The sequence below is a fragment of the Croceitalea sp. W27 genome (assembly GCF_055693185.1).
This window is the reverse complement of record NZ_CM146327.1, coordinates 230,296-460,981: the sequence shown is the minus strand read 5'-3', so window position 1 is coordinate 460,981 and position 230,686 is coordinate 230,296. Positions and strand designations below refer to the sequence as shown.

Here is a 230,686-nt window from a genome sequence, read left to right as displayed (position 1 = left end):
TTATACGTGATTTGGCCCTTCATCTTGAATCAAGATATAGTAAAGAAACTGTTCGTTCGTGGTATTTCGAAACGACCAATGAACCAGATTTGAACTTTTTCTGGAAATACGACATACCTACCTTCCTGAACTATTATGATGCTTGTTCAGAGGGATTAAAGTCTGCTGATAATCTGTTGAAGTTCGGAGGGCCTGGAACAGCAAATGATACCGTACCCGTTTTTAAGGCATTGCTTAAGCATTGCGATTCAGGACAGAATCTATTTACTGGAGAAAGAGGTGTTCGGCTTGACTTTATTTCGGTACATATCAAGGACGACCCTCTCGACATGTTGAAAAGAGAGCTGGCAACAGTGGATTATATCAAGAAAAACCATCCAAAATTTATCAATGTCTCTTTAATAAACGATGAGGCGGATCCTATGGCTGGTTGGTCACGCGATTTCTGGTGGCGAAGAGGTGCTTGGTATGCTGCGTTTGTTTGCCAAAATATTGATATTCGCCAAAAAAAACTCATAGATTCTGCTGGTGTCAATTACCGAATTCACAGCAATGACCACGCATTTTTAGGCCGATGGCACTCCAGAACCTCACATGTTTTATTCAAAAATGAAGATGACATTTCGCAATTTAGACTGATTCCCAAACCAGTATTTTCAGTTATGGAGTTGGTTGCCTTGATGGGTGACAGTTATATTGATGTCCAAATTCCAAGGAAGTACCAAAAACATTTCGGTGTTCTTGCAACGCAGCACGAAAATGGCTCTGTGGTCATCATGGTGTATAACAAGACCTCTTTTGATCCGAATACCCATAATGCGCAGTTGGATATGCCAGAAATTACCCAAGAGCAAAAGTACTTAATGAATTCTGAGACCATAGATTTGGAAGTAAAAATCAAAGGGTTACCTTTTGACAAAACCTCTGTAACAACCTATGTTATTGACTCGGAGAATACCAACCCTTATGAAACCTGGGTCGAGATGGGCAAACCGGCATACCCTAATGAGCAACAATATAAGGAATTACTTGTTGCAAGCAAACCTACAACTTTGTCCTTGCAATCGATACAAAATGAGCCAATTGATGATGAATTTCTGTTTGAGTTGAATATGGAATCCCCCTCAGTTCAGTTCATTATAATTGATTCGAATTGATTCGAATTGATTTTTAGAATGGTTTAAATACGGCCTTGTATTATTATTTTCAGCACCGTATGGGTTGATTACTAAAGAATGGATTGGCGATGTCAGTAAAAATGTATTAATAGTACTTACCCTGAGATCAGCTGCGCTTAGAGCTTCTACCACTATTATCGGTCTTGGAAACCAATTGGCTCAACCAGAATGACAATGCCATGAACTAATTTTTTATCTCTTTTGACCATTGATCAGTCCATTGCATTGATTGTATCGTTCCATCTGGGTTAAACTCCTGTGGGGCACTCCAATACTGATAATCAAACCCTTTGATTTTATCTGAAGCAGATCCCCAAAGGTCTCCAATCGAGATATACCGTTCGCCTTTTTTTATTTAGTTTCCTCACATAAGATTGTTGGGCCGGGATGATTGGCTTTTGAGGTGTTTTTTGCCCAGTAATATATACTTAGGCCTAACTCAGGGAAACGTATTTATCTGAAATACTAGCAGTAACTTCATTGAGATACAACTTTTCATAAGCGAAAGATGCTGCTTTAGGCATAATTCTAAAACGGTTGGATTTTGTGTTTTTAAATTTAATCTTAACCTGTTCATTAAGAGCTCATTTTTTAATATTTTGACTTTTAACATCAGCTTTTTGCCATTGATTATAGATCCATATAAAAACTTCAAACTCTTGTGTTACAATACTTAGATGAACTTTTAGGTTATCAACACTTCCACGATTTTCGGGACGGGTTACCAGTGAATGTTTGTAGTTTGTCCCCGTCTATATTTACTGAGGTTTCGAATACTATTTCAACAGCATCAAAACTATTATCTTTTTTAGATAATGTTTCATATGAGGTTACTCTGGTCTCTCCATCTTTGAGAATTGCAGAATACCTTGCATATCTGTTGATATTACTGGTGAGTGTATAAACATTCAGTGGACTATCAGAAATATATACTCTTGCTCCAGAATCATAATTACAAAAACAACAGGCGTAATCCATGATTAAATAGTATTTTCCGTCTTTTTTAAACATGGTGCGTTCTTCCATGCGCTGAGATGGTTTCATTGTTTTACACGATAAAATTACCCGTCCTGAAATATGTATACAAAAAACCAAATGTATATGTACAAAAATGATGGATACGTGAGATGTCATAGCGAGAGCTTAAAACTCAAAGTATTAGCAGAACTTCCCAAAGGAGATCATTCCAAAGACAAATTGTAGAAAACTTAACCGCATGTAAAAGAAATATTACTATTAATTTATAGGTTCTTTTTCTTATGGAATAACGCAGGTACGTGCAGGACAATTTGTATATATCTATTCAATATTTTTGAATGAGAATTAAATAACATTCTTTTAATGAAACATTTTTTATATCGCAGAGGTCTCTTACTTTTCCTTGTGAGCATTGCATTTGTAATGTCTTGTCAACAAACCAATAAGTCTAATCAACCAGACACAAGTCGTCCCAACATAATAATGATTGTAGCTGATGATATGGGTTGGCACGATTTGGGTACTTATGGGAATGATTTTATTCAAACACCAAACTTAGATAAACTAGCAAATGAGGGTATAAAATTCACAAATGCTTATGCGGCTGCACCGCTTTGTAGTCCGTCACGGGCATCATTAATGACGGGGTTACATCCTATAAGTGTTAATATTACAGAGCATATTCATGGTAACCAACCCGCTGGTCCCAATAAAAAATTGAAAACGCCGCCCATAAGTCAACATTTAGATTTAAAGTTTACCACTTTGGCAGAAGTTTTAAAAAAGAAAGCCTATAAAACAGGATTTATAGGAAAGTGGCATTTGGGCGGTGGTAAATTTGAACCACAACATCAAGGGTTTGATGTTAATATCGCTGGAAGCTACAACGGTCTACCACGCTCATTTTTCTATCCCTTTTTTAAGCCTGGCGAAAAACCAGAAATTCAAGATAATAGCGTGGAAGGCGATTATTTAACCGATGTTTTAACGGACAAAGCCATTGATTATATTACAAAAACAAAAGATAGCAGTTTCTTTCTAAGTCTTAACTACTATTCACCACATGTACCTATTGAAGCTAAAGATAGTTTAGTTGAAAAGTATATCAAAAAACGCGGTACTGCTGAAGACTCCATATTACCAAATGTACATTACGCGGCTATGATTGAAAGTATTGATACTAATGTAGGGCGAATTTTAACCACACTAAAAAATTTAAAACTATCAGAAAATACGTTGGTTATATTTACGTCTGATAATGGTGGATTGTCCGTAAGAGAAGTCCCAGCTTTTGCCAAGCATACACCGCCAACAGATAATGGACCGTTAAGAGCTGGTAAAGGTTATTTATATGAAGGTGGTATTAGAGAACCTCTAATAATGAGTTGGCCATCTACATTTAAAACTTCTAAAATAATTGACACACCTGTGGTTGCACAAGATCTATTCAATACAATAACTGCAATAACAACATCCCCAGATTTACCAACAGATGGTGAAAATCTGTTACCACTAATACAAAAAGATTCTATGGCTCAACGTGGCTTACTTTGGCATTTACCTCATTATAGTCCTCAACGCGCTAAACCAGCAACGGCCTTTAGGTATGGTGATTTTAAAATTATTCATTTCTATGAAGACAACCGATATGAGCTATACAATCTAAAAACAGACAGAAGCGAAACAAAAGACCTATCCACAACTGCCCCAGAAAAATTAAAAGACATAAAAGAGAAAATGGAGGCCGAACTTAATAGACTTGGTGCCAAATTCCCGGAGCCCAATCCAATTTATAAAGGCGACTAATTAAAAATTCGTGATGAGTTACTAGAATATAAAAGCACGACTAAAAAAATACTATACATAAGCAGATGAAAATAACAAAAGTAGCTTATATCACTAAAATAGTAGTAGCGCTTCTGCTCGTTTTTAGTACAAAGCATAGCATTATAGCGCAAAACCTTAAAGATTTAACGGCGCCTTGGAAAGATCCACAGGTATCTGGATTTAACAGAATGCCTTCAAAGGCAACATCAATATCTTATGCTACAGTAGAGGCAGCTAAAAAAGCTGACCGAAATGCGTCAACTCGTTACCAACCTCTTAATGGTGATTGGAAGTTTTCATTTGCAAAAACACCAGAAGAGGCACCAAAAGCATTTTACACTCAAAATTTTGACGACACCAATTGGAAAACTATTCCTGTACCTTCAAACTGGGAATTACAAGGCTATGGTACTGCAATTTACACAAATACAGTGTATCCATTTAAGCCCGTAGACCCACCATTTGTTCCTGATAAAGATAATCCAACTGGAAGTTACCGTAAGCAATTTACTGTATCAGAAAACTGGAAAGATATGCAAGTAAGTTTAACCTTTGGCGGTGTAAGTTCCGCATATTACGTTTGGTTAAACGAAAAACTAATTGGCTATAGCGAAGACAGTCGCCTGCCAACACATTTTGATGTCACACCATTCCTTAAAATAGGTAAAAATGACTTAGCGGTACAAGTCTTTCGGTTTAGCGATGGTTCTTATCTCGAAGATCAAGATCATTGGCGTCTGAGTGGTATCCATAGGGATGTCTATCTTACTGCAGCACCAAAAGTACAGCTTTACGATTTTTTTGTTAAAACGGATTTTGACGAGAGCTACAAAGATGCTTTTTTACAGATAAGACCGCGTATTAAAAGTTTTACAGATGTGGATGTTAAGAGGTACACCTTATCTGCACAGCTTTATGATGCAAATGGTAAATTGGTTAATGTAGAAGATGACAAAATGAGCATTGATGCCAATAAAATTTATTGGGAATATTTTCCGCAAAGCAGTAAACCACCTTTTGCGTTGATGAGTGCCACTGTAAAAGGTCCTAAAAAATGGAGCGCAGAATTTCCAAATTTATACACATTAGTGTTTCAGCTAAAAAATCCTGAAGGGCAACTAATGGAAGCCAGAAGTACAAAAATTGGATTTAGGGAAATTGAATTCAGCGACAAGAGCCAATTGTTGGTTAATGGTGAATCTGTGTTAATATATGGTGTAAACCGTCACGACCATGATGCCAAAACAGGTAAAGTTATTTCGGAAGCTTCTATGATAAAAGATATTGAATTGATGAAACAATTTAATATCAATGCAGTAAGGACATCTCATTACCCAAATGATGAGCGTTGGTACGATTTGTGTGATAAATATGGGATATACCTTATGGATGAAACAAATCTCGAAACGCATGGTATTGGTGGTAAACTTAGTAATACTACAGAATGGTCTAATGCTTTTTTAGAACGCTCCGTGCGCATGGTTGAACGCGATAAAAATCATCCCTCTATTATTTTTTGGTCATTAGGTAATGAGTCTGGCTCTGGCTATAACCATGCTGCTATGGCAAAATGGATACAAACTTACGATGATACTCGGTTTGTGCATTATGAGGGTGCACAAAACCATGGTGAAACCAAAGATGGCAAACTCAGAACTGACCCAGATTATGTAGACATGGTCAGCCGCATGTATGCTTCAATTCCTTACATGCAACGTATCGCTGATTTAGAAAATGAACAACGCCCAATTATATGGTGCGAATATGCACATAGTATGGGGAACTCAACAGGAAATATCTTTAAGTTTTGGGATGCTATACGTGCAGAAGACCAAATGATTGGTGGTTATATTTGGGATTGGGTAGACCAAGGTTTATTACAAAAAAACAAAGATGGCGAAAGCTATTATGCTTTTGGCGGCGATATGGGTGATACAGAAATTAATAGTGGTAACTTCTGCCTTAATGGTATTGTTGGACCAAATAGAGAGATAAAACCTGCACTTTGGGAAGTCAAAAAAGTGTTTCAACCAATAACATTTAAAGCTGTTGACCTGTCTAATGGGAACATCAATATACTAAACCACCATGACTTTACTAACCTGATTGAGTTTAAGTTGAAATGGTCACTTGAAGAAGATGGTGTTCAGATTCAAAATGGTGAGCTAAAGTCTTTCAATTTAGAGCCAAATAATGCCAAAACACTGAATATTCCTTTTAAAAAGCCGAAGTTGAAAGCTGGTGCTGAATATTTTTTGAGAGTGGCATTCGTTCGCAATAATGAAACACTATGGGCGCCCGAAGAACACGAAGTAGCATGGCATCAGTTTAATTTGCCTTTTAAGACATCGGATAAAATATTTGATAACAACAAAAGCGACGCTTTAACCTTAAGTGATACAGATGACCGTTTTCAAATTAGTGGCAAGAATTTTAACCTTACATTCAATAAAGCTAATGGTCTTCTAGAATCTTTTAAAGATTTAAAACAAGAATATATTGAAAGCCCTTTAGTGCCAAATTTTTGGCGTCCTGTTACAGATAATGATAGGGGTGGCGGAAAAACCCAAAAAACACTTGGTGTATGGAAAGATGCAGGGAAGAATGCTAAACTTTTAAATTTTGAAGTACTTTCAACCAGTAAAAATAACGTTACCGTAAAAAGCACATTCAGATTAGAAGACGTAAGTTCAACATTAGCTATAAGATATACTATCTACGCAAACGGAACGGTAAATATAGATAACGATTTCAAAATAGACGATGGCATTGAACTTCCAATGTTACCCAAATATGGTATGCAGGTTAAAATACCTAAGTCTCTAGATAATATGACATTTTTTGGTAAAGGGCCACATGAAAATTACCAAGACCGTCAGCTAAGTGCTGATGTCGGCCTTTACAAACAGTCGGTTGCAGAGGATTATGCAGGTTACATTCGTCCACAAGAAAGTGGAAATAAAACCGATGTCCGATGGATGAGTCTAACAGAAGATTCTGGAAAAGGAATATATATAGGTGGTTTATCAACACATTTGAGTATGAGTGCTTGGCCATATTCTACAGAAATTATCAATGATGCGCTGCACACTTATGATTTAAAAGATGAAAATGTAATAACGCTAAATATTGATTTAAAGCAAATGGGTGTTGGCGGTGATGATAGTTGGTCTAAGGCAGCTCTACCACATCCGGAATTTAGAGTCCCAGCACAAAACTATAATTACAGTTTTATTTTAAAACTTATAAAAAAAGCACCTAAACAAAGTATACCGTTACCAGAAAACAGATAAATTTAAGCATGAAATTTAAGTTAGTATTAGGGTTGCTTTTTGTTTATAATAGTGTATTTGCATTCCAAAAAATAGCCTATGAGACTCAGAAGGACATACCTTACTATCAAAAGACTGAAAGTGTTTCAGCATATCAAAAGGAAAAAAACGTATTGGATATCCACTATGCTAAAAGTAAAGGGAGTTATCCTGTCATTGTATGGTTTCATGGAGGTGGATTAACTAGTGGTAATAATGATATTCCTAAGGCTTTAAAGAATAAAGGTCATGTAATTGTAAGTGTTGACTATCGCGTATCACCCAAAGTGAAACCAGAAACATGTATAAACGACGCCGTATTGGCCATTGCATGGGTTTTAAATACTATTGAAAAGTATAATGGCGATGCTAACAACATATTTATTTCTGGTCATTCGGCAGGTGGATATTTGGCGTTAATGAGTGTAATGGATACTTCTAGATTAAAAGCTTTAAATGTTGATGCTAATAAAATTAAAGGGCTGATTCCATTGAGTGGTCATACGATTACACATTTCGAAATTAGAAAACAGCGCAATATTCCAAAAGAGCGAGCAATTGTAGATAGTTTGGCTCCTTTGTATTATGTACGAAAAGATGCACCGCCTATATTGCTCATTACTGGTGACCGTGAAAAAGAATTGTTAGGACGCTATGAGGAAAATGCATATTTCTCTCGGATGATGAAAGTAGCGGGTCATAAAGATATACAGCTATATGAATTGGATGGTTATGGACATTTAATGACCGAGCCAGCATTTTCATTACTTTTGGATTTTGTTAAAAGCCGAACAAAATAAAAGTACCTCTAATTTTATCTTCCAGTCATTAATCCAGAACATGGGTTTGATAGAACCATTATTTCTAAATTCTAACGGTACTCCCGAATATTGATAATCCTGTCCTTTGATAAACCCCATAAAATCCCCCATCCAAATAAATACTTACCCTTTTTTTTGTGTTAAGTGGCATGACATAAGTTTGTTGTGCTGGTATAATGGGACGTTACGGTATGTTTTTTCCAGTATGGTCAGCTTTACTTTTTTTAATATAAAATAAAAGTGAGATTGCTAATGACATAATTTTAAGTTCCACGATTTCCACCAATGTACTTAAAATTAATAACTTAAAACAAAATGTAACTATTTAATATACAGTTTATTATGATTGTCTGGTGGAACTTTTTTTAATTCATTAAGTGACCCCGAATTAGCCCCTTTTTAAATGCTATTATTTGATATCAAATGAAATGGGATAAAATGAAAAATCCTCTAAATCAATGACTTAGAGGATTTTCGTTGCCTTTTAAAGGTCTTTCAGCGGAGAAAGAGGGATTCGAACCCCCGGAGGTTTGACCCTCAACAGTTTTCAAGACTGCCGCATTCGACCACTCTGCCATTTCTCCTAATGCGGGTGCAAATATAATAACCTTTTTTGTTCTATGGAATAAAAATTTCCACCAATCGGTACTTTTAAAGATTTAACCACTGCTTAAATTCCGCAGCTTTGTTCTTACTAATAATAATATCTACCTCAGAATTTGGGTTAACCAAGATTTTTAACTGGTTGTTACCATATTTTACTATTTTTTCAATAGCCGTGATTGCAACAATAAACTGTCGGTTCGCCCTAAAAAACGAAGTTCTGTCAAGATTAGAAAAAAGTTCATCTAAACTAGAGTTTGATGTACTTCTGTTGCCATCTATACAAACTACATAAGTAATTGTATTTTCCATATAGATATAAGCGATTTCTTCTGTTGGTACCGGTTTTAGCTCATTTCTTCGGTAGGTTAATATTCGTTTCTTGGAGGTGTTTTCGTCATCACGGTTACCATCTTGCTGGTTTGATTGAACGCTTACCTTTTTCTGATATGCATCTACGGCACTGTTTAATTTTACGAGATTGATTACTTCATCGGATAATTTTTGATTATTGGCCTCTAACCTTTTTTCATAGGTACTGCCGATTAACCTGACGGTCACAACAGAGGCGACTACCATCACCAGACCCATAATCACTAAAATTGTATAGAACTTGTTTCTTAGGTCTTCTATTTGACCCATTACAATTTGCGTGTTGGTATGGGCCGCAATAATCCAATCTGAATTCTTAACCGGATAGATACTGATTACTTCAGATTCTTGAAGACCATCTTCAAAGTCTTCAATACTCACTTCTTCTTGTTTGTTCTTTAATAAGTCGTAGAATTTTTTAGAAGTCAAATCATCGGATACGGAAGAAACAAAAGATTTTTCAGTGCTAATATTTTGGCCAACGACTTTAACATCAGGGTGGCAAATGAACCTTCCGGACCAATCGAACATACTAACAAACCCTGTTGTTTGATTCGTATTCTCTATACTTTCTTGAAAAGTAACAATTACCGTATCCTTGGCAATACCATTTCTTAACTGGGTGCTTAATAATGAGGCTACTTCTTGGGCCTCTCTTTTGCTAAACTCAAGATGGGTCTCCAATATTCTGTCAACGCTGAAATTCACAAAATAGCGGACCGCCACACTTGATATTACCAAAAAGATAAAGGTAATGGCCAAAAATGTAGAAAGATACAAACGGTCTTTGCGCATGGTTGTTTTTTGGTTGTAAAACTCAGTCAGCTAAAATAGCAATATTTAAAAACAAACAGTTGCTCAGTATTTACCTTCAAAAATGGAATTACTGTTGTTTTTTCAAGCTTAAATATTCCCTGTTAAGTCTAAAAATTCCCTCTCACATAGTTTAATAGTGCACATACACGGGGATATTTCTTCATTTGAACCATCAAATTAATATTCAAAACAAAAACAATGAAAACAACTAAACTAATGCTACTCTTTTTAGCTGCACTCTGTTTTTTCAGTTGCACAAATGATAGCGAAGCAGATTTAATTCTTGCCGACCAGCAAGAAGAAAACAATGATGGCCCTGAAAGTAATGAAATCACCTATGAAAATACCGTAAGGGCAATAATTCAAAATAGCTGTGTGGGCTGTCATGACAACCCGCCAAGAAACGGCGCGCCTTTCTCACTAATAAATTACCAGCAGGTGAGTAATCGGTCTGGTGCTATTTTAAATGCGATGTCTCGTCAAAATGGAGCCCCTGGCGCTATGCCTCCATCAGGGAGATTGCCACAAAATACCATTGATATGATTCAACAATGGATAGATAATGGATTGCCAGAAAATTAATAAATGATTATAACCGCTAAAAAACAAAAAAATGAAAAACAAAAAAACACTAGGTCTTGCAGTAGTATTATTACTAAGCCTTTTTCTATTTAATGTAAATGCGCAACAAAAATACATAGACAAATCAGGTGAGATACGTTTTGAAGCTTCAGAGAAGCTTTTTGAGCCTGTAGAAGCTACTAACAAAGCAGTAACAGCCGTTTTAAATGTTGATACGGCGGAATTTGCTTCTTTGGCTTTGGTAACGGGTTTTCGATTTAAAAACTCGTTAATGGAAGAGCACTTTAATGAAAACTATATCGAATCTGAGACATACCCCAAAGCAATATTCAGAGGTAAGCTGATCGGTTTTGACTTTTCAAATTTATCAAACGACTCAATGGAAATTGAGGTGGATGGGAAATTAGAATTGCATGGAAAAGAAAAGCAGATTAAAACTACGGTCAGCCTACAAAAAATGGATAATGCCATAGTCATGAAGGGTGACTTTAAGGTCACCCCTTCAGACTTTGATATTTCAATTCCGGCAATTGTTAAAAATAAAATTGCCAAAGAGGTAATAGTTTCTATTCAATTCAAACTTAAATCATGAAAAAAAAGAATCTAAAATACTTCGTAATCGGGGCAATAGTTGTTGGTCTTATAACAGGTTTCGTGATTTTCGACAAAGTGATGAACGCACCTCATAGACAAATATCCAAAGAGGTGACAGATTTTGTCATGCCCGCTGAAGACCTGCAATTTCAATTTGCAAATAGTCAAGAAACAGCTACTACTAAATATATGGATAAGGTGATTGAAACCTATGGTTCCGTAACAGAGATTGGCCTCAATCACATTGTTTTAGAAGATAAGGTATTAGTAATGTTTCTAGAGGGTTTAAATCAAGAAATCACAGAAGGAGACCAACTAAAAATCAAAGGGAGATGTGTTGGTTTTGATGAACTCATATTACTCGTAAAAATAGACCAAGCCACAACCATAAACTAAAACAAATGAAAACTAAATTATCAATTATTATAAGCTGGGTATTTAGCCTAATCACTATAAATGCTCAAGAAGATCTTCTTGAAGAATTTGATACCATTCAACCAAGCGCTTATAAAAGTGCCGCGTTTAAAGGATTAAAAATCGTGAATTTTGAATCTACTAAAATGGTTTCTCAAAGCGAACTATACTTTATAGTCTCTCACCGTTTTGGTTCTGTTAAGGGAGGTTTTCAAGATTTTTACGGATTAGATCAAGCAGTTACTCGATTAAATTTTCTGTATGGAATTACAGATGGAATCAATGTGGGTATTTCAAGAAGTTCATTTCAGAAAATATACGAGTCATCATTGAAATTAAGATTAGTGCGCGAGAAGGTCGGTGGTTTTCCATTTACGATTGTAAGCTCTAGCAATATACTGCTCAATACTGCTTTAGATGATGAAATTTTACCAGGGCTAAAGTTTGAAAACCGATTAGGATACACATCCCAACTGCTCATTTCAAAAAAGTTCAATAAGAATTTCTCTTTACAATTAATGCCCACTTTTTTTCATGACAATTTGGTAGCCATAGATGAGCAGTCAAATTCTCAATATGTGCTTGGCTTTGGTGGCAGGCATAAGTTGACCAAAAGATTCTCGCTAAATTTTGACTACGGCCTTCATTTGAACAGGGCATCGAATTCACCTTTCAATAATCCGCTTTCTATTGGTATTGACATTGAGACCGGGGGGCATGTATTTCAATTGCATTTTACCAATGCCCAGCCAATGAATACGAACGGTTTCTTGGGGCAAGGAACCGGTGATTGGGGTAACGGAGATTTTTTCTTTGGGTTTAATCTTTCAAGAGTATTCAATTAATACAGTTAAAAAATGAAAACACAGTTAGCAAGAGTTCATGTTCAGAATAGTTTTTGCTTAAGATGCAAAGCACTTATAGAAGCCAAGCTTTCTGAAATACAAAACATTTCCAACATAAGATTATATAATAATGAACCAATGGTCGTATTTAATTTTTTTAAGGCCAATGAGTTATTAGATGTGCTCAATACATTAAGCGAAATCGGCTATCCGGAAATAGGCGAACGTATTGACAGTTCCGGTTTTAAGAAACCAAAAAATTGTTTGTGTTAGTTTTTAGTTTAGGTTTTGTAAAAGGCCTTCGTAAAGAAGGTCTTTTTACTAACTCAAACAGAGGTATAGTTTATAAATCAAGTAAGTAGAATTAATAAGAACATAGAAGATTCGATTTTGTTCCCTTTTAAACTTAAATATTCCCTTTCGCAAAAGTTTAGTCTATAAATGGTGCATATCGTTGATTTCTTTGTTCACATAAAACTAGTAGTAAATTAAAATAATATTTAAAATGAAAAATTTCTTTGTATTTGTATTCGTCACATTATTTGTGATTAGTTGTTCAGATGATAATGGTTATGGTAATGACCAAGATCAAGGTTCAGATGATGACCAACCCGTAGCGGTTGAAAATTCGGTTAGATTATCCGTTGACCCGGACTTTGGAAATGTACTAACAAACTCCGAAGGGTTTACGTTGTATTTTTTCGCTCCTGATAGTAAAGGAGGTTCTAATTGTCTTAATGGCTGTGCCACAACCTGGCCAGCTTTTGATGTAAGCGAACTTACTTTAGATGAAGGTTTGAGCGCGAATGATTTTGGCACCATTGCAAGAACCGATGGTGGAACACAAGTAACCTATAAGGGTTGGCCTTTATATCTTTTTGCCAACGATACCGCAGCCGGTCAAATTAATGGAGATGGCTCTGGAGGCGTTTGGTTTGTTGCCAAACCAGATTATTCGGTAATGCTCACCCAGTCTCAATTAGTAGGCAGGGATTCTGATGGTAATGAAACCAACCTGAACAGTTCTTTTGAAGAGGGTGAAGGTAGCACGTTTTATATTACAGATGATAACGGGGTAACGCTGTATCATTTTAGTAACGATGAGAGTGGCACCAATAATTTTACAAATGCGGATTTGTCAAACAATGGGGTTTGGCCGATATTCCATACAGAATTACGTAATGTGCCAAGCGTATTGAATATTGACGATTTTGGTGCCATAGATGTTTTTGGAGAAGCGCAATTAACCTATAAGGGTTGGCCTTTATATAAATTTAGTGGAGATGAGAATAGGGGAGATAATTTTGGAGTTGGATTTCCTAGCGCCGGGGTATGGCCTATTCTCAACGAGAATACACAAAATGCACCTGAGCCTGAAAATGTGAATTCGGTTGAGACGACCTTTGGCGTAACTAATGTGGGCGCATCGGCTTATGTTTTTGATTTCACTGATATAGAGAATCCCGAACTTGAATTAACAAGGGGAAGTACTTATGAGTTTAACGTAAACAGTCCAGGTCATCCATTTATTATAAAATCAGTTTCCAGTACAGGTACCGAAAATAGTTTTAACGATGGCGTCACTAATAATGGCATAGCTGAAGGCACCATAACCTTTACGGTACCAGAAGATGCTCCGGATGTGCTATTCTATAATTGTGAGTTTCATGCCTCTATGACTGGGAGAATTAGGATTGTTGACGCTGAAGAGACAACGGCTATGGACGTTACGAACAATGGCGCAGTTTCTTATATTTTTGCAGGAAGTGGTTTTGCAAATGACGAAAACCCAAATTTTACCTTGCGTAGAGGAAGAACATATCAGTTCAATGTCAATACCCCGGGCCATCCTTTTCTTATAAAATCCGTTCAAAGCACTGGAACAGGTAACGAATTTGATGATGGGGTAACGAACAATGGTGCCTCAACAGCAACAATTACGTTTACCGTTCCGGCCGATGCTCCTGACACCCTATTTTATAACTGTGAATTTCATGGTACTATGACTGGCATTTTTGTCATCACAGATTAGTGTTCATAGGTTTAGGTCCCCAGGTTTTCTTGGGGACTTATTAATTTTGAAAAGCACAAAATCTCATATTCTCTTGTAAATAGTAGTTTTAATGTCTTATTTTTAAGATAGGCACTATGAAAAGTAATACTTCATTTTTCTTTCCTGTTATTTTTGCACTGTCATTTTTTTGTTTGGTAGCATGTAATGATTATTTGAATGATGATCTTACAGAGGTCTCATCAAAAAAAACATATACTATTGATAACTTAGCAGTTCAATTAAAATCGATTACCAAGAGTGATAGAGATGAGGTGATTTCTGTTGCAGGAATTGTGCATGAAGTCAATACCATAAATAATAGGCCAACAATATTACTTAAAGGGAACGTTGCCGCGCAAATGCTCGTAATTTGTGATATGAATGCGAACCAATCAAAAAGAATAGAAAAAGTGAAAAAAGGAGACTCAATTTTAATTAAAGGAGTTTTTAAAGGGGTTTTAAAAGATGCCATTATGTTGAATTGCGTAATCGTTAATGGCAATTGATATGATGAGAGTAGTACTGATACTTTTATTTACTATGGCCAGCACTTTAAGTATTGACAATGGTGAAAAAATCATTGCAAGGCAGGGCAAGGTGTCTTTTTTTTCGCATACCTCTGTTGAGGATATTAAAGCTGAAAATAATCAGGTTTTTAGTATTGTAGATTTAGAAAAGGGTAAAGTCGCCGTGAGCATGCTCATGAATGCCTTTATTTTTGAGAAAGCCTTGATGAGAGAACATTTTAACGAAAGTTATATAGAATCGGATATTTATCCCAAGGCTACTTTTGAGGGTGAGATAATTGGTTTCGATAGTGCTATTAAAGGCGAACAGACTAGGATTATCAAAGGAATTTTTACCATGCATGGGGTGCCCAAAGAACTAGAAATAAAGACCAGAATAGAAAACAATGTCAGTGGATGTGTGATATCTGGTGAGTTCAGTACCGATGTCAAAGATTATGATATCAATATTCCACCTTTATTGGCAGGTAATATTGCCAAAAGCATTACGATAAATTTTAGATTTGAATACAGGCCTTATGACGATTAGAATTATTCTTGTATTTGCAATAGCATTTACAACTGCTCAAAGTTTATGTGCACAAGATTTGTTGGGTATTCTAGAAGAAGAGCAGCAAAACGGTTCTAGTTTCGTTCCACCGACTTTTAAGCTTACAAGAATAGCGATTGGTCATTCGACCGAAGTTAGGGGAAAGGGAATTCTTGAAGTTTCGGCGTTCAATCGTTTTTGGAACTTACCATCTGATAGATCGCAAAGTTTTATTGCTGACCGAATGAGTTCGAGATTGGCTTTGGAATATGGAATTTCTGATAGATTGACCTTTGGTATGGGCGCAACTACTTTTGACGGCCTATTTGACACGCATTTAAAATATCGTGTCATACAAAGCGATAAGAATGGTAAGGGGCGTCCTTTTTCACTTACGGTATTCCAAAATTTCAGATATAATAGCAGTGCATTTACTAGCTCAGATTTAGGAAGAAGCTTTTCAGATAGAACTGCCTTCACTTCGCAAATTTTACTTTCAAAAAAAGTATCAAAAGATTTTTCTTTCCAAATTTCTCCTACTTATATACATAGAGGGGAATCGGTATTTGAAAATGATCCAAATAATTTCTTTTCAATTGGTTTTGGCGCTCGTTATAGGCTTGGAAGTCACTTTAGTCTTGTCTCTGAGTATTACCATACCTTAAATCCTGTAGAATCAATCGAAACCTTTAATCCTTTTGCTATTGGTGTTAATTGGGAACTGGGTGATATTATGTTACAGTTTATGCTTACAAACGCACAATCTATAGTTGAAGATGCTTTCATTTTAAATACTAGGAATAATTTTAATTTTCGTAATCCCAACTTAAATTTTGGTTTTAACGCCACTTACGTCATTCATTTTAAGAATAGACTTAAAGATAAATAGCTAACTAATGATGTAGCTTACTGTCTATAAATGTTCTTAACGGTCTTAATGGGTGTCTAAATACAATTTACTGTGGTATTTTTGGTATATGGAAGAATGGTACCATTACCTGCTTTTAATTGTTGTAGGTTTTGCAGTTGGCTTTATTAATACTGTTGCGGGCGGTGGTTCTTTACTTTCGCTACCAGTGCTTATCTTTCTTGGCTTGCCACCAGCTGTCGCTAATGGTACCAATCGTGTAGCGATAGTAGTCCAAACCGCTATGGCTACAGCGGGTTTTAAGAGTAAAGGGGTCAGTACATTTCCGTTCAATATTTATCTGGGCATATCGGCGCTTTTTGGCGCAATTATTGGCGCTAGAATAGCCGTAGACGTAGATGGTGAAGCTTTTAACAGAATACTGGCTATCGTAATGCTTTCCGTTGTGTTAATCATTATTTTTAAACCGAAAATTAAAACTACCGATTTAGAAGAAAGACTAACCGGCAAGCATTTATGGTTAGGTATTGTAGTTTTTTTCTTTTTTGGTATTTATGGTGGCTTTATTAATGCTGGTTTAGGTTTTTTAATGCTCTTATTTTTAAATTTTGTGAATAGAATGACGCTTGTTCGCGCCAATGCCACAAAAGTAGTAGTTGTATTTACCTATATGCTGTCCGCGTTGGTTGTTTTCGTTTTAAATGATAAAGTTATTTGGTTTGTGGGCTTTATATTGGCAATTGGAAACGGAAGTGGTGCATGGGTCGCGAGCCGCTTTTCTGTAAAAAAAGGAGATGGTTTTATTAAAACTTTTTTAGTAATTATGGTTACAATCATGGCCATTAAGCTGTGGTTCTTTACCTAAATTAGTAGTTAGTAGTTAGTAGTCAGTTGAAAGAAGTTTTATGCCACACACAAATAAATTTTTTTAGTTTCCATAAACCATAAACCATAAACCATAAACCATAAACCATAAACCATAAACCATAAACCATAAACCATAAACTATAAACCATAAACTATAAACCATAAACCATAAACTATTAATCATGCCCGGATTTGAACTATTTGGAGATAAAGAGAAAGCAGAAGTAGAAAAAGTACTTGATACCGGAGTATTGATGCGGTATGGCTTTGATGGTATGCGAGACGGACAATGGAAAGCCAAAGAATTAGAGGTTGCTCTTGCCAAACGCATGAGTGTAGGCCATGTTCATTTATTGAGTAGTGGTACCGCAGCCCTAACGGTCGCCTTGGCAAGTGCTGGCATTGGAGCAGGAGATGAGGTTATTATGCCTACGTTTACTTTTGTAGCTAGTTTTGAGTCTATTTTGGCGATTGGAGCTATTCCGGTATTGGTTGATGTGGATGATACGCTCACTTTAGACCCTTGGGCCGTAGAACAAGCAATCACTGACAAAACTAAAGTGGTAATGCCCGTACATATGTGCGGTTCTATGGCAGACTTAGGCGCATTACAAGCTATTTGTCAAAAACATAAGTTACTGCTCTTAGAAGATGCCTGCCAGGCAATAGGCGGTAGTTATAATGGTAAGCCTTTGGGCAGTATTGGGGATTTGGGTTGTTTTTCTTTTGATTATGTAAAGACCATTACTTGCGGTGAAGGTGGTGCTATGATTACCAATAACAAAACATATTATGAGAATGCCCATAAATATTCAGATCACGGTCATGACCATATTGGTAATGATAGGGGAGCGGAGCAGCATCCATTTTTAGGGTACAATTTTCGGATTTCAGAATTGAATGCGGCTGTTGGGTGCGCCCAAATAACTAGACTGGACGAGTTTATTGAAATTCAAAAGAAACATTATACCATTCTTCGAAAAGCCCTGACAAAAGTTCCGCAGGTAACATTTAGGAGGGTTCCAGAAGGGGGAGTGGAGAATTATTCTTTTTTGAACTTTTTTCTTCCCACGCAAGAAATCACTCGAAAAGCGCATAAAATTTTAGATGAAAATGGAATCGATGCCTGTTTTTATTGGTTTGATAATAATTGGCATTATTATCGCAAATGGCAACATCTAACCAATTTAGAATCTTTAGGTAAGCTTCCTCTTGAAGTTAGACAAGGCCTGCCTGATTACTCAAAAACTGATTTTTCACGTTCTGACCATTGGGTTGGTAGAACTATTTCTTGCTTGATAAAATTAAGTTGGACGGAAGAAGAAGCAGAAAAAAGAGCACAGAAAATGGCTTCTATTTTGCAAGAACTACTTTAATATTTCACGTATTCCACTATCTCCAAGCCATAGCCAACAATACCAACACGTTTTTCTTGTTGGCTATTGGTCATCAACCTCATTTTACTGATGTTCAAATCATGTAGAATTTGTGCTCCGATACCAAAATCCTTGGAATCCATATCAATTTTAGGAGCTTTAAGAACACCCTGTTTCTGAAGCTCTTTGAGCTCGGATAACCTATTTAGAATATTTAGCGATTGCGATTCTTGATTAATAAAAACAAAAGCCCCTTTTTCTTCGGCATTTATAGCGCTGAACATGTCTTCTAATTTCTTATCAGGATTGTTCGTTAGCGTTCCTAGGATGTCATTGTTGACCAAAGTTGCATTGATTCGGGTCAGAACGGGTTCTTCAGATTTCCATGTTCCCTTGGTAAGAGCTATATGTATTTGATTATTCGTGGTTTGTTTGTATGCCCTTAACCTAAAATCGCCAAACCGTGTGGTTATCTTAAAATCTTCTTTTTTTTCTATAAGGCTGTCATGTTCCATTCTATAGGCTACCAAATCTTCAATGGAAATAATCTTCAAATCAAATTTTTCGGCAACTTTAACAAGCTGTGGTAATCTGGCCATGGTGCCATCCTCATTGAGTATTTCAACAAGTATTCCTGCAGGTTTGAGTCCGGCAAGCCTTGCCAAATCTATCGCTGCCTCTGTATGTCCGGTTCGTCTAAGAACACCACCGTTTTTAGCCCTTAAAGGGAAAATATGGCCTGGCCTTCCCAAATCATGGGGTTTTGTATCCTCATTGGTCAATGCCATTATGGTCTTTGACCGGTCATGTACCGAAATACCGGTGGTACAACCATGACCAATTAAATCTACGGACACTGTAAACTGCGTTTGGTGTAAAACGGTATTATTCTGAACCATCATTTCAAGACCCAACTCTTCGCACCGGTCTTCCGTTAGGGGGGCACAAATAAGTCCGCGACCATGCTTGGCCATAAAATTTATCATTTCTGGGCTTACCTTTTCGGCGGCAGCAATAAAATCGCCTTCGTTCTCTCGGTTTTCATCATCTACTACGATGATTACTTTGCCCTGTTGAATATCAGTAATAGCTTCTTCAATGGTGTTCAATTGAATTGTATGAGTTACGGTCTCGGTCATGTCTCTTTTTCTTGTTTCCTTTTGAATATCCCTTTAAATATATCTAAAATACCACCAATGCTCATTAATCCCCTATCGGCGGTAGCTCTTTTGGTCAAAAAGATACTTAAGGGTAGCATAATAAGAGTTGAAAGCCACGCCCCCAGAGCAGGATGCATTTCTCCCTTTTTCGCATAGTTATCGGCAAAAACACCGATAAAGTAGTACGTTAAAAATAAAATTATAGCAATAACCATAGGTAGACCTAATCCACCTTTTCGAATGATAGCCCCAAGCGGAGCACCAACAAAAAAGAGAATAATACATGAAAAGGCCAAGGCAAACTTTTTGTGTAATGATAAAATATGGCGGTTATAGACCTCATAACGCTTATTTAGCTCAAGCTTTTTACCTTTTATGGTATTAAGGATGTTCGTAACTGTATTTTTGGCATTACTGAACAGTTGTGAACGTTGCCATTCAGGTATTGCGGCGATTAGGTCATCAGTACTTTCTATGGAATCTAACTTTTTAGTTTTGTTACCTGCGGTCTTGGTATAATCTACAAGTGCTTTTTCTGCTGTAGAGTCTTTTTGTTTTACCGGGAAGGCTCCAATTCTCGAAGAAATACTTTTTGAAAAGGCATTCACCTGTTTTAGGTTATTAATTTTCAGCGAATCAATGTCTTTACTTAAGCGTGAAATATTCTTCATCTTGTCCGTAGTGATATCGGACTCTTCTTCAAGATTTTTATTGCTTAAGGCTGAAATATCAATATTCTTAATGTAGACTTCAAACTCTGACCTGTTAAAAGGATGCTTTCTCTTGTCCTTCGCATTTTTACTTTCAACCTCTTGGTAGTAATGTCCATCGTTTAAAACCAATTGAATTACATCTGATTCTTCACTACTGATCAACTCTCCCGTTTTGGCCTTGATTACTGTAGTGTTGATTTTGGTTTTGGACTTTTGGTGTATGACTACATTTTCCAAAAATTGATCGTTATCACCCGACTTCTTTTCTACTTTGATATTCATATCCGTGCCTTCAATATCACTAAAAACACCTTCTACAATAACGGCTGCAGGCTTAACCTTAGCGATATTACGGCGCATATTGAATATCTTCTGTTCTGAAGCTGGAATTACGGTATTTGCAAAGAAAAACGTGAAGCCACCAAGTAAAACCATAAATACTATGAGGCTTCGCATTGCTTTTTGCAACGATATGCCCGAAGCTTTCATGGCAGCGAACTCATAGTTTTCGGCGAAACTTCCGAAGGTTAGTATCGAAGAGAGTAGTACGGTTAATGGTAGCACTTTTTCGGTGAGGTTGGGCATTAAATAGAAAAGAAACTTACCTATTATCCAAATATCCAAATCTTTCCCGGCAAGGTCATCAATAAACAACCATACGGTTTGAAATATGAAGATGACCATCAGTATCACAAACGAACTGAAAAAATTATAAAGGAATCTCGATAAAATATATCGATCGATTATTGGCAACACACTCGTCTCATCTGTTGGTTAAACCTAAATTATAGGCCTGTTGAAGTTTTATAAAACACCTGAAGCTGAAAGACAACCTAGTTTCTTATAATATAATAACCTTCACTCTCATACTTGGCCTCATCAAAAGTAAACAAGCTTTTTGACAAGGGCTGATTGGTTTTGAAAGAATTAACGGTAATCGTTGTTTTGGTGCCGTTCTTTCCGGTTTCTATAAGTTTATAAATGTGTTTTGTTCCTGCATCAATACCTAATAAAATAGATTTGATTTCAGTATTGGTGTCAATAGGAATCAGTTTAATAAATTGAATTTTTCTTCCTTTTACATTTTGTAGGATATCCCACTGGTAATTGTGTCCCGTTTTATAAAAAGTAAGCATTTTAGAAGGGGTGACCGTATTTTCTTCTTCACTAGGGCTTTCTATTGTCACCTCTTCGTTCTCTGGTACCACGGTATATACTTTGCTGCCATCGAACAGCTGTTTAGCGCCAAAGAGGTCTGCCAAGTATTTATCACCCATTAAAGTTACATTACCCTTTGTTTCTTGTTTAATGTTCGCTTCCGTATTTTCTAGCGAATAGTTAAAATCAATATAAATGTTGTCATATGAAGTAACATTAGTATATACCTCATCTAATAAATTTTTTGCCTTTTCTGAGTTTTGCCCAAAAGAGGAAAAAGTTAAAGTGACTATTGAAAGTAGTGTTAGTGTTCTTTTAATCATGATATTAGTTTGTCTCATTTTGTAATAATTGATCTAATGCTAGCATGTCGGTCACCAATACTTGGCGTGCTTTGCTCCCTTCAAATGGGCCGACAATACCTGCTGCTTCTAATTGATCTATAATTCTTCCGGCTCTATTATAACCTAATTTAAGTTTTCTTTGGATTAAAGATGCTGAGCCTTGTTGCGCAATTACCACAACTTCTGCCGCTTCTCTAAACAATTTATCTCTATCCGAAATATCATAATCAATACTCGTGCCAGAGTCTTCACCAACATATTCAGGCAGTTCATAAGCACTTGGATATGCTCTTTGCGAACCAATATATTCTGTTATTTTTTCAACCTCCGGGGTGTCCACAAAAGCACATTGTATACGGGTCACATCATTACCTTGGGTGTACAGCATATCACCTCGCCCAATCAATTGGTCTGCACCTTGGGCGTCTAAAATGGTTCGAGAATCTATCTTAGAAGTAACCCTAAAGGCAATCCTGGCCGGGAAATTGGCTTTAATAATACCTGTGATAACATTTACTGAAGGACGTTGTGTCGCGATGATGAGATGGATACCGATGGCTCGAGCAAGTTGCGCTAATCGAGCAATAGGAGCTTCAACTTCTTTCCCCGCAGTCATGATCAGATCGGCAAATTCGTCAACCACCAATACAATATAGGGCAAGAATTTATGCCCGTCATTAGGATTTAACTTTCTTGCCTTAAACTTGGTATTATATTCTTTTATATTCCGCACCATGGCCAGTTTAAGCAATTCGTACCTGTTATCCATTTCAATACAAAGCGAGTTTAATGTATTGATGACCTTTGTGTTGTCTGTGATTATAGCTTCCTCAGAATCAGGTAGTTTCGCTAAAAAGTGCCTCTCGATTTTATTAAAAAGCGTAAGTTCTACCTTTTTAGGATCGACGAGTACAAACTTAATTTCTGCAGGATGTTTTTTGTATAGCAAAGAGGTGATGACCGCATTCAAACCAACCGATTTTCCTTGTCCAGTGGCACCTGCCATGAGAAGGTGGGGCATTTTAGCCAAATCAACCACAAAAGTCTCATTGCTTATGGTTTTACCGAAAGCGATAGGAAGTTGCATTTCGGCGTTCTGAAATTTCTTTGAAGCAATCACGGAACGCATCGAAACTATAGTAGAATTTTTATTAGGCACCTCAATACCAATAGTACCTTTTCCTGGGATTGGAGCTATAATACGAATGCCCAATGCAGCTAATGAAAGCGCAATATCATCTTCAAGGTTTTTTATTTTTGAAATACGTATTCCAGCTTCTGGAACAATTTCGTAGAGTGTTACGGTAGGACCTATGGTAGCTTTAATCTGAGCAATACCGATCTTGTAGTTCTTTAGTGTATTTACAATCTTGTTCTTATTCTCTTCAAGCTCTTCTTGATTAATAGTGATTCCGCCAGTAACACCATGTTGGTCTAATAAATCTAGGGTAGGAAATTTGTATTTGCCCAATTCAAGTTTAGGATCGAATTCCCCAAAATCTTTAACCAGTTGATCCGCCTTTATGTCTTTTTCTTCTTTTTCTTCGGCAATCTTGCTAACTTCTAAGTCTATTTTTGGCTCTTCCTCAGGTAAATTAACATCAAGGCCTGCCTCATTTCGTAAAGGTGGAATGTCTTTTTTATGGGTATATGTATCGATTTTAATTTCAGGTTCTTCCTCTAGCTTCAACTCAATAGGTTTTTCTTCAAATACTTCAGAAGATACATCCTTTTTAATTTCAGCTCTTTTGGCTCTGAAGTAATTTCCAATAGCTTCCGGTGAAAAATTAAAGAGACGGACCAAAATGGTGATCAAGGTGAAAATGAGAACTAAAAGAACACCGATCTTTCCAATATAATCCTGTAGAAAATCATTCATTTCATACCCGATCAATCCCCCTAAAAGAGGTTGACTGATTGCAAAAAAACCTAAGGCTATAGAAACCCAAATAACACCTAAAAGTCCCCAAATCCACTTGCTTACCAAGTTTTTAGATTCTAAGCCCAAAAACAAATACAAGCCTGTGATGGCAAGTAAAATAGGGAAAACAAAAGAGGCAAGGCCAAAACCTTGATACATGAAAAAATGGCTAATGGCCGCTCCAAACTTATTTAGCAAGTTAGCTGCTTCTGCATTTCTGTCCTTAAACTCCGTCAGTAAACTTTGATCGGCTTGCCATGTAAAATAATATGATATAAAAGAAAAGAAAAGGGCAATACTAAGCACGATCAAAAAACAACCAAGAATAACTTTGTTTTTTTTTGAAAGCTTAAAAGAGGATTTCTTTTGAGTTACGGCAGCTTTAGATTTTCTTCGTTTTTTGGCCATTAAATGGAGTTAATGAGGGCTAATTTACAAATTTACGATGCCAAGCATTGAAATAGTTGTTTCCCTAGAAGATTTTAGGAATATATATTAAAAGACCAATTACAGAAGCTAGTATGGACACAATCATCACGGCACCTGCGGACACATCTTTTATAAAACCAATTTTTTCATCATGCTCAGGTTGTACAAAATCAGAAAGTTTTTCTACAGCGGTATTCATACCTTCTATACCCATAACTAAACCAATAGCAAGGCATTGCAAAATCCATTCTATTATAGAAATTTCGAAATAGAAGCCCGCCGCGGCTGTAATTAGAGCGATAACAAATTGTACTTTAATGCTTGCTTCGGTTCGTAAAAGAAGAAACATGCCTTTTAAAGCAAATCCTACACTTTTGATTCTATTTACAAAGAATGATTCCTTAGGCATCCATCAATGCTTCAAGTGCAGCTTTGTAATTTGGTTCATCGGCAGTCTCTTGAACCTGTTCTGTATGTACTATTGTGCCGTTTGCGTCTAAAACTACGATGCATCTGGAATGTAACCCGCTAAAAGCACCGTCACCGAACTCTAGGCCATATTCTTTTCCGAAAGCTCCAGTTCTAAAATCAGAGAGCATCTCAACATTCTCAATACCTTCAGCACCACAAAAACGTTGCTGAGCAAACGGAAGGTCTCTAGAAATACATAAAACACTGGTATTTTCTAGTTCTGCGGCTTCTTCGTTGAATTGACGTACGGATTTGGCACAAGTACCAGTATCAACGCTTGGAAAAATATTCATGACTACTTTTTTGCCTTTGTAATCGTTTAAGGTTGCCTCTGAAAGGTCAACTTTTGTAAGTGAGAAGTCTGGAGCAGATGTATTTTTTGATGGGAGTTCACCAATGGTTTTAACCGGTGTACCTCCTAATGAAATTGATGCCATTAAATTGTTTTTAAATTAAGGTTCGAAGTTAAGAAACTACTTTACCATAAGCAACAAAGGCAATAGGCTAAATTATTAGTTTGTACTTTGTAACTGCTTTATTTTGATTTTGAACGCGGCAAAAAGTAAGGTCATAAATGGACTCAGCCAATTGAAGATAGCATAAAGAAAATATTCGCCCACACCAACACCCAACACGCCGCTATGATAAGCCCCGCAGGTATTCCATGGCACAAGTACTGAAGTCACCGTTCCGGAATCTTCAAGGGTCCTGCTCAAGTTTTCAGGGGCCAAACCTCTTTCAGCATATGCTTTCGAAAACATTTTTCCAGGAACAACGATTGCTAAATATTGGTCAGATGCAGTTACATTTAGCGCTAGACAGCTACCAACAGTACTTGCGAAAAGGCCAAATGTTGTTTTGGCCATGGCCAATAAAGATTTTGTTATGCGTTCTAAAGCGCCAATTCCATCCATGATACCACCAAAAACCATGGCACATACGATTAACCATATGGTACCTAACATTCCGGCCATTCCTCCGGAAGAGAATAAGTCATTAAGTGCTGGGTCGGTGGTCGCTATAGCCGTGTCAACTGTTATTGCGTTTAGAATTCCTTTATAACTGGACTCAAAATTTAAAGAATCTCCACCGCCAATTGTTGTTATAATTTCAGGTTGAAAAATAAGGGCAAAAACACCACCCAGTAAAGTTCCTATAAGCAGCGCCAAAAGGGGAGGGGCTTTCTTCACAATCATAAAGATTACAGCCAAAGGCACGATAAATAACCATCCATTTGTATTGAATGTTGCATCTATGGTGCCTAAAATGGCGTCTGTATCTGCAACACCTGAAGTATCAATAGTAAACCCAAGAATAATAAAAACTATTAGGGTTACCGTAATTGTTGGCACAGTTGTCCAAGCCATGTATTTAATATGTGAGAATAACTCTCCACCTGCCATAGCAGGAGCTAGGTTGGTCGTGTCACTGAGTGGAGATAATTTATCGCCAAAATAGGCGCCTGAGAGCACGGCTCCCGCTGTCATACCAAGAGAGATGCCCAATGCTTCACCTATACCGATCAAGGCGATACCGACTGTAGCAGCCGTGGTCCATGAGCTACCGGTCGCGACCGATATAATTGCACAAATAATAACACATGCTGCCAGAAAAATAGTAGGATTCAAAATTTGCAGCCCATAATAAATCATCGCAGGTATAATACCGCTTACAAGCCATGTACCGGAAAGGGCCCCGACCATTAAAAGAATAAGCAATGCCCCTGTGGTGGATTTTACATTTTCTGCGACTTCAGCCAGCATTTGTTTGTAGGAGACTTTATTGAAAAATCCAATAATAGCAGCAACGGCACCGCCTAATAGAAGAATGAATTGATTGGAACCGCTCAGCGCATCATCACCAAAAACATAAACATTATAGGCCAACATTGCTACAAGAATAAATACTGGTAGCAAGGCTTCCCAAATATTCAGTTCCTTATTTTCTATGATTTTTTCATCTTCGCGATACTTGGCTTTCTTCTGCTTTTCAGTCATTCTTTTTGGTTTGGTAATCAGGTAATATTACAATTTTAGTGTCTTACCTGCAAACCATTTTTATGCCAATAGCGCTTCTTCTTTTAGGATACCCAATTTTACCATACAATTTTTCATAGCCATATAAGTAGCTTGAATATCGTTATCCAATCCTATGGAAAAACGTATTAATCCGTCCGTTAGACCCATTTCTTCTTGTTCTTCTTGAGGTATTTCTGATGAAGTAGAACTGCCCGGGGCACTAAATAGCGTTTTATAAAAACCAAGACTCACGGCGAGGTAGCCTAAGTTTTCCCTTTGCATTAGTTCCATGAGTGCGTTTGCCATATCCAAACTTCCAACATCTATGGTCATTAGCCCCCCATAGCCATATTCACTATTCATCTGGTTCGTGAAAATAGTATGCCCCGAGTGGGAAGGCAAACCGGGATATACAACACGTAAACCTTCGCTTTCAAATTGTTTTGCCAAAAACATAGTATTCTGGCTATGTTTTTTCATACGAATATGTAAGGTGCGCATATTTTTTAATATTGATGCCGCTCTTAAACTATCAAGAGTACTACCAAATAACATACCTGCACCATCGTTGACGTCTTTTAGTTGAAGGCAGAATTCTGTAGATGCACATACCGCCCCAGCTACACAATCACTTGTTCCATTAATAAATTTGGTCAAACTATGAATGACTACATCAGCTCCGAGTTGTGCCGCAGAAATACTAAGCGGAGAAAAGGTGTTATCGACCACCAAGGGGATATTGTTCTTCTTGGCCAGCCTAGAAAGTGCTGCGATATTGGCTACTTCTAAAAGCGGATTACTGACCGCTTCGCAATAAATCATTTTGGTTTTTGGCGTAATACTGTTTTCTACAATTTCTAAGTCGGTAATGTCAACAAAAGAAGTGCTAAGGTCGAACTTCTTTAAAAAGTTCTTCATGAAAGCATATGTTCCACCATAGATGGTTCTGCTGCTTACAATATGGTCGCCAGCATCACAAAGTTGCATAATCACGGCGCTTATCGCTCCCATACCACTGGCATAAACATTGGCGGATTCGGTTCCTTCAAGTGCGGCCAATGCCTCGCCTAGGTATAGATTGGAAGGGGAGGAGTGACGACTATATAAGTAACAGCCTTCTGTATTGCCTTCAAAAGTATCGAACATTGTTTTTGCCGATAAAAAAGTATAAGTAGACGAGTCCGATATTGATGGATTAACTCCTCCAAATTCGCCAAAATACTGCAAGTCCTGAATTTTTTCTGCTCCCTTGTGATTCATAATTCTAAATTTAAACCACTAAAATATTTATTATTAGAAAATAAATCAATAATAATGTTATTATATAGAAAATAAATCAGTCAAATATAATTAATATAGAATTTAAATCTAAAAATAGTATTTTTGATAGTTGAAAAAAGAAAAGAATTCGGAATGGATTTAGATAGTATAGATAAAAAGCTATTGACCTTATTGCAAGAGGATAGCAAAAAGACCACCAAACAATATGCTCTAGCTTTAAACTTGTCTACGACAGCGGTTTACGAGCGCATAAAAAAACTAGAACGTGAAGCTGTTATCACTAAATATGTGGCGCTTGTCGACACTAAAAAAATAAATAGAAGTTTTACGGTATTGTGTCATGTAAAGTTATCACAACACACGAAAGACAACATTCTTAGGTTTGAGCGTCAAGTACAAGAGTTAGAGGAAGTTTCAGAATGTAACCATGTAAGTGGTGATTATGATTATATACTTACAATACATGTTTCAGATATGGTTGCGTATCGCGAGTTTATGATAAACAAATTAACGGTGATTGACCAAATTGGTAGTACGCAGAGTTCTTTTGTAATCAATCCGGTTAAGAAGTCTACTGCAATATTCATCTAATATTTAACCTAAATTGCTGTTAAAGCTAGTGAAATCATGAGTTGAAGTTTTTAATTTGAGAATCAATCAAAAAACAAATCATCTCATGTCTTCAAAAAACAAGCGCTTGTTGTGCGCATTGGCTACCGTTTTTGGTGGTTTTTCACTTTTATTGTTTACAACAATTACCAAAGATATTTTATTCAAGAACCTTAGTTTGTGTTCTTCAACAGGTCTAGAGCTAGTATTTGGCAGCTTTACCATGTTTACTGCTGCTGTTACGGCAGGGTTTATAACCTCGCTTATCGTAGTTCGAAAAACACATTTGCCCCATATTCTTTTATCTTTAGGGGTTCTGGCAAAAATGTCGATAATGGTAAATTGCTCTTACCTAACGGGTGCTTTCCTTTTTGAGCTAGGCGTAAATTCGTCATTGATTCTGGGATTATGGTTAGGAAATTATAGTGCTTTAAAGTTTCCTTTGGCCCCTGTTTCGTAATCACTTCTTAACGAAAAAACATTCGTATTTTTGTGGTCCGTTTATGTTAATCAAATTTGAAATTCATTTTTATACCATAAAAATATGAGTCAGTATGATGTGGCCGTTATCGGTTCTGGACCTGGAGGTTATGTAGCAGCAATTAGATGTGCCCAATTGGGTATGAAAACTGCAATTATAGAAAAATATGCAACCCTTGGCGGTACCTGCCTTAACGTGGGTTGTATTCCTTCAAAGGCCTTGCTGGATTCATCGCACCATTATGAAGATGCGGTAAAACATTTTGAAGAGCATGGTATTGAAATTCCCGGAGAGGTAAAAATCAACCTTGAGAAAATGATTGGTCGTAAGCAGGCGGTTGTTGACCAAACTACTAAGGGAATTGAGTTTTTAATGAGCAAAAACAAGATTGATGTTTTTCAAGGATTAGGTAGTTTTAAAGACGCTACTCATATTGAGATAGCAAAGTCAGATGGCAAGAAGGAAACTATAGAAGCTAAAAACACCATTATTGCAACTGGTTCTAAACCTTCGACATTGCCTTTTATTAAAATTGACAAGGAGCGAATTATTACATCCACAGAAGCTTTATCGTTAAAAGAGATTCCTAAACATATGGTGGTTATTGGTGGAGGGGTTATCGGTTTAGAGCTTGGTCAAGTTTATAAGCGACTTGGCGCAGATGTTACCGTTGTTGAGTATATGGACAGAATAATACCAGGAATGGATGCCGCACTTTCAAAAGAACTTATGAAAGTGATGAAAAAGCAAAAGGTGAAATTCAATCTTTCGCATAAGGTGAAATCTGTTGAACGTAAAGGAGATGAAGTTATCATCAAAGCTGATGATAAAAAGGGCCAAGAGGTTGAATTTAAGGCTGATTACTGTTTGGTTTCGGTCGGGAGACGTCCATATACCGATGGATTGAATGCAGAGGCTGCTGGAGTCAATTTAGACGAAAGAGGAAGAATAGCGGTAAACGAGCATCTTCAGACCAACGTACCTAATATATATGCAATTGGTGATGTAGTGCGCGGTGCAATGCTTGCCCATAAGGCAGAGGAGGAAGGAACCTTGGTCGCTGAGGTTTTGGCAGGTCAAAAACCACATATCAATTATAATCTTATACCTGGCGTGGTATACACTTGGCCAGAAGTTGCTGCGGTTGGTAAAACTGAAGAGGAACTGAAAGAAGCAGGAGTCGCTTATAAATCTGGTCAGTTTCCTATGCGCGCCTTAGGTAGGGCTAGAGCCAGCATGGATATTGATGGTTTTGTAAAAATATTGGCAGACGCCTCTACAGACGAGGTTCTAGGTGTTCACATGATCGGGGCACGTTGTGCAGATTTAATAACGGAAGCGGTTACCGCAATGGAGTTTAGGGCTTCTGCCGAGGATATAGCTCGTATGAGCCATGCACACCCTACCTACGCAGAAGCGGTAAAAGAAGCAGCTCTGGCGGCAACCGATAATCGCGCTTTACACGTGTAGTTTTATTGATTACGATTAACCTCTAGTTCTTGAAAGAAGACTACGTAGTTTGAATAATAAATTTTTCGAACTGGAATAAGCTGCTGTTAAAAGAGAAGACGTCTCTCTTTTGAGCGTATTGGTCATAAAACCTAATTGATACTTTATTTCTGTTTCATGTTTTGCATATTTTAGAGCAAGAAATGTACAGGCAAGCATAAAGGCAACTGCTCCAAACACTACTGTAAAAGGATTTAGGGAGTGATGCAAGAAGCGATACAATCCAAGGCCCGTAAAGCTTCCGTATAGAATAACAAAATGTATTACATAAATGCTCAGGGTATTCGCACCAACTTTTAGTATGGTTTCATTCGTCATCATCCCTCTAAAAATCATGAAAATAGCGAATACTATGAATACATCTCCCAGACGAATAAATAGATAGTTATTTAGTTCAATAAGTTTGAATAGCTCGATTCCTGTTTGCTCAAAAAGAAAAACAAATCCATCTGAAGAAGTAAAAATCAAAAGCAGACCTAAAACAGCGGCTATTGAAATAGCTTTTGGGTAAAAACGCTTTACTTCTTTGAACTTTAAAAATAAAATAGATATAAACCCACCCAATGTCGTATAACCTAGCCAAGGTATTATGGTAAATACGGAACCATTTGACTTAGTAAAATAATTAGCGATTGCATTTGGTAAGAAAGCGAATGTCCATTGTTTGTAAAAGGGTTCGAACAAGAACAATATCAAGGTGATGCCAAACAAAATAGCGGGAAATAAATAAGCGTTTTTCTTGGATGACAAGAGGTAGATGCCAATAATCGCTATTAGCGATAGCCCAATACAATGCAATACGTCTACTAAATAAAATGCATCGTAAACCTCCCCAACGAAGAGCCCAAAAAGATTTAATCTTAGTAAATAACCGATGCATATGAGCTGTAGGCCTCTTTTTAAACCCTTTTTAATTCTTGGGTTCTGCAAACCATCACCTTTGGCTCTAATCAAGAGATAGGTGAAGATGAATCCGGATACCGTAAAGAAAACGGGTGCAGTAATGCCTCTAAAATAGCGCCATGTTGTATAGAATAGATTATTAGGATCTCTAAACAAGGTATCTAAAAGTCCATCAATAAAATGGCCTTGGAGCATCATTAAAATGGCCCAAGCTCTCATGGCATCGATAAAAAAAAGTCTATTTGAGTTTGCTCTCATCTTTACGATTGACATCCTATATACTTGCAAAACAGCTCTTTCGGATGTTTTGCGTTGCAAAATTAACCAAAATAAGACCAAAAGAACTGTTTTTGCGGTATTTTAGCTGAATAACAAAAGATTCGTATTTATGGCTAAGATTTTAGCATTTGCTGGCAGCAATTCTTCAACATCCATCAACTATAAGCTTGTAAAATATACTATTTCATTAATCGAAGAGCACCAAATTCAGAAAGTGAACATGGCAAAGCTACCTTTTCCCATGTATAGTTCAGATTATGAGAAAAAACATGGATATTCGAATTCACTAGTAGAGCTTAAGGGAGATATTGAAAAAGCAGATGGTGTGATACTTTCAGTAAATGAGCATAATAGTAATCCCTCGGCCTTTTTTAAGAACGTGTTAGATTGGTTATCTCGTGTAGATAGAAATTTTTTGAACGGCACTAAGGTGCTACTTATGGCGACTTCTCCCGGTAAAGGCGGAGCAAAATACGCTTTGGAAGTTATCAATCAAATGTTACCAAGATTTGGAGCAGAAATTATAGTAACTTATTCGTTACCTAGTTTTTCTGAGAATTTTGATGAAGATAAAGGAATATTGGATTCAGAATTAGCTACAATGCACACCTCGGCAGTACAAAACTTTTTAGCCTCACTTTAAAACGATCTCCATTTGCGTAAGACGCATACTTTTTCGGTTAAAGAAATTGCAAAATTCAAGAAAAACCTTCTTTTTTGGTCTAAAACATACGAAGAAGTTATTTTTCTTGACAGCAATTCACACAAAGATGCCTACGGTTCTTTTGATGCATTATTAGCTGTTGATGCAAACTATGTATTAAGTTCTAATTCAAATTCGTTTAACAAACTCAAGCTTGCGCAAGTAGAGAAGAAAGATTGGTTGTTCGGCTACCTGTCTTATGATTTAAAAAATGAGTTAGAGATCTTAGAATCAAATAATTATGATGGACTATCTTTTCCCGAACTTTATTTTTTTCAACCTAAAAAGCTTATCCTCTTAAAGGATAATACTGTTCAATTTCTTTATGTAAAAAGTATTTCAGACGAGATAGAAAGGGATTTTAATACGATTCTCAATTTCATTCCAGAAAAGGAAGATGATGGAGAAACCAATATTAAAATTAGAATGCGCATCCATAAAGATGCTTATCACAGAAAAGCCAATATGTTCTTGAAACATATTCAACGTGGCGATGTCTATGAAGCTAATTTTTGTCAAGAGTTTTATGCAGAGAATACAGCAATTGAACCAACAGCTACTTTTTTAAGGTTAAATGACATTTCTGCCCCGCCCTTTGCGAGTTTTTTGAGGTTTAATAACAACTACCTGCTATCTGCATCACCTGAGCGATATATAAAGAAAATAGGCAGCAAAGTAATATCTCAACCTATAAAAGGTACCGCTGCGCGTTGCGATGATAGCATGAAAGATAATATGCTAAAGATAAATTTGGAAAAAGACCCCAAAGAGCGTTCAGAGAATATTATGATTACAGATTTGGTCAGAAATGATTTGTCAATATTGGCTAAAAAAGGGACAGTTGAAGTGGCCGAGCTGTGCAAAGTGTATTCTTTTAAACAGGTTCATCAAATGATTTCGACGATTACAGCTGTTGTAGATGAGCATGTAAACCCAGTAGAGCTCATAAAGACTACGTTTCCTATGGGGAGTATGACCGGAGCTCCTAAAATTGCCGCCTTAGAAATTATTGAAAGGTTAGAAGAAACCAAAAGAGGACTATATAGCGGCGCAGTTGGGTATTTTTCTCCTGATGGTGACTTTGACTTTAATGTTGTTATCAGAAGTATTCTTTATAACAGTGCCAAGCGTTACGTTTCTTACTCCGTTGGAAGTGCCATTACGGCAAAATCAGAACCCGAAAAAGAGTATCAAGAATGCTTACTTAAGGCTAAGGCCATGCGAAAGGTGCTTGAAAGCAATTGATATGCTTAATTTTGAATTGTGTTAGCAAACTTTAAATCACATATCGAGCTTACTTTTCCCTTTTTAAAAGAAACCAAATTTCTTTTGGCGTGCAGCGGTGGATTGGATAGTGTAGTGTTATCTTACTTATTACGTGAATTGAATTTCGATTTTGGATTGGCGCATTGCAACTTTAATTTAAGGGGTGATGAAAGTAATCAAGATATGGACTTTGTAGAGAAGCTGGCCGTTCAGCTTATGGTTCCTTTCTATTCAAAAAGCTTTGATACCGAATACGAAATGCAACAAAGAGGTGGCTCCGTTCAAATGGTGGCAAGAAACCTGCGTTATGAATGGTTCCAAGACCTATTGAAAACTGAGGGCTATGAGTATGTAATAACGGCCCATCACGCTGATGACGCCTTGGAGACTTTTTTAATAAACTTATCTCGCGGAACAGGCATAGGTGGTCTAACCGGTATTCCCCATCAAAATGAAAAAATAATTCGGCCTTTGCTGCCCTTTTCGCAATCTGAAATAGTGAAATATGCATCTTCAAATGAGATTAAATGGAGGGAAGATAGCAGTAATGCGAGCACCAAATATTTAAGAAATCAAATCAGGCATAAGATTGTGCCAGAGTTAAAAGAAACAAATACTAATTTTTTAAACAATTTTTTAAGTACCCAAGATAAGCTTCTAGATTCGTCTTCAATTCTAGATGATGTCAAGGTAAAATTGCAAAAGGATTTGTTTTTAAAGGAGGATGATAAAATCAAAATCTCCATCGAAAAATTGAATAAATTAAGGCCATTAAGGGCATACTTGCATTTATTGTTCAATGAATTTGGATTTACCACATGGAAAGATGTACAGCATCTTTTGCAAGCTAGTAGCGGAAAAGAAATCATATCGGAAGACTTTCGATTACTAAAAGATAGAAAGCATCTTTTTTTGACTCCAATTAGAAATGAAGACCTGAAAAGTTACTTGATTCCGTCTTTCACGAATTCAACTGAGATTCCGTTAAAACTAGAAATCGAAGAAGTTTCAAGTCTTTCCGAAACGGGCAAGAATATTCTGTATGCCGATATGGAAAAGTTAAAATTACCGTTATTGTTAAGGAAGTGGAAAAATGGCGACTATTTTTATCCTTTAGGTATGAAGGGCAAAAAGAAGTTGTCGAAGTACTTTAAAGACGAAAAAGTAAATCTCTTAGCCAAGAATGAGCAATGGCTATTAAGTTCTAATGAAAACATCGTTTGGGTGATTGGCAGAAGAGCCGATGAAAGATTCAAAGTCACGCCCAAAACAAAACGAATAGTGAAAATTACATGGCACAGTTAAAAAGATTAAGTGTTTTTATAGTACTGTTTATTTCTGGTTTAGCGTTTGCACAATCGGATGATACTCCTGCGATTTGGAACCATGAGGTAAAGAAAATATCAGACACGGAATATGAACTCATATTTTCTGCAGATATTTATAAAGAATGGTATATCTACTCGCTTTATACTGCCGAAGGAGGTTCAATGCCAAGTGAGTTTGATTTTATAGGTGCTGGTGTTGATTATGAACTTATTGGAAAAACGGTAGAAGGCAAGACCTATAAAAAATATACTGAGGTATTTGATGTAGAAGAAACATTTTTTAAAGAGAAAGCGCTTTTTAAGCAAAAAATACGACTCCTTAAACCCGATTTAAAGCAAATTTCGATAACTCTTAATTATCAGATTTGCAAAACCGTTTGTTTGTTACAACAAGAGGTATTTGAAATTTCTTTAGATGGAAATACATTTATTGCCAGCGAACAGAAGCTTGATGCACGTAGCTTAGCGATGACCGAAGCCTTACAACTTGATTTAAAGAATAAGGAGCTTTTAAATTCTGACAACAAAAATGGTTCTTCATCAGATTCTGGGGTTTGGATGGTTTTTGGACTCGGCTTTTTAGGCGGATTAATAGCGCTGTTGACACCATGTGTTTTTCCACTTATACCCTTGACGGTTTCTTATTTTACCAAACAGTCTAAAAACAAGTCAAAAGGAATAACAAATGCCGTATTGTACGGTTTATTCATTGTATTGATTTATTTTCTACTGAGCTTACCATTTCATTTGTTTGATTCTGTAGATTCTCAAATACTAAACACTATAGCAACCAATATTTGGCTTAACTTATTTTTCTTTATAATTTTTGTGTTTTTTGCCTTTTCGTTTTTCGGTTATTATGAACTTACCTTACCCAGTTCTTGGGCAAATAAAATGGACGCCGCTTCTACTAAGGTTGGTGGTGTTTTTGGAATATTTTTTATGGCCTTGACCTTGGCCATAGTTTCATTTTCGTGCACAGGGCCTATTCTAGGAGGTCTTTTAGGAAGCACAGCTCTTGCACAAGGAAGCGTTGCTACAAACCTTTCTTTTGGCATGACCGGTTTTGGTTTAGCATTGGCATTACCATTTGCATTATTTGCGTTGTTTCCCGCATGGTTGAATTCATTGCCTAAATCAGGAGGATGGATGACAACTGTTAAAGTCGTTCTTGGTTTTTTGGAGTTGGCATTGGCGTTTAAGTTTTTGTCTAACGCTGATTTAGTGGGCAATTGGGGAATATTTAAAAGAGAGATTTTCTTAGGAATATGGATTGTTTTATTTGTTCTACTTGCACTATATCTGTTTGGAATATTGCGTTTTCCACATGATGGCCCAAAGCAAAAACTAAAATTGGGTAGAAAACTAACAGGAATAGTAAGTGCTGCTTTTGCTGTATATCTTGCTTTGGGTTTAGCAAATGTGGTTAACTTAAAATTGTTGAGCGGTTTTCCTCCACCAGATTTTTATAGTGTAGTTGAAACCGAATCTGATTGTCCTCTAGGACTGGACTGTTTTAAGGATTTTGAAGAAGGAATGGCCCATGCCAAAACTAATAGCAAACCTGTGCTTCTGGATTTTACGGGCTGGGCCTGTGTGAACTGTCGAAAAATGGAAGAAAATGTTTGGAGCGACTCAAAAATTTACAATCTGTTAAAAGATGATTATGTATTGATCTCACTCTATGTAGATGACAGAAAACAGCTTTCAGAGGAACAACGGTTTGATTTTCAATATGCATCTGGCAGGATAAAAACTATTGAAACAGTAGGGCAAAAGTGGGGTACCTTTCAAACAATTAATTTTAATGCAGCTTCACAACCATATTATGTTCTACTTTCACCAGATTTAGAGGTTTTAAACTCCGCTATCCAATACACAGATATTGAAACCTACGAGGCTTGGTTGAAAAGGGGCCTCGAAAGACATCTGCTTTCTAAGCATTGATATGGTGTTGCTTTAAAGAATATGACTTAACTTTAAGGCACAACTAACTTAACTTTTCCATGAGAATATTAAAGAAAGTACTATTGGTACTACTGACTTTGTTGGTACTATTTGGTATTGCATCCCTCTTCTTTATAAATTCTTTAAAGCCTGATTATGAGGGCGTAAAAGAATTAAATATGCTATCGGCTGAGGTAAATGTGCATTACGACACGTACGGCATACCTCATATATATGCCGAGACCGAAGAAGACGCCTTTAGGTCATTAGGCTATGTGCATGCCCAAGATCGACTGTGGCAAATGGAACTCCTTCGCAGAGTAGGTAAAGGGGGGTTGTCAGAAGTGTTTGGGAAAGACCTGGTCACTACTGACCAATTCTTCCTCTCCCTTGGCATTGATGAACATACCAACAAGACAGTGGCCGCTTTGGATAAGAATAGTGAAATGGTCATATTGTCCGAAGCTTATTTAGACGGTATAAATGCATTTATAACTGACGGGCCTACACCCATTGAGTTTTACCTAACAGGTATAGATAAAACTCCTTTTTCGTTAGAAGATATTTATAATGCAGTGGGTTATATGGCTTTTAGTTTTGCTATGGCACATAAGACAGACCCTTTGTTGACCGATATTCGAAATCAATTAGGCGAGGAGTATAGTAATGATTTGATAACTAACTCTAACAAAGATTCTGTTTGGATTAAAAACTACAATAAAAAAATAGCTGATAGCATCCCTAGTACCATAACAGCAAGCGTTACAGAAGCATTGGAAAAACTACCTATTCCGCAGTTTGTAGGCAGTAATAGTTGGGTTTTAGCGCCGGATAAAACAAAAAACGGCAAAGTAATTCTAGCAAATGACCCCCATATTGGTTTTGCTCAACCTTCGGTTTGGTATGAGGCACATCTAAGCACTCCAACTTATGAAAAATATGGGTATCATATGGCGGGTATTCCCTTTCCACTTTTAGGACATGATAGAAATTTAGCTTATGGCCTCACCATGTTTGAAAATGATGATATTGATTTTTATTATGAAGAAACCAATCCGGAGGACAGTACGCAATATAAAACCGAATCTGGCTGGAAATCATACGAGTACGTTTCAAAAACAATAAAAGTAAAAGATGAGTCAGATGTTGTTTTCGAATATAAGAATACAAGACATGGTCCTGTATTGAATAATATTGCAAATCAAATAAATGGGGAACGACCTGTTGCCATGTCATGGGTTTATACTAAGATAGAGAATGAAGTTATGGATGCGCTTTATGGAATAAGCCATGCCAAAAATATCGGTGAATTTTCTAAAGCCTTACCAAAGATCCATGCGCCAGGACTAAATGTAATGTACGGCGACGCTAAGGGTAATGTAGCTTGGTGGGCTACCGCGAAGTTATATCAGATGCCAGATAGCGTTTCGACAAAATTTATTCTTGATGGTACTTCAGGTAAACAAGAACCGCTACGTTTTTTAGATTTTTCAGAAAACCCTCAGGCGATAAATCCACCTTGGAACTATGTCTACTCTGCTAACAACCAGCCCGATTCAATTGCAGGAATGCTCTATCCAGGATACTACTTGCCAGAAAATAGAGCGAAACGTATAGTTACACTTTTAGATGAAAAGGATGATTGGGACAAAGAAGCAGTAAGTAAAATGATATTAGATGTTACTTCTTCAGTTAACCCGGAGATTGTAACGGAATTTGGAAAATTTGTTGATGTCTCAAGTTTTTCAGAAGAACAATTGATACAACTTGACGCACTTAAAAATTGGAAAGGGAATTATCCGTTAGAAAGTGTTAGTGCTACCATATACCATAGGAGCTTGTATTATGCGCTTAAGAATACTTTTGAAGATGAGTTGGGTGAAGAAAAATTTAAACAATTTTTAGGAACCCATATCTTAAAGCGGCATATTGCTAATGGTACACGCAACAAAGAAGGTATTTGGTGGGATAATATTAACACAAAAGATAGAAAGGAAACTCGAGGCGATATTGCGCTGAAATCATTTGCAGAAGCTTGGCAATCGCTAGAAAATGATTTTGGACCAGACCCTTCTAAATGGACATGGGATAGGGTACATACCATTGAGCATGGTCATCCGATAGGACAGGTAGCCGCTTTGCGCAAATATTTTAATGTAGGTCCATTTCCAATTCATGGAACAAGGGAAGTAATTAATAATATGGCTTTTCCCTATGATAGTACTGGTTTTTATAAAGTTAGCTCTGGACCATCGACAAGACGCATAATAGATTTCTCGGATATAGAGAATAGTATAAGTATTTTACCCACAGGGCAGTCAGGCAATCCCTTTAGCAAATACTATAAAGATCAGGCAGAAATGTTTGTTAAGGGCGAGTTTAGAAAAATGATGATGAATAAGGAAGAGATTTTAAAGAATTCTACGGCTAAATTAAGCCTAGTTCCAAATAAGTAAGAATTATATACTTGTTCACTGTTTTATTTTTTTGAAGAATGTTTTCGTAACTTCAATCTGCTAATTCAATTAATTATATGTATTACTTTCAAATCTCTAAGATATGGTATAAGATCTTAGTTTCTTTGATACCTATTTTTAGGAAGCGTATACATAAGAAAGTATTTTTTAGCATTCTTCTTTTCACGACTTTTTTTTATGCTAGTTCACAAGATTTTAGTGGTATTTCGGCTAATTATCAAAATAGCTCTTTGCTGGATATAATCAATAGTATTGAAGACAAAACCGACTATAAGTTTTTCTATATCGATAATTGGCTAAAAAAAGATAGTTTAACCATTTCGTTTAATAATAAGAACCTAGGAGAGGTTCTTGATATTGTTTTGTCGACAACGCCACTTAACTATTACATTTTAGAAGAAGAGAAAAGAATAATTCTTTTAGAGAACAATATTGTTTATGACGAATTGCCGAAAAACTTTTTTGGTTCTGCAGGGGAGGTTGTTACATCCAAGGTAAATACAATGCCGAGCAGAAACTTTTCTCCTATTTTCTTTGATGATAACATTAAACAAAACAGCGAGTTATTTAAAATTATTAAAATAGGAAAAGCGAATGTAACTGAATCGGCTAACAGTTATGTTTTATCAGGTAAGGTAATTAATTCAAATACCGGAGAGGTTATTCCAGATTTAGCAATTCGCATTTCAAATTCTAATAAAGTCGCTATTACTAATGCTAAAGGAGAATATTCCTTACTGTTGCCAGCTGGTTATAATGCTCTATTTGCTAGTGCAATGGGTATTGAAGATGCAAAACGAGAGATTGTTATGTACTCGGACGGAGAACTCAATTGGGCATTGAAGGAGGGCTTAGAGCGTTTAGAGGAGGTTGTAGTAGAGGCAGATGCAGCAAGTAACGTCGAGGATGCTATGACAGGTAGTGAGCAAATTGATTCAGAGAAATCTAAAAACATACCTCTCGTTCTTGGAGAGCGCGATATTTTACAAGTTGCAAAAGCCATGCCTGGTATTTCATCAGCTGGCGAAGGAGCTACTGGCCTTAATGTCAGAGGAGGAAAAACAGATCAAAACCTAGTTTTACTTGATGATGCAGTTATTTATAACCCCACCCACTTCTTTGGTATTTTTCAGGCTTTAAATCCTTTTACTACTAAAGGTGTTGATATTTATAAAGGTAGTATGCCTGTTGAATTTGGGGGGCGGCTTTCTTCTGTATTCGATATCAAAACTAAAAATGGAAATGTCGAAAAGCTTGCTGGGGAAGGATCAATAGGTCCTGTCACCGGAAATTTGGCTTTAGAGGTTCCTCTAGAGAAAGACAAATCATCACTTATAGTGGGTGCTAGGGGCGCATATGCAGATTGGATACTAAAATCTTTGGATGAAGAGTCACTAAGGGATAGCGAAGCTTCATTTTTTGATGGGATTATTAAATATTACAATAAGATAGATCCTGAGAACGAAATCATGGCTTCGGGTTATTTTAGTAGGGATAATTTTAGTATTACATCAGACTCTTTGTACAATTATAGCAATCGTCTTTTTTCAATTAGATGGAACAGACGAGTAAGTGTTAGAACAAATGGTTCTCTTTTTGTAGGGAATAGTGATTATCGTTTTGGGATTGATTTTGACGGCGAATCAAACAATGATTTTGAATTGGACTATAGTATTAATGAAACTGCTTTAAAATTTAAAATGCAGACTATTGTTAATGACAATAACACTATTAACTATGGCCTGTCAACCAAATATTATTCAGTAAACCCTGGTAGAATTGAACCTTCAGGAGATAATTCAGATGTAGCCACGAGGATAATTCCGAAAGAGCAGGCCCTAGAAGGTGCTATTTTTATAGGTGATGAAATAAAAATCAGCGATAGGTTTTTGGTTGATTTAGGCCTGCGATATGCTTTTTTTGCAGCTTTAGGCGAGGCCTCTCAACGTCGTTATAATGAGAACCAACCTAGGAATGAGTCAACGGTAAGAGATACAGTTGCTTATAGTAGTGGAGAAATCATCAAAACTTACGGAGGACCCGAGTTAAGATTATCGGCACGTTATCTGATAACTCCAGATTTATCAATCAAAGTTAGCGTGAACAACTCGTATCAGTTTTTACACACACTATCAAACAATACAACAGTTTCACCAATTGACACTTGGAAATTAAGTGATTTGAATATTGAGGGGCAGAGAGGATACCAAGCATCTTTAGGTATCTATAAAAATTTAAAGGAGAATGAATATGAACTAAGTCTAGAAGGTTATTATAGACTAATGGAGAATGTTTTGGATTTTAAAACAGGAGCAAATCTTTTTTTAAATGAAAATGTTGAGACTGAAGTATTACAAGGTGATGGTAAAGCATATGGTATTGAGCTTTTGCTTAAGAAGAACAGAGGTAAGTTAAATGGTTGGTTAGGCTATACCTATTCGAGATCTTTATATCGTTTTGATAGCGATTTTAATGAAGAGCGAATTAATGGGGGTGAATTTTTCCCTTCTAATTTTGATAAACCTCATGATGTGAGCTTAATTGCCAATTATAAACTTACAAGGCGCTATAGTTTTTCCGCAAATTTTGTGTATCAAACAGGTAGGCCAGTTACTTTCCCTATTGGCACTTTTCGTTTTAATAATGCAGATTTTGTGGCATTCAGTAACAGAAATCAATTTAGGATTCCTGACTATTATAGACTTGACTTAGGTGTAAATATTGATGGTAACCACAAAAAGAATAAGTTTGCGCACAGTTTTTGGACCGTCTCAGTATATAATGTTTTTGGGAGAAATAATCCATATTCCGTATTTTTTATAACGGATAACGGAGAAGTTAAAGCTTTGCAGAGTTCAATTTTTGCAATTCCTATACCATCAATAACCTATAATTTTAGATTTTAATAGTCGTCTATTTGAAAGTTCATCATCAATATATTACTTTTTTTAGCTTTATAGTTTTGATGATTATGAATGCTTGTGTGGAGCCATTTGATATAACAGAAGTCAATCAGGTAAAAGATGCTCTGGTAGTTGATGCAAGACTTAATACAAGAAATGAAAGACAAGTAATATTTCTTTCCAGAACATTTGATTTTGAGGCAAAAAATCCTAAAACAGAGACTAAGGCAAATGTACTTGTAAGGGATGATACCGGATTTATTGTTAACTTTTTTGAAGTAGAACCCGGAAAATATGAATCTATAGAAACAATGCAGTTGGTTTCTAGTAGACAATACCAATTGGAAATCAATACAATTGATGGTAAAAAATATATACCAGATTTCGAAGAAGTCCCGGAAAATATTGGTATAGATGAACTCGAAGCAAGAAGGATAACCAATAATTCAGAAATAGAAGGGGTATCCATTCTGGTTAGTAATGCTAACAGTTCTCCTTCACCAAATTACTTTAGATATGAGTTTGAAGAAGCATATAAAATAATAGCGCCTGAGTATAATCCATTTGATTGGGATGAAGTAGATTACGATTTTTTCTGTGAAGATGATGATGGTTGGGAAGTTACGGTCGCATCTAGAACCGAATCTGCTCAAGTATGTTATTCAGTTGATAATTCTAATGAACTAATTTTAGCATCTACCGAAGATTTAAATTCCAATGCTTTAGAAGATTTTGAAGTACGTTTTTTAAGTAGGGATAATTATAGAATAGCTCATAGATATAGCATTCTGGTAAAACAATACCATCATAGCGCGAATGCAGCTTTTTTTTATGAATCATTGAATGATTTTTCTAGTAATGAAAGTATTTTCAGTAATACCCAGACGGGTTTAATACAGGGTAATATTAAGACGTCTGATGAGAGTACCTTAGTTCTGGGTTTTTTTGAGATTAGCTCATACAGCGAAAAAAGATTGTTCTTTAGCTATGAAGATCTTTTTCCTCAAGAAGAGCTGCCTCCTTATATTATTAATTGCTTCATAACTGGCAAACCGGCTCTTTATCCCGAAGGTTTTCATGCTACGGTGATAAATGGTAAAGTTGTACTTGATGGAAATGATAGTTCTCCACTTATTGAAGGCATATTGTCAGGTGCTTTTGGCTATCATGCGGATAATGAAAATTATACTCAGGTTGATAGTAATGGAGATATAGACAGGGCCCCGTATTTAATTAAAGCTAAAGGATGCGTTGATTGCAGGGTATTTGGAGAAAATATTATGCCAGAATATTGGATAGATTAGTTTATGTTAAAAAAAGTTGTTTTACTGTTTTTGGGTTTGGTAACTCTAAGTTGCATTGACGAAGTTTCTTTCGAAATAACCTCAAATAGTGCTGTAGATGATATTTTGGTAGTAGAAGCGACTTTAACAAATGAATTAAAAAAACATAGAATAGTGTTAAGCCGAATTGATACAATTCTTGATTTAGAATTAGACTCAAATTTTAGTCAATTTGGTACAATAAGAACGAATATGCCTGACTTAATTAAATATGAAGAAAATGCGCAGATTATAATTAATGATGACTCTGGGACCCAATATAATTTTTTTGAGATAACCCCTGGAATTTATGAATCCGAGACAACGTTTTCCGCTAATCCAAATAAAAAATATGTTTTGAGGATAAATACTTCTAACGGGCAAGGTTTTACATCTACGGAGGCTGGTATTTCAGGTACATCGCAGATTCAAGAATTATATGCAGAAAAAATTGTTAGAGATAACGGCGTTGAAGGTATTGGTGTTTTTGTAGACAGTGGAGGTATAGATGGAGATTCTCAAAACCTTAGATTTTCTTACAATGAAACATCTAAAATAATAGCACCCAATTGGTCTCCATACAAGTTTAAACTATCTAATTACGACCCATGTGCCTTACCTGTACCTACTTATGATTTAGAAATAATTGATCAAGAAGAAGAAACCCAAATTTGTTATAGAACCGATGTTTCGAATTCAATTTTACAGGCACAACTTTCTAACCTTAATAATACAGGACTAAAGAAGTTTATGGTTAGATTTTTGGATAAGAATAGCTTTCTAATAGCGCATAGATATAGTATCGAAGTAATTCAATTTGTTACTAGTGCGGAATCATTTGGGTTTTATGAAAAGTTAAACAACTTTAGCCAAAGCGGAAATATCTTTTCTCAGGTCCAACCGGGTTTTTTAAATGGAAATTTAATTTCTGATGATGGAAACCCAAATACAGTTATAGGCCTATTTGATGTTGTATTTAGTTCAAAAAAGCGTTTGTTTTTTAATTATGATGATTTTTACCCTAATGAAGAACTTCCTCCGCTTCCGTTCAATTGTACTGAGCAATCCTCGAACGAATCCCATCGTTCCTATTGCGCTACAGGTCCTGATGGGGGTAGCTCTTGCCCGCTTTCTATTATTGAACAATTAGATTTAGATCTAATTACTTTTGTTGGAAGTAATGATGGGACTATTGGAGATTGTCCAGGGCCTTACACTTTCGTTCCAAAGATTTGTGGAGATTGCAGAGTGCTTGGGAGTAATGTACTACCTGATTTTTGGGAAGAGTAAACTATTGATATGAAAAAGTTCTTAGTAATCATAGCTATTATATTAGCACAAAACGGTTTTTCTCAGTATATAGTAAATGATGGGACTGAATTGCTAAGTCTACAAAATCTACCCCAGGAAAAAATATATGTACATCATACAGCTCCCGTAGTCTTTACAGGCGAATATGTTTTTTACAAAGTGTATTGTCAAAACACGCAAAATAATAGATTGAGCGCTATTAGTTCTTTAGTATACCTTAGTTTAATTAATGAATCTGGAGAAGCTATTTTTAAAAATAAGCTTAAACTCTATAGAGGGATGGCTTCAGGAGACTTTTTCTTAACTACTTCAATTCCTTCAGGCAATTATAAATTGATTGCTTATACACAATGGATGCTAAATAATGGATTGAAACAAATATTTAAAGATGATATTGTAGTAATTAACCCTTATTTATCAGACCAAGGAGCATTGCTTGATAGACCTCAACCCTTGAAAGTTGATGAACCGATTAAATCAGTAGCCTACAAAAAAAATGTTCACTCTTCTAACAATAGTATTTTTGAGATAAAAACAAATAAGACCTCTTTTTTATCGAGAGCGAAAGTAACATTAGAACTAAAAAACTTCAAGGGCAAGCTCGGACATGGTAATTATTCTCTGGCTATTCAAAAAAAATGTGATTTTGAAAACTTGGGGCATTTAACATCGGAAGATTATGCGGAACAGTTTTTAAAGGCTGATAAAACAATAAATAAAAGCGTAGGAGATAGCATATTTCTACCCGAACAAAGAGGTGAATTATTTTTTGGACAGCTGTTAGATAAAAAAACAAAACAGCCAGCCCCTGATAAGAATGTAGTTATTTCTATTCCAGGAAAAGAGTATTTATTAAAAGTCGCCGTAACCAACGCAGACGGAAATTTTTATACATATTTTAAAAGGGACTATAAAAACTCGAATGTAATAGTTCAAGTTATTGATGAAGGAGATTTTGAAGTGATTATCAAAAAAAAATCCAGTTTAGACTTTTCTAAATTAAGTGTTTCAAATTTTAGCTTAGACAAAAAATATAGAAAACTAATTGAAAAAAGAAGTATCTATAATCAAATACAAAACAATTTTTTCAGCATCATGCCCGATTCTATTTTACCTAAAGATGCTATTGATATTTTTGATGGAGGCACTCCAAAAATATATAAGCTAAATGATTATACTCGTTTCCCAACACTCCAAGAAACTTTCGTTGAAATATTGAATAACGTAGGGTACAGAAGTGCTGGGGATTATATAAGAGTCGCCCAAGAATTTTTAAAGGTAAATGTCGAATACAACGATTTTCCGGCTATTGTTTTAATTGATGGTGTTTTCATACCCCAACATTCAAAGATTAAAGATTTTGATGCAGATTTAATAGATAATATCAAAGTCCTTCAAGACAGGTTGGTACTTGGCTCAAAACAATATCAGGGATTAGTAGCGATAGAAACATTAAATGGTGATTTTTTTAATAATTATAGCAATGATAATACAAGTATTAGTGATTTAGAATTCTCTAGAAAGCAAAAAAACTATTATAAGCATAAATACTCAACTGATAATAGAATGAATCGAATTCCTGATTATCGCGATATTTTATTATGGCTACCTAATATTTCTATAACGGATAATAGTTTTTCAGAGGAGTTTTTTACTTCAGATATTAAGGGAGAGTTTGAGATTATTTTAGAAGGATTTACAACATATGGCAAGCCAGTTTCGCTTAAAAAAACAATATTTGTTGAATAAGAAGCTCGATTTACTCTAAAGGCCATATTTTAATTATATAAATACTTGCGATGCTTATTAAAGTTTTTGGAAGCGCCGTATTCGGCGTTGAAGCGACTACAATTACAGTTGAAGTTAACGTGGATAAAGGAATAGGCTATCATCTTGTTGGCCTGCCAGATAATGCGATTAAAGAAAGTAATTATAGAATAGCTGCCGCTTTGCAGAATAATGGCTATAAGATTCCTGGTAAAAAGATCACCATTAACATGGCTCCTGCCGATTTGAGAAAGGAGGGATCAGCTTACGATTTAACGCTTGCTTTAGGAATTTTAGCTGCTTCAAATCAAATTAAGTCAGAAGATATAGAAAAGTACCTTATCATGGGAGAACTTTCATTAGATGGGAGCTTACAACCTATAAAAGGGGCATTACCTATCGCGATTAAGGCGCAAGAAGAAGGTTACAAGGGTTTTATCCTTCCTTTACAAAATGCAAAAGAGGCAGCTATAGTAAGTGATTTAGAGGTGTATGGAGTTGAGAATATAAAAGAAGTAATTGACTTTTTTGATACACAAAAACCTTTGGAACAGACCATTATTGATACTAGGGCAGAGTTCTATAAAAGCTTAGATTTTCCTGAGTTTGACTTTTCTGATGTCAAAGGTCAAGAAAGTATAAAACGCTGTATGGAGATTGCAGCAGCTGGCGGACATAATATTATTTTAATAGGACCTCCTGGAGCTGGAAAAACGATGCTGGCTAAAAGGCTTCCATCAATTCTTCCCCCGATGACTTTACATGAAGCTTTGGAAACCACCAAAATTCATAGTGTCGTTGGTAAGATCAAGAATATGGGCTTAATGAGTCAGCGCCCATTTCGCTCCCCGCACCATACGATTTCAGATGTTGCGCTTGTTGGTGGTGGGGCTTATCCGCAACCTGGTGAAATATCGCTTTCACACAATGGCGTTTTGTTCTTAGATGAATTACCTGAATTTAAAAGGGGCGTATTAGAAGTAATGCGCCAGCCTTTGGAGGATAGGGAAGTGACCATTTCAAGGGCTCGATTTACTGTAACCTACCCCAGCAGTTTTATGTTGGTTGCTAGTATGAACCCAAGTCCTGGCGGGTATTTTAATGACCCAGATGCACCGGTTACATCTTCCCCAGCTGAAATGCAGCGCTACCTTAGCAAAATATCTGGGCCTTTATTGGATAGAATAGATATTCATATTGAAGTGACTCCGGTTCCGTTCGATAAATTATCCGAAGAGCGAAAAGGGGAGGGTAGTGTTGAAATAAGAAAACGGGTTACCGCAGCTCGGGAATTACAGACTATACGGTTTGCTAAACTTGAAAATGTGCATTACAATGCACAAATGAATACGAAACAGATCCGCGAGCATTGTAAGTTGGATGAAACCTCAAAAGAGCTTTTAAAAAATGCTATGGAACGCCTAAATCTTTCTGCGAGGGCTTATGACCGTATTTTAAAAGTAGCGCGTACGATAGGTGATTTAGCTGGTGATGAAAACCTGAATGGAAATCATATCAGTGAAGCTATTCAATATCGTAGTCTCGATAGAGAGGGTTGGTTGGGGTGAAAGTTTATCCTACCATCTTGATATTGGCTCGCAATCCTTCAATGATTCCTTGTATGTTTTTCACGGTATCTAACAAATAGTACTTAATGACCACGTGTGGTATACGAATAGTTGTAAATCCGTTTTTAAAAGAGTGCATTGCCTGTTCTAAATCGTTAATAGCCTGATCATGGGTAATCATTTCATAATCAGTATCTATTTCAATATTTAATTTTACCCTTGAAATGGCGATATCAACAGATTTCTTGCCATCCCACCATTCTAACATCGGATTTACTCCGGCCTCCTTTAAGGCATAGAACAATTGAATTGCCTCAATTGGGGTTCCGTTGTCTAAAATAACTCTTTTAATAAGCTTGGTGTGTCTTGAGCATAATTCTACTCCTAGAGAATCCATGGAGTTTTTGTGCTCGTCATAGCCGATGTTTTTGTCACAATCTTTACAGGTCATGTTAAGTAGGTCGTTTGGTATTAATATTAAGATTTGGGATTAGTATAACCTTATCTTTTTCACTTTATTATTTTAAATCGATGTATGACACACAACTTTTAGACGAACGGTTATTTTTTAGATAAACGGTAAACAGAAATGTTAAAATTGTGGTGAAACTCTAGTTGAATATGATTCTTTTTCTGCTATCTTGAATTTAATTTCAATACCAACCTTTTATAATGTTTAAGAAAATCGGTCCAGGAGTTTTAATCGCTGCAGCTTTTATTGGTCCGGGTACAATTACGGCATGCTCGATAGCTGGTGTCGGTTTTGGCTATGCGCTACTCTGGGCAATGTTTCTATCTATTTTGGCAACGATGGCTTTGCAAGAAATGGCCGCTCGCCTAGGAGTTGTAAGCCAAAAAGGACTTGCACTGGTAATAAGGGAGCAACTAAAGTCAAAATGGATCAGAATAGCAGTTTTAATGATTATTATAGGGGCTATTCTCATTGGTAATACAGCCTATGAGGCCGGTAACATTGGTGGTGCAACATTGGGCATGACCGCCTTATTCGGTAATAAGTACTCGGTATACTATCCTTTTATTGTTGGTTTTTTGGCCTTTGCCTTGCTATGGATGGGTAGTTATAAGGTTCTTGAAAAAGTTTTTGTGGGATTAATTTTTCTAATGAGCCTTTCTTTTATCGTTACTGCGATAATCACCCAGCCAGATGTTTCCCTGATTTTAAAGGGTTTATTTCTTCCTACCTTTCCTGAGGAAGGCCTTTTAACAATCATTGCGCTGGTCGGAACGACGGTGGTTCCCTATAATTTATTTTTACATGCCTCTTTGGTGAACGAAAAATGGAAATCTAAAGACGATTTAAGAAGTGTAAGATGGGATACCATAGTATCGATTGCCATAGGTGGGTTTATCTCGATGACAATAATTATTGCTGCTGCGGCTATACCATCTAAAGAAATAGTTGGTGCTTTGGACCTAGCAAAAGGTTTAGAGCCTTTATTTGGTAATGCTGCAAAGTATTTTATGGGTGTCGGGCTTTTTGCTGCCGGTATTACCTCGGCAATAACAGCGCCACTCGCAGCAGCCTATGTAGCCAACAATTGTTTTGGATGGGATGCGGACTTAAAAGATTGGAAATTTCGTTTGGTATGGATTTTAATTTTAGGAGTGGGAGTGTTGAGTCTTTCCTTAAAAATAAAGCCAATAGAAATCATACAATTTGCGCAAATTGCTAATGGCACTTTACTTCCTGTGATAGCTATTTTGTTGGTATGGATAGTAAATAAAAATGAAGTGATGGGAAAGTATCGTAATAATTATATCCAAAATATCATTGGGTTTACAATAATTGTTCTTTCAATTCTTCTTGGGGCAAAAAGTATTTTTAAAGTATTCGACCTGTTTTGAATGAATCATAAAGTTATAGATATCAATTGCGATGTTGGCGAGGGGATAGGCAATGAGCCGATTTTATTGCCATTAATATCTTCATGTAATATAGCCTGTGGAGGGCATGCAGGTAACGAAAAGACGATAAGCGAAATTGTTAAGTTAGCAAAAAAGTATAAGGTTAAGGTGGGTGCGCACCCAAGTTATCCTGACAAAGAGAATTTTGGTAGAAAAGTCATTGATATAGCTGATGAAGATCTTAAAATAAGTATCCGAAAACAGATTTATACATTTCTTAAAGTGGCCGAATCAGAGCAGGCAAAAATGAATCATATAAAGCCACACGGAGCTTTATATAATGAGTTGATGTCAAATTTGCCATTGGTACATACTTTTTTAGAGGCAATAAAAGGTTTTAAAAACAACACATTTTTATATGTGCCCTATAACTCTGTTGTTGCAAAAGAAGCTGTAAGGCAAGGTTTCAAAATAAAGTATGAAGCGTTTTGTGATAGAAGCTACAATGATGACTTAACACTGGTATCACGAAAAGAAAAAAATGCCTTAATAACAAGTCCTAAGAGTGTTTTGAATCATATTTTGAGATTAATTGAGGATAAAAGCGTTAAAACGATATCCGGGAGTTTCAAAAGAATAAGAGCGGATACATTTTGTGTTCATGGAGATACTCCGGAAGCTATTGAAATATTAACGTATCTTTCCAATGAATTACCGAAGAAAAGTATTGAAATAGGCAAGTGAAGAGTTATCCGATTACATTAAAAGAGTTTGGCAGAAAAGGTATTCTCATAGAATGGCCAAATGAAGTTGAAGAAGCTATTCTTGATGATATCATTCGTTTTAAGTCAATTTTAGAAGAAGAGTTAAATGATAATATAGAACTTGTTCCTGCGTATAACTCTATTGCCATAATCTCAAACAATGGTGATTTTGAGTTTGAGAAGCTAAAAAAAGAACTACTTCAACTTTACAAAACAAATAAGGCTACTTTAAGAACACAAAGAACGCTCTGGAAACTACCGGTTTGTTATGACACTGAATTTGGGATTGACCTAGAGGAAGTTGCCCTCAACTTAAAAATGACGAGTTCTGAACTAATAGAAATACATTCTTCAAACGAGTATAGGGTATTTGGTATAGGCTTTTTACCGGGGTTTATGTATTTGGGAGGACTTCCGAAGCACATAGAAACCAAAAGAAAAGAAACCCCAAGATTAAAGGTGGCTAAAGGTGCTGTAGGTTTGGCAGGTAAACAAACGGGCATTTATCCACAAGAATCCCCAGGGGGGTGGAATATTATTGGTAATTGCCCAATCCCAATTTTTAATGCAAATGCAGAAAAACCATGTTTTGTAAGTGTTGGAGACAAGATAAAATTTGAATCGATCACCCGTGCCGAATATGAACTGCATAAAATTGAAGGCGAAGTGGGTATTTATAAACCAGAGAAAATTTTGTTGGATGCTTAAAGTATTAAAACCTGGTTTTTTTACTACTGTGCAAGACTGTGGCAGGTTTGGATATCGTGATAAGGGAGTACCGGTTTCGGGTGCTATGGATATGATTTCGGTCTCTAGGCTTAACGCTTTATTAGAAAATAAAGCTTGTGCCTCGGTTCTTGAAATTACCATGACAGGCCCAACACTTTTGTTTGAAAACGACACCTATATTGCATTGGCAGGGGCCTTGCTTTCTCCTACATTGAATAATGAACCAATAGATAACTACAAGGTATACAAGGTCGTTAAAGGTGATATTTTGTCCTATGGAAGGTTAGAGAAAGGATTCAGAAGTTATTTGGCTGTAAAAGAAGGGTTTAAAGCACCTTCTATACTAGGCAGTATGTCACAATATTACCCATTAACGGATACCAAATGTATTTCTGAATTTCAAGAAATAAATTTTGAAGAATGTACTTCTTTTGAACCAAAAATTTCTGAATTGAAAATGGATACTTATTTGGATTTTGATTATTTAGAAGTTTTTAAGGCTCCGGAATATGATATGCTAAATGACGGCCAATTAACTGCTCTTTTTTCAAAAGAATTTTCAATTTCAAAAGAGAATAATCGAATGGCCTATCAATTAAATGAGACAATTGAAGGACATTCTACGACAATCTTGACTTCTGCTACGCAGCCGGGGACGATACAATTAACCCCAGCAGGTAAGCTTATTATTTTAATGAAAGATGGTCAAACAACAGGGGGATATCCGCGAATATTACAATTAAGTGAAGAGGCGATTTGTGTACTGGCCCAGAAAAAATCAACCGACAAGCTAATTTTTAAAATGGTTTAGACTTTAAAATAGACCTCTTCAAAAGGTATGCGAAAGCGTTCACCATAAATTCCTTTTTCATCTCGTATGCCGCATCCGATGACCATATTGATTTCTGCACCTATTGGCAATCCTAATAGTTTTTTAACTCGCAAGGTGTCACTGCCCTCCATAGGGCAAGTATCATAGCCAATTGAAGCCATACTCATCATAAAATTTTGAGCTGCTAATCCAGCACTTTTATGAGCTACAATCCGCATGTCTGAATTTCTTACTTGCCGGTATGTGGGTTTTAAGAGTCCTGCCACTTGAAAGACAGTATATTTTACCCATCCCAGTATTCCCAAAAAGTCGGTATAAACCGTAGGAATTAGTTTCGTATAATAGGCCAAGGCAAATTTGTCCCGTTTGGTATATTCTATCTTAGGCTTGTTGTTTAATGAGCTCTTTATAAAGGTTGCATTTGCTTTTGCCCTTTTTCGCCATAAATCTTTTCTGGTAACGACCACAACCATCTGTTTAGAATACTTTGCGGCGTTTTGACCCAAACAGGCAGGCACCATTTTTTTAAGTATTGTCTTGTCAACGATATGGTAAAACTCCCATAATTGGAGGTTACTACTGGTTGGGGCTAAAGTTGCATTATGTATACAAGTTCTTACTTTTTCAGTATCCAATTCGATATCTTCTTTAAAAATGCGAATCGAACGTCTGTAATTGATGGCTTCAGAAACTGTTTTTTCCATAGAGCGTAAATATATTAATTACAAGTGATTGTGTTTTAGTAATTTTTTACGTACTCTTGAAGTATGATAACAAAAAACACACTTTTAAATGTGGTCATTATTATCCCAGAGATGGGTTGATACGGACTTTGTTATATGTAAAAAGCCTGTATCTAACCGATACAGGCTTTTTTTATGCGCTTAATAAAATAAATGAATGTGGTATTTTAAATCGATTTAAATAACTGAAAAACAAGTTATTAAGCAAATTATTTTTTAAATGACTTTAGACGATATCTTACTGTTAAAATATTGAGGTATTTGAAACAATTATTTTTGAATACTAAAGTATTTTCAACGCTTTTGAACATTTTGAAAGAAACTTTTAATGGAATTAAACAAACACAGTAAAAACGTAACACAAGACCCGACACAACCGGCTGCTCAGGCAATGTTGTATGCCATAGGATTATCGGAAGAGGATCTTAAGAAACCTTTAATAGGCATCGGAAGTACAGGTTACGAGGGTAACCCCTGTAATATGCACTTGAATGATTTGGCGCAAGAGGTAAAGAAGGGTGTTAACGAAAGTGGTTCTGTGGGATTGGTTTTTAATACTATTGGGGTGAGTGACGGAATATCTATGGGCACTTATGGAATGCGTTACTCACTGCCTTCAAGGGATATTATTGCCGATTCTATGGAAACGGTGGTACAAGCCATGAATTATGATGGTTTGGTCACTGTTGTAGGGTGTGATAAGAATATGCCTGGCGCATTGATGGCGATGATTCGATTGAATAGACCGTCGGTTCTTGTATATGGGGGAACCATAGCTTCCGGATGTTTTAAAGATAAAAAACTAGATGTGGTTTCTGCTTTTGAAGCCTGGGGTGAAAAGGTTGCAGGAACGATGAATGAAACTGATTACAAAGGAGTGATTCAAAATGCCTGCCCTGGGGCTGGTGCCTGTGGCGGCATGTATACTGCAAATACAATGGCTTCTGCAATAGAAGCTTTAGGTATGGCTATGCCATTTAACTCTTCCAATCCGGCTATTGGAAAGCCAAAACAAAATGACGCTATAAATTCAGGAAAAGCAGTCAGGCATCTTTTGGAAAAGGATATTAAGCCAAGTGATATTATTAGCCGAAAGTCGCTAGAAAATGCCGTAAGATTACTAACGCTCCTAGGAGGTTCGACGAACGCCGTACTTCATTTTTTGGCCATTGCAAAGGCTGCTGATATAGTTTTCACTTTAGATGATTTTCAGAAGATTAGTGATACAACACCATTTTTGGCTGATTTAAAGCCTAGCGGTAAATTTTTAATGGAAGATGTGCATCGTATAGGTGGGGTGCCAGCCGTAATGAAGTTTATGCTTGAAAATGGGATGCTGCATGGTGAATGTCTAACGGTTACTGGTAAAACCGTTGCAGAGAATTTAGCAGAGGTTCCAAGTTTATCGGAAGGCCAAAAAGTGATTAAACCTTTAAATGCCCCAATTAAAGAAACGGGACATTTAAGAATTTTATACGGTAATCTTGCCGAAAAAGGGGCTGTTGCGAAGATTACGGGAAAGGAAGGGCTATATTTTTCCGGACCCGCCAAAGTATATGATGATGAATTTTTAGCTAACGCGGGTATAGGAAAAGGTGAAGTTAAAAAAGGAAATGTCGTAGTTATTAGATACGAAGGACCGATGGGAGGACCAGGAATGCCAGAAATGCTTAAGCCCACTTCTGCAATTATGGGGGCCGGTTTGGGTAAAGATGTCGCGCTAATAACAGATGGAAGGTTTTCTGGTGGAACGCACGGTTTTGTTGTCGGTCATGTTTGCCCAGAAGCCCAAGATGGCGGGTTAATAGGATTATTACAAGATGGGGATATCATAACAATAGATGCAGAAAAAAATCAAATACACGTAGACTTAAGTCTGGAGGAAATTGCAGAACGTAAGGCAAACTGGAAAAAACCTCCATTGAAGGTAAAACGTGGAAGCCTCTACAAATATGCACGAACAGTATCCTCAGCTTCTGAAGGTTGCGTGACGGATGAATTTTAAAGATTTACTCATTATAGTTAAAAAGCATGGAGACACTTAAAGAAATGAAAACCGAAACTCGTAAAGGCAAGACCTTGAAGATATCGGGTGCAGAAGCGATTATACATTGCCTTTTGGCCGAAGGTGTTGATTTGTTATATGGTTACCCAGGAGGTGCCATTATGCCTGTATATGATGAGTTATACAAATTTCAAGACAAACTCACCCATATTCTAACACGACACGAACAGGGGGCTACGCATGCTGCACAGGGTTACGCAAGGGTTTCAGGCAGGGTAGGTGTTGCCATGGCCACCTCTGGCCCAGGCGCAACAAATTTGGTGACCGGTCTGGCAGATGCTCAGATAGATTCTACGCCAATGGTTTGTATTACTGGGCAAGTGCCAAGACACTTACTAGGCTCTGATGCATTTCAAGAAACTGATATTATTGGAATTTCTACTCCAGTCACAAAATGGAATTATCAGATAACAAAGGCGTCAGAAATCCCTGAAATAATAGCCAAAGCTTTTTATATCGCAAAATCGGGTCGACCAGGTCCGGTCTTAATTGATATAACAAAGAATGCACAGTTTGAAGAACTGATGTTCTCCTATAAAAAATGTACAGGGGTACGAAGCTACAATGCTACTCCTAAACCTGATAAAAAAGCCCTAGAAGCTGCGGCTGAACTAATAAATTCTGCTCAAAAGCCATTTATTGTTTGGGGACAAGGCGTGATTTTAGGTAAGGCAGAAGAAGAATTGAAAGCTTTCGTTGAAAAAGCAGGCATACCTGCCGCGTGGACCATTATGGGCGCCTCTGCGCTAGATACGGAGCATCCTTTAAATGTTGGTATGGTCGGTATGCATGGAAATTATGGACCCAATATTCTTACCAACGAGTGTGACGTTTTAATTGCAATAGGTATGCGCTTTGATGATAGAGTCACGGGAAGACTTGATGATTACGCAACTCAGGCCAAAGTAATTCACTTTGAAATTGACCCTGCCGAGATTAGCAAAAATGTGTATGCTGATATTGCGGTCTTAGGAGATTCAAAAGAAACTTTAGCGCTCTTACTTCCATTAATTAATGTCAATAAGCACGAATCTTGGCACAATCGCTTTAAGGAAAAATATAAAATTGAGTTCGATACGGTAATTAAAAACGATATACACCCCACTAAGGAAGGGTTGACTATGGGTGAGGTCATCGAAGAAATTAATATCGCTTCTCAACAAAAGGCAGTAATTGTCACAGATGTGGGTCAGCATCAAATGATTGGTTGTCGGTATGCAAAGTTTAGAGAAAGTAAAAGCAATATTACTTCAGGTGGTTTGGGTACAATGGGTTTTGCCTTACCGGCTGCAATTGGTGCAAAACAAGGTGCAATGGACCGCGAAGTTGTGGCTATAATTGGTGATGGCGGATATCAAATGACTATTCAAGAATTAGGAGTCATTTTTCAACATAATATTCCTGTAAAAATAGTGGTATTGAATAACGACCATTTAGGCATGGTTCGGCAATGGCAAGAGCTATTTTTTGAGAAGAGATATGCCTCGACCGTAATGGTAAATCCTGATTTTGTCAAAATTGCCGAAGGATATCATATCGAGGCAAAACGTGTAAGTGAACGTAAAGATTTAAAATCTGCAGTTCAAGAAATGATTGCTTCTGACAAACCGTATTTTTTAGAGGTAAAAGTAGAAAAAGAGGATAATGTTTTTCCAATGATTCCTTCGGGAGCTGCCGTCTCTGAAATCCGTTTAAAGTAAACTAATATGGATGATAATAATATAGAAAATCAGTGGTTTACGATATCCGTATACTCTGAAAATAACGTAGGCCTTTTAAATAGAATATCAGGAATATTCTTGAAAAGACACATTAATATAGAGAGTCTAAATGTCTCAAAATCAGAAATTAATAATGTTTCTAAATTTACTATAGTGGTTCACACCACGGAGAATTGGACACGGAAAATTGTTGGCCAAATCGAAAAACAAATAGAAGTTATTAGAGCATTTTATCATACAGATGATGAGACTATTTATCAAGAGTCGGCACTATTCAAAATTGCTTCTGATCTGCTTTTTGATGAACGTCAAATTCAAAATATAATTAAAGACAATAATTCACAAATTGTTACCGTGGCGCGAGACTTTTTCGTATTGGCAAAAACTGGCCGTAGGTTCGAAATAGATGAAATGTACGAACAATTAGCCCCTTACGGCATTATGCAGTTTGTGCGTTCGGGCCGTATATCGGTATCAAAAGATGAAATGCAAATTTCGGCATTGCTTCAAGAGTTTCAACATCATTAAACCAAACAATAATTTAAATAAAAGAGAATACAAAATGGCAAATTACTTTAACACGCTATCGTTACGGGATAAATTAAAACAACTAGGACAATGCAGATTTATGGATTCTTGGGAGTTCTCAGATGGTGTTTCGGCCTTAAAAGGAAAGAAAATAGTAATTGTGGGTTGTGGGTCACAAGGTTTAAATCAGGGACTAAATATGAGGGATTCCGGTTTAGATATTTCATATACCCTGCGTGAATCGGCTATTGCAGAAAAGAGGCAATCGTACGTTAATGCTACAGAAAACGGTTTCGCAGTTGGCACTTATGAAGATTTAATTCCTAATGCAGACGTTGTAATCAACCTTACACCAGACAAGCAACATACGGCGGTTGTAAGTGCTGTAATGCCATTAATGAAAAAAGGAGCTACGTTATCCTATTCACATGGATTTAATATTGTCGAAGAAGGAATGAATATCCGCGAAGACTTAACGGTAATCATGGTTGCACCCAAATGCCCAGGTTCTGAAGTGAGAGAAGAATATAAAAGAGGTTTTGGTGTACCTACCTTAATTGCGGTTCACCCGAACAATGACCCAGAGGGTAAAGGTTTGGCCCAGGCCAAGGCATATGCTGTAGGCACAGGTGGCGATAGAGCGGGGGTATTGATGTCCTCTTTTGTTGCAGAAGTAAAATCTGACCTAATGGGAGAACAAACGATTCTTTGTGGTTTGTTACAGACAGGTTCTATTTTATGTTTTGATAAAATGATTGAAAAAGGTATTGATGCAGGGTATGCGTCTAGACTAATTCAATATGGCTGGGAAACGATTACCGAAGGGATGAAGTATGGTGGAATAACGAATATGATGGATCGTTTGTCAAATCCCGCTAAACTAAAAGCATTTGAATTGTCGGAGGAACTGAAGGATATCATGCGTCCTCTTTTTCAAAAACACATGGATGATATCATGACCGGGCACTTTTCTAAAACCATGATGGAAGATTGGGCCAATGACGACAAAAATCTACTGACCTGGCGTGCTGCTACTGGCGAAACCGCTTTTGAAAAGACCCCTGCTGGTAATGATGAAATTAGTGAGCAAGAGTTTTATGATAACGGGGTTTTGATGGTAGCTATGGTAAGGGCAGGAGTTGAGTTGGCTTTTGAAGCTATGACAGAGTCTGGTATCATTGCAGAATCGGCATACTATGAATCACTTCATGAAACACCGCTAATTGCCAATACGATTGCAAGAAAGAAATTATTTGAAATGAATCGTGTTATATCCGACACAGCGGAATATGGTTGTTACTTATTTGATCATGCCTGTAAACCATTGTTGGCCGATTTCATGAAAGGAATTGATACAACGGTTATCGGTAAACCATTTGGCAATGCAAAGAATACTGGTGTTGACAATGCTAGACTAATTGCTATAAATAAGGCCTTGAGAGAGCACCCTGTAGAAATTGTAGGTGCAAGACTAAGAGCGTCTATGACCGCGATGAAGCCTATTGTTTAGAAGTTCAGATCAAAACATCTTTTTGTTCGTTTTTAATGAAAGACACTGTAACTACATATTTTCCTAAAATTGCCGATATCTATGAGGCAGCTAAAACAATTCGTCAGGTTGCGAACCAGACCCCTTTGCAGCAGAGTATTCGTTATTCCAAGGAGTTTGATGCCAACATTTTTCTAAAAAGGGAGGATTTACATCGGGTTCGCAGCTATAAGATTAGAGGAGCATTTAATAAGATAAGTTCGCTTTCAAAAGAAGAATTAGAGAATGGCGTTGTTTGTGCAAGTGCTGGAAATCATGCCCAGGGCGTTGCCTTCGCTTGTAACCATTTAGGTGTAAAAGGAACAATTTATATGCCAGTCGTCACCCCTAGGCAAAAGGTGGATCAAACCGAGATGTTCGGTGGTGATTGGGTAACTATAGTCTTAGAAGGAGATACTTTTGATGATTCTTATAAGGCGGCCATAGCGGCATGCAAATCAGAACAAAAAACGTTTGTACATCCTTTTGATGACCCTAAAACTATTGAAGGTCAGGCAACAGTCGGTCTTGAACTCTTAGAGCAGTCAGAGGTCCATATTGATTATGTTTTTGTAGCCGTAGGTGGAGGTGGATTGGCTTCTGGCCTATGTGGTACATTTCATGCTTTGTCGCCAAAGACAAAAATTATCGGAATTGAACCCACTGGGGCGCCCTCAATGAAGACTTCAATCGCAAAAGGTGAATTAATTGAGCTAAATGAAATTGATAAGTTTATAGATGGCGCCGCGGTTCAAAAAGTGGGTGCCTATACTTTTTCCATTTGTAAAGAACATCTTTACAATATGGAAACTATTGATGAAGGTAAGGTTTGTCAAACTATCTTAGAATTATACAATAGAGATGCAATAGTTGTAGAACCAGCTGGTGCATTAACAATAGCTGCTCTTGATTCGTTTAAAGAAGAAATAAGGGGTAAAAATGTAGTCTGTATTGTAAGTGGAAGTAACAATGATATTACCAGAACTGCAGAAATTAAGGAGCGGGCATTACTTTACAGTAAGTTAAAACACTATTTCATTATTCGTTTTCCGCAACGTCCTGGGGCCTTAAAAGAATTTGTTGCCGATATTCTAGGACCTAACGATGATATTACGCATTTCGAATATTCTAAAAAGTCTAGTAGGGAGAATGCTCCGGCAGTTGTCGGAATAGAATTAAAATCACCGGAAGACCTTTCGCCCCTTATTACAAGAATGAAAGCAAATGGCTTTTTTGGAGACTATTTAAACGATAAACCTGACTTGTTTCAATACCTAATTTGAAGCATTTTAATAGGGAATACTTATGGCTATAATACCTGAAAAATTTAAGATTACCTCAGAAATACATCATGATACGTATTTGATTAATGGTGAATTAAAAAGATGGAAAGGAAATACAACTAAAGTAGCTTCTACCATTTCCTCCACTGATACGTACATGCCAACTGTTTTAGGCAGTATCCCTGATATGGGCGAACCAGAGGCTATTGAAGCTTTGGATTCCGCTTTGGGCGCCTATAATCAAGGGCAAGGTGTCTGGCCAACAATGAAGGTCAAAGACCGAATAGAATGTATGGAATCTTTCGTTCGAAAGATGGAAACCAAGCGGGAGGAAATTGTTAAACTCTTAATGTGGGAAATAGGCAAGTCTTTGCCTGACTCAGAAAAAGAGTTCGACAGAACGGTAGAGTATATTTACGACACTATTGAAGATTACAAACAATTGGATAGGGATTCCGCAAAATTCCATAAGTCGGGCGATGTGTATGCACACATTCGTAGGGGGCCTTTAGGTGTTGTATTATGTTTGGGCCCTTATAATTATCCGTTGAATGAAACTTTTGCCTTGTTGATTCCGGCAATCATCATGGGAAACACTACAATCTTTAAACCAGCAAAACATGGTGTTTTGTTAATTACACCACTACTGGAGGCTTTTCAGACTTGTTTTCCAAAGGGAGTAATCAATATTTTATTCGGTAGAGGTAGGGCAGTGGCCGCACCAATAATGAAAACGGGCAAGGTAGATGTATTGGCCTTGATCGGAAATAGTAAATCTGCCAATGCGTTACAAGAACAACACCCAAAGAGTAATCGTTTACGTTTAGTTCTTGGTCTTGAAGCTAAAAATCCCGCAATAATTTTACCAGATGCAGATTTAGACTTGACCATCAATGAAGTTATAGCAGGAACTACATCTTTCAATGGACAAAGATGCACCGCTTTAAAGGTGGTTTACGTGCATGAAGATGTTAAAGAAGAATTTTTGAAACGTTTTTCAGAACGTATAGATCAATTGAAATTTGGAAACCCTTGGGATGAAGGAGTCAAATTGACACCTTTACCAGAACCGGGCAAACCTGGCTACATACAAGAGTTAATAGATGATGCTTTATCCAAAGGTGCCGTTGTTCAGAACAAAAAAGGTGGCGAGCACTTTGATAACTATATTTGGCCTGCGGTGTTATATCCTGTATCCAAAGATATGCGCGTATATGAAGAAGAACAGTTTGGCCCTGTAATTCCTGTGTTGTCTTTTAAAGATATTGAAGAGCCCTTAGACGATATGGCCGAATCAAATTACGGGCAACAAGTAAGTTTGTTCGGAAAAGATGTGTACACACTTTCACCGCTAATCGATACGCTAGCCAACCTGGTTTGTAGGGTGAATTTAAATAGCTCTTGCCAACGAGGTCCTGATGTGTATCCATTTACAGGAAGAAAAGATTCGGCGCAGGCCACTTTAAGCGTTCACGATGCACTACGTTCTTTCTCTATCAGAACATTTGTGGCTTTTAAAGATAATGAGTTGAACAATGAAACTATTGAACAACTTTTGGATGCTAAAGTCAGTAATTTTTTAAGCACTGACTATATATTATAAGAACAAGAATGGTTCTTTAGGAATTTTGAAATTTTCCTTGGTAAGCCCGCATCAGGGCTTACTTTTTTATGCAAAAATCTGTTGAATTTAACAGGGAAAGAGGCCTTTTTAACACATTTCTAACTTTGGTTGATTTTAGGTATAGATACTTTTAGCGACAGACCTAATTATTAATTTAAACAACTAAAATCTAATGAAAAAAAGCTACTCAAAAGCCTTAGTGTTTGTAGTATTAACAGCACTAAGCTTTTCAACTAACCTCAAAGCGCAGTTAACCTTACCAGCAGGTAGTCCAGAGGCAGAAGTATCACAACGTGTTGGGATTACGGACATTACAATTCACTACAACAGGCCCTATGTAAAGGGAAGGGAAATCTGGGGTAAGTTAGTTCCCTATGGATTTAACGACCTTGGTTTCGGAACATCGAAATCCGCACCATGGCGGGCAGGTGCCGACTACAATACTACAATCGAATTTACCCATGATTCAAAAATCGAAGGTAAAGATGTGAAAGCTGGTAAATATGCCTTGTTTTTTGCCATTGAAGAAAACGGAGATGTTACCGGAATTTTATCAAGCAATACTACTTCTTGGGGAAGTTATTTTTATGATGAAGCGGAAGACGTGCTACGCTTTAACACAAAAACAAAAGATTTAGACAGTTCCGTGGAAATGCTAACTTTTAGTTTTGACACTGCTGATGCTACAAGTACAACGGCCAGTTTAAAATGGGCGAAAAAGGAAATACCGTTTAAAATAGAAGTTCCAGTAACTGATATTGTTATGAAAGGTATTGCCAATGATTTACGTAATCCAAAAGGCTTTCAACAATCTACTTGGGATCAAGCGGCGAATTATGCATTTAACGCTGGTGACTTAGATCAGGCCTTAGAATGGGTGAACACTTCTATAAGCGGAAAGTTTTTCAGTAAAGAAACCTTTTCTAATTTGGCCTTAAAATCTCAGATTTTGGCAAAACAAGGTAAAGCGGTAGAAGCCACCAATTTCTTGGATAAAGCGGTTGCTTTAGGTAATGTTAGAGAAGTGTATGGTGCTGGCACCCAATTGATAGGTACTAATAATACTAAGGCACTTAGCATATTAAAGGCGAACGTAAAAACTAATAAAGGTGCGTGGCCAAGTAATTATGGTCTTGCAAGGGCGTATTCGGCTGTTGGAGACAGCAAAAATGCTATCAAAGCTATAAATAAATCTTTGACAGTTGCTCCGGCCAATTTTAAACCAAGATTGGAACAGGCCTTGGAAAGGCTTAAGAAGGGTGAGGATATCAATAAATAAAGATTACGGTCTTTTAAAAAACGAAAAGCTCTACAGAAGTGTGGAGCTTTTTAGCTGATATACCCCCAAATAGTTTTGTCTTTGGTCAGGTTTATATAGGCCTGTCTAATTCTTAAATTTTCCTGTTTGGCTATTTTAGGATCTTCTTTTAAAAGAGCAATAGCATAATAGCGAGCAGATTTTAAAATTTGATTATCCTTTACGATATCTGCAATTTTAAGGTTTAACAATCCGCTTTGCTGCGTTCCCATTAAATCTCCAGGACCGCGCAGTTTTAAATCCACTTCGGCAATTTCAAAACCATCATTGGTCCGTACCATAGTTTCTAAACGGGTTTTGGCATCACTAGAGAGCTTATGGCTTGTCATGAGTATGCAAAAACTTTGTTCCGCTCCACGACCGACCCTTCCACGTAATTGATGCAGTTGCGATAGCCCAAAGCGCTCGGCACTTTCAATAATCATTACAGAAGCATTGGGCACATTTACCCCAACCTCAATTACAGTTGTAGCTACCATGATTTGGGTTTTACCTTTTACGAAACGTTCCATTTCATAGTCTTTATCATCAGCTTTCATTTTGCCATGTACGATGGATATCTGATAATCGGGTAGGGGGAAGTCCCGAGCAATACTCTCATAGCCATCCATCAGATCCTTATAATCTAAAGCTTCTGATTCTTGAATTAAGGGATAAACGATATAAACTTGCCTTCCTTTTTTAATTTCATCTTTTATAAATTGAAAAACTTTTAATCTATTCGCATCATATCTGTGTACAGTTTTAATTGGCTTTCTCCCTGGTGGTAACTCATCAATAACCGAAATGTCTAAATCACCATATAAACTCATAGCTAATGTTCTTGGTATCGGTGTGGCTGTCATTACAAGAATGTGGGGAGGAACTTCATTTTTTCTCCACAGTTTTGAACGTTGGGCTACTCCAAAACGATGCTGTTCATCAATGACGGCTAAACCTAAATTCTGGAATTGCACCTTATCTTCCAATAGTGCATGTGTTCCTACCAAAATATTTAAGCTTCCATTTTCTAAGCGCTCATGAATTCCTTTTCGTACGGACTTTTTAACGGAACCTGTTAGAATTTCAATAGTAATATCCATTTCGCCTAACAATTCTTTTAAACCATTAAAATGTTGGTTGGCTAGAATTTCTGTGGGAGCCATTAAACAAGCCTGATAGCCATTGTCAATTGCCAAAAGCATGCACATTAGGGCCACTATGGTTTTGCCTGAGCCAACATCGCCCTGCAATAAGCGGTTCATTTGTGCGCTACTGCCTAAATCGTTTCTTATCTCTTTAATTACCCGCTTTTGGGCATTGGTGAGTTGAAAGGGTAAGTGATTTTGAAAAAAATCATTAAAGCTGTTTCCTACTTGGTCAAAAGCCAGTCCTTTTATTTTTTGTTTGCGAACGGCTTTTTTATTCAATAACTGCAATTGAACGTAAAAGAGCTCTTCAAATTTTAAACGAAATTGTGCTTTGGCCAATAACTCTTGATTTTTAGGAAAATGAATATTTAGTAGGGCATCGGCCCTTGAAATAAGTTGAAGTTCGCTTATCAATTCTTGTGAGAGCGTTTCCTCAAAGTTTGCTTTAGTTTCCAGAAAAAGCTGCTGAATCAGTTTTGACACCACACGATTGGTGATGCCAGAGTTACTAAGTTTTTCGGTAGAAGGATAAATAGGTTGCATACTTATTTTAAGCCCTGCTTGATGTGCCTTTAATAGTTCCATTTCTGGGTGTGGCATTGAAAAGGTACCACCATATCTATTTATCCTTCCGAAAATCACATATGGCTCATTAAGTTTAATATTTTCTTTAATCCATTTTTGCCCTCTGAACCAAACTAGTTCCATTTGCCCAGTATCATCTACAAAACTGGCCACCAATCGTTTGCCGCGCTTTTGTTCTATAGTCTTTAAATGAACAATTTTGCCTAGTATTTGAACATCGGCACCGCTATCTTTCAACTGCGCAATTTTATAGTACTGTGTTTTGTCTAAATATCTATTCGGATATAACTGTAAAAGGTCTTGAAAAGATTCGATTCCCAATTCCGAACGCAGCAGTTCGGCCCTATTTGGCCCTACACCTTTAAGGTAAACTATCGGTGTTTGTAGAAAATTGGAATTCATAGAACTAAAATATGTAATTTGGATTGACTTTTGCTACTTTGCTTTTATGAGGCATTCATTGTTTATACTATCCTTCGTTTATTCAACTTTTTTATTCTGTCAGAATAATCAAAAAGCGGTGGATTTTATCAAAATTGACATGGAAATCACACCTCTTTTTGACTCTAAGGAAGTTTGGGGCAGGGGCACTTATTATTTTGAATTAAAGTCAGAAACGGATTCGATATTCATAGACGCAATCAATATGGATTTTTTGCATGTTTCATTGAATAGAAGGCAAATCGATTTCACGAACTCTGGTAAAAAACTTGGCTTCAAAGCACCAGAAAAAATAGGTAATCATGAATTATTTATACGGTACCTTGCCAAGCCCAAACAAACGGTATATTATATCGGACTAAATGATGGAGTTGAGGGAAATGAACAACTCTGGATCCAAGGCCAGGGTAAATACACAAGTCATTGGCTGCCAAGTTTTGATGATATGTCAGAGAAAGTAGAACTTGACCTTACCTTGAATACCGATGAAGGGTTTACTGTAATCGCAAATGGAAAGCTAACCAAAAAGAATACGGCAGAAGGTATTATAGACTGGCATTTTGATATGCAAGACCCCATGAGCAGCTATTTAGCTGCCTTTGTCATCGGGAAATTTGATAAAAAAGAATTGAAATCGTCATCCGGAGTTCCTATAGAGTTGTATTACGAACCTAAAGACAGTTTAAGGGTTGAGCCTACCTATCGTTATACCAAAGAAATTTTCGATTTTTTAGAAGATGAGATCGGCATTGCTTATCCTTGGCAGAACTACAAGCAAGTACCAGTTAAAGATTTTCTTTATGCTGGTATGGAAAATACGAGCGCGACTGTATTTTCTAATTCCTATATGATTGATTCAACGGCCTTTATTGATAAGAATTATGTTAATGTCAATGCCCACGAACTGGCACATCAATGGTTTGGAAATTTAGTGACCGAAGAAAGTAGCAAGCACCATTGGTTACACGAGGGTTTTGCAACATATTATGCCTATTTGGCCGAACAGCATTTATTTGGTGAAGACCATTTTTACTGGAAACTATACGAGACCGCTAAAACCCTGCACAATTTGTCCGAGAGTGGAGGCGGGGAGGCCCTTAACAACCCAAATGCCAATAGTTTGACCTTTTATGAAAAGGGGGCTTGGGCACTTGTAATGTTAAAAGATAAGATTGGGAAAAATGCATTTCAAAAAGGAATAATTAGCTATTTAAATAAACATCAATTTAAAAATGTTACCATATCTGATTTTTTGGTTGAAATGGAACTTGCCGCTAATACAGACTTGTCCGATTTTAGATCTAAATGGTTAGAAAATGAAGTATTTCCGTGGGAAGAAGTGAAAGAAAAGCTTAAAAGGGAATCTGAAAGTATCGCTTTGGTTTTTGAGATGGAAAACGAATTTCAACGTATTAAAAGCGATGATTTGGATTATGACAGTTATTGGAACAGGACAGAGTCCACTAATTTTAAAGCCCATTTCATACGACAATATCATCGGGTTTTACCTAACGCTATCATTAAAAGAGCCTTTTTAAGCGATGATATTAAAATAAGGCAGGCATTAGCTAGTTCTTTATACGGTATCTCTGGGGTGAAACAATCAACAACCGAAATGGCAGACCTGTTCGAGACGCTATTAGATGACGAAAGTTATGTAACCATAGAAAATGCACTCCTAAAACTTTGGGCAACTTTTCCTGAAAAAAGAACGCTTTACTTTTCAAAAACCCAAAATATTGTTGGTTTGCCAAATAAAAATGTACTGTTGTTATGGCTTACGTTGGCATTGCTAACCCCTGAGTATAATCTGGGCCAACAGCAAGCATATTATAATGAGCTGAATGGATATACTTCTGCAGATAATCATTTTGAGGTAAGACAGTTGGCCTTTCAATACCTAAGTCAAATTCAGGCCATGAGCGACGAAGCACTTGTTAACCTTATAAAAGCTTCTGACCATCACGTTTGGCAATTTAAAAAGTCTTCAAGAAATTTACTTAAAGAATTAAGTGAAAGTATTGAACTAAAAGAACGACTTTTGAGTATATCAAATTCCTTATCCACGGAGGAACAAAGCACACTGAACAAATTGTTAAAGCAATGAAAGCACTTGTAATTTCTGGAGGTGGCAGCAAAGGTGCTTTTGCTGGTGGGGTGGCCCAATTTCTTATTGAGGAGGCAAAAAATGACTATGATATTTTTGTTGGCACCTCTACCGGAAGTCTTTTAATTTCGCACCTCGCTCTAGGAAAGCTTAATAAAATCAAGGAGATTTATTCCAATGTAAATCAGAAAACTATTTTCAATAACTGTCCGTTTGTGGTCAAGCGAAAATATGGTGCCGATATTATCAGCATGAACCATTGGAATATTTTTAAGAATTTTATAAAAGGAAAAAAAACCTTTGGAGAAAGCGAAAATTTAAGGCAGCTAATTCGTAATAGTATTACTGTTGCTGAGTTTGATGAATTAAAAGCTTCGAATAAAAATGTTGTTGTTACGGTTTCCAATCTATCTCTAAACCAGGTAGAGTATAAATCTATAAATGATTGTACGTATGATGAATTTTGTGATTGGATTTGGATTTCTGCCAATTACACACCATTTATGAGTTTGGTTCGCAAAAATGGTTGCGAATATGCTGATGGAGGACTAGGAAGTCTTGTTCCGATTGAAGAGGCAATTTTAAGAGGTGCCACCGAGGTTGATGTTGTTGTTTTACATACAGAGGTAAATTACTATAACAGAATGCCCTCAAGAAACCCTTTTGAACTTATTACCAATATGTTAGGGTTTGTTTTAGATCGCATAGAAAATCAAAATATTAGAGTAGGTAAGCTCGTGGCCAATCAAAAAGGAGCGATTATTAACCTGTATTATACCCCAACTATTTTGACCACAAATTCTTTAATTTTTAATAAAGAGAAAATGACTCGCTGGTGGAAACGGGGCTACTTATACGCTAAGAACAAAAATGCGGAGAGTATGCCTATAAAACCTGAAGTTCAGGAATAGTTTACCACAGATCGCCAATTTCCTTTTTCACAAAAGCCAATGCTGTTGCTGAAGGAGATTGTTTTTCTAACATTTGCGTTAAAATATCTTCACGAAGTTTATCTGCAGAGTCCGATTCGCTCATGGCAGCAGACCTAATTATTTGAATGGTAGCACTTTTGGCCGCTTTAATAATGTTCCAACACTCATCCGTCATGTAGATTTGTTGTGACAAATTATGATCAAATTCATCTTCAACATTCTTTATGAGTAGATTTTCGTAGTCGTTTTTGTTTTGACTTTGGGGAGCCACTCGCACTACTAGGCTATTTACAGCAATTCGCTCTAAATACAAGGCCATGCGCTCATAAGCTTGCAATCTAACCGGGAGTGTATCTTTCTGTGAATCTTTATGCAGTAAAAAACGTCTTCTACCATCTTCGTTACGGGTGTGTAGTCTAAAAAAATAAAAGCCGATAAGGCCTGTAACCAACGAGGGTAATAGATAAGCAAAGAGTTGAAAAACTTGGTCTCCGGTCATTTGAATTGATATTTATTTGGATTTAAAACGGAGTAAATCCCTAAAAAGTATATCTAGATCTCTTACATTTTTTCTTTGGCCAAACTGTAAAATGCTTTTAAATCAGGAGATAGTTTAATGGTTATACCTTCTTTGAAGTTTCCGTCTTTAGTGGCAATTTTCAACCTTTCTGCCGGAATGCCGTTAGCTTTCCATAACTCATTGGCTACAGCGGCTGCCTGCGTATACGACACATCGAAATCGCCAGTAATGTTAAGTGCCTCTATAGTAATTTCCCTTTTTGGGTTTTTTGTAATTAATTGAGCTATTCTTGCAATAGTTGCTTTTCCTTCTTCGCTTAAAACCTCAGATTGATCATTCTCGAATAATGACAAAAGACTATTAGAAACCGAAATACTGCCATTGGCTGCACCTACTTTGGCATTAGCTCCCAAAATTTGTTTGCTCTGTGATAATATGGCGATGGCCGTTGAATCATTTTTGGCAAAAGAATCAGATATCAATCTTAGTTGTTGTTCTTTTTCATTAAGACTGCTCAATGCACTATTGACGGTCTCTGTATTTTGTTTTGAAATTTTAGAGAAATTCGTAAGATTTTGAAGTAAGGTTGCATTCGCATTTCTGAGTTCAGCAGCTTCTCTGTTCGCTAATTCAGCGTTAGCATTACTTACATTAATTTGTCTTTTTGCGACCGATACAGAATCGTTTAGGGCCAAAATAGTTTGTTCAAGCTCGGTAATTTTATTTAGCAAGTCCTTCTTTTTTTGAGCTTGAATCAATGTTGTAGAAATCAAAAAGAAGATTAAGGGTACTAGTTTTTTCATAATTAAGAATTGGATTTTCCTCCTAGATAGGTACATTCATAAAGTTCTTTCATACTATTAAAACCAACCTTGGTCTTTTCATAACCATAAACCGATTTTAAATCACTGCTAAGATAATCATCATCAACATTAACTTGAATATCTGTCATTGTAAATTGTGCAGGATGCTCATAACCTGCAGCGTGAGTCACCTCTAAAAATTCTTTTCTAAATGTTTTGAAGTACTGTGCCAAACGTTCAGATTTTAGGGTGACATCTATTCCGCTCTGGCGCCATTTACTTTGTGTGGCAATGCCTGCAGGGCATTTATTGGTATGACAAACCTGGGCTTGAATACAGCCAATACTCAGCATAGCTTCTCTAGCGACATTAATGCAATCTACCTCCATTGCGAAGGCCATAGCTGCTTTGGCCGGAAAACCGAGTTTACCACTGCCAATAAATACGATTCTATCGGTAAGTCCTCTATCTTGAAAAATTTTATAGAGGCTTGCAAAGCCATAAACCCATGGTAAAGAGACGTGATCGGCAAAACTTGGTGGTGCTGCTCCGGTTCCTCCCTCACCACCGTCGACGGTAATAAAATCAGGACCTTTACCGGTTTTTTTCATTAAATCGGCTAGTTCTATCCATTGGTCCAATTTTCCTATCGCTCCCTTTATACCAACGGGAAGTCCTGTCTCATCGGCTATTTTTTCCACTAGGGAATGTAATTCGGCAATTGTTGAAAAAGCTTTGTGGGTGGATGGCGATAATACATCTTTACCGACCTCGACCCCGCGTATCTCTGCAATTTCTTTGGTTATCTTGGCTCCGGGCAATACGCCGCCTTTACCTGGTTTTGCTCCTTGTGAGAGCTTAACTTCAATGGCCTTTATACATGGGTTTTCATCAACCAAGACCTTCATTTTGTCCAAGGATAGATTTCCATCTTTTGAGCGTACCCCGAAATAACCTGTGCCAAAATGGAAGACTACATCGCCACCCTTTTTATGATAGGGAGAAAGGCCACCCTCACCAGTATTATGATAAGCTTCGGCCTCGAGAACACCTTTGTTCATGGCTTCTACCGCAGCAGCGGATAAAGAACCAAAGCTCATTGCGGATACATTTATTATTGAAGAAGGACGATAAGGTTTCTTCCGTTTGTTAAAGGCGCCAATGACTTTTGCACAGGGTAAAAAATATGGATTTTCTATGTTTGGGTGATTTTCAGGGATTTTATAGCCGATCATAGCATTTTTTATAAAAATATGCTGATGCGCATAAACATCCCTATCCGTACCGAAGCCTTCATAATTATTTTCACGCTTCGCCGAAGCATATATCCAACTTCGTTCAATACGGTTAAAAGGGAGCTCCTCTCTATTATTGGCAACAAAATATTGTCTCATTTCAGGGCCAATACTTTCTAACCAATAACGTAGGTGGCCTACAACTGGATAGTTATGGCTAATAGTATGGGCTTTTTGAAAAAAGATATCACGGATGGCGATAAGCACAATCACCGCAACTATCCATAACCACCATGGAACGTTACCTAAAAAAGTTAAAACTCCGTCCATAAATTAAAATTTAAATACAAGTTCAAATGCAAGAATCAAGTTCAATACTAATTAAAAATGAATTTATAGGCAACATAGATTACAATTAGCAACAGAAAGAAATATGATACTATTTTTCGAAATGGATGCATATGTTTTAATTCTGATGCTGCATTTTCCTTATCTACTTTTTCTTTTAGTTGAAATGCCTCATTAAAATCTCTTGAATCCACAAAGAAAATAACAGAATCTAATCCACCATCCCCAGAAGACTTATTGAAACTATGATATTCAATGCCAACTTTATCTAATTCTTGTTCAAATATTTTAGATGGAAACGGACTGGCAAATTCTGCTACCTGGCTAGTAAAATCCTTCAACTTATATTTTCTTGTTATTGTCCAATACTATTTTAATAACCCCAAATAATGCCAAAAGCACCCCAATAATAAAGCTTGTTAGACATATCCAAGCTGGTTTCTCCATCGTTAAAAGTAACATTCCCAGCGACGTGAATACCATCCCAAAAATGGTGTAGATGAGCCCTTTATTCTTTTTATCCATTATTTAAGTTCAAATACAAAAGTCAAGTTCAAGTTCAACCCTTCGACAGGCTCAGGGTGACAAATAGCACGTTTTTGTAAACTCCTAACTACTTATTAAGGTAGTCTAATGTTAACTCTGTCATTGCTTTTACACCTAGTTGCATTCCTGCATCATCAATCAAGAAATCTGGAGTATGATGTGGAAAAGATTCTTTATTTCCAGGGGTCATTCCTCCTAAAAAGAAGAAAAAACCTGGCGCTTCACGTTGAAAGTATGAGAAATCTTCGGCACCCGTGATTGCTTTTTGAATTACTACATTATCCCCACCGGCAACACGCTGTAAAGTAGGTAGCATTTGGGTAACCAAAGCAGGGTCGTTGTACGTTATGTCCGTAGCATCTTTTATCTCACACGTGGCGGTTCCGCCATAGGCTTTTGCAATGGTTTCAACCATTTCTACCATTCGCTTGTTTAATTTGTCTTTCATATCATAATCAAGCGTTCTGATAGTGCCTATCATTTCAGCACTTTCTGGAATAATATTAAAACGAACACCACTCTTAATTTTACCTACGGTAATCACAGCTGCCTCTTCGGTAAGTTTGGTTTCACGGCTAATAATAGTCTGTAAGCCATCAATGATTTTAGCACTTATCAAGATTGGATCCACACCGGACCAAGGTTGTGAACCATGACTTTGTTTTCCTTTAACCTTAATTGTAAAACTCTGAGCAGCGGCCATAGTACCGCCAGATTTGTAACGAATCATGCCTACTGGAGTCTGAGAGTTTATGTGCAATCCGAAAATGGCATCCACTTTAGGGTTTTCCATAACACCTTCTTTCACCATTAATAATGCACCGCCTTCTTCACCTGGTGGTGGGCCTTCTTCTGCCGGCTGAAAAATAAACTTTACGGTTCCTTTAATTTTGTCTTTGTTTTTTGATAGTACTTCTGCAACACCCATTAAAATGGCTGTGTGGGTATCATGTCCGCAAGCGTGCATAACACCGACTTTTTCGCCTAAAAACTCAGAGGTCACAGTAGACTTAAATGGTAAATCATTACGTTCGGTAACCGGCAGCGCATCTATGTCCGCCCGAAGCGCAACGACTTTACCTGGTTTGTCTCCTTTTAAAAGCCCCACCACCCCGGTATGTGCCACACCAGTTTGCACTTCAATACCTAACGATTTTAGATGCTTTGCTATTTTTTCGGCTGTTTTAAACTCTCTATTGCCCAATTCTGGGTTTTGATGAATATCATGTCGCCAATCGATTACTTTTTTCTCAATACTCTTATAATCTTCGGAGAGGTTTGGCCCTTGAGCCATCAATCCGCAAGTAACCATTGAGAATGCAAAAGCGAATACTTTAAGTTTAGTCATAATTTGAGTTTTAAAATTTAATAAGGCGGTAGCCATCATTTTGTAATTGTATCAAAGCTGTCATTGCCGATAATGATAACTGCACGCCGGAAATTGTTTCTTCTATCGGAAAATCTCTAGATAAGGATGATTGTCCGCAGAATATAAAATCTACCCCAGCGTCCATCAATTGCTGCACCATTTCTGCATTCGGGTTTTTTATTCCATACCGTTCAATATAGACTTCATTGGTGATAATATCTTTTGACGCCTTGTTATGAACTACCAAGGCCACTTTCATGTTTTCTTTCGACACTCCATTTTGTGCATGCATATTCAAAAATCGGGCAGCCGTTTCAATGCTTCTATTTAAAGCTGAAGGGTCTTCGGGGCTATTCATGATATCAAAGACCACTTTTAATTCGGTATCATTTTCAATCTTATAATTTTGACCTTCGATTTGCCAAACTTTACCGTAGTCCGGGATTACTGGGCCTGCTTTTTTTTCTTGGGCTGCGATACTAATTGTGAAAAGTATCAGTAGGCTTAAAAGGAAGTATTTTCTGTTCATAAAGTCTAAATATATCTAAAAATAGAAGAAATACCATTTGCTGTTCAAAAGTATTTAAAGCTTCATTTCAACAAACCAAGTAGATTGGCTAATTTCACCTTTTGACTTTAATTTATCTGTGGAAGAAAAGATTGCTTATTTAAAAGGATTGAACGAAGCCCAGTTGGCTCCTGTTTTGCATAAAGATGGTCCTTTGATGGTTATTGCCGGGGCCGGCTCTGGAAAAACCAGGGTTCTGACCTACCGTATTGCCCATTTAATGGCGCAAGGGGTAGATTCTTTTAATATTCTGGCCTTAACTTTTACCAACAAAGCGGCCCGTGAGATAAAAAAGCGTATAGCGGACATCGTTGGTAGTTCAGAAGCTAAAAATCTGTGGATGGGTACCTTCCATTCCGTATTTGCCAAACTATTGCGTTTTGATGGTGATAAATTGGGGTATCCCAGCAATTTCACCATTTACGATACCCAAGATTCTCAACGCTTAATAGCCTCGATCATTAAAGAGATGGGGCTCGATAAGGATATTTATAAATACAAACAGATACAGAATAGAATCTCTTCTTATAAAAATAGCCTGATTACCGTTAAGGCCTATTTTCAGAATCCTGAATTGGTAGAAGCCGATGCGATGGCAAAACGACCAAGGCTTGGTGAGATTTACCAAAACTATGTAGATCGTTGTTTTAAAGCGGGCGCAATGGATTTTGATGATTTGTTATTGCGCACCAATGAGTTGCTAACACGGTTTCCTGAGGTTTTAATGAAGTATCAAGATAGGTTCCGCTATATTTTGGTAGACGAGTACCAAGATACCAACCATTCGCAATACCTTATTGTTAAGGCTCTTTCTGACCGATATCAAAACATTTGTGTCGTAGGTGATGATGCACAAAGTATCTATTCTTTCAGAGGCGCCAACATTAGTAATATTCTAAATTTTCAGAAAGACTACGACGATGTGGGCATGTACCGTTTAGAACAAAACTATCGCTCTACCAAGAATATCGTGAATGCTGCCAATTCGATAATTTCTAATAATAAGAATCAGCTAGAAAAGGTAGTTTGGACCTCCAATGATGAGGGAAATAAAATAAAAATACATCGCAGTATTACCGACGCCGAGGAAGGCCGTTACGTCGCTGCATCTATTTTTGAGAATAAGATGCAACACCAAATGGGCAATGGTGAATTTGCCGTGCTGTATCGCACCAATTCACAGTCTAGGGCCATTGAAGATGCTTTGCGCAAGAGTGATATTCCCTATCGTATTTATGGGGGGCTTTCTTTTTACCAACGTAAGGAAATTAAAGACGTTTTAGCGTATTTACGTGTTGTTATCAATCCAAAAGACGAGGAAGCTTTAAAAAGAATTATCAATTTTCCTGCACGTGGAATAGGGCAGACCACAGTTGATAAATTAGTTGTTGCAGCAAACCATTACGGACGTTCTATTTTTGAGGTGATAGAAAACCTTTCCAAATTGCAATTAAAGATTAACGGTGGCACTACCCGAAGATTAGAAGATTTTGTTACTATGATCAAAAGCTTTCAGATAATGAATGAAGGTGCTGATGCTTTTACACTTGCCGAACATGTTGCCAAAAAGACTGGGTTACTATTAGAATTTAAGAAAGACGGTACCCCAGAGGGTATTGGTAAAATGGAAAACATTGAGGAACTGCTCAATGGTATTCAAGATTTTGTGGAAGGGCAAAAAGAATTGGCTGACACTACTGGCAGTTTAACCGAATTTTTAGAAGATGTGGCATTGGCTTCTGACTTAGATAAGGACACTGGTGATGATGATAGGGTAGCCTTAATGACGATTCACTTGGCAAAGGGGCTGGAATTCCCATATGTCTACATTGTAGGTATGGAAGAAGATTTGTTTCCTTCTGCCATGAGTATGAACACACGAAGCGAACTAGAGGAGGAGCGAAGGTTGTTTTATGTGGCACTAACCCGAGCAGAAAAACAGGCCTACTTGACCTATACTCAAAATCGTTACCGTTGGGGAAAACTTATAGATGCCGAGCCCAGTCGATTTTTAGAGGAGATTGAAGAGCAATATGTAGAGAATTTAACTCCGGTAAACGATGGTTACCGCTACAAATCTTTGATAGATGCCGATATCTTTGGTGAAGTTGATAAAAGTAGATTAAGACAAGTTAAACCTCAAAATGGCACACCGCCAAGTGTAAAAGGCCCTAATGAAAGTCAGTTGCGCAAGCTTAGAAAGCTTAAGCCAGAAATTTCAAGACCCTCTGCCAATACCAATGTAATTGACGCCAATCTAGTAGAAGGTGCTTTGGTAAACCATACCCGTTTTGGTAAAGGAAAGGTTTTAAAGATTGAAGGTGTGGGTAACGACAAAAAAGCTGAAATTCAATTTGATAGAGGTGATATTAAAAAGCTATTGTTGCGCTTTGCTAAATTAGAAGTATTGTAAAATGGAAATAAGCAAACTGGTTTGGTTAATCCATAGTTGTAGGTCTTTATAAAAAAAACGAAAATGAAAAAATATATTACCATTTCTCTCTGTATAGTTTTAAGTGTTATAAGCTGTAAACAAAATGGTGAGACAATAAATACTTCTGATAAAAAAGAAAACGTAACAACTACAAAAGAAAAATTTGATGGTTCTTGGGAATTGAAAGAATGGACTGCTGAGTTAAAAAGTGGCGAGATTGTATTTCCTTATGGTGAGGATGCCAAAGGAATACTAACTTATGACAAATTTGGTAATATGGCAGTTCAGTTAATGAAGAACAAAAGACCTAAATTTTTATCTGAAGACCCGCTTAATGCACAACCAGAAGAAGTTTGGGACGCTTATAATGGTTTTATTGCCTACAGTGGAAGCTATGAGATAGATACTAGTTCAAATCAAGTAACCCACCATATTAGACTAACTTCCTTCCCTAATTGGGTTGGTCAAAATCAAACTAGGTATTATGAATTTAATGATGATAATCTGATTTTAAGTACTGATTTAATTGGGGCAAGTAAACATAAATTGTTATGGGAAAAGCTAAACAATTAATGACTTAGAACAATGGCTATAATTTATTGTGGTTTTGTGCCATACCAAAATAAAGATATAAATCAAACAGCTAAATTTTGGCGGAATAATGCTATGGATAATTCCACAAAGAAATCATAGCCGAGACTGATAAATAGATAAATATGATTAAAACCAAAATTATCATAATAATCAGCATTACGTTGTTAATTCTAAATGTAACTCCACTTTTTGCCCAAGAAGAAAAGTTTGTTAACGATTTTATAGAGCGTTTAGAGAACTCCCAGAAATACCTAAACCTTGTGGCGGAGATGATGCCTGAGGAGAAGTACGACTATAAGGTTACCCCAGAGTCGTTGAGCTTTGCTGAAAACCTAATGCATATCGGTTATGCCTTAGATTGGCATAGCCAATCATTATTGGGTGGGCGAGAGGCTAGAACATGGCAAACAGACACCATCTATAAAACGCATAATAAAAATAAGAAAGAGATGCTTGTGGTAATCAATGACACTTTTGAAAAAGCCATTACCTTGCTAAAAGGTTTTGATACTAGACGACTAGACGATAAGCTTGATTATTTTGGACTGGATAGGAGTAAGCGCCAGATTTTTATGCTCCTTGCGGACCATATTACGCAACACAGAGGGCAAATGCTGGTGCATTTACGTTTAAACGGTTTGGTGCCGCCTAGATACGTTTTGTATCAATAAACCAACTAAAACTGCTTTCTTGCTCTTTTATTTCTGCTGCTTCTAAAATTTCTACCGTCTTTGGTTAAGTAACCGATTAAACCTAAAGCCAAACTAAGAGCAATGACAGTCACCATCATATAAAGTGCTTCACTAGGAATATCCATATTTCTAAAATACAAATAAAAATTGAGTTTTAGCTGATTTAATACACTAATAGTTAGAAGGTTACTATCTTTTTAGTTCTAAGTAAAAAATCACTGTTTTATAAAATACCTGTTTTCAGGGAGTTTAGGTTTTGTTTTTTGAGAGAAATTTGCTCTATAATAATTAAAATAGTTCAATAGTAATTTCGTTTTATAAAAAAACCAACCATATGATTGTATTCGGACACCGCTCTACCCATCTTAAATCGGCACAACTACGAAATGTAAAATGCCCAAACTGTGAAACACAAGACCAAATGACCGCTAGCGTTTATGGTCGTCATGTACATGTTTTTTGGATTCCTGTTTTCCCAGCAGGTAAAATAGGCGTATTTGAATGTCAGCATTGCCATAAAGGTTTCAAGAAAAATGGCTTGGGAGAAGATGGTAAGCTAGCCTATAAAAATTTTAAGGGTACTGTAAAGCATCCGTTATGGAAGTATTCTGGACTGGCCATTATTGCACTTTTAATTTGTTGGGGCGTCTATGCCTCAAAGCAAAAAGAAGATAGAGTGTCAGAATTGGTTCAAAACCCTGTGATGTTCGATACATATACTTTTAAAACAGAAGCAGGATATTATTCCACCTTTAAGGTCGTAGAAGTCTTTAAAGATAGTATGTATGTAAATTATAACAATTACGAAACGGATAGATCTTCTGGTGTTGATAAAATAGATTTACAGAAAAACTATAGTGATCAAATTTATGTACTTACAAACAATGACATCTTAAATATGCACCAAAGAGGCGATATTAAAGATATTGAACGTAACTAATTGCACTCATTGATACACATTAAAAAGCAAAGCAAATTACGCTTAGCTCGCATTTTATATTAACTTTAGTGTAAGGCTAAAGTAATGGCGCAATTCATAAAAATATACAGTGAAAACCCAAATCCAAAGGAAATTGCGAAAGTAGTTAGAGTACTTCGTGATGGTGGTTTGGTAATTTATCCTACCGATACGGTGTATGGTTTAGGTTGTGATATCACCAAGTCACGTGCCCTTGAAAAGATAGCAAGAATAAAAGGGATAAAATTGGCAAAGGCCAATTGGTCTTTCATATGCGCCGATTTGAGTAACCTGTCAGATTACGTAAAACAAATAGATACTGCAACGTTTAAAATTCTTAAACGCGCTTTACCTGGCCCATATACTTTTATATTGCCGGGTAATAACAATCTGCCAAAAGACTTTAAAAAGCGTAGTACAGTTGGTATTCGAGTACCTGACAATAGCATTGCCCAGGCTTTGGTAAACGAGTTAGGTAACCCTATAGTTTCTACATCTATCAGAGATGATGACGATGTTTTGGAGTATACTACGGACCCAGAACTTATATTTGAAAAATGGCAAAATTTGGTAGATGTGGTCATTGACGGAGGCTATGGCGATAATGTGGCATCTACTGTTATAGATTTATCGTTACATCCGCCAGAAGTAGTTCGTGAAGGTAAGGGTAGTTTAGATATTTTATAAAAAAAGGCAGCCAATTGGCTGCCTTTTAATTTCTTTATTGAAAAGGAATATTTAATTTCCTCCACCGTTAATGGCAGGGTCTTTCATTCCTTCTTCTATCATGCTGTAGAACTGGTCAATTTTTGGAAGAACAACAATTCTAGTTCTTCTGTTCTTAGCTCTTTCGGCAGCATTATCGTTACTTACCAAAGGCACATAGAAACTTCTACCTGCTGCAGTCATTCTTTTTGGATCTACGTTAAAATCGTTCTGTAAAACCCTAACAATTGAAGTTGCACGCTTGGCACTTAAATCCCAGTTGTCTAAAAGAACACCACTTCTATAGGGTACATTATCGGTATGACCTTCAACCATAAACTCAAAATCAGGCTTGTTGTTTACCACTTTTGCAACTTTACCTAGCACTTCTTTTGCAGCACTTGTTACATTGTAGCTTCCGCTTCTAAATAATAGTTTATCAGAGATAGAAACAAAAACAACACCTTTTTCTACGCTAACTTCAATATCCTCATCATCCAAGTTTCCGAGAACACCTTTTAAACTTTGTACCAAAGAAAGGTTTACCGAATCTCTTCTGGTCACCGCATCTTGCAATCTTCTGATAGTCAAATCTTTTTCTTGTAGACTTTCAAGCGATTTTTCAAGGTTTTCAGCACCTTTAGCGGTTAAGGTAGTCAAGTCTCCCATGTTATTTATCAACTCTTGATTATTAGCTTTTAAGAAAGCGTTTTGCTCCTCTAAGGCATTTAATCTGGAAGAAGCGGTAGCTTTTTCCTCTAAGCAGTCGTTAAGCTTAACAGTGGCCGAGTTTAATAAATCTTGTGTCTCTTTTTGTTTTGCTTCAAGTTCAGCGTATTTCTTTTGTGATACACAAGAAGATAACAAGACTACAAGTGAAAGTGTTCCTAGTATTATTTTTTTCATGATTAATTATTTGCGATTAACTGTTAATTCGGATTCAAAATTATATAAAATGAAAAGCTATGATACCGTATTCTAGTTAATCTTTTACTAAAATGTTAAAATTCTTTACTTGATGTACGAAATGTGCCCATACGATAGACGTTACAAGATAGTATTTTAATATAAAATTAGCTTTTTCCCGTTTCCTGTAAATCTTAGAAAAGTTGGCATAAAAACTAATGTGCGCCCTAAATACGGCCCAAAAGTGTCTTGGTTTTAGCTGTAAAAGAAACCGAGTTGCAGCAATTCCGTCAAGTATCAATCTTAAGAAGATAATTAAAAAGGCTTTTCTGCGAGGAAGGTTTTTTGTGATGGAATAAAGCGAATTTCTAAAATTTAAGAAAGTCTTTTTTGGGTTCATGTTGCTTAAGGTAGAACCGCCTAGGTGATATACCTTGCTTTTTCCAATATAAAAAACCTTGTGTCCATTATTCTTGGCGCGCCAGCATAAATCTACTTCTTCTTGATGTGCAAAATAATCTGTGTCGAAACCATTTAAACTCCAAAAAGCAGCACTCTTAATAAACATACAGGCTCCTGTTGCCCAAAATATTTCATGAATGTCATCGTATTGGCCCATATCTTCTTCTAAGGCCTGAAAAATACGCCCCCGACAAAAAGGATACCCTAATTTATCTATAAAACCTCCTGCTGCTCCGGCATATTCAAAATAAGCTTTGTTCTTAAGGTCTAAAATTTTGGGTTGAAGAATCGTGGCTTCTGGCATAGAAGCAAAGCCCTTTAAAATTGGCTCAAGCCAATTTTCGGTCACCGCAACATCCGAATTAAGAAGACAGTAACAATCTGCTTCTATACTTTTTAAGCCTGTATTGTAACCACCGGCAAATCCGTAATTGGAATCGTTTAATACAACGCCAACATTCGGAAACTCTTCTTTTAAAACAGAAAGCGAATTGTCGGTCGAAGCATTATCAATTACATAGATTTCTGCCCCACCAGAATACGCTAACACTGAGGGCAGGTACTTTTTGAGCAAATCCGCTCCGTTCCAATTTAGTATAACAATGGCTAGTCTCAAAACGGTGGCAAATTAACGGCTAAAATCAGGAATTTCTCTTAAAAAAGTATATTTTTCTTCTACTGCGTCGATTTGGCAGTAAAAGTGGTTCAATCCATTGGTGACCATTAAATATTCTGCATTGAGTTTAATGTTGTATCGGGCAATTTGGTCAAATGTTGCTTGCGTAATCGTAACATCTGGAGATTTACATTCCACCAAAATTTTAATGGACCCATCTGAGTTGAAAACAACTACATCAAAACGTTTTTTCAGTGAATTAACGGTAATCTGTTTTTCAACATTGATGATGCTCTTTGGGTATTTTTTTTCTTTAATCAAAAAGTGAACGGTGTGCTGCCTCACCCATTCCTCAGGTTGGAGCACCACAAATTTTTTGCGCACAATGTCAAAAATATGGATGCTATTTTCGCTACTTTTGAACCGAAACGAATACTCTTTAAAATTCAATGGGCGCATGGCGCAAATTTGATGATTTTTTTTAAATGGAAGCTGTAAAAGAGATAGTAAGTAATATTAAACAGAAAAATCTGAAGCCTGTCTATTTTTTGATGGGGGAGGAACCCTATTATATTGATAAAATTTCTGATTTTATTGCTGCTACAGTTTTAACAGAGGAAGAGCGTGGTTTCAATCAAATGGCCCTTTATGGAAAGGAAACTTCGGTAGATGATATCGTTTCTAATGCTAAGCGTTTTCCAATGATGGCTGAGCATCAGGTTATAGTCGTTAAAGAAGCCCAAGAGCTTTCTAGAACAATAGAAAATTTGGTTTCTTATGTTGAGAATCCGCAGCCTACAACAGTTTTGGTGATTTGTTTTAAATATAAAAAACTCGATAAGCGTAAAAAGCTTTACAAAGCCGTTCAAAAAAATGGGGTATTGTTCGAGAGTAAAAAACTTTATGAAAATCAAGTAGCGGATTGGATAAGAAAAGTATTGAATGGCAAGAAGTACCAGATTTCCCCCAAAGCTTCTGCTCTTTTAGTAGAGTTTTTAGGTACTGACCTTAGTAGAATAAATAATGAGTTGGGAAAACTGTTTTTGGTCGTTCCCCAAGGTTCTGAAATTACACCAGCACATATCGAAACACATATCGGAATTAGCAAAGACTATAATAATTTTGAGTTAAAGAAAGCAATAGGAGAGCGGAATATTACCAAGACAAGTAAAATAATCAATTACTTTGCCCAGAATCCTAAAGACAATCCTTTTGTGCTAACGGTAACTTTATTGAACAACTTTTTTACCCAGCTCCTGCAATTTCATGGTCTAAATGACCACTCTCCTAAGAATGTAGCGTCCGCTTTAGGTGTAAGCCCATATTTTGTGAACGAATATGAGGTAGCTGCAAAGAACTATCCCATGAAAAAAGTGAGCAGCGTAATTTCTAACTTGCGAGAATTAGATTTAAAGGGTAAAGGTGTAAATGCGCAAAATATCAGTCACTCAGATTTACTAAAAGAGCTTTTGGTAAAAATCATCTAGTTACTTTTTATCCAAACTATACTTTCCGGGGCCCAGCATAGCGATCACTATAAAGAAGGTGAGATAGAGCAGTGCGAGTTCTTTTTTGTCAAAGGGGTCTGCGCCATGAACTACAAAAGCTGCTACAAACATTGTTGCCGCGGCCGGCAGGGTCGCAATTCTTGTTTTATACCCAATTATAATCAAGATAGGGGCTATAAACTCTCCTATTACAGTTAAAAATAGAGAAGGAGAGGCCCCAATGCCCAATGGATCAGGGAATTCAAAATCACCTGCAATCAGTTTTTGAAACTTTGGTAGGCCATGGGCAAATAGCATAAAAGCGGAAGGAACAATTCTTAAAAGAGCTAATCCGATGGGTGTTTGTGCAGCATTTTTCATTAATGGGGGAATGTGAGTTACTACAAATATAAATTTTTCTTGAATATGAAATTATAGGCACGTCTAAAAGGAATTTCAGGCATTGGGAATAAGAACATAATTAGTAAATTGTAATTCTTAAATAATTATCAATCAATTTAAAAAGAACACCATGAAAAAAACAGTTTTAGGGCTTTTGACCCTTTTTTTTAGTGTAGTTAATCTCGTTGCCCAAGATTTTCAATTTAAGGCTAGTGATATTGAGATTAAATATGAAAAATTTAAATTACCAAATGGACTAACACTTTTAGTTCATGAAGATCACAAAGCACCAATTGCGGCTGTAAATGTCTGGTATCACGTAGGCTCAAAGAACGAAAAGCCGGGTAAGAGCGGATTTGCCCACCTTTTTGAACATTTAATGTTCAACGGCAGTGAAAACTATAACAAGGATTATTTTCAGGCGTTGGAGAGTATTGGAGGTACGGATTTGAACGGTACTACGAATAATGATAGAACCAATTATTTTCAGAATGTACCCATTTCCGCTCTGGACCAGGTACTTTTCTTAGAGTCAGACCGAATGGGGCATCTATTAGGGGCTATTGACCAAGAAAGACTTGATGAGCAACGAGGTGTAGTGCAAAACGAAAAACGTCAAGGCGAAAATCAGCCTTATGGAAAGCAATGGGATTATCTAACAAAAGCTATGTATCCGAAAGGGCATCCGTATTCTTGGACGGTTATTGGCGAGATGGCAGATCTAAATGCAGCTTCTTTAGAAGACGTTCAAGAATGGTTTAAATCATACTATGGTACTGCTAATGCTGTTGTTGCAGTTGCTGGAGATGTAAATCCACAAGAAGTATATCAAAAAGTGGTGAAGTATTTCGGCGATATTCCTTCTGGGCCAACAATTGAAAGACAAGAAGTGAATATACCGGAACATAACGGAGACACGTATCAAGTGTATGAAGACAGGGTTCCGGAAACACGCGTTCTGTTTTCTTGGAATACCCCGCAATTTGGAGCTAAAGAAGACATTCACTTTGATTTAATTTCTGCAATCTTAACTCAGGGGAAAAATTCAAGATTATACAAGAAATTCATTTACGAAGATCAAACTGCGAGTTCAGTGGTCTCCTTTCAAGGGTCAAGTGAGATTGCCAGTACCTTTGTTACTTGGGCAAATGTAAAACCGGGTCAAGACTATAAAAAAATCGAGAAAGAACTTCTTGCCGAAATCAATACGTTTATTGAAAACGGACCTACCGAAGCGGAGCTTAAGCGAGTGAAAGCAGCTTATTTTTCTGGGTTTATAAAAGGATTAGAACGTATTGGAGGATTTGGAGGCGTATCGGACATTCTTGCATCTAACCAGACTTATTTTGGGGATGCGGGATATTATAAGACTGTTTTAAACTATGCCGAAACAGCCACAGTTCAAGATTTACAAAATACCGCTAAAAAATGGTTGACCAAAGGAAAGCATACGTTAATTTGTCTGCCATTTCCAGAATATACATCTGACAAAGCAGTTGTGGATAGGTCGAAATTACCAGAATTAGGTCCTCCGAAAAGCTCACAATTTCCAGATTTAGAAAGAACTAAGTTATCCAACGGGCTTAATGTCGTATTGGCCAAGCGTTCAGGAGTGCCTACTATTGTGGTAAACCTAATGGTCAATGCGGGATATAAAACAGATTATTTAGCTACGCCCGGTACGGCACAATTGGCAATGAATCTCATGGATGAGGGCACAAAAAATATGAACTCATTAGAGATCAATGAAAAATTACAGCTTATCGGTGCCAGTTTAAGTACGTTCTCAGATCAAGACATTTCAAACGTTTACATGACCACGTTAAAACAGAGTTTCAATGAAAGTCTAGATCTTTTTTCAGATGTAGTTCTTAATCCAATCTTCCCAGAGAAAGAATTTGATCGCTTAAAGAACGAACAGATCAATAATATAAAACGAGAAAAGTCTCAACCAATTTCAATGGCTTTACGTGTAATGAACAAGTATATGTACGGTGAAAACCATCCTTATAGCAATCCTTTTACTGGAACTGGTTATGAAGAAACAGTAGCAAAATTATCCAAAGAAGATATTGTCGAATTTTACGATACATGGATCAAACCCAATAATGCTACTATTGTCGTAACCGGTGATGTAGAGATGAAGGATTTAAAGTCTAAACTTGAAAAAACATTGGGGAAATGGAAAAAGGCCGATGTTCCTACACTAACGTTCAACAAACCGAATACCAATTCTAAAAACACACTCTATTTAATGAATAGGCCAGAGTCACAGCAGTCCGTAATTATTGCCGGTCATTTAACGGAGAAGTACGGAGATGTTTCTGAGGTAGCCTTAGAGCAGATGGTAAGCATTTTAGGTGGTGATTTCACTTCTCGAATTAATATGAATCTTAGAGAGGATAAACACTGGTCGTATGGTGCTGGTGGTTTTGTTTTAGGAGCTCAACAAGAAAGGCCTTTTATCATGTATGCACCAGTACAAACAGATAAGACGGCGGAGTCCGTTACCGAACTCAGAAAAGAGATTACGGAGTTTTTAACTACTAGACCCGCTACCCAGGCAGAATTGGATAAGGTAAAGACAAATCAAGTATTGAAATTGCCCGGTCAGTGGGAAACAAATAGTGCTGTTAACAATTCTGTAGCAAACCTTGTTAAATATGATCTATCAGATGACTATTATAAAAAGTATGACCAAAATGTTCGTAATCTTTCCTTAAACGAAGTACAACAGGTTAGTAAGAAGGTAGTAAAGCCAGAGAATGTGAATTGGTTTATGGTTGGTGATCGTGCTAAAATTGCAAGTAAGCTAGATGAACTTGGTTTTGATCAAATTATTGAAATAGACGCCGATGGAAACCCGTTAGTACCGGCAATGAAACAAGAAGAAAAGGATATCAAAAATTAGTCCTTAAAAAAAGCCTCGCGAATCGCGAGGCTTTTTTTTATTTATCTCAACTTGGGATAATCACTAGGATTAGCCTCATGCATTATGCCATAAATTTTTTCAAAAATATCTTCGGCATTTGGTTTAGAGAAATAATCTCCATCAGTTGCATATGCAGGTCGATGCGCCTTTGCCGTTAAGGTGTGAGGAGCACTGTCCAAATATTTATAACCTTCTTGCTTTTCAAGAATTTCTTGTAATAGATACGCAGAACATCCGCCAGGTACATCTTCATCGATAATAAGCAGTCTATTTGTTTTCTTTAGGCTTTTTACTACATCATGTTTAATATCAAATGGCAGTAGGGACTGTGCATCAATAACTTCTGCATCAATACCAACTTCTTTTAGCTCTTCTGCTACATTCTGTACGATTCTTAATGTAGAACCATAGGAAAGTAAGGTGATATCTGTTCCTTCTTTTACCGTTTCAACTACGCCGATAGGCGTACAGAACTCACCAAGGTTGTTTGGCTTTTGTTCTTTAAGGCGATAGCCATTTAGGCTTTCGATGACCAAAGCTGGCTCATCAGTTTTCATAAGCGTATTATAAAAACCTGCAGCTTGTGTCATGTTTCTAGGTGTAAGAATGTACATTCCTCGCAATAAGTGAATTAAACCTCCCATTTGTGAACCGGAATGCCATATACCTTCAAGACGGTGACCTCTAGTTCGCACGATTAAAGGTGCTTTTTGCTTACCTGCCGTTCGGTACAATAATGTAGCCAAGTCGTCACTTAAGGTCTGTAAACCATACATGATATAATCAAGATATTGTATCTCTGCAATGGGGCGTAAACCCCGCATAGCAAGTCCGATACCTTGACCGATTATCGTAGATTCGCGAATACCGGTGTCCGCTATTCTAAATTTTCCATATTTTTCTTGTAAACCTTCTAGTCCTTGATTTACATCGCCGATATTACCTGTATCCTCACCAAAAACCAAGGCATTTGGGTACTTTTCAAAAAGTTTGTCAAAATTGTCCCTCAGAATGACCCTGCCATCTACCTCTTCTGTATCGTTTTCATATTTAGGGGCTATTGCTGCAATTGAAGTGGCATTGTTATCAAGTTCAGAATATAAATGTGAACTAAAAGCGGGCTGCGTAGTATCTATAAAATTGGCTATCCAATTTTGCAATATTTTTTTCTCATTAGAATTCTCTCCGATAACATAACGAAGTACTTTTCTTGCATGAGAGGCCAAATCTTTCTTGATAGGCTCTTCGATTGCAATTAAGTCGTTCTTTATTTTTGTAATAAAGGCTCTGTTCGGACTGCTGTCAGCGACATTGGATATTACTTGAACCAAATTTTTCTTATCTGAAACATGTGGCTGCAAAAAGGCTGTCCATGCTGTTTTTTTAGCATTTCTTACTTCTTGCTTTATTCTTTTCTCGATAGCCTTTAGCTCATCTTCATTAGCAATATTGTTTTCAAGAATCCATTCTCTAAAGCGTTTATTGCAGTCGTTCTCTCTTTCCCATTCCAGACGGTCTTGAGATTTGTAACGCTCATGCGAACCAGATGTTGAATGCCCTTGAGGTTGTGTAAGTTCAGTAACGTGAATAAGCACAGGAACGTGCTCTTCGCGTGCAATATCGGATGCATTTTCATAAGCATGTATCAACGCTGTATAGTCCCAACCTTGTACTTTTAAGATTTCGTAGCCCTTTGCATTCTCATCGCGCTGAAAACCCTTTAAGATTTCTGAGATATCACTTTTTGTGGTATGGTATTCTGCAGGAACTGAAATGCCATAGGCATCGTCCCAAACGCTAATGACCATGGGTACCTGCATAACCCCAGCGGCATTCAAAGCTTCAAAGAAATGCCCTTCACTTGTACTTGCATTACCAATAGTACCCCAAGCGACCTCATTACCGTTTTTTGAAAAATTAGAGGTATCAATTCCAGAAACATTCCGATAAATTTTTGAAGCTTGTGCAAGACCAAGAAGTCTCGGCATTTGACCCGCGGTACAAGAAATATCTGCACTACTGTTTTTTTGTTCAGACAGATTTTTCCAACTACCATCTTCATTGATGCTATGTGTCATAAAGTGACCACCCATTTGACGCCCTGCACTCATGGGGTCTTTGGTGATATCGGTAGTTGCATAAAGACCATGAAAAAAGGCCTCTGGGTTCAAATGGCCTAACGCCATCATAAAGGTTTGATCCCTGTAGTATCCACTCCTAAAATCACCATTTTGAAAAGCCCTCGCCATTGCCAGTTGAGGCAATTCTTTTCCATCACCAAAAATTCCGAATTTCGCTTTTCCCGTAAGTACCTCTCGTCTTCCTAAAAGACTACACTCCCTACTGGTAACGGCAATTTCATAATCGCTCAAAATCTGAGCTTGAAAATCTACAAATGAAATTTCGCTATCAGTCTTAGGATTTGTTTTCATAGATACGGATTGATTTTTTGCAAAATTACAAAATACTCACCTATTTTACTAACAAAATGGAATTTCAGAATTTACAAAATCACAAAAAAATGTTAGTAATACAGCGAATATGAAAAAATAGCGCCATCTATTTAACTTTATTTTATCAATCTTTTAAAATCAAAACCATTTTCTGGTGAAGAGCCCAGTTAAGGTTTTAGGACTTATGGTGACAATAAATCTAATACTTTGGCCATAATCAGGTTGGGCAATTTCCCAGCCTTTATTGGAATATAAAGGGAAGTATAATTCAAAATAGTCAGTTACCAGATTTAAACGAATACCGGAGTCATATACAAAGCGGGCACTTTCCCCTCTATCGGCAATCATACCGATATCACCATATAATTCTATCCACCTCCAAATATTGAAGCTAGCATTTGTTGTTGCTATCCAATCACTACCAAATTGGTCGTCAAATCGAGATTTAAAACCACCTTCTGCGATAATAATCTGTTGACTATAGATACCGCTACCTTCAGAACGTCCTAAATAACCTAAATCAAAAAGGTAGTCAGTAGGTCTGTCTAGCGCATAACTGAAGAAATCTGAGTTAGTTTTATTGCGAATAAACTTACCGGCATAGAACCTCAAGTTCAATTGGCGATTGCTTTCATAGAGTTTTCGATATTCCAATTCTACGGAAGCTTTGGTGAACTCACTGGAATGCTGAAAATCTATTGATGATGATTTAAAATTTATAATATCATTATCTACATTAAAATATCTAATATTAAATACGCTGTAGTCAGGATTGTTCTCTAAATCTAAATCAGCCTCGTTATTTGCCAAAACATTCGGGTCTATATTTCTAAAAACACTTCGGTGTCTGAAAAGTAGACCTTGTCTTTTATTGGAAATTAGATCATCTGGTCGCCAACCGAAACTCATGGCGGGAGTGATTGTGGTGAACCTAGAATTTTCTTGAAAATGCGAGGTACTGGCACCAATACTGAAATTGGACACGTAATGCCCGCCTTTACCATGATATTTGCGATATCTAAGACTGGTTTTACCTACCAAAGTACGCTCTAAAAAAGAGTAGGTGGGTGATAGATCATAAACAAACTGCCTTTCTAAAAAGGTTTTATTGTAAATTCTTAAGCCAGGGGTTATGCCATCATATAAATTGAAGTTTGCTATGGGTACATAAAAAACCTGAGTATAGTAAGGATCTTCAGTATCCTTAAAAAAACGGAACTGCAACTTTTTGTTGCTTGAAAAAAAGCCGTTCAAAGTTTTCCAGTTGTCCCTTTGATTAAACTCGGGTATTTTTTGATCGTAATTCAAGACCAAACGATCTTCCGTAGTTCTTGGTATGGTAAATGTTCGCGAAGTATCAATATCACTGAACCAGTATTTAGATACTACAGAGTCTTTTTGAAGACCAAAAAGTGAAATAGGTACGTTGGTGCCTCTTTTGTTTTTTATGGTCAACGTGATGGAATCTTCGCTTTTTATTACGTTTTTGATCTTAAAGTCGATACGCTTTCTAGTACCTACATACTCCTCAAAAAACCAAGAAATATCTTTGTCGGTATTGGCCTCAAGAATGTCTCTAAAATCCCTGGCCTTTGTTTTGGGTAGTAATGCTCTTTTCTTAAAAAAAGATGAAATACTACTATCTATTTTTTCTTCCCCGATATATTCGGCCAAATAGGCCAAGCCTAGCCCCGCTTTATAACGGTTTGCTATCTTTTGATTGAATTTGATGAGTGAATCGTTTGGGGTAGTAAGAGCTTGATCAATGTTTTTTCTTGTCGAAAGCATTTGAAGTAAGTAGTACTGTTCGTTAAAATCCATTTTTGCCAAATGAAAACCACGAACACCCCAAATTCGAGAAAGTTTGCCGATCAGTTTTTGCTTTGGATAATTCTCCTCCACGTACTTGATCATCAGATAATTACTGATAGCATCAGAAACCCAACGTTCTTGTCGGGGGTCTAGATATAAGGATTCTTTTAAAAAACCGTTCAGGGTCGTTTTCAAGAACATCATTTCAAACTGAAATTGCTCTTGATAAGGTCGAACAAATGAGGGTAACTGATTTAAGCCGTAAAGTGGACTCTTATTATAATCCATTTCACTGACCAGAACTTCCTTTTGAGGATGCTCTCCTAAATGATCATAAATAAATTTGGATACTTTTTCTATGGATAAGGCCTGTGAAATACCATCGTATTTTTTAGATTCTAAATCGGTTTTAACCGTTAAGTACGAAGTAACGTGCTTGGTAAATTCTTTTGCAGGTGTAAGAATGATTTCGCAATTTTTACCGTTCGTTGCCTTCAGCGAAATTTGTTGTGCAAAAGAAATATCGGTTACTCTTGATTCTTTAAAATTTGAAGTAAGAAACAGTTTTTTAGGAAAAATAAAACTCACCGTTGTGTTGGTAAGCCCTGTGTAGTTGTCTTCAAGGTTCTTATTCGAATATAATTTCCAATCCCCATCAAAAACAGCAGGATTCAGATACCAATCCTTTAAGTAATAACCTCCGTCAGAATTGTAACCATAAGGCGTAAATCTATTTTGCGGCAATTTTAAGTTGTAGGTGAAGAAAATAGTAATCGATTCGCCGGGGGCAAGTGCTTCGTGCAACTCTACTCGAATAATGTCTAGATTCTTGGTTCTTTGCCATTTGAGTCCGCCATATTCATTGTCTACAACGCTTATGATATCCGTACGGCCCCGTTCATCATCCTTGGCGAGATGCAAGCTTTTTTTGAATTGCTCTCCGAAACGCTTGGCCAAAGGTGTTTTTTTTGATGAATACGAATGATTCCAATCGTTGAAATAGAGTTCTTTATGGCTCGTGTCCGAATTGTTTACGTAGGTAAATTTTTGCTTGATCGAAATCTCTTTCGTCTCATCATCAATAGTTGCCGTTAAATTATTTTCATGCTGGGCAACCGCATACAAACTGCAGAATAACAGTATTGCTGAAATGTATAACTTAAATCGAAAATAATTTTTGCTCAAAAAAAATTTATTAAAAGTTTGGACTCATCGTATGACCCTTATAAAAGGCATCTATAATGGCTACTACTTCATCTGGTGAATCAACTAGTTTAATCAAATCAAGGTCTTCCGGACTTATATTTTTTTCTTCTAGCATAGTTGTCTTGATCCAATCCATAAGACCGCTCCAAAAACTTGTACCCACAAGAATTATCGGAAATGTTCCGATTTTTTTGGTCTGTATAAGTGTAATTGCTTCAAATAGCTCATCAAGCGTGCCAAACCCTCCTGGCATAACGACAAATCCTTGTGAATATTTGACAAACATGACCTTACGCACAAAAAAGTAGTCAAAGTCTAAACTCTTGTCAGAATCAATATAGGGGTTATCGTGTTGTTCAAAGGGTAAATCTATATTTAAACCTACGGAAGTTCCGCCTGCTTGGTTTGCCCCTCGGTTACCGGCTTCCATTATTCCGGGCCCACCACCTGTAATAACGCCATAGCCAGAAGAAGCCAGTTTTTGAGCTACATCTACTGCCAATTCATAATATTTTGCTCCAGGTTTGGTTCTGGCCGAACCAAAAATTGATACGCAGGGCCCTATTTGGCTCATTTTTTCGAAACCGTTTACGAACTCGCCCATTATTTTAAAAATGGCCCAAGAATCGTTCGTTTTTATTTCATTCCAACCTTTTGGGTGTACTTCTGATCGCATATTTTTATGTTAAATCGCTTTCGCGAGATTCTTCTTAGAATTTTCAAGTTCTTTTTTAAGGAACTTCGCTGTGTAACTTTTTTTGTCCTTGGCCACTTCTTCAGGGGTGCCTTTGGCCACGATCATTCCGCCACCACGGCCACCTTCATAACCGATATCTATGATATGGTCCACCATTTTTATCACATCCATATTGTGTTCAATGACCAAGACCGTATTTCCTTTGTCTACCAATTTATTCAATACTTCCATTAAAACCCGAATATCTTCAAAATGAAGCCCAGTTGTAGGTTCATCTAAGATATAAAATGTATTTCCTGTATCTCTTTTTGATAGTTCTGTTGCCAGTTTAACCCTTTGCGCTTCGCCCCCTGAAAGAGTAGTGGATTGTTGCCCCAAAGAGATATAACCAAGACCTACATCTACAATGGTTTTAAGTTTTCTATGGATTTTAGGGATATTCTCAAAGAAATCGACAGCTTCGTTCATTGTCATTTCTAAGACATCCGCAATTGACTTTCCTTTATAGCGAATTTCCAATGTTTCCCTGTTGAAACGTTTGCCATTACAGGTTTCGCATTCTACATAGACATCGGGTAAAAAGTTCATTTCAATTACCTTTAAACCGCCGCCTTGGCAGGTCTCGCAACGACCGCCTTGCACATTAAAACTAAATCGCCCCGGTTTGTATCCACGGATAGTAGCTTCAGTAGTTTTGGCAAACAAAGCACGTATTTCACTAAAAGTACCTGTATAGGTTGCGGGATTTGACCTTGGCGTTCGCCCGATAGGGGATTGGTTGATATCAATCACCTTATCGATATGTTCTAGGCCCTTAATTTTTTTATAGGGCATTGGTTTTTTGACCCCATTAAAGTAATGGGCGTTCATAATAGGGTAGAGGGTCTCATTGATTAAAGTGGATTTGCCACTTCCTGAAACTCCTGTAACCCCAATCATTTTACCAAGTGGAAACTCCGCGGTTACATTTTTAAGGTTATTACCCGTACAATCGGATAAAACCAATTTTTTGCCTGTTCCTTTTCTACGTTTTTCAGGCACTTCAATTTCTTTATCCCCAGTGATATAATCCGCTGTAAGGGTATCGTAATTTTTTAAATCTTCAGGCTTTCCTTCAGAAATAATGGTTCCGCCATGCTTACCGGCTTTTGGGCCAATATCAATAACATGGTCGGCAGCTTCGATCATATCACGGTCATGTTCCACAACAATCACCGAATTTCCAATATCTCGCAGTGAAGCCAATGAATTTATCAATCGTTCATTGTCACGTTGATGTAATCCTATACTTGGTTCATCTAAAATATAAAGTACACCAACTAATTGCGAACCTATTTGGGTAGCTAATCGAATCCGCTGTGCTTCACCACCAGAGAGCGATTTTGAGCTTCTATTCAGAGAAAGGTAGTCTAAGCCCACGTCTAAAAGAAAACGAATACGGGTGCGTATCTCTTTTACGATTTCTTCAGCAATCTTTTTTTGATTGCCTTCCAATTTTTGTTCGAGTTCTTCAAAGAACTGCGCAAGCTCAGCGATATCTAAATTGGCCAATTCTGCAATATTCTTTTCGTCGATTTTAAAATAGAGCGATTCTTTTCGCAAACGGGAACCATCGCAGGTAGGGCATTGGATTTTATCCATATAATCTTTGGCCCAACGCTTTATTGAGGTAGAGTTGGCTTCATCAAATTGAGACTTTATAAAGTTCGAAATGCCTTCATAATCAATCTTATACTCCCGCTTTACGCCCAAAGTCTTTGAATCTACGGTAAAACTGTCTTTTCCTCCATTGAGGATAACATCCATAGCTTCATTAGGAATCTTATCCAAAGGTGTTTCCATATCGAACTTATAGCGTTCTCCAATGGTTTCCAGCTGTTTAAAAGCCCAAGATTTTTTGTATTCACCCAAAGGTGCAATACCACCTGCTTTTATGGACAATTTTTTATTCGGAAATATTTTTTCTTCGTTCACCTCATACACATGCCCTAGACCATTGCAATGTGAACACATACCTTTTGGGGAATTAAAGGAAAACGTATTAGGTTCTGGAGTAGGATAGGAGATTCCCGAAGATGGGCACATTAAGTCCCTACTGAAATAACGAGGTACTTTTTCACCCTCTTCTAGAACCATCAATACGTTATTGCCACTGTACATGGCCGTATTAATAGTTTCTGATAGGCGTTTATCGAACTCTTCACCCTCTGCAACTTTTAGGCGGTCGATAACAATTTCAATATCGTGGACTTTATAACGGTCAACCTTCATTCCTTTTGTTATGTCCACTACAAGGCCATCTACACGAACTTTTACAAAACCTTGCTTTCCTATCTGTTCAAAAAGCTCGCGATAATGTCCTTTTCTTGATTTGATTACCGGCGCGAGCACATTAATTTTCTTGCCTTGGTATGATTCAATAATGAGCTTTTTTATCTGCTCATCACTATAGCTTACCATTTTCTCGCCTGTGTTGTAACTATAGGCATCACCGGCCCGGGCAAACAAAAGTCGTAGAAAATCATAGACTTCGGTTATGGTTCCTACGGTAGACCGAGGCGATTTTGAGGTTGTTTTTTGCTCTATAGCGATTACGGGAGAGAGGCCATCGATTTTATCGACATCTGGACGTTCTAGACCACCTAAAAACTGCCGGGCATAGGCCGAAAAGGTTTCGATATAACGTCGTTGCCCTTCGGCATAAATAGTATCAAAAGCCAATGAAGATTTACCACTGCCAGAAAGGCCGGTAATTACGACAAGCTTTTCTCTGGGTATGGTAACATCTATATTTTTGAGATTATGAACACGCGCTCCGCGTACTTCAATATTTTCTTCGTAGTTGATCATAGCACAAGATGCTAAAGTAATCAATTGAGCCGTAAAAATGAAGCGAGGTTCTCTTGCATTTTTGTTAATTGCTATTGTATTTTTGGAATTGAATAGAAAATTTTAAAATGTGTCGATTTGAGTAAAATCTGTAAGATTTTGTATCGAAAACAAGTATTTTGAATTGCACAACCGATTCTCGAGACAATTCACTACTAGCAAATTACTCGAACTAAGGGTTGTCTACATAAAACAATAACAAATGAAACTACTGGGTATTGGTTCAAGAATTGACCATGCGGAATATGGAAAAGGTGTGGTCACCAATGTGTCGTCTAAACATTATTGGGTGACCTTTTTAGAAAACGGATTGGAAACGATAGACATTGACTCAGATTTTGAGGTGATAGAGGCTTTAGAAGATGATGTTGACAGTGTCAGTTTTTTTGATGTGGAAAGCTCACTGGTAAAGATATTGGAAAAATGGAGCGACACCCACGAAAAAGTAGCAATAGCGGACAAATGGCGCGGCGGAAAATTGATTCTGGACCCGGGGGATACTACAGCGAACAAGGAAATGCCTATTGACACCTTTTTTCATAAAATTGTGATGGTGCGAGACCGTATTCGGGTGATGGAACAAAAGATAAACAGTAGCAAGAACTTAGATGACCAAGAGAAGATAGACTTGCAACAATATATCACCCGTATTTATGGCTCGCTCACCAGTTTTAATGTGCTTTTTAAAACGAAAAACGACCATTTTGTGGGAGAGCGAAGTAAGGGCTAATAGTGTTATTGATAAACTCTAATATAGTCTACCAACATAGCGCTTTCTGTAAAACTCGGGTCAATATCGGGTTCAATAGCAATGTTTAAAATGATGTAGTAGTTGTTGTTAAAAGGCCAGGTATCCTTGTTTTTTATGGCAGGGTTGTATTCATAATGCGTAACACCGTCTATTTCAAAAATCATTTTTTCTTTGGTCCATTCTAGGGAGTAGGTATGAAAATCGTCTGATACGTTATCAACGGTTCTTCCTCCTAGATTTTCAACGGTATCTCCATGACTTGAAGCCGTATGCACGGCGCTTGAAACATAATCTTGATTTTTGCCCCAATGCTCAAGAATATCGATTTCGCCACATGCGGGCCATTTTACTTTTCCATAACCTTTATTATCCCAATAGGCGCCATCTTCGTCTATGTTGGTGCTTAGCATCCAAATAGCTGGCCATGTGCCAGTACCTTTGGGCATTTTTGCCCTTACTTCTACCTTACCACGAGTAAAAGCAAATTTTGAGTTTAGCCTAGCCGCGGTATACTCTTTGGTTTCCCCTTGATCCGTATAGGTTTCCTTTTTGGCAACAAGGTTTAAATAGCCATCTTTGACAAAAGTGTTTTCTTCCCTATCGGTATAATGCTGAATAAGCTCGCCCCACCAACTGCCGCCAGGCGGTAATTGCGTCTGTAGAAACCATTTTTCTGTGTCGATTGGGCCATCTTCATCAAATTCATCTGACCAAACTAAAGTGGTAAAGTCAGTAGCTGTTTCATTTACTTTAGGGGTACCCGAAAAAATAAAATAGGAGAGGAGTAGCGCTCCTACAATTAAAACGCTATAAATAAGGGACTGTTTTTTCATTTAGATGGTTTGTTTTCTACTAATGATTTTTATGCTTAAAGCTAGGAAAAATTAGGGACTACCTTTTCTCCAATCTCGGCTATCATCTCTTCGGCAGTTCTGGAACCATACTTTAGGTTGAGAATTACATGATTTACCCCATACGATTCCAATAGTTTTAGATGAGCTATCAAATACTCAGTGCCAGATTTAAACCCAAGATGAATTGACGTAGGACTCATTTTTGCATCTGTAGCTAAATCTACGTATAAAGATTGCATGAAAGGTTTCCAATCTTTTTCAACTTTGTTAAGGGCTTCTTTCCACTGTTGCATCACCAATTGCAGGGTTCTAAAATCTCTTGGGTAATATAGCCAACCATCAGAATGTTCAGCAATCCAGTCCAAAGATTGACCCGAATGCCCTGTAACCAACATCGGGGTTTTATTATGGTATTTTGGGAGTAAATCTATTCCACCATTGGTTTTTCCATAATATTTTGAAGTATAATGCGGAAAATCTCCCTGCAAAGCTTTGATGTAAAAGAAGCTATCTCTAAATAAGTCCGACCTATTCTCTAAATCTTTGTCGAAAGCAGGGTACTCTATAGGTCTATCTCCCGATGCTATTCCTAAAATTACTCTTTCGTTTGATAGAATTTGAAGGCTGTTTATAGATTTAACTGTGTGCACGGGGTGTCTTAACGGCAGTATAATACTAGCAGAGCCTAAGGCAATTTTCTTGGTATGGTTCATTATATGTGTCATATAAACCCAGGGGTCAAAAAGTTGACCAGCATCACCAAATTTGGGGTCATTAAAGGGAACATCTCTAAACCAAAGCGCTTTAAAACCCAGTTCTTCCGCTCGTTTAGCAAGTTTTTCTTGTGCTTTCATTTGTGGTATTGGGCCACCGTATGCTTCCAACGGAAATACCAGCCCTAGTGTTAACTTGCTTTTTGTTGCTATTTGTGAGAACGCACTCATTTAACCATTAAGTATTTTTTCAGTTTCGGAAAGTAGAACGGTAATTTTCTGTTGGTCGTAAGCATCATCATGCGCCTTGTTAAAACTTCCTTGATCATTGTCAAAATACTTGCCATTACTGGTCTCAAATCTTTCTGATACCGCTAGTTTGTATAGAATGTCAGCACCTTTATCTGCAGAAGACCAGTGTTGGCCATAAGCCTCTTGTACCATTTTGGTATTTAACAAAGAGCCGGGGTTTACTGCTATGGTAATCATATCAGAATTATCTTTTGCAAAAGAGAAACTCCACATTGTTAAAGCCAATTTACTTTGTGCATACGCCATTTGTTCGGTTAAAATCTCTTTTCCTTTTAAGGCTTCTATGGAAACCGAAGATTGTGCAGCAGAACTTAAATTAATTATTCTAGGTGTTTCGCTGTTTTTTAATAGCGGAAACATGCCCTTGGTGAGAAGGTATGGAGCAAAATAGTTAACGGAAAACCGTAAGTCTAAACCGTCTTTGTTTTGTTGCGCACTACTTTTAAAAACGCCTGCATTATTAATAAGAACATCAATTTTAGTATGTGTTGCAGATACTTCTGCAATCATCTTTTGGATGCTATTGATATCGGACAAATCCGCTATATAGCTATTTATGTTTTCGTTGCCGGATTGCTCCTTTATTTCGGAAACTGTTTTCTTTAGCTTTTCAACATTTCTACCATGCAATATAACGTTGTGACCGTCTTTAGCCAGTTTTAGTGATGCTAATTTGCCAATTCCATCCGTACTACCTGTTATTACAATTGTTTTCATAAAGTTCTTAATTTTCAACAACTACTTTTCCCATAGCTTTACCGCTCTCTAAACGAGCATGGGCTTTTCCGGCATCCTCTAAAGTAAAAGATTGCTCGTCAAGAATAGGTTTTAGGCCGTTGTCTTCAACAATTTCAGCTAGTTTTTTAAGGATTTCTCCATGTTCTTCGCGCTTGTGATTATGCAACATTGGAATTAACATAAAAACTACATGTAAAGAAAGCCCTTTAAAATGTGCTGTCGTTAGGTCTAATTCACATAAAGATACGGTTGTAGCGATGTGCCCATTTAATGCTGCAGCGTTGAAAGAGTTGAGTAAGTTCTGAGCACCTACGGAGTCATATACAACATCAAAACCGACCCCATCAGTATATTTTTGAACATAGTCTTCTACAGATTCCGTTTTGTAATTAATGGCCGTAGCACCCAGTTCTTTGATAAGTGCCAGTTGCTTTTCTCCGCCTCCAGTAGAATAGACATTCGCGCCAAAATATTTGGCCAATTGTAACGCAACGTGACCAACTCCTCCAGAACCACCATGTACCAATACATTTTGCCCCGAGGTTGCACCCGCACGTATTAAGCCTTCGTAGGCAGTAATACCTACTAAAGGAAGTGCTGCAGCTTCCTGCATGGTTATGTTTGCAGGTTTCTTTGCTATTAATTTACTATCAGCCGCAACGTATTCGGCTAAAGTACCGGGTAAGTCAGCAAGGCCTCCAACACAGCCATATACTTGGTCACCTACTTTAAAAGTAGTAACGTCATTAGCGATAGCCTCTATGGTTCCGGCAAAGTCCATACCTAATAATGCAGGGGTGTCTGGTGATAAGGGTAGATCCTTGCCCATTTTTCTAATCATTGTATCTACAGTGTTTACACTGGATGCAGCTATTTTTATAAGTACTTCTCCTGATTTTAAACTTGGAGTTGGTATTTCTTGTTTTTCAAAAACAGCGTTTTCGCCGTAAGTATTTATAAGCATTGCTTTCATATGTATTACAAATTTAGATTACTATAAAAAATATAGTTGCAAACTTAAGTATAGTGATTTACCTTTGCAATAACGGTCAAAAATGATAGTATCAAAAAATGGAAACTGCAGACACAAGAAAATTTAAATTTAGAGACAAAGAATATCCATGTTGCGCAAGTTTAACCATGGGCATTATTGGTGGAAAATGGAAGGCAGTTATTCTTTTTCATCTTATGAATAAAACGTTACGGTATAACGAATTGCGTAAAACAATGCCAACGGTTACAGAAAGAACTTTAAGCTTGCAGTTAAAAGCGTTAGAGGAAGATAAATTAATAAAACGAAAAGTATATACCTCAAAACCACCGTTAAAAGTAGAGTATTCTTTAACTGATTTTGGTGAAACTTTAATTCCAATAATTCAATCTATTGCAGATTGGGGAGATTATGTAGTTGAAAATTATTCGAAGTAGTTTTTGCTTATTGTTTTAAACAAACTATGAAAAATGATTTTGATAAGACCTTAAAAGTGAGATTAAACAAACAGGTTTCGTTATCGGTTGGGCTATGATTTCGTTGCGGACATTTCCAACGGAAAATGTCCGAGAGAAATCGGGCCGTGTAAATGGTAATTTAGTTTAAAGTTAGTAAGAATGCAGCAATGAATTATAACCGTTGTTGTAGGTAGTATTTATTTTAAAAATTTTGCTAATAGAAAATCAAAAATGAACCAGTAAGATATTAAGACGAGTGCAACCTTTAAACCAAATAATATCCATGCAGGGATGTTTAAATATTCTGGTGATTTAATTTTCTTTTCTTCTGATTTATATTTTCTGTTTTTCTTGGTATAAAAACTTGCCCATACAATTGATTGATAGATATATTGAAACATATCAACAGCCAATGCACAAACAATTAAAATTGCGGGTAAAATTAAAGCACTATCAATTTGAAAATCCGTGTTTTCTCCTTTCTTGAAAACCCAAATCAACGCAATACCAGCAAAAGCAATTTGTCTATTGATATCGCTTAGTTTACCAGTAAAGAAATAATAGTCTTCTTTAAATTCGGATAATTTTGATTTTGCCATTATTTTTTTGTCCTTGGTCCAGTTCCTTTTTGGTTTTTGCCGCTTGAATCCGACCGTTTATGCTTTTTTAATTCCGTCTTTTTCCCAGATTTTGACGAATCCGATTTTCTGCTACTCTTTTTTGCCATAAAATTATCTAGGACCGGTCCCTTTTTTTATAATTTCTTCTTTGTTAAAGTACTTTGCTAAAAGATAATAAACAACAGCTCTGTGCTTGTTTCTTTCTGATTGACCATATTTCTCAATAACGCTATTTATCGCGTCCATCAACTCAGGTCCATCTGTCAAACCCAGCTTTTTGATTAAAAAGTTGTTTTTGACTGTTTCCAGTTCCTTTATGTCCTGTCCAGAGACTTTTGAGGCATCTAAATTATAAATGGAAGGACCAAGTCCAATCGCAACTTTGGTAAGCAATTCCATATCGGGGCTTTCCCCTATTTTTTCTTTTATGTCCTTGGCGTATTTCTGGACTAATTCATCTCTTTTTGACATATTTTTTTGGTTCAGTTAATATTACCTACAACAATAAGCTAAGTGGAGTTTTAATTCCATTTTAGCAACTGATAACGAAGGTCGTTGATTCGTTTATAAGTTTCAAGTACCACAAAAAACCATTATCTATTAATTATTAACAACTAAACCGCCTCTTTCTTCTCACTCAAATATTTCCAATACCGTTTTGGCACATGTTGGGTGTGTAGTTTTCTATTGATGCGGGATTTTATATTAGTGCTTTGAAAATAGTTATTCCATAATTCTTGGTAATCGTATTCATTACTTGTAAAAGCTTTGCTCTTGCGGGTTCTATTAAAATGTATTTCGGCTAAATCCAGTGAAACAATTTCCACACGCTCCAAGTTATAGAATATACCATAACCCCGTTTTACGTCATAAATCAACCATTGCTGGTCAGCATAACGGTTGCGAAAGTGTTTGGAGATAAGGGGTAAAACATCAAAATCAGGTTCAATATTCGCAAAATAGATATCGTCTTTTGTCAATTGAAAACGAACAAAGGCCTCCATGCGGTGTTTTTCACGGCCTACTTTACGTGCCAATTGTGAAATGTATAAAACAGTACTGTCCGAGAAGTCTGCTTGTTTTTTATCCTTAGTGGCCATTAGTTTTTGAATGTAGCTATAGCACATCATTTCTACACCTTCCGTTTCACTTAAAAAGGCAAAGTAAATCGTGGTAATGGCGTTATTGCTTTTTGCACGAACCCCGTTCCATACCCGTTTTGCTTTTTCGACATTGGTAAAAATTGTCTCGGTCTCAGAAAATAACCCGTTTTGGCGTTGGGTATTGCGTTGTATGTCGGCCACTTGCAGCTTTTCTTCAAAAGCGATAAAAACTGCCGTTAGAAAGCCGTTAAAGCTTCCGTCATAAATTAAAGTTGTTGAATTTTTCATAGTATTCTATTTTTTGAAAAGTCATTTCGAACGCATGTGAGAAATCTAGATTTCTCAGTCGCTAGATTCTTCGAAATGACTAGCGTTATCAGAGTATTCTTCTTTTTAGACGAATCAAGGTCTTTTTAAACTTGGTTTTAAAAACAATGTATTCGTAGCCCAAGTTTAGAATAGCATTTCGGCTACGTTCTAAAAGGTCTGGGTACTTTTGTGTGTGTAATGTGTTCATAGTTTTAATTTTCGTATTGTCAGGCTGAGCTTGTCGAAGCCTTTTGTCTATACTTCGACAAGCTCAGTATGACAAGGTCTTAGTTAAACAATGCTAATTGTGTGCTGTATTGATTTCGAAACTTCCCGGAAGAGTTTTGTAAAATCAATCCTTTTATTTTCTCCGCATCCAAATCCTTACGTTCCCAGTTACGAGAATCACAAACCATAAAGTATTTGGCACGGTTGAGGGCCAATCCAATTTTCTTGAGATGGTCCCAGTTCAATTTTCTAAACTTTCTTGCATTTATAATCTTATGTACCGAGCGCATTCCTAATCCTGGAACCCTAGCTAGCATACGTTTGTCCGCCTTATTAATATCTACAGGAAAATGTTCCATATTCCGTAATGCCCATGAAAGCTTAGGATCAACATCTACATCTAAATTAGGGTGGGTGTCGTTAACGATCTCATTTACCGCAAAGCCATAAAAGCGTAACAACCAATCGGTTTGGTATAGTCGATTTTCGCGGAGCATGGGTACCTGTGAACCAATAGCAGGCAATCTATTATCTTCTGCAACAGGCACATAGCCAGAATAATAGACACGTTTCATATGATACTTTTTATAATAGTGAGCAGCGGAGAACATAATGTCCTTATCAGTTTCACCGGTCGCACCGATAATCATTTGCGTGCTTTGACCTGCTGGGGCATATTTTGGGGTGCTTTTAATGATTTTTCGCTCATTCTTGTAGCGAATGAGCTCATTTTTAACCTTAAGCATGGGTTTGGTGAAATCTTCATGTTTTTTATCGGGCGCCAATAATTTAAGGCCAGATACGGTGGGGACTTCTATGTTGACCGATAGACGGTCTGCATACAATCCAGCCTCATACATTAATTCATCACTGGCTCCAGGAATGGATTTTAAATGGATATAGCCATTAAAATTTTCCTCTTCCCGTAGTTTTTTGGCAACGGCAATTAAACGTTCCATGGTATAATCTGGGCTTTTAAATATCCCTGAACTTAAAAACAGCCCTTCGATATAGTTACGACGGTAAAAGTTCATGGTCAGGTCTACCACTTCTTGAATTTTAAAAGCGGCACGTTTTACGTCATTACTTTTTCGGGTTACACAATAGGCGCAGTCAAAAATGCAATGGTTGGTCAGTAGAATCTTTAAAAGCGAAACACAACGCCCATCTTCTGTATAACTATGGCAAATTCCCATTTTAGAGGCATCGCCAAGGCCTTTGCCTTTGTTTTTTCTATCACTTCCACTACTAGAGCACGAGACATCGTACTTAGCGGCATCGGCAAGGATATTTAGCTTTTCTTTTATTCTCTCGAAATTCACCTGAATTGGTTTTAATCCAAAATTATGGAATTATTCCTAATTATGGAAATAATCCATATTATTTTTGGAATTATTCCATATTTCGATATATTTGAGGATGGAAAATGAACTTACACTCAAGCGTTTTACCGATATTAGACGAGATTTAGGTCATACACAGGCTGAATTTGCCAAGTTATTGGGCATTTCTAATACTACGGCCGATATTGAACGTGGCCGTACCAAATTATCGGGTAGGGTAGTCGCTGAGTTGTTAAGGCAGTTTAATATCAATCCGCTTTGGTTGTTCGGCGAAAGTGATGATAAGCATTTAGACACCAATAAAACTAGCGTTATACCCAAAGTGGTTACCGTGGATTCTGAAGACAGGGACAATATGGTTTTGGTCAATGCGAAGGCCGCAGCTGGTTATCCGCAGAATATTGCCGATACCAGTTGGTATCAACAATTGCCGGCTTTTGATATGCCGATTCCAGAGTTTCGTAATGCAACATATAGGGGTTTTCAGGTAGAAGGCGATAGTATGTTGCCCAATTTACAACCTGGTGAGTGGGTGTTGGCGAAGGGTATAGAGCATATAGACCACGTAAGTGCCAATAAAATGTACGTGGTTGTTTTGCAAGATTCCGTAATGGTCAAAAAAATCGAGAAAAAACCAAATTCGAATAACATTACATTGGTTTCATTAAATGAGACCTATCCTCCTTATGATATTAAACCTTTTCAGATACAGGAGATTTGGGAGGTAAGTAGTAAGCTCACTTTTAATGTGGACGCCACTACTGAAAAGGGCTTATTACGCCAACTGCAAGAGTCTATGGAAGAATTGAAAAAGCAGGTAGGTCAGGTAAAGAATTAGTCGTTTTTTGGATTATCTTTAATCCAACAACCAACCGCTATTTTATATGAAACGATTATCACTCGTTTTTGTTTGCATACTTTCTTTGTTTAAAGTTTCTAGTCAAAATCTAAAAGATACACTTACAGTAGCTTATGCTCCGGCACCTCCATTTATTATTGAAGATGGTGAATTGCTCGAAGGAATCAATATTTGGCTCTGGCGAAGGGTCGCTGAGGACTTGGAAATACCGTATAAAATTAAGACCATGCCCTTTTCGGATATGCTCGGAGCTCTAAAGGTGGGTGAGGTAGATGTAAGCATTAATCCGCTTACCATTACTAGTGATAGAATTAAAGAAATTGGTTTTACTCGTTCTTTTTTCGCGTCACATTCTACGGTTGCTGTGGCCGAGAAAAGTTCTTTTCAAAAGATAAGACAGTTTTTAGGGGCTTTTTTGCATATGAACTTTTTACGTGGGTTTCTATTGCTGTTTATTATTCTCCTCTTTTTCGGGTTTTTAACTTGGTTATTTGAACGAAAGCATAATCCAGATGATTTTCGACCTGGTCAAAAAGGTATTTGGGACGGACTTTGGTGGTCAGTGGTCACCCTTACCACTGTTGGCTACGGCGATAAGGCCCCGAAAACAAGATGGGGCAAAGTTGCCGGTTTGGGTCTTATGTTGAGCGGTCTGCTTTTTGTTTCCGGTCTTACAGCGAGTATCGCCTCGAGCTTGACCGTGAACCAATTGACCGAGAACATTGAAAATTTTGATGAGTTTAAAGAGCGTCGTGTTGGTACGGTTAAAAGTTCTAGTAGCTATGACTTTTTAAGGGTGCATTTTTTTAAGGAAATTAATCAATACCCAAGCGTTATTCCGGGTTTGGAAGACTTAAAGAATCAAAAAATCGAAGCGTTTATTTATGACGAGCCTATTTTAAAATATCGTATTCGAAAAGATTCCACTTTAAATAAACTACAGCTTCTACCTATAAAGTTTGACGTGCAATTCTATGCCTTTGGAATAAAAAAGGATAGCCTTGATCTGCAAAAGCGAATATCACAACGTATTTTGGAAATCATTGAGACGACGGAGTGGGAAGTCGTGCTGGCAGAATATGGACTTACCGAGATTTAGTTGTATCCCTTAACATTGCCCAACCCCATTGTGATAGGACCAAATTCATGTGATTTAGGCAAATAGGCGCCAGTATCGGTCAATATCCAATCGTCCCAACTAGCTTCTAGTCCACCAATAGGAATGATTTTAACCCACATTTGAAAAGTATTAGGGAAACCGTTCGGGTTGAGTTTCCATAGATAACTATCACCGGGGGTAGAGCCTCCTTCAGAATAGGTGACCAATAAGCCTTTTGAACCATCATCGAGGGTCACTATACTTCGAGAAGTACCTTTATCGAAGACTTTAAAGGGTGCAACCAGCCAAAAGGAGTCGTTATTAAACTTTTCAATAGCTTTTTCGACTATGCTATCAACTTTTTCACCTTTTAATTCTTGGTTACTTTGAAAAACCTTGCTTTTACCGGGTTTTGCCAGGTTTAAAAGCACTCGATTATCACTCCAGCGAACCTCAACAATACCTTTCTTCTTATCCCATTTATAATGATGGGTACTATTTCTAAAAGACCATTCTAAAAAACGTGTAGTCTTATAGTCTTCATGGTTAATTGCTTTCAGCATTTTGTGTGCTAAGGCATCCGCTTCCGGCCCTTGGGTTCCTTTAGGTAAAGACTGATGAATACTTAAAGCATATAGTAGGCCTAATGCAAGCAATACGCCTAAGCCGATCATAGTTATTTTTATCAATTTTTTAATCAAAGTATATTTTTTTAATAGTGTCGGCCAATACTGCCGCCGCTTTGGGATTAAAGCGAAACCAAAGCTCAGGTTCGAAAATCTCCAATTCGGCAAGAGCCCATTTTTCGTTGTTGTCTTTAAAAATGTCCACTCGCGCGTAGACGGGTAGTTCCGGAGAAGCTTTAACCGTAGCAATAGCAAAATCGATTTCTTCTTGCGAAGGCTTATATTCATGAACCGTACCACCATAATCGTCTTGCACCCTAAAATCCCCAGGTTTGGCAATTTTTAAAACGGCATGGGTGAATTCCCCATTAAAGACCATCATTGAAATTTCACCACCTTTGACAATGTTGGTCTGAAATTCTTGAAGCATCATGGCCTCATCTGCAATTAATTGTTGAAAGACCTTTTCGTAGGCATCAATTTCCGATACATTGAATTTGTAGGTATGTCGCGCTCCACCTGCAATACACGGTTTAAGCACAAAATCGTTGCTAGTATAATTATAAAGTGATTTGGCTTTATTTATGGCAGCCTCAAGAGTTGTTTTGGTTTGAGGTTCAATAATAAACGTATTAGGAATATTTATTCCGTTTTCGTTCAAATCATTTAAATAATGCTTGTCTATATTCCAGTCTATTAATGATTTAGAGTTTATAAATATGGTTTGCTCCGCAGTTTTAGTATACCATAGCGCAAACTCTTCATAACGTTCAAAATAATCCCACGTAGCACGGAATATAGCGCATTTTGTATGTGACCAATCAAAGCTAGGGTCATCCCATGATTTGCGGGTAACCTTATGCCCTAATTTTCTAAGTTCATCAGCGACTATTTGATCTTCCAATAGTACATTGGTAACATATGGTGAAGTAGGGTCAGGGTATAAGTAGCGCCTATCCGTAAGAATGACAATATCAAATAGCTTCATTAATATCCTACCGCTTTATCGTCTCCACGTTTATCTGCACCTCCTTCTAATTTCCCATTGGGCAATACACGAATGGCATCAACTTTACCAATTATTGGTGTACGCTCTTCATTGATAATGTATCCTTTATCTTTTAAATCGGTTTTTAATTCTTCTGAGAACCCGTCCGGTTCAAAAATAACCATATCCGGAAGCCATTGATGGTGAAAGCGAGGTGCATTTACCGCATCTTGCATGCTCAAATTGAATTCATAGGCATTTAATATGGTTTGTGCTACTGCCGTAATAATGGTAGAGCCACCAGGGGTGCCAACCACAAGCCATAATTTACCGTCTTTCTCTACAATAGTGGGCGTCATACTGCTTAACATTCGCTTTTCAGGGGCAATACTGTTGGCTTCGGCTCCTATGAGTCCGAACATATTCGGTATACCGGGTTTAGCGCTAAAATCATCCATTTCATTATTCAAAAAGAACCCAAGTTCCTCGGAATATAATTTAGAACCATAACCACCGTTCAAGGTAGTTGTTGCAGAAACTGCATTACCTTGCCCGTCAACGATAGAGTAGTGGGTGGTTTCCATACTTTCAACAATTTCGACCTCCCCATGGCTTACATCTGATGAAAGCGTTGCTTTGTCAAAGGAGAAATTTGCCATTCTTTCGGTCAAATAGTCGTTCGTTAAAATGATGTCTAGAGGAATATCCGTAAAGTCTGGATCACCTAGAAAGTAGTTTCGATCGGCATAGGCCCTTCGTGCTGCCTCGGTGAATAATTGAATGGTTTTAGCGGAATTATGCCCAAAGTCTTTAAGATCATAAGATTCCATCATTTTAAAAATCTGATTCATGGTCACCCCGCCACTACTAGGCGGACTCATAGATATAATCTTAAGGTCTTTGTAATTAAAAGTGACCGGGTAACGCCATTTGGCCTCATACTTCTCTAAATCCTCTTCGGTTATAAAACCCCCGTTCTCTTGAATAAAAGCAGCCAGTTTCTGCGCTACCTCACCTTTGTAAAAACCATCACGACCTTCATTCATTATTTTTGTCAGGGTTTTGGCCAGCTCTGGGTATTTAATCGTATCACCTGCCTTAAAGTTTTGTGCGAACTTCGTACTATCATTGTTCACCTCAATAAAGCGTTCTTTATAGCTTTCAAGGCGTTTAGCTTGTTTTTCGGTCACCACAACACCTCTATTGGCAAGGGCTATAACGGGCTCCAGTATTTCCGGTAATGGTAGCGAACCATATTTGATGTGTACTTCCATAATTCCTGCGACCGTTCCGGGGACACCGACAGCGGTCGCCCCGACAGTACTCATATTCGGTATTACATTACCTAAAGAATCCAAATACATGTCTTTATGTGCCGCTAAAGGTGCTTTTTCACGATAATCCAGTCCGCCAACATCGCCATCCGCTTTACGATATACCATAAAACCGCCACCACCTAAATTTCCGGCAAATGGGTAGGCCACCGCCAATGCCATTTCTGTGCCAACCATAGCATCGAAAGCATTGCCGCCTTTTTTCATGATTTCTACACCTATTTTGCTGGCTTCTTCACGTGCAGAAACGACCATGGCCTTTTCGGCAACTTCACCTGTTGGTTGTGCAGGTTGTTGCTTGCAGTTGATATATAAGACGCTTAGGGAAATTAAGAGTACTAATCTTCGCATAGGGAATTAAATTTTTGTTTGGAAAAGGTAATCAATTCTTTAAAAAAAGCGGTGAACTCATTTTCAAAATCATCGTAATGCGCTTCAAGATCAAGAATGGCAAAATTCATTTTTGATTTGTTCTTGGTACGCCGGTTCATTCCGTTCAAAACTCTCGAAATCCCTTTTAGGTTGGCATAGTTGTACAACCAATTATCAGCTATCATGTAAGGCATCATTCTTTGTGTGCCAAGGGGCAGAATGTCGTAGTTAGCTTCTAAAAGGTCGTAAAATGATTCTACATAGTTATTTAGTGGAATATCAGAATAGGTTGTCCAATTTTTCGCGAGAAAATGGTCATAGAAAATGTCCACGATAATCTGGCTATAATGACTATAGTTTTTATGTAGTCGTTTACTGCTTTGTCTTGCAATAGGGTGGGCATCGGTAAAAGTATCTATCTCTCTGTGCAATAAAATTCCCTTTTGTACTTTATTTGGTAGATGTTTGTATTTATTGGCCCGTATATGGTCCGCAAAAAAATTACCTAAAGTAATTTGAGGGTCATCGAAAGACAGGTAAATATGGGCGAGAAAATTCACTTTCGAAATTTACAAATTAGAAACGTGTATTAATAACCATCAAATTATATTTGCAAAAACTTTTAAACACATGACACTAATCAAATCTATTTCTGGAATTCGTGGTACCATTGGCGGGGCCACAAATGACAACCTCACTCCAATCGATGCGGTAAAATTTGCTGCGGCCTATGGAACATGGCTAAAAAGCTATGCCGGCAAAGACAAACTTAAGGTGGTTATTGGTAGGGATGCCCGTTTATCGGGAGAAATGATACAGAATTTGGTAGTATCTACCCTAGTGGGTCTTGGAATAGATGTTATTGATTTAGGCTTGTCCACGACACCCACCGTGGAAATAGCTGTTCCTTTAGAGAAAGCAGATGGCGGAATCATTTTGACAGCTAGCCACAACCCCAAGCAGTGGAACGCCCTTAAATTGTTAAATGAAAAAGGGGAGTTTTTAGATGCTAAACAGGGGGCGATTATTTTGGAATTGGCTGAAAAGGAAGATTTTGATTTTGCAGAAGTTGATGATTTAGGAAGCATTTCTAAAAACGACTCCTATATCGACATTCACATAGATGAAGTATTGAATTTGCCCTTGGTAGATAAAGAAACCATAAGAAAGGCCGGATTTAAAGTGGTGGTTGATGGTGTAAATTCTACCGGAGGTATTGCAATTCCTGCTTTGTTAAAAGAACTTGGGGTTGAAGTGGTGGAATTGTATTGTGACCCAACAGGTCACTTTCCTCATAATCCAGAGCCTTTAAAAGAACATCTAAAAGACATCTGTGAGTTGGTTGTAAAAGAAAAAGCAGATTTCGGTATTGTCGTAGATCCTGATGTAGACCGTTTGGCATTCATCAGTAATGACGGCGAAATGTTTGGAGAAGAATATACATTGGTAGCCTGTGCTGACTATGTTTTAGAGAAAACCAAAGGGAATACGGTTTCTAACCTATCTTCGTCAAGGGCACTGCGTGATATTACCCAAAAGCATGGGGGCACTTACGAAGCCGCTGCCGTTGGTGAAGTGAACGTTGTCACCAAAATGAAAGCTAATAATGCCATTATTGGCGGTGAGGGTAATGGAGGTATAATATATCCTGAAAGCCATTATGGCCGTGATTCATTAGTGGGGACAGCACTATTTTTAATGCTTATGGCAGAAAAAGGGGGCACGGTAGCTGAGCTTAGGGCCAGTTATCCCAGTTATTTTATGAGCAAAAAGAAAATCCAGTTAACTCCTGAGTTGGATGTAGATGCCTTACTTGTTGCCATGCATGATAAATATAAAAATGAAGAAGTATCGACCATTGACGGCGTAAAAATTGATTTTGCCGAGAATTGGGTACATCTCCGTAAATCGAATACGGAGCCGATTATAAGAATATATACCGAAGCGAAAAGCCAACAAGAGGCGGATGCATTGGCAGATAGAATTATTGATGAAATAAAAGCAATAGCAGGAATTTAGGAAAAAAGGAAAAAAGAAAAAGCCCCGAGAATTCTCGGGGCTTTTTCTTTTACGAGCAACTATTTATCAGCAATAAGCTGATCGCTTTCCCAAACACCTTCTTCTAGCACCTGACCATGGACATCAAATATTTTTCCCTTTCCATTCTTTTTGTTTGCCTTCCATTTACCGCTCCATTTTGTTCCATCGGCAGCTATAAGCGAACCTTTGCCGTGACGTTGGTGTTTTTTTAAAGCCCCTTCGTATCTGCTCTTATCAGGCCAGACGTATGTTCCTTTTCCGGACAATTGCGTACCTGAAAGATTCCCTGAGTATGAAGAACCGTCGAACCAGGTAATATTTCCTTTTATGAGCTTTCCAGCTTTTAGTTCTACGTCAAACAAGGTGCCTTCTAATTGAAATTTATACCATCCGTCTGCCAAAAGTTCGAAATCAGGACTTGTTGGAATGCTATTAAATTCTTGTGATTGAACGTTAAAAGCAAATCCAAAGCTTATTAGTGTGATCAATAATATCTTTTTCATAGTAGTATTTGATTTTCATCTAAGTCGAAACGTTAAACCAAAAACTTACAAAAAATGATTCAAGCAGAAGATTTGTTTGGGCAGACCACTTTTAATCAACCCAAGAAGTAATGGTTTCTTTGATCAGTTTTTCTTGGTCCCAAACAATAAAGTGTTTTTCATTTTCAAGTGTGATGATGTTTAATTCATTTACGTTCGAAAAAGAGGATTTCATGAATTCAACATTTTCATAGGGTACCAGATTGTCATTGGTGCCGTGAATTATGGTGATATTTTGAGAAAGGTATTTTAACTCAGGTTGCAATGCTATCAAATCCTTTTTAAGCATCCAGAGTTCATCGTTAGAGGGCTTTAAAGCTCCGGGTACAAGATATTTTAGGGGAAACCAGGTAAGGGGTTTGCGCCATTTTTCTGGTTTTTCTGCCTTAGGGTCAAGAGCTCCAGCTAAAATCATTAGGTTTTGATATGATTTCGGTGCCTCCAAGGCCATCTTTACGATTAATGGTCCTCCGTAAGAGTGTCCGATCAAAGTAACGGGTTTACCATTGTCAATTTGAGTTAAAAACTGATTCAGTAGCATGGCCTGATTATCTAGATTTATACTTTTTCTGAAATCGCTAAAACCAAAGCCTGGTCTGTCGGGTGCAATAAGACGGTATTTTTTTGTCAAAAGAGAGTCTTTTAAATAGGCCTTCCAAGCATCCCAACTTCCAGGCGAACCATGGATAAAAACTAGACTTTGGGCATCTGTATTTCCCGTTTGTATATAATGTAAGGTGTTACTGTCGATTTCAACGATTCCGTCTTTATAAGCCGTTTTGCTATTCTCAAAATAGGCTTTCGTCTTTTTTGAAGATGTACGCATTGTCATGCAAGAATGAGCAAATAATAAATAGCTAAGCAGCACAAGATAAACGACATAGTGTTTTTTAAACGTCATGAGTGTCTTATTTTGATTTCTTAGCTAAAACTTGGGCTCTTTGAGCTTCCTTACCTCTATGTTTCCAACGTTTATGCGTCCATAGATAATGTTCAGGTCTTTCATAAATCTGTTGCTCTGCCAATTTTATAAACTGGTCGGTAATCTCGCCTTTTTCAGTTGACGGTGCATTGGCGGTTATAGTAGAAAATTCTGCTTTATAATAACCTCGTTTTACTTTTGACACTTTTAGAAAAACGACCGCAAGGTCCATTTTTCTTGCCAAAGTTTCAGCTCCATTAATGATCGGAACTCGTATTCCCATAAATTCTTTCCAGTATTGAGAACGACTAACCTGAGGAGATTGATCACTTACCATACCAAAAATACCTTTAATGCCATCCCTTTTGTTTTTTACAATAGTCTTTACGGTTTCTTGTTGGGTAATAAGTGTTGTATTCCACCTAGCGCGTACTTTACGGCTCCAAGAATCAAAATATGTATTATTTATTTTGGTGTAGACCGCATAACCTTTGGATTTTACGTAGTTATTTAAGCTTACATTCCATTCCCAGTTGGCATAGTGAGAGCAGACCACGAGAATACTTTTTTCCTTTTCTATTTCTTGAATAAGTTCAACATTCTGAATATCATACTTTTTAGCCACTGCTTCTTTAGAGAGATTCATGGTTTTGACCATTTCTAGAAATGAATCGCAGAGGTGTTTGTAGAATTCTTTTTCAATACGTTTTCGTTCTTCTATAGATTTTTTGGGGAAAACGAGTTTTAAGTTAGATTCTACAACCCTTCTGCGATACCCGATTACGTGATAAATAAGAATGAATATCAAATCCGAAAACCCATAAAATAAACGGTGTGGTAATATAGAAATAAGCCATAGAAAGGGGTAGGCCAATACGAAAACAAGGAGTTGCATATACCGGAAAATAATGAGCAAATATAGCTATATTTGAAACCAATAAAATACGCTTTATGTATAGTTTGCATCCTGCAACAATTGCCATTATCGCAGCAAATGTTCTAATTTCTCTAAAGGGCTTTAACGATACGGTATTCTTTGATAGGTATAAATTTAGTATTGGAGGAATTAGGGCAGGAGAGAAAGAACGGGCACTTACTTCGGGTTTTCTACATGTAGATATCGCGCATTTGTTCTTTAACATGTTTACGCTGTATTTTTTTGCAGATGTAGTCATAAGTTGGTTCGGTCCTGTTCAGTTTTTAATTATATACTTTATAGCCCTTGTGGCGGGTAATTTATTAAGCATCTTTTTTCATAAAAACGAACCATATTATAGTGCGGTTGGTGCCAGTGGGGCGGTTACCGGGGTGCTGTATGCGGCAATATTGCTTCAGCCAGACATGCAATTGGGCTTTTTCTTTATTCCCATTCCTTTACCCGCTTATGTTTTAGGTATTGGGTATTTACTATATTCCATCTACGGTATGAAAAATCGGGTGGGAAATATCGGGCATTCCGCTCACTTTGGTGGTGCCATAGGCGGATATGTGACCACTTTAATTTTTAAACCTTCTCTATTTCAGACGGATACACTTATGGTAATTCTGTTGGCACTGCCGATTGTTGCGCTTTTCGCCTTGGAAAAGCTGGGAAAACTAAAATAAGTAGTCTATTTCCTACTTTAAAAATGCCTTTCATCGGACTGTCAACATTTTAGGCGCGTTTTACAACATAAATTACCGTATCCAGGGGCCTGAGCTTAATTTTGGACTTTAAAATAGTGTTATATGTCCCAATTTAAAAAGTTCACCCTACTTTCCCTTTCGTTGTTATTTGTATTCTCGTGTTCAGATGAGACCACTTATTTTGATCAGGAGGCTGAAGAAGCTTTTAAAGAAAAAATTGATCAAAATTCAGTTTCTGTGACGGACTTAACCGAATTGAACAGTGTACTTAATTTTGATCAAGCTGGTGTAGTAGATCTGGTTACCAATACCACTTCAACGTCTGGTAAATCTTTTTCAAACGCCAAAGGAAATGAATTGGCAGGTGATTACCCATTAACATTGGTAGCTACACTTGATGCACCAAGGCCTAATTTTGATGGTTTTGATAATTTAGCGGCAACGCATGTCGCCATAAATGGTGATGTAGCCTATGTTACATATAATACGGCTGGCCTTGGTTATGCAGGCGCCATGTATATTATTGATATTGCCGATCCGCAAAATCCCGTTGTACTTTCTGGTATTTTATACTATGCAGATCTAAATTCTGTGGTTTATAATGAAGGCCATGCTTATGTAGTAGGTGGTTTTGACGCCGGTGAATCGTTGACCAATGCATTTATTGGAAAAATACCGGTTGCTGGTAACACGATAGATAATGATAATATCACCTATGGCATACAAGATGGTTTTAATGTGCCCGATGTAGCTATACAAAACGATAAGGTTATTGTCGGTAGTGGTACTAACGGCTTGCTTATTGCCTATGACAAGGCTACAATGACAAAATTGTATGATACACCGGTTACTGATATACGTTCACTTTCTGTAAAGGATAATACCATTGCTGTTTTAGACGCTAGCAGCGGCGTAAAGTTTATGGACCCAGATTTTAATTTGGTAAATGAAATAGCCATATCTTCCGATTTCGGTGTGGATGAAAAGCGTACCATTACCCATTTTGGAGAAAATGTATTGGTGGCCGAAGGTTCTAATGGAGCTGGGGTCTATAATGCTTCAACGGGTGCATTTATAGAATACTTACCTATAATATTGGATCCAGACGGTATAGAAGCAGTAAACAAGGTGACCAATGCGGTTTCAGTAAACGAAGATGTCGTATTTATGGCTAATGGTGGTGCCGGTTTGGCATTATTCAAAGGCACAGGCTCTACAGCTGACCCTTACGGTGTTATAGACTTAGCGGGTTCGATTAATTATGTTGCCTCTAAAGGAGACTACTTATTTGCGGCTGCAGGTCTTGGAGGGTTTAAGGTTATTAAAATGAATAAGCCATCATCTGAACTTCAAGAAAGATGTGCTGTATCTCCAGTTTATAACGGTACAAATGTATTAAACGTAAATGTTGGTGAAGATTTATCGTATAGTGGTTCTAGAAGTTTTAGAGCGCTTACAATCAATGGTTCTCTTCTGCTATGCGGATCATGGACCGTTAGAGATGGTATCGATATAGGTAACAATGCGCTTTTTGAATTGAGCGGATCGATGACCTTAGCTAGAAATGACCGAAGAAGAAATATTACTGTTGGTGAAGGCGCGACCTTTAGAATAGAAGATGGAAACCTGGTCATTTGGGGAGATTTGATTCTTGAAGATAATTCCTCACTTGAATTTATCGGAACCAATTCAGTAACTGTGCATGGTAGTGTCATTCGATCAAGTTCAGCTACGGTTAGCGGTAATTTTGATGACACGGAAGGAAAATTTTAATAAAATTTAAAGGATAAAAAAGCCCGGTACAATTTGATTGTACCGGGCTTTTAATTTTAGATTATTGAAATTTAGTTGAGTAATAACTCTGCTACTTTTTCTTCTAATGCTGGCCCACGTAGATCCTTGGCTACTATAACTCCATTTTCATCCAATAAAAATGCCGCAGGTATTGCGTTTACGTTATACATTTTAGCAATGGGGTCATTAAAATATTGAAGATTTGAAACATGGTTCCATGCTAAGCTATCCGCCTCAATTGCTTTTAGCCAATCTTCAGATTTTCTGTCCAATGAAACCCCGACAACATTAAAACCTTTGTCTTTGTATTTCTTATAAACAGAAACAATATTGGGGTTTTCAGCTCTACATGGTCTGCACCAAGCTGCCCAAAAATCAACAAGGGTCAATTTGCCTTTTACGTCATTTAAAGCCAAAATTTTACCATCGGGTGTCGGGCCAGAAAATTTAGGAGCCGAAGCACCGATCTCGGTAGCCACCATAGCGGCTAATTGTTTGGACAATTGTTTTCCAGGTTTTGATTGTTTCAGTTCAGGGGTAAAGGCCTCAAAAAGTTCTCGTGCCTCATTAGAAGGAATTGCTTTTGTTTTTAATAGATTATCCAACAACAGTGCAGAAATCAATGCATTAGGATTATCCTTAATAAAATCTTTGTTGAAATCTTTGGATTTTTCTTGTAGTTCGAAGTATTCTTCACGAAGGGAATTTAAAGTGGCCGTATCTCTAGTTTGATTTGCAATGCGCATTTCGCCATTAATAGACTGGGCCATCTGCTGTATCTTGCGCTGTTCGGTCAAAAAATTCGCAAATAATTTGTTTTGGGGCGTACCTTCGGCATTAGCGAACATTAAACTATCTTTTTGCCCTTTATAAGTTATTGTTCCGTTTTCAAGAATAACGGGCCAATTTCCACGAATACCTTCAATCACCATATAATGCAAGGCTGGAGCATCTTGCGTACCTTCAAATCTAAATTTCCCTGCAACAATTACAGTGGTGTCGATATCTACCAATCTATTTGTAGAGTCCAGAGTTTTAAGATAGATTGTAGTACTATCGTTTAAATCTCCTGTAATCTCACCGTTTATGGTATATCCATCCGTTCCAGTTCCACATGCTATAATAGAAATAGCTATTGTTACTACGGCTAAGAATTTTTTCATAAGATTTTAATTTTTGCCAAAGGTAAAGATATTAACAGGCATAAAAAAAGGCTCCAACTTGGAGCCTTTTAATTTTACTTTTTAAAATTGATAACGGAGACCTAGAGCAATATCGAAAAGGAAATCATTATCGAATCCGTCAAATCCTATGATTCCAATTTCTGGGCGTATATCCAAAGAAATGAGTAGAGGTATATCGAAATCATATTCCAGACCTAAGTTTCCGGCGGCAAAAACAAACAGTCCGTCGTTATCATCGCTAAATCCGTTATTATTGTTGGGTACAGGTTCAAAATCAGCATTGCCAAGTCCGCCACCAACACCGTAATACCAATTAAATCCACCGTCAATTTGATGAACCCATTGGTAAACACCTGCAAGTTTAAAGGCATCAAACTCTCTACTGTCTCTAAAACCCAGATTAAATTCGGCCCTGTTTAGTCGACCGATGGCCTTTTGATATGAAATTTCTGCTCCAAAGCCGTCGCTATCCCCTAAACGTAAGCCTAAAGTATGGTCTGAAATGCTCTGCGCCTGAACAGAAATTGTTGCAAATACAAATAGTACTGTAATAAATGTGATGATTCTCATAAGTTTCTCGATTTAATGAAATTAAAAAATTAGTCTCTTTTCTACTTTATGTAATAAAACTTACTTTAGTTGTCAAAAATTGTTCCAACTTGCAAATTTCGGTATTAAAAGAACTTTCTTACAACCTTGAAGGGGAAATAAAATTTGATAAATTATCTAAAACACTGTATGCTACGGATGCTTCTGTGTATCGTAAGATTCCCCTGGGCGTTGCCTTTCCAAAAACGGATAATGACCTAAAAATACTATTGAGATTTGCAACTGACCATGACATCGGACTGGTACCTAGAACAGCTGGTACTTCATTGGCCGGTCAGTGTGTCGGAGAGGGCATAATCGTAGATACCTCTAGGTATTTTACTAAAATCATACATCTTGACGAGAAAAAGCGACAAGTTGTCGTACAGCCAGGTGTGGTGCGAGATGAACTCAACCGGTATTTAAAACCATATGGTCTTTTTTTTGGTCCGAATACGTCTACTTCTAACCGTTGTATGATAGGTGGAATGGTGGGTAATAACTCTTCTGGGACAACCTCTATCCAATATGGGGTAACTCGGGATAAAATAGTTGCGTTAAAGACCATTTTAGCAGATGGCAGCGATGCCTTTTTTGAGGAAATAACAAAAAAATCCTTTGAAGAAAAGTTGAAGGTTGATTCTTTGGAAGGAAAAATATATAAATTTCTCTATCAAGAACTTTCTGACCCCAAAATTCAACAAGAAATTCTTTCTGAATTTCCTAAACCAACGATACACCGTCGAAATACGGGTTACGCGGTTGATGAGCTTTTGCGCAGTAGCGTTTTTGATGGTAATGATGCAAATTTCAATTTGTGCAAGTTGTTGAGCGGTAGTGAAGGTACGCTAGCTTTTACCACAGAAATTACTTTACAGCTAGATGAACTTCCGCCGGAATATGCTGCAATGGTGGCCACACATTATTCTTCTTTAGAAGATTGTTTGAGCGACGTAGCACCGGTAATGACCCATAGCTTGCATTTATGCGAAATGATGGATAAGGTGATTTTAGATTGTACCAAGAATAACAGGCAACAGCTAAAGAATCGCTTTTTTGTTGAAGGAGACCCTGCTGCAATTTTGATGTTGGAGGTAAAAGCGACTTCAACGGAGAAATTGGAACAAGAGATAGAAAACCTGCAAAAGACCATTCAAAAATCGGGCTTAAGTTATGCAAGCCCCGTTTTGTATGGTGATGATATTCGTAAAGCCATAGAACTTAGAAAAGCCGGTTTGGGGCTATTGGGTAATATGGTGGGCGACAAAAAAGCCGTAGCTTGTATTGAAGATACTGCTGTGGCACTTGAAGATTTAAAAGATTTTATTCTTGAGTTTTCTGAAATCATGGCTGGTTATAAGCAAAATGCTGTTTACTATGCCCATGCAGGGGCCGGTGAGTTGCATTTAAGACCAATTCTCAATCTTAAAAAGTCTACCGATGTGGCTATGTTTAGAGCGATAACAACCGATGTCGCAAAATTAACAAAGAAATACAAGGGTAGTTTTAGTGGTGAACATGGTGACGGTATTGTGCGGGCAGAGTTTATACCCTTAATGATTGGGGAATCAAACTATAAGCTTTTAAAGCGTCTTAAATCAGTGTTTGACCCTTCGGGCATTCTTAATCCAGGTAAGATTGTTGATGCGTATCCAATGGATGAATCCCTACGATATGAGATTGATAGGAAAGAGCCTGAAATAAATACCCTTATGGACTTCTCGGATAGTGAAGGTATTCTAAAAGCGGCCGAGAAATGTAATGGGAGTGGTGATTGTAGAAAATCACAACATATGGCCGGAGCTATGTGCCCTAGTTATCACGTCACATCAAATGAAAAAGACACCACTAGGGGTAGGGCCAATACCTTACGAGAGTTTTTAACCAATTCAGATAAACCGAATCAATTTGACCATGAAGAACTAAAAGAAGTCTTCGATTTATGTTTGAGTTGTAAGGCTTGTGCAAGCGAGTGTCCAAGCAATGTTGATATTGCAACTCTAAAAGCAGAATTTTTGTATCAATACCAAGAAACAAATGGGTATACTTTTAGGAGCAAACTATTTGCAAATAGTACAAGATCAAATGCTTTGGGCAGTAAGTTTTCTGGCCTGACCAATGCGGTTTATGATTCTAAAATCTTAGGTGGAATTCTGAAAAAAGTTTCTGGTGTTGCTGCCGAAAGGTCTTTGCCAAAAGTTTATAGTTTTAATTTTGATAATCTTATTCAAAGCATTAATAATAAGAAGGTTGATTCATCTAAAAAAGTGATATTATATTTAGATGAGTTTACCAAATACTTAGATGTTGAAGTTGGCAAAGATGCTATTCATGTTTTACAAACACTAGGCTATGAGGTAGAGCTGTTTTATGCTGAAAGCGGACGAACCTATTTGTCGAAAGGTTTTTTAAAAGAAGCCAAAAAGCTTGCAGTAAAAAATATGGAGGCATTGAAACTAATATTAGAGAAAGATTTGCCTATAGTTGGTCTTGAACCGTCTGCAATCCTCTCTTTTAGGGATGAGTATAAGCGATTATATGACGATAAGGTTCTTGTTGAAAGACTTGCTAAACAAAGCTTTTTAATTGAAGAGTTCTTAGCTCAAGAAATAGCAGTTGGCAACATTTCCGCCGATAGTTTTACCTCAGAGGCTCGAACAGTAAAAATTCATGGGCATTGTCATCAAAAAGCCTTATCAAATCAAAAGGTCACTTTTGATGTTTTGAACCTTCCTAAAAACTATAAGGTTTCTATTATCGCTTCGGGCTGTTGCGGTATGGCCGGCTCTTTTGGTTATGAAAAAGAACATTACGAAACGAGTATGGCAGTAGGGGGGTTAAAATTGTTTCCGGCCGTACGCAAAAGTGATGCCGATACTATTATTTCTGCAAATGGAACCAGTTGTCGCCATCAAATCTTTGATGGTACGGGAAGAAAAGCGCTACATCCCATCACCATCTTGCGTCAAGCCCTGATTGCCTAATGATTTTTCATTCATGTTGCTAGGCTTTACTTTTCTTTCTTCGGTGATAGAGACTATGAGTTCGTTCATATCCATTTCCTTTAAATCCTCATCAACAAAAAAAGGCAGTAGTTTATCATAATTGTATTGATAAACGCGCCATCTTTTGAACGAATACTCCAAAGCGGTAAGATTTTCGACCCAATCACCAGAATTTAAATACATGGTTTTGCCATATTTGTTCTCGTATAGCTCTTTTTTGGGTTCGTGAATATGTCCGCAAATCACGTACTCATAATTTTTTTCAATGGCCAAGTCGGCAGCGGTTTTCTCGAAATCATTAATGTGCTTTATGGCACCTTTCACACTATTCTTTATTTTTTTTGATAGCGAGTACTTCTCTCTGCCCATCTTTGCCAAACACCAATTGATAAACCTATTGATTAAGATGAGTAGATTGTATCCATAACTCCCGAGTTTTGCCAGCCATTTAGCATTTTGAATGGATACATCAAATATATCCCCATGAAATATCCACGCTTTTTTTCCATCAAGGTTTAAAACCAATTTATTGGCGATATTGAAGTTTCCTATAGAAGTGGCCGCAAACTTTCGCAGCATTTCATCGTGGTTGCCCGTTATGTAATGGACTTCCGTTCCTCGAGATGCCATTCCAATAATTTTCTTTAACACTTTCAAGTGAGATGGAGGAAAATATCGTTTGTTAAATTGCCAGATATCAATAATATCACCATTAAGAATCAGCTTCTTTGGTTGTATGCTATTGAGGTATGCAAGCAATTCTTCAGCATGGCAACCATGTGTCCCCAAGTGAACATCAGAAATGACTACTACTTCTATCTTCCTTTTTTTCAACACCAAAATTTTAGGCAAAATAACAGCGAAGAAATAAATTGGCAATCAATTTGAAGTCAAGTGTTTATAATCTAATTGTTAACTAAACATTACAGTATGGCCCAAATGTTTATAAATCTTTAACTGTGTGATATACTTTGTTAAGAGACAAGGAAAAATTACCTTTGATATCTTCAAAACCACTGATATGGCAGGCAATTCGTTTGGAACTCTTTTTAGACTAACTACTTTTGGCGAATCCCATGGCAGAGCCCTAGGAGGAGTAATCGATGGGTGTCCTGCTGGCATTGAATTAGATATAGAAGCCGTTCAGAATGAACTGAATCGAAGAAAACCAGGGCAATCCGCCATTGTTACCCAGCGTAAGGAGCCAGATATTGTTGAAATATATTCTGGACTCTTCGAAGGAAAGACTACAGGTACACCTATTGGTTTTGCGATTCACAATACAAATCAGAAATCTAAGGATTATTCACATATAAAAGATTCATATCGACCTTCTCATGCTGATTACGTCTATGATAAGAAGTATGGATTTAGAGATTACAGAGGTGGGGGTAGAAGTTCGGCCCGTGAAACTGCAAGTAGGGTGGTTGCGGGTGCAATCGCTAAACAGTTTTTACCTAATATTGAGATAAATGCTTTTGTTTCTCAAGTAGGGAAATTAAAAGTCCAAAGACCTTATCAAGAATTGGACTTTAAAGAAATTGAAAAGAATCCTGTCCGTTGTGCCGACCCGGAAATGGCGAAGCAAATGGAAGATTATATCAAATCCATTAAAAAAGAAGGGGATACGATTGGCGGGGTGATTACCTGTGTGGCAAAAAATGTACCTATTGGTTTAGGGGAACCGGTTTTTGATAAACTTCATGCCGAACTCGGAAAGGCGATGCTTAGCATAAATGCGGTAAAAGGTTTTGAGTACGGTAGCGGATTTGAAGGGGTTTTGATGAAGGGTAGCGCTCACAACGACCAGTTCAATAAAGACGGAACCACTAAAACCAACCTGAGTGGAGGTGTACAAGGAGGTATTAGTAATGGTATGGACATCTACTTCAATGTTGCGTTTAAGCCGGTAGCCACGGTATTACAAGGTTATGAAACCATAAATAAAGAAGGGGAGAAAGTAAAGACCCAAGGTAGGGGTCGTCATGACCCTTGTGTAGTGCCGAGAGCAGTACCTATCGTAGAGGCAATGACCGCTTTGGTATTGGCGGACTACTACTTGTTGGCAAGAGTCAACAAAGTATAAAGCATTTGGTTGATTTCCTTTCAAAATAGTATCTTACCGACATAAACTTCAACTATGCGTAAATTAGAATTGCACTGGAAAATCCTTATTGGGATGCTTCTAGGTATCGTTTTTGGATTTGTAATGACCCAAGTTGATTGGGGAGCTTCCTTTGTTTCGGATTGGGTTCAGCCTTTGGGAACAATTTTTGTCAAGTTGTTGAAGCTTATTGCGATACCCCTGATTATTGCTTCTTTGGTCAAGGGAATTTCTGATTTAAAAGACATTTCAAAATTTAGAAATATCGGTCTACGTACCATTGGCATTTATATTGTCACGACCATTGTAGCAATAACCATAGGTTTGGTTTTGGTAAATATAGTTCAACCAGGGGATGGAATTTCTGAAGAAACCGTAGCAAAACTCACCGAGACCTATGCGAATTCTGAAGGCGTCACCAAAAAGATGGATGAGGCCATGAAACAAAAAGGCAGTGGTCCATTACAGTTTTTAGTGGATATGGTCCCCGATAATGCGTTAAAGGCTATGAGTGATAATAGTTTGATGCTGCAAGTTATATTTTTCACCATTTTCTTAGGTATTTCTATGTTGCTGATAGGTGAAAAGCGAGCAAAGCCCTTGAAGGATTTCTTTGATTCTCTTAATGACGTGGTACTTAAGATGGTAGATTTAATTATGCTTTCAGCACCTTATGCAGTATTTGCCCTTTTGGCCGGTGTTGTGGTTTCGTCAAGTGACCCTGATCTATTATTGGCACTTTTAAAATATGCGGCAACTGTTGTTGCCGGGTTGTTAATCATGATTGTATTTTATCTGATCGTGGTTTCTGGTTTTACAAAAAAGAATCCATTTTGGTTTTTAAAGCAAATGAGTCCTGCCCAATTATTGGCATTTTCTACAAGTTCAAGTGCTGCAACCTTACCCGTTACTATGGAGCGCGTTGAGGAACATATTGGGGTGGATAAAGAAGTTTCCAGTTTTGTACTTCCAGTTGGGGCAACCATTAATATGGATGGCACCAGTCTGTATCAAGGTGTGGCGGCAGTATTTATTGCGCAGGCCCTTGGCTTCGATTTAACCCTTGGTGATCAGCTTACTATCGTGCTGACGGCACTTTTAGCTTCTATTGGTAGTGCTGCCGTGCCTGGAGCCGGAATGGTGATGTTGGTCATCGTTTTAGAGGCGATAGGCTTTCCTGCGGATAAGCTGGCCATAGGCTTGGCTCTGATTTTTGCGGTAGACAGGCCTTTGGATATGTGCAGGACTGTTGTGAATGTAACGGGAGACGCTACGGTTTCAATGATAGTTGCCAAATCTGTCGGTAAACTTGGCAAACCCAAAGTAAAAAATTGGGATGATCATTTAGATGAGGTAAAATAGTCAATCAGACTCCTGATTATTTTGCAGTTCAAAAAATAGCGACTAACTTATAGACTTCAACCAAGACCCTTAAAGAATGAATATTTGTTTTTTGATGTATCCGTGGGAAGAAATAGACCCAGAAAACGATACGAGTTTATCCTTAATTCATGAATGTGTTAAAAGAGGGCATGGCGTTGCACTTTGCAGCCCGGCAAACCTTACGATTCGCAACAGTGTTACCAATGCTTTTTGCACCGTAATAAATAGAATGGATAAGGTTTCAAGTAGTTTAAAAACCTTCTACAAGCAGGCTACACTTAGGGAAGAAATGCTTCCCTTGGCAGGATTTGATGTGTTATTCATGAGGGCAAATCCACCTTTAGACCCCATAATGCTCAATTTTTTGGACTCGGTAAAAGATGATGTTTTTATCATGAATTCGTTGCAGGGTTTAAGGGAGGCTAATAATAAATTGTACACGGCAGCATTTGGCGATAGCCATAGCAATATTATTCCGGCTACGCATGTCTCTAAAAACAAGCGTCATCTTATCCGTCAGATTAAGGAATCTAAGGCCGATAAAATGATTTTAAAGCCTTTAAACGGTTTTGGGGGCTCTGGTGTTATTCTTATAGAAAAGTCAGCGATGAGTAGTATTCAATCACTACTCGATTTTTATATAACTAATTCAGATGGAACTTCTAACTATGTCATACTTCAAGAATACATTGAAGGTGCGGACCAAGGTGATGTTCGTATTCTTTTATTGAACGGGCTGCCAATTGGAGCCATGAGACGCATTCCGGGAACAGACGATCACCGATCAAATGTATCCGCCGGAGGATCTATAGCAAAGCATGCTATGACCAAGGAAGAGAAAGCGCTTTGCAAACAAATTGGTCCTAAATTGGTCAAAGACGGACTCTACTTTGTTGGTATCGATGTGATTGGGGGCAAATTGGTCGAGGTTAACGTAATGTCACCAGGTGGAATCACGTATATGAACAAGGTATACAAGACCAAAATTCAGTCGAAGGTTATCGATTTTGTAGAAAGTAAGGTCATTGACACCCTAGAGGCCTTTGACCGTAGGTCACGTTTAAGAAATGAGGTTGCCAATGCGTAAGCTTTCTATTGACGCTATAATTAAAAGCATTAAGTCCGAAGAGATTTTTGAAGCGGTTGCTGAAGATTACTCCTTTACATTAAAAATCGAATCCTACGTTCCTTATGTCTGCGGTGCGGTTCATGATGGACATCAGTTCAGAAAGCCGTTATGGGATAATTGCAGGCATACCGAATACGAACGTTGGTATGAAGAAGACCCCTGCACGAAGCAGATGGCGCAGTCGCACCCAATCGTTATAGCGGGTTGTGATAGTCGGTTTGAATATGACTTGAACAGGGCGCCAGAAACAGCGGTATATACCGATGCTTGGGGAAAGGAATTGTGGAAATCTCCTTTAGAGGATAATGAAAAACAACATAGCCTTAAGAAACACGATAATTTTTACCGGGTAGTGAATACGCTATTGACCAAGCTAGAAGAAAAACACCAAAGGGTATTGGTTTTTGATATGCATAGCTACAATTGGAAACGTTGGGATAGGGAAGTACCTACGTGGAATTTAGGCACAGCCAATATCAATATTGAAAGATTTGGTGCTATCGCCCAGGATTGGAGTGATGCCTTAGGCAGAATACAACTTCCGAACGGAATTGTTTCTACTTCACGAATAAACGATACTTTTCAGGGTAACGGTTACTTTTTAAAGTACATTACAAAAAATTTCAGCAATACCTTGGTATTGGCGACAGAGATTGCCAAAGTTTATTGTGATGAGCTTTCAGGTGTTATTTACCCTGAAGTGGTCAAATCGGTTGAAGAACAGCTAAAAGAAATGATACCTTTGCAGTCTGAAGCGTTTCAAAAAACCTTATGATTCAGTCCTTACAATCATTGACCCAAATTCAAGAAGAATATCGTCATTTATTTGAGATAGATGGCAATTTAGACCGTTTGGTCAAACGTATCGAACTATTGAGCTATGTGAATCCTTTAAATATAGAGAAGGAGAAACAGCGCTTTTTTGCTTCAAAATACACCTGTGAACCTGCATTTAAGTATCCAAAATTAAAATTCAATCCTTATAAACTGCACCGTCTGTTTTTTTCACAACGCTTGGAAAGAATCAAAGATGATAGGGTTAGGGATTTTTATCAAGAGGTGATTTATTACTATGCCAATATGATTCAATGTATTGAAACGATAGGGCATGGTAAAAGATTCTATTACAATTCTTTACGTGTTTTTGGAACTCCAACAGAGAAAGATGTTCAGAATGCGAGATTTATTCTTCATTATGCAGACGAACCGGCTAGCGGTGATATGGAAAAAGTATTTTCTCCGCAAGAAGCCAAAAGCTATTTTGAAGATTTTGCGAAGCAATATGACTTTCCCTTGAACATCAGATTTTCAACGAACATTGCTGCAGATGCAATGGTGAGTAATAGTTCGCAGACGCTTTTTATCAAAAAGAATACTAGATTTAGTAAGAATCAGCTTTTAACCTTGGCGAACCATGAGATCGGGGTGCATTTGGTTACAACGTTCAACGGTTTAGAACAACCATTAAAGGTTTTTTCTAACGGATTGCCCAAGAATGTCGAAACCCAAGAAGGCTTGGCGGTTTTTAGTGAATATATGGGTGGGGCATTAACGCTTAAACGCTTAAAGGAACTTGCTTATCGCGTTATTGCTTCCGATAGTTTGATAAAGGGCTATGGTTTTGCGGATACTTTTGATTTAATACATGGTCAATACAAACTAAACCGTGACGAAGCATATAGTATTACCTTAAGGGCGCATAGGGGTGGTGGATTTACGAAGGACAGACTTTATTTAAGTGGACTGCGAAAGATTTATAAAAAATATCAAAAGAAAGAAAGCCTTGATACACTGCTTTCCGGAAAGGTTACCTTAGATAGTCAAGAACATATGGATTACTTAAATGGAATCGGTTTAATGAGACCAATAACACATAAAAGCCATTCATTTGCACAAAATTTGAATACAAACAGCACTTTGGATTTTATTTTAGAGAACCTAAAATAGAATTACCATGATAAGGCCAGTATCTTTTCTTTCTACTATTCTACTGATTTTCTTTGTGTCTATAGCACTTACCGCCCAACAAAAACCTTCGGGGAAAGCATATGCAAAATGGTTTTCTTATATAAGCCCTGGTGAGCTGACGAATATTGTTGAATACGAAGATAAATTGGTCCTTGAGAGCATCAGTGAGCTCAGTGATGATAAAAGACCAAACCTTGATACGGTTTATATTATTAAGCGAATTGATGAGAAATTTTTAGTAATAGAAAAAAAGTCTAGAAAAGGATTTGGATTAATGGAGCGTACCGCCAATATAGCTAATGGATACATCGAAATAAATGCACCGCTAGAAGCTGAGAGCATTAGCGCTTTAGAAGAAAAATTAAAAGCCGGAGTTCCTGATTGGAAAAACCTGGAATCAAGAAGATTTTATACCGAAGAACGATTTAATGCACTTAAAAAAGCACCGGGGCTTAATGAGATAACCCGTGAAGACCTAATTACATCGATGGCCTGGCGAGAACCCTTGGGAGCCTTGCTCAAAGCTTGTGTTGATGATAACCCGGATAGAGGGCGGTACAAGATATACCGTTATATGGAAGCCTATAGAAATAAGAAACTTATTGAATTGGGCTATAATCCTTATAAAATAGTTGCCTATAATTTTGAGGAAATGTTCAGCGGTGATGAGGAAGTAATTAAACTGTTGACCGAAGAAGTTACTTTTGATTAAAATTTAAAAGCGAAGACGAGTTGGTTTCGTCTTCGCTTTTTTTAATTACAAGGATATATATTTTCCCTTTGGATATTTGACCTGAAAAGAGAAGCTTTCCTTTTTATTTTCTTTAGGGGCTAAATCTAGATTCCAACTTAATAAACCATTTTTTTTATCGTAAGTAGCATTGTAGGTCTCAACATCATCAACTTTTATGTCTTTATGTTGTGATTTCGGTATTCTATCCATCAGTTTTAGGCTAATTGCAGTGTTTTTATTGTTTTTTACCTCAAGGTCATAGGTACGGTCAAGAATACGGTTGCTGCCGGTGAACGATTTGCTTTTAAAGTTGCGCTGTTGTTTTCTCGTCACGGTAATATTTGCATCAATGCCTAAAGACAGTACCATTTCCTTTTTAACGGTATAGGGGTCTAATGCTGTTTTACCGGCATAAGTGCCTTCAAAATAGATGTTGGCTTCACCGGGCAATAGCTGGTATTTCTCCCAGTCTTTAAAACTAGCGGTCAAGAAAACATTTTCATTGATAATCGGCGCCGCGAAGTATTCATATGTGGCCGGCATTTTAAAGGTATTGATTTCAATTGCCGTGATATCTCCATCAGATGCAATGGAATAGGGTTTTTTGATAATGAATTTGGCATTGGTCAAATCATCTTGAAGCCTGCTCTTTTTTGTTGTAACAATCATGACTCCATTTCGTCCCGATACTCCATAAATGGAAGTAGCAGTCAAACCTTTTAATATATCGATGCTTTGTATTAAGTCTTTATCAATATCATCTTCCGTAAGACCTTCCATAGGAACACCATCTAAGATTATTAATGGAGGATTATTGTTGTTCACACTAGAGTAGCCTCTTATTATTAAATTGGTTTCATTAGATTCTGGAGATGAAACGGCATATCCCAATGCTTGTGTATCTTTTTTTACTCCATATGCAGTTACCACAACTTCCTCCAATGCTTCAGCATCTTCTTCCATACGTATGTTCATTATGGAAGAATAGATTGGCAGTTCAGTTGTTCTTTGACCGATATATGAAAACTGCAGTTCTTGGCCGGTGGCAACATTCAAGGTGTAGTTACCGTCAAAATCGGTTTGCGTACCATTTGTTGTTCCTTTTACAAGTACGTTTACCCCTGGCAAAGGTTGACCTGATTGGTCGGTAACCGTCCCAGTTATTCTTTTTACAGTGGGGTTAAAAGCATATCCCTTCTTTTTTGAGGCTAATTTTTGCCTTCTTGAATAGGCACTTACAAAATTCAAATATTTGGTATCTAAATTAGGCTTGGAAACATTATAGCTTGGGTTTCCTGTCGAAAGTATTACGTTGACATTATTCCAATCTTTGCCCGTATTTTGATATACATTGGCTTTGTAGGCTAGGTTTAACGGTGCATTCAAAGCTTTGGATTTGATATCGTAATTAGGTATCCAACCGGCATCTTGTACTTGATAAGCCAGCTCAATATTTAAAGTGGTCGCTATGGGAGCGTCAAACTTTATCCTCAGTTCTCCTTGAGGTAGTGCAGGGGAGTTATTAGCTTCCGCCAATTGGTTTTGAATATCCCTTAGGTCTTTATTATGTTGATTAATTTCTAAATTGATTTTAAAAACTTCATTTTTAATTGCAGTTATGCGTTCACGATAATACTGACTGATTTCTTTAATTTTTTGAAGGTCTAAGGCTTGATTGTCAGCACTTACCAATCTGTTGGTGGTTATGACTTTTTCTTCTTCTTCTAAACCTAAGATTTGATTTCTTAGAAATGTAATCTCTGAGCTTATTTTTTCAATTTCAGTTTCCCAAAGTTTGGTTTTAGGATGACTTTCCGATTTATCTAAATAATTAATGTCGTAAGACATGGCCAAAATGGAAACAGCTGCTAAACCGGAAACCTGAATGCTACTTTCTTCAATTTTATGCGAAAGACCCGTAAAGACAACCTCTGAAGTGCCGGATTCTAGCTTGCAATTCGCGTTTCTCGTGATTTGCGCTCCAGATAGGTAAACGGTTACCTCTTTAATCTTGGATGGTATTTTCACCTCATTGGCAAAAACAAAATAGGGGAGTAGGAATAGAATTTGAACGAGCTTTTTCATAAGGATTGGCTTTAAAGTTTCACCAAACCTAGTTTTTGTTCATACTAATTAAAATCGATGATTAGTAAAACCAATTTATTTGTAAGTAAAGTAGCTTTTTGAATTAGGCAACTTAAAAATGTCATTCTGAACGCAGTGAAGAATCTGAGTTCTAGTGGAAAATAAGATTCTTCGTTCAAATTTTTCACTCAGAATGACAAAAACCCCCTTTAATTTATAGAAGCGGCAAGAATTATCAATTGAGGAATTAATCCACAAACTTGGCCTGTAACTCTGGGGTAGGAATCATACAGGCATCCTTTTTTCCATACCATTTGTAGCGATTACGGGCGACAAAGTCATATACTATATCTCGGATGCCCTTAGGAAAAACATAAAGTAAGGAAGAAAGGGTACGATATCCCTTAAGTCCTTTACCGATTTCTAGGGCGGCATCGGATTTTGTGTAATAGGCTACACCGGGTTCAATTAGAATAATGGAATCTATTTGAGAGGTAGCTATCCCACGCTCCTTAGTAAGTTGTTCACCAATTTCACTTTGCAGTGCTGCGAAACGAAAGGTGTCTTGTTTATCGCGTTTAATCACAAATTGTACGACCCCATTGCAAAGGTTACAAACCCCATCAAAAAGAATAATTTTTTTGTTTTCTTCTATCACTTTGGCAATTTGTAGTCATTTCGAGCGAGCATAGCAACGAGAAATCTCGATTTCTCATCGGTATATCTCACTTCACATCGAAATGACGGTTGAGCTTTACAAAGATAAGCTAGGGCTAAAGGAAGACCTAAACTTTATAATGTATTTAAGAAACTGGTTAAATCGGTTTCCTTGTCTATATTGAGTTTCTTTTTTAAGCGGTATTTAGATTTAAGAATACTATCTGGTAGTACATTTAAGGTAGCTGCAATCTCTTTGGTGGTCAAATTCATACGCAAAAAAGCAGCCAAACGAATTTCTTTCTCAGAGATATCTGCATAGAGGGTTTTCAGTTTTTGGTCAAAATCATTGTGTACATCGGCGAAGTACGTTTTAAAAACTTCCCAATCCTTGTCCGAGGCATTTTCTTTTTTGAGCAGCATGACGATACGCCTAAACTCGGTCTTAAATTTTTCAGGAGAGTTTTTTAAGTTTTCTAGATTCTCTTTCAACTCTTGAATAAAAGTGTTCTTTTGTACGAGATGCAGCGTTTGAGAGGTGAGTTCTTTTTGTTTATGTTCAATTTCTTTCTTATAAATCTCCTCTTGCTTTTCACGAGCAATACGATTTCTTTTAATACGTTGGCGATACCCTAAAACCGAAAGACCAAATAGGGCTAGAGCAGAGGTCATTCCCCCAGCGTAAAGCCCTTTGGTGAGTTTATCCACCTTTGCTTTTTCATTTAAGGTCTTGATTTCTTCTTCTTGTAGAGCGATTTCTGCTTCTTTTTTTTCGGTTTCGTATTTTTTTTCCAACTCTTCTACCTGCGTTCTGACTTTCTGGTTATATACCGAATCATAGGCTACAAAAAACTTCTCTTTGTATTCTAGAGCTTCTTTGTACTTGCCTAAGCTTTCATTCGCTGCAGAAAGATTCTTGTAAATAGTAGATTTTTGATCATATGCCCCCGTTATATCCGTTATTTTAATAGCTTGTGTATAGTTGGTAATTGCTTTTTTGTATTCTTTATTTTTGTAGGCGTTATAACCAAGATTAATCAAGGCAGAAGTTTCAGTTGTCTTTCTGCCTGTTTTCCTTGCAAGGTCAAGTGCTTCATTGAAATATTTATTTGAGAGCGTTAAATCACCAATTTCACCGTAAGCGTTCCCCAAATTACTAATAATCAATGAACGACCTCTTAAATAGTTAATTTCCTTATAAATAGAGTCGGCTTTTTTGTAGTATGAAATTGCATCTTTAAAGTCACCATTTATTTTTTCGTTCACTGCGAGCTTATTCCAAATGCTACCAAGTCGACGTTGCTGGTTGTTTAAAAGGTAGATTTTCTCTGCCTTTTTAAAATATGTTTTAGCTTTTTCATAATTGTGTAACATTCCATGCACCGTGCCGATAGTTGAGTAATTTTGACTTAAGACCTTAGACTCTACGCCATGTTTTTCTCTTATTTCTAATGATTGCATATGATAGGTCATTGCAGAATCTAAGCGACCTAGCATGCGTTGATTGATTCCCAGGTTGTTTAGTGAGTGACTTAATTCGACAATTTCTTCGGTTGATTTTAAATAGTCTATTGATTTCCGGAATGAAATTTCCGAGGCTTTGTAATCTTGCTTATAACCTTCATAAACGCCTTCGGCACGGTAATAAACACCAAGTAAATAATCAGATCCCGATTGTTGTGCAATTGTTTTCATAGAATCAACATAAGACCTAGCTAGTGTAGGATTCATCCCACGAACTTCCGCGAATAGCTTTTCATATATGAATATCTTCTCCTGTTTTGGGGAAGATTTTAAGACATTGGTCAGACTGTCAATTTTTTGTTGATTTTGTGAGAAAATACTATTAGCCATAACTAATGGAAGAACAAATAGTCGGTAGTGAAATTTCATATGCGATGTCTTAAGTTGAGTTCAAGATAGGTATTAAATAATTTGAAAAAACATTTTCAACTGCTATGAAAAATAGTGATGTCTATATTAAGTCTATGCATTTTGCATTCAAAAAATTTTTGAGTATTTCGAATCACCCATATTTAATAGGTTTTTCAAGAGTTTTAAGAATTCTCATAGTTCAGGCTTGTCCATACCGTTTTTGGCTTTTATGTATACATGATGTCCATACTTTGTCCATGGACAAAATTAGGGAAGGGGTGTTTTCTGTTCTAGGTTTGAGGTGTTGAATCTTAAAAACCAAGAAATTATGAAAACAAAACAATCAATCTTTAGAACAGCACTTTATGTGTCCGTTTTAAGTTTAGCATTTATTGCATGTAATGGATGCAGTAAAGATGAAATGGAAGCTGGCCCAGAAGCTCCTAATTTTTCTGAGGAAGAATCTGCAGATTTTAACACTGCCGTAGCCAACCTTTCTGGTTTCTCACAACCAGAAGAACTACCAGCCCCAGTAGAGTTGAGTGAAGGGGTGCCCGAACGCGATGGAGCTTTAGAATGTATAGTTAAGAACTTTAAAGCTTCACCTGGCTTTGATGAATTATTAGCATTAGATCCAACGACGGACGTAATCTATCCCGGAGCATTGCTAAAAGGTGAATCCATTCCTACCGGAGAGTATATTCCAATAACAAGCGATAGAGCTCCAATTACCTTATCGGCATCGCTAACTAATATTAGCGGAAGCCCCGTTGTTGACATTGAAGACCCTAAATTATCCACAGTTAGAGAGGGTATTAAAACCATATTAGACCAAGAGGTCACAGGAGCTACCCCAGCTCGTGTAAGCTTTGAAATTACCCGAGTACATTCAGAACAACAGTTGAACGTGGCGATAGGGGCTAATTATCGCTCTGCTGGGCAAAAGGTGAGTGCTGCAATCGATTTTAGTAATACTACCAAGCGTAATAAGTTTGTACTTAAATATTTACAAACGTATTATACGATTGACATGGACTTGCCAAACGACCCTAGTGACCTTTTTAATTCGTTACCAGATTTGAGTGTTTTAGGATCTACTGCTCCAGTATTTGTATCTTCTGTTGCATATGGTAGAATGGTCATTTATACTATAGAGACCAACAGTTCTGAGACAGAAATTAATGCTGCACTTAGTGCTACATTTGCTTCTGGCGATGGAACGGTAGACGCTGGTTTTACGCAAACCATTAATGAGTCTACTATCAAAGGATTAATTATTGGGGGTTCTGGCAGTGACGCAGCCCAAGCTATTAACGGTCCTTCTGAAGTGTATGAATTTATTTCTGAAGGGGGTAATTATTCAAAGGATTCTCCAGGGGAACCACTGGCCTATAAATTACGATTTATTAAAAAAGGAACTCCGGTAGCGAGAATCGTTTTGAGTACAGAGTATCCGGTTAGAAACTGTGATTTAGCTTACCCAAGATTTCGAGTAACTATAAACAATATTTCTAGATCAAGTGGTGGTGATATGGAGATTTACGGATATATAGGTGGGAGACTATGGTCTAATGGAGACTGGGTAAGGTCTGATCCTAACAATCCTGGAGTTGATGATGCGTATTGGTCTCGAAATAGGGATAATACTGTTGATGTTTCTTCATCAAAAACGCATACCATCGGAACTTCCCAAATTATTGAGCCCTACAGGCCAGACTATCAATTGGACTATGTCAATATTTACGGAAAGTTAACTGATAAAGATTTATTCAGCGATGATGAATTAGGAGACTTAAGTCTAAATATTCCTTTGGAAGATATTGAATTTCTAGCTGATGGCGATGAAATGTCTGGGTTGCAAGAGTTAAATTTTCAACAGAATATTAAAGTTGAGTTTACAGTAGAACGCATACAATAATTAGCTTATTCAAATACAGTCGGCCGCTCAGGTTGGGTTCAACAACTTGATGCCGGCTGTTATTTTATTCCCGGGAAAGCGGGAATCTCTTTTTTGTGTAACATTCTTGAATATTCTAAAATCCATTTTTATCATTTCGAACCCTGAGTATAGTCGAAGGGTGAGAAATCCAGATTTCTCAGTCGCTTCGCTTCTTCGAAATGACTATCTAGTTACTTTTTGGTTTCCACCAATTCCAATTGTTCCACACCAACACTGGTGGTGAACATACCATAGTTGACTATAGCTTTATTTTTTTCAAGTTTGTCGATACTGCCTACGGCCTTGCCATCGAACATGCGTACACGGTCACCGACTTTAAGTACGGGTTTCGGTTTTGTTTTTTCTTCAATGACGGCCTTTTTCTTTTTGGCTACCTTCTCTTTTCGTACTGCAACGATTTTCTGTTCCAATTCGTTAGCTACCTGCTTTTTCTGGGCTTTTTTAGCTTTTGCCTGTTTTGCAGTAGTTTTCTTGCGTTTGCTATTTTCGGTTTCCACAATACGTAATAACTCAGAAACCAATGGGCGTTTCTTATTGTCTAAAAAGAATTTTTCGGCAGCATCATTGAGCTTATTTCCCAGATAGATCATACGTTGGTTATGATCATACTGCTCTTGGTAGTTTTCGAGTTTCGATTTTACTTTAGCATTTAAGGCTTCCAGTTTTTTGGCTTCTTCACGGGCCTTACTTTCTTCGTCTTGAAGCCTGGAGCCAGTTTTGGCCATCTTTGAACGCTCTTTCTGCAGTTTGGCTATAGTCGCATCAAACCGCACCTTACCGCGTTCAATTTTTTTCTTGGCCTTATTGATAAGCGAGTAGGGAATACCGTTCTTTTGTGCTACCTCAAAGGTAAAAGAGCTGCCCGCCTCGCCCATAACCAATTTAAAGGTGGGTTGCAGGGTTCTATTGTCAAAAAGCATGTTGGCGTTGGTGGCATGCGGTAATTCGTTCGCCAGTAATTTTAGATTCGAGTAGTGGGTCGTAATTACCCCATAAGCTTCACGCTCATAAAAAACCTCTAAACAGGCTTCGGCCAAAGCACCGCCTAGTTCAGGGTCGGACCCTGTACCAAACTCATCAATCAAGAACAAAGTCTTGTTGTTGCAGCGCTTTAAAAACTGGTTCATGTTCTTTAAACGGTAACTGTAGGTACTTAAATGATTTTCAATGGATTGGTTGTCTCCAATATCTGTTAGTATCTTTTCGAAAAGAAAGACCGAGCTACGCTCATGCACTGGAATCAATAAACCGCTTTGCAGCATCAATTGCAAGAGCCCAATGGTCTTTAAAGTAATACTTTTACCACCAGCATTCGGTCCGGAGATGACGATGATTCGTTTTTCTTGATGTAGTTCTATGGTCTGGGGCCAAGTTTTTTCTTTTTTCTGCTTATTGCTTAAAAAAAGCAGTGGATGATAGGCATCACGTAAGAACAATCGTTTCTCGGTATTGATTTCGGGGAGAATAGCATTCATTTCTGAGGCGTACTTTGCCTTTGAGGCCGTAATGTCGATATGGGTTAGAAAGTGTTGGTAGTTTTCCAGGGTTTCGGAATAGGGGCGAATGTAATTGGTGAGACCGTTCAGTATTTTTTGAATCTCCTCTTTTTCTTCAAACTCCAGATTGCTTAGTTCGGTACTAAATTGAAGTGTAGCTTCGGGTACAATGTAAACAATACTACCTGTTTTTGAATTGCCCATTACCGTACCGCGCACTTTCTTACGATGCATGGCCTTTACCGCCAATACACGTCTATTCTCCACAACTGATTCCCGAATCTCATCTAAAAATTCGGAGGCCTGATAGCGCGTTAGCGCGGCACCGAAACTTTGATTGATTTTTCCTTTGACGGAATTAATCTGATATCTGATATTTTTAAGTTCTACCGAAGCATTATCACGTATCTCACCGAACTTGTCAATGATAGCGTCTATTTCTTCAACAATCGCTTTATTTTCTTCTATCGTTTCTGAAAAGGCCCATAAAAGCGGATAGTAGTCCTTAAACTTTTTGAAGAATTTTTTATGGATGACTATGGTTGCACAAAGGCTTCCTATTCTTCGGAAGCCTGAAATCTCTAAAGTTGTATTTTCAATCCCCAATAATTTTAGTTCGCTTGTAATAGCATCAAAACCATGATTGGGAATGCGATTGTCGTTATCAAAAGAGGCTAGATACTCTGAGGTTTGCCCCAATACCGTTTTTAAATAAGCTTCATCCGATAAAGGCTGTATTTCTAAAGCAGCAGCTTTGCCCAATTCGGTATTGCAACGGGCTACTAGCTGCTGCAGTACGGTGGGGAATTCTAAATCTTGAAGGGTTTTTTGGTGTATCTGCTGCATGTTCTTTTTCTAGCAGCGCAAAGATAAGTATTACTAAAAGGAAGTGAAAAATTGGGTTTCGTTATCGGCTTGGCTATGGTTTCGTTATGGAATGGTACATGAGTATCAATCTGCCGTAACCAAAAATATGGCATAAAGTTGGGTAAAGTTAGCCGTCAGTAGAATAGTCAAGTTATTTCGCTTGAATCGCTATCCCAGAAACCACATAACAACAAATTAAATCTAACCACTGTGATCATTCTATGATAATTCATTAAGTTTGAGCTAATCGCTTTTTCATAAAAAAACCAAACCATGAGAAACCAATTCTTCACATTACTGCTATGTTTCCTCTGTTCAACTTTTCTTTTTGCCCAAGATAATACAGTCAAACCTTGGTCAGACAAAAATTTTGAAGGCCTAAAACTACGAAGTATAGGACCTGCGTTTATGTCTGGTAGAATAGCAGATATTGCTATTCACCCTGAAGATGATAATACGTGGTATATCGCTGTGGCCTCAGGAGGAGTTTGGAAAACAGTAAATGCTGGAGTCACTTGGAATCCTATATTTGATAAAGAAGCTTCCTTTGCCACAGGCTGTGTGTCGATTGACCCTAATAATCCTCATGTTGTCTGGGTAGGTACTGGAGAAAATGTAGGTGGCCGTCATTTATCATTTGGCGATGGCGTATATCGAAGTGATGATGGAGGAGCAAATTGGAAAAATATGGGTCTGAAAAATTCTAACCATATTTCGAAAATTATTATTCATCCTGAAAATTCGGATGTGATATGGGTGGCCTCACAAGGTCCGCTTTGGACAAAAGGCGGTGAAAGAGGATTGTATAAATCTATCGATGGTGGAACAACTTGGAAGCGGACTTTAGGAAATTCTGAATGGACAGGTGTAACCGATATTGTTATTGACCCTCGAAATCCTGACCAAATGTATGCTGCAACTTGGGATAGGCATCGAACTGTAGCTGCCTATATGGGTGGAGGTCCTGGTACAGGGTTGTATCGAAGTTCAGACGGCGGTGAGACATGGGAAAAACTCGAAACGGGTTTGCCTGAATCGAATATGGGAAAAATCGGTTTAGCGATTTCCCCTCAAAAGCCTGATGTGTTATATGCTGCTATCGAATTAGACAGACGAAAGGGCGGTTTATATCGCTCGATAGATCGTGGCTCGACCTGGAAGAAAATGTCTGATGCGGTATCTGGTGCAACAGGACCACATTATTATCAAGAGTTGTATGCTTCACCGCATCAATTTGATAGATTGTATTTATTGGATGTAAGGGTACAGATTTCCGAAGATGGCGGGAAAAGTTTTCGTCGCATGAAGGAACAACATAAACACTCTGACAATCATGCTTTGGCTTTCAGAAAAGACGATCCTGATTACTTATTGATGGGTACAGATGGAGGTGTTTACGAATCTTTTGATTTAGCCGATAATTGGCGTTTTATGGGAAATCTTCCTTTAACGCAATTTTATAAAGTGGCGGTTGATGATGCCGAACCTTTTTACAATATCTACGGAGGTACACAAGACAATTCCACTGAGGGCGGTCCTTCTCGAACGGACAACATACATGGTATTCAAAATTCAGACTGGAAAGTAGTCTTGGACTGGGATGGACACCAACCAGCTACCGAGCCAGGTAATCCCAATATTATGTACGGACAACGTCAGGAAGGAACCTTGTCCAGAATTGATATGATTACCGGTGAGGTGATGGACATTCAACCGCAACCTGGAGCAGATGAAGATTATGAACGCTATAATTGGGACGCCCCAATTTTGGTAAGTCCCCATGCACCAGAACGAATTTTTCATGCATCGCAAAGACTTTGGGTTTCTGATAATCGTGGCGATGACTGGCGCACCTTATCAGGAGATTTAACACGTGACCAAAATCGTTTAGAGTTACCGATTATGGGAAAACAACAAAGTTGGGATAATGCGTGGGATTTGAACGCAATGTCCAATTACAACACGATTACTTCTATCGCTCAATCACCGCTTGATGAAAATTTAATATACATAGGCACCGATGATGGGTTGATACAGGTAACAGAAGATTATGGGAAAACTTGGCGCAAAATAGAAGTGTCTAGCATTAAAGAAATGCCGAGACTTCCATATATCAATGATATCAAAGCAGATTTACATGATGCTAATACGGTCTATGTAGCTATGGATAATCATAAGTATGGCGATTACCAACCTTATATATTAAAGAGTACAGATCGTGGTAAAACTTGGAAGTCCATTCAAAATAATTTGCCTAAACGGAATTTGGTTTGGCGTCTTGTTCAAGACCATGAAAAAAAAGATTTGTGGTTTGCGGGAACTGAATTTGGTATTTATTTTTCTCCTAATGCTGGCGATAAATGGATAAAACTCCAAGGCGGTGTGCCTACCATATCGTTTCGGGATTTGGCTATTCAGCGTAGGGAAAATGATTTAGTTGCGGCCTCTTTTGGAAGAAGCTTTTATGTTTTTGATGATATAAGTGTACTACGAGAAGTAAATGATGAAGTTTTAAAAAATGACGCTACTTTGTTTTCAACTCGAAAAGCATGGTGGTATATCCTAAGAGGGCAGCTCGGTTTTGAAGGAAAAAAAGGGGATCAGGGAGCTGACCATTTTGTAGCTGACAATCCTCCGTTTGGAGCTGTCTTTACCTATTATTTGAAAGATGATTTAAAAACAAAACAGGAAATTCGTTCCGCTCAAGAAAAGAAAAACAAAGAGAATATCGCTTTTCCCGGTTGGGATGCCTTAGAGGCAGAACGGATGGAAAATTCACCTAAAATATGGATTGAAATCAAAGATAAAAATAGGACTGTTGTCAGACGCGTAGACGGTACGGCCAAAAAAGGGTTTCATAGAGTTGCTTGGGATCTAAGATATCCTTCTCCTAATGCTATTTCCATGGTTGAACCTCCAGCGCCCATGTGGGACGATAGCCCAAAAGCGTTGATGGCTGCACCAGGAACATATTCCGCTTCGCTTTTTCAACAAGTGGATGGAGTGGTAAAAGCCTTGTCCCAATCGATAGAATTTGAGGTGGTGCCATTGCGCAAAGGTGCATTGGAAGGTGCACCGCATTCAGAAGTGGCTGCTTTTTGGCGACAATATGAAGATGCCGTGCGTTCGCATTCTGCTATTCAAATGAGTTTAATGAATTCTTTGACCCGTGCCGAACGCATGAAAAAAGTATTGGATTATTCGCCTACAGCAGCAGGTAGTTTTGATAATCGATTGGCTGAAGTACGAATGGAACTTCTGAAAATTGACCAAGCGCTAAACGGTGAAAAATCGAAAGTAGAACCAGGAGAAAAAACGAGGCCGACAGTCGGTGGTAGATTATTTTCTTTACAAATTGGAATTGATCATTCAACATATGGTCCTACGGCGAATCATCAAAACGCTTTACAGCTGATCAATGGGCAATTGAGTTCATCACAGTCACAATTGGAAATGAGTCAAGGGAAATTATCGCAGTTGGCAAAGGATTTGGTTAATGCAGGCGCACCGTGGATGGAAGGCGAAGCACTACCGAAGAATTGAGGGTATTTCGTTTTCATAATCCTAAATGACTTAAATGGGGTCTATCAACTCTCAAAGGCTGTTTTTATAAACTTATTCACGCAAGAAACCACATAAAGCCTTTTAATCCGCTGCATTTAGCACATCTATTAGTTTGTTTAAATCACCATCGATATCATTTGGAATTTCTAAACCTAAAATTTTAGACATTACCGGGTAAATATGAATGTTCTTCACAGCATCTGTGATGTAACCATTCTTAAAGGCTGGACCATTAGCATAAAAAATGCCATGCATCTCTTTTAGATTGGGGTCATAGCCATGAACCCCAAAATTCTTATTGTCACCCTTTAATAGCATTTCTATTCGTTTTTGAGAGGTGAAATAATAGCCCATATCTGGCAACACTTGTAGTTTCCCCCAGTCTTCGTTTTGTGGTGTATGCTCAAAACCTGGGGTATCCTCAGTTTTATAGACCTTAAAGTTTTGCTCTTTCGTTTTTAGATAGGTATGAATCGAATCGATTTGGCTATTGTCGTTCGGGTGAATATTAACGATAGCTCCATTATTCAAGGTTTTATATAGCGAAGGGTTTTCAACGGCTTGAATGGGCAAATAGTTATTAACGGCTATATCTTTCATGCCATGGTCGGAAACTATGATGATATTGACCGGTAAGGTAGTTTGTTTCACCCCTTTGAACAGGTCGCCCAAATGTTTGTCCAAAGCGTAGAGGGTCTCCTTTATTTTTTCATCGTTTGAAGGCCCGTAATCGTGCCCGGTATTGTCCATATCAGAAAAATAAATGGTGATGAGATGTGGTCTTTTCTTTTTGGGCATGGCCAACCAATCCAAAGCTTGATTTACCCGAACGTCGCTCTGTATTTTATTGTCAAAAGTGTAATAGTAGGAGGGATGCATCCCCTGAACATCGGCCTCCGTGCCTACAAAGAAAAAACTGGCCGAAACCATGTTCTCTTTTTCCGCTGCTACCCAAATAGGGGTTCCGCTATAAAAAGTGCCATCTTCAACGGTTTCGCGGTTTCCTAATCGGTACAACTTGTCCTTTTTATAACTATAGAACGAATTTCCTATGATACCGTGCTTATCGGGATACATGCCAGTGGCAATCGTATAATGATTTGGGAATGTTTTTGATGGAAAAGCGGGAATTAATGATTCCGCCTGGACTCCGTTTTTAATAAATTCAACTAGGTTGGGGGGCTGAAAACGTTCCACATAATCCCAACGGAAGCCATCCAGCGAAATTAAGATGAGATAGGGTTTTTGCTGAGCCGCCTTGGAGTTGGTAATCGGAGTGCCCTTTACAAGACTATTGCTCGATTTGCATGATAAAAACAGTACAAAGAAGGTGCATACGATGCTAAATAAATATGTTTTTTTGCTCATGATTGATGGTATAGCTGTTACAAATCTCGGTTTTTAGAGCATGAATTTGTAGATAGTGTCCTGAATTCTTTCAGTATAGTTTTTAACAGTTCAGAACTTCATCGACCAAAACGGCAACATTGAAGCGAACCACATCGGTTGTTGGCAGTCCTGTGAGCTTAACCGTTTCTTTGATGCTGTTTAAAGCTTCTTCTTCCGATAAACCTGTAGTATTTAGAGCAATGCCAATAGTCTTTGCTTTGGTTTGCGAACCGCAAACCTCGGCTAGCGCTTCATTTAACGCAATGAATTCATCTAAGGGAGGAATGGGGATGTGTGAAACAGGTTCTCGCAGATGGGAATAGGCCGCTTTGTGACATAAAATCATATGTGTAGGCTGCGCTCCACGTATCAAGGGCAGGGTAGCGGTACTACCGGGATGCGCCAATGAACCCTGCCCCTCGATGATGACAATTTCTTTATCCGAATGTTCTAAAACAGCTTCTTGTACGGCTCCTGCTGCTTGGTCGACTTTAATGGCATCCAAAGGTATTCCGCTACTCATAATGGTGATGCCAATTTGGCCAGTGGGTACAAAACCTACTTTCACTCCTTGTTTTTTCAGTTCAGCGTACAGTTCTAGGCCCGTGGTCATTTTACCAGCAGCCATATCGGTGCCAATCATTAAGATTCGCTTGTTGTTTAGCCGCGCGGCCTTACCCGTTGCAATAGGGTAGTTGGCCTTAGGTTTGCGAACATCCCAAATCTTTTGGTCTGCCTTAGTGTTAAGTAAATGCCCGAAACGTGCATTTAAATCATCATGCAATCCATTGATTAAGGAAAGTCCTTTTTGTAAAGCTTCGGAGATAGGTGCTTCCCACGAAGTCGGAAACTTACCCCCGGAAGGAGCGATACCTAGAACTAGAATTTCACTTCCTTTTTGAACAGCATTATCAATTGTGGCAACTACCGGAATGTTATACGGAAGGCCAACGGCTTCTTTAACCGTTTTTCCGGCGAATTTTGAATCGATGACACATACAATAGGGTGTTTTGAAAAACGCATCAGTCCAAAACCCATTTTTCCCGAGTCAGAATCCAACGCCCCCTCCATAAATAGGGCTATTCTTTGGCTAGTAACGAACATAGTTTATACAGATTTGAATTTAGCCCCATGCCCAGGAATAGCTAAGGGCATGGTAATTTCATTAATAAGCGGAGCTCCCTCGCAAGGGTCTGGGTTTAAATTCAGATGAGAATCTAAATCAATATGGTCTAAGGCACCTGAAACTGCTGCTCCTGCAGCTATGGAAATGGAACTTTCGCCCATACAACCAATCATAGTTTGTAGACCAAAAGCCTTTGCCGTTGCTATAATTCGTAATGCACCGGTAATTCCACCACACTTCATTAACTTCATATTCACCCCGTCTACAGCGTGCGCCCATTTCGGGATGTCGCGAGCAAATCTGCAGGATTCATCGACAAATATGGGTAAAGGGCGGCCTTTATACAATTCTGGCAAATCATGTTCTTGCCCTTCTTTTAAAGGTTGTTCTACGTATTCGCAGTTGCGCTCAGATAACCAATGCATCATATGTTTTGCCTCATCTAAAGTCCATCCGCCATTGGCGTCTACTCGAATCGCTATGGGGTGTTGTTGATGGTAGTTCAATACCTCGGTATACATGGCTTTGTCCGCCTCAATACCATCATTACTGCCCAATTTCACTTTTAAAGTCTTGATTCCCTGATTTTTTAAGATGAGCGGTAAACGTTTTTTAGCTTCTGCCGGACTCATAATACCCAAAGTAATGGAAGTTGCATGTTTTGATTTTGAAAAACCCAAAAGTTCATATAAAGGGAGTTGCGCTTTTTTTGCTTTTAAATCCCACAGGGCGATATCTAGTGCTGCAAGGGCGCAGGGAGCTACTCCCGCCAGCATGGCATCGTCATAGGTGTCCTGAACGGAACTTAAATCCTTGTGTGTTTTTAAAAAACTTTCCAACTGCCGTTGTGCTTCTTCAGGACTGGAGGCTCCTTCGGATGTTCCGGGCGAAGTTTCCCCCCATCCGGTATGTTTACCATCGGTGACAGAAACATATAGGTTAGATTGCCCATCACGAACGCCCCGGCTTATGCGCAATGGATATAACTTTTTAAGATAAAGCGTTTTAAAGGCTACTTTCATAAATCGGTCAATAGGTATCTTCATCTAAAGTATTAGAATTTATTCATGTTTTCAAAAACAAATTACAGCAAGCTGTAAATTTGTAAAAACTCCTTTAGATGAACGTCTCCATTGCGCCAAGTTGGAAACCTTTTTTGCAAGCAGAATTTGAGAAACCCTACTTTCATGAACTTGCCACCTTTGTAAAGAGTGAATACCAAAATCATAGGTGTTATCCTAAAGGTTCTGAGATTTTCTCAGCTTTTGACCATTGTCCGTTTCACGAAACCAAAGTGGTGATTATTGGGCAAGATCCTTACCATGGACCGAATCAAGCCAATGGCTTATGTTTTTCGGTTAGAGATGGTGTGCCGCATCCACCATCATTAAGTAATATTTTCAAGGAAATTAAAGTCGATACCGGCAAAGAGTACCCAAAAAGTGGAAATTTAGAGCGGTGGGCAGAACAGGGGGTACTCCTTTTAAACGCGACCTTGACCGTTCGAGCCCATCAAGCGGGAAGCCATCAGAAAAAAGGCTGGGAGAAGTTCACCGATACCGTTATCAAAACACTTTCGAAAGAACAAGAAGGCTTGGTTTTTCTGCTTTGGGGCGGATTTGCTAAGAAAAAAGCCGGTTTGGTCGATACAGCGAAGCACCATATTCTAACGTCGGGACATCCTTCACCATTAAGTGCAAACAGAGGACTTTGGTTTGGAAATCAACATTTTAGTAAGACAAATGGCTTACTACAAAAGATGGATAAGGAAAAAATAGACTGGTAAAATCTTTAAAATCTTACAGTTTTTAAAATATCTTAAGAAATCATGCGTTATTTTCTTGACTAAAATGATTAAAATTCTTACAATATGAATATGCCAAATACAATTTTGTTAGTTGATGATGACGATACTACAAACTTGCTTAACAAGTACTTTGCAGAAGCGATTGATGATACCATCGATGTTGTTACAGCAGTAAATGGTTTGGAAGCACTTCAATTTTTAGAGAATAGCGATATTGAGGCCATAGGGCCTTGCTTTGTAGTGCTAGATGTTATGATGCCGATTATGGATGGATGGGAATTCTTAGAAGAATTCAACCAGCGTTTTGATGCAAAATTCAAGGAACAGGTTACCATTTCTATTTTGACCGGTCTTGATGCCGATAAAATTGCAAAAAAGGCCAAAGAAAACCCACTAGTGCAAGACACGGTAGAAAAGCCGTTGTCAGATGAAAAATTCAGGGCCTTAATAGGAAAACATTACGCCGAAAAACTAAGTCAATAAAGCACTACTGTCCTTAATTTCAGATATCAGGTCCAACTCAAAAAGTTGGACCTGAATTTTTTTAAGGATGTCCGGTGTCAACTGTGATTGGCCCCAATGCGTTTTTGACAACCAAATTTTAATATCCTCTAGTTTTTGGTCATAACGATTTGCCAATGTTCTATCGATACTCGGTATCAGTTTAAACTCTTCGGTATATAAATTTATGACTTCTAAGATATGTTTTAGCGCACCGGGTTGATCTGAGGCAAATTTATTGGTCGTTGCGATTACAAAACAGGGCCAAAGGGTAGGGCAGTCCCCTAATCTTCTAAAAAGACCTTTATCCACCAGTGGTTTTGTAGTGAAATGTTCCCACATAAAATAATCCGCTTCATTTTCTGTTAAACCTGCCACAGCACCCTGAAGATTGTTAATGATTTCAAACTTAAGGTTCTTAGTGCTCCAGTTTTGTTGTTTCGCATGTACATATGCCATTAGATGACTGCCGCTACCGTATCGGCTTATTGCCGCTCTTGAGCCTTCTAGGTCGTCAATAGTGTTAAAATCACTGTTTGCAGCTACATGAATACCCCATAATAACGGAGATTGAATGTATACCTGAGCTATTCGCGAAGGATTTCCGTCTGTGATACTTTTTACGATACCCTCGGTCAATATAATGGCCATGTCGGTTTCTTCATCTGCCAACATTTGTGCCATTCTACCCGTTCCTTCATGGATATCTGTCCATTCGAGGTCAATACCCCTTTCTTCAAAAGCACCTTCTTCAATGGCTAAATGCCATGGTAGATTAAAATGTTCGGGTACCCCGATGATACTGACCTTTTTCATTATAACTTTATTGCGAATTTCATGAAATTTTTTCTAAGCAGTATTGAATAAGCTGCTCAACAGTTCTAGCTGGATTTTTAGAAAATTCACCTGTAGCCCGATTGGCCAAAATAGCATTCATAGAGACCGCTCGGTGCCCCAAGATAGATGCTAAGCCATAAATTCCAGCGGTTTCCATTTCTAAATTGGTTACTTTTTTATCCAGAAAATTGAAAGCCATTAATTTTTGATGAAAGTCCTTCAATGTTGGACTTAGACGAAGTCCTCGACCTTGTGGACCATAAAAACCCGCGTTGGTTACCGTGGTTCCAAATCGTATACGATTTGAATTTAGCTTATTTTTCAAAAGATCATCGCAGTCGAACGCATATGCCGTAATATGACGATTTTGCCAGCCTAAATAACTATTTAATTTTGATGCTAAAGTAGTATTCTGCTCATCAGAGCAATTATAAAAATGCATTAATCCATCTAGACCGATGGCATGTGCACTTAATAAGAAAGAATCGATGTCGATATCTGGTTGAATAGCTCCAGATGTACCGATGCGTATAAAATTGAGTGTTGTTTTTTTGTCCTTTTCTTCACGATTGCCAAAATCAATATTGACCAAGGCATCCAATTCATTAAAAACGATATCGATGTTGTCCGTTCCGATACCGGTTGAGATTACCGAGATGCGTTTTCCGTTTAAAATACCCGTATGGGTGTGAAATTCACGTTTTCCTTTTTTTACTTCAATGACATCGAAATGTTTTGATACATCATGAACCCGCTCGGGGTCACCCACTGTAATAATTGTTTCCGCAATATCTTCAGGAAGTAGGTTTAAATGATAAATACTGCCATCTGAATTAAGAATCAGCTCAGAAGCTGCTAATGGCATACTATAATTTTAAAATTCTTTCAGAAGCACTGTTATACAAGAAATTATACTTTAACGCGCCACCCAAATATGCCTCATTATCACGTATCTCTGCATAATAATTTGATTTTCCTTGAAGTACCTCTTTCCCTTTTTTGGTCAAACGAACCGGGCTAAAAGAACTGATCAAAGGCTTCATAGTAGTAAGTATTCTTTCATATTGTACATCTCCGAAACCATAAAAGCCTTGATTGCCAAGAATTTTTTTCATGAATTCTAGACGTGAGCTGGATTTTTCATCGACCGCAAGATGTAATACCCGGTTTTCAACGCTATTAAGTCCGTTCTTAATGGTAGGAAAGCGCTGTAAATGCGCTTTTATAGCATCTGATAAATAATCGAACTTATAGTTCTGGTAATCCGTAAGGTTTTCTAAACGAATTGGGTTGTCGCTACAATACAACTGCCATACATAATCTGCATATTCGATATCATCTTGAGAAAGTATTGTTCGTTTCTCGTATAAAGCGACCAGTTGTTCGTCGCTCAGCTGATTTAAGCTGTATAATCTGTCCGTTTCATCTTCTTTGCCACTACAGACCAAAGAAATCTCCGCATGTCTGCGATGTGTTTTCAGCCAACTTAGAACAGCAAGCATATTGATCTGGCAAAAAAGATCGTATTCGAACCAAAGTACAATTTGGTCTTGCTGCTTATGATTACAAAGGGACCGATACTCTTTTAAGGTTTTTTCAACAAACCAAGATTTCGATACTTTATAATTCTTGTTCAAAAATTCAAAACGGGTTTTCCAAAAGGATTCACTACCAACGCTACTAAGGGTTTTACCTTCGCAAAGCATTTCGCGCCAGGTAATAATATCTCCCTTAAGGGGTAACGATTGTAACTTTTCAGTGAAACTGTCTCCATTGGTAATGTGCAACAGTGATTTCATCTTCAGTGTAGTTTACGTTAGTTAGGAATTCTAAATGTAGTATTTAAACGAAAAAGAGAAAAATTATTCCGGCAAAACATCGTTGTTTGACCGAAAAATTTAACAGATTATCGATAAAATCAATTTTAAACGCAACCATCGGCAAATTATCCGCCGACCCTTTTCACTTTAAACCCTTTTTGTTTTAAGAAATCCATGATTTTGTCGCGATAATCCCCCTGAATAATAATTGTTTCGTTTTTAAAGCTTCCGCCGACGCTTAAATAGGACTTCAGCTCTTTTGCCAACTTCTTAAAGTCTGCATCTGCGCCGGTATACCCTTCTAAAATGGTTATTGGCTTGCCTTTTCGTTTTTCGTATTTACAGATAATCGGTGCATCTTGCAACCAGTAGTCCGGTTTTTCAGGCTCTGGGGTGTTGGATTCCTCAGGGACATGGTCTGGGAATAAATTTTTGAGCTGGTCACTAATATCCATCTGCTTATTTTTTTACCAAGCCTAGTTCGATTAAACGCTCATGTAAATATGCTCCCGCGGTGATATCTTCAAACTGTTTTGGATTATTTTCGTCGATACAATCTTCTAAACAATTTAAGGGCATTTCACTAACCGGATGCATAAAAAACGGGATGGAATATCGTGAAGTTCCCCATAATTCCCGAGGTGGATTTACCACTTGATGAATGGTGGATTTTAATTTATTGTTGGTCAGTCTAGAAAGCATATCTCCTACATTGATCATGAGTTGGTCGGGCCGAGCTATCGCATCGACCCATTCGCCTTTATGATTTTTGACTTGTAAACCTTTTCCATGGGCGCCCATTAAAAGTGTAATAAGATTAATGTCGCCATGTGCCGCTGCACGCACCGCATTTTTCGGCTCTGAGGTTATCGGAGGATAATGGATTGGGCGTAAAATAGAGTTCCCATTTTTGATCCATTCATCAAAATAGGTTTCCTCCAAATCGAGATGTAAGGCCAACGCGCGTAAAACGTATTTTGCGGTCTTCTCTAACATCTGATAGGTCTCTTTACCTACAGCGTTGAATTCTGGAAGTTCTTTTACCGTAACATTATCCGGATATTCTGCTTCCAATTTAGGATTGTTCTCCACATATTGTCCAAAATGCCAGAATTCCTTTAAGTCTCCCTCTTTTCTCCCTTTGGCATGTTCCTTACCAAAAGAGGTATAGCCTCGCTGGCCCCCTATGCCTTCAATTTCATAAGAGTCTTTTATTTCTTGTGCCAGTGCAAAAAACTTTTTGATTTCATCGTATAAATTCTTGACCAATTCCTCGGACAGAAAATGCCCGCTAAGTGAAACGAAACCAATATCTTCAAAAGCTGCGCCGATATCATTGGTGAATTTCTTTTTTCTATTTGGGTCTTCTGATATAAAGTCCTCTAAATTTACACTTGGTATTGCGCTCATGGTAGCTTGTTTAAGAGTTTCAAATTTAAGAAATCTCAATCAACCATTTTAAAAATTAGACCGCATCTGACCTTTTTATTACTTTTAACCCGCTTGAAATTTTTTATATGCGATACCATATTGGCGATTTTGATAATGAAGTCCTAATTCAGCTCTACGAGCGAATGCTTAAGCCTAGAATGATTGAAGAGAAAATGCTTATTCTGCTTCGTCAGGGTAAAATTTCGAAATGGTTCAGCGGTATCGGTCAAGAAGCGATTTCGGTGGGTGTCGCTTCTGCTTTAAAGAATGAAGAATACATTCTTCCGATGCATCGAAACCTTGGTGTTTTTACGACTAGGAAGGTTCCCTTAAATCGATTGTTCGCCCAATGGCAAGGCAAGGCTAGCGGATTTACCAAAGGCCGCGACCGAAGTTTTCATTTTGGTAGTCAAGAACATAAAATAGTCGGCATGATTTCACATTTAGGTCCGCAACTTGGTGTTGCCGATGGTATTGCCCTAGCGGATTCTTTACGACGAAAGAAACGGGTAACCGCTGTTTTTACGGGAGAAGGCGCTACAAGCGAGGGAGATTTTCACGAGGCATTGAATGTGGCTTCGGTGTGGAATTTACCAGTGCTTTTTTGTATTGAGAACAATGGTTATGGGCTCTCGACCCCAACGAACGAGCAATATAATTGTGCGCATCTGGCCGATAGGGCCAAAGGGTATGGCATGGAGTGCCGTATCATTGAAGGGAACAACATTCTTGAGGTCTATTCTAAAGTAAGCGAACTGTGCAAGGCCATACGAAAGAGGCCGCGACCGGTCTTTTTGGAGTTTAAAACCTTTAGGATGCGCGGACATGAAGAAGCAAGCGGAACGAAATATGTGCCAGAAAAATTAATGGCGAAATGGGCAAAAAAAGACCCTATTTCAAACTATGAGGCTTTTTTGCTAGACAAAAAGGTACTGACCTCAGCATACATAGAAAACCTGAAAGCAGAAATAACGGAAGAAATCAACTCGAATCTAGAGTTGGCCTTTAATGAAGAGCCGATTTCATCAACATTAAGTAATGAAATAGGTGATGTGTATCAGAGTTTTGACAATGAAATAGTTAAGCCTTCTGAAAATACTTCAAATATTCGTTTTGTAGATGCCATATCTAACGGATTGCGACAGTCGATGGAACGCCACAACGAACTCATTATAATGGGGCAAGATGTTGCGGAATATGGAGGGGTCTTTAAAATAACCGAAGGTTTTACAAAAGAATTTGGCCGCAGTAGGGTAAGAAATACCCCTATTTGCGAATCTGCGATTGTTTCTGCAGCTATGGGGCTATCCATCAATGGTATGAAAGCCGTTGTTGAAATGCAGTTTGCCGATTTTGTTACCTCTGGTTTTAATCCCGTGGTGAATTATTTGGCCAAAGTTCATTATCGTTGGGGGCAGAATGCGGATGTAGTTGTTCGTATGCCTTGTGGAGGCGGAGTTGGCGCTGGTCCGTTTCACTCTCAAACTAATGAGGCATGGTTTACCAAAACTCCAGGACTTAAGGTCGTATATCCTGCTTTCCCCAAAGATGCCAAGGGATTACTAACATCTTCTATTAACGACCCGAATCCTGTATTGTTTTTTGAACATAAAGGGCTGTATAGAAGTGTTTATGGCGATGTTCCCGATGATTATTATACATTACCCCTTGGCAAAGCCAGTATTTTAAGAACTGGCAACGCGGTAAGTATTGTGAGCTATGGTGCTGGAGTACATTGGGCCTTGGAAGCACTTGAAAAACATCCTGAAATAGATGCGGAACTCATCGATTTAAGAACACTTCAACCCCTTGATGTAGATACGATCTATGAATCCGTAAAGAAAACGGGCAGGCTTATCATTCTTCAAGAAGATTCCCTATTTGGCGGCATTGCAAGTGATATTTCGGCTTTGGTCATGGAAAACTGCTTTGAGTATCTTGATGCCCCTGTAAAAAGGGTTACAAGCTTAGAGACTCCTATCCCTTTCGCAGCAAACTTAGAGGCCGATTATCTTCCCAAAAAACGTTTCGAGGAAACTTTACTCGAATTAATGGACTATTAGCGTATGCGTTAAAATTTATAGCGTTTTAGATACCCTAATAAATCAATTTAGCGCAATTTTGTTGGCATAGCGATTGGGCTGTGTTTTATTGTTTTTAACAAAAATTAACATATAGCCGTAATCGATTTTTGAATAGTAACGTATATACAACAAATACTAAAACTTTAACTATGACTAAAATGAAAGTAATGAGCATGTTAATACTAGTAGGTCTAGTAGCTTCATGTTCGGTCTCTAAATCTGCGAGACAACAACGAAATTTATTGAGCGGTACTTGGGAGCTGAACGATGTCTCTTATGAAAACAATGATGGTGCTTTTAAGTCTGTCATTTTCGGAGATGCCCAAGATATTTGTTTTGAGGGAAGCAATTGGTTCTTCAGGGACAATAACAGTACTGGTCGTTATACCATAAAAAATGGTTCGCTTTGTCAAGGTGGAGACCGTTTTATTCGTTGGTCGGTAATTGAGCCTGCCGATAGGTTAAGCCAGCTGCAGTTCAAGTTTATCGATGCGAAGCGAAAAGACGTTTCTGGAGGTAGAGGATACCGATTGGATATTGCCAATCTAAATGAACAGACGATGACCTTGAAGTCAAACGTGTCGGTTGATGGCCAGCCCGTAACTATAGTTTATGAATTCACAAGAAAATAAAAGAACGATGAGAAAAAATATAAGAAAGAGTGCAGCTTTACTAATGGTTTTAAGTCTTGTAGTGAGCTGTAATGCCGTAAAAAACGCAAACAATAAACAAAAGGGTGCCGTAATCGGTGCAAGTGGTGGCGCTGTAATCGGTGGTGTTATCGGAAATAATGTTGGAAAAGGAAATACGGCCTTAGGGGCCATTATCGGTGCCGTTGTCGGTGGTGCAGCCGGTGGTTATATTGGAAATCGAATGGATAAACAGGCAGAACGAATCGAAGAGGAAATTCCTGGTGCCGAAGTTACGAGAGTAGGAGAGGGGATTAATGTGACCTTTACCGAGGACGCCGGGGTCTATTTTGATACAAGCAGGTCTGATGTCAAAGGAACATCTGCAACTACTTTAGATAAACTTGCCGGTATTTTTCAAGAGTATCCAAATTCTAACGTATTGGTAGAAGGCCATACGGATAGTGCAGGTAGTGAAGAGTATAACTGGAAGTTGTCGCAACAACGTGCGGAGTCTGTAACCAATTATTTGGTAAGCAAAGGAATTTCTAAAAGTAGATTTTCTACCAAATGGTATGGTGAAACACAACCTAAAGAAAGTAATGAAACTGCGGCAGGTAAAGCAAAGAACAGGCGAGTAGAATTAGCAATTATCGCCAGTGAAGCATTGAAACAAGAGGCAATGCAGAAAACAAAAGGATAAGCAAATAAACACCCCACAACAAAATCCCGACTCGCAATAGTCGGGATTTTTGTTTTTATACGGTATCTTCAAAACGTGGAAAAATACGACGTCATAATTGTTGGGGGTGGTCTTGCAGGATTGACTGCGGCAATACACTTAAAGCAAGAGGGCTGCAGTGTTTTGGTGGTAGAGAAGAACAATTATCCCAACCATAAGGTATGCGGAGAATATGTGTCCAATGAAGTGCTTCCTTATCTCGAATCCTTAGGAGTAAATTTGAATGCTGAAAACACGGTCACTATCGATACTTTGCAAATGAGCACTGGGTCCGGAAAAAGTATTCGCACCAAACTTCCTTTAGGAGGATTTGGAATTAGTCGCTATACGTTTGATAATCTGTTATATCAAAAAGCAAAGGCTATGCAGGTAGATTTTGCCTATAAAACTGCTGATGACATTTGTTATAAAGAGAATCAATTTGAGGTAAGTGTTTCAGCTGATGAAAAATATACAGGTGCCGTAGTTATTGGAGCTTATGGAAAAAGATCGGGATTGGATAAAAAGCTAAACCGAAGATTTATACAGCAGAAATCACCTTGGCTTGGCGTCAAATGCCATTATGAGTTCAATGATTTCCCTTCTAATTTAGTTGCCCTACACAATTTTTATGGAGGTTACGGCGGTTTATCGAAAATCGAGGATGGAAGTGTGAATTTCTGCTATCTGACGAATTTCAAGAGCTTTAAACAATATGGCTCCATCGCAGAATTTAATTCAAAAGTAGTTTCAAAGAACCCGTTTCTTGGTGATTTCTTGGCCAGTGCGAAGCCTAAATTCAAAAAGCCGGTGAGTATCGCCCAGATTTCCTTTGAAAAGAAACAATCCGTTCAAAATCATGTCTTAATGTGCGGTGATAGTGCTGGTTTAATCCATCCGCTTTGCGGTAATGGTATGGCAATGGCGATACATAGTGCTAAAATAGCTGCAGAATGCATTTTAGATTATTTAAAAGAGAGCGATCCAAATAGAGATAAGCTAGAAAAGAGTTATGCAAGTCTTTGGAGAAAAGAATTTGAAGGGCGATTACGAATGGGGAGAACGGTACAGCGCGTTCTTATGAGCAATACGGCTTCTGAAATAGCAATATGTACAATCGCAAAGTCTGAAAAAATACTGCAATCGATGATTAAACACACCCATGGAAACCCTATATTAGTCTAATGCAGTTGACAATGAGAAATACGGAAATAGAGTTGATGGACAATCCCGATTTGGGGATTCAAGAGCTTAAAAAAGTATTTAAAGACATCAATCGGGTCAATGCAGTGCTGGGCGGAAGTAAAATTAGTATCGATGGCCTACATGAATTGCTGAAAAGCAGTCCTAATAAATCGTATACGATTTTGGATATGGGTTGCGGCGACGGTTACATGCTTCGGGAGGTCGCATTATTCTTAAGGAAACAAGGCATCAAAGCTGAACTTATAGGGATGGATTTACGTGATGATATCCTTTCAATTGCTAAGGAAGCGTCTAAAGATTTTCCTGAAATCTCGTATGTACAACAAGATGTTTTGGCGTTAAATCCGGAACAATTTCAGTGCGATGTGCTTCTTTGTACACTTACGATGCATCATTTTACTAATGACGAAATTTCAGTTTTTTTAGACAAGTTTATTTCGATTTCAAGACTTGGCATCGTTATCAATGATTTGCAAAGAAGTCGATTGGCCTGTTATCTTTTTAAAATGTTCAGATTTTTTTTCTTGAAAACCAAAATTGCCAAAAAAGATGGGCTGACCTCCATAAAAAGTGGTTTCTTGAAATCAGAATTACAGCAATTTGCAAAAAAAATACCGAACGTTATTCATAGAATTGAATGGAAATGGGCTTTTCGTTATGTATGGATAATGCAAACCAATCGACTAAACTAATTTATGGGCGAAGTTAAAATAGTAGGAGTTTCAAAAGAATTGCCGGCGTACTGCAGAACTACAGAAGCTATTATACCCTTCGTTAATCTTTGGCTTTCTGGGCAAGAAGACCGTTTTAGAAGAAAGGTGGTCAAAATTTTTGAAGGGGCAGGGGTGGACAAGCGCTATGGCATCATGAATATCGATGAAGTTTTCAATGCGACTTCGTTTGAGGACAAAAATGCTATCTATGTTCGCGAAGTCAAAAAACTTGGCGTGAATTGCCTCGCCAAGGCCTTGAAAAAAAACAACTGGGAAGCCAATTCTTTGGACTATATCATTACGGTGAGTTGCACCGGTATTATGATACCTTCGTTAGATGCCTACTTAATTAATGAACTAGGTCTTAAACAAGATGTGGTACGCCTGCCGGTAACAGAAATGGGTTGCGCTGCCGGGGTCTCCGGTTTGATATATGCATCACACTTTCTAAAGAATAATCCTGGTAAAAGAGCGGCGGTAGTTGCCGTTGAAAGTCCTACGGCTACTTTTCAGCTCAACGATTTCTCCATGGCCAATATGGTAAGCGCAGCAATTTTTGGTGATGGTGCAGCTTGTGTCTTACTTTCTTCGGAGGAGGAAGCCGAAGGGCCAAAGTTTTGTGGTGAGGAAATGTACCATTTTCAAGATGCTACATATATGATGGGTTTTGATTTGACCAATACAGGTCTAAAAATGATTCTAGATCCTACGGTTCCTGAGGTTATTGCAGAACACTTTCCAAAGATTGTACATCCCTTTTTAGAAAAGCACCATAGTTCCATCGAAAAAGTGGACCACTTGATTTTTCATCCTGGTGGCCGTAAAATTGTACAGACGGTTGAGGATTTGTTTGGTAAATTAGGAAAGGAGATTAACGATACTCGCGAAGTGCTCAGAAATTATGGTAATATGAGCAGCTGTACTGTTTTGTATGTTTTAGAGCAGTTTTTAGAGAAAGAAATAGCAAGCGGGGAACAAGGCCTTATTTTAAGTTTTGGCCCTGGTTTTTCTGCACAACGTGTTTTAATAGAATGGTAATGAATTTGGATGATGAATATCCTTGGGCTTTAATTCTTGGCGGTAGCAGCGGCCTTGGTCTGGCGACGGCAAAAAAGCTAGGTTCGGAAGGCTATAATCTGATTGTGATCCATAGAGACCGCAAGTCAGATTTGGAAACAATCGATAAGGCCTTTAAAGAGATTATTCAAAGTGGTGTTCGTTGTATCGGTTATAACGTAGATGCTACGAATACTGAGAAACAACAACACCTCATTGCTGAAATAGCACAATTATTACAAAGCGCTAGCATAAAAGTCATGGTGCATAGTATTGCCAAGGGCAATTTAAAACCAATGTATTCCAATGATTCCTTAGAGTTGCACAATCAAGATTTTCAATTGACCATCAATGCGATGGCCCTGAGTTTGTATGATTGGGTGAAATTATTGGTTAAAAATCGATTGTTTTCTGAAGATGCACGAATTATTGCCTTTACCAGTGAAGGAAATAGTAAGGCTTGGCCGAATTATGCGGCAGTCTCTTCGGCCAAGGTAGCCTTAGAGGCTATTGTTAGGAATATTGCACTTGAATTCGCACCGATTGGTATTAAAGCAAATTGCATTCAAGCGGGAGTGACCGATACGAAATCGATGCGAATGATTCCCAATAGTGATATAATTGTTGAAGAAGCCTTGAAACGAAATCCTAATGGGCGCCTGACAACGCCAGAAGATGTCGCGAATGCTGCGTTTCTGCTTGTAAAAGAAGAGGCCAAGTGGATTACTGGCACTGTTTTGAAAGTGGATGGAGGTGAAAGTTTACGGTAGATTTTGTCACACTGAGCTTGTCGAAGTGTTGAAAAAGATGGTACCGTTTAACCGTCACACTGAGCTTGTCGAAGTGTTGAACAAGATGATACCGTTTAATTGTCACACTGAGCTTGTCGAAGTGTTGAACAAGATGGTACCGTTTAACCGTCACACTGAGCTTGTCGAAGTGACATAATTAATTTAATAAAACAAAAGCGCTTATATCGAGCCTGCCAAAGCATTAAGTGATATTAGAAAGACCCATGAAAAAGTACTTTGTCTATATCTTATTATGTTCTGATAAATCCTATTACACTGGTGTAACCAACGACGTGTATTTAAGTGAGGAACAACATAATAAAGGAATAGATAAGAAGGCATATACTTTTAATCGCCGACCCGTGAAGTTGGTTTGGTTTCAAGAATTTGTGAGTCCTGACCAGGCTATAGCGAAAGAAAAGCAGCTAAAAGGGTGGAGCAGAAAAAAGAAAGAAGCTTTGATAAATAACAATTTAGAAGGTTTGCCCGAGCTATCTCGAAATAGTCTTCGACAGCACTTCGACAAGCTCAGTGTGACAGTTCAGACTGACAACTTTCAATCAATTATAGAAAAACTACCCTACCAAAATCCGTTTCTTTTTGTTGATTCCCTGAGTGAAGTCAATGAAAGTGAGGTAGTAGGGGAGTATACTTTTAAAGCTGATGCTAACTTTTACAGGGGGCATTTTAAAAATTTTCCTGTTACCCCAGGAGTTTTATTAACGGAATGCTGCGCTCAAATAGGGCTGGTATGCTTAGGAATATATCTTTTAGGCAAGGATATGGATAAAGACCTGAAAATAGGGCTTTCAAGCTCTGACATGGAGTTTCTACAACCAGTTTATCCTAATGAAAGGGTCACTGTACGGTCCGAATTGGTTTATTTTCGATTCCATAAACTCAAATGCAAGGTTAAGATGTACAATGCAAGAAACGAGGTGGTTTGTAAAGGGCTTATTTCAGGAATGTTTAAAGCCTCTAATAATGAAAAATAGAGTTGTAATAACCGGCCTTGGGGTATGCGCACCTAACGGAACAGGCATTTCTTCCTTTTCAAAAGCTATGGATGAGGGTGCTAGCGGCATTCATTTTTTTGAAGAATTAAAAAATCTAAATTTTTCGTGTCAAGTTGCTGGAAAACCCAATATTAAAGAAATCAACCTTAATAATTACTTTAGTAAAGTACAACTGAAAGATTTAAACTCAAGCGGACTTGTTTACGGTGTTATTTCAGGATTGGATGCATGGAAAGATGCCGGACTTGAAAGACAGGGTCAAGAAAATCAACCAGATTGGGAAAGCGGAATCATTTTTGGAACCGGAATTCTAGGTGTGGATAAGTTTCGAGAATCGATATATAAACTGGATGAGGGAAACGTACGAAGATTGGGCAGTACTTCGGTAGTGCAGACCATGGCAAGTGGAATCAGTGCCTATCTAGGCGGTATTTTAGGAACTGGTAATCAGGTGACGACCAATTCGTCTGCCTGTACCACAGGAACCGAAGCTATTCTAATGGGTTATGAACGAATAAAATCGGGTAGCGCAAAACGAATGTTGGTCGGGAGTTGCAGTGATAGCGGACCCTATGTATGGGGCGGTTTTGATGCCATGCGTATTCTTCCAAGAAAATTTAATGATAATCCCAAAGCTGCAAGCAGGCCCATGAGTGCTTCGGCATCGGGTTTTGTGCCAGGAAGTGGGGCAGGGGCACTGGTACTGGAATCTCTTGAAAGCGCCGTGGACCGCGGGGCTGCAATTTATGCCGAACTATTGGGCGGTGCTGTAAATAGTGGCGGACAGCGGGCCGGAGGCAGTATGACAGCCCCAAATAATAAGGCCGTTCAACGATGTATACAAGAGGCGGTTAAGAATTCAAATATCGACGTCAAAGCTATTGATACTATTAACGGGCATTTGACAGCTACGACCAAGGATGCTACTGAAATTCAAAATTGGAGTAAAGCCTTAGGCTTATCTGGAAGTGATTTTCCTCTAATAAATTCATTCAAAGGCCACTTTGGGCATTGTCTTGCGGCTGCAGGTAGTATAGAAAGTGTGGGCTGTGTGTTGCAACTAAAAGAACAAAAGGTTTATGGGAACCTTAATTGTGAAGACCTGCATCCTGAAATTGAAAGATTGATTTATGCATATAACATACCGCAAAAAACCATTAAAAAACCGGTGAACATTGTGGCAAAAGCAAGTTTTGGTTTTGGTGATGTGAATTCCTGTATTATTTTTAGCACCTATTCAAAATAAAAGATGAACGATACCCAAGAAGAAAAGTACACAAAGCTAAAGGCCATTGTGGAGACGTATTTGCCCGATGATGTTAGCGTTGACGCCATTACTCTTGAAAGTAATTTCACCACGGAACTGAACATCAATTCGGCAAACCTGGTAGACATTGTATTAGATGTTGAGGATACTTTTGATATTATGTTAGAAAATGAAGATATGGATGGTATGCTGACCGTGAAAGATGCATTACAGATTATCGATAAAAAAATAGCCGAAAAATGAATGCGCTTAAAGAGTGGATTTTACTTAAGCTTACTGTAGACAAGCGATTGATAGCCATCTACTGTGTTATTTATTTTTCATGGGGTATGCTCATGAACTGGTTTGGCGCAGCGGTTGAAATCGCCAAGTTTACCTATTGGTGGCAGGTAATTAGCTGTTACATTTTTTATATGGTACCTATTTCATTGCTTTTAAGGGGACTGCCTTTTCATGCACAGTATGCCTATGGTTTGGTCGCAATGTGCCTTTTAGAGTTTGGCGGATATGCTTTTGGTACTTCCTACGCGTATCCCAATAATTTATTGGACCAATTTTTTAATGAACGTAATTTCAGTTTGGCCATGGCGCTCTTTTTTGCGCTTTATTTTCCGTTGGGGAATTGGGGAGTAGGAAAGGTGTATCGATTTTTGTTCAAAAAGCGGGACAAATAGCTACTTCAGGTCGAACAGCAAGACTACTTTGACCAGATTGTCTTCGCGTTTCTTTTTAATTTTGATTCCGTAGTCATAACTATAGATTTCGAATAGGCCTTTCAATTGGTTTCCTTTTATGGTAAAGCTTATCGTTATGGGTTTCGTGATGCCCTTTAAGGTAAGATTTCCTTTTACGGTATAGCTGGTCTCGTTTTGGCTAACAGCAGTGCTCTCAAAACTAATGCGTGGAAACGCATCCTTATCAAAGTATTTTCCGCTTTTTAATGACCAATTACGCAGCCCATTGTTGGTATCAAGCGTCTCAACGGCTACCGAACCCGTAAAGGAAGAGTTTTCGGGCGTATCAAAATCAATGGAGGAACTAGATGTAAATCCCGCGATGCTCCCTTTGACTTCTTTGGAAACAAATTCAAAACTAATTTCTGCATTAGCAATGCCGGTCTGGGCTTTGAGGGCTGTATTAACTGCTGCGAAAAGCAAAAAGGATATCAATGTGATGCGATATTTCATAGTGTTTTTTATTGTCAGATATGATAAGTCTGTTTCTAGTTTCAAACGTACAAGTTATAAAATTCCAACTTTCTATTCTTAAGGTTATTGAACTGTTAAACTTACTCGAATTGGCGTATTTTTTCTACAAAATGCCAGTATTTTTACTAACTTTAAGAGAATCAGATGGTCATAGCAATGGAGAGTGCCCAACAAAATAGTGCCTTAATCAATGAAATGCTTTTTAAACTAGAGCGTAATCATACTGAGATACAAACGCTTTTGGGCAAACTCAATTCGTATACCTGCGAACCCACAAATTACGAATGCTTTGAAAGGTTACGCGATTTGCGCGACGATATTGAGGCTTTAAAAAAACGGCATTTGGAATTATTCCGCACCATAGATGTAAAACAGCTCGATAAACAAGAAGAGTTGGTCGAAAAGATGCGAGACCAAATCGCTTCTTTTAAAGAATTGGACGGTAAAATAGGGGCGTACGTTATCGATACGAACGGCTATTAATTTCAAGCTTTCGATTTTCTTTTCTAGAAAAGAGTCCTATATTTAGGCTAACAATCATCAACCGAATTGAAAAACGACCAAAAGGCGGAATACCGGTCCATAAGCTGGCAATTAGAAACTATAATCGCAGGTGGACTCTTCTACACGCTGTTTATCAGCACCGATTTTTTTAAAAACTTCTACATTCAGAAACAGGCGATTTTAAATTTAAATCACTACGAAACGCTGATTTTCTTTGGCTTATATATTTTAACTCGAACCTTGTTGATCGGTTTTGGGGCAAACTTGGTGCTACGTACATTTTGGGTGGCCTATATGGCCATTTATAATTGGTACCCCAATGGAGTTAATTATGATAAAATAAACCCTTCCGATAGTCGAAAAAAGAGGCTTGAATTACGATATCATAGAGAAAATAGACTAGAAACCTTAGAGAAATGGGCTAGTTTAAGCTTTAGTTTTGCGATTCTTTTCGCAATGGTGGTCATAAGTACGATTGTAGTATGTCTCTTGATCGATGCCTTTTTGTTAGAGGTATTAGAGCTAGATGATTTGGTCTACAATATTACCTATAATTATGTCTTGGCTGCAGTTATACTGCTTTCACAATTAGGTATTTTAGCTCAATTTTCGTTTAAGACAGGTAAGAAGGTTGTAGATAAAATTTTAACCGCTTTAAATACGTTTTACTACTACATAAGTGGTTCATTTTTATACCAAAGAGAGCTTTTAATTTTACGGTCAAATAGTAAACAGTGGATATTGCTGAGTTTTGGTGTTTTTTATATCGTGATGGCAACATTGATATCAATAAATCAATTAGGGGCATTTTTTTATGGAGGAACTTTTACGGTTAAAAGTTTTGATGATAGAGAAACCTATGAGCAACCATCTGTTTATATGATACGTAACAATTATTGTGAGGATCATTTAAACGAAAATGAAGTTTTTTATAGGGGAGGAATACAGAGTGAAGTAATAGACGAGAATTACCTAAAGCTATTTATAGTGCATTGGTTTTGGTTCGATGATTTTAAGGATAGTGTTTTAACCGATTTAGATTTTAAGAAAGAAATACCGATTTTTAAGAACGATTCTATTAGGAGTGCCTTTTTTGATGGACAACGTACTAAATACCAACAAGCTTTGAATACCTTGTTTACGGTAGAATTAAATACGAAAAAGCTGGATTCTGTGCGTTGGGATAGATACAAGCACCCAAAAACGGATGAGGAAGGCTATGTAACATTTATAAAAGTGGATACTTTAAAGCAAGGCAGAAATATAATGCATGTTAGAAGACGGTATGGAAAGAAAGATTCTCAGGTTTCGCAAAACTGGATGAGTTTTCCATTTTGGAAGGAATAGGGTCGTTTTGAAATATTCTATTTTACATAATATAAATTATGATACAGATTGATATATAAGTATTTTAGGTTCAAGCCTTTAGCTGTAAGTCATAATTCTATTATGTAAAATATCCCTCGCCAGTATTCCTTTTATTCAGCCTGGTAACAGGGTCATCAACCTTTTTAATTTACGCTACTTGAAAATTTTTCACACAGAAGAAAATATATTTTAAACTTCGAAATTCGTCAACCCTGACGACAAACCTCGCGTCTGTACTCATAATTAGTCGTTATGTAAAATTGCCGCACAGCCAATCGCTCGATTGCTTTTTAAAAATAAACGCTTTATGGCGTCCATTTCTAAACACAATTTGCCAACGCTTGGCCAGCGCCAAAAAAAGCAAAACTTTTAGATTCTTTAGAAATACGCGATTTATGAGAAACTTCTCGTCAATAAATTTTTCACAAACTTCTCGCCAACTTGCCGCAACAGCACAAAATTTTAGAAATAAAAATTTCTGTGCACTTGCTACCCTTGGTGTTCCAAACAAACATTTTTTAAGTCTATTTGACATAATGTAGGGATATATCAGTTATTTGAAATTTTCTATTTGATTGTAGCTAATATACTCGCCTAACTTCTCCATTCCTTTTGAAAAGACCTTTATTTCCCAATTCGACAAATATGTATGCATACCAACGTTATTCTCGAAAAAGACGAAATCATCTGGTTTTGCTAGGGTTTTCGAAGGTATCAGGAATATTAGAGGCTCTTTCTCAGGGATAAAACCTATCAATGCCACCCAAAGGTTTTCCCTTGGTTCACCTAGCTTTTCCTTGGGAACTTTTGAACTTTGTTGTGCAATCAAGTCCATTGGTTGCAAGAAGATTTCCGATTGCCTTCCGTTTTCACTTTTTACAACAAAATCCACTCCTTCCCTACCATTTTCCTTTTCGTTGATTTCAAGGCCTGCATTGGTCAACTCAGCTATTAAAACGCTTTCTGCCTGCTTGCCAAATTCTTCCATTAGATTGAGTTTCTTTACTTTTTTTCTTGATAAAAAAAGTAACAAAAAAATCAAGGCTTACAGATAATTTTGGAAACAATGTACGGGTCGGTCGCTAAATTTTAGGATCCATTGTAACTCTTAAGACCGCTTAAAGGCAATACAACCAATTGTAGCGGTCAAAAATTCTTGTAACCAGCCCCCTAAAATTCTTAACGCTCCTCTCCCCTATTGTTTTGCCAAAATTCTCTTAGACCATTAAATCGATATTCAAATTTAAAATTCATTATAAGAATTTATGGTCTACAACTGATATAGGTTTCTATTCCAAGTTCTTTGCAATTTGCTATTAATGATGATACAAACCACAAAATTTGAGTAACCTCATTACGTCTAGAAAAAACCTCATTATTTGATAATCTGTGTAACCCTTCAGCTAGTTGTTGTTTTGAAATAAAATCAACAACTAAATTTACCTGTCTTGAAACATTTGGTTGATTCAATGCAGATTTGTAACAATCAATTGATTCTTGAATGGAGTCATTGGGCCCTTTTATCAATCTTCGAATTTGCGTTTGAGCTCCAGCATTATTATAAGTTTGCTCCCACTCGTCTGCTTTGACATCTAGCATTGAATCTGTGGGTTCAAGATTACCCAAATTTTTATGAGCTTGACCTATAATATCCTGTAAATTACTTGCTGAGAGTCCTTGACCTTCTTTGTGTTTTGCATGATAAAAAACAATACTATCACTTTTGACTGCAATAATATCTGCCCATTCATTGTTTAAATCATCACAAAACATTGCTGTCGAGTCGGTTGCAAATTCATCTACAACAAATCGAAAAACTGAATTTTGTTCAAATTCAGTTTGGACGTTGGAGAAAGCACCTTTTTCACTAGTTGTGTTGATTAACTGCTGATACGGTTGAAATATGGACAAAAAACCTTCTAAGTCTTGCAATAGTCTATGGTCTCTAAATAACTTTCTATAGGTGTAAATCAAAGTGGTTTCAGAAAAATTTACAATGAAATCGTTTCTATTATTTATAAAACTATTAAGATTCGAAAATACTTCCGAACCTCTATCTATTATAATTTTTTTGAACTCTGGCGAACTAACCCTAATTGATTTTGAGGCAATGCTTAACCTCATATCTGAATCTATGTCACTATCAATACTAAATATCCCTTCTACATCATTATTTATATTTAAAGTAACTTTAAAATGATTAATGAAAGTATTAATATTAAAGCCTTCTACTTCTTCTCCATTATCATCAACTTGATATATTCGTTCTATATTTCCTCTTTCTATTTCATCAAGCAATTTGTCAAATTTGATTAAAATACAGATTGGTTCTAAACTATCAATATAATCTTCAAAATTAATAGGCTGAGCAAAACTATCTAGGTATGTATCTCTTGGTGTAAAAGCATTTATTTTTTTTGAAACTGTAACCACCCATGCAAAAAAATCTTGCAGCATTTTTTTATCTCCCAAATAGTTTATTCTAGACGTATTTAAAGAAAGGGATGTCCTCTGACTTTCATTTGATACTCTCATGTTATGAATTACCTGTTTGGGTGCTCCAATTCTCGATATGGTACCTTGAAGGTTGTTAGCCTCTAAGCTCTTATTTCTTAAAGCATTATCTGCAGTACTCATATTACTGACATAAAACTTTTCAAAAAGTGTTTCATCTTCTACAAAAAGTCTTGATAAAATACTGTAATCTATCGGTTCAATGAAATCATTCAAAGTTTTTAGACCTGAAATATTGTTTTTATAGACAATTATGTAGGTTGAATATTCTGCGATTAGAAGAAAGGAAAACTTTGTTTCATAAAGTTCATCAATAGGTTCACTTAGGAAACTCGGTTTTTTAGTGTATTTAAATATGCAAATAGAATAATAAAAACTTTCATCACCAACGGTTGCAACACTCATTATTTCTTTAAGAGAATAACGGTTACTAAGTTTATCTCTTGAAACTTCCGTAAAAATTTGGTTTATCTTATTTCTGGAAAGAGGTTTTTGTTTTTGATAGAAGTAAGCATTGTTATTTAATAATAGTTTGTCAAGCATTTTATTAGGAAATTGAATTATAAAAAAATACCAAGCACCTGCCTGAAGTATTTTGCTTAATAAATACTGTCATTCAAGTTTTAGAAATGAAGACGACTACATTCCAAATTATTAATTGCAAAATCTTTTTTTGAAATTGTATCGCGCGTATATAAATATGATTCTAATCTCCCAAAGTCTTTAGGTTTTTCGCTTAAAATAAGAGACATGGCAATGTATCTTAATTGCAAATTTGGATGGGTTTTTGAAGGGTCAAAATATTGCCTACAAATACCTGCCTCAGATTTATCAAACAACTGATAGATATAAACTAGCATTGCTTGAATCGGTATATAGAGTATAACGGACCTATCTTCATAAGATAAAGTCTCATCTGCACTTTTTGCATAGTTCGAAATTAAATATGCAGCATAAGCATCAGCTCTTGTCTCTTCTTTCTTATTTTGATTTAACGAGTTATGATAATCTCGAAGTGCATCATAATTATCTTTTGGTAGGCTATTAAGGTCACTAAAATTGAATGATTGATTCAGATGCCCAATTTCGTGTAATAAAATTATTGCAATAAAGTTTTCGAAACCTGGCATATTAAAATCACCAGAAATGTTTTTGCCGAATAGCATTTTAAATTTTTGCAAATCACTGTCAAGTAAGGCTATGTAATCGCTTTTTGGGTTAGTTTTGGCTATTTCTAATGTAGCTTGTTGCTTCAAAACATGAGCAACAATCGGACCTATCTTATGATTTTCATATAGATTTCTAACACAGTCATCCTCATCTGCGCAATTATCAAAATCTTTATTGACTTTTACATTTTCCAATTCTGACCTAAAATCATCAATTACTTCCGTCTCTTTTTCAAAAGTTGGGAAGTAGTTTTTTGGTCTTAAAAGAAATACGTTAATAGTTTTAGTAGTACTCTCCAATAATTGTTCATTGCCTTTAAAATTCTCCCAACTTGCTCGTAGTTTAAAATTTTGCTTTTGGTTTTCTAGTATTTTATTTGCAATTCCAATTGCTTTTGATGCGGTTTTCCTCATTGTTGTTGCATCTATTAAGCCTAACTCTTCTCTGGGGTCTAAAGGTGTGGCGAAATAATTACAACTAAATAAACTTAATAATATAAGAACAGTGAGAATTTTTTTCATTCAATTAAATTGATTAATTCAAGCAGAATATTAGATTCCTGATCTGGATGATCCTTTAATTTTGTTTTTAATACAATTATTTCGGTGGTTAGTTCTTTTGCGGTTTCTTTTTTGAGAGTGGCAGTCTCGTTCAGCTTTGTTGCAAGAAGTGTACAAACCGTTGCCACCGCAGCTAAAAATCCGATTAGTTTAAATTTTCCAATTTTTAATGATTCTTTTTGACTTTTATTCATCTCAAAACTACCAGCGATTATAGTAATTATTGCAGTACTTGCAAATCCAATCCATTTAGTTAGTTCCCCGCCCCAATGATACTTTTGAAACAACTCCTTATCCTCAATAATTTTTAGTTTTCCCTTTTCTAAAATTTGTTTTATTTCTTCTGAAAACTCAGCATTACCATGACCCAAAAGAAAATCGTTTGACAGAATATTGGATAAAAATTCTGGATCTGAACGAATATCAAAAAAAATCCAAATTATCAGAATTAACAAAAACAATACTCCCAATCCAAACAGCAGTTTTCCAGAAATTATACTTTTCGAGTTTCCCATTATTTTTTTTAATTAATTTTCCTTCTATTCATTTTTTTATTGCACAAATGAATTATGATTATAAGGGACTATGAGTTATTTTAATTTAATACTATCCAAATGGTCGATATAGTTTATTTTTAAACCAATATTCAGAGATTCGTTGATATTCGCCATGGCGTCAGCTTGCTGAACAGATTTATCAAAAGTCAAACCAGTTTGTTCCTGCAGAAAAGAAATTGGCACTTGAGATGTTTTATATTCCCCAAAGACAAATTCAATATCATCTAACCATTTTTTTTGACTTAATATATAAGCCGTTACATGAATACCATTATTGCCATTATTCGCAATTACAACTTTCCAAAAACTTTCAGGAATTTGAATACCCCTGTAAAACATATCGTCATCTGAAAAAATAGGCCCATTAAAAACGCTTATTTTCATTCCCTTTCCAACTGTGTTAGATAAAATATATTCTTCTAATCCTAACCAAATTTTTTGATTTAGATTCTTATGCTGTGGAGCACAATTTGTGTAGAAAAAAGTATCATCTGAAGCTTTCTTTGCCTCTTTAAAACTATTTCCCCAAGCGGGATCTAAACGTCTTACTAAATGGCCTCTGTCAAAGTTGTTATATTTATACAATTCATTACCGACTTGCTCTTTTCTATTGATTCTTGGGTCTTTTAACCATCTATCTGTACCCCTCGTAACATGTCTCCATTTTGTACCATCTATATTTACTGCGGTAACCAATGCAAGACGTTTCTCTTTACTCATGGCGACGGAATAATTAATGTAGTTCAATAAATAACCTCTTGTGCCTTTTGGTTTTACTAGCTCTTTCTTCATACTCTCTGTAAAACTAGGAAACGGGACTTTTTGATTTAAAAAATCTACATTGTAACCATTTCGTCCTTTTAAATCTTGAATTGTAATCTTCTCTTCATTCTCTATTTGATTTGAATCGTTAGAAGAAATGAAGATTTGTTGATTTTGAACTGTTCTTTTAAAAATTTGTTCAATTATATCAGCAGGTACGGCAAAATTTCCTTGTCCCTCTCTACCTGCGAAATGTAAGCCATAAACCTTTTGAGTTTCAATATCCACAATTGGAGAACCTGAATTTCCACCGAGGGTTGTGCAGTCATGAACGAAAAAACGATTGTCTGGGTCTACATAGTCTATTTCGCCAACAGCCAATCGCTTCTTATTAAACATATTTGAAAAAATTCGTATTTGCTCATCAGGTATCGAAGTGCGTGAATCTCTCGCAGGATAGCCTATGGTAGCAATAGTTTCATCAGTTTTAACCTTATTTGTTAATTCCAAAGACTGAAACTTTGAATTATTCCCATCCCATGCAATCTGGAGAATTGCCATATCATAACCATTATCTGGTTCAATGTGCAAAACTTTTAAGATTCTATATTCTTGAATATCAGGGTTATCTAATTCTTCTTTAAAATCAATTAAACACTTATATTCCTCATTTAAAAAATTTCTTTTGAAAATAAAATTCTCTCCATTTCTACGAGCAAACTCATTTGCCACATGCCTATTTGTTATAATGTAATCATCATACAAAAGCCAACCCGTACCTACCCAGTCCATACTCGGGTGGCCTTTTAATTCAATCCTACCTACTGAGGGAATAATCTTTTCAAGTCCTTTTTTATTTCTTTTTAAAATCTTTCTCCAAAAGTCAAGTTCAGGTTCATTTATGTCAAAAGAGTCATTTGCGATTTCTATAACTGGCCTTCCAATGATATTTATTATTGCCTCTTGAGCAAAGTTTAGATTAACTTTTGGCGCTGTTAACTGTTTCCCAAGCTCTTTAAAATCTACATCATCATTGTCTCCGATAAGTGCTTTTGTATCAAAATTTTTAAATTCAGATTTCTGAAATTTGCTTTGAAGTTCAGTCAATATTCCTTTATTGCTGATTATTCTCTTTGTTAGATTGAATTCTTTCATTTTATTAATTTTTATTGGGATTGAAATTCTTTGCTGGTAAATTTTTATGAACTTTCTACTCTTATAGAAATCATAATTTGTTACATACCACGTTCCTCAAAATCCTCCTGAATAGTTTTAATAACCCACTTTGTTATTTTTTTAGATATCTTGTTAATTACAATGCCCCCAAACAACCACCATAACCAACCTGACAAATTAGCACCTAACTCTTTTTTTAGAATCACCCTTACCCTATTTTGAATAGGTTTTTCGAGTTTTTTGAATGCTTTTAAATCAAACTTCGGCATGTCCTGTATTTCGTACCTAGTCGGATTACCATCATCATTAGAGTCAAGGATATTTACATCTGGTATAATAGGCATATAAGTTAAACCGTCTACAGTCTTGCCAAATTTGTCAATCATTTCTTGAGAAATTCCATAAAACAAATTGTTCTTATCCTTGGAATTGTACTCTAAAAAAAATATCCCTCGTAAGAAGTTCTTAGCATTTTTTCTACCAAGAAAAAAATCATGTTTTCTAAATTCAACATCTAAAAAACCTCCAAAACCGCCTATACCACCTGTTGCTAATGGATGTTTAATGGCGTTTTTCAGATTTCCTAATTCATATTTTCTTGGAAAGGACATAACTTTAAATAAACTTGTGGCATAAGTATCACTTCGTTTATTCCTTGCCTGATTTAAAATAGTAGGAACTAAGGCACCTATTATATCTAGCATACCTCTTTTATCATAATTTACTTTTTTTGTGATGTTTGCATCTTCAAAATTCGGAAAGGGGTCTATTAAAAGAGTCCCAAACTTTGGATTATCCACATCCGCTTGACCATGATTGCTCACTAGACATCTCAGTACTTCATCAAAAGGTTCATTATTTATAGCGCCGCCATCTACAGCAGTAAATTGGAAATTTGACACATTCCTTGATTCAAACTCAATATCCATCTTAGAGCTGAAGTTCTTTCTCCTTTTTAAATCGGTTTGAACATAATTCATGGTCAAATCATTGTCAAAATAACGAGGTGCTAACCCAACTGGAAATGCTCCAGTAGCCTTAGTGGTTTTAATCAAAAGGTCTTGATTTGAACTTTTATCTAGTTCTATCTTTAATGGTCTAAAGGGTAAAAATTTATCCTTATCTAAAGTAGAGTCATAATCTACTTTAAAGTGTGCAACTAAATCATGATTGCTAATTCTATGGCCTGGTGTGAAATCAAGGAATTTAGATTTTATATTACTAAGCTTTATTTTGTAGTCCAAAGGACGTAAGCTTGTTAAGGTCAACAATACACGTAAACTTTTGGATATGTATTTAGGGAAATTATTAATACTTGCATTCTTAGGTAACTTTTCAAAAATATTTTCAGCTATTTTGTCTATAGGCTTTGAGTTTAACAATGACGGGGCTCCTATTTTTCCAACCAAATCATCGGTCATCAACATTTTTTCAAAAGTTGTTTTTCCTATACCATTTCCATCATAGAGACTATCATCATCGTCTAAAAAAACCCAACTATCATAAAGAATGTTTCCTGTCTTAGTATTTGATACTTTTCTTACTGGCTCTATCTTTCCAGAATAGAATCCCAAAGTAGTAATCATGCTGACCATTCCACCTGCGGATGCCCCTCCTATTGCATCAATTACAACATCATGCATTGGAATTTTTTGAGTAGAGTTTTTTTTATCACTTTCCTTTGCATCTTCCCAATTACCAAGCGCTTCAAGCAAATAGTCCATGAATCCAGCTGTGTAAGCACCTGCAGAAACAGCTCCAGCCATAGATAGACCTAAATGGAAGGTTTTATTGTCTTTTTTGGACATAGTATATGTATTTAAACAATTCTAACTGTTTTATTAACTTAATGAAATACCCATTAATGGGTAAATTTTGATAACTGTTGGGGGAGTAAAAGGTAGGTTGTTAATTTATTGAGGAATATAAATATATAAAAAATTAACAAGTAACCTATTACGTAAAATAGTTAGGATAATAAAAAATGTAGTAAAATACCATTCCACACACATTACACTCCCCTCCTATTGTCGGCTCGTATAATAAGTGTTCCATTACCTTTTGAGAAGAAACTTTTTGAAGAAAAATTTAAAGAAAGTGTAGTGCAGAAAACTTTGCTTTACCCAAGCAAAGTTACATAACGCCCGACATTATAGAACAAAAATGTTCTATAATCCGACGTTATATCAAATAGCGATAAGTTATAAGTAATTTCATCGAATTCCTAGCCATTTTAAAGGTTGCCCTCATAATCCATTCGCTGACTTAGCACCCTAAGAATAAAAATTCCGGTTGCCGTATGCAAATAAAAGATGGTGTGCGATTGAAAAGAAAATCTTTTTAATTCAGCAATAAATTCAGAAGCATCACGACCCAAGTCTATATTTTCTGCAAGTATTTCAAATGCTTCATGCATACCATAAAGATACTTCTGAGCCTGGGATAGCCCAAATTTGTATATGCCAAACTCGTACAGCTCAGCCAAATCAATTTCTGCTTTGCCAGAGAGTTCATAAACGGCCATCTTCGCGCATACGTGTTTCCACTTCTTTCATGATTTCTGGTACCGATTTTGTGCTAACACCGCTTTCAAGACCTTCAAGGAGTTTGGCCTTTAGCGATAGAAATTTCGTGTTGTTAGCCTGGTCTTGCCTCACTAGATTTCGCAAATATTCGCTATCGTTAGTATATTCCCCAGCTTCAATTTGCGCTTTTATCCATTTATCTTGCTGTTCGGTAAAGGTTACCGTTTTGCGAACTGTTGCCATAATAATTGTGTTTAAATCATCATACTATTGGTGTAATATAGTGATTTTGTTCGAATTGTCGCCGATAATTCAACTTTATTTTCAATAACCCTTTCCACACAAATTACACTCCCTCTAATCCTTCGACTCCGATCAGGATAAACTGCACGCGTACATTATGGCTCATTTTAACACCATAATTCAACATTTCGCCTGTGCTGAGCTTGCCGAAGTATAAAATTGCTTTGGCAGTCGTTTTAAACAATCAAGTCCTTACAGTACTACTATTTGCCGTGACGCCCATACTGAGCTGCCACACTGAGCCTGTCGAAGTGATGTCGAAGCATAAAATTATCGTGATTGTCTGTTCCAAATCTTAACGTTGAACCAAACAATACGAGGACCCCGAATTCGTTATTTCTAATGGGTAATACCTCTTCTTAATTAAATAAAACTGCTTTGAGGCTCAAAAAACACTGGAAACGGATACTATTAGCAGTCGTCATAGTTCCTGTACTTTGCATTGGCACTGTTTTGCTGTATGTGCAAAACAACCAAGCCGAAATTATAAAAGGAGAAATTGCACTACTCAATCAAGAGCATAAAGGCTTGATTACCATTGGTAATAGTAAATTGTCTTTATTTGGTAATTTTCCCGACCTCTCCATCAAAGTTTATGATGTTCAAATATTTGAGACCAAGGCGGACAATGCGCCCTTACTAATGGATGTTAAAGACATTTATGTAGGTTTTAATCTTTGGGATATCGCCAGTGGAAACTACGACATTCACTCTTTACGTATTGAAGACGGTATTTTTAATATTGTTATTCATGAAGATAACACTTCTAACATTCAAAATTCGCTAGCGACCACCACTGAAGATGGAACGGCCAGCACTAATATTCATTTAAATAAGATTCGTTTAAAAGACCTGGATATTCACACCCTTGATGAGGCGACCAATACCGATGTGGAGAAGTTTATTTACAATGGCAAAGGCGGTTTTCGTATTAGTGATACCATTATTGCTGGTCATATTGATACCGAATTAGAGCTGAATGTCATAAAAGATGGTGACACTACTTTTATTCGTAAAAAACATTTTGAAATACACACCGACCTGGTCTTTAATGAAGCTACGGGTATATTAGACATAGCACCCTCGGGAATTGCTATGGAAAACGGTGACTTTGAACTCGAGGGTTCTATCGATACCAAGAACGATGTGGACCTTGACTTGGCCATAAAAGGTACCAAGCCTAATTTTGATATGCTTATTGCTTTTGCCCCATCGGACGTGATCCCGTTTTTAGAGAAATACAAGAATGCTGGTGAGATTTATTTTAATGCTACCATCAAAGGGGCTGCAAACAAAGGCAACAGACCGGCTATTAATGCTGAATTTGGTGCCGGAAAGGCCTTTTTAGAGAATACTACCAGTGCCAAAAAAATAGACAATATGGGCTTCAGCGGCCATTTTAGCAATGGTGCAAACAGAGCTGCCAATACGATGGAATTCTCGCTGAACGATATGACGGCTTCTTTGGAAAAAGGAGAGTTTAAAGGCTCGCTCTTTGTAAAGAATTTTGACGCCCCGGAAGTTGATATGCAAGTCGATGCAGATGTTAACCTTGATTTTATCGCAGACTTCTTTGAACTGGAGCAGGTACAGAACGTCTCTGGGAATATTAAGCTACGAATGAATTTTCATGACATCATTGATATCGATAATCCGAAAATGGCCTTGCAACAGCTCAACCAGGCCTACTACGCATCGTTAAAAGTAGAGCAGCTGCATTTGGAGGCAGAAAATCTTCTGGTTCCCATAGACAGTCTAAATGTAAATCTACTGATGAAAGGCAAGGCAGCCACCCTCAAACAATTTGATTTGTTAATGGGCAATTCAGATATCACGATCAACGGATTTCTTTCAGACCTGCCTTCTATAGTGCATCATACGAACACGCCCGTAGAAGCGCATTTAGAGATAACATCCAACTACCTGGATATTGCGGAACTAACAGGGTTTTCAGCGCGAGACACTGTGAAAACCGGAATTGATGAACAGGTAAAGAACCTGAGTTTAGGACTTTCTTTTGTGGGTTCTGCCAAAGACTTTACCGAATCTGAATATTTACCAAAGGGAGAATTTTTTATCGATAGCCTTTACGCAGAGTTAAAGCACTATCCGCATCGTTTGCATGCTTTTCATGCCGATGTATTGCTAAATGACAAAGATTTGAACATTGTGGACTTTACCGGCTTTATTGATGATAGTGATTTTCATTTCGATGGCTTAATCCATGATTATGCGTTTTGGACGCGGCCAGAACGGAACGGTGCCGTTGCGTTGGATTTTAATCTTACTTCAGAAAAATTACGCCTCGAAGATATTTTTTCGTACAAGGGTGAAAACTACGTGCCTGAAGAATACCGACATGAAATTTTTGAAGATTTAGGCCTGCATTTTAGCACTAAAATGGAGTATGCCGATTCTTCTTTGAGTTCCATTGCCGTTGTTCTTGACAAACTTGACACCAAGATGAAATTACATCCGCAGCGTTTTCATGATTTTAAGGGCAACATTAGTTACGCCGATGACCATATTGTAATTACTGATTTTCATGGCAAAATTGGGTCGACCAATTTTAATTTGGATTTGAATTATTATTTAGGGGAAGACCAATCGGTAAAAAAACGTGATAATTACCTAGGGATAAGCGCAAATTACGTGGATTTTGATGCACTTTTTAATTTTGATATAAGTTCGCCGCCAGCAACGAAATCAGAAGAAACCACCACAGAAGATGTTGCCGTACATGCTGAGGCTTTCAATATTTATGAATTGCCATTTACCGACATGCGTTTTAAAGCGGATATTGCCCATTTTAGGTATCACAAGATTGACTTACGGAATATCAACGCAGATTTAAGAACGACTCCCGATCATTATATCTATGTAGATACGCTTAGCATGAATGCTGCGGGCGGAAACATTAATTTAAACGGATACTTTAATGGCAGTGACCCCAAACACATTTATATGCAACCCAAACTGGTACTGACAGATGTGGATTTGGAAAAATTACTTTTCAAGTTTGAAAATTTTGGGCAAGACCATTTGGTTTCTGAAAATTTACAAGGAAAGCTTAGCTCTAAGATCAGTGGTAAAATTAGGGTGTACCCCGATTTGGTTCCCGATTTGGATCAGTCTTCTATTGAAATGGACGTAAAAGTGTTGAACGGAAAACTAAAGAATTATGACCCTATGTTGGCGCTGTCAGATTACATGGGCGATAAAAACCTACGTAATATTCGATTTGACACCCTACAAAACACTTTGGCCATTGATAAGGGTAAAATTAACATTCCCTCGATGACGATTGAATCGACTATTGGTCATATGGAATTATCAGGAACGCATGACAGCAACCAAAATATTGATTATTACTTACGCATACCTTGGAAAACAGTAAGACAGGCCACATGGCAAAAACTCTTCGGGAGCAAAAAGGATACGGTTATCGAGCAAAATCAAGTAGACGAAATTGTTGAAGTTGACCCTGATAGAAAAACCAAATTTCTAAACCTAAAGATTCAAGGCACTATAGATGACTATAAGGTTTCATTGGGCAAGAAAAAGAAAGATAAGAACTGATTTTTGAAGCTTATAGCCTTATTCGGGCAATCTGTTTTTTATAGTGGCAATTTGCCCCATATGATTGGCCGAATGTTCCATCACATGGTACCAGATATAGTGGTTGTTGAGCCCTTCTTCTAAATCAGAAGCAAACCAATTGTCATCTTTAGTTTTAAGTTTTTCTAGCGTTTTTTCTCGGACTTCATCCCATAAATCCAAATAGTGTTGAATAGGCTTGCCCTTGAGCTTATTTTTTATTTCTTTATTAAGTTCGCCTGCCATACCAAATCTTGCCAGCTCATCTTCCGTCCATTCCCTTCCTTCCAAAGTTGCTGTTTGGTAATATGATTCCGTAGACACCAAATGCATAATCAATGATCCTATACTATTGGCATCGTCATCATACAAGAAATCAATTTGTGATTGATCAAGGTCTTTGACCTGTTCCGTAATTCTATCTTTTAAATCTTCCAACATGTATATCATTAGTCCAATCTCTGGTGAATAGCCTTCGACTGATTTCATCACTCCCTGAGCATTCAATAGTAGTATCGGCAGTAATAGTAATATAGATGTGATTTTTATTTTGAGCGATTTCATAGTTGAATTTTATACTGAGCATCTACATTAAAAGTACTATTTATTGTTATTTGTCATGCTTAAATAGTTATACTAGAAATAGGTTTCATCAGCAGTTTTAAACTGCTTTTTCTAAAGAGATAGGCACTACTCAATAACATAGGCTTTACCTCCAATAAATAGCATATCGGTATCCATAATATTGTCACCTTCGGCGCCAATGGCGAAAGAAAGGCGTGCTTTTCGGCCATCATTATAGTCAAATTGAATTAGATTTCCTTCAATTCGATATTTTCCGGAATTTTTATCATTTTTCCATGCATTTGACCCATAGGCTGTAATTCCACCATTTTCGGTATGTGTAAAATGCTCACCATCTAAAAAAGTCAATTGCGAGTTGAACAGGGCGTATACACCATTACCAAAATCACCCCCTGAAATCTTTTCGTAGGTACCCTTTAAACGTACGGAGCTATCAAAAGCAAAGGCACGAAACCAATTTCCTGAATCTAGATCATATTCGTTAGATTTACCCTCATTATCGGTCAAGATAAAGATATCACCACTTCTTTGATAAGTTCCCCATAGGTCTTTTTGGTCTTGTTTTGATTGCGAAAAGTTCAAGTCTGTCAAGGGCTCGTCTGCTATTTCATAATATGAGCCATCTTTAAAAAGTACAATGGGCTCGAAGGTGATTGCCGCTGGATATCCACCGGTGGCCCTAAAATACCAGCCTTCAACTTTTTGGTATTTTGTTGTCATGTTTTGTGCAATGGAACTATTCAGCCCGAAAAAGCATAACAAAAGAATTGAAATAGTTTTCATTTTCTAAATTTTTGAGTTTTCGTAACCTTATAAATTTAATGGATTTTCTTTTTAATAATAATTATTTCTAAGTAATTGGTTTGCTGAAATACGATCCCAAAATCTATCATCTTGAACCGATTCTCCTTATCTTCGTTTTGTTGTCTTTTATCTTTGAAAAATAGTAATTCGGTAATAAGAATATAAAAGAATTTCATCGCTTTTTTAAAAATAAAGCCTACTATAAATTACAACAAAACAAATTCAAGAATCAAAAAATCGAACCTATGAAAGTGCAAGCATATGCAGCCGTTGAGGCAAAATCAAAACTTACCCCTTATACTTATGAATTAGGGGCAATTGGCCCCGAACAAGTTGACATTAAAGTCGCCTACTGTGGTATCTGCCATTCTGATTTAAGCATGATTAATAATGAATGGGGAATGACCCAATACCCCCTTGTACCTGGTCATGAAATTGTCGGTGAAGTAGTAGCTGCCGGTGACGCGGTAAAAAATGTAAAGATTGGAGATAAAGTAGGGTTAGGTTGGCTTTCTGCATCTTGCATGAGCTGTCAAGAATGCATGGATGGTTCACATCATCTTTGTGCCAATAATGAAGCGACAATCGTTGGTCGACATGGAGGCTTTGCCGACTATGTTCGTGGGCATTGGTCATGGGCCATTCCGTTGCCGGAGGCCATTGATATGAGTAAAGCGGGACCTTTGCTTTGTGGCGGAATTACGGTTTTTAATCCGATTATACTGGCCAATGTAAAACCAACGGATACCGTAGGTGTTATCGGAATTGGTGGATTAGGTCATATGGCGCTCAAATTCTTAAAACATTGGGGGTGCGAAGTAATAGCTTTTAGTTCTAACCCAACTAAAAAAGCGCAAATTTTAGAAATGGGGGCAAATCAGGTAATCAATTCAAAATCTCCTGAAGAGTTGGAACAGATTGCCGGTAAACTCAACTTTATTCTTAATACAACAAATGTTTCTTTAGATTGGAATTCGTATTTGTCGACCTTGGCACCAAAAGGAAAATTTCATACGGTCGGCGCTGTTTTAGAGCCGATGGCGATACCTGCATTTAGTTTGATCGGTGGTGAAAAGTCTGTTGGCGGAAGCCCGGTAGGAAGCCCGACCTTGACCAAAACAATGCTCGACTTTTGCGTAAGACACGAGATATATCCTACGGTTGAAGAGTTTCCCTTTGAAAAGGTCAATGAGGCCATTGAACACCTCGAAAAGGGGAAGGCGAGGTTTAGAGTTGTCCTAAAAAAATAATGCTAGTATAAATTTTAAAAGTACGCATAACCCTTCCTGCTATTTTTCTAAAATGGCAGTTATAACGCGTCGTACACCTTCTTCTAGTCGTATTCGAGGACAGGCAAGATTTAATCGTATATGGCCTTCAGCATTGGCAACGAACATGTCACCACCTTCTAGCAATACTCCCGCATTGCGTGCGAAGAAGAGCGTTAAATTTTCATCGCCAGTAAAATAGGCGCTAACATTTACCCATGCCAGGTAAGTAGCCTCGGGTATTATAAATTTCGCCTGGGGCAAATGAGTATCCAATTCTGTTTTGAGATACTCGAAATTAGCATCTAAATATTCGCTCAATTCAGCCAACCAAGCATGCCCTTCTGAATATGCTGCTTGCGCTGCTACGATACTTAAAGGGTTTTCTACAGGCAAGTAGTTTTCACTATAGGTCTTTCGCAATGTATCGTTCGGAATGATGATATTGGCAAACATATTACCAGCCAGGTTAAATGTTTTACTGGGGGCCATACAAGTAATGATTTGATCCGAATCTGGGAAAAGACTTGCCATAGGAGTAAAATTCATACCCTTACGAAGCAAATCACAATGAATTTCATCGGATATGATGGTTAAATCATGCTCTAAACATACTTCACCTAACTCTTGCAATTCTTCTTTTGACCATACCCTCCCTGTTGGATTATGAGGGTTACAGAATATCCCTAAAACACATTTTTCATCAGCTGCTTTCTTTCGAATATCATCCATATCCATCCGATATTCGCCGTTCACTTCAATCAAATCAGAGCAAACCAATTCTACCTCATTAAAATCTACGGCATGCTTGAAAAAGGCGTATGATGGGGTAATAATCAAGACTTTTTCATCGCGTTTGCAGATATGACCCGTTAAATCGTACAAAGCGGGAATCACTCCTTTGGCATTGACCAAATGTTTCGAATCGAACTTCCATCCATAACGACCCATACACCATTGTTGAAAAACCAGCGCATATTTAGGGTCCGCAACCCTTGAATAGCCTAATAATGGGTGCTCTAAGCGTTTTTTCATGGAGGCAATGATTTCCGGAGCTATAGCAAATTCCATATCGGCGACCCACATCGGTATAAAATCCGCCTCGTCATATTTACCGCTAAGATCTTCATCGGGATCAAAAAGATAGCCACGATATCCGGTTAGGGACATCGCATTCGTGCCTTCTCTATTAATGACTTGATCGAATTGGTAGTTGTTGGTCGACATCTATTTTTGAAAGTTTAGATTGTGAATAGGTAATTTACCAATTACGAATTTAAAGTACTTCGGATAAGCCGCAAGAATTTTATGGGCTAAATTTTGGTCTCGCTTAATTTACGGCCTGGTCGTATTAGCGGCGGGCTCGTTTTTCGGCTTTATCGGTTTCAACAAGCTTATCGTTTTCCCAAATTCCGCTTGTAAGTAGATTTCCATCTTTAGCGAAGAACTCCCCTTCCCCATTGCGTTTATCGTCTTGCCAATACCCGACATATTTTTCGCCATTAGGCCAATAATAGGTGCCATAACCACTCCTTTTGGCATTTACATAACTGCCAATGTAATATTCCCCATCGGGCCAATAAAAAGTGCCTTCTCCATGTCTTTGGTTGTCTTTCCACTCACCTTCATAGCGACTACCGGTATCTAACAAAGCGATACCATAACCATTGGCCATATTGTTGCGAACTTGACCTACATAATGCATTTGGTTGCCCTTTTTACTTTTAAAAGTAAGGTACTCGCCAAAAGATTTCTCTTTTAATTGTTTTCTTAGACGATTTAACTGGATTTTCGCTTTTTCATGTGCGAAGCTCAAAGAGTCATAACGCTCGATCTCTAAAGGACTCACTACTTTATTTTGTGGTAAAGAGTCGTTCGTGACCGTATCTTTTTGTTTGGTTTTTCTTTCCTCGACATAGCCTCTCATTTTTTTCGCCAATGCGATACGCAGTTGAAGACCCTTATCTTCGCTTCCTAATTCATGCGCAATTTTTTCATATTCACTAAGTGCACTATTATAATCTTCTTTTAGCAAAAGCGAGTCTTTTGAAAATAGATTTTCATAAACACTTACCGTTTTGGATAGTGTTTCTTTATTGGAATCAAATTGATTCACTGAATTTTGTAGCGCATTTACCCTAAAAAACAGACCAATGGTAATTAAAAGTGATGCGGCCAGCAACAAGTAAGGAATTAAAACTCTTTTTTTCATTTTAAACGGTTCTATTACTAGGTACGTTAAAGCCTAATCGTTTAGATGTATTGATGGTAATTTATTTTTTACCTTTCTGAAGTCAGGTGAGAAATACACATGGCAGCGTATGGTCCAATTTTGTTTGAACTCGCCGGCATTCTCTAGCGTTTGCCCTTGAGAATACATTGCCCCCGCCGCTATGGTCAACCGTGGTGTTAAAATATATCCTAGGGTGGTAGTTAAACGTAAGTCTTCCATAACACTGCCCACAACAGCCTTTCCACTTTGCATGATCAACTCGGTTTCAGGGGAGACATAAAGTGTTTTAGGAGCAAGTTCATCATTGTTCAATGGAATTTTAGCCCTAAACATATAGCGCCACCTATTACGGAATATATATTCGCTGTTTTCTTCGAACCCTTGTGTCCATCTATGCTCTATTCGTATACGATGGTAGACCATGGCACTATACACGGGCATCGCAAATTGATATTGGTGCCAAATTCGAAATTCGGGTACTACGTTACGGTCCGTAGAATTTTCATCGGTATTGAAATTAATCCGCATGACACCGCCCAATGCCGCATTGATTTTTTTATTGTAAATATACCCCAAGGCATGGCGATTGTAAATCTGACCTACTTGGCCAATGAAAGGTGTAGCATCGGTTTCTTCAAATCTAAAATGTGTTTGTGCCACCCAAAACAAACGCTTTGAAATTCTAATGTTACCATAAGTGTTAAGCCACACCCTGGTCTTTGGGTCTTTGAACTTTGATTCAGCAGGAAGGAATTCTCCATCGATATCTTGGGCTATTGCCAGATTACAGGCTATTACGCCTAACAGAAATGCGGTGAATATGGAACTAAAAGTGTTTCTCATAGACTAGTGCTCTTCTGTTATGGATTGAAGCCCAAATAAATACAAGACTTTAGATGGGTCTGTTTCTTTTCTCAGCTTGCGTTCTAATTTCGAGGTGTTCTCGACCCTGAGTTCCAGCATGCGTTGATAGGTTTCTTTCATTGAGTTATTCAATGTTTTCACCTTTTTGCAATCGAATTCCGTTTGTGCCTGCGTCAAGAAATAGGGAATCAAAACTTTTTTGTAAGCGGATGTTATTCTCTTTTTCACCTCCTCATCCATAAGGTTTGCCATAAATGGATTCCAAATACGGTCTTTGTACTTTTCTTTGATAAGTTGTTCTTGCTCTGGAAGGTTTGTAATGTTTTTAGCCAACACATTTAATTCATCAAAGCATGATGAGAGTTCTCTAGCCTTTGTAAGTTTTGCTTCTGTTTCTTTCATTGAAGCGTATGAACTTAAGGCATTATCAGCATGTTTTTTTAAAGTATCGAGTGCTCTTTTATATGATGACGGCATATTAGTACTGGCTGCAGAGTCGATACGGCTATGCAACTCTTGTTGTTTAACGATCAACTGTTCTTCAATACCAATGAGTTCTTGCTGTCGCCTATCCTTGGTAAGCCGTTTGTCTAACTTGCGTTTTATGGCATTAAGACTTTTAGCGGCATAATTGCTTATCTGAACCAAGCTTGCCAAATTATTACCTGAAAAATTGAATTGCTCTTTGTCGTCTGAACTAAATGAACGCTTTTTATTTAGGCTATCTAAGTTGATAATGGCCTCAATAGTCGTTGAAGGTTTTCCTGCAGGCCAAAGTTTTTGAATGACTTGCGGCATTGGTGCAAATTCAAGAACACCTTGATGGTGATATTGTAATATTCTTCCAAGTGGTCTTAGAAATTCCTTTTCAATTTTTTTGATTATTTCATAATGAAATGCGGCATTTTCATCGGATAATCTTAAAATATTGAGCTGTGTATCCTTTAAAAATAAAGCGTTTATTTCATCTGCTCCGGTATAATTCTCTAGTACCGATTTCAGTTGTTCGCTTTCTTCGGCGGTCAGTTGAAAATAAGGCACTTTAACTTTGAATTCTGGAAGGAAGGCTGACTCTCCTAGTGCTGAAAGAATCGTATCTATTTTCTTGTAATAGCCTGCATTTTGAGCCAATAATTGCTTCATCTTCCCTCCTACTTCATTTTCTTGGTCAGAGCTTGCGAATAGATATACTTTTAGGGCTTGAATATATTTTTCATCAAGATTTATGATTTTTGTATTGCCTGAATAAGCGCCATAGATCTTTGTGGTTTTACTAGTGCCATCTACTTCTAGCGTGATTTGTTTTAATAAACCATTTGAAAAAGTCCAGTTCTCTGAAGCGCCTAGGCCAAAGGAATCATAAAGTGACCATTCATCATGTGCCAATCCGTTCCTTAAAAAACGACCCGCTAGAACCAAGCTATCGTTCTCTATGCGAAAACTTTTTTGCGGAATTCCTTTATCGAATTCAATACTGCTTTTAAAAAGGGTCTGGGCTATTTTAGAATCTACGATTTGGTTTACGGTGTAGGCCCAAGAACCGTCAGGTTTTCCTCTTAATATAGTACCCGAGGCCTCTTCTTGAACACCACTAATAGCAACTCGATATTGGTAATCTATTACTTGAGATTCATTGTTGGATTGAAACTCGCCGAACTGAAATTTCCAATCTCCATTGGGGTAATTGTTTTGAAAACTACCTGAAAAATCAAATGAATAATCCTGTTTTTGAAGCAGCGCATCAAGATTGGCCTTTTTTAGACTAAAGTTTCCATCTAATAGGGTATCACCGTCTATGATTTTATAACTGTAATCGGCATCCCCTTTGTATTTGCCAACTGAAAGTGTTCCCTGATAACGCTTGTTTTCTTGTGCTGTCGTTATATAGCAGAAAAAAACTAAAAACAGAACTCTTAAAATTAACGTATTAAAACTATGGTTCGCTAGATACACAAATCAACAATGAAAGTTAGTTCATTACTGATACGGTTGAAATACCTATTTAGATGTTTTCGAAAGTATTTATTCATAAAACTGTTTTGAAATAGGGCCTGATCTTGTCCTTTTCTATCTTTCAATACTACAAATGATCAAATCTGTACTAGGCTTTATATAATTACTTTCAAAGCTAAGCGCGATGCACTAATATTATGAGACCAAAAAGAACTCTTTATGTCGTTCTTCTAAATTTCTACACTATGAGGTGCCTTGTTTTTGTATTTTTTTTGATTTCTATTTTTTATGGCTGTAGCGATTCTAAGCATACTACCGCTGAAACCAAACCACAAAAACTAGTGTATGAACCCACTTGGGAATCTTTAAAAAAGCACAATGCTTCCCCAGAATGGTTGAAAGACGCCAAATTTGGTATTTATTTTCACTGGGGAGTGTACTCCGTTCCAGCCTATGGAAATGAGTGGTATGCGAGACACATGTATGTTCCTGGGCGCAAAGAATTTGATTATCATAAAGCAAATTACGGTGACCAAAGCGAGTTTGGGTACCATCACTTTATCCCCCAGTTTACCGCTGAAAATTTTAATGCCGAAGAATGGGCCAGAATATTCAAAAATGCCGGAGCACGTTTTGCAGGGCCGGTTGCACAACACCATGATGGCTTTGCGATGTGGGATAGTGAAGTGAACCCATGGAATTCTGCCGATATGGGACCTAAAAAGGATATAACCGGAGCGCTTTCAAAAGCACTAAAAAAGAACGATTTAAAGTTGATTACAACATTTCACCACGCTAAGAACAACCAGAGAAACAGGGACAATCCTAAGAAATGGGACTCTTGGGATAGTCATTTTCCCTACAACCCCAAATGGCACACCAGTTCAGAAGACCCTAAACTTTCTAAACTATATGGAATGATACCTGAAAAGGATTTTGACCAATATTGGTTCGATCAAGTAAAGGAAGTCATCGATCAATATAATCCAGATATGATATGGTTTGATACTTGGTTTAATTCAATAGATACCAAAAAAGTTCAAGAGATGTCTAGCTATTATTATAACCAGGCCAATGATAAAAAGCAGGATGTAACTATCGGTTACAAGCAGGCAGATTTACCTAAAGAAGTAGGTATAAAGGATATCGAACAAGGAGGGCGTCGTGAATTGGGTGAAAGACTTTGGATGACCGATATCACCTTGAGCAATAAATCTTGGTGTTATGTGCAAGGCCAGACCTATAAAAGTCCTGATTTGGTTGTACGTAACATGATCGATGTATTTAGTAAAAATGGTGTGGTCTTGTTAAATATATCACCAATGGCCAATGGGTCGATACCTGAAGAACAATTGACCGTTCTTAAAGAAATTGGCGCTTGGATGAAAACACATGCAGAGGCTATATATGAAACCCGACCTTACACCCTGTTCGGTTTTGGCCCGGCAATAGCTGAAGACGGACATTTTGGTGGCCAATCGGCAACCGTTTCCTACACCGCTGAAGATGTCAGGTTTACACAATCAAAAGATGGAAAAACAGTATATCTTTTTATGTTAGGCAAGCCAAAACCAGGAGAAGTCGTCAACTTGCCATTATTCTCTAAGCGTAGGTACCTGCCTGGCAGTCCGATCAAGCGAATTACAATTTTAGGTTATGATGATGAAGTAAAATATGATAGCTCGAGCTATAAGGATTTCTTTCTAACAATTCCAGAATATGGGGGCAACGATATTGCAACAGTATTCAAAATTGAATTAGATTAAAATATGTACTCTGTATTGTTTGTGACGCTTGTACCATAAAACATCTAAGGTCAAATAGACGGTTATTTTGAATATTGACTTTATTAGAATGGTAAACCACAAATAATTGATGTTTGTCAACAAAAGTTGCTGGGGTATAGTGCTTTAAAATATATTTGAAGGTAAATTCTTACAATATAAAAAGCATTCAATGAAACCCCCCTCTTTTCTTAAAAGTTTGCCTCTCTTAATTGCTTTTATAGCTGCATCCATAACTGCCCAAGATATTCAAGACAAGTTATCTTTTCAACATATTCTTAGTGGTATGTCGCAAAGTTCAGCGACAGTCATTTTTGAAGATAGTAATGGTTTTTTATGGCTCGGTACCCCGAACGGTATAAACAGATATAATGGAACTGAATTTCGGGTATTCGAAAAAGCTTATGATGGCAATACAGGGCTTTCTAATGGTTATATAAAAAGTATTTACGAAGATTCAGATAAACTCTTATATATTGGCACAAATAGCGGATTGAATACATACGATAAGTACTTAGATGCTATTAAACCGTATGATTTTATTGGTGATGGAAAACAGATTGCATCAAATATTATTAATACGATTACCAAAATCGGCGACCATCTTTTTCTTGGTACTGCAGAAAACGGCTTATACAGGTATAATATCCAGTCAGGTGAAACAGAGCGATTATCTTTTTCCGAACCTACCAAGGCCCTTCCAAATGATAATTACATTGTTGATGTTTTTGAATTTGAAGATGACAAGATAGTCTTGGTGACGCAGGCATCTGTCTATCTTGTGGATAAGGAGTTAAATAAATCCAAGATTTTCAGTGATACAGAATTTTACAAAAGTGCACTTAAAATCGATGATACCTCACTATTAATTGGTTCAAGAGAAGGCAATTTGCTGAAATTAAACATTGAGAACAATGAAATTTCAGAGGTAAACCATATTAAACTAAGTACTGGCTATGCCGTGTTGGATATGGAGAAAGATGCTAAGGGCAATGTCTGGATTGGAACAGAAAATCAAGGTCTCTTCATTTATTCTTTGAATACGGATAGTATCTCAAACCATAAATCAAACTTCAAAAAACCAAATTCCATTTCAAATAATTCTATATGGTCATTGTGCAAAACAAAAAATGGGGTTATGTGGATGGGGCCGTTTAAAAAAGGATTAAGCTTTTATGACCCATCATTTTATAAATTCGACAGCTTTGCTTTAGACCCTTTTGATACAAATTCATTAAGTAATAACATTGTGAACTGTTTCAGCGAAGACGAAAAAGGTAATATTTGGATCGGTACTGACGGCGGCGGTTTGAACTATTGGAATAGGTCGAACAATCGGTTCACCCATTTTTCTTTGAATAATGGAAAGTTGAACACTAATGTTATTCTATCCATACTTCCTAACATCGATGGTAAGTTATGGTTGGGTTCATGGGCCGGTGGAATTACCATTTTTGACCCAAAAGATTTCACTTATGAAAATATGACAATTAAAAATTCCTTTTTAGCATCGGACAATGTGATGGATCTGTTGCAAGACAGGGAAGGCAATATATGGATTGCGACACTTTTTGGTGGTTTACAGATTTATAATCCAGCCACAAAAAAACATGAGACGATTAAGTTAAAATCGAATATCGACGGTAAAGAGGCAACATCTGTAGCGAGGTTAATGGAAGACAATGATGGGGCCTTATGGGTAGGTACCCAAACAATGGGCGTTTTTAAGGTAACTAAAAAGAATACAGAATGGGATATTGAACAATTTCATAGTAAAGATGAAGAAAGAACCTTAAGCAATGATTTTGTAAATACCATTTTACAAGATGATTTTGGGAATATTTGGGTAGGTACCTTGTCTGGGCTTAACAAATACCTTCCTCTAGAAAATAGATTTAAAATAATAAACGAGAAAGATGGCCTAATCACTAATGTAATAAGTGGTATCGTACAGGCTGAGAATAGTCTTTGGTTGAGCACTGATAGTGGAATCATAAAGTACAACCTTGAAAATGAAAACTTTCTTAATTATGATATCTATGATGGCTTGCAAGGAAATGAGTTCAATGGAAATGCTTCTTTTAAAACCTATGACCATAAAATTTTGTTCGGGGGCAACAATGGTTTCAACCTATTCAGCCCAAAGCAGGCCAAAAAGAAAAAAGAGAATCTAGATATACTGCTTACCAAGCTTAAGATATTCAACAATACAATTCGGCCCAATGATGGTTCGGGAGTGCTGAAGAAAGATATTGCGATGGTAGATTCGATTACCCTTAGCCATGAGCATGCGGTTTTTGACCTTAGCTTTAGGGCACTTACATTAAAAGGCGCTGAAAAAGTAAACTACGCTTACTTTTTGGAAGGTTTGGAGACGGAATGGAATTATGTAGAAGATAAAAACTCTGCAACATACACCAACCTAAATCCTGGCAGCTACACTTTTCACATAAAATCTACTAACTCTGATGGTCTTTGGGGCGATACGGAAAAAAAATTGGTAATTACCATCATACCTCCTTTTTGGGCAACTTGGTGGTTCAAAACAGCACTTATAGTCGCTATTGCTTTGTTGGTATATCTCGTTTATTATATAAGAATACAAAATATTAAAAGAGATAAATTAAAACTAGAACAGCAGGTAGAAGATCGTACCAAAGAAATAAGAAATCAACAAAATAAGCTTAAGCAGGCGGCTGAAGAACTTTCGATAAAAAATGAAGAAATACAGCGATTTGCCTTTGCCGTATCGCATGATTTAAAAAGCCCATTGAACAGTATAGAGGTGATGGCCAACTTTATATCTGAAGATATTGATGAAAATGAACAACCGGAAACCACTCAGTATTTGACCTTTATCAATAAGTCTTGCGCTATCATGAAAAATCTTATAAGCGATATTACCGAAATTGCCAAGCTAGGTAAAATTGAAAATAAAAATGAGGTTTTAGATTCAAGTGAAATCATACAGACGGCAAGTAATATGGCAATAGGTCGCTTTAAACAACAAAAGGCAGAATTGATTATCGGTGAAAACTTACCAAAAATCTATGGCGATAGAAATCGATTGATACAAGTTTTCGAAAACCTAATCGATAATGCGATAAAATATATGGGAGACCAAGAAAAACCTGTAGTGGAGATTACCTCAAAGAATACCGCTCAATTTCATGAGTTTCTTGTTTCCGATAATGGTTCGGGTATGGGTGCTAAAGCTCTTGAAAAATTGTTCGGTCCGTTTCAACGTTTTCATACAAATACCGAGGGTACAGGTCTAGGATTGTACATGATTAAAAAGATAATCAATTCGCACAATGGGGCTATATGGGCGGAATCTGAAGGGAAAGGAAAGGGAACTACCTTTGTGCTTCAACTTCCTAGAGCAGAAGCTGCTTAAGGAAGTTATTAAAAGCCACTATTCGGTTACTTGACCAAAGTAACCTTAACCGCATTCATGCCTTTCATACCTTTTTCCAATTCAAAGGTAACTTTGTCGTTCTCGGCAATTTCGTCGATTAAGCCACTAACATGGCAAAAATACTTTTCTTGATTTTCAGCATCTATAATAAAACCAAATCCTTTTGAAGTATCAAAAAAGGAAACCTTACCGGTTCTTACCGGGTCAAATTCTTCAACATCTCCTTCTTCCTTTTTAGGAATTCCCAATACAATATCCTCTGCTTCAATTTCTACCTTCATGGTAGGGTCTGGCGGGGTATCTACAAGATTACCATTAAAATCTACATAAGCTAAGGGAATACCACCTCCATTTTCTTTGGCTTCTGCCCTACGCGCTTCTTTTTTCTTTTGTTTTTCTTCACGCCTTTTTAGACGTTTCTTTTCTTTTTCACTTTTACTATAGGTTTGCTGCGACTTTGCCATTTGTATATTTAGTTCTGTAAAGATATGTTAATTGGGCCCTAAGCTCCAAAACTAAAAAAGCCCATCTTTAAGATAGGCTTTTTATTAGACTTTAAAGTATATGTATTAGATAACTTTTACGTTTACTGCATTTAATCCTTTTTTGCCTTGTTCTAGATCAAACTCAACCTCGTCACCTTCGCGCACTTCGTCAATTAATCCAGATACGTGTACAAAGTGATCTTTGTCTACGCCTTCTTCAGTGATAAAACCAAAACCTTTAGTGTCATTGAAGAATTTTACTGTTCCTTTACTCATTGTAATGTAATTAAATTTATAATACTATTTGATTTGCAAAGATGGTGCCATTAAATTGATTTACAATTAATTAATTCAATAATCTTTATGTTTTTCTTTAAAAACACTTCTTTTTGGTGCCTATTGAATCTCTGTAAACTACTCTTGCCACCAATTTGAAGCATCATGCTCTTTTGCGCCAAGAATAATATTTTCACCAATTTGTGGCGTAATATGGCTTAGTTGAAGTTCTTCTGCCTTTATTTTAAAACGTCTAACCGGTTCTGTCCAGTCATGCAAAGCTAGTTTAAAAGTACCCCAATGAATAGGCATTACAAGTTTGGCTTTTAAATCTATTCCTGCTTTGGCCGTTTCTTCAGGAAACATGTGAATATCGGCCCACATCTCGTTATACTGTCCGCATTCTATCATGGCAAAGTCAAACGGTCCATAAACATTCCCTATTTCCTTAAAATGGGGCGCATACCCGCTATCCCCACTAAAAAAAAGCGATTCCGTTTTTGACTTAATTACCCAAGAGGCCCACAAAGTACTTTGTCTATTGTCAAATTTTCTTCCAGAAAAGTGCTGCGCTGGAGTACAGACAAATTGTAAATCCTTAAATACTTCACTCTCCCACCAGTCCAATTCTATAATTCGCTCTTTTTCAATTCCCCAGGCTTCTAAATGAGAACCAACACCAAGGGGCGTATAGAATATTTTTACTTTATCTTTTAGTTTTTTAATTGAAGGATAGTCTAAATGATCGTAATGGTCGTGTGATATCAAAACCGCATCAATTTTTGGCAATTTCTCAATAGCTATGGGCATTTCGCTATTGAACCGATTAGCACCCAATACATCAAGTGGTGCAGCAACTTTGCCGAACATAGGGTCTATTAGAATGTTCTTTTCATCTATTTGCAATAAAAAAGAAGAATGGCCAAACCATATTAAACGTGTATCACTTTTATAGTTGGCGATATTGGATGAATCTATTTTTTGTACGCTAATGTCTTTTGAAGGACTTCCGTTGGGGACTTTGGTAAAAAAGAATTTACGTGTTAAGCTTAAGGTTTCACTAAAACTTAATTCTTTGGGAACATCTTTTTTATTTATGAACTGACCATTTTTATAATTTTTGGATTTAGCAAATTCGAGTTTTTGTTCTTTTGAGACATCCCCGCCAAAGCTGGGATAAAAGCTAACAAAAAGGAAGTAAACCAGAATTAAAACCCCTACGATAGCTAGAATGGTCCAAAGCATACGTTTTAGATATTTTTTAAATCTTTTCAAAGAATGCTTTAAGAATTGGTTGCGCTTGCCATACTTCCGCCATCGTAGGTCACCCTATAGATCGCATCCCCGAAATCATCCGAAATCAACATGGAACCATCTTTTAAGAATAATAAATCTACGGGCCTACCAAATGCTTCTTGGGTTTCTTCATCTAACCATCCGTCTAAAAAAGTATCATAGTTTATGGCCACATTACCGTCTAAAGTAACCAAGCTTATTTTATAACCTACTTTTTTACTTCTGTTCCATGAACCATGTTCAGCAATAAAGGCCATGTTTTTGTATTTGCTGGGAAACATCGCACCGGTATTAAATTTTACTCCTAAAGGTGCAACATGTGCCCCCATTGCCTGCACTGGAGCAACAAAATCTGAACATGGGCGCTGATCACCGAACTCTGGGTCTTTTACCAAACCGCCATGGCAATACGGGTAACCAAAATGCTGACCAGCTTCGGACACCCTATTTAATTCACATGGGGGAATGTCATCTCCTAGCATATCCCTACCATTATCGGTAAACCAAAGTTCTTTAGTTTCGGGGTGCCAGGTAAACCCGACTGTATTTCTTACCCCTTGGGCATAGATTTCACGATTGCTGCCATCTGGGTCCATTCGTGTTATGGTCGCATATCTTTTATCAGAAACCGTTGAATCACAGATGTTACAAGGTGCTCCTACAGGCACGTATAACTTATCATCAGGTCCAAAGGCAATATACTTCCATCCATGATGAAATTCTGTAGGGTAATCATTATAGACTACTACTGGTTCGGGAACACTATCCAACTGTGCTTCAATATTATCGTATCGTAATAGCCTTCCTACTTCGGCTACATATAAAGAACCATTTCTAAAGGCAATACCGTTCGGTACTTCTAAAGTAGAGTCCAAAACCTTTATATGGTCTGCTTTATAATCTTTATCTAAGTCTTGTATGGCATAAACGGTCTTATCATTTCTGGTTCCTACAAACAAGGTTCCATCATCACCCATGGCCATAGAACGTGCCCCATCTATTTTATCGGCATATACCTCAATTTTAAAGCCTTCTGGTAATTTAAGTTTTTGAATTGGAAGTTCAGATATGGGTTCATCATACTGAACAATGGCTTTCTTTTCATCTTCTTTTGATTCTTTTTGCTTGCAAGAGTATCCTAAACATAGTAGAAATACAAAAACTAAAATACGGGTAGTATAAATCATTATTTTCATAAGTATTGTTGTAAATTGTTTTTAAAGTAAGCAGCGCTATCGGTTATACTTTGTATAGAATTATGGGCAAAATTACCGCCTTGTTCCAAATAATAATATTTTAAACCAGTTTGATCTAAATTGGCCAACATTTTTGTGTAATCTATAGCGCCATTACCAAGTTCTGTATAATCACGGGTAATTTTATCCATATCTTTTATATGCCACATTACAAAACGCTCGGGGTTTTTTGCTATTAGTTCTTCAGGGCTCAATTTTGAAGAATGCACGGCCCAATATAGGTCTAATTGTAATTTTACAAGGTTTGATTCCGTATTATTCATAATAATGTCATAGCCCATTTGACCATCTTCTTCAATAAACTCAAAATCGTGATTATGATATGCAAAACCTAAACCTGATTTATTTACTTGCTCCCCTATTCTATTTAATTTATCCGCTAGTATTTTAAAACTTTCAATGTTTCTATACTTTGGAGCCAACCATGGCCAGGTAATATAGCTCAGATTAAGTTTTTTTGCCCCTTTTATGCATTTGGAAACATAGGTGCTTAATTCATCATCAGATGCTTCAAAATAATCGGAAAAGCCATAATGACAACTAGAGGCAGTAAGTCCGATATCATCAATAATCTTTTTAAACCCAGTGGCGCTATGTCCATAATACGTTTCATCCACTGGATTAAAGCCATACAATTCTAAATCTTCATAACCCAGGTATTTGACGGTATTTAAACTTCCGATTAAATCTTTTTCCATCGCATCCCTAATGGTATACGCCTGAAGGCCCATCTTATAATTACGCATCTTCGTTGAAGATAAACAAGAAATGGGTAATAAAGTAGAAGCTGTCAGTAGCCCCGTTTGCTTTATAAAACCTCTTCTCAGCATATTTTTGATATTAAAAACGGAATTGCTTGTTGTCTTGTTCAAAAATACTGAAATTGTTTACGTATTGATTTTTAAAAGAGAATGTCTGCTATAATTCACAAACATTATAAATTTTACAAACCATTTGGGGTTTTGAGTCAGTTCTCTTCTAATAATCTTAAAGAATCTCAGAAGAAACAATTCTTGCCCAAACCCGAAAATATTCCTGATGGATTAATGCCCGTTGGAAGATTAGATGAAAAATCGGAAGGCCTCTTGCTATTTACAACCGATGGTAAATTAAGTGACCGAATAAATCGTTCCGGAATTGAAAAGGAATACTATGCGCAATTAGATGGGCTTATTACTCATAATGCAATCGTTCAATTATGTAAATGTGTTGAAATTGGATTTGAAGGAAAAAAATACTCCACAATGCCATGTATGGCAAAAGCAATAAAATCCCCTGAACTGTCTGAAGCGGACAAAAAACTCAGGATAGGAAGCCATCGGCCAAGTTCTTGGATAAGTATTACCCTTACAGAAGGTAAATTTAGACAGGTGCGAAAAATGACAGCCGCTGTCGGATTTCCTACGTTACGCCTCATCCGCATACGAGTCGGAACAATAACACTTTCTGGATTATCACCCGGTGGGTTTGAAGAACTCCCCGATTTAATTTAAGTATTTTCTAGGCAATGTAGTTCTACTTAATATTTATTAACTTAATTACCATTCTAAAATCCTCAAATTAGCTGACTATGAAATGTTATTTAAATACAATGATTGTCTTTCTAATGCTTGGCAGTCTAATGGTTTATTCGCAAACCTATAGCTCCCCGCAACAGAAAACCACTACAGGCGGTTTTGGAAATAGAGTGGAAACAAAGTCACCGAAAAAGGTAATTATTGACGGAAATAATTTTTATTTAGAATTGCCGGATGGAGGCGAATTATCTGGAACAATGACCTTTTGGAAGAAAATTGAGCTGGACGATGAAGTACGAACTATTTATGATATCGACGACGGTGGTAGACTATCTATAAATGATGACCTTGTCGGAGATTATGACCATATTTTTGTAAACCTTATGGGCACCGCTGCGAAAAAGACCTATACCTATTGGTTAACTGCAGGTAATAAGGGAGATGATTAAAAACTAAATCATTCAATAGTATCGATATTCCCACGATAAGCAATATTGGTGCGATGTGTGCTATTTATATTTATTGAAGCCTGCTTATTTGAAAAGATATTTATAGCAATTTGATAGTTCTCAATAGCTTGATTTGCCTGAAAGCGTAGCTCATATCTATTCTTCTTTTCATTGAAATCCATTGTTAAATCTTCAACTAAGCCATCTAAGACAATGCCAGTATCAGTACTCCCGTAATTGGAAGAAATTTGCCGCTCACCGTAGTAAGGTAATTGGGCTTTAATACTGTCACCTTTTATTCTAAGAAAATTGGCATTGCCTATTAAACTTATTTGGTTAGCATTATTCCCTGGCATGAATAAACCTGCGTTTGCAAGACTATTAAGGCTATTTGAAGGTAAAGGATAGGCCCAATCTGATTGAATTTCAAAAGATTTGCTTTTAACTAAAGTATGAAGTGATTCCATTTCTTTATCGGAATCGACTTGCTTTGAGCTGCTGCAACTTGCAATAAGAAAAAACAAGCTACATATAGTGAGGTAAAAAAACACTTTTGTCTTCATAGTATTCTAATTTATTAAAATACCGTCTCAAAAACTAAACCAGATTACAATTTAACAACATCTAATTGCCTTCGAACCACTTTTTAAAATCATGCACCTTTTCTCTACTTACCACAATTTCTTTTTCTATAGCAGGACTCAGGGTTAGTTTAAGTCTTCGGTTCGAGTAAAGCGTTACATCACTTATAGCATCTAATGCAACAATGAATCCTCTGTTTACTCTATAAAACAATTTGGGGTCTATCAGACCTTCTAATACTTCTAATTTATATTCAATAAGATATTCTTTCCCTTTTGATGTAAACAATGAAACATCTCGACCATCTGCTTGAAAGGCAATAATGTCCTCACTTGGTATAGACCGTATGTGGTTGCCTATTTTTACAAGAAATCTGTCTTTAAAAGTTTTTTGTGTGAGTTGTTCTAGCAATGGCTTATTATTTTCAATAGTAGAATATTGCTTTTGAAGATTATCCAATTTTTTAAGTGCTTGTGATAGTGCGGTAAAAGTAACCGGCTTAAGTAAATAATCGATACTGTTAACTTTAAAGGCATCTACGGCAAACTCATCAAATGCCGTTGTAAAAATGATAGGTTTATTGATGGACAATTGTGAAAATATTTCAAAACTAAGCCCATCACTTAGCTGTACATCCATAAAAAATAAGTCAACTGAAGACTTGTTTGCCGTAATCCACGGAATGGCTTCTTTTAAAGAACCTAGGGTCTTTAAAATTTCAATGGCGCTATTGTGTTTCAATAGATAGCGTGATAACTTTTCGGCTGCTAATGGTTCATCCTCAATAATTACAACTCTCATTTTGTTAACCTTTATTCAGTTTCATAATATAATTGGGGGAGAAATATAGATTTATAGATTCCATCTACGGCAATGCGTATATTTTGATCAGTATAAAATGAATAGCTTTTTAATATGTCTTGAACACTATCAATTGCAAAACTATCCCTTAGTTTTTCTTCAGGGTTGTAACTTATTTTTAATTCACCTTCTGACTCCTCAATGGAGATTATTAGTTTCTGGTTTTCTGAAACAACGGTGGTCTTAACAATGGTTTCTATAATTTGTAACAAGGTACAAGGAACAATAAAGCTGTTACCGCTTAATGAATTTTGTAAACTAACTTTTCTGTACGGTAGTTGATTTAATAATGCCACCAACTCTTCCAAAGTATACAGTTCTTCATTAATTGCTACTAGTTCATTGTTCTTTTTTGTGAGGATATATCTGTAAATAGAAGAAAAACGATCAGCTAAAGCTTCGGCCTTGTCTGCATCCTTTTTCATAAGTACAAGAAGTGCTTCGAGGCTTTCAAAAAGCAAATCAGGATTGATACCCTTTTTGAATTCTTTAAACGAATCTTCAATCGCTGCTTTCGCTTCTTTTTCTTTAGTTAGTTTTTCCGTATTTATTTTATGCAAATAATAATGGGCCACAAATAAGATTACATAAATTATAGTGATAAAAACAAAGATTGAATTGAAGACAAGTAGCTCCCTACTATTAGGTGTGAACAATAAAACATACTTAAAATACAAAATCATAGTTACTGTGACCAATACAATTGTAAGAAGCACAGAGGTGATTGTTTGCAATATTAATTTTGTTAAAAAAGACTTTGGCTTTTTAAAGCTCTTAAAAAACAGCAACGAATACCTGGAAAACTCTTGAATAATGTATGCTAAGCCTATGCAAACATAGAGCTCTTGCCCCAAAAAAGTGTCTTGGAGTTGATCGATGGTGTTATTGATTAAAAGTAAAAGCAGGTAAACCAGAACACCACTGAAGAGTGGACTTAACAACCTAAATAGTAGATGATGTACGAATAACTTTTTCATACTATTACAGGTAGTTTGACCGTGAAGCTTTCGTTATCTAAAATCGTAATCTTTTTACCCGTTAGTATCGCATACCTTGAGCTGATATTTTTTAATCCAAGTTTTGTAGACACGCTTTTCTTATTTGTTTTATCGGACTTTAGATTGGTTATAATCAATTCATTTCGCTCTCTGTACAATTTTACTTTTAGTGGATTCTCGTTATCAAAAAAATTATGCTTTGATGCATTTTCTATTAATAACTGCAATGTTAAAGGAGGGATATTTGTTTCTTGGGTTGAATCGTCTAATTCGACCATTAGGTCGAAACCATTCCCAAATCGGGTTTGAATTAACAATAAATAGGCATTTACAAAAGCAAGTTCTTCTTTAACTGTAACCAGGGTTGAATTATAAGTAGTTAATGTATAGTCGTATGATTTCGCCAAGGCTCTGATAAATAACTCCGCTAGCACGAGGTCTTTATGGAACAAAGAAGTAAGGACATTAATGCTATTAAATAGAAAATGTGGCCTTAATTGTGATTTAAGAACGTTCAGCTGAAGTTCTGCCTGTTTACGTTGTATGGCCAATTCTTTGACCTGTACTTTGGCAAAGTAATTATAAGAATACAGCGCAAAGTATATCACATTATAGATTATAGCTGCACAAAAAAGTAAAATGCCGATTTTAATGAATAAACTAGACTCGTTTTCAAATGAAAATTGGTAATCCATTACCACAGAATAAGACCAAAAGCCAAAAATTACTATGGAATAGCTTAGTATTAAATCCCAAATAACACCTGCTAAAATTCGGGTTCCTGGAAGTTTTTTAAAAGGTAATATTTGATTTAGCTTTGAGTTGGAATAATATACCCCATAGCTAACCAGCACTCCTAAAAAACCACTCAAATAGTATTCTAAATAACTTTGTGAGTCGTTAAACTTTATAAAGCTATAGATTAAAATTCCTGACAGAAAACCAATAAAAAGAATGCTGAGATGTTTTCTCACGGCTGGTCGGTAAAATATGGTTTGGTAGTTTAACTCCATATCACCAAAATAGACATAATCTTAGAATTATAAGGTGTCTATTTTGGAGATGTTAGAGCCGGTTTTTGATTGGTTGTTGTTTAAACTTAACTATTGAATTGCCCTTAGGGCTCTCCCATAGTGCGAAGATGAAGAAATGTCTTTGCAGGCAGCGGTATAGGCAGCCTTTACATCGCTATTAGAATTTCTAACCTTGGAAGCAAAACTTAAAAGACTTTCGGCTTTATGATGGTCAGAGCTTATATTGTTTGTGGCTTTAAGTATTTTAATCAATTGGACGGCTTCAAAGTCTTTTCTTGAAAGTTCTTTAAAAGTAGAAGCTTGATGAGCGTCTGAATCTATTTCTCTAAGGGCACTCAAATAGTTGGTCAGTGCATTGTTAGCTATATCTTGTTTGCTCGCTACTTGGCTTAAAACATTTGCTTGATGATAATCAGAATCCATCGTATCACCAACTAAGTCAAGAAGGTATGTCAACGAAGCCCCATCTATTTTGTTTCGTAATAGCTCAGAAAAGACACTTGCAATATGATGATCAGAATCCATATCACCAATTGAAGATAGTAAGGTATTGTAAACACTTTGAGGCATATCGTTCTTGTTTAAGGCCTGTTTTAAAACCGAAGCCTTATGATGGTCAGAATCAATATCTTTAGCTGTATTTACTAAAAGCTTCATATTTTCAGAATTTAAAGAACGTCTATTTAGAACCTCTTTCAATACCGAAGCTTTATGATGGTCAGAATCAATAGCTTTTGTTATCTGAAACAAGGCTTTAAGTTGTGTATCTGATATTTCACCATCTTTAATTGACCTTTTTAATACCTCGGCCTTATGATGATCAGAATCTATTTCTCCGGTAGCCCTGATATAGGCTGAAGTCGCGCCTTCGTAAGCTAAGAATTTTTTGGTGTGGGATTTGAGAATGCTTGCACTATGATGATCAGAATCTATATCGTCACCAATTGTATTTAAAACAGAAATTAAGTCCTTCTCTTTTAAATCTTTTTCTAATAATAACTTTAAATACCTAGATTTTACGTGTTCACTTGAAATATTACCTACCTCTTTCAACACCCTGTATGAACCACCTTCTTTGTAAAATCTATCAACTCTTTTCTCTGCACCTAAAGTCGCAGAGCGAACAACTTCCAGAAGAATTTCCGATAGCCATTTTTTTCCTTCAGCGTCAAAACTTTTTTGCGAACCTCCTACATAATATTTCTTAATTAAACGCCCAGAATTATCTGGTTCAATAAAAATCCTTCTTCTACTCCCAAATGCTGATTTCTTAATTTCCATGTAACCGTTATCGGAAATAGAAATCACATCGGTATCGTCATCAGAAAGTGTAATTTCCCCTTTATACTCTAAGGAAAAATTATTACCGAAACCGTTTTTAATGGAGACTGTAGTCTTGCCGCTACTAGAAATATTTACTGAAGTACTTCTTTTTTGCCCACTCACCGCCGTTGAACTGACTAGAAGTAATATGAATAGTAGTTTAATTAGAAATGAAGCGATGATTTTCGATAGTTGAATCATGATTGTTCGTTTTTTGATTGATAAATAAATGATTGATTGTTTTTGATTGACACGACAAATATGAGAAGTGTTGCCAACCAGAAAAAATAAAATGTAATCAATTGGACATTCTTTGTATTGAAATGTACATGAGATGAAAAACAGCTATTTCTTAAATCGTTCAAAAAGCACCAGCTTTTTCTTGGTATTTATAAAATATACCCCTGCCAAAAGTACGATGGCTGCTATAATGGACTGTACCGTAATTTTTTCATTTAAAAACAACCAGCCTAGAAACAAGGCCACTATAGGGTTTACATAGGTGTTTGTAGCGACCTTTTCGGGGGAAACATGTTTCAATAAAAAATTGAAGGATGTGAAAGCGATAATGCTGCCAAAGACAATTAACAAAACCATAGACCACTGGGTATCTGTTTGCCATGTATTTGGCAATGACCACGGTTCATTGAATACTAAACTCATAAATGCAAGTATAATACCTGCATTAAACATTTGAAAACCTGTATTTACGAAGTAATTCGATGGCAAATCCGCTTTTCGAACAAATAGACTGCCATAACCCCAAAAAAGCATTACTGAAAAAATCATTAGTATACCAATGATTGAATTTTCTTGTGCCAGAATTTCTTTTTGGCTGATCAATAAATAAATACCTATTACGCCTAAAACGACTCCAACAATAGACATGGGCTGAATCTTTTTCCCTTGTAGCACGTACATCATTATTAAAATCACCAAAGGCTGAGCAGACACCTCTAAAGCAGCAAAGCCGCTGTCAACATATTTTAAGGCCCAAACAGCAACACCATTGCCATAGCTTAAAAATAAGAAGCCTAAAAAAAGCGTGTTCAAGAATTGTTTTCGCGTGATCTTTAAAGAATGACCTAAAATACGAGCTATAATGAAAATTAAAATACCCGCAACTATAAAACGTATCGATGCTAAATAAAAGGGAGGTAATTCTGTTACCGCAATTTTGTTCAGTAAATAAGTGGAACCCCAAACTATATAAATTGAAATAAATGCTAAAATAATTAAGCTTTTGCTCGGTGATTCTTTCAAAACAGCTTGGGTATATTGTGTAAAATTAAACTCTTTTTATCAGCTTAATTCATAAGATTGGTGATTAGTTAGCGTCTATAATTTTTGTTTGTTCCTCATTAAACATGACCTTTTTTCCTTCCCAATAAGAAGAGACGGCTAGATGCGATGGTTTTACAGCATCTAAGCCGACTTGAATATTTGCAGAAGGTTTCTTGCCAGTTTTTATTGCATCGATAAAATTATATACATGTGCTAAATCTAAGTCTTCGGTGTTTTCATATACTATTTCTTTTCCAACATGAGGTCGGTAGATATACCCAGACCTAAAAACTTCAAGACTTCCTTTTGTCCCTTGAAATAAGACCGAATCGTGTGAGTTCTTTATTGGCAATACAGTACATTCAAAAGAAAAGTTCCAATTGTTATATTGTATGACAGAATTTACGGTGTCAGGGTTGCTTCTCCCATCTTTCAAGTAATAAATACCACCTGTGGTAACTGCATTAAGTGGATTTGTATCATTCATCATCCATTGTGCTACATCTACCCAATGAGTCAATAGGTCTGATAAGATTCCTGCTCCATATTCCTTATAATTTCGCCATGCATCATATCTTGCCCATTGATATGGTATTTTAGTAGATTCCCCTAAAAACGTGTTCCATTTGAAATTTTTTGGCTCAGGTCTTGAATCTATTTTTCTTCGTTGCCAACCAAAATCACTCCATACCGCTCTAGCAAAAACAATATTTCCAAGCATCTTAGAACTTTCAAAAAAATCTTCTTTGATTTGTTTGTACATATTGCCGCTACGTTGTTGGGTTCCGGTTTGACAAACCGAGCTTGAATTATTCAACGCTTTTTTCAGTGAATACCCTTCTTGATATTTTAAGGTGACTGGCTTTTCTAGATAGAGGTGCTTACCAGCTTTAACAATTTTTACCGCATAAGATTTATGCAGATGATCTGGGGAGGCCAAAAGAACTATATCGACATCCTTGTTGGACAAGACTTCATCAATGCTATATGTCTCCTTTAAATTATCTAGTTTTAAAAAGTCTTTGGTACGCTTCATTTGTTCGTCCCAAACGTCACATAGAATTATTGGCCTAAATATACCTGTCTCTAACATTTTTTTTAACATCCATCTACCCCTACGACCAGCTCCAACCAAAGCCACGCCCAATCTATCATTTGCACCAATAATATTGCTGTAAGATGCTGCGGATAATAGAGCTGCACCTGTGCCAATTACAAAATCTCTTCGCTTCATTAGGTTGATTATTTTAATTAGAGAAATTAATTTGGGGACTTATGTCTTAGTTCCATCCCGATAGAAGTTCTAGGTTTAAAACCTTTCCAATTACCACTACTGGCGTTTTGATCAAGATCTAGATAACTTTCAAAATCCTGATTTTTTAAATGTATCCCAAAAAATGCAGTTATAAAATGCTGATTAATATTATTGATTCTCCTCATATCCCAAACCGAATCTGCGTAACGCAGGTATTCATTGATATCAAGGCCCGAGGCCATGGTGGCGTCTGCGGGTGGATTAGGAGCTACATTATGCCTAGCATTTATGTAGGTTAGTAAATATCGGTCGCTATTCACTACTCCTTCATATATTACTTTTACCCCATTCTCATACATTGAAATATCATCTTCGCTTCCCGAAACTAAAAAGGTGGGTGTCTTTAATCCAGCAAGACCTTTTGCATCCCAAACCTCATTTGCCATACCCCATGGCGCTAATGCTACAAAGGCTTTTATCCTTGAATCAGTAAAATTTTTATATGCTTCACTATCCATCGTCCTTCCATCTAGTGCCGTATTGCCACCAGTAGCGGTTTTGTAAAACCCGATTGCCTTTGAGCTATAGCCAGCACCACAAGTGTTCAAACCCCCGTAACCTCCCATTGAATAACCGACTAGACCAGTTTGTGAAGTATTTACCCTGCCAGACAAAAATCCATTATTTGACAAATCTGAGAGCCTTGCTATCTCATTTAAAACGAATAACTGATCAAGAGATCTGTTCACCAAGGTACTGGTAAAGTTCGCTGCATCTTTATAGGTTGAATCGGTATGGTCGATTGAAACAACAACATATCCCTTTGAGGCCAAGTTTTCCGATAAATAGGTAAATAAAAACCTGGACCCAACATAACCATGAGATAGAATAATTAAGGGGTATTTTTCTTTAGAAATTACTATTTCAGCATCCCGAAGTGCCCTTCCTTTAAATGTGAAGGGTTTCAAAGGACGGTTTGGGTCACCATTTCTGCCCAGAACTTGTGTGTAGGATTCAATTTCTTTTGAATCATCTGGTATTACAGCGGGATACCAAACTTCAACCGTAATTGGACGGTCATATATAGGTGCTTCACCATTCTTAATATTCAAGATATCCAGTTGGTTTTTATTAATAAGTTTAATGGTGCGGACACCAACTCCGAAATCACCTCTTGCCGCCAATTCGGGAGCATCAGGTAAAGAGTCTCCGAATAGATAGGTATATGGTTCCGTGTTATTACTAGTTGCGTTCCAACCTACTATCACTAGAACAGATAAAATAAATAGAATAGAATAAAATTGTTTTCTGGTATTCATTTTGTTGTTTGATTATACTTTTAAAAATAGTAAACTTTAGCGTATAACTCTTATTATCAATTGCTTTTAAAGAATAACTTTCAAATACTGAAAAAAAACATAATATTTATTTGATATAAATTGCTTGATATGAAAAAAAACATAATATTTATTTGATATGAAAAAAAATGTATTTCTCTTCCTATGCCTGATAAGTCTATTTAGTTGTAATTTAGACGACGGCGTTGATGGTATTACACCACCAAATTTTGCGGCTGTTGGTCTCTGGGATCTATCTGAAGTTGTTATGAATCCTCCACAAGACCTCAATGATGATGGAATATCTTCAACAAATCTTTTGGATGAGTTAGATTGTCTTACAGGAGAACTTTTAATTGATGGAGATTTGCAATGGAGTTTAGAACAAACCGATTTAGCCATTACTACAATAACCGGGGGACAGTTTGATATTAGGTGCAATGGTATAATAACTGAAAGCGGTATATGGTTTTCGGATGAGACAGAAGTTACCTTTGAGGATAATCCCCAATTTTCAACTTTACAAATTGAAGATGGTAACCTTGTGCTAAACCTTAATCAAGATTTACCCGGATTCCAAAAATTTGTTTACACACTCAGATAATAAAATTATTAAATCATATGTGATTTTGTAATTTTATTGTGTGTCAGAAATTTATATTTTGCGAAGTGGAGTTAAACAGTATTTGTTAAGGGAGATACGAGAAGGTAACCTACAAATAGGTCAGACCATAAATCTTGCGGCTCTTTCCAGAAAATTAAATGTTAGTGTAACCCCAATCCGTGAGGCGCTTAGTCAATTAGAGGAGTCAGAGATAGTAAAGGCAATACCGAATCGAGGCTTTATTATTAATGAGCTATCCATAAACGAAGCTAATGATCTATATCATACGGTAGCTCAACTTGAGGTGATTGCCTTGGATTCTTCTACATTTGATGAAAATCTTATAGCTAAACTCCGCAATCTACAATTACAACTGCAGCAAAGTCATACACCAAATGCACGTTTGGGCTTACGTCTAAAATTTCATGAGACTTTGATGGATGCTTGTTACAATAGAATATTGAAAACAATTCTTAGTAAGCTAAAAACAAGAATTTTGTTCTACGAGCAGCTTTATATCAATGACGCCAATTTTTACGAAACCATAGATAACCAAAACGAAGGCGTGCTGCGGGCAATTGAAGAAGATAACATTCCTACAGCTGCATTAATTTTAAAAATGAACTGGATTACGGTTCTAGAGTATCTAAAAAAACAAATGAAAACCGAAAACCCCTAGCCCCTTCTCCGCTCTAACAGCACCAACATCATTAAGCTTAACATTACGCGATGATCATCGTCAGCATCCGTTGCTTTTACCTGCGAAATTTTAAATTTTCTTCCAAAAAAAGAAGCTTCTTTCTTTAGCCGAACAACTATTTGTTCTTCTTTGTCGAGAACAACATAACTAGGATTGAAAAGATATCCTGTAAAAATATTGAGAATAGGTATTTGCCCAAGTAGCCCATCTGCTACTTTGACCCAGGCATTTTCTTCACGAATTTTATATTGCGGTTTTTCATGCTGGTCTATAATGTCATAATTGGCTTTCCAGAGTGAGGCCCATCCTTTACGGGCAACCTTCCCCAAGGCCTTGCCATTGCTGTCGGTAAAACTATACGCCGTTGAGAAATCGATCCACTTGTCCGCCTTAATTCTATAATTTACTTGAGTTCTAGATTCATTTGAGAACACTTCAATATCTTCTTTGAATTTGAACATTTTTTGTCTCACATAGGCAATTATATTCCCTTTTGCATCTCTTGCCGTAAAATCATTGGATAGGGTGGTAATATTAAAATCGAATGAGATAGGAAAGTTAAGGTCGGTCATTGTAATAATAGGTTTTAGTTAAATAGATTTTTATCTAAGCTAGGAATTAGCTTCAATGCATTTCGGTAATATACCTTTTTTAAGACTTCATCAGGTAAATCTAAACCATACATCGCCCAGAAAGCATGATATTTTTTATAATATGGAAAATATTCGTCAGCTGTTTCCAATACCCTAAAATAAGTCGAAAACTCTTCAGGCTTCCAACTATCTTTTCCGAATAGAATCCGGTCTTGGTATTTTATAAAAAATGCTTTAGCCTGTTTAGGTTGCCTGCCGAGCTCAGCAATAATTGCCCCAATACCAACGGACATATTTGGCATTTCATCAAGGAGCTTTGAAAGTGTTTTTAAATCATTGGCATACCAACCCATATGGGCATTAATGAATTTCGTTTTAGAGTGCTTTTTGAACATTCGATGTTGCTCATCTATAATTTGTTGCCATGGGGCAGGATTGGTCGCCGAACGTTTTCTACGAGGCCTTGTCTTTAGTTCTAGCCACCGTTCATTCTCACTGTTCATATCATCCCAAAATGACTTTGGGTCGGCGGCGTGTATAAGAACTGGCACTCCCATTTCTGCGCATTTTTCCCAAATAGGGTCTAACCTCGAATCATCAATACCAATTCGATTTCCGTTGACATCTTTATATCGAAGCCCCAAACTTTTATAAATTTTCAATCCTTTTGCACCAGCTTTTATATCGGCGCCTAATTGGGCGGCAGCTTTTTTGCCCCAATCCTCATTTCCAACACCGCTAAAGTCGACATTGGCAAAAATGGCAAATCGATTTGGATAATGGTCATTAACATTTTTGAGCATGGCTCGGAGGCCTTCACCAGAACCACCACTAAGGTTAACCATTATACCTTCATTTAGCTTGTCCATATCTTTGATGAGAAGCGAAAGATCTTGCTCTGCCATTCGAAATTGATGGCTATGAACATCTATAAACGTAAACTTGGCCCGTGGAGTAGGATTTTCAGGAACTATTAAAGTAGATTTCGGATTGTACGCTTCAAAGCTCATTTCTTGTGCAAATGCGTTTAGACCAATACAAAAGGCAAGAAAAGTCAGTATTATTTTAAATTTTATCATCACTTTTAGTTTTGAGTTGTTCGTATACTTCAATTGTGTCAATATCAATGGCCCTGTCTTTGGGGTCGATTGTCATAATATTATTAGCAGCCTTTATAATATGCTGAGCGCCAAAGTCTTTGTTCAATTGCTCTAATTGCGAAAAATAAGTCTTGTTAAAAATAGCGGGTACTCCATTCTTTTTAGGATAAGAAGTAGCTACTACATCATATTCGAAACTGAAAAATTGCTCTTTTAATTTCATCAAATAGTCGGCAGTTAAAAAGGGTTGATCGGCCAACATAATAAGAATAGCTTTATAAGAGTGCCTTTTTAGTTGACTAACCCCGAACGCGATAGAAGAACCCATACCATCTTTCCAATTCGTGTTTTTAAAAATGGTCACATTTTGATTTAGCTTTTCTTTAATCACCTCAGCATTTGCGCCGAGAACTACAAAAACAGCATTAGAAACTTGTTTTGCCTGCATTATTGTATGCCCTAACATGGTATTTCCCTTCCAGGGAATTAACTGTTTTATTTCTCCCATTCTAGTGGATGCACCAGCAGCTAAGATTAAAATAGCAAGTTCTTTCTGTTGCGAGCTCATTTAATTATGTATTCTGCCTTCCCTATTTTTTAAAAGCATAGGTTTTCTTTTATTGGTGACAGTCAAAATCTCGGCAAGAACGGCTATTGCAATTTCTTGAGACGTTTCCGCACCTATGTCCAGTCCGGCGGGACCATGGATACTATCTAAAAAAGTTTCTGAAATATCAGAGTCTATTTCCAAGAGTTCATTAAATAGTTTTTCTCTTCTTCTGGCAGGACCAAGCAATCCAAAATAACAGGGCTTTTGGTTTTTTAGGGCCATTAAAAATTGTAGATCCTTAACATAACTGTGTGTCATTAAAACTATTGCAGTTTGTTCATCAATACTAACGTCTATGGACGCTGGCGCAGTATTTATAAAATGGGTCGCTCCCTTAAAATCGGAAATGGATTTTTCTTCTTTTGGATCGGCAATAATGCAAACCTCAAATCCTGCAGATGAGGCGAAATGACATAATTGCACAGCGTCATGTTCTGCACCAATAAGAATCATTTTAGCACATGGATTCAGCTCTTGACTGAATAGTAGTGTATCTGTCTTTGGTTCGAAGGATGCCTTAATTGGTATTATTTCGTCCTCAAGCTTAAAGACCGAGCCAAAACTTTTCGATTCACCATAGGCTTTTAAGTAATAACTATCAATGGCAAATGATTTTCTTTTTTGTACTATTTTCCTAAAAGAATTTAGAAAAGCCTCGTTGGGATTAAAAGATTCAAGTAATATGTATAAGATTCCTTCACAACCCAAGCGATATCGTCCGTCATAGGTCATTACTTTAGGAATATCTGTCTTAAAAACAGATGCGGACTGTCGCAAAACTTCTTTTTCAACACAACCTCCGCTCACTGCGCCGATACTTTGTCCATTTTCCAACAGAAGCATGCGAACTCCTGGTCTGCGATATGAAGACCCTTCTAGAGCTACTACCGTAGCTAAAACAGCCCGTATTCCTTTTGTTTTTGCAGCTTCAAAAGCTTTAACTATTTCTTTTAATTCGTGCGTCATTTAAAAAATCTTCGCGTTGCTATGAATTGAACGACTTCCCCTTTTTCATATGCGGTATTTGGCGCAAAGACTACAAATCCGTTCGCCTTTGATAAACTGGTTAAATCTCCTGATCCGTTAGCTTGTATTAATGACACTACTAATTTACCTGAAGCTATTTGTGCTTTGGCTCGAATAAATCGTGTCAAGTCCGTAGTATTATTAAAAGTTTCATCTAAAATTACACTAATTCTAACCGAGGGCAAACCTAATGATTTGTTAATCCAGGGCTTAAAATAGATATGGTAGTTTGCGAAAGTAGATACAGGATTTCCAGGGAAAGCAAAAATAGTGGTTTGTGAGCTTTCATGGTTGCCAAACCAAAACGGCTTACCGGGGCGCTGTTTTACCTTATGAAAAACCTTTTCAACTTCTATTTCTTTAAACACCTCTGGCAGGTAGTCATACTTCCCTTTTGATACACCGCCACTTAATAACAAAACGTTATATCTTTTTAGGGCCTTTAAAAGTTCCTTTTTGGTAATTTCTTTGTCATCATTTATATGAAGTTGATTGGCTATAATTTTTTCGTCTTGTAGCATGGCTTTAAGCGTGTAGGTATTTGATTTTCGTAGTTGATGAGGTTGGGGGACTTCGTTAACATCGACCAATTCATCTCCTGTAGATATAACACAAATTTTTGGAAGTTTTTTGACCAAAACCTCTGATTTTCCAACGGAAGCCAAAACACCAATTTCTGCAGCACTCAATAAAACACCATCTTTTAACAAAGTAGCTCCTTTCATCTCATCACCTCCTTTTTGATGGATGTTTTGCCCTTTTTTTACAGTTTCTTGTACTCTTGCTTTTCCCTGAGCAATGGACAAATGCTCATACATGATTACTGTATCGGCATTTTTAGGGATTACGGCACCGGTCATTATTTCCATACAGTGTTCCGGATTGTGTAATTCTTTTTGAGGACTTCCGGCGGCGGCAATATCGGAAATAGGAAAATTAATCAAACCCTTTTCAATTGCTTTATAATTAATTGCAATACCATCTTTAGTAGCTCTGTCAAATGGAGGGAAGTCACGATCAGCATAAATTTTTTCAGCTAACACCCTGCCTAAAGAATCATTTAAAAGAACTTTTTCTTCACCAAGATCAACGCTATGTTTTAGTACTAATTGAAGTGCTTCGCTAAATGATATCATGAGAAAAAATTTAGTTGCAACCCATTATTGATTAAAACCCGAACACCAACGAACAATACTAAAATAGCAGTAATTATCCGTATCCTTCGAGCGGAAAGATTACTAATGCTAAAACGTGTGCCTAGTTGCCCCCCAATTAAAACTGCTATGCATAGACAAACCGCTTCTACCCAATATATTTCAAACGAGTTATTCCATAACAGCCCACTAAGCCCAGAAATGGAATTGACCAATATAAAAAAACTGGAGAGCGCAGCTATAACAATAGGCCTGTCCCATTTCATGTGATGTAGTATAGGGGCTAAAAAAATACCACCTCCAATACCTACCAATCCGGATAATAGCCCGATAAGTGCGCCAAGTACATACGAAAGGTATGGAGGGTAATTCTTTGGATTAAAATCGGTTTTTAAATTTATTGTTTGTGTGAAAAGTGCAATTGCTGCTATGACCAATGAAACACCCAAAATGCTAAAGAAAATCACTTCGTTTAGCTCAAAGGAGGCCCCAATAAATGCCATAGGAATACTTGTTAAAACAAAAGGAAGGAATTTTTTAAAATTCAAATGACCTTTCCTGTAAAATAAATAACAACCTCCAGCAACCACTGTTAAGTTGCAAAGTAATGCCGTACTTCGAATAACAAAAAAACTGGTGAAGAAAATCGCTAAAATCGCTAAGTAGCTAGAGCCACCGCCAAAGCCTACAGATGCATACAAAGTAGCAGTGCCAAAAAAAATAAGCATCAATATGATTAGCTCGCTTAATGCTATGGACATACAGAAGCCATTTGATTGAGACCTCCGCTTACGCTATACACAATTGCTTCGGGTTTTAGACTTTTTAAGATAGCACAAGACCTTTCGCTACGTATACCAGATTGACATAGCAAATAAACGTCGTTATCAAAATTTATCTTCTGTAAGGAACTTTTTAGTTCTTCAATAGAAATATTAACGGAACCACTTAAATGATCTTTATTGAATTCTTCAATACTTCTTACATCGATTACCTGTAATTTTTTTCTTTGCTGAAGTGCCAAAAAGTCCTTTGCTGAAATGGAAGGACTTGATTCACACGAATCAAAACCATAATCCGTTTGAAGCTTTGTTGTCACTTTATTTTCTGCAACTACAGTAAAACTCACTTTTCGGGTATTTTGCAATAAACCGTCGTAGACCAATAATTTTCCGGAAAGGACCTCTCCTACTCCAGTTATAATTTTTACCGTTTCCAATGCTTGCAGCGTGCCTATAATTCCTGGGAGAATACCTAAGATGCCATTTGTTGCACAATTGGGAGTTTCCTCAGGGCTTGGCATTTTTGGAAACAAACACCTGTAGGTAGGTCCATTTTCATAATTGAACACACTAACCTGACCTTCAAAAGCGTGTAATGCCCCATAAACAAAAGGCTTGCTTAATATTACACAAGCATCATTGATTACATACCTGGCGGCAAAATTATCGGTAGCATCTACGATTACATCGAATTCTTTTACTATCTCAAGTGCATTATCTTTTGTCAAGTAGGTATCAAAACACTTTAATAGTGTTTGACTATTTTGTGCTTTTAATTTTTGGGATGTAACTTCAAGTTTCGATTTTCCAATATCATCTTCAGAATACAACACTTGACGCTGTAAATTATGTAGCTCAACAAAATCTTGATCTACTAGCCCTAATGTTCCAACCCCCATTGCATTAAGGTATTGCGCAACAGGTAACCCCAATCCTCCAAGGCCCACTATTAGAACTTTGCTATCAGCTAACTTGGCCTGTTTTTCAAGACCAAAACCCGAGAGGCTGGTTTGTCTAACAAATCTATCCGGTTTAATCATGAATTTAGTTTGTTTAAAGCAAATTCATATTCCTTTATTGAATTCGCATTGTACAATACTTCATCTTTCTCTGGATAAACTAGTTTGATATCGGAATTAATTAAAAATTTTCTAGGGCATGAACTCTCAGCTGTTTTCATATATTCTTTAGCCAATTGTAAGCCCTTTGGTTCCCAAATTGTAATGAGCGGTTCTGGTAAGCTGCTATTTTTGGTTGCGTAAGCTGTAGCGACTTTATTGGTATCTCTTTCTGAAATCAACTTCTCAAGAGTATGGGCATTAAGTAATGGTAAATCGCAGGCAACAACCAGCCAAGCATTTTCAGAATATTCTTTATGAGCACTTAAAATACCATTTAACGGACCCCTATATTCATTTCGGTCGACAATGCAATTGAAATTGGACACCAATTCCTTATGTTGCTCTTCTCGTATACTTAAAAAGGTTTTGTCACATAAGCTTTCAAGTAAACTATACAAATATTCTCGCTGTGGTATACCATGATACTCAATAAGCCCCTTATCATTACCCATTCTGGTACTTTTACCCCCAGAAAGTACTAAGCCGTTAAGAATTGCTATTTTAGTCTGCATTGCTTTAAAACGTTTTGGTTTCAATTCATATTAACCGCCTATAGAGGTCATAGAACTTGAGAAAACAGATTTATGCTCTTGTTGTGCTTCAAAGCCTGTCTTTGCTCTCGAATTGATTGCAGAAAGAATGGCCTCTTTTATTTTGTCACTGTTACCTTCGTGCCGTAAAATATCTCTTAGATTGGCTTTCGGTTTTCCGTATAGACAGGTAATAATATCTCCCGTTGCCGTAAGACGAAGTCTATTGCATGTTCCACAAAAGGTTCTACTAAATGACGGAATTAGACCGAATGTGCTTTTATGACCCTCAATTTGATAATTGATAGATGTTGAAGTTATAGGAGACTTCAATTTTGTATACTTTGGAAATGCATTCGTAATATGGCTTAGAATGGTCTTATAGTCCCATTTAATGGTCTGAAATGATTTGCTTCCGCCATTAAAAGGCATTTCTTCCAAAAATCGAACTGAAACGGGATAATGTTTCATTAATTCTAAGATTGGAATAATATCTTGTTCGTTCTGTCCTTCCAGAACAATGAAATTTATACGAACATTAAACCCTTCAGAAATCAGTCGAATCAGATTTTCATGAACGGTATCGTATTGATCACGTCTGGTAATACGTTCAAAGGTCGCTTTATCAATGGCATCAAGGCTTACATTAACATCCTTAATACCCAGTTCTTTTAATTCTGTGATATAAGGGCCAATTAACGTTGCATTGGTCGTCACCGAAATATCCTTGAGTCCGTCTAATTTTTTTAAATGTCGCAAAAGGAGCATCAGGTCTTTTCTTACAAAGGGTTCACCTCCGGTTATCCTGATTTTATCTATACCCTGCCCCACTAAGATTGTGCTTAAGGTAACAAGTTCGTCTATAGCGAGTAATTTGTCATTTTTCACAAAATCGATTCCCTCTGAAGGCATGCAATAATTACACCTAAGGTTACAGCGATCCGTTACGGCCAATCTCAAGTAATTAATATGTCTGTTGTGATTGTCTAAAAGCATGTCTAAATTTTAACCGCCACTCACCGGTGGAATCAATGCAATTTCGTCATAAGAATTGATTTGTTCATCATCTTGGGCATAGGAGTTATTCACCGCTATGGCCAAAGAAGATAGCTTACCTAATTCTGGATACGATTTATTTAAAAAACTGCGTAATTCCCTTACCGTTTTTGGTATGCTTCTGCCAGTTACGCTTGCAGTAGGTATAGAAAGTGAAGGGCTACCAACGATATCTTTGGTAACCCCGAATAATAAAATTGTCATTATTGTTATCCTAAGATTTCTTTTTCAGGAACTTTTAAAAGTTCGGGTGTCTTACTAAATGGTTGCTGATATAATCTATTGCCGGTCGCAGCTTTAAATGCATTGGCTATTGCCCCGCCTATCGGCGGTAGCGTCGGTTCTCCTAACCCCGTAGGTGATAGCTCATTTTGAATTAGATGGGTTTCTATTTCGGGCGCTTCTCTCATTCGTATTAGACGGTATCTGTCAAAATTATTTGCCACGGGCACACCATTTTCAAATTTAAAATCACCGTACATAGAATGTCCTATTCCGTCTAAAATACCTCCTTCAATCTGATTAATTGCCCCCAAAGGATTTACAACTATTCCACAATCTACCACACAGGTTATTTTTTTGACAACAGCGTTTCCATTTTCAATTTCTACATCGGCAACTTGAGCAACATGGGTATTATGACAATAATAGTTTACAAAACCTTGATATACACCGTCTGGCTTTTTGCCCCATCCTGATTTTTCAACTGCCATTTTAATACAGTTTTGCATTCGCTCAGGGTCGTATTGAATACGTTCATCATCAGTTCCTTTAACTTTTTCAAGAAGGTCCATACGAAGTTGTATTTTGTCTACCTCCATCGCTTCGGCTAACTCGTCAAAAAAGCTTTGCTCGGCGTATGCAAGAAAATTGGTATATGGTGCTCGCCATGCCCCAGTGGTTATATTACTGTCATAACTAGCAACATCAACTTGATAATTTTCTATGGCCCCGGCCGGGAAGAAATTAGGGATTAACCCGTACATATTATCATTAATGGCAGCTTCTTTAAGGTGATACCCTGTGAGCTCACCATCTTTGATCGCAGCTTTGATTCTATATTTTATGGCAGGCCTATATACACCCGTATTCATGTCATCTTCGCGTGAAGAAACCATCTTTACCGGTTTTCTGATGGCATTTGAAATTTCAGCTGCTTCATAAACAAAATCGCCATAAAGTCTTCTGCCAAATCCACCCCCCATCCGAGTCATTTCCAAATGAATATCCTCTACATTTCTTCCGAGCATATCGGCAACGGTTTCTGCAGCTGCTGCAGGAGTTTGCACCGGACCGACCAGATTAATCTTGTCATCGGTTACATCTGCAAAGAAATTCATTGGTTCTAGACAGTTATGAGGTAGAAATGGTGATTCATAAGTGCGCTCTAAAACAGTATCGGCTTCTGCAAAAGCCTTTTTAACATTGCCATCTGAACGTAGGGTATTAAAGTTGTTTCCATCTAAAATACTCATGAGCTCTTGGTCGTGCTTTGCTGTGCTTTCCGGGTTATTATCTTCCCAAACTACTTTTAAAGCTTTTTTGGCCTGCATCGCTTGCCATGTGGTCTCTGCTATAACAACTACTTTATCACTGTCAGACAGTCTAACGGACCAGTTTTGGTTGTCACCATTTAAATGAACCCGGGCTTTTTCGCCAATGGTTATAATATCGATTACGCCTGGCATCTTCTTAGCCTCTATTTCATCATAGGAAATCAACTTTTGACCAAAAGCCGGTGGTCTTGCCACACAGGCGTAAACCATGCCCTCGGCTTTGTAGTCCAATCCAAATAAAGGTTTGCCCGTTGCTATTTTAGTAATATCCACATTGCCTGCATCCTTACCTATAATTTTGTAATCTTTAGGTTCTTTAAGTTTTACATTTTCTGGAACCTCTAGGGTAGCCGCTTCATTCACGACATCACCATAGCCTAAAGTTTCTCCTGCCGCATTGCTAATAACGCCTTCGCTTACAGTGCATTCAGATGCATCAACACCCCAACGGGTAGCAGCGGCGTTAATCAACATCTGTTTTGCGGTTGCTCCAGTTTGCCGTAGGGCGTCCCAGCCAAAACGGATGGACTGGCTGCCACCTGCAACCTGTCTGACATAATTTTTGGTATCAAGTACACCCTGGGCTACATGCACATTTTTCCAAGCTACATCAAGCTCCTCGGCAATAATCATGGGCATGGAAGTTTTTACGCCTTGCCCAATTTCAGGGTTAGGTGAAAATATAGTTACCGCTCCATTTGAAGCAATCTTGATAAAAGCGTTAAAATCATTGTAGTTTAACTGAGATAAATCTATTGGCGGGGCTACTTTTGGTTTACAGGATTGAAACAAATTAAACCCGATTAGCATTCCCCCACCTGCGAGGGTCGAAGTTCGCATAAATGCCCTTCTGCTAAAAGTTGTTTTTGACGTTGTTGACATGATGTTTTTTTGAAACGGTTAGTTAGGACATTTTTTCAGCTGCGATGGCAACCGCTTTTCGTATTCTCGTATATGATGCACATCTGCAAATGTTGCCATGCATAGCATTCTTGATTTCCTCTTCAGTAGGATTACTATTGTTTTCTAAAAATGCAGAAGCGGTCATAATCTGACCAGCTTGACAATATCCACACTGCGGAACATCAACTTCTTTCCAAGCTTCCTGTACAGGATGGCTACCATCTTGTGATAAACCTTCTATAGTGGTAATAGCTTTTCCTTCTACCTGTTCTAGCGTGGTAGAGCAGCTACGTAGCGGATTACCATCGACATGAATGGTACAAGCGCCACACTGGCCTATTCCACAGCCATATTTGGTACCTACAAGATCTAGATGGTCTCTTAAGACCCATAAAACGGGAGTGTCAGAAGCCACATCTACCGTTTTTGATTCACCGTTAACTTTGAGCTGATACGTTGGCATAGGTATTCTTGTATTAAGTGATTATTGGTATGATGTTCAAGTTACCAAATTTTATAGGTAAGTTAAGTTTTTTAACAAATCAGCTTTTGATTTAACTTTTCATTAAAACTAATATGCAATTTTCAAATAATTTAAACTGCAAATGTTCGTTAAGCAGAAAGGAACCTTAAAATTTTGAAAATGAAAAGTTATTTCAGTTACGCTATTCTTGTTTTTAGCCTCTTATTATTTATTTCATGCGGAAACGCCGATGACGACGTCAATTTTGACTTAAATCAGGGCGAACTCGGAGAAGGCAAAGAACCTGATGATTGCCTTAATTTTGGGGAGAATGAGTTGCTGCTTTCTATTCAAGATCAATTTACCACCCTGCCAGGAAAGGTTTCTATTTTATTTAAGGTAAGTGATAATTTGGGCAATCCGGTTTCTGGATTAACCGCGAATCAATTCACTATTTATGAGCAAGGTAGAAATGATGATTGCTTCAACACTATTTCGTCTTCTGAATCTTTTGCCCGCATATCACCAAACTCGCAAGTGTTCAACAACAACACCTTACTTGTTTTAGATTTAAGCAATTCAGTATTACAAAGTAGTCTTGATGAACTCAAAACAGCATCTACGAGTTTTGTGAACAACGTAATGCCATCCCCAGAATCCAGTTCCTTTAAAATGGCTATTTATTGGTTTGATGGTGAAGATGAATTGCACCTATTAAATGAATTAACATCGTCTACAACAGAGTTAACAGATGCCATTGCTGGCATTGATGAAAATATCAGCAATGACCCGTCTACAGATTTATATGGCGCTGTAATTAAATCTACAGCTATAGCGGAGGAACTGTTGCAAAACAGTACCCAAAATTCTTCTATCGGTGCCGCCTCGGTAGTTCTTTTTACTGACGGTACAGACCAGGCATCGCGTTTTACTGAACAAAGTGCTTTGAATGCCGTCGATAACGCCAATAGAAATATATCGTTTTTTACAATCGGATTAGGTGCCGAAATTGATTCTGAAGTTCTTGATGCCATTGGAAAAACAGCTAGTGTAGTCGCAAGTAATGCTGCAGAACTAGAAACAACCTTCAACCAAATATCTGCCAGGGTTTCTGAACAGGCCAATAGTTTTTACCTGTTTGAATATTGTACCCCAAAACGAGATGGTAGTGGAGAAAACAACTTAGTTATTCAACTTACCAATGGCTCTTTGCAAGGGGCGGTACAGACCAAGTTCAATGCAAACGGGTTTACCGGTGGATGTGAATAAAGTCTAGTTGAGACAAACCAGTTTTAGTATCTTGCACTTGCAGGCTCATTAAATTCACGATTGAATGGCTCGCAAAGGTACTATCAGTGTTATCATTTTTTTTATTGCTTGTTTACTGCCCACATTTTATATCACGGCCCAAGAGCATCATGCACTTGAAGGAAGGTGGGATTTGGAAGTGGAGTTCAAACAAATTACTATCAGCTCCATATTGGATTCATCGTCTGAAAACTAAACTAGTTCAATTTCTTTAATTTAATATTTTTCCAGCGAACTTTAATTCCGCCGCCATCGTGAATTTGTAGGGCAATAGCACCTTTTCCATTACCTATCTTTTGATCAACCAGATTTACCATTTCTACTCCGTTTAAATAGGTGGTAATTGTAGAACCTTTTGCAACTATTCTCATGGTGTTCCACTGGTTCATTTTTAAAACTGCTTCTTTTTCAGCTTTAGGTTTTATGAGCCAACCTCTTCCGTATGATTCATAGATTCCACCGGTATGCTTTCCTTGAGGTGCTACCTCAGCTTGCCAACCTGTAACCTTGGTGCCTTCAAAAATAGACCTTATAAAGACACCGCTATTGCCATCAGCTTCTTGTTTGAAATCTAGGGTCAACTCAAAATCGTCATATGTTTCCTTTGTTGATAGATAGCCATAAGCTTGGTCAGGTCCGCTTTCGCATATAAGATGACCGTCGGAGACATACCATTTTTCGGTACCATGTACAATCCAACCATCCAAGCTTTCTCCATTGAATAGCGAAAGCATTTTTTCTTGTCCAAGTGAAAAATTAGATATAAAAATTATGCTGATAAATAACAGATTTTTCATGTAAATAGTTGATAGTGAATTTTTTCTAAAAATTGCTCAAAATAAATTTCTTTAATAGTAGTCTTTTTCTTACATATTTAGTATCTTAGGGTTATAAACTTAAGCCTATGCCTGAAATTACTACAAATTTTTTTTTGCAAGTTGGTCCTAAAAAACGCAAGCAAAACATAGATAGATGGTTTGTATTATCTATTATTTTTATGGCATTGGGCCTAATACTAGCTTTTTTAGCATTGCTTTTACCTAATAAATTTTAATTTCTATGAATCAAGGCGTTTCCAAACTTCTGTTTGTCACTGGCAATACTTAAATCCAAAAGAAAACCATTGATTATAGCATACTTTATTTTACCGTCTTTCTCTAAAAAGAATGTTGGCTCTTTTCCTGGAGATAGTTTAAAATCAGGTAATTTAAAATTCTCCCCAACCAAATGAACCGGCTTTTTTACCGCGAAACCGTTTTTGGGTAAATGCGTCTTTACGAATGCTACCCCTGATTTATGAAGATTTTTTGTGTCTAGTTCTGCTCCATTTTTATCCACTGTCAGTTTTGGAGCTACAATGGTATAGCCGGAAGCATCGAAAGTTTCATAACCATAATAGGTTGATAGATCACCTTGGTCTACAATTGTGCTTTTGTAATAAAAAGTATTGTGGTCTACAAAATCTATTTCTTGCCTGTTAATACCTAAATCGAGAATGTATGGTTTGTCTGAAATCTTATAGGTTACATTTTTAATTTTTAAATCAAATAACTTTCTGTCATTCTTTGGTATTTTTTCATAATCCTCAACTGGAATATCTACATAACTTCCTTTAGCTATGGTGTATAGTGCCGACAGAATCGATACGTAATTTAATTTTCGTATTTCTTGCTTTTCAATATCATTTGTATATCCGCCAGATTCGATAAGAATTAAGCTTGTACCCCATTTAGCAATATTGTCACCAAAAGCCCTAGGCTCAAAATCATCATTATAACGCCCCACCTGACCCGGTGCATACTTTTGAATAATCTCATTCATGAAAACGATAACTTTCATTGCGTTGGCCCGTACATCATTTATATCTTTTTCATAATTGTATGCGGTAGCCAAATAGGATATGGATGCTGGCTTTTCGGTACGTTCCGCATTATAATAGGTACTTTGATCGTGTAAATTGAAGCCAAATGCCGCATCTAAACTATCACGAACTCTTTTCAATGCTCTGCTCTCTGGTGATTGTAAACGCAAGGCATCTCTATTAATATCTACTCCCAAAGCGTTTCGTCTTTGAAATACTTCAGCCCCATCAGGATTCAACATAGGCAGAAAATGTAGGGTAAGATTGTTGAGAATTTCATTTTTTTCCTTTTTAAAATCCCCACTTTTGAAAAAATTCAAAAGATCAAAAATTGCTTGGGTCGCTGTTGGTTCATTACCATGCATCTGAGACCATAAAAAAATATTGGTCTCGCCAGAGCCTAAGGATATTAGATTTAAGTCACGCCCCTGAATGGATTCTCCTACCTTTTGTACCTTAAATTTAGCATTGCCCCTGAAATTAGCTATTAAGGGCTGTAAATCAGCATGTTTAATTCTACGATTATTTAAACTAGTTTCTTTATAGTCGTCATAAGAGTCATAAATCGCCTTTGTTATGTTTTGTGCTGTTGAGCTTGAAATACCCATAATTATTGTACATAAGAGAAGAAAACGTTTGTTCATTTTATTTTTTTATTGGAATCGGAGTGAAATTAAAATTTTTAGTTGCTTGTCGTACTTTATACATAAAATCTTTTCCAGGATCGGTTTTTTCGGTGCGATAACTAGTATCTCTTTCTAACCAAAGGGGATGACCTTCAAAATTTGTATACTCATAATGGCCAATTAGAAATTCGATATCATATTTTTTTGCCAAGTACCTAACCAATTTAATGTTGGCTTTTAGTTGCTCTTCCGTTAAGGGTGAATCTTCGGTGCCACCTACATTCTCTATACCTATTGAGCAATGGTTTAGGCCAATTACATGCCTACCCATGTAGGTTTCGGGCATCATTCTATAAATACTACCATCTTTATCGACCAAAAAGTGGGTTGAAACATTTAGACCGCTCACATTTTCAATATCTGGTCGCCAATTGGGTAAGGTGCTTTCATAAAATGCATCGTAAGAGCCTTCAAAAGTGGGTATAGCGGTCCAGTGCAATACAATCATTTTGGGGTTTATGGTGATGGTATCTCTTTCTAAACCGTAGCGATCTTTCAGATAGGCTTTTGTCAGTGCAATTCGTTCTGCGTCAAATTGAATAGGCTTGTCAATAATGCTACTCTTAATGCCGCAACCGGATAAAGTCAAAAGAATAGCTAAAATGGCTATTTTTCTCATGGCTTTTCGGTTTGCGTTATGGAGTCTTTTGGAAGCGCGTAGCAAATAAAGCGTTTTTGCCTACCCCATTCGCGTGCTTTTTTGACATCTTTTCCCATATAAATATCGATCCTATTACGCCATCTACGGTTCATTTTATCCTTTACATAAAAAGTATCCGGTAGTGATTCAATAATCATCATCGAGTTATGCTTTATACCCAAAGCTAGTAAATCTCGAGAAACCGCTACCACTTTCATTCCTGGTTTTAGCGTATCTCCCCATGCCGCAATATTGGGGTCTCCTTGTGTTTGCCAAGAAACCGAATTATAAGCTGAAACAGTAACTTCTTTGCCGTACCAGTCGATTTTTTCTTGTTTTATTTCTTCTTTGGCCCCACAAGAGAGCAAGCAACAGCATAATCCGATATAAATTGTATTTTTTGTCAATCCATTTCTTTTATGAAAAGTACTCTAAGCTACATAAAATCTATAAGAGCGCTGAAGTAAGTTGTAAACTCTGGTCTACTTCTGTAATTTTGCAATGCTATGAAGAAAGAAAAAAAGCCCGATTACGTTGTATTTGACGAAGAAACGCAATCATACAATAGCAAGCTACTACCCTATTCAAGTAACCTTGCTGCTCCAAAAATTACACCGCCAGACGTAACTTCTTGGAAAAACACGAACATCGTAAGTGCAAACAATCAGTTCAAAGCGAAATACGAGGCGATTCAGGACGAGTATAAGCGTATGATGCAAGAATTTGAATATAATGCCCTCGTCTACAATGCCAAATTTAATTTTGAGCCCATTGTTGGTAAGATATATCATCTGTATCGGTCTAGAGACGAAAGCACTTTTTTATCCCTTATTTTGCCCAATGAATGTAATTTTGAACATTTAGGAACCTTTAAGTTGGGACCTGATAAAACTTGGGAGAAATTATAGGCCAGGCAAGGGCACGTAACTAGAATCGGATTTCATCATAGGAAAGGTTTTATTCTGCCATTGCTTTTTTGCATTTTCTATCCTTTCTTTTGATGAAGAAACAAAATTCCAGTAAATATGTCGCTCTTCCTCAAAAGGTTCGCCACCAAATAATAGCAAATGTGAATTGGGTTGAAGTTCTATTTTGCACACATCTTCTACTTTGCTCACCAAAATATTACCTTTTGTAACTAGTTCATCGCAGGCTTTGATGCTTCCCTCAACGATACATATGCCGATTTCACCTTTTAACTGGCCAGCTATATCTAAAGCATAAAAACCTCTATTCTTTAGTTCTACCATAAATAATGGCGAAAAGACCGGTACGGGAGATTTTCTACCGTAACCTTCGCCAGCAACAAGGGTGAAAGAGGTACCGGCTTCTTCCCATTGGGGCAGATCTTTATTGGGAATATGGTGAAAGCTTGGGGCAATCTCCTCTTGTGATTTAGGTAAGGCCACCCAAATCTGATACCCATGAGCGGTAAACTCCTTCCCATTTCTTAATTCTTGTGGGGTTCGTTCGGTATGGGAAACCCCACTGCCAGCTGTCATCCAATTAACAGACCCTGGTTTTATAAGTTGTTTTGTTCCTAAACTATCTTCGTGCATTAACTCCCCTTCGAGCATAAATGTTAGGGTAGATAAGCCAATATGTGGATGTTGATCTACATCCATATACTGATCAGGTCCAAGTTTTGTCGGGCCCATATGGTCTATAAAAATAAAAGGACCGATCATTCTTTTCTTGCGGAAAGGAATCAGTCTGCCTACCAAAAAGTCTCCAATATCCCTACTTCTTTCAGCTATTATTAATCCTACATTAGACATGCGCTTTGATTTCTTATTTTCGTGAAAGGAAGTTACAATTTTCTATTTTGATGTTATGAAAATATTCAAAAGGGTTTTACTGCTACTAATTCTCGTTGTCGGTATTGTTTTTTATATCAACTATCCAAAACTGAATATGATTTCGGGCTATGCCGCTAAATACTTGGCCTCAAGTGTTTTGCTTGGAAATCGTGAACCTGAGTCCGTCGTTGCAAACGATTTAGATATGCCACTGGTAAGATTGGCCACTACAGCATATAACGTTGAAGAAGCTTCTGCATCGGCCAGTGTCTATGGATTAATGGGAAGAAAAGCTATCGATAGGCAAGGTTTAGGAACCGTTTTGGTAAATCGTCATTATCCAGAAGACGAAATATACATACAACCACAGCGCGATACTACAGTCATCACAAAACCATACCCTTATGGGCATCTAAAACCTAAAGACACTGTTTTTTCCGAGGTTGATTATGAACAACTGCAAAAAGCGGTGGCCTTGGCATTTGATGACAATGAAGTACAAAAGACCCGCACGCTTTTGGTGTTATACAAAGGCCATTTGCTTACAGAGAAGTATTTAGATGGTTTTACAAAAGATACGCCAATACTCGGTTGGTCAATGACCAAGAGTATATTGGCAACATGTTTTGGTATTCTTGAAAAACAAGGAAAATTGGAAATGGATTGGCTAGCTCCAATTCCGGAGTGGAAGAATGATGAACGGAAAAAGATTACCTTAAATCATCTATTGCGCATGCAAAGTGGATTAGAATGGAATGAAGATTACACTACTATTTCAGATGCCACAAGAATGCTTTTTTTAGAGTCTGATATGACGAAAAGCCAGCGAAATAAAAATGCTATTGCCAAACCTACTGAAATTTGGAATTACTCTTCGGGCACTACGAATCTCTTATCCGGAATTTTAAGGCAACAGTTTAGAACCCAATCGGAATATCTAGATTTTCCGTATGAAGCTTTTATTGATAAAATTGGAGCGTACACAATGCTGTTGGAAGCCGATTTGGGAGGCAACTATGTAGGCTCTTCCTATGGATGGGCCAGCACAAGGGACTGGGCCAAAGTAGGACAGCTATATCTGAATAAAGGACGCTGGAACGGAGAACAACTTTTCAATGATGACTGGATAAATTACATTACTACCCCTACACAATTTTCTGAAGGAAGATACGGTGCTCATTTTTGGCTCAATAGCGGCGGTATCTATCCTGATTTACCCAGAACACTCTATTCGATGAATGGTTTTCAAGGCCAGTATGTCTTTATTATTCCTTCAAAAGACCTTGTTGTGGTACGTACCGGTTTGGCAGAGAATCCGATTTTCGACGTAAATCACTTTTTATCAGCGCTTTTAAAAGCAACTCCATAGTTGTTTATCTATTAAATAGCGTATTTAACTTAGCATACCACAAAAGGTAGCTACTTCACAACAATAATTTCACACAAACACAGACCTTAGCTACATTTACACCATAATAATCAAGTAAATAATTTTTTCATTTTCATATAGTGTTCTCGTAAAAGGGCCTTTGTCGAATAGACGGGGCTCTTTTTAATTTCAGCCCATTTGGCTAGCATACTTTAAATCGTATACATCTCAACCGTCTTTTTAGTTAAAAAAGAACATAGACCACAAAAGGTAACCACTTCACAACAATAATTTCGCACAAACATGCGCCTTAGCTACATTTACACCGTAATAATCAAGTAAATAATTTTTTCATTTTCATATAGTGTTCTCGTAAAAGAGCCTTTGTCGATAAGATAAAGGCTCTTTTTAATTTAGGTATATCTTCGATTTAAAAGGATATCCCATTCTTTTATAATGATGTGACTTTAGACCTAATCTCGTTTCTAAACTTAAAATACTGTTGGTGAAATGAAAAAACTGGTCTATTTAGGTTTTCTATTATTTTTTGGGTTGGGCATCCTAAGCGCTCAAGATTCTACGGACACATCTGCTGACGACAAGGCCCAAATGAAAAAAATTGCACGCGCAATAAAAGAGGCTAAGAAAGAAGAGAAAGTCGCTAAAAAAGTGGAAAAGGAATTTAAAAAACGGGAAGCGTTAAGAAAAGACATCAATAAAACGGAAAGTCGGATTAAATCGGAAACTTCAAAGCTTGATAAACTAAATGCTAGATTGGAGAAAAGAAATACTCAAATGACTCTTGTTGAAAAAGAAAAAACAGAACTAAAAATTGCCAAAACAAAAGAACAACTGGAAAAACTTGAAGCTAAGCTCTTAAAGCTGAAAAAGAAGCTTTAACATTAATCTATGGGAGCCATTTATCTTCCCCAAAATTTGGCTTTCGCTTTTCTAAAAAGGCATTACGGCCCTCTTTAGCTTCATCGGTCATATAAGCCAGTCGAGTTGCCTCACCAGCAAAAACCTGCTGCCCTACCATTCCATCATCGGTTAAATTCATTGCGAATTTTAGCATTTTTATTGATGTGGGTGATTTTGCCAAAACTTCTTGCGCCCATTCATAGGCAGTAGCCTCTAATTCAGCATGCGGTATAACGGCATTGACCATGCCCATTTCAAAAGCCTCTTGGGCCGAGTAATTGCGCCCTAGAAAGAAAATCTCCCGAGCTTTCTTTTGCCCAACCATTTTAGCGAGATATGCTGAACCATATCCTCCATCAAAACTAGTAACATCGGCATCGGTCTGCTTAAAAATAGCATGTTCTTTACTTGCAAGGGTCATATCACAAACTACATGTAAACTATGCCCACCACCTACGGCCCAACCGGGAACAACAGCAATAACTACTTTTGGCATAAAACGGATCATACGCTGTACCTCTAAAATATTCAAACGATGCTGCCCATCTTGCCCTACATAACCTTGGTGTCCCCTGGCCTTTTGGTCACCACCACTGCAAAAAGACCAAATTCCATCCTTAGTAGATGGCCCTTCACCAGAAAGTAGCACTACTCCAATAGAAGTATCTTCTTGGGCATCATAAAAGGCTTTTATTAGTTCACTGGTGGTATTGGGTCTAAAAGCATTGCGAACATCAGGGCGGTTAAAAGCGATTCGAGCCACCCCATTACTTTTTTTATAGGTGATATCGTCAAACTCGATAGCAGTTTTCCAGTTGGCAGTTTTCATTAGGCACTTATTTTTGTGGATTACAAAATAACGGAAAATCCTTCTCAAAGTGGGCAGCAAGCTAAGAATAACATTAAGATATCGGAGTTTTACGATTTAATTCACGAAATTAGTAGTTAACTAGGTTAATCATTTTTCAAAGAACAATACATATGGAGAGCAGAAGAGACTACTTAAAAAAAATTGGACTTGGGGCGTTGGCATTAAATCTAGCCCCAATATATGCTTATGAAAATGAAAGTGTTATCCCTACAAAAGCTAATTCCCATAAAATATTTTTAAATGCAAATGAGAACCCTTATGGTCCCTCACCTTTATCAAGGGAGGCCATGATGGAAAGTATTTCAAACAGTAACCGTTATGGTTGGTCACAAAAACCAAAGCTTATCGAAGCTATTGCAGCATACAATAAGGTGGCTAAAGAAAATATTATGCTTGGATCTGGCTCTACCGAGATATTAAACTTAGTGCTTCATTATGCGGCACAACAAAAAGGGAATATTGTTACAGCGGATAATACCTTTAATTTTTGGATGTCTCCGGCAAAGAATCTAGGTTTAGAAAAAGTTAGTGTTCCACTTACTGCCGATAAAAAGAATGATTTAGGTGCATTAAAAAAAGCGGTCACATCAGATACTCGATTAGTTTATGTATGTAACCCTAATAACCCAACTGGTACAATAACCGACAGTAATCAGTTGCTGAATTTTGTACGAGAGGTATCAAAAAATAGACTTGTATTATTGGACGAAGCCTACATTGACCTGACCGATCAGAAATCTTTAAGCACCTTGGCCAGTGAGAACGAAAACCTTATCATAGCAAAAACCTTTTCTAAACTTTTTGGATTGGCCGGAGCACGAATCGGTTATGCGGTAGCACATCCAAAAACTATTAAGAAGTTAAGCGGATTGCAGTCTTGGAGCAATGGTGATGTAAGTGTGGTGTCTACTGCGGGGGCTTTGGCAGCTTTACAAGACGTTAATTTTATCAAAGATACTTTTGAATTGAATGCGAGCGCACGAGCCTATACTATAGCACAGTTCGAAAAATTGAACATTAAATGCATCCCATCACATACCAACTTTATCTATTTTTCTTTAGAAAATTATAAGGGGCAATTCTTTGAAAGGCTTAAGGCAAATAACATTGTAGGTACTCGAATTTATGAAAAAGAAGGGAAATGGTCTAGAATCACTGTTGGAAGACTTGAGGACATGAAAACTTTGGTAAGAGCTTTAAGTTAAGGACTATTACTATCTGGACTATCATCTCAATCCTAATGAAATTTTTATAACTCAGCGGAAATATAGGTTTATGCAACTATCATTCAATAAAATAGGGTTCGTGCTTTTTACCGTTTGTCTAATAGCTACAAATTTTTCGTGTACTACTAAATCTTTAGATGAAGTAAAACCAATTCATTTAGATGATATCCATTTTATTGTCACCGATGAGGAAGCAACGGTTGCGTTCTTCCAAAAACATTTTGGTGCTAGAGAGATGGCTCATCCTGGTGAAAGGTTTGATTTGGTACGTTTTCTATCCCTAAAATGGCAAGACCCAACAATCACCATAACTTCTATCGGCCCTTATAAAGACTTGCCAGTTGAACGCAATCAGCGTTGGCTTAACGCAGAGATCATTTCACCAAAAGCAGAAAAATCAAAACCTGTTTATGGTGCAAAATGGTTGGCACTAGCAGTACCATCGATACAAGCTGCGCTTAAAGAACTTCAAGAAGAAGGAGCTGCAATTTCAGAGTATAAACTATCATTGCCCTTGGAACCTGATACCCCGGCTTTCAGTATTTATGGCCCCGATGGGTTTGAAATTGTTATAGTAGAGCGTCCAGAGAAAGAGTTTGGAGCTGCAAAATATAGTATTGATCATATTCAATTTCTTGTGGAAGACGTTGAAGAGACGAAGACTTTCTTTGAAAAAATATATAGTGCACAATCTGCAATACAAGAAAACGGCACAATCAGTTTAAAAGTTGCTGATGCAAATCTTATACTATCGGAACCTAAAGTATTTGATATCAATCCAAAAGATGTTTCTTTTAGAAAAAAGGAAGGAACCATTCGAATTGGTCTAGACCACCTTGGTTTTCTTTACGGTGATGTTAATAAGGCCGTTGATCAGGCAGCTTTAAATGGATATTCACCGATTTTTTCGCCACAACGCTATATTTATAAGAATAAACCAACGGTATACACCTTCACGGCATTTTCAGCTCCAAATAATATAAACATAGAAATGGTTCAGGTTGATGGTCGTGTTGGACCACATTCCTATTATATGGATTGAGTAAAGGTGAGTCAGCTTTTATCCTCATCATAAATTAGTAATCTCTTAGCTAGACCATTTGCTTTTTTAAAGGGGATAAAATCTTTATCGGCCAAGGACCAATATTGCATGGCCCAGAATCTGTTTTCGGGTTTAATTGGTCACTAAAATATATTAGCACAGTTATCGCCGGAACTAATGTAAACCACACCAATAAATATTTATCAACCAAATATTGGCTTAAGTCATAGCGGGTAGTTAAAAATTCTACAAATTGAAGAAGACCAAAACCTACGGCAAAATAGGTTCCTAGATATTGTGGAACCTTTTTATCCCACCACTGCTGTATCCATGTCTTATTTGTTTCTGAACTCATATACTAGCTTATAGGTGCTAAGATATATAAAGTATGTAATTTGAAATGGTACTTTATTGTAATTAAATTCTAATACCAAAGTATTTAAAGCAAAGCTTAGTGGGTTTAGTCCCTACTCATAAATTAAGGGCTTACGACGTTCCTTAAAAATAGAAAAAGGCCTCCATTTAGGAGGCCTTTTTACTAAAAACGGTACGCTAGTTATTGGGCCAATTGCCCCAATTGCTGCAATGTCCTGCTTTGTCGGTTTTCTCTACCACTCTATTCACTCCAGAATATCCAGCATTCATAAGTGCACGCGGAGAAAAATGAACTTTACCATTACTTTCGGTAATTGAAACCTTACCAAAATGAGCTTGGCTTAGTGCATGACCTGTTTCGTGCAGTGCTACAGTTTCAAAATCTACGCCACCACCAGTAGCAACCGTATCTTGCCAGTTAAAAGCATCATTATAATAAATTTCTTTAATAGCTACGTCACCTACCCCATCTTCATTAATATCTTCGATATAAGTAAGTGTAAAAGTAACCCCCAATATAAAAGAACCACCACCTGGTGCAACTAAATCAAAAAAGTCACTTGGCAAAATTCCCGCTTGTACGATTATTCCTGGAAAAAAACCATTACTACCACCAAAGCCAAAAAACACATTCGAAATAAAACCAATATCGGTTGGAGATACTCCGAAGTTAGGAAGTTCAAGCCCATCAGAGCAAGTAACTTCATTCCAAGTGTTCATTACATTTTCGATGGCACCAAAAGTGTTTAGTCCAGATGCTGTTGTTAATTGTGTGCCATCTATGATATAGGGCACAGTTTCCCCACCTGCATTTCTTGGGTCATTAGGGACGAAATCAGAGCCCAGCTGTTTGTTTCCTGTATCGCTAAAAAAGACGGTTCTACCTGCGGCATCAGCGCTATAGTATTCCATTTTTTCTAATTGAACCCCATAAGGTATCAAAAGTGCATTAAGTGCATCTGCTCTTGACTGAAGTTCAGAGAACTCATTTTGCTCAGTATTGTTAGCCTTAGCGAATTGCAGGTTAGAAGTTTTTAAATCTAATTTAGCAATTGGAGTTGCAGGAGGTAGTTGAGCAATATCAACCGCCACCATATTTTTCATGGATAGATTTACAGTTTGTAATTCAAGATTCTGTGTTTCTTCCTCAACCTCACAGCTGAAAAGAAGAACCCCTGCAAAAGCGCAAGCGAATAAGGTTTTTTTCATTTTAAAAGAGTTTAATTGATTATTTCGGTCTTAAATTATGATATATTTTTTTAATAAAGGATATTTTGGTAACGAAATTATATAAGACATCTTAAGCCAAAGTTCATAGGGTCTTTTTATTCTTCTCTTCAATCCATTTACTCATATACTTGGTACTTGCCATTGTTTGATGCATTAAAAGAGCGCCAAAGAAATTTTTAGAGCGGTGGCCTTCTAGTTGTTGGCTGACCAAATCAATTTTATGAAATAAAATGGGCGTGAGTTGCTCTTCGGAAAAGTGATTTTTTATGGTATTAAATCCTAATTTTTGAACCAACAACCAAGTTTCCTTATTGCAATAGGTTTCAATTGCTTTTTGAGCAAAATCAGTAGGCTCATCATAATAGTCAGTGTAGTTTGGGATTCCCTCTGCTCCTATTGCAGTTGTTATGGTAGGGGTTCCATTACACATACCATCGATTACTTTTCCTTTTATTCCTGCGCCAAAACGTAAAGGGGCCAAATTAATACGTATTTGTTGTAGTGTTTTATCTAAATCTTCTAACCACCCATGCACGTAAAAGCCTTCTTTCGGTTTATGCATTTCAGTAATTTGCTGTGGCAAGTACGCACCATAGATATTAAGATTGCTTTGTGGTAATTCTTGTCTAATCAATGGCCAAATAGAAGTTTTAAGATATTTAATGGCATCTACATTCGGAGCATGTTTTCCATTACCAATAAACAAGAAATCTTTTCGCTCCTCAAAGCTTGGCAATTCCTGGTTATTTTTATTTGCCGCCGCTTCTACCATAAATGGTAGTGTAAATAGCAAATCCTCAGGAATATGAAACTCGGCTTTAAGCAACTCGGTCTCTGTTGGTGAGATCAAAAGCGTTAAATCAGAACGATAGATACTGGCAATTTCTCGTTTGGCCATATCATTCCCAATCCACTTTTCTGTAGTGAACTCCTCCCCTTTTTTATGACAGACTTCCCTTGTGTTTCTTAGTGAATGCAGGTCTTCCGTATTTAAAACACGAAGGGCATTAGGTGCGGATTCTGCCACTCGCCAACCAAACTGCTCTTCTACCATAAAACGGTCAAAAACTGCTATATTAGGCTTAAGTTTTTTGATGAATTCATCAAAAGAGCTATCATTTAGTTTAATTGTGGTGGTTGTAATATCTAATTTAGAAAGATCCTCTGAGTAATTTGTTTTCTGGGCTGTAGAAGTAAAAATAAGATCAAATCCCTTTTTTTTAAAGCTAGTTAATAGTTGTAGCATGCGATGGCCAGCCGCGGTTGTTTTTGGCTCTGGCCAGACAAAACCGATAAAGAGAGCTGTTTTCATGTGTTAAGTTCAAAAAACAAATTCAAGCTCAAATACAAGTAACAAAAATTTACCATACTTAAAAGCATGTAGTTCTCTTTACATTAATGCTGCAAACTTTTTTGAGATATTAGAGCGTAGCTTTCGCTCATAATCTTCTTCGAGCCATTCTTTATAGTTCTTGGTGTTGTTCATAATACAATAGGAATATTGACGTACTCTAAATTGAATTTCTTCCTTTAAAGACTTTGCCAAAATACGAGCGTCAAAAACATCTTCGCTATTCTCAAAACATATTTGTGCGTGCTGTTCTATACTCTTCTCAAGCACTAATTTAGACTTTCCGCCTTGGGCGAAAACTTTTTTATATTCCTCTTTAATATTGAAATGGATATTTTTTGATTTGCTGAACTTGGCTTTAAGCTCTTCGGGCATTTCATAGATAAATTCACGTTCAATCTCCTCGTCGTTCTTAATATTTTCTAGATAAAAGTCTGGAAAATGGAATATCTCTTGCCAATCTAGGGGTTCATCCCAAGGACCAAAACGGGCAATATTATTACCCATGTCAATAACGTTGAACTTCTTCTTGTTCGCTAAAACTCGAGATCCCCTACCAATCATCTGAAAGTATAAGGTCAAAGACCGTGTTGCTCGATTAAGAATAATTGATTCTACCGTAGGTTCATCAAAACCGGTAGTCAGAATACTAACCGAACTTAGAATAGCGTCAGGGGTGTTAGAAAACCACTCAAGAATTTCTTTTCGTTCAGCGGCGCTGTTTCTATTATCCAAATGTCGGACGTTATAACCAGCTTTTTTGAAGGTTTCATAAACATAATGAGAAGTGTTGATACCATTGTTGAAAATCAAGGTCTTGGTACCTTTCGCTACTTCTTCATAGGCGGTAACCAACTTACCCAACATACTTTGATTACCGTAGAACTCGTCTGAAGATTTTACGGTATAATCACCATGTATACCAAGTTTAAGGCTCTTTAGGCTAACATCATAGTTATATAGTTCGGCCTTGGATAAAAATCCTTTTTCAATCAAAGACTTTATAGATTTACCCACTATCAATTTTTTATAGTGGTCCTTCATCGGTAATTTGATGTTTGAACTTAAAGGGGTAGCCGTAACGCCAAGTATGGTTGCTTCATCAAAATACTTAAAGAGTTTTCGAAAAGAATTATAATGCGCTTCATCAATAATAACAAGGCCAATATCCTTGATTTTTATTTTTTCTTCCTGTAGCCTATTGTTAAGGGTTTCTACCATGGCAACAAAACAGGTAAACTCATCTTGGTCGTCAAACTCTTTTACCTCACTGTTGATGATCTTGTTTTTAACCCCGAAGCCATGCAGCATTTTAGAGGTTTGTCTGCTAAGTTCTATACGGTGCGTTAATACAACGACCTTTTTTTTGGTCTGCTCAATATAACGTCTCGTAATTTCAGAAAAAACCACGGTTTTACCACCACCTGTTGGTAGTTGATATAATAAATTGCTGCCTTTCGGCATACCATGCAATTCTTTAAAGATTCTTTTTAAATCTTCTAATTGGTAATCGTAGAGGTCTTTTCTTGCAACTTCTTTTTCTACTTTCAAAAGGCTATGTCTCTTGATTAATTAATAACAAACCTTACAAAATTATAAGATTTTAATCCTAGTTCTAGGCTCTTTTGCAGGAAATATTCCAAATACTATTAACAATTGTATTCCCCTTAAAAAAACATCCTGTTTTTTGGCAATGCTCATAAATTTTTGATAATAAAGCCCTAGGTCATTAGGAAAAATGATTCTAAAAATGTATAATGAGGGTTAATACTTAAAAAATCTAAAAAACGCATGAGGCAACTTAAAATCATTAAACAGGTTACCAATAG

General features: G+C 37.3%; 207 protein-coding genes and 1 tRNA gene (2 of these 208 running past the window's edge). 96 read left to right on the top strand and 112 right to left on the bottom strand.

Features of this window, described 5'->3' with window-relative positions; translation table 11 throughout:
• Nucleotides 1-1,157, top strand: partial view of a GH39 family glycosyl hydrolase gene (locus tag ACZ1GR_RS02140; protein WP_472610617.1) — the 3' portion only. 490 nt of this gene lie to the left of the window's left edge; 1,157 of the gene's 1,647 nt are visible here — the last part of the coding sequence; the start codon falls outside the window, past its left edge; its stop codon occupies nt 1,155-1,157.
• Between the two features lie 714 nt (nt 1,158-1,871).
• On the opposite strand, the gene ACZ1GR_RS02135 is transcribed toward ACZ1GR_RS02140, so the two are convergent.
• Nucleotides 1,872-2,222, bottom strand: a complete 351-nt coding sequence (locus tag ACZ1GR_RS02135; protein WP_472610616.1) for a hypothetical protein — start codon at nt 2,220-2,222, stop codon at nt 1,872-1,874.
• A 297-nt stretch (nt 2,223-2,519) separates the two neighbouring features.
• Between ACZ1GR_RS02135 and ACZ1GR_RS02130 the strand changes: the two genes are divergently transcribed.
• The 3 genes from ACZ1GR_RS02130 (at nt 2,520) to ACZ1GR_RS02120 (ending at nt 8,094) form a co-directional block, all read left to right on the top strand.
• Complete coding sequence (locus ACZ1GR_RS02130) at nt 2,520-3,962, top strand: sulfatase (RefSeq protein ID WP_472610615.1); 1,443 nt, start codon at nt 2,520-2,522, stop codon at nt 3,960-3,962.
• Nucleotides 3,963-4,027: 65 nt separating this feature from the next.
• A complete protein-coding gene (lacZ, locus tag ACZ1GR_RS02125) occupies nt 4,028-7,276 on the top strand; it encodes a beta-galactosidase, LacZ type (protein WP_472610614.1) in 3,249 nt (1,082 codons plus the stop codon).
• 8 nt (nt 7,277-7,284) lie between these two features.
• A complete protein-coding gene (locus tag ACZ1GR_RS02120) occupies nt 7,285-8,094 on the top strand; it encodes an alpha/beta hydrolase (RefSeq protein WP_472610613.1) in 810 nt (269 codons plus the stop codon).
• A gap of 520 nt (nt 8,095-8,614) precedes the next feature.
• Here ACZ1GR_RS02120 and ACZ1GR_RS02115 read toward each other — a convergent pair.
• Together ACZ1GR_RS02115 and ACZ1GR_RS02110 are read right to left on the bottom strand one after the other, a co-directional pair.
• Nucleotides 8,615-8,699, bottom strand: a tRNA-Ser gene (locus ACZ1GR_RS02115).
• Between the two features lie 67 nt (nt 8,700-8,766).
• A complete protein-coding gene (locus ACZ1GR_RS02110; protein WP_472610612.1) occupies nt 8,767-9,885 on the bottom strand; it encodes a LytTR family transcriptional regulator DNA-binding domain-containing protein in 1,119 nt (372 codons plus the stop codon).
• A 219-nt stretch (nt 9,886-10,104) separates the two neighbouring features.
• On the opposite strand from ACZ1GR_RS02110, the gene ACZ1GR_RS02105 reads away from it, so the two are divergent.
• The 11 genes from ACZ1GR_RS02105 to ACZ1GR_RS02055 all read left to right on the top strand — a co-directional run bounded on the left by ACZ1GR_RS02105 (nt 10,105) and on the right by ACZ1GR_RS02055 (nt 18,561).
• Entirely contained in the window at nt 10,105-10,488 is a 384-nt protein-coding gene (locus ACZ1GR_RS02105) for a hypothetical protein (RefSeq protein WP_472610611.1), read from the top strand.
• Between the two features lie 31 nt (nt 10,489-10,519).
• Complete coding sequence (locus ACZ1GR_RS02100; RefSeq protein WP_472610610.1) at nt 10,520-11,080, top strand: YceI family protein; 561 nt, start codon at nt 10,520-10,522, stop codon at nt 11,078-11,080.
• Complete coding sequence (locus ACZ1GR_RS02095; RefSeq protein WP_472610609.1) at nt 11,077-11,478, top strand: OB-fold protein; 402 nt, start codon at nt 11,077-11,079, stop codon at nt 11,476-11,478. The genes ACZ1GR_RS02100 and ACZ1GR_RS02095 overlap by 4 nt, the downstream gene beginning before the upstream one ends.
• A gap of 5 nt (nt 11,479-11,483) precedes the next feature.
• Complete coding sequence (locus ACZ1GR_RS02090) at nt 11,484-12,341, top strand: DUF5777 family beta-barrel protein (RefSeq protein WP_377766300.1); 858 nt, start codon at nt 11,484-11,486, stop codon at nt 12,339-12,341.
• Between the two features lie 12 nt (nt 12,342-12,353).
• Nucleotides 12,354-12,614, top strand: a complete 261-nt coding sequence (locus tag ACZ1GR_RS02085) for a hypothetical protein (RefSeq protein WP_472610608.1) — start codon at nt 12,354-12,356, stop codon at nt 12,612-12,614.
• A gap of 232 nt (nt 12,615-12,846) precedes the next feature.
• Complete coding sequence (locus ACZ1GR_RS02080) at nt 12,847-14,373, top strand: hypothetical protein (protein ID WP_472610607.1); 1,527 nt, start codon at nt 12,847-12,849, stop codon at nt 14,371-14,373.
• Between the two features lie 116 nt (nt 14,374-14,489).
• Nucleotides 14,490-14,900 (top strand): OB-fold protein, encoded by a 411-nt coding sequence (locus ACZ1GR_RS02075; RefSeq protein ID WP_472610606.1) that lies wholly within the window; start codon nt 14,490-14,492, stop codon nt 14,898-14,900.
• A gap of 1 nt (nt 14,901) precedes the next feature.
• Nucleotides 14,902-15,450 (top strand): YceI family protein, encoded by a 549-nt coding sequence (locus ACZ1GR_RS02070; RefSeq protein WP_472610605.1) that lies wholly within the window; start codon nt 14,902-14,904, stop codon nt 15,448-15,450.
• On the top strand, nt 15,440-16,339 hold the full coding sequence (locus tag ACZ1GR_RS02065; RefSeq protein WP_472610604.1) for a DUF5777 family beta-barrel protein: 900 nt from the start codon (nt 15,440-15,442) through the stop codon (nt 16,337-16,339). Before ACZ1GR_RS02070 ends, ACZ1GR_RS02065 begins: the two co-directional genes overlap by 11 nt.
• Nucleotides 16,340-16,427: 88 nt before the next feature.
• Nucleotides 16,428-17,183 carry a sulfite exporter TauE/SafE family protein gene (locus ACZ1GR_RS02060; protein ID WP_472610603.1) on the top strand — a complete coding sequence of 252 codons (756 nt, stop codon included), beginning with the start codon at nt 16,428-16,430 and terminating at the stop codon, nt 17,181-17,183.
• Nucleotides 17,184-17,367: 184 nt separating this feature from the next.
• The gene (locus ACZ1GR_RS02055) at nt 17,368-18,561 is read left to right on the top strand and encodes a DegT/DnrJ/EryC1/StrS family aminotransferase (RefSeq protein ID WP_472610602.1); all 1,194 of its coding nucleotides are present in this window, start codon (nt 17,368-17,370) and stop codon (nt 18,559-18,561) included.
• Here the strand turns inward: ACZ1GR_RS02055 and ribB are convergent.
• From ribB to ACZ1GR_RS02015, 8 genes are all read right to left on the bottom strand, one after another.
• Nucleotides 18,558-19,700, bottom strand: coding sequence for a 3,4-dihydroxy-2-butanone-4-phosphate synthase (ribB, locus tag ACZ1GR_RS02050; RefSeq protein ID WP_472610601.1), 1,143 nt, complete (start codon nt 19,698-19,700; stop codon nt 18,558-18,560). The genes ACZ1GR_RS02055 and ribB overlap by 4 nt on opposite strands.
• Nucleotides 19,697-21,118 carry an LptF/LptG family permease gene (locus ACZ1GR_RS02045; protein WP_472610600.1) on the bottom strand — a complete coding sequence of 474 codons (1,422 nt, stop codon included), beginning with the start codon at nt 21,116-21,118 and terminating at the stop codon, nt 19,697-19,699. Before ACZ1GR_RS02045 ends, ribB begins: the two co-directional genes overlap by 4 nt.
• A gap of 149 nt (nt 21,119-21,267) precedes the next feature.
• On the bottom strand, nt 21,268-21,915 hold the full coding sequence (gene lolA1 / locus ACZ1GR_RS02040; protein ID WP_472610599.1) for an outer membrane lipoprotein periplasmic chaperone LolA1: 648 nt from the start codon (nt 21,913-21,915) through the stop codon (nt 21,268-21,270).
• A gap of 4 nt (nt 21,916-21,919) precedes the next feature.
• Nucleotides 21,920-24,265, bottom strand: coding sequence for a DNA translocase FtsK (locus ACZ1GR_RS02035; protein WP_472610598.1), 2,346 nt, complete (start codon nt 24,263-24,265; stop codon nt 21,920-21,922).
• A gap of 64 nt (nt 24,266-24,329) precedes the next feature.
• The gene (locus tag ACZ1GR_RS02030) at nt 24,330-24,695 is read right to left on the bottom strand and encodes a diacylglycerol kinase (RefSeq protein ID WP_472610597.1); all 366 of its coding nucleotides are present in this window, start codon (nt 24,693-24,695) and stop codon (nt 24,330-24,332) included.
• Entirely contained in the window at nt 24,688-25,194 is a 507-nt protein-coding gene (gene tpx / locus ACZ1GR_RS02025; RefSeq protein ID WP_472610596.1) for a thiol peroxidase, read from the bottom strand. The genes ACZ1GR_RS02030 and tpx overlap by 8 nt, the downstream gene beginning before the upstream one ends.
• Before the next feature lie 75 nt (nt 25,195-25,269).
• The gene (gene nhaC, locus ACZ1GR_RS02020; protein ID WP_472610595.1) at nt 25,270-26,754 is read right to left on the bottom strand and encodes a Na+/H+ antiporter NhaC; all 1,485 of its coding nucleotides are present in this window, start codon (nt 26,752-26,754) and stop codon (nt 25,270-25,272) included.
• 60 nt (nt 26,755-26,814) lie between these two features.
• Nucleotides 26,815-28,035 (bottom strand): aminotransferase class I/II-fold pyridoxal phosphate-dependent enzyme, encoded by a 1,221-nt coding sequence (locus ACZ1GR_RS02015; protein ID WP_472610594.1) that lies wholly within the window; start codon nt 28,033-28,035, stop codon nt 26,815-26,817.
• A 153-nt stretch (nt 28,036-28,188) separates the two neighbouring features.
• Here ACZ1GR_RS02015 and ACZ1GR_RS02010 point away from each other — a divergent pair, with 153 nt between their 5' ends.
• The 3 genes from ACZ1GR_RS02010 to lpdA all read left to right on the top strand — a co-directional run bounded on the left by ACZ1GR_RS02010 (nt 28,189) and on the right by lpdA (nt 30,616).
• Nucleotides 28,189-28,647, top strand: a complete 459-nt coding sequence (locus tag ACZ1GR_RS02010; RefSeq protein ID WP_472611845.1) for an Lrp/AsnC family transcriptional regulator — start codon at nt 28,189-28,191, stop codon at nt 28,645-28,647.
• 85 nt (nt 28,648-28,732) lie between these two features.
• Entirely contained in the window at nt 28,733-29,125 is a 393-nt protein-coding gene (locus tag ACZ1GR_RS02005; protein ID WP_472610593.1) for a hypothetical protein, read from the top strand.
• Between the two features lie 84 nt (nt 29,126-29,209).
• Complete coding sequence (gene lpdA, locus ACZ1GR_RS02000; protein ID WP_472610592.1) at nt 29,210-30,616, top strand: dihydrolipoyl dehydrogenase; 1,407 nt, start codon at nt 29,210-29,212, stop codon at nt 30,614-30,616.
• A 15-nt stretch (nt 30,617-30,631) separates the two neighbouring features.
• Here lpdA and ACZ1GR_RS01995 read toward each other — a convergent pair whose 3' ends face one another.
• Complete coding sequence (locus ACZ1GR_RS01995) at nt 30,632-31,816, bottom strand: acyltransferase family protein (RefSeq protein WP_472610591.1); 1,185 nt, start codon at nt 31,814-31,816, stop codon at nt 30,632-30,634.
• A gap of 130 nt (nt 31,817-31,946) precedes the next feature.
• On the opposite strand from ACZ1GR_RS01995, the gene ACZ1GR_RS01990 reads away from it, so the two are divergent.
• The 10 genes from ACZ1GR_RS01990 to ACZ1GR_RS01945 all read left to right on the top strand — a co-directional run bounded on the left by ACZ1GR_RS01990 (nt 31,947) and on the right by ACZ1GR_RS01945 (nt 48,429).
• On the top strand, nt 31,947-32,480 hold the full coding sequence (locus tag ACZ1GR_RS01990) for an NADPH-dependent FMN reductase (protein WP_472610590.1): 534 nt from the start codon (nt 31,947-31,949) through the stop codon (nt 32,478-32,480).
• 12 nt (nt 32,481-32,492) lie between these two features.
• A complete protein-coding gene (locus ACZ1GR_RS01985) occupies nt 32,493-33,785 on the top strand; it encodes an anthranilate synthase component I family protein (protein ID WP_472610589.1) in 1,293 nt (430 codons plus the stop codon).
• Between the two features lie 18 nt (nt 33,786-33,803).
• Entirely contained in the window at nt 33,804-35,111 is a 1,308-nt protein-coding gene (gene tilS / locus ACZ1GR_RS01980; protein ID WP_472610588.1) for a tRNA lysidine(34) synthetase TilS, read from the top strand.
• Nucleotides 35,099-37,081, top strand: a complete 1,983-nt coding sequence (locus ACZ1GR_RS01975; RefSeq protein WP_472610587.1) for a protein-disulfide reductase DsbD family protein — start codon at nt 35,099-35,101, stop codon at nt 37,079-37,081. Before tilS ends, ACZ1GR_RS01975 begins: the two co-directional genes overlap by 13 nt.
• Before the next feature lie 59 nt (nt 37,082-37,140).
• Complete coding sequence (locus tag ACZ1GR_RS01970; protein WP_472610586.1) at nt 37,141-39,537, top strand: penicillin acylase family protein; 2,397 nt, start codon at nt 37,141-37,143, stop codon at nt 39,535-39,537.
• A gap of 77 nt (nt 39,538-39,614) precedes the next feature.
• Nucleotides 39,615-42,464: a TonB-dependent receptor gene (locus ACZ1GR_RS01965; RefSeq protein ID WP_472610585.1), complete on the top strand. Its 2,850-nt coding sequence runs from the start codon at nt 39,615-39,617 to the stop codon at nt 42,462-42,464.
• Nucleotides 42,465-42,475: 11 nt separating this feature from the next.
• Entirely contained in the window at nt 42,476-43,765 is a 1,290-nt protein-coding gene (locus ACZ1GR_RS01960) for a DUF4249 domain-containing protein (RefSeq protein ID WP_472610584.1), read from the top strand.
• A gap of 3 nt (nt 43,766-43,768) precedes the next feature.
• Nucleotides 43,769-45,073: a DUF4249 domain-containing protein gene (locus ACZ1GR_RS01955; RefSeq protein WP_472610583.1), complete on the top strand. Its 1,305-nt coding sequence runs from the start codon at nt 43,769-43,771 to the stop codon at nt 45,071-45,073.
• 9 nt (nt 45,074-45,082) lie between these two features.
• Entirely contained in the window at nt 45,083-46,843 is a 1,761-nt protein-coding gene (locus ACZ1GR_RS01950) for a hypothetical protein (protein ID WP_472610582.1), read from the top strand.
• 50 nt (nt 46,844-46,893) lie between these two features.
• On the top strand, nt 46,894-48,429 hold the full coding sequence (locus ACZ1GR_RS01945; RefSeq protein WP_472610581.1) for a YifB family Mg chelatase-like AAA ATPase: 1,536 nt from the start codon (nt 46,894-46,896) through the stop codon (nt 48,427-48,429).
• Between the two features lie 4 nt (nt 48,430-48,433).
• Here ACZ1GR_RS01945 and ACZ1GR_RS01940 read toward each other — a convergent pair whose 3' ends face one another.
• A complete protein-coding gene (locus tag ACZ1GR_RS01940) occupies nt 48,434-48,880 on the bottom strand; it encodes a hypothetical protein (RefSeq protein ID WP_377766272.1) in 447 nt (148 codons plus the stop codon).
• 221 nt (nt 48,881-49,101) lie between these two features.
• On the opposite strand from ACZ1GR_RS01940, the gene ACZ1GR_RS01935 reads away from it, so the two are divergent.
• From ACZ1GR_RS01935 to ACZ1GR_RS01920, 4 genes are read left to right on the top strand one after another with little or no spacing between them, the layout of a single operon-like run.
• Entirely contained in the window at nt 49,102-50,295 is a 1,194-nt protein-coding gene (locus tag ACZ1GR_RS01935; protein WP_472610580.1) for an Nramp family divalent metal transporter, read from the top strand.
• The gene (pxpA, locus tag ACZ1GR_RS01930; RefSeq protein WP_472610579.1) at nt 50,296-51,039 is read left to right on the top strand and encodes a 5-oxoprolinase subunit PxpA; all 744 of its coding nucleotides are present in this window, start codon (nt 50,296-50,298) and stop codon (nt 51,037-51,039) included.
• Entirely contained in the window at nt 51,036-51,767 is a 732-nt protein-coding gene (pxpB, locus tag ACZ1GR_RS01925) for a 5-oxoprolinase subunit PxpB (protein WP_472610578.1), read from the top strand. The genes pxpA and pxpB overlap by 4 nt, the downstream gene beginning before the upstream one ends.
• Nucleotides 51,760-52,599, top strand: coding sequence for a 5-oxoprolinase subunit C family protein (locus ACZ1GR_RS01920; RefSeq protein WP_472610577.1), 840 nt, complete (start codon nt 51,760-51,762; stop codon nt 52,597-52,599). The genes pxpB and ACZ1GR_RS01920 overlap by 8 nt, the downstream gene beginning before the upstream one ends.
• On the opposite strand, the gene ACZ1GR_RS01915 is transcribed toward ACZ1GR_RS01920, so the two are convergent.
• Complete coding sequence (locus tag ACZ1GR_RS01915) at nt 52,596-53,324, bottom strand: nitroreductase family protein (RefSeq protein ID WP_472610576.1); 729 nt, start codon at nt 53,322-53,324, stop codon at nt 52,596-52,598. The genes ACZ1GR_RS01920 and ACZ1GR_RS01915 overlap by 4 nt on opposite strands.
• A 367-nt stretch (nt 53,325-53,691) precedes the next feature.
• On the opposite strand from ACZ1GR_RS01915, the gene ilvD reads away from it, so the two are divergent.
• The 7 genes from ilvD to ACZ1GR_RS01880 all read left to right on the top strand — a co-directional run bounded on the left by ilvD (nt 53,692) and on the right by ACZ1GR_RS01880 (nt 63,391).
• Entirely contained in the window at nt 53,692-55,368 is a 1,677-nt protein-coding gene (gene ilvD / locus ACZ1GR_RS01910) for a dihydroxy-acid dehydratase (protein WP_472610575.1), read from the top strand.
• Between the two features lie 26 nt (nt 55,369-55,394).
• Nucleotides 55,395-57,128 (top strand): biosynthetic-type acetolactate synthase large subunit, encoded by a 1,734-nt coding sequence (gene ilvB, locus ACZ1GR_RS01905; protein WP_472610574.1) that lies wholly within the window; start codon nt 55,395-55,397, stop codon nt 57,126-57,128.
• A gap of 21 nt (nt 57,129-57,149) precedes the next feature.
• The gene (gene ilvN / locus ACZ1GR_RS01900) at nt 57,150-57,677 is read left to right on the top strand and encodes an acetolactate synthase small subunit (RefSeq protein ID WP_377766612.1); all 528 of its coding nucleotides are present in this window, start codon (nt 57,150-57,152) and stop codon (nt 57,675-57,677) included.
• Nucleotides 57,678-57,711: 34 nt separating this feature from the next.
• Nucleotides 57,712-59,187 (top strand): ketol-acid reductoisomerase, encoded by a 1,476-nt coding sequence (ilvC, locus tag ACZ1GR_RS01895; RefSeq protein WP_472610573.1) that lies wholly within the window; start codon nt 57,712-57,714, stop codon nt 59,185-59,187.
• Nucleotides 59,188-59,222: 35 nt separating this feature from the next.
• Entirely contained in the window at nt 59,223-60,488 is a 1,266-nt protein-coding gene (gene ilvA, locus ACZ1GR_RS01890) for a threonine ammonia-lyase IlvA (protein ID WP_472610572.1), read from the top strand.
• A gap of 22 nt (nt 60,489-60,510) precedes the next feature.
• On the top strand, nt 60,511-62,091 hold the full coding sequence (locus tag ACZ1GR_RS01885) for an NADP-dependent glyceraldehyde-3-phosphate dehydrogenase (RefSeq protein ID WP_472610571.1): 1,581 nt from the start codon (nt 60,511-60,513) through the stop codon (nt 62,089-62,091).
• Nucleotides 62,092-62,284: 193 nt separating this feature from the next.
• Nucleotides 62,285-63,391 carry a DUF2911 domain-containing protein gene (locus ACZ1GR_RS01880; protein WP_472610570.1) on the top strand — a complete coding sequence of 369 codons (1,107 nt, stop codon included), beginning with the start codon at nt 62,285-62,287 and terminating at the stop codon, nt 63,389-63,391.
• 50 nt (nt 63,392-63,441) lie between these two features.
• Here ACZ1GR_RS01880 and recG read toward each other — a convergent pair whose 3' ends face one another.
• Nucleotides 63,442-65,547: an ATP-dependent DNA helicase RecG gene (gene recG / locus ACZ1GR_RS01875; RefSeq protein ID WP_472610569.1), complete on the bottom strand. Its 2,106-nt coding sequence runs from the start codon at nt 65,545-65,547 to the stop codon at nt 63,442-63,444.
• Between the two features lie 139 nt (nt 65,548-65,686).
• Here recG and ACZ1GR_RS01870 point away from each other — a divergent pair, with 139 nt between their 5' ends.
• Complete coding sequence (locus ACZ1GR_RS01870) at nt 65,687-67,693, top strand: M1 family metallopeptidase (protein ID WP_472610568.1); 2,007 nt, start codon at nt 65,687-65,689, stop codon at nt 67,691-67,693.
• Nucleotides 67,690-68,604 (top strand): patatin-like phospholipase family protein, encoded by a 915-nt coding sequence (locus ACZ1GR_RS01865; RefSeq protein WP_472610567.1) that lies wholly within the window; start codon nt 67,690-67,692, stop codon nt 68,602-68,604. Before ACZ1GR_RS01870 ends, ACZ1GR_RS01865 begins: the two co-directional genes overlap by 4 nt.
• Nucleotide 68,605: 1 nt before the next feature.
• On the opposite strand, the gene ACZ1GR_RS01860 is transcribed toward ACZ1GR_RS01865, so the two are convergent.
• The 7 genes from ACZ1GR_RS01860 to ACZ1GR_RS01830 form a co-directional block, all read right to left on the bottom strand.
• Nucleotides 68,606-69,124, bottom strand: coding sequence for a DUF7935 family protein (locus ACZ1GR_RS01860; protein ID WP_472610566.1), 519 nt, complete (start codon nt 69,122-69,124; stop codon nt 68,606-68,608).
• A 62-nt stretch (nt 69,125-69,186) separates the two neighbouring features.
• A complete protein-coding gene (locus tag ACZ1GR_RS01855; protein ID WP_472610565.1) occupies nt 69,187-69,948 on the bottom strand; it encodes an OmpA family protein in 762 nt (253 codons plus the stop codon).
• A gap of 2 nt (nt 69,949-69,950) precedes the next feature.
• Nucleotides 69,951-71,513, bottom strand: coding sequence for an FMN-binding glutamate synthase family protein (locus tag ACZ1GR_RS01850; RefSeq protein WP_472610564.1), 1,563 nt, complete (start codon nt 71,511-71,513; stop codon nt 69,951-69,953).
• Nucleotides 71,514-71,560: 47 nt separating this feature from the next.
• The gene (locus ACZ1GR_RS01845) at nt 71,561-71,872 is read right to left on the bottom strand and encodes a hypothetical protein (protein ID WP_472610563.1); all 312 of its coding nucleotides are present in this window, start codon (nt 71,870-71,872) and stop codon (nt 71,561-71,563) included.
• A gap of 1 nt (nt 71,873) precedes the next feature.
• Nucleotides 71,874-72,056 (bottom strand): hypothetical protein, encoded by a 183-nt coding sequence (locus tag ACZ1GR_RS01840; protein ID WP_472610562.1) that lies wholly within the window; start codon nt 72,054-72,056, stop codon nt 71,874-71,876.
• Between the two features lie 88 nt (nt 72,057-72,144).
• Nucleotides 72,145-73,389, bottom strand: coding sequence for an amidohydrolase (locus ACZ1GR_RS01835; RefSeq protein WP_472611844.1), 1,245 nt, complete (start codon nt 73,387-73,389; stop codon nt 72,145-72,147).
• A gap of 46 nt (nt 73,390-73,435) precedes the next feature.
• Nucleotides 73,436-73,975 carry a DsrE family protein gene (locus ACZ1GR_RS01830; RefSeq protein ID WP_472610561.1) on the bottom strand — a complete coding sequence of 180 codons (540 nt, stop codon included), beginning with the start codon at nt 73,973-73,975 and terminating at the stop codon, nt 73,436-73,438.
• A gap of 118 nt (nt 73,976-74,093) precedes the next feature.
• On the opposite strand from ACZ1GR_RS01830, the gene ACZ1GR_RS01825 reads away from it, so the two are divergent.
• The 3 genes from ACZ1GR_RS01825 to ACZ1GR_RS01815 all read left to right on the top strand — a co-directional run bounded on the left by ACZ1GR_RS01825 (nt 74,094) and on the right by ACZ1GR_RS01815 (nt 77,713).
• Complete coding sequence (locus ACZ1GR_RS01825; protein ID WP_472610560.1) at nt 74,094-76,427, top strand: ATP-dependent helicase; 2,334 nt, start codon at nt 74,094-74,096, stop codon at nt 76,425-76,427.
• Between the two features lie 63 nt (nt 76,428-76,490).
• Nucleotides 76,491-77,021: a lipocalin-like domain-containing protein gene (locus ACZ1GR_RS01820; protein ID WP_472610559.1), complete on the top strand. Its 531-nt coding sequence runs from the start codon at nt 76,491-76,493 to the stop codon at nt 77,019-77,021.
• Between the two features lie 143 nt (nt 77,022-77,164).
• Nucleotides 77,165-77,713 carry a DinB family protein gene (locus tag ACZ1GR_RS01815; protein ID WP_472610558.1) on the top strand — a complete coding sequence of 183 codons (549 nt, stop codon included), beginning with the start codon at nt 77,165-77,167 and terminating at the stop codon, nt 77,711-77,713.
• A gap of 5 nt (nt 77,714-77,718) precedes the next feature.
• Here the strand turns inward: ACZ1GR_RS01815 and ACZ1GR_RS01810 are convergent, their stop codons facing one another.
• Nucleotides 77,719-77,859, bottom strand: a complete 141-nt coding sequence (locus tag ACZ1GR_RS01810) for a hypothetical protein (RefSeq protein ID WP_472610557.1) — start codon at nt 77,857-77,859, stop codon at nt 77,719-77,721.
• 209 nt (nt 77,860-78,068) lie between these two features.
• Between ACZ1GR_RS01810 and ACZ1GR_RS01805 the strand changes: the two genes are divergently transcribed.
• Nucleotides 78,069-78,674, top strand: coding sequence for a bromodomain-containing protein (locus tag ACZ1GR_RS01805; protein WP_377764882.1), 606 nt, complete (start codon nt 78,069-78,071; stop codon nt 78,672-78,674).
• A gap of 84 nt (nt 78,675-78,758) precedes the next feature.
• Complete coding sequence (locus ACZ1GR_RS01800) at nt 78,759-79,379, top strand: L-threonylcarbamoyladenylate synthase (RefSeq protein WP_377764883.1); 621 nt, start codon at nt 78,759-78,761, stop codon at nt 79,377-79,379.
• A 51-nt stretch (nt 79,380-79,430) separates the two neighbouring features.
• Here the strand turns inward: ACZ1GR_RS01800 and ACZ1GR_RS01795 are convergent, their stop codons facing one another.
• The 3 genes from ACZ1GR_RS01795 to ACZ1GR_RS01785 form a co-directional block, all read right to left on the bottom strand.
• Nucleotides 79,431-80,303 (bottom strand): OmpA/MotB family protein, encoded by an 873-nt coding sequence (locus ACZ1GR_RS01795; RefSeq protein ID WP_377764884.1) that lies wholly within the window; start codon nt 80,301-80,303, stop codon nt 79,431-79,433.
• 76 nt (nt 80,304-80,379) lie between these two features.
• Nucleotides 80,380-81,381 carry a glycosyltransferase family 2 protein gene (locus tag ACZ1GR_RS01790; protein WP_472610556.1) on the bottom strand — a complete coding sequence of 334 codons (1,002 nt, stop codon included), beginning with the start codon at nt 81,379-81,381 and terminating at the stop codon, nt 80,380-80,382.
• Nucleotides 81,382-81,393: 12 nt separating this feature from the next.
• Nucleotides 81,394-81,840: a type I restriction enzyme HsdR N-terminal domain-containing protein gene (locus tag ACZ1GR_RS01785; RefSeq protein WP_472610555.1), complete on the bottom strand. Its 447-nt coding sequence runs from the start codon at nt 81,838-81,840 to the stop codon at nt 81,394-81,396.
• Between the two features lie 26 nt (nt 81,841-81,866).
• Here ACZ1GR_RS01785 and holA point away from each other — a divergent pair, with 26 nt between their 5' ends.
• Nucleotides 81,867-82,868 carry a DNA polymerase III subunit delta gene (gene holA / locus ACZ1GR_RS01780; RefSeq protein ID WP_472610554.1) on the top strand — a complete coding sequence of 334 codons (1,002 nt, stop codon included), beginning with the start codon at nt 81,867-81,869 and terminating at the stop codon, nt 82,866-82,868.
• Here the strand turns inward: holA and ACZ1GR_RS01775 are convergent, their stop codons facing one another.
• Complete coding sequence (locus ACZ1GR_RS01775; RefSeq protein WP_472610553.1) at nt 82,869-83,249, bottom strand: DoxX family protein; 381 nt, start codon at nt 83,247-83,249, stop codon at nt 82,869-82,871.
• Between the two features lie 151 nt (nt 83,250-83,400).
• Between ACZ1GR_RS01775 and ACZ1GR_RS01770 the strand changes: the two genes are divergently transcribed.
• Nucleotides 83,401-86,181 carry a M16 family metallopeptidase gene (locus ACZ1GR_RS01770; protein WP_472610552.1) on the top strand — a complete coding sequence of 927 codons (2,781 nt, stop codon included), beginning with the start codon at nt 83,401-83,403 and terminating at the stop codon, nt 86,179-86,181.
• A gap of 41 nt (nt 86,182-86,222) precedes the next feature.
• Here ACZ1GR_RS01770 and ACZ1GR_RS01765 read toward each other — a convergent pair whose 3' ends face one another.
• The 4 genes from ACZ1GR_RS01765 to uvrA all read right to left on the bottom strand — a co-directional run bounded on the left by ACZ1GR_RS01765 (nt 86,223) and on the right by uvrA (nt 95,220).
• Nucleotides 86,223-88,634, bottom strand: coding sequence for an alpha-ketoacid dehydrogenase subunit alpha/beta (locus tag ACZ1GR_RS01765; protein WP_472610551.1), 2,412 nt, complete (start codon nt 88,632-88,634; stop codon nt 86,223-86,225).
• A 159-nt stretch (nt 88,635-88,793) separates the two neighbouring features.
• Nucleotides 88,794-91,652, bottom strand: coding sequence for a gluzincin family metallopeptidase (locus ACZ1GR_RS01760; protein ID WP_472610550.1), 2,859 nt, complete (start codon nt 91,650-91,652; stop codon nt 88,794-88,796).
• 10 nt (nt 91,653-91,662) lie between these two features.
• The gene (locus ACZ1GR_RS01755) at nt 91,663-92,349 is read right to left on the bottom strand and encodes an LOG family protein (protein ID WP_377764892.1); all 687 of its coding nucleotides are present in this window, start codon (nt 92,347-92,349) and stop codon (nt 91,663-91,665) included.
• A 9-nt stretch (nt 92,350-92,358) separates the two neighbouring features.
• The gene (uvrA, locus tag ACZ1GR_RS01750; protein ID WP_472610549.1) at nt 92,359-95,220 is read right to left on the bottom strand and encodes an excinuclease ABC subunit UvrA; all 2,862 of its coding nucleotides are present in this window, start codon (nt 95,218-95,220) and stop codon (nt 92,359-92,361) included.
• A gap of 241 nt (nt 95,221-95,461) precedes the next feature.
• Here uvrA and ACZ1GR_RS01745 point away from each other — a divergent pair, with 241 nt between their 5' ends.
• A complete protein-coding gene (locus ACZ1GR_RS01745; protein WP_472610548.1) occupies nt 95,462-95,989 on the top strand; it encodes a hypothetical protein in 528 nt (175 codons plus the stop codon).
• Between the two features lie 5 nt (nt 95,990-95,994).
• Here ACZ1GR_RS01745 and ACZ1GR_RS01740 read toward each other — a convergent pair whose 3' ends face one another.
• From ACZ1GR_RS01740 to ACZ1GR_RS01725, 4 genes are read right to left on the bottom strand one after another with little or no spacing between them, the layout of a single operon-like run.
• Entirely contained in the window at nt 95,995-96,843 is an 849-nt protein-coding gene (locus ACZ1GR_RS01740) for a glycoside hydrolase family 16 protein (RefSeq protein ID WP_472610547.1), read from the bottom strand.
• A 41-nt stretch (nt 96,844-96,884) separates the two neighbouring features.
• Nucleotides 96,885-97,808 (bottom strand): LLM class oxidoreductase, encoded by a 924-nt coding sequence (locus tag ACZ1GR_RS01735; protein WP_472610546.1) that lies wholly within the window; start codon nt 97,806-97,808, stop codon nt 96,885-96,887.
• Nucleotides 97,809-98,606: an SDR family NAD(P)-dependent oxidoreductase gene (locus tag ACZ1GR_RS01730; protein ID WP_472610545.1), complete on the bottom strand. Its 798-nt coding sequence runs from the start codon at nt 98,604-98,606 to the stop codon at nt 97,809-97,811.
• Between the two features lie 7 nt (nt 98,607-98,613).
• The gene (locus tag ACZ1GR_RS01725) at nt 98,614-99,600 is read right to left on the bottom strand and encodes a zinc-dependent alcohol dehydrogenase family protein (protein ID WP_472610544.1); all 987 of its coding nucleotides are present in this window, start codon (nt 99,598-99,600) and stop codon (nt 98,614-98,616) included.
• Nucleotides 99,601-99,698: 98 nt separating this feature from the next.
• Here ACZ1GR_RS01725 and ACZ1GR_RS01720 point away from each other — a divergent pair, with 98 nt between their 5' ends.
• A complete protein-coding gene (locus tag ACZ1GR_RS01720) occupies nt 99,699-100,055 on the top strand; it encodes a winged helix-turn-helix transcriptional regulator (RefSeq protein WP_472610543.1) in 357 nt (118 codons plus the stop codon).
• A 218-nt stretch (nt 100,056-100,273) separates the two neighbouring features.
• Here the strand turns inward: ACZ1GR_RS01720 and ACZ1GR_RS01715 are convergent, their stop codons facing one another.
• The 5 genes from ACZ1GR_RS01715 to ACZ1GR_RS01695 form a co-directional block, all read right to left on the bottom strand.
• Nucleotides 100,274-100,675, bottom strand: coding sequence for a hypothetical protein (locus ACZ1GR_RS01715; protein ID WP_472610542.1), 402 nt, complete (start codon nt 100,673-100,675; stop codon nt 100,274-100,276).
• A 132-nt stretch (nt 100,676-100,807) separates the two neighbouring features.
• On the bottom strand, nt 100,808-101,167 hold the full coding sequence (locus ACZ1GR_RS01710; RefSeq protein ID WP_472610541.1) for a DUF2853 family protein: 360 nt from the start codon (nt 101,165-101,167) through the stop codon (nt 100,808-100,810).
• 143 nt (nt 101,168-101,310) lie between these two features.
• Complete coding sequence (locus tag ACZ1GR_RS01705; RefSeq protein WP_472610540.1) at nt 101,311-102,087, bottom strand: TIGR03915 family putative DNA repair protein; 777 nt, start codon at nt 102,085-102,087, stop codon at nt 101,311-101,313.
• 88 nt (nt 102,088-102,175) lie between these two features.
• Complete coding sequence (locus ACZ1GR_RS01700; protein ID WP_472610539.1) at nt 102,176-102,316, bottom strand: hypothetical protein; 141 nt, start codon at nt 102,314-102,316, stop codon at nt 102,176-102,178.
• A 79-nt stretch (nt 102,317-102,395) separates the two neighbouring features.
• On the bottom strand, nt 102,396-103,658 hold the full coding sequence (locus ACZ1GR_RS01695; protein WP_472610538.1) for a putative DNA modification/repair radical SAM protein: 1,263 nt from the start codon (nt 103,656-103,658) through the stop codon (nt 102,396-102,398).
• A gap of 97 nt (nt 103,659-103,755) precedes the next feature.
• On the opposite strand from ACZ1GR_RS01695, the gene ACZ1GR_RS01690 reads away from it, so the two are divergent.
• Together ACZ1GR_RS01690 and ACZ1GR_RS01685 are read left to right on the top strand one after the other, a co-directional pair.
• A complete protein-coding gene (locus tag ACZ1GR_RS01690) occupies nt 103,756-104,517 on the top strand; it encodes an XRE family transcriptional regulator (RefSeq protein WP_472610537.1) in 762 nt (253 codons plus the stop codon).
• A gap of 46 nt (nt 104,518-104,563) precedes the next feature.
• Complete coding sequence (locus tag ACZ1GR_RS01685) at nt 104,564-105,637, top strand: transporter substrate-binding domain-containing protein (protein WP_472610536.1); 1,074 nt, start codon at nt 104,564-104,566, stop codon at nt 105,635-105,637.
• Here the strand turns inward: ACZ1GR_RS01685 and ACZ1GR_RS01680 are convergent.
• Genes ACZ1GR_RS01680 through ACZ1GR_RS01665 form a run of 4 tightly spaced genes read right to left on the bottom strand, consistent with a single transcriptional unit; the run spans nt 105,634 to nt 109,517 of the window.
• A complete protein-coding gene (locus ACZ1GR_RS01680; RefSeq protein WP_472610535.1) occupies nt 105,634-106,338 on the bottom strand; it encodes a hypothetical protein in 705 nt (234 codons plus the stop codon). The genes ACZ1GR_RS01685 and ACZ1GR_RS01680 overlap by 4 nt on opposite strands.
• Nucleotides 106,331-107,251: an ATP-grasp domain-containing protein gene (locus ACZ1GR_RS01675; protein ID WP_472610534.1), complete on the bottom strand. Its 921-nt coding sequence runs from the start codon at nt 107,249-107,251 to the stop codon at nt 106,331-106,333. The genes ACZ1GR_RS01680 and ACZ1GR_RS01675 overlap by 8 nt, the downstream gene beginning before the upstream one ends.
• Nucleotides 107,251-108,936, bottom strand: coding sequence for a gamma-glutamyltransferase (ggt, locus tag ACZ1GR_RS01670; RefSeq protein WP_472610533.1), 1,686 nt, complete (start codon nt 108,934-108,936; stop codon nt 107,251-107,253). The genes ACZ1GR_RS01675 and ggt overlap by 1 nt, the downstream gene beginning before the upstream one ends.
• Nucleotides 108,924-109,517, bottom strand: a complete 594-nt coding sequence (locus ACZ1GR_RS01665) for an acyl carrier protein phosphodiesterase (RefSeq protein ID WP_472610532.1) — start codon at nt 109,515-109,517, stop codon at nt 108,924-108,926. The genes ggt and ACZ1GR_RS01665 overlap by 13 nt, the downstream gene beginning before the upstream one ends.
• Nucleotides 109,518-109,587: 70 nt before the next feature.
• Between ACZ1GR_RS01665 and glmM the strand changes: the two genes are divergently transcribed.
• Nucleotides 109,588-110,976: a phosphoglucosamine mutase gene (gene glmM / locus ACZ1GR_RS01660; protein WP_377764907.1), complete on the top strand. Its 1,389-nt coding sequence runs from the start codon at nt 109,588-109,590 to the stop codon at nt 110,974-110,976.
• A gap of 59 nt (nt 110,977-111,035) precedes the next feature.
• On the opposite strand, the gene ACZ1GR_RS01655 is transcribed toward glmM, so the two are convergent.
• From ACZ1GR_RS01655 to ACZ1GR_RS01645, 3 genes are all read right to left on the bottom strand, one after another.
• Nucleotides 111,036-111,500: a hypothetical protein gene (locus tag ACZ1GR_RS01655; RefSeq protein ID WP_472610531.1), complete on the bottom strand. Its 465-nt coding sequence runs from the start codon at nt 111,498-111,500 to the stop codon at nt 111,036-111,038.
• A gap of 91 nt (nt 111,501-111,591) precedes the next feature.
• Nucleotides 111,592-112,440 (bottom strand): alpha/beta fold hydrolase, encoded by an 849-nt coding sequence (locus ACZ1GR_RS01650; protein WP_472610530.1) that lies wholly within the window; start codon nt 112,438-112,440, stop codon nt 111,592-111,594.
• Nucleotides 112,441-112,447: 7 nt separating this feature from the next.
• The gene (locus tag ACZ1GR_RS01645) at nt 112,448-113,356 is read right to left on the bottom strand and encodes a lysophospholipid acyltransferase family protein (RefSeq protein WP_472610529.1); all 909 of its coding nucleotides are present in this window, start codon (nt 113,354-113,356) and stop codon (nt 112,448-112,450) included.
• A gap of 56 nt (nt 113,357-113,412) precedes the next feature.
• Here ACZ1GR_RS01645 and ACZ1GR_RS01640 point away from each other — a divergent pair, with 56 nt between their 5' ends.
• Both ACZ1GR_RS01640 and ACZ1GR_RS01635 read left to right on the top strand, forming a co-directional pair.
• A complete protein-coding gene (locus ACZ1GR_RS01640) occupies nt 113,413-114,066 on the top strand; it encodes a rhomboid family intramembrane serine protease (RefSeq protein ID WP_472610528.1) in 654 nt (217 codons plus the stop codon).
• Nucleotides 114,067-114,189: 123 nt separating this feature from the next.
• On the top strand, nt 114,190-115,860 hold the full coding sequence (locus ACZ1GR_RS01635; protein WP_472610527.1) for an LVIVD repeat-containing protein: 1,671 nt from the start codon (nt 114,190-114,192) through the stop codon (nt 115,858-115,860).
• A 71-nt stretch (nt 115,861-115,931) separates the two neighbouring features.
• Here ACZ1GR_RS01635 and ACZ1GR_RS01630 read toward each other — a convergent pair whose 3' ends face one another.
• Nucleotides 115,932-117,044, bottom strand: coding sequence for a redoxin domain-containing protein (locus ACZ1GR_RS01630; RefSeq protein WP_472610526.1), 1,113 nt, complete (start codon nt 117,042-117,044; stop codon nt 115,932-115,934).
• Between the two features lie 81 nt (nt 117,045-117,125).
• Complete coding sequence (locus tag ACZ1GR_RS01625; RefSeq protein WP_472610525.1) at nt 117,126-117,635, bottom strand: hypothetical protein; 510 nt, start codon at nt 117,633-117,635, stop codon at nt 117,126-117,128.
• A gap of 89 nt (nt 117,636-117,724) precedes the next feature.
• Here ACZ1GR_RS01625 and ACZ1GR_RS01620 point away from each other — a divergent pair, with 89 nt between their 5' ends.
• Nucleotides 117,725-120,637, top strand: coding sequence for an FAD-binding and (Fe-S)-binding domain-containing protein (locus ACZ1GR_RS01620; RefSeq protein ID WP_472610524.1), 2,913 nt, complete (start codon nt 117,725-117,727; stop codon nt 120,635-120,637).
• Here the strand turns inward: ACZ1GR_RS01620 and ACZ1GR_RS01615 are convergent.
• The gene (locus tag ACZ1GR_RS01615; RefSeq protein WP_472610523.1) at nt 120,596-121,492 is read right to left on the bottom strand and encodes a UDP-2,3-diacylglucosamine diphosphatase; all 897 of its coding nucleotides are present in this window, start codon (nt 121,490-121,492) and stop codon (nt 120,596-120,598) included. The two genes, ACZ1GR_RS01620 and ACZ1GR_RS01615, sit on opposite strands and share 42 nt — an antisense overlap.
• Before the next feature lie 187 nt (nt 121,493-121,679).
• On the opposite strand from ACZ1GR_RS01615, the gene aroC reads away from it, so the two are divergent.
• The 6 genes from aroC to ACZ1GR_RS01585 all read left to right on the top strand — a co-directional run bounded on the left by aroC (nt 121,680) and on the right by ACZ1GR_RS01585 (nt 127,954).
• Entirely contained in the window at nt 121,680-122,744 is a 1,065-nt protein-coding gene (aroC, locus tag ACZ1GR_RS01610) for a chorismate synthase (protein WP_472611843.1), read from the top strand.
• Between the two features lie 54 nt (nt 122,745-122,798).
• The gene (locus ACZ1GR_RS01605; RefSeq protein ID WP_472610522.1) at nt 122,799-124,124 is read left to right on the top strand and encodes a dicarboxylate/amino acid:cation symporter; all 1,326 of its coding nucleotides are present in this window, start codon (nt 122,799-122,801) and stop codon (nt 124,122-124,124) included.
• Nucleotides 124,125-124,200: 76 nt separating this feature from the next.
• Entirely contained in the window at nt 124,201-125,232 is a 1,032-nt protein-coding gene (gene gshB, locus ACZ1GR_RS01600; protein ID WP_377764919.1) for a glutathione synthase, read from the top strand.
• Nucleotides 125,225-126,049 carry an N-formylglutamate amidohydrolase gene (locus ACZ1GR_RS01595; protein ID WP_472610521.1) on the top strand — a complete coding sequence of 275 codons (825 nt, stop codon included), beginning with the start codon at nt 125,225-125,227 and terminating at the stop codon, nt 126,047-126,049. Before gshB ends, ACZ1GR_RS01595 begins: the two co-directional genes overlap by 8 nt.
• Nucleotides 126,046-127,221, top strand: coding sequence for a flavohemoglobin expression-modulating QEGLA motif protein (locus ACZ1GR_RS01590; protein ID WP_472610520.1), 1,176 nt, complete (start codon nt 126,046-126,048; stop codon nt 127,219-127,221). The genes ACZ1GR_RS01595 and ACZ1GR_RS01590 overlap by 4 nt, the downstream gene beginning before the upstream one ends.
• 7 nt (nt 127,222-127,228) lie before the next feature.
• Nucleotides 127,229-127,954: a hypothetical protein gene (locus tag ACZ1GR_RS01585; protein ID WP_472610519.1), complete on the top strand. Its 726-nt coding sequence runs from the start codon at nt 127,229-127,231 to the stop codon at nt 127,952-127,954.
• A 45-nt stretch (nt 127,955-127,999) separates the two neighbouring features.
• On the opposite strand, the gene ACZ1GR_RS01580 is transcribed toward ACZ1GR_RS01585, so the two are convergent.
• The 3 genes from ACZ1GR_RS01580 to ACZ1GR_RS01570 form a co-directional block, all read right to left on the bottom strand.
• The gene (locus ACZ1GR_RS01580) at nt 128,000-130,060 is read right to left on the bottom strand and encodes a DUF4139 domain-containing protein (RefSeq protein ID WP_472610518.1); all 2,061 of its coding nucleotides are present in this window, start codon (nt 130,058-130,060) and stop codon (nt 128,000-128,002) included.
• A gap of 247 nt (nt 130,061-130,307) precedes the next feature.
• On the bottom strand, nt 130,308-130,727 hold the full coding sequence (locus ACZ1GR_RS01575) for a thiol-disulfide oxidoreductase DCC family protein (RefSeq protein WP_472611842.1): 420 nt from the start codon (nt 130,725-130,727) through the stop codon (nt 130,308-130,310).
• A 125-nt stretch (nt 130,728-130,852) separates the two neighbouring features.
• On the bottom strand, nt 130,853-132,610 hold the full coding sequence (locus tag ACZ1GR_RS01570) for a tetratricopeptide repeat protein (protein ID WP_472610517.1): 1,758 nt from the start codon (nt 132,608-132,610) through the stop codon (nt 130,853-130,855).
• Nucleotides 132,611-132,920: 310 nt separating this feature from the next.
• Here ACZ1GR_RS01570 and ACZ1GR_RS01565 point away from each other — a divergent pair, with 310 nt between their 5' ends.
• On the top strand, nt 132,921-134,510 hold the full coding sequence (locus ACZ1GR_RS01565; RefSeq protein WP_472610516.1) for a thiol-activated cytolysin family protein: 1,590 nt from the start codon (nt 132,921-132,923) through the stop codon (nt 134,508-134,510).
• A 212-nt stretch (nt 134,511-134,722) separates the two neighbouring features.
• Here the strand turns inward: ACZ1GR_RS01565 and ACZ1GR_RS01560 are convergent, their stop codons facing one another.
• Nucleotides 134,723-136,894: an endonuclease MutS2 gene (locus ACZ1GR_RS01560; protein WP_472610515.1), complete on the bottom strand. Its 2,172-nt coding sequence runs from the start codon at nt 136,892-136,894 to the stop codon at nt 134,723-134,725.
• Between the two features lie 294 nt (nt 136,895-137,188).
• On the opposite strand from ACZ1GR_RS01560, the gene ACZ1GR_RS01555 reads away from it, so the two are divergent.
• Nucleotides 137,189-140,458, top strand: coding sequence for a WD40/YVTN/BNR-like repeat-containing protein (locus ACZ1GR_RS01555; protein ID WP_472610514.1), 3,270 nt, complete (start codon nt 137,189-137,191; stop codon nt 140,456-140,458).
• A gap of 102 nt (nt 140,459-140,560) precedes the next feature.
• Here ACZ1GR_RS01555 and ACZ1GR_RS01550 read toward each other — a convergent pair whose 3' ends face one another.
• The 3 genes from ACZ1GR_RS01550 to ACZ1GR_RS01540 form a co-directional block, all read right to left on the bottom strand.
• On the bottom strand, nt 140,561-141,847 hold the full coding sequence (locus ACZ1GR_RS01550; protein ID WP_472610513.1) for an alkaline phosphatase family protein: 1,287 nt from the start codon (nt 141,845-141,847) through the stop codon (nt 140,561-140,563).
• An 82-nt stretch (nt 141,848-141,929) separates the two neighbouring features.
• The gene (locus tag ACZ1GR_RS01545) at nt 141,930-142,973 is read right to left on the bottom strand and encodes a DUF1611 domain-containing protein (protein ID WP_472610512.1); all 1,044 of its coding nucleotides are present in this window, start codon (nt 142,971-142,973) and stop codon (nt 141,930-141,932) included.
• Between the two features lie 3 nt (nt 142,974-142,976).
• Nucleotides 142,977-144,041, bottom strand: a complete 1,065-nt coding sequence (locus tag ACZ1GR_RS01540; protein WP_472610511.1) for a dipeptide epimerase — start codon at nt 144,039-144,041, stop codon at nt 142,977-142,979.
• 74 nt (nt 144,042-144,115) lie between these two features.
• Here ACZ1GR_RS01540 and ACZ1GR_RS01535 point away from each other — a divergent pair, with 74 nt between their 5' ends.
• Nucleotides 144,116-144,781, top strand: coding sequence for a uracil-DNA glycosylase (locus tag ACZ1GR_RS01535; protein ID WP_472610510.1), 666 nt, complete (start codon nt 144,116-144,118; stop codon nt 144,779-144,781).
• Nucleotides 144,782-144,871: 90 nt separating this feature from the next.
• Complete coding sequence (locus ACZ1GR_RS01530; protein WP_472610509.1) at nt 144,872-145,285, top strand: response regulator; 414 nt, start codon at nt 144,872-144,874, stop codon at nt 145,283-145,285.
• On the opposite strand, the gene ACZ1GR_RS01525 is transcribed toward ACZ1GR_RS01530, so the two are convergent.
• From ACZ1GR_RS01525 to ACZ1GR_RS01505, 5 genes are all read right to left on the bottom strand, one after another.
• Nucleotides 145,274-146,119, bottom strand: a complete 846-nt coding sequence (locus ACZ1GR_RS01525; RefSeq protein WP_472610508.1) for a substrate-binding domain-containing protein — start codon at nt 146,117-146,119, stop codon at nt 145,274-145,276. The genes ACZ1GR_RS01530 and ACZ1GR_RS01525 overlap by 12 nt on opposite strands.
• 19 nt (nt 146,120-146,138) lie before the next feature.
• Nucleotides 146,139-147,005, bottom strand: coding sequence for a nucleoside phosphorylase (locus ACZ1GR_RS01520; protein WP_472610507.1), 867 nt, complete (start codon nt 147,003-147,005; stop codon nt 146,139-146,141).
• A gap of 1 nt (nt 147,006) precedes the next feature.
• On the bottom strand, nt 147,007-147,939 hold the full coding sequence (locus ACZ1GR_RS01515) for a DUF1835 domain-containing protein (protein ID WP_472610506.1): 933 nt from the start codon (nt 147,937-147,939) through the stop codon (nt 147,007-147,009).
• Between the two features lie 146 nt (nt 147,940-148,085).
• Nucleotides 148,086-148,415 carry a translation initiation factor gene (locus ACZ1GR_RS01510; protein ID WP_472610505.1) on the bottom strand — a complete coding sequence of 110 codons (330 nt, stop codon included), beginning with the start codon at nt 148,413-148,415 and terminating at the stop codon, nt 148,086-148,088.
• A gap of 4 nt (nt 148,416-148,419) precedes the next feature.
• Entirely contained in the window at nt 148,420-149,370 is a 951-nt protein-coding gene (locus ACZ1GR_RS01505; RefSeq protein WP_472610504.1) for an isopenicillin N synthase family dioxygenase, read from the bottom strand.
• Between the two features lie 107 nt (nt 149,371-149,477).
• Between ACZ1GR_RS01505 and ACZ1GR_RS01500 the strand changes: the two genes are divergently transcribed.
• From ACZ1GR_RS01500 to ACZ1GR_RS01450, 11 genes are all read left to right on the top strand, one after another.
• Nucleotides 149,478-151,454 (top strand): alpha-ketoacid dehydrogenase subunit alpha/beta, encoded by a 1,977-nt coding sequence (locus ACZ1GR_RS01500; protein ID WP_472610503.1) that lies wholly within the window; start codon nt 149,478-149,480, stop codon nt 151,452-151,454.
• A gap of 170 nt (nt 151,455-151,624) precedes the next feature.
• Nucleotides 151,625-152,107 carry a lipocalin-like domain-containing protein gene (locus ACZ1GR_RS01495; RefSeq protein WP_472610502.1) on the top strand — a complete coding sequence of 161 codons (483 nt, stop codon included), beginning with the start codon at nt 151,625-151,627 and terminating at the stop codon, nt 152,105-152,107.
• A gap of 7 nt (nt 152,108-152,114) precedes the next feature.
• Nucleotides 152,115-152,807 carry a YiaD family glycine zipper/OmpA-like lipoprotein gene (locus ACZ1GR_RS01490; RefSeq protein ID WP_472610501.1) on the top strand — a complete coding sequence of 231 codons (693 nt, stop codon included), beginning with the start codon at nt 152,115-152,117 and terminating at the stop codon, nt 152,805-152,807.
• Between the two features lie 75 nt (nt 152,808-152,882).
• Entirely contained in the window at nt 152,883-154,010 is a 1,128-nt protein-coding gene (locus ACZ1GR_RS01485) for an NAD(P)/FAD-dependent oxidoreductase (protein ID WP_472610500.1), read from the top strand.
• An 11-nt stretch (nt 154,011-154,021) separates the two neighbouring features.
• Complete coding sequence (locus tag ACZ1GR_RS01480; RefSeq protein WP_472610499.1) at nt 154,022-154,723, top strand: methyltransferase domain-containing protein; 702 nt, start codon at nt 154,022-154,024, stop codon at nt 154,721-154,723.
• A gap of 3 nt (nt 154,724-154,726) precedes the next feature.
• Nucleotides 154,727-155,782 (top strand): type III polyketide synthase, encoded by a 1,056-nt coding sequence (locus ACZ1GR_RS01475; RefSeq protein ID WP_472610498.1) that lies wholly within the window; start codon nt 154,727-154,729, stop codon nt 155,780-155,782.
• Complete coding sequence (locus tag ACZ1GR_RS01470; protein ID WP_472610497.1) at nt 155,782-156,570, top strand: enoyl-ACP reductase FabI; 789 nt, start codon at nt 155,782-155,784, stop codon at nt 156,568-156,570. The genes ACZ1GR_RS01475 and ACZ1GR_RS01470 overlap by 1 nt, the downstream gene beginning before the upstream one ends.
• 245 nt (nt 156,571-156,815) lie before the next feature.
• Nucleotides 156,816-157,586 carry a GIY-YIG nuclease family protein gene (locus ACZ1GR_RS01465; protein WP_472610496.1) on the top strand — a complete coding sequence of 257 codons (771 nt, stop codon included), beginning with the start codon at nt 156,816-156,818 and terminating at the stop codon, nt 157,584-157,586.
• A complete protein-coding gene (locus ACZ1GR_RS01460; RefSeq protein WP_472610495.1) occupies nt 157,576-158,853 on the top strand; it encodes a beta-ketoacyl-[acyl-carrier-protein] synthase family protein in 1,278 nt (425 codons plus the stop codon). The genes ACZ1GR_RS01465 and ACZ1GR_RS01460 overlap by 11 nt, the downstream gene beginning before the upstream one ends.
• A 3-nt stretch (nt 158,854-158,856) precedes the next feature.
• Nucleotides 158,857-159,117 (top strand): acyl carrier protein, encoded by a 261-nt coding sequence (locus ACZ1GR_RS01455; RefSeq protein WP_472610494.1) that lies wholly within the window; start codon nt 158,857-158,859, stop codon nt 159,115-159,117.
• The gene (locus tag ACZ1GR_RS01450; protein WP_472610493.1) at nt 159,114-159,548 is read left to right on the top strand and encodes a hypothetical protein; all 435 of its coding nucleotides are present in this window, start codon (nt 159,114-159,116) and stop codon (nt 159,546-159,548) included. Before ACZ1GR_RS01455 ends, ACZ1GR_RS01450 begins: the two co-directional genes overlap by 4 nt.
• On the opposite strand, the gene ACZ1GR_RS01445 is transcribed toward ACZ1GR_RS01450, so the two are convergent.
• Nucleotides 159,549-160,106, bottom strand: a complete 558-nt coding sequence (locus ACZ1GR_RS01445; protein WP_472610492.1) for a YceI family protein — start codon at nt 160,104-160,106, stop codon at nt 159,549-159,551.
• Between the two features lie 120 nt (nt 160,107-160,226).
• Here ACZ1GR_RS01445 and ACZ1GR_RS01440 point away from each other — a divergent pair, with 120 nt between their 5' ends.
• Nucleotides 160,227-160,565 (top strand): hypothetical protein, encoded by a 339-nt coding sequence (locus tag ACZ1GR_RS01440; protein ID WP_472610491.1) that lies wholly within the window; start codon nt 160,227-160,229, stop codon nt 160,563-160,565.
• Between the two features lie 66 nt (nt 160,566-160,631).
• A complete protein-coding gene (locus ACZ1GR_RS01435; RefSeq protein WP_472610490.1) occupies nt 160,632-161,933 on the top strand; it encodes a hypothetical protein in 1,302 nt (433 codons plus the stop codon).
• A 574-nt stretch (nt 161,934-162,507) separates the two neighbouring features.
• On the opposite strand, the gene ACZ1GR_RS01430 is transcribed toward ACZ1GR_RS01435, so the two are convergent.
• The 8 genes from ACZ1GR_RS01430 to ACZ1GR_RS01395 form a co-directional block, all read right to left on the bottom strand.
• Complete coding sequence (locus ACZ1GR_RS01430; protein WP_472610489.1) at nt 162,508-162,942, bottom strand: hypothetical protein; 435 nt, start codon at nt 162,940-162,942, stop codon at nt 162,508-162,510.
• Nucleotides 162,943-163,217: 275 nt separating this feature from the next.
• Nucleotides 163,218-165,011, bottom strand: coding sequence for a hypothetical protein (locus ACZ1GR_RS01425; protein WP_472610488.1), 1,794 nt, complete (start codon nt 165,009-165,011; stop codon nt 163,218-163,220).
• Nucleotides 165,012-165,091: 80 nt separating this feature from the next.
• Complete coding sequence (locus tag ACZ1GR_RS01420) at nt 165,092-166,159, bottom strand: hypothetical protein (RefSeq protein ID WP_472610487.1); 1,068 nt, start codon at nt 166,157-166,159, stop codon at nt 165,092-165,094.
• On the bottom strand, nt 166,156-166,668 hold the full coding sequence (locus tag ACZ1GR_RS01415; protein WP_472610486.1) for a hypothetical protein: 513 nt from the start codon (nt 166,666-166,668) through the stop codon (nt 166,156-166,158). Before ACZ1GR_RS01415 ends, ACZ1GR_RS01420 begins: the two co-directional genes overlap by 4 nt.
• 120 nt (nt 166,669-166,788) lie before the next feature.
• The gene (locus tag ACZ1GR_RS01410; protein ID WP_472610485.1) at nt 166,789-168,672 is read right to left on the bottom strand and encodes a DNA/RNA non-specific endonuclease; all 1,884 of its coding nucleotides are present in this window, start codon (nt 168,670-168,672) and stop codon (nt 166,789-166,791) included.
• 80 nt (nt 168,673-168,752) lie between these two features.
• On the bottom strand, nt 168,753-170,501 hold the full coding sequence (locus ACZ1GR_RS01405; RefSeq protein ID WP_472610484.1) for a patatin-like phospholipase family protein: 1,749 nt from the start codon (nt 170,499-170,501) through the stop codon (nt 168,753-168,755).
• A gap of 425 nt (nt 170,502-170,926) precedes the next feature.
• Nucleotides 170,927-171,217, bottom strand: a complete 291-nt coding sequence (locus ACZ1GR_RS01400; protein ID WP_472610483.1) for a type II toxin-antitoxin system RelE/ParE family toxin — start codon at nt 171,215-171,217, stop codon at nt 170,927-170,929.
• Nucleotides 171,204-171,461 carry a type II toxin-antitoxin system ParD family antitoxin gene (locus ACZ1GR_RS01395; protein WP_472610482.1) on the bottom strand — a complete coding sequence of 86 codons (258 nt, stop codon included), beginning with the start codon at nt 171,459-171,461 and terminating at the stop codon, nt 171,204-171,206. The genes ACZ1GR_RS01400 and ACZ1GR_RS01395 overlap by 14 nt, the downstream gene beginning before the upstream one ends.
• A 438-nt stretch (nt 171,462-171,899) precedes the next feature.
• Between ACZ1GR_RS01395 and ACZ1GR_RS01390 the strand changes: the two genes are divergently transcribed.
• The gene (locus ACZ1GR_RS01390; protein ID WP_472610481.1) at nt 171,900-175,100 is read left to right on the top strand and encodes an AsmA family protein; all 3,201 of its coding nucleotides are present in this window, start codon (nt 171,900-171,902) and stop codon (nt 175,098-175,100) included.
• Between the two features lie 18 nt (nt 175,101-175,118).
• Here ACZ1GR_RS01390 and ACZ1GR_RS01385 read toward each other — a convergent pair whose 3' ends face one another.
• On the bottom strand, nt 175,119-175,682 hold the full coding sequence (locus tag ACZ1GR_RS01385) for a mycothiol transferase (protein WP_472610480.1): 564 nt from the start codon (nt 175,680-175,682) through the stop codon (nt 175,119-175,121).
• A 126-nt stretch (nt 175,683-175,808) separates the two neighbouring features.
• Nucleotides 175,809-176,486, bottom strand: coding sequence for a hypothetical protein (locus tag ACZ1GR_RS01380; RefSeq protein WP_472610479.1), 678 nt, complete (start codon nt 176,484-176,486; stop codon nt 175,809-175,811).
• 266 nt (nt 176,487-176,752) lie between these two features.
• Here ACZ1GR_RS01380 and ahr point away from each other — a divergent pair, with 266 nt between their 5' ends.
• A complete protein-coding gene (ahr, locus tag ACZ1GR_RS01375) occupies nt 176,753-177,757 on the top strand; it encodes an NADPH-dependent aldehyde reductase Ahr (protein ID WP_472610478.1) in 1,005 nt (334 codons plus the stop codon).
• Between the two features lie 39 nt (nt 177,758-177,796).
• On the opposite strand, the gene ACZ1GR_RS01370 is transcribed toward ahr, so the two are convergent.
• From ACZ1GR_RS01370 to ACZ1GR_RS01355, 4 genes are all read right to left on the bottom strand, one after another.
• Nucleotides 177,797-179,002: a MalY/PatB family protein gene (locus ACZ1GR_RS01370; RefSeq protein ID WP_472610477.1), complete on the bottom strand. Its 1,206-nt coding sequence runs from the start codon at nt 179,000-179,002 to the stop codon at nt 177,797-177,799.
• Between the two features lie 124 nt (nt 179,003-179,126).
• Nucleotides 179,127-179,987 carry an MORN repeat-containing protein gene (locus tag ACZ1GR_RS01365; RefSeq protein ID WP_472610476.1) on the bottom strand — a complete coding sequence of 287 codons (861 nt, stop codon included), beginning with the start codon at nt 179,985-179,987 and terminating at the stop codon, nt 179,127-179,129.
• Nucleotides 179,988-180,020: 33 nt separating this feature from the next.
• Nucleotides 180,021-180,851, bottom strand: coding sequence for a DUF2490 domain-containing protein (locus ACZ1GR_RS01360; RefSeq protein ID WP_472610475.1), 831 nt, complete (start codon nt 180,849-180,851; stop codon nt 180,021-180,023).
• A gap of 3 nt (nt 180,852-180,854) precedes the next feature.
• A complete protein-coding gene (locus tag ACZ1GR_RS01355; protein WP_472610474.1) occupies nt 180,855-182,825 on the bottom strand; it encodes a hypothetical protein in 1,971 nt (656 codons plus the stop codon).
• A 245-nt stretch (nt 182,826-183,070) separates the two neighbouring features.
• On the opposite strand from ACZ1GR_RS01355, the gene ACZ1GR_RS01350 reads away from it, so the two are divergent.
• Both ACZ1GR_RS01350 and ACZ1GR_RS01345 read left to right on the top strand, forming a co-directional pair.
• Nucleotides 183,071-184,591: an alpha-L-fucosidase gene (locus ACZ1GR_RS01350; RefSeq protein WP_472610473.1), complete on the top strand. Its 1,521-nt coding sequence runs from the start codon at nt 183,071-183,073 to the stop codon at nt 184,589-184,591.
• 190 nt (nt 184,592-184,781) lie between these two features.
• Nucleotides 184,782-188,006 carry a two-component regulator propeller domain-containing protein gene (locus ACZ1GR_RS01345; protein WP_472610472.1) on the top strand — a complete coding sequence of 1,075 codons (3,225 nt, stop codon included), beginning with the start codon at nt 184,782-184,784 and terminating at the stop codon, nt 188,004-188,006.
• 26 nt (nt 188,007-188,032) lie between these two features.
• Here the strand turns inward: ACZ1GR_RS01345 and ACZ1GR_RS01340 are convergent, their stop codons facing one another.
• From ACZ1GR_RS01340 to ACZ1GR_RS01320, 5 genes are all read right to left on the bottom strand, one after another.
• The gene (locus tag ACZ1GR_RS01340; protein WP_377764989.1) at nt 188,033-188,491 is read right to left on the bottom strand and encodes a cold-shock protein; all 459 of its coding nucleotides are present in this window, start codon (nt 188,489-188,491) and stop codon (nt 188,033-188,035) included.
• Between the two features lie 105 nt (nt 188,492-188,596).
• Nucleotides 188,597-188,788 carry a cold-shock protein gene (locus ACZ1GR_RS01335; protein WP_350288465.1) on the bottom strand — a complete coding sequence of 64 codons (192 nt, stop codon included), beginning with the start codon at nt 188,786-188,788 and terminating at the stop codon, nt 188,597-188,599.
• A gap of 138 nt (nt 188,789-188,926) precedes the next feature.
• On the bottom strand, nt 188,927-190,063 hold the full coding sequence (locus tag ACZ1GR_RS01330; protein WP_472610471.1) for an MBL fold metallo-hydrolase: 1,137 nt from the start codon (nt 190,061-190,063) through the stop codon (nt 188,927-188,929).
• A gap of 8 nt (nt 190,064-190,071) precedes the next feature.
• Entirely contained in the window at nt 190,072-191,280 is a 1,209-nt protein-coding gene (locus ACZ1GR_RS01325) for a PQQ-dependent sugar dehydrogenase (protein WP_472610470.1), read from the bottom strand.
• Nucleotides 191,277-192,212 (bottom strand): sugar phosphate isomerase/epimerase family protein, encoded by a 936-nt coding sequence (locus tag ACZ1GR_RS01320; protein WP_472610469.1) that lies wholly within the window; start codon nt 192,210-192,212, stop codon nt 191,277-191,279. Before ACZ1GR_RS01320 ends, ACZ1GR_RS01325 begins: the two co-directional genes overlap by 4 nt.
• 39 nt (nt 192,213-192,251) lie before the next feature.
• Between ACZ1GR_RS01320 and ACZ1GR_RS01315 the strand changes: the two genes are divergently transcribed.
• Both ACZ1GR_RS01315 and ACZ1GR_RS01310 read left to right on the top strand, forming a co-directional pair.
• Nucleotides 192,252-192,833: a pseudouridine synthase gene (locus ACZ1GR_RS01315; protein WP_472610468.1), complete on the top strand. Its 582-nt coding sequence runs from the start codon at nt 192,252-192,254 to the stop codon at nt 192,831-192,833.
• Nucleotides 192,834-192,910: 77 nt separating this feature from the next.
• Nucleotides 192,911-193,306: a hypothetical protein gene (locus tag ACZ1GR_RS01310; RefSeq protein WP_472610467.1), complete on the top strand. Its 396-nt coding sequence runs from the start codon at nt 192,911-192,913 to the stop codon at nt 193,304-193,306.
• Nucleotides 193,307-193,314: 8 nt separating this feature from the next.
• Here ACZ1GR_RS01310 and ACZ1GR_RS01305 read toward each other — a convergent pair whose 3' ends face one another.
• From ACZ1GR_RS01305 to ACZ1GR_RS01270, 8 genes are all read right to left on the bottom strand, one after another.
• Complete coding sequence (locus ACZ1GR_RS01305; protein ID WP_472610466.1) at nt 193,315-193,773, bottom strand: DUF4251 domain-containing protein; 459 nt, start codon at nt 193,771-193,773, stop codon at nt 193,315-193,317.
• Between the two features lie 157 nt (nt 193,774-193,930).
• On the bottom strand, nt 193,931-194,689 hold the full coding sequence (locus tag ACZ1GR_RS01300) for a LytR/AlgR family response regulator transcription factor (protein WP_472610465.1): 759 nt from the start codon (nt 194,687-194,689) through the stop codon (nt 193,931-193,933).
• A gap of 11 nt (nt 194,690-194,700) precedes the next feature.
• Nucleotides 194,701-195,726, bottom strand: a complete 1,026-nt coding sequence (locus tag ACZ1GR_RS01295; RefSeq protein WP_472610464.1) for a histidine kinase — start codon at nt 195,724-195,726, stop codon at nt 194,701-194,703.
• Complete coding sequence (locus tag ACZ1GR_RS01290) at nt 195,723-196,760, bottom strand: sensor histidine kinase (RefSeq protein WP_472610463.1); 1,038 nt, start codon at nt 196,758-196,760, stop codon at nt 195,723-195,725. The genes ACZ1GR_RS01295 and ACZ1GR_RS01290 overlap by 4 nt, the downstream gene beginning before the upstream one ends.
• 90 nt (nt 196,761-196,850) lie before the next feature.
• Nucleotides 196,851-198,305, bottom strand: a complete 1,455-nt coding sequence (locus ACZ1GR_RS01285) for a hypothetical protein (RefSeq protein WP_472610462.1) — start codon at nt 198,303-198,305, stop codon at nt 196,851-196,853.
• A 144-nt stretch (nt 198,306-198,449) separates the two neighbouring features.
• The gene (locus ACZ1GR_RS01280; RefSeq protein WP_472610461.1) at nt 198,450-199,367 is read right to left on the bottom strand and encodes an EamA family transporter; all 918 of its coding nucleotides are present in this window, start codon (nt 199,365-199,367) and stop codon (nt 198,450-198,452) included.
• A gap of 64 nt (nt 199,368-199,431) precedes the next feature.
• A complete protein-coding gene (locus tag ACZ1GR_RS01275) occupies nt 199,432-200,622 on the bottom strand; it encodes a Gfo/Idh/MocA family protein (RefSeq protein WP_472610460.1) in 1,191 nt (396 codons plus the stop codon).
• Nucleotides 200,623-200,648: 26 nt separating this feature from the next.
• Nucleotides 200,649-201,962, bottom strand: coding sequence for an alpha/beta hydrolase family protein (locus ACZ1GR_RS01270; protein WP_472610459.1), 1,314 nt, complete (start codon nt 201,960-201,962; stop codon nt 200,649-200,651).
• Nucleotides 201,963-202,119: 157 nt separating this feature from the next.
• Between ACZ1GR_RS01270 and ACZ1GR_RS01265 the strand changes: the two genes are divergently transcribed.
• Entirely contained in the window at nt 202,120-202,584 is a 465-nt protein-coding gene (locus ACZ1GR_RS01265) for a hypothetical protein (protein ID WP_472610458.1), read from the top strand.
• A 58-nt stretch (nt 202,585-202,642) separates the two neighbouring features.
• Nucleotides 202,643-203,263: a GntR family transcriptional regulator gene (locus ACZ1GR_RS01260; protein ID WP_472610457.1), complete on the top strand. Its 621-nt coding sequence runs from the start codon at nt 202,643-202,645 to the stop codon at nt 203,261-203,263.
• On the opposite strand, the gene ACZ1GR_RS01255 is transcribed toward ACZ1GR_RS01260, so the two are convergent.
• Genes ACZ1GR_RS01255 through ACZ1GR_RS01200 form a run of 12 tightly spaced genes read right to left on the bottom strand, consistent with a single transcriptional unit; the run spans nt 203,260 to nt 214,178 of the window.
• Nucleotides 203,260-203,856: an LURP-one-related family protein gene (locus ACZ1GR_RS01255; protein WP_472610456.1), complete on the bottom strand. Its 597-nt coding sequence runs from the start codon at nt 203,854-203,856 to the stop codon at nt 203,260-203,262. The two genes, ACZ1GR_RS01260 and ACZ1GR_RS01255, sit on opposite strands and share 4 nt — an antisense overlap.
• 14 nt (nt 203,857-203,870) lie before the next feature.
• On the bottom strand, nt 203,871-204,956 hold the full coding sequence (locus tag ACZ1GR_RS01250; RefSeq protein WP_472610455.1) for an amidohydrolase family protein: 1,086 nt from the start codon (nt 204,954-204,956) through the stop codon (nt 203,871-203,873).
• Nucleotides 204,943-205,545 (bottom strand): nucleotidyltransferase family protein, encoded by a 603-nt coding sequence (locus ACZ1GR_RS01245; RefSeq protein ID WP_472610454.1) that lies wholly within the window; start codon nt 205,543-205,545, stop codon nt 204,943-204,945. Before ACZ1GR_RS01245 ends, ACZ1GR_RS01250 begins: the two co-directional genes overlap by 14 nt.
• Nucleotides 205,546-206,553, bottom strand: coding sequence for an XdhC family protein (locus ACZ1GR_RS01240; RefSeq protein WP_472610453.1), 1,008 nt, complete (start codon nt 206,551-206,553; stop codon nt 205,546-205,548).
• Entirely contained in the window at nt 206,550-207,749 is a 1,200-nt protein-coding gene (locus ACZ1GR_RS01235) for a molybdopterin molybdotransferase MoeA (protein WP_472610452.1), read from the bottom strand. Before ACZ1GR_RS01235 ends, ACZ1GR_RS01240 begins: the two co-directional genes overlap by 4 nt.
• Nucleotides 207,746-208,528: a sulfite exporter TauE/SafE family protein gene (locus tag ACZ1GR_RS01230; RefSeq protein ID WP_472610451.1), complete on the bottom strand. Its 783-nt coding sequence runs from the start codon at nt 208,526-208,528 to the stop codon at nt 207,746-207,748. The genes ACZ1GR_RS01235 and ACZ1GR_RS01230 overlap by 4 nt, the downstream gene beginning before the upstream one ends.
• Nucleotides 208,519-209,589 carry a ThiF family adenylyltransferase gene (locus ACZ1GR_RS01225; RefSeq protein ID WP_472610450.1) on the bottom strand — a complete coding sequence of 357 codons (1,071 nt, stop codon included), beginning with the start codon at nt 209,587-209,589 and terminating at the stop codon, nt 208,519-208,521. The genes ACZ1GR_RS01230 and ACZ1GR_RS01225 overlap by 10 nt, the downstream gene beginning before the upstream one ends.
• Nucleotides 209,586-210,182 (bottom strand): molybdenum cofactor guanylyltransferase, encoded by a 597-nt coding sequence (gene mobA / locus ACZ1GR_RS01220; RefSeq protein WP_472610449.1) that lies wholly within the window; start codon nt 210,180-210,182, stop codon nt 209,586-209,588. The genes ACZ1GR_RS01225 and mobA overlap by 4 nt, the downstream gene beginning before the upstream one ends.
• 30 nt (nt 210,183-210,212) lie before the next feature.
• Nucleotides 210,213-211,196 carry a GTP 3',8-cyclase MoaA gene (gene moaA, locus ACZ1GR_RS01215; protein ID WP_472610448.1) on the bottom strand — a complete coding sequence of 328 codons (984 nt, stop codon included), beginning with the start codon at nt 211,194-211,196 and terminating at the stop codon, nt 210,213-210,215.
• Between the two features lie 9 nt (nt 211,197-211,205).
• Entirely contained in the window at nt 211,206-211,460 is a 255-nt protein-coding gene (locus tag ACZ1GR_RS01210; RefSeq protein WP_377765021.1) for a MoaD/ThiS family protein, read from the bottom strand.
• A gap of 5 nt (nt 211,461-211,465) precedes the next feature.
• Nucleotides 211,466-213,694 carry a xanthine dehydrogenase family protein molybdopterin-binding subunit gene (locus tag ACZ1GR_RS01205; protein ID WP_472610447.1) on the bottom strand — a complete coding sequence of 743 codons (2,229 nt, stop codon included), beginning with the start codon at nt 213,692-213,694 and terminating at the stop codon, nt 211,466-211,468.
• 22 nt (nt 213,695-213,716) lie between these two features.
• On the bottom strand, nt 213,717-214,178 hold the full coding sequence (locus ACZ1GR_RS01200) for a (2Fe-2S)-binding protein (protein WP_472610446.1): 462 nt from the start codon (nt 214,176-214,178) through the stop codon (nt 213,717-213,719).
• A 180-nt stretch (nt 214,179-214,358) separates the two neighbouring features.
• Here ACZ1GR_RS01200 and ACZ1GR_RS01195 point away from each other — a divergent pair, with 180 nt between their 5' ends.
• Together ACZ1GR_RS01195 and ACZ1GR_RS01190 are read left to right on the top strand one after the other, a co-directional pair.
• Nucleotides 214,359-215,447 (top strand): vWA domain-containing protein, encoded by a 1,089-nt coding sequence (locus ACZ1GR_RS01195; RefSeq protein ID WP_472610445.1) that lies wholly within the window; start codon nt 214,359-214,361, stop codon nt 215,445-215,447.
• Between the two features lie 64 nt (nt 215,448-215,511).
• Nucleotides 215,512-215,682 (top strand): hypothetical protein, encoded by a 171-nt coding sequence (locus ACZ1GR_RS01190; RefSeq protein ID WP_472610444.1) that lies wholly within the window; start codon nt 215,512-215,514, stop codon nt 215,680-215,682.
• A gap of 1 nt (nt 215,683) precedes the next feature.
• Here the strand turns inward: ACZ1GR_RS01190 and ACZ1GR_RS01185 are convergent, their stop codons facing one another.
• Nucleotides 215,684-216,283 (bottom strand): 3-keto-disaccharide hydrolase, encoded by a 600-nt coding sequence (locus tag ACZ1GR_RS01185; RefSeq protein ID WP_472610443.1) that lies wholly within the window; start codon nt 216,281-216,283, stop codon nt 215,684-215,686.
• Between the two features lie 107 nt (nt 216,284-216,390).
• Between ACZ1GR_RS01185 and ACZ1GR_RS01180 the strand changes: the two genes are divergently transcribed.
• A complete protein-coding gene (locus ACZ1GR_RS01180) occupies nt 216,391-216,540 on the top strand; it encodes a hypothetical protein (protein ID WP_472610442.1) in 150 nt (49 codons plus the stop codon).
• Here the strand turns inward: ACZ1GR_RS01180 and ACZ1GR_RS01175 are convergent.
• The 3 genes from ACZ1GR_RS01175 to ACZ1GR_RS01165 are packed head-to-tail and all read right to left on the bottom strand — an operon-like array spanning nt 216,537 to nt 219,080.
• Nucleotides 216,537-217,991, bottom strand: a complete 1,455-nt coding sequence (locus tag ACZ1GR_RS01175; protein ID WP_472610441.1) for a M14 family zinc carboxypeptidase — start codon at nt 217,989-217,991, stop codon at nt 216,537-216,539. The two genes, ACZ1GR_RS01180 and ACZ1GR_RS01175, sit on opposite strands and share 4 nt — an antisense overlap.
• A 1-nt stretch (nt 217,992) precedes the next feature.
• Complete coding sequence (locus ACZ1GR_RS01170; RefSeq protein ID WP_472610440.1) at nt 217,993-218,652, bottom strand: peptidoglycan recognition protein family protein; 660 nt, start codon at nt 218,650-218,652, stop codon at nt 217,993-217,995.
• A complete protein-coding gene (locus ACZ1GR_RS01165; RefSeq protein ID WP_472610439.1) occupies nt 218,649-219,080 on the bottom strand; it encodes a 3D domain-containing protein in 432 nt (143 codons plus the stop codon). The genes ACZ1GR_RS01170 and ACZ1GR_RS01165 overlap by 4 nt, the downstream gene beginning before the upstream one ends.
• 99 nt (nt 219,081-219,179) lie before the next feature.
• On the opposite strand from ACZ1GR_RS01165, the gene ACZ1GR_RS01160 reads away from it, so the two are divergent.
• Nucleotides 219,180-219,581: a DUF2452 domain-containing protein gene (locus ACZ1GR_RS01160; protein WP_472610438.1), complete on the top strand. Its 402-nt coding sequence runs from the start codon at nt 219,180-219,182 to the stop codon at nt 219,579-219,581.
• Here ACZ1GR_RS01160 and ACZ1GR_RS01155 read toward each other — a convergent pair.
• Complete coding sequence (locus ACZ1GR_RS01155) at nt 219,576-220,451, bottom strand: pirin family protein (protein ID WP_472610437.1); 876 nt, start codon at nt 220,449-220,451, stop codon at nt 219,576-219,578. The two genes, ACZ1GR_RS01160 and ACZ1GR_RS01155, sit on opposite strands and share 6 nt — an antisense overlap.
• Before the next feature lie 55 nt (nt 220,452-220,506).
• On the opposite strand from ACZ1GR_RS01155, the gene ACZ1GR_RS01150 reads away from it, so the two are divergent.
• Both ACZ1GR_RS01150 and ACZ1GR_RS01145 read left to right on the top strand, forming a co-directional pair.
• Nucleotides 220,507-221,841: a serine hydrolase domain-containing protein gene (locus ACZ1GR_RS01150; protein WP_472610436.1), complete on the top strand. Its 1,335-nt coding sequence runs from the start codon at nt 220,507-220,509 to the stop codon at nt 221,839-221,841.
• A 609-nt stretch (nt 221,842-222,450) separates the two neighbouring features.
• Nucleotides 222,451-222,741 (top strand): hypothetical protein, encoded by a 291-nt coding sequence (locus tag ACZ1GR_RS01145; protein WP_472610435.1) that lies wholly within the window; start codon nt 222,451-222,453, stop codon nt 222,739-222,741.
• Between the two features lie 7 nt (nt 222,742-222,748).
• On the opposite strand, the gene ACZ1GR_RS01140 is transcribed toward ACZ1GR_RS01145, so the two are convergent.
• Nucleotides 222,749-223,591, bottom strand: a complete 843-nt coding sequence (locus tag ACZ1GR_RS01140; protein ID WP_472610434.1) for a 1,4-dihydroxy-2-naphthoyl-CoA synthase — start codon at nt 223,589-223,591, stop codon at nt 222,749-222,751.
• Between the two features lie 152 nt (nt 223,592-223,743).
• On the opposite strand from ACZ1GR_RS01140, the gene ACZ1GR_RS01135 reads away from it, so the two are divergent.
• On the top strand, nt 223,744-224,838 hold the full coding sequence (locus tag ACZ1GR_RS01135; protein WP_472610433.1) for a pyridoxal phosphate-dependent aminotransferase: 1,095 nt from the start codon (nt 223,744-223,746) through the stop codon (nt 224,836-224,838).
• 70 nt (nt 224,839-224,908) lie between these two features.
• Nucleotides 224,909-225,901, top strand: coding sequence for a VOC family protein (locus tag ACZ1GR_RS01130; RefSeq protein WP_472610432.1), 993 nt, complete (start codon nt 224,909-224,911; stop codon nt 225,899-225,901).
• Between the two features lie 49 nt (nt 225,902-225,950).
• Here ACZ1GR_RS01130 and ACZ1GR_RS01125 read toward each other — a convergent pair whose 3' ends face one another.
• The 4 genes from ACZ1GR_RS01125 to ACZ1GR_RS01110 all read right to left on the bottom strand — a co-directional run bounded on the left by ACZ1GR_RS01125 (nt 225,951) and on the right by ACZ1GR_RS01110 (nt 230,408).
• Entirely contained in the window at nt 225,951-226,256 is a 306-nt protein-coding gene (locus ACZ1GR_RS01125; RefSeq protein WP_472610431.1) for a hypothetical protein, read from the bottom strand.
• 197 nt (nt 226,257-226,453) lie between these two features.
• Nucleotides 226,454-227,485, bottom strand: coding sequence for a M10 family metallopeptidase domain-containing protein (locus tag ACZ1GR_RS01120; RefSeq protein WP_377765044.1), 1,032 nt, complete (start codon nt 227,483-227,485; stop codon nt 226,454-226,456).
• A gap of 103 nt (nt 227,486-227,588) precedes the next feature.
• The gene (locus ACZ1GR_RS01115) at nt 227,589-228,818 is read right to left on the bottom strand and encodes a glycosyltransferase (RefSeq protein WP_472610430.1); all 1,230 of its coding nucleotides are present in this window, start codon (nt 228,816-228,818) and stop codon (nt 227,589-227,591) included.
• A gap of 78 nt (nt 228,819-228,896) precedes the next feature.
• Nucleotides 228,897-230,408, bottom strand: coding sequence for a DEAD/DEAH box helicase (locus ACZ1GR_RS01110; RefSeq protein WP_472610429.1), 1,512 nt, complete (start codon nt 230,406-230,408; stop codon nt 228,897-228,899).
• A 240-nt stretch (nt 230,409-230,648) separates the two neighbouring features.
• Between ACZ1GR_RS01110 and ACZ1GR_RS01105 the strand changes: the two genes are divergently transcribed.
• Nucleotides 230,649-230,686 carry the start of a sigma-70 family RNA polymerase sigma factor gene (locus tag ACZ1GR_RS01105; RefSeq protein ID WP_339334431.1) on the top strand. Its footprint extends 826 nt past the window's final position, so the window shows 38 of its 864 coding nt (coding positions 1-38); the start codon lies at nt 230,649-230,651; its stop codon lies off the right edge, out of view.

Bases quoted from the DNA above. Each gene is read 5' to 3' on its own strand.
- ACZ1GR_RS01430 (WP_472610489.1), bottom strand. From the start codon at position 162,942: ATGGAAGAATTTGGCAAGCAGGCAGAAAGCGTTTTAATAGCTGAGTTG.
- ACZ1GR_RS01210 (WP_377765021.1), bottom strand. From the start codon at position 211,460: ATGACAATTTTATTATTCGGGGTTACCAAAGATATCGTTGGTAGCCCT.
- ACZ1GR_RS01770 (WP_472610552.1), top strand. From the start codon at position 83,401: ATGAAAAAAACAGTTTTAGGGCTTTTGACCCTTTTTTTTAGTGTAGTT.
- ACZ1GR_RS01470 (WP_472610497.1), top strand. From the start codon at position 155,782: ATGAATTTGGATGATGAATATCCTTGGGCTTTAATTCTTGGCGGTAGC.
- ACZ1GR_RS01990 (WP_472610590.1), top strand. From the start codon at position 31,947: ATGGCTAAGATTTTAGCATTTGCTGGCAGCAATTCTTCAACATCCATC.
- ACZ1GR_RS01525 (WP_472610508.1), bottom strand. From the start codon at position 146,119: ATGAAAAAGGTCAGTATCATCGGGGTACCCGAACATTTTAATCTACCA.
- ACZ1GR_RS02120 (WP_472610613.1), top strand. From the start codon at position 7,285: ATGAAATTTAAGTTAGTATTAGGGTTGCTTTTTGTTTATAATAGTGTA.
- ACZ1GR_RS02095 (WP_472610609.1), top strand. From the start codon at position 11,077: ATGAAAAAAAAGAATCTAAAATACTTCGTAATCGGGGCAATAGTTGTT.
- ACZ1GR_RS01570 (WP_472610517.1), bottom strand. From the start codon at position 132,610: ATGAAATTTCACTACCGACTATTTGTTCTTCCATTAGTTATGGCTAAT.
- ACZ1GR_RS01565 (WP_472610516.1), top strand. From the start codon at position 132,921: ATGAAAACAAAACAATCAATCTTTAGAACAGCACTTTATGTGTCCGTT.
- ahr (WP_472610478.1), top strand. From the start codon at position 176,753: ATGAAAGTGCAAGCATATGCAGCCGTTGAGGCAAAATCAAAACTTACC.
- ACZ1GR_RS01530 (WP_472610509.1), top strand. From the start codon at position 144,872: ATGCCAAATACAATTTTGTTAGTTGATGATGACGATACTACAAACTTG.
- ACZ1GR_RS02080 (WP_472610607.1), top strand. From the start codon at position 12,847: ATGAAAAATTTCTTTGTATTTGTATTCGTCACATTATTTGTGATTAGT.
- ACZ1GR_RS01400 (WP_472610483.1), bottom strand. From the start codon at position 171,217: ATGGCCGTTTATGAACTCTCTGGCAAAGCAGAAATTGATTTGGCTGAG.
- ggt (WP_472610533.1), bottom strand. From the start codon at position 108,936: ATGCGAAGATTAGTACTCTTAATTTCCCTAAGCGTCTTATATATCAAC.
- ACZ1GR_RS01170 (WP_472610440.1), bottom strand. From the start codon at position 218,652: ATGAGAAAAATAGCCATTTTAGCTATTCTTTTGACTTTATCCGGTTGC.
- ACZ1GR_RS01585 (WP_472610519.1), top strand. From the start codon at position 127,229: ATGATAAGGCCAGTATCTTTTCTTTCTACTATTCTACTGATTTTCTTT.
- ACZ1GR_RS01370 (WP_472610477.1), bottom strand. From the start codon at position 179,002: ATGTCGACCAACAACTACCAATTCGATCAAGTCATTAATAGAGAAGGC.
- ACZ1GR_RS02030 (WP_472610597.1), bottom strand. From the start codon at position 24,695: ATGCCTAAGGAATCATTCTTTGTAAATAGAATCAAAAGTGTAGGATTT.
- ACZ1GR_RS01555 (WP_472610514.1), top strand. From the start codon at position 137,189: ATGAGAAACCAATTCTTCACATTACTGCTATGTTTCCTCTGTTCAACT.
- moaA (WP_472610448.1), bottom strand. From the start codon at position 211,196: ATGCTTTTAGACAATCACAACAGACATATTAATTACTTGAGATTGGCC.
- ACZ1GR_RS01550 (WP_472610513.1), bottom strand. From the start codon at position 141,847: ATGAGCAAAAAAACATATTTATTTAGCATCGTATGCACCTTCTTTGTA.
- ACZ1GR_RS01915 (WP_472610576.1), bottom strand. From the start codon at position 53,324: ATGGAAAAAACAGTTTCTGAAGCCATCAATTACAGACGTTCGATTCGC.
- ACZ1GR_RS01145 (WP_472610435.1), top strand. From the start codon at position 222,451: ATGAAAAAAATTGCACGCGCAATAAAAGAGGCTAAGAAAGAAGAGAAA.
- ACZ1GR_RS01335 (WP_350288465.1), bottom strand. From the start codon at position 188,788: ATGAGTAAAGGAACAGTAAAATTCTTCAATGACACTAAAGGTTTTGGT.
- ACZ1GR_RS01920 (WP_472610577.1), top strand. From the start codon at position 51,760: ATGCTTAAAGTATTAAAACCTGGTTTTTTTACTACTGTGCAAGACTGT.
- ACZ1GR_RS01650 (WP_472610530.1), bottom strand. From the start codon at position 112,440: ATGACGTTTAAAAAACACTATGTCGTTTATCTTGTGCTGCTTAGCTAT.
- aroC (WP_472611843.1), top strand. From the start codon at position 121,680: ATGGCAGGCAATTCGTTTGGAACTCTTTTTAGACTAACTACTTTTGGC.
- ACZ1GR_RS01265 (WP_472610458.1), top strand. From the start codon at position 202,120: ATGAAAAAAAATGTATTTCTCTTCCTATGCCTGATAAGTCTATTTAGT.
- ACZ1GR_RS01385 (WP_472610480.1), bottom strand. From the start codon at position 175,682: ATGAAATCGCTCAAAATAAAAATCACATCTATATTACTATTACTGCCG.
- ACZ1GR_RS01950 (WP_472610582.1), top strand. From the start codon at position 45,083: ATGAAAAAGTTCTTAGTAATCATAGCTATTATATTAGCACAAAACGGT.
- ACZ1GR_RS01830 (WP_472610561.1), bottom strand. From the start codon at position 73,975: ATGAACAGAAAATACTTCCTTTTAAGCCTACTGATACTTTTCACAATT.
- ACZ1GR_RS01345 (WP_472610472.1), top strand. From the start codon at position 184,782: ATGAAACCCCCCTCTTTTCTTAAAAGTTTGCCTCTCTTAATTGCTTTT.
- ACZ1GR_RS01640 (WP_472610528.1), top strand. From the start codon at position 113,413: ATGTATAGTTTGCATCCTGCAACAATTGCCATTATCGCAGCAAATGTT.
- ACZ1GR_RS01860 (WP_472610566.1), bottom strand. From the start codon at position 69,124: ATGACCGGAGACCAAGTTTTTCAACTCTTTGCTTATCTATTACCCTCG.
- ACZ1GR_RS01365 (WP_472610476.1), bottom strand. From the start codon at position 179,987: ATGAAAAAAAGAGTTTTAATTCCTTACTTGTTGCTGGCCGCATCACTT.
- ACZ1GR_RS01795 (WP_377764884.1), bottom strand. From the start codon at position 80,303: ATGAAAAAAATAATACTAGGAACACTTTCACTTGTAGTCTTGTTATCT.
- ACZ1GR_RS01635 (WP_472610527.1), top strand. From the start codon at position 114,190: ATGTCCCAATTTAAAAAGTTCACCCTACTTTCCCTTTCGTTGTTATTT.
- ACZ1GR_RS01440 (WP_472610491.1), top strand. From the start codon at position 160,227: ATGGTCATAGCAATGGAGAGTGCCCAACAAAATAGTGCCTTAATCAAT.
- ACZ1GR_RS01885 (WP_472610571.1), top strand. From the start codon at position 60,511: ATGGCTATAATACCTGAAAAATTTAAGATTACCTCAGAAATACATCAT.
- ACZ1GR_RS01360 (WP_472610475.1), bottom strand. From the start codon at position 180,851: ATGAGAAACACTTTTAGTTCCATATTCACCGCATTTCTGTTAGGCGTA.
- ACZ1GR_RS01255 (WP_472610456.1), bottom strand. From the start codon at position 203,856: ATGACCGACCTTAACTTTCCTATCTCATTCGATTTTAATATTACCACC.
- ACZ1GR_RS01425 (WP_472610488.1), bottom strand. From the start codon at position 165,011: ATGCTTGACAAACTATTATTAAATAACAATGCTTACTTCTATCAAAAA.
- ACZ1GR_RS01290 (WP_472610463.1), bottom strand. From the start codon at position 196,760: ATGGAGTTAAACTACCAAACCATATTTTACCGACCAGCCGTGAGAAAA.
- ACZ1GR_RS01705 (WP_472610540.1), bottom strand. From the start codon at position 102,087: ATGAAAAATTCAACAACTTTAATTTATGACGGAAGCTTTAACGGCTTT.
- ACZ1GR_RS01405 (WP_472610484.1), bottom strand. From the start codon at position 170,501: ATGTCCAAAAAAGACAATAAAACCTTCCATTTAGGTCTATCTATGGCT.
- ACZ1GR_RS01225 (WP_472610450.1), bottom strand. From the start codon at position 209,589: ATGATTAAACCGGATAGATTTGTTAGACAAACCAGCCTCTCGGGTTTT.
- ACZ1GR_RS02045 (WP_472610600.1), bottom strand. From the start codon at position 21,118: ATGGTCATCTTCATATTTCAAACCGTATGGTTGTTTATTGATGACCTT.
- ACZ1GR_RS01325 (WP_472610470.1), bottom strand. From the start codon at position 191,280: ATGAAAATAATGATTTATACTACCCGTATTTTAGTTTTTGTATTTCTA.
- ACZ1GR_RS02090 (WP_377766300.1), top strand. From the start codon at position 11,484: ATGAAAACTAAATTATCAATTATTATAAGCTGGGTATTTAGCCTAATC.
- ACZ1GR_RS01465 (WP_472610496.1), top strand. From the start codon at position 156,816: ATGAAAAAGTACTTTGTCTATATCTTATTATGTTCTGATAAATCCTAT.
- ACZ1GR_RS01535 (WP_472610510.1), top strand. From the start codon at position 144,116: ATGAACGTCTCCATTGCGCCAAGTTGGAAACCTTTTTTGCAAGCAGAA.
- ACZ1GR_RS01865 (WP_472610567.1), top strand. From the start codon at position 67,690: ATGAAAGCACTTGTAATTTCTGGAGGTGGCAGCAAAGGTGCTTTTGCT.
- ACZ1GR_RS01285 (WP_472610462.1), bottom strand. From the start codon at position 198,305: ATGATTCAACTATCGAAAATCATCGCTTCATTTCTAATTAAACTACTA.
- ACZ1GR_RS01410 (WP_472610485.1), bottom strand. From the start codon at position 168,672: ATGAAAGAATTCAATCTAACAAAGAGAATAATCAGCAATAAAGGAATA.
- ACZ1GR_RS01475 (WP_472610498.1), top strand. From the start codon at position 154,727: ATGGGCGAAGTTAAAATAGTAGGAGTTTCAAAAGAATTGCCGGCGTAC.
- ACZ1GR_RS01540 (WP_472610511.1), bottom strand. From the start codon at position 144,041: ATGAAGATACCTATTGACCGATTTATGAAAGTAGCCTTTAAAACGCTT.
- ACZ1GR_RS01305 (WP_472610466.1), bottom strand. From the start codon at position 193,773: ATGGAATCACTTCATACTTTAGTTAAAAGCAAATCTTTTGAAATTCAA.
- ACZ1GR_RS01315 (WP_472610468.1), top strand. From the start codon at position 192,252: ATGTCTGCTATAATTCACAAACATTATAAATTTTACAAACCATTTGGG.
- ACZ1GR_RS01715 (WP_472610542.1), bottom strand. From the start codon at position 100,675: ATGGCAAAATCAAAATTATCCGAATTTAAAGAAGACTATTATTTCTTT.
- ACZ1GR_RS01380 (WP_472610479.1), bottom strand. From the start codon at position 176,486: ATGAAAACTATTTCAATTCTTTTGTTATGCTTTTTCGGGCTGAATAGT.
- tpx (WP_472610596.1), bottom strand. From the start codon at position 25,194: ATGGCATCAATTTCATTAGGAGGTACACCGGTTAAAACCATTGGTGAA.
- ACZ1GR_RS01590 (WP_472610520.1), top strand. From the start codon at position 126,046: ATGATTCAGTCCTTACAATCATTGACCCAAATTCAAGAAGAATATCGT.
- ACZ1GR_RS01140 (WP_472610434.1), bottom strand. From the start codon at position 223,591: ATGAAAACTGCCAACTGGAAAACTGCTATCGAGTTTGACGATATCACC.
- ACZ1GR_RS02060 (WP_472610603.1), top strand. From the start codon at position 16,428: ATGGAAGAATGGTACCATTACCTGCTTTTAATTGTTGTAGGTTTTGCA.
- ACZ1GR_RS01155 (WP_472610437.1), bottom strand. From the start codon at position 220,451: ATGTCTAATGTAGGATTAATAATAGCTGAAAGAAGTAGGGATATTGGA.
- ACZ1GR_RS01995 (WP_472610591.1), bottom strand. From the start codon at position 31,816: ATGAGAGCAAACTCAAATAGACTTTTTTTTATCGATGCCATGAGAGCT.
- ACZ1GR_RS01205 (WP_472610447.1), bottom strand. From the start codon at position 213,694: ATGTCAACAACGTCAAAAACAACTTTTAGCAGAAGGGCATTTATGCGA.
- ACZ1GR_RS01810 (WP_472610557.1), bottom strand. From the start codon at position 77,859: ATGGATATTCCTAGTGAAGCACTTTATATGATGGTGACTGTCATTGCT.
- ACZ1GR_RS01270 (WP_472610459.1), bottom strand. From the start codon at position 201,962: ATGAATACCAGAAAACAATTTTATTCTATTCTATTTATTTTATCTGTT.
- ACZ1GR_RS01545 (WP_472610512.1), bottom strand. From the start codon at position 142,973: ATGTTCGTTACTAGCCAAAGAATAGCCCTATTTATGGAGGGGGCGTTG.
- ACZ1GR_RS01135 (WP_472610433.1), top strand. From the start codon at position 223,744: ATGGAGAGCAGAAGAGACTACTTAAAAAAAATTGGACTTGGGGCGTTG.
- ACZ1GR_RS01975 (WP_472610587.1), top strand. From the start codon at position 35,099: ATGGCACAGTTAAAAAGATTAAGTGTTTTTATAGTACTGTTTATTTCT.
- ACZ1GR_RS01785 (WP_472610555.1), bottom strand. From the start codon at position 81,840: ATGCGCCCATTGAATTTTAAAGAGTATTCGTTTCGGTTCAAAAGTAGC.
- ACZ1GR_RS02135 (WP_472610616.1), bottom strand. From the start codon at position 2,222: ATGAAACCATCTCAGCGCATGGAAGAACGCACCATGTTTAAAAAAGAC.
- ACZ1GR_RS01115 (WP_472610430.1), bottom strand. From the start codon at position 228,818: ATGAAAACAGCTCTCTTTATCGGTTTTGTCTGGCCAGAGCCAAAAACA.
- ACZ1GR_RS02070 (WP_472610605.1), top strand. From the start codon at position 14,902: ATGATGAGAGTAGTACTGATACTTTTATTTACTATGGCCAGCACTTTA.
- ACZ1GR_RS01490 (WP_472610501.1), top strand. From the start codon at position 152,115: ATGAGAAAAAATATAAGAAAGAGTGCAGCTTTACTAATGGTTTTAAGT.
- mobA (WP_472610449.1), bottom strand. From the start codon at position 210,182: ATGCAGACTAAAATAGCAATTCTTAACGGCTTAGTACTTTCTGGGGGT.
- ilvA (WP_472610572.1), top strand. From the start codon at position 59,223: ATGAAAGACACTGTAACTACATATTTTCCTAAAATTGCCGATATCTAT.
- uvrA (WP_472610549.1), bottom strand. From the start codon at position 95,220: ATGATCAACTACGAAGAAAATATTGAAGTACGCGGAGCGCGTGTTCAT.
- ACZ1GR_RS01125 (WP_472610431.1), bottom strand. From the start codon at position 226,256: ATGAGTTCAGAAACAAATAAGACATGGATACAGCAGTGGTGGGATAAA.
- ACZ1GR_RS01720 (WP_472610543.1), top strand. From the start codon at position 99,699: ATGGAAACTGCAGACACAAGAAAATTTAAATTTAGAGACAAAGAATAT.
- ACZ1GR_RS01965 (WP_472610585.1), top strand. From the start codon at position 39,615: ATGTATTACTTTCAAATCTCTAAGATATGGTATAAGATCTTAGTTTCT.
- ACZ1GR_RS01300 (WP_472610465.1), bottom strand. From the start codon at position 194,689: ATGAGAGTTGTAATTATTGAGGATGAACCATTAGCAGCCGAAAAGTTA.
- ACZ1GR_RS02105 (WP_472610611.1), top strand. From the start codon at position 10,105: ATGAAAACAACTAAACTAATGCTACTCTTTTTAGCTGCACTCTGTTTT.
- ACZ1GR_RS01295 (WP_472610464.1), bottom strand. From the start codon at position 195,726: ATGAAAAAGTTATTCGTACATCATCTACTATTTAGGTTGTTAAGTCCA.
- ACZ1GR_RS01940 (WP_377766272.1), bottom strand. From the start codon at position 48,880: ATGACCTGTAAAGATTGTGACAAAAACATCGGCTATGACGAGCACAAA.
- ACZ1GR_RS02035 (WP_472610598.1), bottom strand. From the start codon at position 24,265: ATGGCCAAAAAACGAAGAAAATCTAAAGCTGCCGTAACTCAAAAGAAA.
- ACZ1GR_RS02085 (WP_472610608.1), top strand. From the start codon at position 12,354: ATGAAAACACAGTTAGCAAGAGTTCATGTTCAGAATAGTTTTTGCTTA.
- ilvD (WP_472610575.1), top strand. From the start codon at position 53,692: ATGGAATTAAACAAACACAGTAAAAACGTAACACAAGACCCGACACAA.
- ACZ1GR_RS01180 (WP_472610442.1), top strand. From the start codon at position 216,391: ATGCCTGAAATTACTACAAATTTTTTTTTGCAAGTTGGTCCTAAAAAA.
- ACZ1GR_RS01725 (WP_472610544.1), bottom strand. From the start codon at position 99,600: ATGAAAGCAATGCTTATAAATACTTACGGCGAAAACGCTGTTTTTGAA.
- ACZ1GR_RS01500 (WP_472610503.1), top strand. From the start codon at position 149,478: ATGCGATACCATATTGGCGATTTTGATAATGAAGTCCTAATTCAGCTC.
- ACZ1GR_RS01945 (WP_472610581.1), top strand. From the start codon at position 46,894: ATGCTTATTAAAGTTTTTGGAAGCGCCGTATTCGGCGTTGAAGCGACT.
- ACZ1GR_RS01630 (WP_472610526.1), bottom strand. From the start codon at position 117,044: ATGAAAAAATTCTTAGCCGTAGTAACAATAGCTATTTCTATTATAGCA.
- ACZ1GR_RS01505 (WP_472610504.1), bottom strand. From the start codon at position 149,370: ATGAGCGCAATACCAAGTGTAAATTTAGAGGACTTTATATCAGAAGAC.
- ACZ1GR_RS02110 (WP_472610612.1), bottom strand. From the start codon at position 9,885: ATGCGCAAAGACCGTTTGTATCTTTCTACATTTTTGGCCATTACCTTT.
- ACZ1GR_RS01880 (WP_472610570.1), top strand. From the start codon at position 62,285: ATGAAAAAAAGCTACTCAAAAGCCTTAGTGTTTGTAGTATTAACAGCA.
- ACZ1GR_RS01175 (WP_472610441.1), bottom strand. From the start codon at position 217,991: ATGAACAAACGTTTTCTTCTCTTATGTACAATAATTATGGGTATTTCA.
- ACZ1GR_RS01645 (WP_472610529.1), bottom strand. From the start codon at position 113,356: ATGCAACTCCTTGTTTTCGTATTGGCCTACCCCTTTCTATGGCTTATT.
- ACZ1GR_RS01710 (WP_472610541.1), bottom strand. From the start codon at position 101,167: ATGTCAAAAAGAGATGAATTAGTCCAGAAATACGCCAAGGACATAAAA.
- ACZ1GR_RS02100 (WP_472610610.1), top strand. From the start codon at position 10,520: ATGAAAAACAAAAAAACACTAGGTCTTGCAGTAGTATTATTACTAAGC.
- ACZ1GR_RS01230 (WP_472610451.1), bottom strand. From the start codon at position 208,528: ATGTCCATAGCATTAAGCGAGCTAATCATATTGATGCTTATTTTTTTT.
- ACZ1GR_RS01700 (WP_472610539.1), bottom strand. From the start codon at position 102,316: ATGAACACATTACACACACAAAAGTACCCAGACCTTTTAGAACGTAGC.
- ACZ1GR_RS01520 (WP_472610507.1), bottom strand. From the start codon at position 147,005: ATGCCATTAGCAGCTTCTGAGCTGATTCTTAATTCAGATGGCAGTATT.
- ACZ1GR_RS01160 (WP_472610438.1), top strand. From the start codon at position 219,180: ATGAAGAAAGAAAAAAAGCCCGATTACGTTGTATTTGACGAAGAAACG.
- lolA1 (WP_472610599.1), bottom strand. From the start codon at position 21,915: ATGATTAAAAGAACACTAACACTACTTTCAATAGTCACTTTAACTTTT.
- ACZ1GR_RS02055 (WP_472610602.1), top strand. From the start codon at position 17,368: ATGCCCGGATTTGAACTATTTGGAGATAAAGAGAAAGCAGAAGTAGAA.
- ACZ1GR_RS02005 (WP_472610593.1), top strand. From the start codon at position 28,733: ATGTCTTCAAAAAACAAGCGCTTGTTGTGCGCATTGGCTACCGTTTTT.
- ACZ1GR_RS01185 (WP_472610443.1), bottom strand. From the start codon at position 216,283: ATGAAAAATCTGTTATTTATCAGCATAATTTTTATATCTAATTTTTCA.
- ACZ1GR_RS01235 (WP_472610452.1), bottom strand. From the start codon at position 207,749: ATGATATCATTTAGCGAAGCACTTCAATTAGTACTAAAACATAGCGTT.
- ACZ1GR_RS01460 (WP_472610495.1), top strand. From the start codon at position 157,576: ATGAAAAATAGAGTTGTAATAACCGGCCTTGGGGTATGCGCACCTAAC.
- ACZ1GR_RS01310 (WP_472610467.1), top strand. From the start codon at position 192,911: ATGAAATGTTATTTAAATACAATGATTGTCTTTCTAATGCTTGGCAGT.
- ACZ1GR_RS01250 (WP_472610455.1), bottom strand. From the start codon at position 204,956: ATGATAAAATTTAAAATAATACTGACTTTTCTTGCCTTTTGTATTGGT.
- ACZ1GR_RS01805 (WP_377764882.1), top strand. From the start codon at position 78,069: ATGATTGTATTCGGACACCGCTCTACCCATCTTAAATCGGCACAACTA.
- ACZ1GR_RS01625 (WP_472610525.1), bottom strand. From the start codon at position 117,635: ATGAGAATCATCACATTTATTACAGTACTATTTGTATTTGCAACAATT.
- ACZ1GR_RS01765 (WP_472610551.1), bottom strand. From the start codon at position 88,634: ATGAAAACAAATCCTAAGACTGATAGCGAAATTTCATTTGTAGATTTT.
- ACZ1GR_RS01745 (WP_472610548.1), top strand. From the start codon at position 95,462: ATGAAACTACTGGGTATTGGTTCAAGAATTGACCATGCGGAATATGGA.
- ACZ1GR_RS01480 (WP_472610499.1), top strand. From the start codon at position 154,022: ATGAGAAATACGGAAATAGAGTTGATGGACAATCCCGATTTGGGGATT.
- lacZ (WP_472610614.1), top strand. From the start codon at position 4,028: ATGAAAATAACAAAAGTAGCTTATATCACTAAAATAGTAGTAGCGCTT.
- ACZ1GR_RS01395 (WP_472610482.1), bottom strand. From the start codon at position 171,461: ATGGCAACAGTTCGCAAAACGGTAACCTTTACCGAACAGCAAGATAAA.
- ACZ1GR_RS01850 (WP_472610564.1), bottom strand. From the start codon at position 71,513: ATGGACGGAGTTTTAACTTTTTTAGGTAACGTTCCATGGTGGTTATGG.
- ACZ1GR_RS01455 (WP_472610494.1), top strand. From the start codon at position 158,857: ATGAACGATACCCAAGAAGAAAAGTACACAAAGCTAAAGGCCATTGTG.
- ACZ1GR_RS02075 (WP_472610606.1), top strand. From the start codon at position 14,490: ATGAAAAGTAATACTTCATTTTTCTTTCCTGTTATTTTTGCACTGTCA.
- ACZ1GR_RS01735 (WP_472610546.1), bottom strand. From the start codon at position 97,808: ATGAGTGCGTTCTCACAAATAGCAACAAAAAGCAAGTTAACACTAGGG.
- ACZ1GR_RS01275 (WP_472610460.1), bottom strand. From the start codon at position 200,622: ATGAAGCGAAGAGATTTTGTAATTGGCACAGGTGCAGCTCTATTATCC.
- ACZ1GR_RS01690 (WP_472610537.1), top strand. From the start codon at position 103,756: ATGGAAAATGAACTTACACTCAAGCGTTTTACCGATATTAGACGAGAT.
- glmM (WP_377764907.1), top strand. From the start codon at position 109,588: ATGACACTAATCAAATCTATTTCTGGAATTCGTGGTACCATTGGCGGG.
- lpdA (WP_472610592.1), top strand. From the start codon at position 29,210: ATGAGTCAGTATGATGTGGCCGTTATCGGTTCTGGACCTGGAGGTTAT.
- ACZ1GR_RS01150 (WP_472610436.1), top strand. From the start codon at position 220,507: ATGAAAATATTCAAAAGGGTTTTACTGCTACTAATTCTCGTTGTCGGT.
- ACZ1GR_RS01800 (WP_377764883.1), top strand. From the start codon at position 78,759: ATGGCGCAATTCATAAAAATATACAGTGAAAACCCAAATCCAAAGGAA.
- ACZ1GR_RS01835 (WP_472611844.1), bottom strand. From the start codon at position 73,389: ATGGTTACTTGCGGATTGATGGCTCAAGGGCCAAACCTCTCCGAAGAT.
- ACZ1GR_RS01580 (WP_472610518.1), bottom strand. From the start codon at position 130,060: ATGAAAAAGCTCGTTCAAATTCTATTCCTACTCCCCTATTTTGTTTTT.
- ACZ1GR_RS02015 (WP_472610594.1), bottom strand. From the start codon at position 28,035: ATGAATCACAAGGGAGCAGAAAAAATTCAGGACTTGCAGTATTTTGGC.
- ACZ1GR_RS01740 (WP_472610547.1), bottom strand. From the start codon at position 96,843: ATGAAAAAACAGTCCCTTATTTATAGCGTTTTAATTGTAGGAGCGCTA.
- ACZ1GR_RS01515 (WP_472610506.1), bottom strand. From the start codon at position 147,939: ATGAAATCACTGTTGCACATTACCAATGGAGACAGTTTCACTGAAAAG.
- ACZ1GR_RS02010 (WP_472611845.1), top strand. From the start codon at position 28,189: ATGGATTTAGATAGTATAGATAAAAAGCTATTGACCTTATTGCAAGAG.
- ACZ1GR_RS01130 (WP_472610432.1), top strand. From the start codon at position 224,909: ATGCAACTATCATTCAATAAAATAGGGTTCGTGCTTTTTACCGTTTGT.
- ACZ1GR_RS01595 (WP_472610521.1), top strand. From the start codon at position 125,225: ATGCGTAAGCTTTCTATTGACGCTATAATTAAAAGCATTAAGTCCGAA.
- ACZ1GR_RS01755 (WP_377764892.1), bottom strand. From the start codon at position 92,349: ATGCGATCAGAAGTACACCCAAAAGGTTGGAATGAAATAAAAACGAAC.
- gshB (WP_377764919.1), top strand. From the start codon at position 124,201: ATGAATATTTGTTTTTTGATGTATCCGTGGGAAGAAATAGACCCAGAA.
- ACZ1GR_RS01420 (WP_472610487.1), bottom strand. From the start codon at position 166,159: ATGAAAAAAATTCTCACTGTTCTTATATTATTAAGTTTATTTAGTTGT.
- ACZ1GR_RS01240 (WP_472610453.1), bottom strand. From the start codon at position 206,553: ATGACGCACGAATTAAAAGAAATAGTTAAAGCTTTTGAAGCTGCAAAA.
- ACZ1GR_RS01510 (WP_472610505.1), bottom strand. From the start codon at position 148,415: ATGGATATTAGTGACCAGCTCAAAAATTTATTCCCAGACCATGTCCCT.
- ACZ1GR_RS01120 (WP_377765044.1), bottom strand. From the start codon at position 227,485: ATGAAAAAAACCTTATTCGCTTGCGCTTTTGCAGGGGTTCTTCTTTTC.
- ACZ1GR_RS01200 (WP_472610446.1), bottom strand. From the start codon at position 214,178: ATGCCAACGTATCAGCTCAAAGTTAACGGTGAATCAAAAACGGTAGAT.
- holA (WP_472610554.1), top strand. From the start codon at position 81,867: ATGGAAGCTGTAAAAGAGATAGTAAGTAATATTAAACAGAAAAATCTG.
- ACZ1GR_RS02065 (WP_472610604.1), top strand. From the start codon at position 15,440: ATGACGATTAGAATTATTCTTGTATTTGCAATAGCATTTACAACTGCT.
- ACZ1GR_RS01970 (WP_472610586.1), top strand. From the start codon at position 37,141: ATGAGAATATTAAAGAAAGTACTATTGGTACTACTGACTTTGTTGGTA.
- ribB (WP_472610601.1), bottom strand. From the start codon at position 19,700: ATGACCGAGACCGTAACTCATACAATTCAATTGAACACCATTGAAGAA.
- ACZ1GR_RS01450 (WP_472610493.1), top strand. From the start codon at position 159,114: ATGAATGCGCTTAAAGAGTGGATTTTACTTAAGCTTACTGTAGACAAG.
- ACZ1GR_RS01840 (WP_472610562.1), bottom strand. From the start codon at position 72,056: ATGGATAAAAAGAATAAAGGGCTCATCTACACCATTTTTGGGATGGTA.
- ACZ1GR_RS01245 (WP_472610454.1), bottom strand. From the start codon at position 205,545: ATGAGCTCGCAACAGAAAGAACTTGCTATTTTAATCTTAGCTGCTGGT.
- ilvC (WP_472610573.1), top strand. From the start codon at position 57,712: ATGGCAAATTACTTTAACACGCTATCGTTACGGGATAAATTAAAACAA.
- ACZ1GR_RS01820 (WP_472610559.1), top strand. From the start codon at position 76,491: ATGAAAAAATATATTACCATTTCTCTCTGTATAGTTTTAAGTGTTATA.
- ACZ1GR_RS01655 (WP_472610531.1), bottom strand. From the start codon at position 111,500: ATGAAAAAGATATTATTGATCACACTAATAAGCTTTGGATTTGCTTTT.
- ACZ1GR_RS01730 (WP_472610545.1), bottom strand. From the start codon at position 98,606: ATGAAAACAATTGTAATAACAGGTAGTACGGATGGAATTGGCAAATTA.
- ACZ1GR_RS02130 (WP_472610615.1), top strand. From the start codon at position 2,520: ATGAAACATTTTTTATATCGCAGAGGTCTCTTACTTTTCCTTGTGAGC.
- ACZ1GR_RS01935 (WP_472610580.1), top strand. From the start codon at position 49,102: ATGTTTAAGAAAATCGGTCCAGGAGTTTTAATCGCTGCAGCTTTTATT.
- ACZ1GR_RS01870 (WP_472610568.1), top strand. From the start codon at position 65,687: ATGGAAATCACACCTCTTTTTGACTCTAAGGAAGTTTGGGGCAGGGGC.
- ACZ1GR_RS01855 (WP_472610565.1), bottom strand. From the start codon at position 69,948: ATGAAAAAACTAGTACCCTTAATCTTCTTTTTGATTTCTACAACATTG.
- ACZ1GR_RS01675 (WP_472610534.1), bottom strand. From the start codon at position 107,251: ATGAAGCTATTTGATATTGTCATTCTTACGGATAGGCGCTACTTATAC.
- ACZ1GR_RS01955 (WP_472610583.1), top strand. From the start codon at position 43,769: ATGTTAAAAAAAGTTGTTTTACTGTTTTTGGGTTTGGTAACTCTAAGT.
- recG (WP_472610569.1), bottom strand. From the start codon at position 65,547: ATGAATTCCAATTTTCTACAAACACCGATAGTTTACCTTAAAGGTGTA.
- ACZ1GR_RS01495 (WP_472610502.1), top strand. From the start codon at position 151,625: ATGACTAAAATGAAAGTAATGAGCATGTTAATACTAGTAGGTCTAGTA.
- ilvB (WP_472610574.1), top strand. From the start codon at position 55,395: ATGGAGACACTTAAAGAAATGAAAACCGAAACTCGTAAAGGCAAGACC.
- ACZ1GR_RS01350 (WP_472610473.1), top strand. From the start codon at position 183,071: ATGAGGTGCCTTGTTTTTGTATTTTTTTTGATTTCTATTTTTTATGGC.
- pxpA (WP_472610579.1), top strand. From the start codon at position 50,296: ATGAATCATAAAGTTATAGATATCAATTGCGATGTTGGCGAGGGGATA.
- ACZ1GR_RS01560 (WP_472610515.1), bottom strand. From the start codon at position 136,894: ATGCAGCAGATACACCAAAAAACCCTTCAAGATTTAGAATTCCCCACC.
- ACZ1GR_RS01605 (WP_472610522.1), top strand. From the start codon at position 122,799: ATGCGTAAATTAGAATTGCACTGGAAAATCCTTATTGGGATGCTTCTA.
- ACZ1GR_RS01195 (WP_472610445.1), top strand. From the start codon at position 214,359: ATGAAAAGTTATTTCAGTTACGCTATTCTTGTTTTTAGCCTCTTATTA.
- ACZ1GR_RS01685 (WP_472610536.1), top strand. From the start codon at position 104,564: ATGAAACGATTATCACTCGTTTTTGTTTGCATACTTTCTTTGTTTAAA.
- ACZ1GR_RS01775 (WP_472610553.1), bottom strand. From the start codon at position 83,249: ATGAAAAATGCTGCACAAACACCCATCGGATTAGCTCTTTTAAGAATT.
- ACZ1GR_RS01190 (WP_472610444.1), top strand. From the start codon at position 215,512: ATGGCTCGCAAAGGTACTATCAGTGTTATCATTTTTTTTATTGCTTGT.
- ACZ1GR_RS01815 (WP_472610558.1), top strand. From the start codon at position 77,165: ATGATTAAAACCAAAATTATCATAATAATCAGCATTACGTTGTTAATT.
- ACZ1GR_RS01340 (WP_377764989.1), bottom strand. From the start codon at position 188,491: ATGGCAAAGTCGCAGCAAACCTATAGTAAAAGTGAAAAAGAAAAGAAA.
- nhaC (WP_472610595.1), bottom strand. From the start codon at position 26,754: ATGACTGAAAAGCAGAAGAAAGCCAAGTATCGCGAAGATGAAAAAATC.